Source organism: Streptomyces sp. NBC_00273 (assembly GCF_036178145.1).
GTDB lineage: Bacteria > Actinomycetota > Actinomycetes > Streptomycetales > Streptomycetaceae > Streptomyces.
Map to the genome: position 1 here is coordinate 978,777 of NZ_CP108067.1, position 223,136 is coordinate 1,201,912.

Here is a 223,136-nt window from a genome sequence, read left to right on the forward strand (position 1 = left end):
TTCAGCGGCCCCCAGGAGGACAACTGGCAGGCCACCGACGTGACCGACTGGGCCCAACTGGTCTGGGCGCCGTGCGGGGTGCAGCGGAACTTCAACATCAACACCGAACTGCGCGTGATCAGAGGCACCTCGTCCCCCTCGTCGACCAGCTACATGACGATGGACTCCACCGACGGCAGCATCAACACCGTCTACCACCTGGCCTGGAGGGAGTGCCCCGGCAAGTGATCCGCCCCGCCCCCGCTGCGCGTGCGCGCGGCGGGGGCGGTTGCCGCGGGCGCGCACCAGTCGGGCGGTGAGACCGGTGCGGGCCCGCACGGAGTTCGCCGCGCGCAGTGGACGCACGTCGCGGCGGCGGGATCCGTTCGGCTTCGCCGGACCGGCGTGGCCGCACATGGCTGGTGCGGGTTCGAGCAGGGCATGCCTTCCATGGGAGTCGCGACTCACGAGGGGGCGGGCCGATGACGGCCGATACCGGGCTCGGGCAGGGACGTACGGGAAGGGGCGCCGGCGTCATACTGCGACTGGCTTCCGTGGCTGCCGGCGTGGCGATCGCCGCTGCCTTGGCCGTCGACTTCCGGCTGACCGGTTCGGCAGGCCGGCAGGTACTGGTGGTGGCGCTCATGGCCGTCTTCGTCGGCGCAGGCGCATGGGCGGCGTCGAGCCTGACGGCCCTGCTGCTGCGCCCGTCCCTGCGGCGGGCCCGGGAGGTCCTCATGGAGGAGCCCGACTTCTGGGGCTCGGACCGGGAGTTCTTCGCCCCGGTGCGGCGCCTGATGTTCCTCGGCGTGCTGCAGACCCTGGTGAGCTCGTCGGTCCTGCTCACCGCGTACCCGTTCGCCCTCTGGGCCGGCGCACGGATCTGCGGCGCCGCGGGTCTGTCCGCGCAGCTGGCCGGACTGTGGCCGGTCTTCGTCTCGGGGCTGCTGGTGGCGGCCGTTGCCACCACGGTCAGCACCTTCTTCGCCCTGTTCCGCCGCCGTACCAGCCGCGCGGCTGCGCGTTCGCTGGCCGCCGTACTGCTCAATGCCGCCGGACTCGCGCTCGCCTCGCTCGTGCTGGACGGCCTCCGGCTCGACCCTGCACCGGGGTGGCGGCAGGCGCTCGCCCTCTGTGCCGTCGCGTCCCTCTTCATGCTGCCGCGCATCACGCTGTCCCTGCCCGTACCGGGATTCGCCTCGCTCGTGCTCGTCGCCTACCACTGCCTGGTGCTGTGGCTGATCTGTACGGCCTCCGCGTTCATGGAACCCCGTCTGCATGCCGACGGCTTCTGGGCGCTGGCGGGAGCCGCCGCGATCATGTGGGCGATCGAGTGGCCCGCGCGCCTGGCCGTCCGGCGCGTACGGGGAGCCCCCGCTCAGCCGGCGCCCGTCCTGCCCGATCCGTTCCCGCCGGATCACGGGTTCCCCTCCGGCCCGCTGTACTGAGGTCCCCCTCGACCCGGCGGAAGGGCACCGCCCCCGGGGCGCACCGGCCCCGGGCGCGGGCTCAGCCTGAACACGGTTACGGTCACAGTCACGCCCGAGCCGTCCCTGAGGCGCAGGAAGGACACAACCCGCGGTAGGTGACCTCGACCGCGGACACGGTGAAGCCGAACCGCTCCTCCGGCGGCAGCTCGGCCGGCGTGCCGGCCGCATGCACGTCGCGGATGGTGCCGCAGCCCGTGCACACCAAGTGCTGGTGCGCGTGGTGCGCGTTGGGGTCGAAGCGCTTGACCCGGCCCTGTACGGAGACCTCCACCACCTCCCCCATCGCGACCAGCTCGCCCAGGGTGTTGTAGACGGTCGCCCGGGCGATCTCGGGCAGCCGCTGCGCCGCGCGGGCGTGCACCTCGTCCGCCGTGAGGTGCACGTGATCTCCGTCGAGGACCTCCACGACGACACGCCGCTGGGACGTCATCCGCCAGCCGCGCCCCCGAAGTCGCTCCAGCAGGTCACTCATATCGGCTCACCTTTTCGGCTCGGCGGGACAGCAGAACGTTAGCGATATCGATCAGGGCCCGGCGGGAAGCGGAACCGTCGGGCCGTGACACCGATCCGAATTCCGAGTGTTTTCTACGCCCCCACGCCCTGCGTGTTCTCGCAGTGGCGGGCCCTTCGGTGCGCGACCATACGGACGCGCCGACGCAAGCAGCCAGCAGATGGAAACATCGACACAGGAAGAAGGACGGACGTGTCCGGCAGCGACAGCGAGAACCCAGTAATCCCTGCCCCGACCACCACGCCGACCCGCCCCAGGTCGAATCGGGACTGGTGGCCGAACCAGTTGGACCTTCAGGTTCTGCACCAGAATTCGCCCCTGGCCAATCCGATGGGTGACGATTTCAACTACGCGGAAGAACTCTCCACCCTGGACCTCGACGCCCTGAAGCAGGACGTCTTCGACGTGATGACGGCGTCGCAGGACTGGTGGCCCGCGGACTACGGCCACTACGGCCCGCTCTTCATCCGGATGAGCTGGCATTCCGCCGGAACGTACCGCATCGCCGACGGCCGGGGCGGCGGCGGGGCCGGCGCCCAGCGGTTCGCGCCTCTCAACAGCTGGCCCGACAATGCGAGCCTCGACAAGGCGCGCCGTCTGCTCTGGCCGGTCAAGCAGAAATACGGTCGGAAGATCTCATGGGCCGACCTCTTGGTGTTCGCCGGCAACTGCGCCATGGAATCGATGGGCTTCAAGACGTTCGGCTTCGGCTTCGGACGGGAGGACATCTGGGAACCCGAGGAAATCTTCTGGGGGCCCGAGGACACCTGGCTCGGCGATGAGCGCTACAGCGGCGACAGGGAACTCTCCGGCCCCTTCGGCGCCGTGCAGATGGGCCTGATCTACGTCAATCCGGAAGGACCCAACGGAAACCCGAACCCGGTCGCCGCCGCCCGGGACATTCGCGAGACGTTCGCGCGCATGGCCATGAACGACGAGGAAACGGTCGCGCTCATCGTCGGCGGCCACACGTTCGGCAAGTGCCACGGTGCGGTCGGCGCCGACTACATCGGGCCCGAGCCCGAGGCCTGCCCGATCGAGCAGCAGGGCATCGGCTGGAAGAACACCTACGGCACCGGCAGCGGCGCCGACGCGCTCACCAGCGGGCTGGAGGGCGCATGGACCACCGAGCCGACCAAGTGGGACAACGGGTACCTGGACAACCTGTTCCGGTACGAGTGGGAACTGACCACGAGCCCGGCCGGTGCCCAGCAGTGGACCCCCAAGGACCCCGCGGCCCAGGGCACGGTGCCGGACGCCCATGATCCGTCGAAGAGGCACGCGCCGATGATGCTGACGACGGACCTCGCGCTGCGGATGGACCCGGTCTACGCACCGATCGCGAAGCGCTTCCACGAGAACCCGGACCAGCTCGCCGACGCGTTCGCCAAGGCCTGGTACAAGCTGCTGCACCGCGACATGGGTCCGGTCTCGCGCTACCTCGGCCCGTGGGTCCCCGAACCGCAGCTGTGGCAGGACCCCGTACCCGCGGTCGATCACGAGCTGGTCGTCGACGAGGACGTCGCCGCCCTCAAGCGCACGGTCCTCGCCTCGGGGCTGTCCCTTCCCCAGCTGGTCACCACCGCCTGGGCGGCGGCGTCGAGCTTCCGCGGCACCGACATGCGGGGCGGGGCCAACGGGGCCCGGATCCGGCTGGCGCCGCAGAAGGACTGGGAGGCCAACGACCTGCCCGAGGTCACCGAGGTGGTGCGGAAGCTGGAGGAGATCCGGCAGGACTTCAACCGGGCGCAGGGCGGCGGGAAGAAGGTCTCGCTCGCCGACCTGATCGTGCTGGGCGGCTGCACGGCCGTCGAGCAGGGCGCGAAGAACGCCGGGTACGACATCGAGGTGCCGTTCGCACCGGGGCGCACGGATGCCTCGCAGGAGCAGACCGACGTGGAGTCCTTCGCCGTCCTCGAACCGGCGGCGGACGGCTTCCGGAACTACCTGCGGGCGGGCGAGAAGCTGTCGCCGGAGGCGCTCCTGCTGGACCGTGCCAGCATGCTGAACCTGACCGCTCCCGAGATGACCGTGCTCGTCGGCGGCATGCGGGCCATGAACACCGGGTTCCGGCAGGCCCGGCACGGCGTGTTCACGGACCGCCCGGAGGCGCTGACCAACGACTTCTTCGTCAACCTGCTCGACATGGGTACGCAGTGGAAGGCGTCGGAGTCGGCGGAGAACGTGTTCGAGGGCCGGGACCACGCCACGGGCAAGGTCAGGTGGACGGCGACCGCGGTGGACCTCGTCTTCGGTTCGCACGCCCAGCTGCGGGCCCTCTCGGAGGTCTACGCGTCGAAGGACGCGGGAGAGAAGTTCGTCCGTGACTTCGTCTCCGCCTGGGACAAGGTGATGAACCTCGACCGGTTCGACCTCGCGTAGGGCGTCGCTTCCTGCGGATGACCGTGCTGACCGTGCTGACCGGACCAAGGGCACGGTGTTCCGCTGCTCGTGGGCCGGGCGGGTGAAGGGCGACGGCCCGCCGCCGCGACGGCCCGGCCGCCGTTGGTTCGCGGCCCGATCGGCGGGCTGCGGGATGACCGCCCGGATCCCGCGCCCGCCGGGTGGCCACACGGGGCACGGTCCGGTGCCGGTGTCGGACCTGTTCCGTACGCTGGCCCCATGCGTACGCGCCCCACTCTGAGCTGGACCCCCGCCGAGGACCTGCCGCCGGGCACCACGGATCCGGAGCCGGTCGCCGCCGCGCTGAGGACCGGCGGTGTGCTGGTACTGAGCGGGGCGGGCCTTTCCACCGAGTCGGGCATCCCCGACTACCGGGGCGAGGGCGGAAGCCTGCGCCGGCACACCCCGATGACCTACCAGGAATTCACCACGAGCACCCTCGCCCGGCGCCGCTACTGGGCACGCAGTCACCTGGGCTGGCGCACCTTCGGCCGTGCCCGGCCCAATGCCGGGCACCGGGCCGTGGCCGCGTTCGGGCGGCACGGCCTGCTCTCGGCGGTGATCACCCAGAACGTCGACGGCCTGCACCAGGCCGCCGGCAGCAAGGACGTGGTGGAACTCCACGGAAGTCTGAACCGGGTCCTCTGCCTTTCCTGCGGCGCCTCCAGCATGCGCCGTGAGCTCGCCCGGCGGCTGGAAGAGGCCAATGCGGGCTTCGAGCCCGTGGCCGCCCGACTGAATCCGGACGGTGACGCCGACCTCACCGACGAACAGGTCGGAGGCTTCACCGTCATGCCCTGCTCGGAGTGCGGCGGCATCCTCAAACCGGACGTGGTGTTCTTCGGCGAGACCGTTCCCCCGCGCCGGGTCGAGCGCTGCCGCGAACTGGTCGATGCGGCGACTTCACTCCTGGTCCTGGGGTCCTCACTGACGGTGATGTCCGGCCTCCGGTTCGTCCGCCAGGCAGCCCAGACGGGAAAACCCGTACTGATCGTCAACCGGGACCCGACCCGAGGCGACCGGCACGCCGCCACCCGCGTCGCGCTCCCCCTCGGCGCGACCCTCGCCTCCCTCGCCGACGGACTGGACATCCCCGTCGACGACCGTACGGCGGATTGAATCGGGGCCCGGACCCGTCTCGGGTCCGGGCCCCTCCCGCATGGCGGTTCAGACGAACGGGCCGCCGAACGGGCCGGCGGGGCCGTAGTAGAGGGCCAGCTGCTCGCGGTAGCCCGCGTCACCGAGGTGCTCGTCCCGGTGGAACTCCGGGGAGCCCTTGATCTGTTCCTTGGTGCGCTCCACGTGGATCGTCCGTTCCTCCGGGTCGACGGCGATCACGGTGCTGGCCGGGAGGAGCACTTCCTTGCCGAAGATCCACACCCCTGTATCGACGACCAGGTAGGCGTCACCGACCTCGTCGGAGTGCTTGTCGACCTTGCCGATGCTTCCGTCGACCGCCTCGACCTCGTAGCCGGTGAGATCGGTCCCGGCCAGGTGGCCCGACGTCGACTTGTAACTCCACACATGTTCGGTCACGTGAAAACAACTCCTCCGGTGTGAATGAAAGGATCAACCAACCTCTTGAACGGCGTCTGCCCCGGCTTCCCCGTTGTGCACGTACGAGATTGCCGCTCGCGGGAACTTCGTGGGGGAGCCGGCGTCTCGCGGCGGCCGTCAGCCCTCGCGTCCCGGCAGCAGCTCCTTGGCCTTGGCCACGGCGAAACCCCAGCCCTGGGCCACCGTCGGTTTGCCGGGCACTGCCACTTCCTCCGGATTGGTGAGCACGTCCAGGAGGACCGGCCCCGGCGTCTCGAAGGCCCTGCGCACGCCCTCGTGGAGCTCGGCCGGGTCGGTCACCCGGATCCCCGTCAGGCCGAGGGCCGTGGCAACCGCAGCGAAATCGGGGTTGTCGAGTTCCGTTCCGAATTCGGGCAGGCCCGCCTGCTCCTGTTCCAGCTTGACCATGCCCAGGCGGCGGTTGTCGAAGACGACGAGCTTCACCGGCAGCCGGTACGTCTTGATGGTCATGAGGTCGCCGAGCAGCATGCTCAGCCCACCGTCCCCGCAGAGCGCGACGATCTGCCGGTCGGGCGCCCACAGCTGGGCGCCGAGGGCCTGGGGCATGGCGTTGGCCATCGAGCCGAGGTTGTAGGAGCCGATCAGGCGGCGGTCGCCGCGCATCGTGACGAAGCGGGAGAGCCAGACGGTGGCCATACCGGTGTCGGAGGTGAAGACGGCGTCGTCGTCGGCATAGGCGTCCACCGCTGCGGCCAACGTCTCCGGGCGGACGGCGTGCTCGCGGTTGTCCAGGGCGGCCCGCAGCTTCCCGGTCCAGCGGTGCTCGTGCGCGGGGTCGGCCAGCCGCTGCTGTCCCTCCTGCCAGCGGACGAAACGCTCGCGGGCGGCGTCGAGGTGCGCCCGGTCCGAGGCCGCCTTCAACAGCGGGAGCAGGGCCCGTAGCGTGGCGCCGACGTCACCGGCCAGGCCCACGTCCACGGGGGTGCGGCGGCCCAGGTGGTCCTCGCGGGAGTCGACCTGGATCACCTTGGCGTCCTTCGGATACCACTCCCGGTAGGGGAAGTCGGTCCCCAGCATCAAGAGCACGTCCCCGCTGTCGAGCGCGTGGGAGGCGGCGGGGTTCCCGATGAGGCCGGTCTGGCCCACTTGGAACGCGTTGTCGTCCTCGAAGCCCTCCTTCGCCTTCAGCGTGAGCACCATGGGCGCCGCCAGCAGCTCGGCGGTCCGCAGGACCTCGGTACGGGCCTCGCGGGCGCCCTGGCCGACGAGGAGGGTCACCCGGGACGCTTCGTTCAGCAGCTCGGCGGCCCGTTCGAGGGCCGGGTCGTCGGGCCGGGTGACGGCCCGGTCGAGGGCGAACCGCGTGGGCCTGTCGTCGCTCAACTCCTGATCGCCCAGGTCGCCGGAGACGGTCAGGACGGCCACTCCGCCCCGGGTCACGGCGGCGCGCACGGCCGATTCGAGCAGGCGCGGCATCTGGTCCGGGGAGGTGACGGTGGCCCGGTGGACGGCGACGTCGCGGAAGAGCAGGTCGTTGTCGACCTCCTGGAAGTAGTCGCTGCCGATCTCGGCGAGGGGTACCTGGCCGCAGATGGCCAGGACGGGCGTACGGCTCTTCGCGGCGTCGTAGAGGCCGTTGAGCAAGTGCACGGAGCCGGGTCCGACCGTGCCCATGCACACCCCGAGGGTCCCGGAGAGCTGGGACTGCGCCGAGGCGGCGAAGGCCGCGGCCTCCTCGTGCCGGCAGCCGACCCAGTGCAGGCCGGCGGATGTGCGGATGGCGTCGGTCAGCGGGTTCAAGGCGTCTCCGACGACGCCGAAGACGTGCTGGACGCCGAGTTCCTCGAGTGCGTCGACGATGACGTGGGCGACGGTACGTGCCACGGGACTGCCCTTCGTTTGCCGGTTCAGCGGCCGGTTCGGCGGGTGAAGTGGGTGAAGCGGCCGGGGTCGGCCGCCTTCCAGTCGGCTGCCCAGCTTTCGGGCGGCGATGCGAGCAGTTCTCCGGGGGCGAGCCAGGCGTAGAGCTCGGCGTACGAGCGGACGGCGTGCGGGTCCACCCGCTGGAGCAGCATGTGGGGGCGCAGCCCGCGCGCGTCGTCGACGCCCATGGCCGCCATGATCTGCAGTGCGCTCTTGACGGTCGCCTCCTGGTAGCGCCGTACGCGCTGCGCCTTGTCATCGACGTCCAGGGCCCGGGCGCGCCGCTCGTCCTGGGTGGCGACCCCGACGGGGCACGTGTTGGTATGGCAGCGCTGGGCCTGGATGCAGCCGATCGCGAACATCATGGCGCGGGCCGAGTTGGTGTAGTCGGCGCCTTGGACCAGGCGTTTGACGAGGTCACTGCCGGTGGCGACCTTTCCGGAGGCTCCGATCCGGATGCGGTCGCGCAGCCCGGAACCGACGAGGGCGTTGTGGACGGTCATCAGGCCGTCGCCGAGCGGCAGGCCCACGTGGTCGGCAAACTCCAGGGGCGCCGCGCCCGTGCCGCCCTCCGCCCCGTCGACGACGATGAAGTCGGGGGTGACGTCCGCCTCCCGCATGGCCTTGCACACGGCGAGGAACTCTCGGCGCGAGCCGACGCACAGCTTGAACCCCACGGGCTTGCCGCCGGCGAGCTCCCGCATGCGGGCCAGGAAGCGCACCAGCTCGCGCGGGGTGGAGTACACGCGGTGGAACGGCGGCGAGACGACGGTCTCCCCCTGCGGCACACCGCGCACCCACGCGATCTCCGCATTCACCTTGGCACCGGGCAGGACTCCGCCGATGCCCGGCTTGGCACCCTGACTGATCTTCAGCGACACGCACCTGACCTGTGGGTGTGCTGCTTTTTCGGCGAACTGCCGCTCGTCGAAGCCCCCGTCGTCGGTACGGCACCCGAAGTATCCGGTGCCGATCTCCCACACGAGGTCTCCGCCAGGGCGCAGGTGATACGCGGACACGCCGCCTTCGCCGGTGTCGTGGGCGAAACCGCCGAGCTGTGCACCGGTGTTGAGGGCGAGGACGGCGTTGGCGGACAGGGAGCCGAAACTCATCGCCGAAACGTTGAGCAGGGCCATGTCGTACGGCTCGGTGCAGTCGGGTCCACCGACCCGGACCCGGGGCGGATCCGCCCGTACCGGGTGCGGGGCCATGGACGGGGTGAGGTATTCGCTGCCCGGGCGGTGGAGATCTCGCTCGGTGCCGAACGGCTCCTCCGCGTCAGTGCCCTTGGCCCGCTCGTAGACGATGCTGCGGGTGTCCCGGTCGAAGGGGCTTCCGTCGATGTTCCGCTCGATGAAGTACTGCTGGATCTCCGGCCGCAGCGCCTCCAGGGCGAACCGCAGGTGACCGAGCACGGGGTAGTTCCGCAGGAGGGAATGGCGGCGTTGCGAGAGGTCGTACGAGGCGACGAGGACGAGCAGCAGCAACGGAACGGCCACGGCCCACCACCAGGACGAGAGGAGGACGGCGGCGACCGCGGCGAGCACCGCTGCGGCGCCGGGCAGGATCAGGGTGAGTACCTTCAGCATGCCCCGCTTGTGTCCCGACGACCGCGGGCCAAGCATTCCCGGGGGGCCTGGGGTGCGGGGGAGGCTCGATTCAGCCCGCCTCGTAGGAGCCCGGCCGCGTGCTGGCGGGGGGGATGCCAGCACGCGGCCCGGGTCCGCCGGGGAGTCCGCGCCGCTCACCGTCGCGGACTCCCGTGACCAGGCTTATGACCGGTCTCCGTCGACCCAAACGGTTGGAGCACACCCTTGCGCGGAGCGAGCCGGCGCTCCCGCACACGGGGGCGTGGAAGCGCGGTCTCCGGGCAGGCGCGCCGTCGACGCAGATCCCTCCGGATCCGGGACCACGGGGAGGGAGGCGCGGAAGGCCCGCAGCGTCTGGGCCTACCGCGTCGGTCGGCGTCGACTACCTCGCTGCCCCGCACACGGCCCGGCACGCGGTCATTCCTCAGGCGGATCCTGGTGGGCGGGTGCCCAGAAGGCAGTCAGGTGACCACTGCGGCCGTCGCCCGGGGTCAGGTCCTCCCACCCGCCTGGAAGGTCCACCACCACGACACCCGACGTCGGGAGCTCCTCCCTGAGCCGTTCCAGCAGCTCCGGCGGGCCGCTCCCGCACAGCGACGTGGCCAGCTCGTGGATGCCCGTGTTGTGGCCGACCAGCATCACGTGGCTCAGCCCCGCTCCCCGCTCCGCCAGTACGGTGGCCAAGGCGTCCGGGGCCGCATCGTAGACCTCGTCGTCGTAGACGGCGGGCGGCACGTCCGGCAGGGCAGGGGCGATCAGCTCCCACGTCTCCCGCGTCCTTCGGGCCGGGGAACACAACACCAGATGGAACGCGAAGCCCGATGCGGCAAGCCAACGGCCCGTCTCGGCCGCTTCAGCTCGTCCGCGGTCGCTCAGGGAGCGTTCGAAGTCCTCGGCCACGTGCTTGGGCACGGCCTTCGCGTGGCGGACCAGCAGCAATCGGCAGGGGGACGCCGAGTCGGAGGACGAGGACGTCGCGTGTGGCGCGGCACCGGGGGACATGATGCTCACCTCCACTGCGGGACGAGGTGCACGACCGCGTGCCCGTCCTCGTTAGCCCGCGCGGGCCCGGAGCCGGCGCTCGACTCGCCCGGCGGAGTCTCGCCCGGGAGTACGCCGCCGCCGTACGGTCGAGGCGTGTTGCATGGTCCCGGGTCCGGAGCACATGCGAACATGACTGCCTCCTCGCCTGGAAGGCCGGGCCCGCCCTTCCAGCAGGTCGGCCGGAGCTATCCGGCGCCTACCCGCCGCCCGGCGGTTCAGTCCTCGCGGCCGCCCGTCCAGCCCCGGATCCGAGGCGGCCCCGGCCACCTACGGAGAGGGCGTCACCGGGTGCGGTTGATTCCAACCGGTGCCCATGACGGATCCGCTCCGCCGAGGGTTCGGACGGGACCGTCCACCCCGGGCGCGGGGCCCAGCGCCGAGGGCGCGAAGAAGGTGCTGGAGCAGTCGCTGCGCATCGCGCTGGGCCGCAAGGACAACCACATCGACACCCTGCACCTGCTGCTGGCCCTGATCTCCCGCCCCGGCACCGTCTCCGAGGTCCTGTCGGACCACGGCGTCACCTACGGCACGGCCGAAACCACCCTGGCAGCCTGACCACCCCGGCGGTAGCTGGGGAAGCTCCAGGGGCGCAGCCCCGCACTTTCAGCCCCGCCGGCGATTGAGGCGCGGGGTCCGCGGCGGCGCCCCGGCAGCGGGGCCGCGGGCGGGCTACGGCCTGGCCCCGAACGTGGTTCCCAGCCGGCCGCAGGCCGCCTTCAGGTGCCCGCGGGCCTCGGCCACCCGGGCCGCGGTCGCCCCGCGGTCCCGCGCCACGTCGCGGACCTCGTCGCGGAACCGGTCCAGCAGCCGGTCCAGGTCTCGGGCCGGGTCGCCGGTGGGCACCAGGTCGGCGGCCCCCAGTCCCCGTCCGCCGCCGCACGGGCCGCCGCGTCCCCGGAAGTACTGGTGTGCCGCGCGGCCCCGGCGACGCTCATCACCAGTCGCAAGCCCGACGACCTGGACGTCTTCTGCACCACGCTCGTGAAGGAGTTCACCCTCGTGGCGAGGGCGTGACGGGGCGGTGCCCGTCCTGGAGCGGGGGTGCGGTTCCGCCGGCCCGAGGGCGGTGAGCGCGCCGCCAGGGAAATGGCTTCGCCGTTGAAACCTTGTACCGGCATGATTCCCAGCGTGCATGAGGAAGAAGACCATCGCGGGCGAACGCGGTACACGCTGACCGAGACGGAGCACGGGCGCGCCTGGGGCGTCTGCTCCGTGGCGGAAGGGCTGTTCGGAGAGCCTCAGCGCGGGATCTACGAACTGTTCGGCTGGGTTCCACAAGCAGAGATGGGCGGCTGGGTCGGCAACCGACTGTGGCTGGTGCCGGACGATGAGGCGCTCGACCCCTGGTTGCTGGAGGACGCGGAAAGCCCTGGGCGGCCCCGTGGGACGGACAGTCTCGTGCTCACCGGCCTGGATGACTACGAAGGTCCGCCCGAGGGACACAGCGGCCGCGTTCGAGTGCATGACGGGCGCCGATGGCTGGGCTCCTGCCGGGAGTTCGTCCGTGTCCTGCCGCACGAGCAGCCGGCACCCCCGCTCGTCCTGCGTGGGCTCGCCGAGGCCGATCTGCTGCGAGCGGCACTGGCGAAGGGCACCCGGCGAGCCCTGGACCTGGAGCAGGCCGCCCTTGAGGTACGAGACGATCGAGGTGAGCTGCTCACCGAACGCCTGCTCTGGGCCAGGGTCAATGCTTGGCGCCCCTCTTCGTACGGGACGGATCTGATCGATCTGGAGCTCGACGGAGGGCTCTTCACGCCCGTTCCCGAACACGCCCGGCCCATCTGGGAGCGGTGGCTCGTCGGGCCGCCCGACACGGCAGCTGCCTGGGCCGGTCTTGATACCCGGCGCCGCTGGGCCTGGCACGATCTCGTCCGAGAACGAGCCGCCTACCGTGCCCCCCGTGACCGGCCGTCCGGTCACGCCTACGAACTCGATGGTCGGCACGTCACCGATGAACCGGGCCTCTACCTGGCGCTCGGCGAGGCGGTGAACGGGCCGGGTGGCTACTTCGGCGGCTGCCTTTCCGCCCTCGACGACTGCCTGGGTGGCACCTTCGGCTACACCGCCCCCGCAACTCTGCTCTGGCAGGACGCTGCAACCGCACGCGAGCACTTGTCCCAGACCCTGTCACCGGACGGCCAGCCCTACGACCTGTTCGGTGTGGTCCTCGATCTCCTGGCCGAGGGCGGCATGCACGTCACCCTGGCGTGACCCATGGTCCGCCCGCAGGGCATCGACCATGCCCGGGCTGCTCCCCACCCCTTGTGCGCCGGGTCAACTACGGCGATGCCGTGCGGTCCGTCTTCCATCGGGCGGACTTCCCGGAGGGCCCGCTCAAGGAGCTGTCACATACCTACGCAGCCAGCCAGGTGGGGGACACCCGCGGTGCAGCCCGATCCGTGCGCCCCGCCGAGCATGCGTGCGGCGAGGCTCCGGTGGGTGGACTTCCAGCGCTGGTGCCGCTCCTCCAGCCCGCCGAGCGCGTTGCGGAAGCGGTTCCACTCGGCCTCGTCGAAGCGGGCCGAGCGGCGCAGGTCGAGGTAGGCCCCGACGACCGTGTCGTGGGCGTCGCCCTCGGCCTCGCCCCGTACGGAGGGGACGCCGGTGAAGGCTGCCGACTGCAGCCGCGACGTGGTCGGCAGGCCGCACAAGATCTCGAAGCGCTTGTACTGTTCGGACTGGACGGCGCTGGCGCCCTGGGTGAACTGCCGGAACGCGGAGAAGTGTCCGGGGCGCATGGTGGCGACCATCCGGAACAGCGCCGAGGCCCGGTCGAAGTGACCGGCCGCACGGTCCACATGGTCCGCCGCCGCGTCCAGCCGGCCCGCGCGCAGCGCCTCGATCGCCGCCCGCACGTCCGCCGCGATCGCCATGAAGATCATTTCATGGGCCTGGAGCGCCCGGATGAAGAGGTACTCGTCGTGCAGCACGTACCCGGGCTGAACCGTCATGTCGAACCAGTGGCCGGCCTCGGTGGCCGTGGGCCGGGGCAGGAGTTCGGCGATGTCCGCCCAGCGGGACCACGGGACGTGGGCCGCCCCTGAGATCAGGGCATCGGCGTCCGGACCGTCGAGGTCGTGCGCCACGAAGCGCAGCGCGTGGTGCAGCCGCTTGCGCAGGGTCACCGGGTCCGGCGGGTCCCGGTCCACGGATTCCCGCGATTCCCGCGATTCCCGCGATTCCTCAGATTCCTGCGGTTCCCGCGCCGTGGTCTCCGCCTGGATCTCGAAGCGTATGACGTCGGATATGAGCAGCGTGGCCATGCGGTTCGGGTCCGGCGCCTCCCCCGTTTCGCCCAGGAGAAGCTCCAGCAGCGGAAGGGAAAGGTAGGTCCGGTTCCAGTAACGCCCCTCGTGCTTGTCGAGCATGCAGTCGAGGAACGCCTGGAGGTGGGGCGGGCGGTCCGCCGCGCGGTGGCTCCGGATCTCGCTGAGCCGAAGCAGCAGGGGCTGCGGCAGGAAGTGCTTCCCGGTCCGGCGCACCTCTTGCGTGACGGTACGCGCCAGGTGGATTCCGTCCGGTGCTCCGCCGTCCCCGTCCAGGCGTCCGATGGCCGCCCAACGGTCCGCCTCTGCGCATTCCGGGTTCATCTCCACTCGCCTCCTGGACCTGCCTGGCCCCACCCCGTCCGGGTGGAGCGGAAGATTCAAGTGGGCATGATCGGAACACTGCCCGTCATGTCTCGAACATTCGTGTCTTGACAAGGGCGGCAGGGACACGCATAGAGCCTCCGGCCCGGTCGGGCGGAGGCTCTGTGGCGTACGGTTCGGTGCCCACTCCGGCGGCCGGTCGGCCGCCGCGCGCCGGTGGAGGAGGCGGATCCGGGGAACCGTGGATCTGGATGGAACAAGCCGGGGCCCCGTGGGCACTCGCGCAGGCGTCGGAGGCCCCGGCTCGCAGAAGGGGACTGCGTCAGCTGTTGGCCGAGAGGTTGCCCGACAGGACCGGGATGTTGTCCAGGATGTGCGAGAGCGGCTCGTCGCCCTTGGCCTGGGTGGAGTTCTCGGTGCACTGCTGGTTCTGCGGGTTGGACAGGACGTTGATGTCCTGAACGCCGACATTGGCGAGGAGCGCGGCCACGGACTGGACGTTGGCCTTGACGGGCAGGCCGATGCAGGGCTTGTTCAGGGTGCCCTGGATCGCGCCGAGCTGCGGGCTCAGGTCACCGCGGGTCTCCTGGTTGCCGTAGATCTGCGCGGCGCCGTTGCCCTGGACGGTGTTGACCCCGTTGTCGTTGCCGATGGCCATGGCCGGGGCGGCCATGGCCGCGCCCACTCCGACGATCGACGCGGTGACGGCGGCGGTGGCCATGAACTTCTTGATCATCAGTGGTCCTTATGTCGCACGAGTGCACGGTGATAAGCACCTTGATCAACGGCCGGGGAGAACACAGGTTGCGCCGCTTCACCCGAACGGCCCCTACCGCGTCTCACACCCCCGGACGGCCACGCTCAGCTCGACGACGTAGTGCTCCTCCACCCAGCCGTCCGGGAACCGTTCCATGAGGAGGGCGCGCTCGTCCTCCAGGAAGGCGTCCGTTCCGGGCTCGCCGATGAGGAACAGGGAGTGGGTGGACAGTTTGGCCAGATGCGTGTCGACGGGGACGCGGCGCGACCACGCCAGCCGGCGGTCGGTGAAGCGCAGCCCCTCCTGGGAGAGCGCGCGCTCGTTGATGTACCAGCCCGGGCCGAACCGCTTCTCGATGCGGTCCTGCTGATCGGCGATCCAGCCGACCCCGGTGTCCGGATCGTTCTGCCACACCGCCAGGGCCCCGCCGGGGCGCAGCACGCGCAGGGCCTCGGGGACCGCGTGCGCAGGGTCCGTCCAGTGCCAGGACTGCGCGTACGTCAACAGGTCCAGGCAGCCGGAGGCCAGCGGCAGCCGGTTGCCGTCCGCGCGGACCAGCGGCGTGCCGGGATTGCGGCGGCGGAACTCCTGCGCCATGCCCTCGCCCGGCTCCACCCCGACCACCATGGCCCCTCGGGCCTCCAGGAGGGCGGTGGCGATCCCCGTTCCCGCCCCGACGTCGGCGACCCGTGCTCCGGCCAGTGGAAAGCCGGCCATTTCCGCCAGCGTGTCGAAGAGCGCGGGCGGGTACGCGGGGCGATGGGCGGCGTAGCGTGCGGCCGCGGAGCTGAAGGAACGAGCCCGGGATTCGTTCGTCATGACGTCCATCATGCCGGTGTCCCGGAGCGGCGCGGAGAGGCAGTCCCCCATGGTGGCCGCTCGGTATGTCACGTCGCTGGTAGGGGCGTTGGAGCGGTACGCCGGACAGCCCGCGCTCGGCGCCGGACCGGTCGTCCTCGGATTCCAAGAGGTGCTCGACGGGGCCTTGCGACTGGCGGGGGCGCTCTCCGCGGCGGGGATCGGGCGCGGCTCGGGACTGGCCTGCGTCACGGGCTCGAACCGGCCGGAGGTGCTGCTGGTACGGATCGCCGCGCACCTGCTGGGCGCCCGGCTGACCCAGGTGCTCGCCGGCCCCGCCCAGTACGGGCTCGACTTCGTCCTGCGGGACTGCCGGCCGGACCTGGTCGTGCACGACGTTCCGGTGCCCGCGACCGGGGCGCCCGGGCTCGACCTGGCCGAGCTGCTCCGCCGGGCCGCCGGCCGGGGCGGGCCCGGCGCGGTGTCGGTGCGGGCGCGGGAGGACGACGTGGCGCGGGTGACGTACACGGGCGGGACCACGGGGCGGCCCAAAGGGGTGGCCTCCACCTTCGGGGCGATGGCCGCGCGCAACGCCGTACGACCGGCGGCCTGGGCGGAGTCGGTGTACCTGTCGGTGACCTCGCTGGCGCAGCGGTCGGGCGGGCGGTGCCTGGAGCAGTGGCGGGCCGGGGGCCGGGTGGAGATCCTGGAACCGTTCGCGCCCGCGGAGTTCGCGGCGGCCTGCCGGCGCCTGGGGCCGGTGGCCACGTACCTGACGACCTCGATGGTCTACCGACTGCTGGACGACCCGGCGACCGCCCACGGTGTACCGGGGCTGGAGGCGGTCTCCTACGGCGATTCGCCCGTCCACCCCGAGCGGCTGCGCGAGGCGGTGACCCGCTGGGGCGGCCGGTGGCGGCAGGGCTACGGCACGAACGAGGCGGCGGTGATCTGCCGGCTCTCCCCCGCCGATCACGATGCGGCGGTGGCCGGGCGGCCGGAGCTGCTGTCGTCGGTGGGGCGGCCCGTCGCGGGGGTGGAGGTGGAGGTGCGCGACGGGCGGGGCACGGCGGTGGCGGCCGGCCGCACGGGCGAGGTGTGGATGCGGTCGGCGGCGATGATGACCGGGTACTGGGGCCGGCCCGGGCTGACGGCCGGGGTGCTGCGGGGCGGCTGGCTGCGGACGGGGGACCTCGGGCACTTCGGGGCGGACGGCTACCTGTACCTGGACGACCGGATCCACGACGTGGTGATGGTCCACGGGGACAACGTGTACTGCGTGCCCGTCGAGGCCGCGCTCGCCCGGCATCCCGCCGTCGCACGGGCCGTGGTGGTGGGGCGGCACAGCGACCTCACCGGCGAGGAGGTGTGTGCGTTCCTGGTACCGGCGGCGGGGTACGAGCCCGGCCCCGGGCTCGCCGCCGAGGCCTGTGCCCTGGTGGAGGAGGAGCTGGCCCCGGCGCACCGGCCGACCGCGGTGTTCTGGGAACGGGCGATCCCGCTGACGGCGCGGGGCAAGCCGGACAAGCGCCGGCTGCGGGAACGGGCAGAAGGGGGCGCCGGCCGGCGGACGTAGGCTCGGAGGAGAGGTCGGGTTCCGGCGGGGAGGTCGGGGCGGGCTGGGACGTCAAGGGCGGGCGGCGGCGTAGGTCCAGAACTCCCGCATCACCTCGGGCGAGGCCGGGCCGGCCAGCTCCCGCTGGGTGAGGAGCAGGGTGAGCGTCCCGGTGGCGGGGACGACGTGGGCGGCGGTGCCGGTGCCGCCGATCCAGCCGTAGCGGCCCGGTACGTTCCAGGGGTCGAGGCGGGCCACGTCGACCGAGCCGCCGAAACCCCAGCCCTGGCCCTCCAGGAACAGGGTGCCCGCCGCGCGCTGGGGCGCGGTGAGGTGATCGGTGGTCATCTGCCGCACCGAGTCCGCCGAGAGCAGCCGCCGGCCACCCCCGTACGCGCCTCCCGCGAGCAGCATCCGACCGAAGGCGTACAGGTCGTCGACGGTGGAGACGAGGCCGCCCGCGCCGGACGGGAAGGCGGGAAGGGTGCTCCACTCGCCGTCGGGCGCGTCCACGAGCTCCAGGGCTCCGCCGTCGGGGGCGGCCCGGTAGTAGCTGGTGAACCGGTGGAGCTGCCCCGGCGGTACGGAGAACGCGGTGTCCCGCATGCCGAGCGGCTCGAAGACGCGCTCGGCGAGGACGTCCTGGAAGGGCTGTCCGGTAGCTCGGGCGATCAGCACCCCGAGGATGTCGGAGCAGGTGTTGTAGAGCCACGCCTCCCCGGGCTGGTGGAGGAGCGGGATCCGCCCCAGGGACGCCATCCAGACGTCCGGCTCCGGCACCTCCTGCGGCCTGGGCGGCCCCTGCTTCAGCCCGCCGAACAGTGGCGCCACGGCGGGCAGCGAGAAGTCGGCGGGGAAGCCGTACCCGGCGCGGAAGGTGAGGAGGTCGGCGAGGGTGATCGGACGGTCGGCGGGCACCACGTCGTCGAGCGGCGCGGAGGGGGTACGGACCACCGTCGGCGCGGCGAGTTCCGGTAGCCAGCGGGCCACGGGGAGGTCGAGGGCCAGCAGTCCTTCCTCGACCAGCATCATGGTGGCCGCGGCGGTCACGGGCTTGGTGACCGAGGCGATCCGGAAGAGGGAGTCGCGGGCCATCGGCGCGGTGCCGGCCGTGTCGACGGAGCCGACGGCCGCGAACTCGACGTCCTCGCCGTGTGCCACCAGGGCCACCGCGCCGGGCAGTGATCCGGTACCGACGTGGGTCTCCAGGAGACTGCGCAGGTCGCTCATGGTCCACCTTCTCGTACGTGCGGATGCTCGTAGGGAAGACTGCCGCCGGGCGCCGGAATCATCGGTCCGACACGACCGGTGCGGCCCGACCGTGCGGGGGCGGGGCCGACCGGGGCGGGACCGCTAGGCCCTGTCGTCAAAGTCCCGTCGGGCCCGCGACGCCACTTTGACGACAGGACCTAGGCGGCGGGGACCACCGACGCGCGTATCGCCGAGGCCCACTCGCCCAGCAGGGCGGCATGGCGGATCCGCTCCGCGTCGGAGAGGCGGCCCTCGGCACGTGCGAACAGGCAGCGGATGTCGGCGTTGATCTCGGCGAGGGATCGTTCGGGCACGAGGCGGTCGTCAGAGGTCGGGCTCACGTGATCAAGAGTAGGCGGCGCCTCTGACAACGGTGGACCGTGTCCGTCATGCGGACGCCCGGATCGGGGGCCGCCGCCCGCTCACTGCGCGAGGCGCGCGGCCCGGAACAGGAGGTAGCGGCGCTCCGGAACGCTGAGCGTGAGTCCGGCGGCCTTCGCGTAGGCGGCCCGCGCCGCCGCCTTCTCGCCCGCCATCTCCAGCAGGTGGGCCCGTACGGCTTCGAGGCGGTGGTGGCCGGCCAGGCGCTCGTCCCGGTCCAGGTCCGCGAGCAGGGCCAGGGCTCGCCGGGGCCCGTGCACCATGGCCACCGCGACCGCGTGGCCCAGGCGCTCCACGGGGCCGGGGACCATGCGGACCAGTACCTCGTACAGGGCGAGGATCTCCGCCCAGTCGGTGTCCTCGTCGCTCGCCGCCTCGTCGTGCACGGCCGCGATCGCGGCTCGCAGCTGGTACGGGCCCAGCGGCGCGTGCGTGAGGGCGTCGCTCACCATGGCGACCCCTTCGGTGACGGCGGCGCGGTCCCAGCGGGTGCGGTCCTGCTCGGCGAGGGGAATCAGGTCGCCGTCGGGCGTGGTGCGGGCACTGCGGCGGGCATCGGTCAGCAGCATCAACGCCAGCAGGCCCGCCACCTCGCCGTCGGCCGGGAGCTGCGCGTGGACGGCGCGGGTGAGGCGGATCGCCTCGGCGGCGAGGTCGGCGCGCTGCAGATCGCGGCCCGAGGTGGCGGTGTAGCCCTCGTTGAAGATCAGGTAGAGCACGTGGAGCACGTCGGCGAGCCGTGCGCCACGGTCTTCGGCCGCTTGCGGGCCGGTCCCGCGGGTGCCGTCCGTGTCGTGGGTGGCGTAGGTGTCGTAAGTGTCGTCGGGGCCTGTGCCGAACGGGGTCCCGGAGGCCTTGATGCGGCGTTTCGCCCGGCTGATCCGCTGGGCCATCGTGGCCTCGGGCACCAGGAGGGCGCGGGCGATCTCCGCGGTGGTGAGGCCGCCGACGGCGCGCAGGGTGAGGGCGATCCGGCCGGCGGGAGGCAGTTCGGCCCGGCAGCAGAGGAAGAGCAGGGCGAGCGTGTCGTCCTCGGCGGGGGCCCGGCCCTCCCCCGGCGGCGGAGCCACGAACTCGTCGCGCGGGGTCAGCGCGGCGGCCGTCTCCTCGCGGCGCCTTCGCGCCTCCTCGCTGCGCAGCTGGTCGGTGAGCCGGCGGGAGGCGACACGGATCAGCCAGCCGCGCGGGTTGGCCGGGCGGCCCTCCTCGGGCCACTGTCGGGCGGCGGCCAGCAGGGCCTCCTGCACGGCGTCCTCGGCCGCGTCGAAGTGCCCGTAGCGGCGGACGAGCGCTCCGAGGACCTGCGGCGCCAGTCGGCGCAGCAGGTCCTCGCTCGCGGGTGCGGGTCCGGGGGTGGTCAACACATCTCGGTCCCCGAGCGGCTGTCGACGGGGTGGACGACGACCGGGTAGTTGGGTGCGCCCTCGGGCACCGGGCAGGCGTAGGCGCGGGCGGCGATCTCGGCGGCGCGGTCGAAGTCCGCGACGTCGACGATCCAGTACCCGGCGAGCACCTCCTTGGCCTCCCCGTACGGCCCGTCGGAGATCACCGGGCTGCCGTCGGCGGCCGCGGTGACCAGGCGGGCGTGCCGGGGGTCGGCCAGGCCCTGCCCGTCGACCCACTCGCCCGACTCGGCGAGGTCGTCGTTGAGGGCGCCCATGTAGTCGAACATCGCCTTGAGGTCGGCTTCGGACCATCCGGGGCCGTCGCCGGTCGCCGCGCCGCCCATGGCGTCGTAGTCGGCCTGCTTCCCGAGAACCATCAGCATGTACTTCATGGGTGCCACTCCTTCTGTTCTACGCGGCGGCTCCGGGACCGGAACGAGATCGGGATCGGAAACGGGATCGGGATCGGGATCGGAAACGGGATCGGGATCGGGATCGGGAGCCTTTCGTACGGGACGTCGGAGCCGTCCCTCCCATTTCGACACGTCGGCCGCGGCCACGCGCGACGGCTTCGGCCCAGGACCGTCCCGTACGGCCCAGTAGGGTCATCACATGAAGATCATCGACCTTGAGCCCGGCGACCCGCGGCACACCTCCGACCTGCTCCCCGTGCTGCGCGAACTGCGTCCCCACCTCACCGACGAGCTGTTCCTCAGCATCCTTGCGGAGGGGCACGGCCAGGGGCTGCGCTTCACCGCCGCCTACGACGCGGACGGTGGGTGCGTGGGCGCGGCCGGCTGGCGGATCGTCGTCAACACCGCGTCGGTCCGCTCGCTCTACGTCGACGACCTGGTCACCGCCGCCGCCACCCGTTCCACCGGCGTGGGCCACGAGCTGCTCGCGCACCTGGAGCAGCACGCCCTGGCCGTCGGCTGCACCGCCCTCACGCTGGAATCCGGCACCCAGCGGACCGACGCACACCGCTTCTACTTCCGCGAGCGGATGGCCGTGACCGCCTTCAGCTTCGAGAAGCCGCTGGGCTGACGCGTCCGCCCACGAGGAAGCCGTGGCCCCCGGGCGGATGCGGGTGTGGTGACCGCCCGTCCGGTCCCCGCCCTGGCACCATGGCGGCATGGAACGTGTGCTTGGAATCGGCGGGTACTTCATGCGGGCGGCCGACCCGGCGGCCCTCGGCGCGTGGTACCGCGACTGCCTGGGCCTGGACGCGGACGAGCACGGCCTGTGGCAGCAGGACGCCGGGCCGACGGTGTTCGCGCCGTTCGAGTCCGAGACCGACTACTTCGGCTCCTTGGCCCAGCAGACCATGCTCAACTTCCGGGTCCGCGACCTGGATGCGATGCTCGCGCAACTGCGCGCCAGGGGCGCGGACGTGGACGAGGAGACGCAGGACATGGAAGGCGTCGGTCGCTTCGGCTGGGTCACCGATCCGGCGGGCAACCGGGTCGAACTGTGGCAGCCCGCCTGACCGCGTCGTCACGTCGGCGGTCGTACCGCCCGCGCGAGGCCGCAGGCCACTCTCCCGGAATTGGCCTTGCCCGGAGGCCGATTGGCCTCGATACGTTCGCGGCATGCGCATCCAGATCGTAGACGCCTTCACCAGCCGCCCCTTCACCGGAAACCCCGCCGGTGTGTGTCTGCTCCCGGCCGGCGCCTGGCCGGACGACGCATGGCTGGGGCAGCTCGCCGCTGAGCTGAACCATCCCGAGACGGCCTTCGCCCTGCCGCTCCCGGCCGGGGCCGGGGCCGACTGGGAGATCCGCTGGTTCACCCCGCTCGTCGAGGCCAACCTGTGCGGCCACGCCACGTTGGCCACGGTGCACGTGCTGCGCCGGGAGGGGTTGCTGACCGGCGGCCCCGTGCGGTTCCTCAGCCGGTCCAGCGGTCTGCTCACCGCGTGGGCCGAGGACGGCGGGTCCGGGGAGGACGGGGAGGACGGGGAGATCACCCTGGACTTCCCGGCCGCCCCCGTGACCGGGGTCGCGGCACCCGCGGGTCTCGCCGACGCCCTGGGGATCCGGCCCGCGGCCACGTACCGTACGGGCGCGCTGGGCGATCTGCTCGCCGTACTGCCCGACGAGGCCGCCGTACGGGCCCTGCGGCCCGACCTCGCGGCGGTCGCGGCCCTGTCGCTGCGCGAGGAGTTGCGCGGGGTCATCGTCACCGCGGAGGCCGACACGGCGGGGTCCGGGTACGACTTCGTCTCCCGGTTCTTCGCTCCCGCGCGGGGCATCCCCGAGGACCCGGTCACCGGCAGCGCCCACACCGCGCTGGCCCCCTACTGGGCGGCGCGGCTGGGGCGCACCGACGCCCTCGCCGGCCTGCAGGCCTCGGGACGCCCCGGGTTGGTCAAGGTCGCGCTCCACGGGGACCGGGTGCTCCTCACCGGGCGCGCGGTCACCGTCGTGGAGGCCACGCTCCGCGTCTGACCGGCCCCGGACGGCCGTGACCGAACCGTCGCCGCCTCGAGGCGTGATCGACCTCGTCGGCAGGGGTGTCCCCTTGCTAGCTTCCTGGCGAAGCCGACCCCTGGAGGACCGATCCCATGCCAGCATCCCGAGGCCACCGCAGCGCACTGAGCGCGGCGGCAGTGGCCGCCGTCCTGCTGGCGGGCGCCACCGGCTGCGGGGACGAGGACGGCACGGCCGCGGCGGCCTCCGTTTCGGCCTCCGTTTCGGCCTCCGTCGAGGTGTCGGCGTCGGTGTCGGCCTCGGCCTCGGCCTCGGTGTCGGCTTCCGCCTCGCCGTCGACCCCCGCCTCCTCGCCGCCCGAGTCCTCTGCATCCGCGACCACGGCCGTGACCCGGGCCGTGACGCCTCCTGCGGCCCGGACCCGGCTCACGGTCGCGGTCGACACCCGGGGAGGTCGGCTCGCCCTCGTACGGGGCGGTGCCCCGCAGGAGTTCACCGTCACCCTGCGGAACGGCAACTCTGCCGAGTACCGGCACCTGCTGGTCGCCTTCCAGATGGAGATGCTGGTCGGCGAGGCCGGTGCCGGGGCGGGCAGCGGGCCCGGGTTCCTGCTGGAACGTTTCGACCCGGCCTCGGGCAGTTGGCGCCCGGCCGACTTCCGCATCGCCAATGACGCCAAGCCGGCGTCCCTGTTCTCGGGTGGCGGCCCGCTCGCCCGCGAGGCCGTCCGCACCGAGCGCTACCGGCTGCGCGCCACGGCGGGCGGACCCACGGGCAGCAGCCCGGTGGTGGTGTCCTTCATCGACACGGACGCCGGCGGTCAGGCCGCGGCCCACGTGGTCCTCGGGCACAGCACCCGCTGAGTGCCGTGACTAGGCCCTGTCGCCCAGGATCGTCCAGGTGAACTTGCCGCCACTGACCCAGTGGACCACCTCGAGGTCGTCGAGGTCGTGGATCGTGATCCCGGCCTCCGCGGCGATCAGGAGCACGTCCGTCATCGACGTCGCCCTGCCGACGAACTCGCCGTCGACCTCCACGATGCGGAAGGGCGGGTTTCCGGGTTGCACCCCCAGGACGGTGATCCGCGCCGAGGAAATGTGTGGTGTCGAACCTTCGGTCATGCGGAGACGTTCGCATGCCGTGACCGGTGACGGGCTCGGCGACACGGTCCGAGGGGCCGAACTTCTTCCTCCGGGGCAGCGCGCGGTGCCACGGCGCGCCTCCGCGGAGCCGGCTTCAGGCCGTCTCCCGCGCGGCTTCGCCGAGGGCGTACGCCGCGGTGCGCCAGGCGGCCGTGACCGCCTCGCGAGCCCGGTCCGTAGCCTCCGGCACCCGGTCGGGCAGGTGCAGCGGCGAGCCGATGTGGACATGGAAGCAGGGCCTGCGCAGCGGGGCGGTGAAGACGCCGGCGAGCTGCTTGGCGCCGTTCCCGGAGCAGAGGCGGCGGGCACCCGCCTGGCCGACGGGCACGACCGGGGCGCCCGTCGCGGCGGCGAGCCGGGCCAGGCCGCTACGGAAGGGTCCGGGGGCCGTCTCCCCCGCGTCGCGGCGCACGGGCAGCCGGCCTTCGCCGTAGAGCAGGACGCTGCGGCCCGAGGCGAGGGCGACGGCCGCCGCGTCGAGGGAGTCGGCGGCGCGGGCGGTGCCGCGGTGGACGGCGATATGGCCTTCGCGGCGGAGCGCGGAGCCGAGCAGCGGTACCCGCCAGAGGCCGCTGGTGGCCAGGATGACCGGCTCGATCCCGTACCGGCGCAGTGCGGCGACCACGACGGCGGGGTCGGCGAGGGAGGTGTGGTTGGCGACCAGGATGGCGCCGGGGGCGGGCCGGTCCACGGGGTCGGCGGTGACGGTCAGCCGCCCGAAGGCGGGCACGAGGGCGGCGGCGATTCGGCTGAGCATGGACGACCCCGTTCGGACGGTGCGGTGCGGTGGTGGTGCGGTGCGATGTGTCCCATGGTCGGCCGGTGGGCGGGCGGGGTCATGAGTAGGCGTACTCAGCGAATATGACCGAACGGTCACAAGATCCAGCGGATGGAACGGGCGGGGTAGCGGGGGCATCTGGCAGTGCGGCGGGGCCCCTGGGGCCTCGCCGGTCGTATCGGCATGACGTGAGCAGCAAGGCGGGGCTGGGATGAAGGCGGTAACGGTGGCGGGCGGTTCCTCGGACGACCCGGAGATCGAGGCAGTGACCACCGCTCTGGAGGGGGAGCCCGAAGCTTCGGCCGAGGCGGGCGCGAAGCCCGGGAGCGAAGCCGCCCCCCTGGCCGACGCCGAGCCCGAAGCGGGCTCCGAACTCCCCGGCGATGCCGGTCCCCGGACGGACTCCGCCCCCGAGGCCGCAGCCGGCCCCGATGACAAGGCTGACGCCGACGCCGAGGCGGACGCCGAGCCGGAGGGCGAAACCGCCCCCCAGGCCAAGCCGAAGGACCGGGCCGGCTCCGAACTCCCGCACGATGCCGAGTCCGAGGGCGCAGCCGAGTCCGAGGGCGCCGGCCAAGCCGATGCCGGACTCCCGGGCGGGGCCGACTCCGAGGGCGAGACCGACCCGGCCCGCTCAGAGGCGGAAGCCGTTGCGGCGGAGCCGAAGGCAGACGCCGAGCCCGAAGGCGGTTCGGAACTCCCGGACGATGCCCGTCCCGAGGCCGACGCCAAACTTGAGGCGGAACCGGAAGCCGAGCACGCCGCCGGCTCCGAGGGCACAGCCGATACCGAGTCGACGACCCGCTCCCAGGCGGAAGCCATTGCGGTGGAGCCGACGGCCGACGGCGAGGCGGACGCCGAGCCCAAGGGCGAAGCCGACCCCCAGGGCGCAGCCGAGTCCGAGCGCGCCGGCCAAGCCGATGCCGGACTCCCGGGCGGGGCCGACTCCGAGGGCGAGACCGACCCGGCCCGCTCAGAGGCGGAAGCCGTTGCGGCGGAGCCGCAGGCCGACGGCGAGGCGGACGCCGAGGCCGACGGCGAAACCGGCCCCCAGGCCAAGCCGAAGAGCCAGGCCGACTCCGAACTCCCGCACGATGCCGAGCCCGAGGGCGAAGCCGGCGAAGCCGACGCCGGGCTCCCGGGCGGGGCCGACGCGGAGCCCGAGGCGGAGGGCGGTTCCGAGCGCGCGGGCGAAGCCCGTTCCGAGGCCGACGCCGAGTCCAAGGCCGCGGGCGGCATCGAGGCCGAAGCCGAGGCTACGGCCCGTTCCGAGGCAGAGGCCGACGCCGACGCCGACGAACGGCTCGACGGGGGCGACGGCGGCGAACCCACCGCTGGGGACCGGGCAGACACCGGTCCCCAGCCGGAGGCTGCCGCGCCCGACGAGACGATGCTCATCACCCTGCCCAAGCAGAAGCCCGCCGAGCCGGACGCTCCGCGGAAGGCGCCCTCCTGGGCTCGGGAGGTGGAGCCGGACCCCGAGCGGACGAGCCAGTTCGTCGCGCTCAAGGACGTCGACCTGCCCGCGCCCGTCGCGCCGCGGGCTCAGCCGCAGTCCCCCGAAGCCGAGGTGGCCGGGCAGGCCCCCGCCGCGCCGCTGCCTCCGCTCGACCTGCTGGCCGAGCTCACCAACACCCGGCCCCCGGCGGAGACTCCGCGCCGCACCGCGTTGCGCCGCGTCAAGATATGGACGCCGATCCTGCTGCTCCTCGTGGGCGCCGGCGCCGGCGCGCAGCTGATGCGCCCCCTGCCCGCCCCGCAGCTCGTCGCCGCCGAGACCGACCGCACCATCGACGGGCAGTTCTCCGTCCCGTGGCCCGCCAAGGGCCAGGGCGCCGTTCGCGTCTCCGGCTCCGGCGACATCGGCACGTTCGGTGAGCAGAAGCCCGTCCCGACGGCCAGCGTCGCCAAGGTGATGACGGCCTACGTGATCCTCAAGGGCCACCCGCTCCGCAAGGCCGACCCGGGTCCGGACATCACGATCGACGCGAAGACCGTGGCGGACGGCACCTCGGAGCACGAGTCCCGCATCAGGAGTCTGACCCCCGGGCAGAAGTTCAGCCAGCAGGACATGCTCAAAATGCTCATGATCCCCTCGGGCAACAACGTCGCCCGCCTGCTGGCGCGCTGGGACACCGGCACCGACTCCGAAGCCGCGTTCGTCGCGAAGATGAACGCCGCCGCCAAGGAGCTCGGAATGGCGAACACCACGTACACGGACCCCAGTGGTCTGGACGCGGGCACCGTCAGCACCGCCGTCGATCAGCTGAAGCTCGCCGAAGCCGTCATGAAGGACGAGGTGTTCCGCTCGATCGTCGCTGTGCCGTACGCCTCCATCAAGGGGGTGCCCGCGGGGCTCGAGAACAACAACACCCTGCTCAGCAACACCATCCGGGGCATCAAGACCGGTTCCAGCACGCCCGCCGGCGGGACCCTGATGTGGGCGGCGTACAGGTCGATCGACGGCAAGGACCAGTTGATCCTCGGCACGCTGATGGACCAGCGGGTGGACGGGCCGGACGAGGACGGCGCGAACAGCCTGAAGCTGGTGCTGGCGAACAGCAAGACGATCATCGAGGGGGTACGGGCGGCGCTCGCGTCGGCTCCGGTGATCCGCAAGGGCGACGTCGTGGGCCATGTGGACGACGGGCTCGGCGGCCGTACGCCGCTGGTGGCCACCAAGGACCTGAACGTGATCGGCGTCCCGGGCCAGAAGCTGAAGCTGTCCCTCGCCACCGGTGACGGTGCGGGCACCGGACCGCTGCCGCACACCGCGAAGGCAGGCGCCGAGGTGGCCGTGCTTACCGTGGGCAGCGGGGAGGGGGCCCGGAGCGTGCCGGTCGCGGTCAAGGGGGCCCTCGTCGAGCCTGACTTCGGCACCCGACTCACCCGCGGTCGCTGACCGGCTGACCGGCCGGCCCAACACCGCCGGCCCCGGCAGAGGTGGGGAGGCCGCGCCCGACGGGCGCGGCCTCCCCCGTTCCTCAGGCGCCCGGCGGGACCCTGGACGGGCGGCCCGCGCCGCGCGTCAGGGAGTACCCGAAGACGCCCGCGAGGGCGGCGAGCACGCCGCCCGCCGCGGTCCAGATCCAGCGGTCGGACCACCAGCCGCCGGACCAGCCGTCCTCCGGCTCGCGCAGGGTCGCGGTCACGGTGCCGGCGACCAACGGGGTGGAGAGGGCGCCGTCCACCGCCTGGACGCCGCCGGTTTCCTTCACCTCGGCCTCGACGGCCGCGCGCACCGGCAGGCCCTTGTCCTCGTCCGGCAGGTCGAGGACCGTCAGGCGTACGTAGTAGCTGCCCGGCAGCGGGTCGTTGGCCCACGGCTCGGCGCCGGCGCGCACGGTGCGCAAGGTGCAGGACAGTTCGACCGTGGCGGCTTCCTTCGCCGCGGCCGCGGTCTGCGTGCCGTAGGTGCAGGCCTGCCGGCGGCGCAGTCCGTCGTACACGTCGAGCTGCCAGGTCGAGGCGCCGTGCCGGGCCGCCGGCTCGGGCAGGGTGACGGCGGCCTTCACCGTGGCGCGCTGCTGCGCGTCGATCGGGACCACCCAGTAGAGGTAGTCGCCGCTGGACGCGCCGGCCGTGGCCTTCTGGCCCGGGCGGAACGCCGCTGCGGTACGGAAGCTGGTGCCGGCCTCGGTCGGGGCGGATTCGGCCTTGGCCCCGCCCCCGCCCGGACTCGCGCTGGTGCTGGCGCTCGGCGAGGGCGTGTCCGCGACGGCCGTGCCCACGGCCGTGCCCGCCACCGTGAGGGCGGCGGCCGCGGCCAGCAGGGACGCGGTCAGTGTGCCTACTCTACGCATCAGTTGGTCCTCCAGACGGAGATGCGCCAGCGGGAGATCCATCCCCACACCAGACCGGCCAGCAGTCCGGCGAGCGCCAGCACGGCCAGCAGCCACCAGCCCCGCCCGAGGCCGAACGCGGCGACGTCGGAGGCCCCGTCGGGTCCGTCCACCAGGTCGATGGTCAGTTCGACGGGCATGCCCGGGGTCGTCTTGACGGAGGCGGGAGCGGAGAAGGAGTTGCTGACCTGGAGGCAGACGGTCTCCGGGACGGGCTTGGCGTCCGAGTCCGGGCCGTCGATCTCGGCCTTCGGATAGCGCAGGCCGGTCGAGAGGACGTCGGTACGCCCGTTGCCCGCCTCCGAGCCGCGCACGATCTCGCGCCCGTGGACGGTGGTGGCGCGCAGCAGGACGCCGTAGTCGTTGTTGACGGCGCGGTCGGCGCCGATGCTGACCGAGGCGCGCAGTTCCTGCCCCGGGAGCACGTCGACCCGGTACCAGCGGTGTTCGCCGAAGGTCTCGCGGTCGCTGTAGAGGCCGGCCTTCAGCTGCGGGGCGCCCTGGCACTGCTTCGCGCCCTCGGTCGCCACCGGGTTGACGACCGGGTCCGCGGCCCGGTCGACGAGTTGTTTCACCCTGTTGGAGAGGTCCGCCTTGTGCTGCACCGAGGTGTAGGTGCCGCCGGTGGCCTCGGCGATGCAGGTCAGCTGGGCCCGGGTCTTGGCGTCCGGGACCAGGCCGAGGGTGTCGATGACCAGGTGGATGCCCTTGGCGGCGATGTCGCGCGCCACTTCGCACGGGTCGAGCGGGGCGCAGGTGTCCTCGCCGTCCGTGATGAGCACGATCCGCTTGGAGCCGTTGCCGCCCTCCAGGTCCTGGGCCGCGCCGAGCAGGGCCGGCCCGATCGGCGTCCAGCCGGTGGGGGCCAGGGTCGCCACCGCGGTCTTCGCCTCGGTCCGGTCGAGGGGGCCGACCGCGTAGAGCTGCTTGGTGTCCTTGCATCCCGTGGCCCGGTCGTCGCCCGGGTAGTCGGCCCCCAGGGTCCGTATGCCGAGGCGTACCTCGGCCGGGACCGCGTCGATGACCTCGTTGAAGGCCTGCTTGGCCGCGGCCATGCGGGACTGTCCGTCGATGTCGTTGGCCCGCATGGAGCCGCTCACGTCGAGGACGAGGTCGACCTTGGGGGGTTCCTTCGCCGTCGGTTCGTCGGCGGCCGTGGCGCTCGCCGGGAAGAGCCCGACGGCCAGGGCGGCGAGCAGGCCGCACGCCCCGACCGCAAGCCGTTTTCTTGTGATCATCGCCGGATCGTATTGAGGATCGTCGGGCAATCCAAAACGGGCTCCCCGCGGGGGCTTTCCGGGTGTCCGTGCGGTGTACGCCGCCCTGCGCGACCGTCCGCGGGGTGGTGGGCGGGGGCGGACCGGCGGATATCCGGGTGCAGCGGACGCAGTGTCCGATCTAGGCTCCGGGGATGAGTGCTACCCGTACCTTCCGTATCACCGTCCGCGGCTCGTTCGACGGTCTGACCGACGACCAGAGGGCCGAGCTGCTCGCCGCCGCGCCCGAGCACGACATGCTGCGCGCGGAGTTCACCGCCGAGGGGCACCTCACGTACGACCTCGCGGCCCGCCCCTTCTTCACCTTCCGCTTCGTGGACACGGGTGAGGCCGAGGAGGACATCCTCGACGCGACGGCCCGGGCGGAGCTGGCGGCGGAGAGCTGGCTGGCCGAGCGCGGATACGGCTTCAAGCAGCTGAAGTCGCAGGCCCAGGACATGTCGCTGGCCCCGCTGGGCAAGCGACAGCGCCGCGAAGCCTCCCGGGCCGGAGCCCAGGTCTGACGGATCAGTTCGGCGGGCTCGCGGCGAAGACCGCCGCGAGGTGGGCGGCCAGTGGGCGCGGGGCGGGCGGAGAGAGCGGGAGCCGGGCGCCGAGGTATCCGTCCGGGCGGATCACGAAGGCCGTGGGCTCCTCGGCCGCGTAGAGGCGGGCGAACTCTCCGCGGCCGTCGGTGTAGACCGGCAGTGTCGTCCCGTCGGCCTCGACGATGGCATGCGCGTCGGCGCCAGCGCCCGCGTCCGCCGCGAGCACCAGGCAGACGTCCATCCGGCCGCCCGAGGACTCCCGGGCTGTCCGGACGAGTTCGTCGAGGCCCGACCCGGTTTCGGAGCCGGGCCCGAACCCCGCTCCGTAGAGCAGCAGTACGTGGTCCCGCTCGCGCAGGACGTCGTACAGGCGCATCGGGTAGGCGGTGCCGGGTCCGGTGAGGCCCGCGCAGTCCGGTGCCCGGTCGCCGGGACGGGGGCCCCGGCCGTCGCCGGCCGGGTCCACGGTCGGGCTTCCCCGGTAGCCGACGAGGAGTTGGGCCTCGCGCATCATCACCGTCGCCGGGTCGTCGGGGTCGTTCTCCATTCCCTCTACGGCGTGTCGTACGGTGCGGCCGACGACTTCCTCGCCGACGGGCCGGCGTTCGGCGTCGTAGCCGGCGAGCAGGCCGGGGTGGGCCGCGCCCGCGCACGCCAGGGCGAGCTTCCAGGCCAGGTTCCAGGCGTCCTGGATGCCGGTGTTCATGCCCTGGGCGCCGGTCGGCGGGTGGATGTGGGCCGCGTCCCCCGCGACGAAGACCCGGCCGTCGCCGTAGCGGTCCACGATCCGGTGGCTGATGCGGAACACCGAGGTCCAGCGGATGTCGAAGGCGGTGGTCGGCTGCGGTGAGAGCCGGTCCAGGACGGCTTGGATGTCGGCCAGGGCGGGGCCCCGGCCGCCCTGCAGGCCGTGGGTGATGCCGTCGGAGGCGGCCGCGTCCTGCCGTGCGGTGGAGAGTTCGGGCGGCACCATCATCGACATCCGGTACCGGCCCCGGCCGGGGAGCGGGATGCAGACGAGCACGTCGTCGACCGCCCCTTCATCGTCGAGGTGCATGGCGCGCAGGTTGTACCCGGGCGGCAGGTCCCAGTCGACGCGTACGTCGGCGAGCATGTACTCCTCGGCGAAGGCCCCGCCCTCGAAGGTGAGGCCGAGTCCTTTGCGGACGATGCTGTGCGCGCCGTCGCAGCCCACCAGGTACCGGGTCCGCAGCTCTTCCTGCGCCCCGGACGGGGTGTGCAGCCGGCAGGTCACCCCGTCGGCGTCCTGGGTGAACGACACGAGTTCGGTGCCCCGTTCGACGGCCGTCCCGAAGCGGCCCAGGAACTCGTCCAGGATCCGCTCGGTCTCGTACTGCGGCAGCGCCGCGAATCCGTAGGGCACTTCGGGCGGCACGGAGAGCTCGGTGCGGGCCTTCTCGACGCCGTTGACGTAGAGGAACTGCCCCCTCATCGGGACGGCCGCCTCCAGTGCGGCGCGGACCATCCCCATGCGGTCCCACACCTCCAGGGTGCGCGGCTGGATGCCGACGGCCTTCGCGAACGGCAGCCGGGCCGGCAGCCGGTCGACGATCCGGCACCTGCCGCCGCGTCTGCGGAGCTCCGCAGCGGCGGTCAGCCCGACCGGGCCGGCGCCGACGACCAGGACGTCCGTTGCGTAGGTGTGCGCCACTGGCGCCTCCTGGCGTGCGGCCCCCGGAGAAGTGGATGCCCCTCCATGGTGGCCGCCCGCCAGGTGTCCGGCATCTTTACTCGATCACGAGGTCCACGTCGATGTTGCCGCGGGTGGCGCGGGAGTACGGGCAGACCTCGTGGGCCTGCTTGACCAGCAGGGCGCCCGTCTCGCCGGCCAGGGACTCCGGGAGCTCGACGCGCAGGGTGACGCCGAGGCCGAAGCCGGCGCCGTCCTTGCCGATCGAGACCTCCGCGGTGACCGAGGCCTCGCTGGTGTCGACCTTGGCCTGGCGGCCGACCAGGCCGAGCGCGCTGGCGAAGCAGGCGGCGTAGCCGGCGGCGAAGAGCTGCTCGGGGTTGGTGCCCTGCCCGTTGCCGCCGAGCGCCGGGGGCATGGCCAGGGCGAGGTCGATCTGGCCGTCGGAGCTGACGGCGCGGCCCTCGCGGCCGTTGGCGGTGGCGACAGCGGTGTAGAGCGCGTCCATGAGAGTTCCTCTCGCAGAAATGAACCGTGGCGGCGGCCGGTGGTCGACCGCGCTCCACCAGTAGAGCACGCAATTAAGTTGTGCACAATTCAATGCCCTCCAAGTTCTGCCCGGGTACACTGGCCGACATGACCGAGCAGCCCACCGCGACCCACTCCGACCAGGACTTCCTGCGCCTGGACGGCCAGATCTGCTTCGCGCTGAACGCGGCGAGCCGCGCCTTCGGCGGCCTCTACCGCGTCGTCCTCAAGGACCTGGGCCTCACCTATCCCCAGTACCTGGTGATGCTGGTGCTGTGGGAGCACGGCGAGATGCCGGTCAAGGAGATCGGGCAGCACCTGCGACTGGACTCCGGAACGCTGTCCCCGCTGCTCAAGCGGCTGGAGGCGGCCGGACTGGTCCGCCGCGAGCGCAGCACCGAGGACGAGCGGTCCGTGCACGCCCACCTGACCGGGGAGGGCGCCGCGCTGCGCGCCCGCGCGGTGGAAGTACCCCGGCGGATCGCGGCCGCGACCGGCTTCGAGCTCGCCGAGGTCCTCGACCTCCAGGCCCGGCTGAACCGCCTCACCGCGGCCCTCGACGCCGCCGTGCCCCGGGAGGCCGGAGAGGCGTAGCGGCCCCCCGCACCGGACACTGGGTCCGGGAGGCGGGCGGCGGGGCGGCGGCGGGCAGGAGGTGCGCGATGGACCCGGTTGCGGCGCTGGACCGGATCGCCTTCCTGCTCGAGCGTGCGCAGGCCCCCACCTACCGGGTACGGGCCTTCCAGTCCGCCGCGGCCGCGATCACGCGGATGGGCGAGGACGAGGTGACCGAGCGGGTCGCGGCCGGTTCCCTGGAGGCCGTGAAGGGGATCGGCCCCAAAACGGCCCAGGTCGTACGGGAGGCGCTCGGCGGGACCGTGCCGGCGTACCTGCAGGCGCTGGAGGACGAGATCGCCGCGCTCCCCGAAGGGCCGCCGCCCACGCCCGCCGCCACCGCCCTGCGGGCGGCCCTGCGCGGGGACTGCCACGTGCACTCCGACTGGTCCGACGGCGGCAGTCCGATCGAGGCGATGGGGCGGGCGGCGGCCGCACTGGGCCACGACTGGGCCGTCCTGACCGACCACTCGCCGCGCCTGACCGTCGCCCGCGGGCTCTCCCCGGAGCGGCTGCGCGAGCAGCTGCGGGTGGTGGCCGAGCTCAACGCCACCTGGGCGCCCTTCCGGCTGCTCACCGGAATCGAGTGCGACATCCTCGACGACGGAGCGCTGGACCAGGAGCCGGAGCTGCTGGACCGGCTCGACCTGGTGGTCGGCTCGGTGCACTCGAAGCTGCGGATGGACGCGCCGGCGATGACCCGACGGCTGCTGGCGGCCGTGCGCAACCCGCTGATGGACGTCCTGGGCCACTGCACCGGGCGGCTGGTCACCGGCCGGACCCGGCCGGAGTCGCAGTTCGACGCCGAGGCGGTCTTCGCGGCCTGCGCACAGAGCGGTACTGCCGTGGAGATCAACAGCCGGCCCGAGCGGCTGGACCCGCCCCGGCGGCTGCTGCGCCTGGCCGTAGCAGCCGGCACCTTCTTCGCGATCGACACGGACGCGCACGCCCCGGGCCAGCTGGACTGGCAGATCGTCGGCTGCGAAAGGGCCGTGGAGTGCGAGGTTCCGGCCGGGCGCGTCATCAACACCTGGCCGGCGGACGCGCTCCTGGCCTGGACCCGCACCCGGGAAATGCCCTGAAGGCCGCCCACGGGGGCCCAGTGCGTGCCGGGAGCGACCAGACCCGTCTGCCCCGTCCCGTACGCGGCGATCACAGAACCTCGTCCGGGACCTGACGGGCGCGACCGTGATCATCCGGGTCGCGGGGCGGTCGGGGCGCCGTTGGGCGTCCCCGTCCCGGGCGACCCCCCGTACGGTGGCGCGGGCCCTGCGCGCGGAGCGGGCCGGAGCGCGCGGCCCGCCCGGTGGTGGTGGCGGTGGCTCACGGGCGGAGTTCGACGACCAGCAGGATCACATCGGCTCCGGCCACCGCCATCGTGGCCAGGAAGGGGAGCCTTCCGGCAGCCCGGCGGGCCGCGAGGAGCAGCGCCGTCGCGGTCGCGGCGAGCAGCGTCCAGCCGTACGCCGTCACCCGCCCCGGCGCTCCCACGACCAGGGTGGCGGTCGAGCCGAGGACGAGCAGTCCGGCCAGCGCGGCCGAGACCCGTCGACCCAGCCGCTGCGGCAGCCCCGCCACACCGGTGGCCAGGTCGTCCTCGATGTCCGGCAGCACGTTGGCGAAGTGCGCGCCCGCGCCGAGGAGGGCCGCGGCGGCCGTGAGCCAGGGCGGCGGCCAGGGAGCCCCGGGCAGGCCCAGAGTGACGAACGCGGGCAGCAGGCCGAAGGCCAGGGCGTACGGGACCCAGGAGGCGGGCGTGCTCTTGAGCCGGAGGTTGTAGGCCCAGGCGGCCGCCACGCCGACGAGGTGCGCGGCGGCGGCGAGCAGCCCGCAGGCCAGGGACAGCGGGATGCAGAGCAGCAGCGCCGCGGCCGCGGCCCGGGTCACGGACGCGGCCGGCACCGTACCGGCGACGAGCGGTTTGTCCCGTCGGCCCGTGGCCAGGTCGCGCCGCAGGTCGGCCCGGTCGTTGCACCAACCCACCGACAGCTGTCCGGCGGCCACCGCGCCCACGGTCACGGCCGCCCTCGCCGGGCCGTGCCCCGCGGCGGCCGTCAGGGCGGCGACGAAGAGGGTCACGGCGGCCGCGGGCAGCGGGTGGCACGCGGCGGCGAGGCCGCGTACGAGGCCGGGGCCGGGCGCCGTGCTCCCGGTGACTTCGGTGTTCTCGCGGGTCTGGGCGGTTCGCGCGGGCACGGCGACACGCTACGCGGCGCCGCGCCCGGTTCGCCTGATTCGTAACGATGTGTCAGTTGTTTTCTATGGTGAACGAATGACACGTGTTCTGGCAGTGCGCAGCGTGTTCCCGCCCCATCACCATCCCCAGTCCGAGATCACGGAGGCGCTCGCCCGCTTCCTGCCACCGGGCTCCGACACCGCCCTGCTGCGCCGCGTCCACGGCTCGGTGCGCGTGGACGGCCGACATCTCGCGCTGCCGCTGGAGCGGTACGGTCCGGGGAACGACTTCGGCGCGACGAACGCCCTCTTCATCGAGACGGCCCTGGAGCTCGGTACCCGAGCCCTCGAACTCGCCCTCTCCGACGCCGGTCTGGCGGCCCGGGAGGTCGATCTGGTCATGTCGACCACCGTGACCGGGCTCGCGACGCCCTCGCTGGAGGCCCGTCTCGCCACCCGTGCGGGCCTGCGTCCCGACGTACGGCGGGTGCCGCTCTTCGGCCTCGGCTGCGCGGCCGGCGCCGCCGGAGTGGGCCACGTCCACGACCATCTGACGGGGCGTACCGGCCACGCGGCCCTCCTGCTGTCCACCGAGCTCTGCTCGCTCACCCTCCAGTCCACCGACGCCTCGATGGCGAACCTGGTGGCCGGCGCCCTGTTCGGCGACGGCGCGGGCGCCCTGGTGGCGGTGGGCCGCGAGCATCCCCTGCACGCAACCGGCGCCGGACCCGAGGTGGTGGCCGCCCGCAGCCGTCTGTACCCGGGCACCGAGCACCTCCTCGGCTGGGACATCGGCCACTGGGGGATGCGCATGGTGCTGGGCCGCGAACTCCCGGACCTGGTCCGGCTGCACGTGGCCGAGGAGGTCGATTCCTTCCTCGCCGCGCACGACCTCAAGCCCGCGGACGTCGACGCGTGGATCTGCCATCCCGGCGGCCCGAAGATCCTCGACACGCTCTCGGACGCCCTCGCGCTGCCGGAGTCGGCCTTCGCCGCAAGCCGGCGTTCGCTGGCGGCCGTGGGCAACCTCTCCTCCGCCTCGGTCCTGCACATCCTGGACGGCGTCCAGAGCGCGGGACCGCCGCCGCCCGGATCGGTCGGGCTGATGCTCGCCTTCGGTCCGGGCTTCGCCTCCGAACTCGTCCTCCTGCGCTGGTGAGCCCGATGAATTCGATCCCCGCCCTGACCGCCTCCACCTCCGCCTCCCTGACCCCGTACCTGCTGCTGATCGGGCTCGTCGCCGCCGAGCGGCTCGCCGAGCTGATCACGGCCCGCCGCCACACCGCGTGGAGCCTGGCCCGCGGCGGCCGTGAGTACGGCCGCGGCCACTACCCGGCCATGGTCGCCCTGCACACCGCACTGCTCGTGGGCTGCGTGGTGGAACCCTGGGTGGCCGGGCGGCCGTTCGTCCCGCTGCTCGGCTGGTCGGCCCTCGCCGTCGCCGTGGCCGCCCAGGGCCTTCGCTGGTGGTGCATCGCCACCCTCGGCAAGCGCTGGAACACCCGGGTGCTGGTCGTTCCCGGGCTGCCGCTGGTGGAGTCGGGACCGTACCGGCTGCTGCGCCACCCCAACTACGTGGCCGTGGTCGCGGAAGGCGTCGCGCTGCCGCTGGTGCACTCCGCGTGGATGACGGCGCTCGGCTTCACCGTGCTCAATCTGCTGCTGCTGCGCGTACGGATCGGCTGCGAGGACGCCGCCCTGACCGACGGCGGCCGGCTGCGGGCGCCCGCAGCCGTCCACTCGGCCGGCGCCGCCTCGTGATCGACCTGCTGATCGCGGGCGGGGGCCCGGCCGGGCTGACCACCGCCATCCACGGCGCGCTCGCCGGCCTCGAGGTCGTGGTCGTGGAGCCGAGGCCCACCCCCATCGACAAGGCCTGCGGGGAGGGCCTGATGCCGGGGGGCGTACGCCACCTCCGGGAGCTGGGCGTCACCGTCGCCGGGCAGCCGTTCCACGGGATCCGCTACGTCGACGGGGTGAGCGGCCGCTGCGCCGAGGGGCTCTTCCGGTCCGGCCCGGGGCTCGGCGCCCGGCGCACGGAACTCCAGGCCGCGCTGGCCGAGCGCGCCGCAGGACTCGGCGTACGGGTGCTCCCCGGGCGCGTCCACCAGGTGCGCCAGGACGTCCATCAGGTCAGCGCGGCCGGGCTCACCGCCCGCTACCTGGTGGCGGCGGACGGCCTGCACTCCCCCGTCCGGCGCGGGCTCGGCCTGTCGGCGCCGCTCGCCCCCCGCCGACCGGCACGCTACGGGCTGCGCCGCCACTACGCCGCCCCGCCGTGGAGCGACCTCGTCGAGGTGCACTGGTCGGCGCGGTGCGAGGCCTACGTCACCCCGCTGGCGCCCGACCGGATCGGCGTGGCCGTCCTGACCTCCGACCAGGCCCCCTTCGACGTGCAGTTGGCCCGCTTCCCCGTGCTGGCGGCGCGCCTGGCCGCGGCGGCGGGGACGCCGGTGCGCGGAGCCGGGCCGCTGCGCCAGGGGGCCCGCGTACGGGTGGCGGGGCGCGTGCTGTTCGTGGGGGACGCGGCCGGTTACGTGGACGCGCTGACCGGTGAGGGACTCACCCTGGCCATGACGGCGGCGGGCGAGCTGGTGCGCTGCGTCCGGGCGGGGCGCCCGCAGGCCTACGAGCAGGCCTGGCGGGACCTGTCGCGCAGCTACCGCACGCTCACCACGTCCCTGCTGTGGGCCCGTCACCAGCCTCGGCTCGCGCCCCGGATCGTCCCGCTGGCCGCCCGGCTCCCCCGCGTGTTCACCCGGGCGGTGAACCTGCTCGCGTGACCGCGCGGGCCGCGCCGCCCGTGGGCGACGACCACGAACGGAGCGGCACCCCGCGTCCGGGACGCGGGTGCCGCTCCGGTGAAGCCCGCGGCCGGTCAGGCCGAGGTCTCCCGGCGGTTGCGCAGGGCCAGGCCGGCGAGGACCGCGCCGACCGCCGCGCACAGCACGACGGTGGCACCGGCCCAGGCCAAGGTGCCGCCCACCGCGCCCGCCAGCGGGTCGTACCGCAGCGACCCGCCCAGCACGTGCAGGGCGACCACGCCCAGAGCGATGGCCGCGCCCGCCCGCCACACGGTCGTGGTGTCCCGGAGCGCCACCAGGGCGCCGCTCACCAGGCAGAGCACTGTGACGAGGAGGGGCAGGCAGTCGACGGGGGCCGCGAACTGCAGGGCCGTCGGGTCGTTCGGCAGGTGCAGGGCTGCGCTGACCAGCAGGGCGATCGCCACGGGCCAGCGCAGGACGCGCCGCAGCGCCCGGTCGCGGGACGCGGCGGGCGGGGCCGCGGGAGCGGTGCGCCGGGACGGCTCCTGGTGCGGGGCGTCGTACCGCTCCGGGTGCCACGACTCGAACGGCTCCTCGGGCTCCTGATCCTCGGGCTCCTGCTCGTAGGGCTCCGTGGAGGGCTCCGTGTGCGGGCCGGACGGGAGGACGTACGGGGCGGCCGGACCGGCGGGCCCGCTGCGGCCCCAGCGCTCTGCCCCCGCCGGGTCCTCCTTGCCGAGGATGGTCACCAGCAGGGCGACTTCCTCGATGGACCGTCCGACAGCGGCGGCGCGCAGCGTGGGGTCCGCCCCGGCCACCTCGTGCGGCAACTCGCCCAGGAGGGTGACCATCCGTCGTACGTCCTGCACCGGTCGGGTCACGCCGGGCGTGCGCAGCGCGTCGTGTCCGGCGCCAGGCAGCGGGCCGCCCTCCTTGAGGAGGCTCACGAGTGCGGTGCCGTCCTCGACCGGACGGCAGGTGGCCGCCGTCTCCAGCACGGTCCGCGCGGGCGACGCGTTCGGCTCGTCCGGTGCTATGAGGTCGGGGGTCCCGCGGCGGTCGTCGTGCTGTTCCGCCGCGCGGGTGATGGGGTCATTCATGGAAAGCTCCGTTCGCCGACACGCGGGTCCACGCCGTCGCACGCCGGTCATCGTGCGTCATGGGAACCGCACGCTTTGTTACATTGAGGGCCGCCTTCGCTCACTGCGCCATTCGGGGCGGGCAAACGGGGGCTCCGCTCGGGCCCCGAAGGGAAAGGGCGTCGGCCATGTCCGACTTTCGCCGGTTCCGCCTCCGGTGGGCCCTGCTGGCCGTCGTGTTGCTGATGCTGGGCGCGGCGCCCGGTCCGGAAGGGCCCGTCGTGGAGACCGACCGGGGTCCGGTGCAGGGCCTGGGGCACGGCTCGTACGACACCTTCGAGGGGATCCCCTTCGCCGCTGCCCCGACCGGTCGGCTGCGCTGGCGGCTGCCGGAGCCGGCGCCGCGCTGGGAGGGCGTGCGCGATGCCCGGGCGCCCGGTCCCCGCTGCGTGCAGCTGCCCGCGATCGGGCCGGGCGGGCCGACCGGCTCGGAGGACTGCCTGTATCTCAACGTCACCGCTCCGGCGGGCGGGGCCGCGGCCGGGGGCCGGGGGCGGCCCGTCATGGTGTGGTTCCACGGCGGCGGCTTCTTCAGCGGCTCGAGCGACGCCTACCGGCCCGAGCGGCTGGCCGCTCGGGGCGGCGTCGTGGTCGTGACCGTGAACTACCGGCTGGGCGTCTTCGGCCTGTTCGGCCATCCGGAGCTCGGCGGGGCGCCCGGTTTCGCCCTCGCGGACCAGCGGGCGGCGCTGCGTTGGGTGCGGGCGAACGCGGCCCGCTTCGGCGCGGACCCGGGCAACGTCACCGTCTTCGGGGAATCGGCGGGAGCCCTCAGCGTCTGCGCGCACCTGACTTCCCCCGCCTCTGCGGGCCTGTTCCACCGGGCGATCGTGCAGAGCGGATCGTGCTCGACCACGGCACCGCCGCGGTCCCTCCTGCCCGGCCTCGGCACGTACGAGCCCTTCGTCCCGGAGCGGCGCACGGTTGCGGACGGCGTCCTGGTGGCGGCCCGGCTCGGCTGCGACCGTCCCGGCGGGGTGCTGGACTGTCTGCGCGGGCTGGACACCGACACCCTGGCGACCGCCGAACTGATGCAGCGCTTCTCGCTGGTCTCCTACGGCGGCGGCGTGCTGCCGTTGGAGCCACGGCGGGCGCTGGAGGCCGGCCGGTTCCACCGGGTGCCGGTCATCCAGGGCACCACCCAGGACGAGATGCGCCTCTTCCTCGCGCAGACCCTGGCGGCGTACCCGATCCCCGACGAGGCCGCCTACCGGGCCCGGCTGGAGCTGTCCTTCGACGCGCCGACCGCCCGCGCGGTGGAGGCCGACTATCCGGTGACCGCCTTCGCGACCCCGGCGTTGGCGTGGGCGACCGTACTGACCGACGTGTCGTTCGTCTGCCCGACGCTGCGGGACGGCGCGGCGCTGGGCCGGCACGTGCCGGTGTACGCGTACCGGTTCAGCGACCGCGGCGCGCCCGACTTCACGGGCCTGCCGCAGCCGCCGGACCTGCCGTACGGCGCGACCCACGGCTTCGAACTGCCCTACCTGTTCACGATCGCGCCGCTGACCGGACCGCAGCGACAGCTCGCCGACCGGATGACCGACTACTGGACCGCCTTCGCCCGCACGGGCGTTCCGGCGGCGCCGGGAGCGCCGGGAGCGCCGCGGTGGCCGCGCGACCGGACGTCGGCCTCGGCGTTGTCGTTGGCGCCGGGGGCGGGCGGGATCCGTACGGTGGACGCGCGGACGGAGCACCACTGCGCGCTCTGGGACGCGCGGTGGCCCGGGGTCACCAGGACTCGGTGACGTTCAGCCGCCCGCCCGTCGCGGTCTGGAGCGTCACCGTGCCCGTGTCCCCGTAGACCTCGTGCCGCCAGGCGGCGAACACCTTGGCGATCGCGCGTGCGGCATCGCCCCGGCTCTTGCCCACTTCCTCGGTGGTGAAGGTGATCCTCGCCTCGCCGACCGTGCGCACCTTGCGGACGCGGACCTCCTTGATCACCTCGGAGTCCGCGTGCCCGTCGTCGGCCTCGTGCTTCAGGTAGTAGGCGGTGAAGTCGCGGGTCATGTCGAACCAATCCGCCGGGCCACAGGGGCCACCGCCGTTGGCCACCTGGCCATCGGTCGGCGGGCCCACGTAGGCACCCGTCTCCTGATCGGTCGGCGGACCGGCGTACCCGCCCGTCTCCTGATCCGTCGGCGGACCCGCGTACCCGCCCGTCTCCTGATCGGTCGGCACGTCGAGATCGCACTCCGCCTGAGCGAGCACGGGTACGCCGTCCGCGGGCGGCGCGGCCTGTCCCGCCCGTGTGGTCCCGCAGGCCGCCAGGGCGGCGCACATGAGCCCCGCCACCACCAGCCGCCCGGTCACGGACACCGCTGTCTTGGTCATGTCCATCCCCCCTTTGGTCAGCAAGAGGCGATCGTGGCGGCCCGGGTTCCACCTCGTGGTCGCGATCCGCCTCACATGGGCCCGCCCCATGCCGTCTCGGGACGTCCCACGAGGCTCTGGGACGGGAAAAGGGTCCGTGGGCTGACTAGGTTCGCTCCTGACGCCGTCCGGCCCCGCCAGCGGGGACCGTTCCGACGGGACGTCCTCCGCCTCGATACACCCTGGGGAATCACTCATGCGCATGCGCACTGCCGCCCTGGCCACGATGGCCGCCGCCACCCTCGGCACGGTCCTGGTCGCGGCCCCGGCCCAGGCCGTCACCCAGAACGACATCACGATCAACATCTCGGACGGTCTCTGCCTCGACATCCCGCAGAGCAATCCGTACAACGGTCAGGTCGTCCAGCAGTGGTGGTGCAACGGCACCAACGCCCAGAAGTGGAACCGCGTCGACGCCGGCGCCCACTACTTCAAGATCCAGAGCGCCGCGTGGCCGCAGTTCTGTCTGAACAACTGGACCAGCGGCGGTGCGGTCGGCGCCGAGATCAAGCTCTACAAGTGCGACAGCAACGACAGCGCCTTCAACATCGTCGGCGTCGACTTCGGCAACTACTACCAGTTCCAGCCGAGGGCTGCGTCGAAGAACTGCTCGACCATGACGGGTCAGAACGCGGGCGATCCCATGCGTCTCGCCCCGTGCTCCGACAACGGCTCCAACTCGCGCTTCCGTCTGTTTCCCGCCCGGTAACGGCTGAGGTGCGCCGGGCGGGCCTAGTCACCGGTCCCCGGGCCCGGTCCCCGGCCGTACGGTCCGGCCGGCCGGGGCCGCCCGCTCCGGCGCTCTCAGCCCAGCACGACGCGGTCCCCGACCCGGGCCGTTCCCGGGGTGACGATCCTGGCGAGCGCGTCGAGCCGGTTGCCGTGCGCCCTGGCGATCGCCCTCAGGACCAGCGGCGAGTGCGGCAGGTCCTGCTGGGCCTGGTTCGTCATCACGCACCGCTCGCTGGAGCGCAGGAACGCGATGCGGAGGGCGTCCCCCACGACGGCCTCGCACCCGATCCACTCGTCCTCGACGAAGGGCGGGGTGCCCGGCGGGGTACGCACGAGGACGTTCGGGCGGAACCGGCGCTCGTCCACCGGTACGCCCGGCACCTCGCGGCGGATCCAGTCGAGGGTGGCCGTCGTGAGGACGCTGAGCGGCAGTTGGTCGAAGTGCGAGACCTCCCCCTCGCGGGCGAGCTCCACGTCGTCACGGCCGAGGTGGCTGCGCAGGTACGCCGTGGGGTCGGCCACCACGTTCCCGTGCGGGTCGAGCAGTTCCGGCGGACCCGGCTCCGGGGCGCTGCGGGGGTAGCGGGAGCGCAGGTGGAGCAGGCCGTCCATCCGCCTGAAGCGCCGGGTGTTCTTGCCCGAGCCGAACTTGCCCTCCGCGTCGCGCACGGCGAACAGCCGGTCGCCCACCAGGCCCCGCTCGTCGACGTCCGCGCGGTGCAGCCGTTCGCCGCCGGTCGACTTGATCGGGTACCGCCACAGCCGCTCGATCACGCCCACCACATCAAGATCGTTCCCCATGCCCGGGAGGACTACGGTGGCCGCATGACCGGTTCCCCGCCCCTCCCCCTGCTCTACCTCGATGTCGACGGCCCCCTGATCCCCTTCGGGGCCGGCCCGTACCCGCCCGGCGACGACGCCCATCCCCTGCTCGCCCGGATCGATGCGACGCTCGGGCCCCGGCTTGCGGCGCTGCCCTGCGAGCTGGTGTGGGCCACGACCTGGATGGCGGAGGCCAACGAGTGCGTCGCGCCCCGGCTCGGTCTGCCGGAGCTGCCCGTAGTGGTCTGGCCGGAGCCGTCCGAGGAGGACGGGCGGGGCGGGATCCACTGGAAGACCCCCGCGCTCCTCGAGCACGCCGCCGGGCGGCCCTTCATCTGGGTCGACGACGAGATCACCGGCGCGGACCGGGCCTGGATGGCCGACCGACACCCGGGCCGGGCACTCCTGCACCGGGTCGATCCGGGGTGGGGCCTGACGGCAGCCGACCTCGACGTGCTGCGGGCCTGGTTGCGCTCCGAGTAGCCGCCGACCAGCACCGCGCAGGTCCTGGAGGAGATCACTGGCCGAGGAGCGTCTTCAGCGTCTGCGCCGTCGCCCGGGGGAACGCGGTGTTCCCGTTGTGGCCGCCGGGGAACTCGACCGGTTCCGCGCCCAGTCGCGCCGCCAGCGCCAGCGCGCAGCGGTAGGTGTGGACCGTCGGCCGGGTCGTCCGCCCCGTCGCCGCGACGATCCTCGTACCGGCACGCGCCGCGGCCCGTACCGGCTCCGCCGGGTCCAGGGCGTCCGTGGTGACGGCCGTGAACTCCGTTCCGATGAAGAAGCCGAAGTTGGCCCGTCGGCCCGGGGTCAGCGGCTGGGGGGTGAGGCCGCCCTCGGTCTCGTCGTGGGCGGGCTCGATGCCCAGGTGGCGGGCGATCGCCGGGAACGCCGCCGGCAGGCCCCCGGCCGCGTAGACGTCCTGGATGGCCGCCAGCTCGGCGAGGTGCTCCGCGCGGTCCGCCGGGGCCAGCAGGTTCGGCATCACGGGCTCGTGTGCGATCAGGGTGCCCAGCAGGCCCGGGTGGCGGACCACGGCCTGGAGGCCGATCGCGGCGCCCATGCTGAACCCGGCCATCAGTGCCGGCCCGTCGGTGACCTCGGCGAGCAGTCGGGCGACGTCGTCCGCGTGTTCGGCCATGGTGACGGGCCCGGCGGGGTCGTGGAGGGTGCTGCGCGACAGGCCGCGGCGGTCGTAGGTGACGACCGTGAAGGTGTCGGTCAGGTGGGGGACGAGGTCGACCGTGCGGTCCGCGTCGCCCTCGCCGCTCTGAGAGAGGAGGAGGACGGGGCCGCGGCCCTCCACCTGGAAGTGCAGGGTGGCGCCCGGGACGGCGAGGGTGCGGGTGACAGCAGTGGTGGCGGTGGTGGCGGTGGTCGTGAGCATGGCGAGTCCCCCTGGCTGAGGTGTCATCGGTCCTTCCGGCTGACGACACGACAGTAATCCATCTGAATGGATGCATCAAGACGGATGCATCTATTCAGATGTACTCTGCTGCTCATGAACGGAGTCGAAGCGTTCCTCCTGGGACGCACCCTCATGAAGATCGGCGAACAGGCGATGCCCCAGCCGAAGTCGGGACCGCCGGGATCGGTCCGCTCGGTGGTCGTCGTCCTCGGCGACGTCGTCTCCCACCCGGGGACCACGGTCGGCGAGATCGCCGCGCGGACGGGCCTGCCGCAAAGTCAGGTCTCCACGGCCGTCGCCCGGTTGGAGCAGGCGGGCTCGGTCGACACGGAGCCCGACCCCGCCGACCGGCGCCGCCGCCTCATCCGGCCCGCCGCCGAACCCTCCGCCCGGGTCGCCGAGGTCCGGTCCACCACCATCGACGACGCCCTTGCCGCGGCGCTGACCGGTCCCGACGGAACCGCCCCGGAGCCGGACACCGTCCGCGAGGTCACGGCGGCCCTGGACCTCCTGGCCCGCAGGCTGACCCCGGCCGTCAGCGCCCGCTGACCGCGCCGGCGTTCGGCGTCGCCGCCCAGGACGCGGCGATCAAGCAGCGTTCCGCCGCCGCCAGATGGGTGGCAGCGGCCAGCCAGGCCCAGGCGTAGCCGTCGGGCGAGGGGTCGGCCAGCCGGCCGAAGACGTTGCGCGAACGGCGGTCGGCCTCGGCGGCCAGCGCGGCGGCCAGGTCCGCCGCCCCGGTGAGCCCGGCCCGGCGCAGCGGACCGTACGAGGCGGCGGCCAAGGACTCCGTGCCGCGGGCCGCCTCGGCGACCGCGCGGCGGCCACCGGCGACCCCGGTCTCCAGGAGACGGCGCACCCGCCACAGCGGGGAGTCGGCCAGCGGGTCCGGGCCTTCGGCCGCCGGGAGCGGTACCGGGGCGGCGTCCCCCTGCGGGAAGTGCGCGCCCTGAAGGCGGTCGTAACCGAGGTCGGCCCGGCCCAGCCATTCCTCGGGCAGCCGCAGCGTGTGCTCCGCGCCCGGCACCGGGCCCACGGCCAGGGGCCGCAGCGTGGCGGTGCGGTCCAGGTCGGGGCGGCCCAGCACGCGCAGCACCAGCCCGGGGTACGAGGCGATGCGACGCAGGTTCTCCGTGTGCGCGAGCTCCGGGTGCGGATGCGCGGGCAACAGCCGCAGCAGGGGCGCGTCCGGGCGCGTCTCGCGCACGAGGAGGTGTTCGCCGGCCGCCCCGACGACGGTGACGTCGCAGCCGAGCAGCGCGGACTCGGCCGGCTCCGGGGCGGCGAGCAGCTCGGCGACGGCCTCGGCTGCCGGCCGGGCGAAGAGCGGCGCCGCGGGCCCTTCGGTCCAGGCGATCCCGGGCAGCGGGGTCGCCCTGACCCCGCGTCCGGCGCCGAGCCGGCCTTCCGGGGAGACGGTCGCGCCGACGATGCGCAGGCCACCGCGGGCGAGGCCGGCATGGTCGAGGGTGGCGCCGCCCAGGGCCACGGAGGCCGAGCCGGCGCCGCGGGCGCGGGCCAGGCCGCCGGGTCGGACGTCGGAGACCGAGTAGGGGGTGCCGTCCGGGGACAGCAGGTGGGTGACCACTCCGCCGTAGCCGGTGGCGGAGAGCACGGGTTCCCGGCACAGGCCGTGCACCTGGAGACTGCCGCCGGGCGCGTAGGCGCGCCGGCTGGTGCCGGTCAGCGCGGGGTCGGCCGAGCCGGAGGCCAGCATCCCGGCCGTGTGGAGGAGCTCGCGGAAGGCCCCGGTGAGGTCGCCGAGCCGCTGGCCGGCCCGGCGTTCGCGGGCGGCACGCAGGCCGCGTACGACCCGTAGGGCGGCCGCCTCGGCACGTGGCAGCCCGGCGAGGCGGGCGGTGTGGGCGGCGCGCAGCAGCTCGGCCTGGACCACCGCTCCCCCGGCGGTGACCCCGGCGGCGAGGGCTTCGGCGGCCACGTGCCAGAGGGCGCCGGCGGCGCGCAGTTGGGCCGCCGTGAGGGTTGCAGCGGGCCCGGTGGTTCCCGCGGGCTCGAGGGACGCGACGGGTTCCGCGGCTCCGGTGGGCTCGGCGGCCCCGGTGGGCTCGGCGGCCCCGGTGGGCTCGGCGGGCGCGGCGATCACGGCGTGCTCGGCCGTCGCGACCGGCTCCGGCGGGGTGTCCGCGAGCGGGGCCGCGCCCAGGGCGGCGGCCCGGTGCAGGCAGCGGGGTGCCAGCAGGCAGCTGCACGTGGCCTGGTCCGCCGTGGTGATCGTGCCCGCCGGACCGGGGCTCAGGGTGACGAGGGCGTCCTCGCCGAAACGGAGGGCGACGGTGCCGTCGGCCGCGAGGACGGCGCCCGCCGCGCAGCCCTCGGTGGCGGCGTCCAGCTTCTTGCGCAGGCGGGGCGTGAGGTTCTCGACGGCTTCGGCGAGCACCTCGGGGGCGACGGGCGGCAGTTCGGTGCTCAACGGGACTCTCCACGGAGGCGGTCGCCCACCCAGCGGGCGAGGGCGAGGGGACTGAGGGCGGCCACGGGCATCCCGGCCGCCACGAGTTGCCGCGCGACCGGGACCGAGTACCGGGGCGTCCCGTCGTCGTCGAGCGCGGCGCAGCCCAGCAGGTGGGCGCCCGAGGCGGCCAGCGCGCGGACCTCGCCGAGGAGCCCGCCGATGGGCGCGCCCTCCTCGAAGTCGCTGACCACGACGACGAGGGTGCGGCTCGGGACGGTGATCAGGGAGCGGGCGTGCGCGAGACCGGCGGCGATGTGCGTGCCGCCGCCGACGCGGACCTCCAGCAGCAGGGAGAGCGGGTCCTCCACCCGGTCGGTGAGGTCGACGACCTGGGTGGAGAAGGCGAGGAAGTGGGTGGACAGGGTCGGTACGCCGCCCAGCACCGCCGCGGTCAGCGCCGACCAGATGACGGAGGCCTCCATCGACCCGGAGACGTCGACGACCAGGATCAGCCGCCAGTCGGCCTCGCGGCTCGCCCGGGTGCTGAAGACGGGCCGCTCCGGGACGACGACCACGCTGCCGTCGGGCCGGCGCCGGGTGTGCGCGAGGTTGGCGCGCAGGGTGCGGGCCAGGTCGAGCTTGCCGCCGGGCCGCCGGGTGGGGCGCGGGGTGGCGAGGCCGGAGAGGGCCGGACGCAGCCGGGTGGCGAGCTCCTTGGCGAGTTCGTCGACGAGCCGCCTGACCAGGGGGCGCAGTCGGGCGAGTTGGGCCTCCGGCAGCCCGCCGGCGAGGGACAGTACGGAGCTCAGCAGTTCCACCGAGGGCCGTACGGCCGCCGGATCGAGCTGGGTGAGGACGTCGGTGCGGCCCGCTTCGGCCGCTCCCGCCAGCACTTCCTCCCGTACGTCGGCGCCGAACAGCGCCTCCAGTTCCTGCGACCACTCCCGGGCGGTGGGGAAGGAGGCCTCCTGGCCGCCGCCCTGGCCGCGCCCCTGGCCGAAGTCGAGGTCGGCGGCGCCTTCGCCGCGCCCCGCTCCGTACAGCTCGTCCAGCGCGTGGGCGTAGCGGCGAGCGCCCGCCGGGAGCCGGTCCCGCTCGCGGCCGAGCAGCAGCCGCCAGCGGTCGGCGGGGGCGAGCCGCGGGCCGGCGGCCCGGGGGGCCGGCGCGCACGGGGCTTCCGGCGCTTCGGCGGCCGGAGCCGGCGTCGGCGTGTCCGCTCCGGGCAGCGGGAGGGCCTTGAGGGCGGCGAGTCCGGCCGCGTCTGCCGCGGCCCAGAGGGCGAGGAGGGCGGGTGACGCGTCGAGCGCGAGGTCGATCCGGTCGCCGAGGCGCTCGGTGACGGTGTCGAGCAGCCGGTCCCGGGCGGCGGGCGACAGGGCGTCGAAACCGCCGCGCAGTGCCGGGAGCCGATCGAGGAAGTCCTGGTCGGCGAGGTGCTCGACGCGGTCGAGGAGCGGGGTGAGGGCGGCCGGGGAGGACTGCAACAGAGGCCCGGCGGCGGTGAGGAGTCCGCCGAGCCGCCGGGTCAGGGCGCGCCGGCTGTCGGCGGTGCCCGCGCCGTCGATCCATCCGGCGGCGCGGCCGCCGAGTTCGGCGGCCGGGTCGAGGTCGAGCAGGACCCGTACGGCCAGGGCCGCGCCCTGCATCATCGGCGCCGCGGTGGCGGCCAGGTCGGCGAGGGCGTCGTCCGTGCGCAGGCCCAGGTGGTGGGCGGCGGCCCGGTCGGCGAGGGCCACGAGGGCGGCCGCGTCGGCGGGGTCCTCGCTCCCGGCGAGGCCGGGCAGGCAGCGCACGGCCGCTTCGAGGAGGTCGTCGGCGAGGTCCGCGGAGGCGGTGCGGGCCGCGGCGGAGGTGCCGGGCAGGTGGCCGCGGTGGAGGGCCTCCAGGAGGTCGAGGGCGTCGAGGAGTTCGGGCAGGGTGGCGGTCTGCGGCAGGGCGGTGGCCGCCTCGTGGAGGCGTACGTCGACCAGGTCGGGCAGATCGCACCGCGCGGCGGCGGCCAGACCGGCGAGGATCTGCGCCGGGGTCGGCCCGCCGTCGGCGGCGGCGCGGCGGGCGGTGTCCCACAGCGTGCCGGCGGCCGCCTGGGCGGCGGTGACTCCGCGCACTCCGGCGAGGTCCAGCCGGGCCGGGACGGAAGGCGTCCAGGACAGCCGCCACTTGGTGCCGAGGGCGGTGCCGTCGCCGGTGGCGGCGACGGTGAGGGGCTCCCCGTAGGAGGCGCCGCACACGAGGAGACGTTGCAGCAGGACCTCGCGGCGGCCGTCGAGGGCGGACCGGAGCGGGTCGAGGCGGATCTCGCGGGGCGCGGGGTCCTCGGGGGACGGCAGCCGCAGCGCGGCGAGCTCGGACTCGACCGAGGGGCCGAGGCCGGAGCGGGGGGCGTGCGGAGTGATCCGGCCGCGGGCGGTGCCGACGAGCACGGCCTCCAGGGCGCGGGCCAGCGCTCGGCCGCGGCCGAGCGGTTCGCCCTGTCCGAGGACGGTGGTGACGGCTTCGAGGAGCTCGCCGCGGCCGGGCGCGGGCAGCGCGCGCAGGGCGGCGAGGTCGCAGGCGAGCCGCAGGGTCTCGGCGGCCTCGCCGGTGCCCGCGGTGTGCCCGGCGCGACGCAGTTCCCGGCAGAGCCCGGTGACGGCGACGGAGGCGGCCTCGCGGACCCGGTCGGGGTCACCACCGGCTTCGAGGACGGCTTGCTGCCAACGGGGGTCCCGGATCCCGGCGGGGTAACCGGAACGGGAGTCGAGCAGGTCGAAGGAGTACGGCACGAAGGAGGTGACGGCCGGGGCCGCGCCCGCGGCCGGCGTCCCGGAGGCGGCGGTCCTGCCGTGCCGGGGGCCCGGAACGACCTGGTTCGGCCCGAGGGCCGTGACTGCGTCGGCGCGGTGGGCGGAGCCGTGGCCGGATCCCGCACCGGCATCGCTGCCGGTACGCGTGCGCGTGCCCGTGCCGGAGGAGAAGCCAGTGCCAGGGCCTGAGCCGGAGGCGTGGGCGGAGCCGACGTCAGCAGCCTGCCCGTCGCCGGTGCCGTCGCCAGTGCCGGGGGCGGAGCCGAAGTCGGAGCCGTGGCCGGATCCCGAACCAGTGCCGGTGCCGGAGGCGGACGCGGTGCCGGAGGCGATGTCAGAAGGCTGGCCGTCGCCGGTGCCGGAACCGTGGGCGGCGTGCGTGTCGGAAGCCTGACCCGAGCCGCAGCCGAGGTCGGAATCGACCGGGTCACCGGAGCCGCCACCCGGGGCGGAGCCCGAGCGGGAACCGAGGGCGGAGCCGGAGCCGTGTCCAGCCGAGCCGGCGGCGGCCGTGCCCGGGAGGACCGGGGCGTGGAACGCCCCGATCACCGCCGCCACGCGGTGGCCCGCGGCGACGGCGCCCGCGATCACGCTCCGCATGTGCGCCTCGCGGGCCAGGTCGGTCGCCGGTACGCCGTTCGTGTCCGCGCGCAGCGCCCAGCCGACGCCGAGCGCCGCACGGCGTACGGCTTCCGGGGTGCAACCCGGTGCGAGGACCTCGACGGCGCGGTCCCACAGGTCGTCACCGTCGCGCCCCGTACCTGCGGCTGTCAGAGCGTCCGCGAAGGACCCACCGGCAGGGACCGTGTCCCGGTCCGGGGCCGTGGCCGAGACCCGGCCCGCGCCCTGCCCGGAACCCTGGTCCGAGAGCGCGTCCCGGTTCCGGCCCGGTTCCGTGGCCGGGGACGAACCGGGGTCCGCGACCGACCCCGTGCCCGTGGCCGAGTCCGAGCCAGGCGCCGGACCCGAAACCGAGGCAAGTGCCTGGCCCCGACCCTGCCCGGAGGCCCTGCCCGAAACCGAGTCAGGAGCCGTGGCCGTGGCCGGGACCGGAACCTGGGCGTGGGCCGAGCCCTGCCCGGAGGCCTGGCCCGAGGCCGAAGCCCGGCCCGCCGCCGTAGCAGCGACGGGGTCCGGGACCGGGCCCAGGGCCGGCGCCGCGGCGGGGTCCGCGGCCGGCGACCCCGTCGGGTCCGCGGTCGGGTGGGTCCAGCCGCGGTCCGACAGCGGGAGGTCGCAGCAGATGACGGCCGCGCCGGCCGCACGGGCCCAGCGGATCGCGGCCAGTTCCGGGGAGAAGTCCGCGAACGGGTAGAACGCCAGGCGCCCGTCCTCCCCCGTGCCCGCGAGGGCGACCGGGGCGACGGTCTCCGGGTCGGCGAGGTGCTCCAGCCAGGGCTGGAACTCCGCCGGGAGCTCGACGCAGACCACGTCGGCGCCCGAGGCGTCCAGCAGGGCAGGTACCACCGCGGCCAGCGCGGGGCTGTGGTGGCGCACCCCGATGAGGTACGGCTCACGGGCCGCGGCGAGCGCGTCGACCGCGGCGCGCGGGTCGGTGTGCGTCAACGCAGGCTCCCGCGCAGGTCCCAGAGGCGGCGCCACATCGGCGAACCGTCCTCGGCGCGGCGCCGGACCGGCCCGTCCCAGTACCCCAGCAGCCGCCCGTGGTCGGCCGGATCGTCCTTGCGTACGACGCCCAGCAGGTGCCCCGGCAGCAGGTCCAGCACGTCCCCGCCCGGCAGGTACGCCGCGGCGACCCCGAGCGAGGCCGCCACCTGGACGGCTTCGGCGGTGGACATGACCGTACCGGGGCGTTCCACGTCCCAGCCCTCCGCGGAACGGCCGGAGCGCAGGTCACGGAAGACGGTGACGAGCGCGTCGAGCACGGCGTCGTCGACCCCGAAGGCGGCGCCGGCCCGCTGGACGGCGGCCACCGCCTGGCGGCGGATCAAGGTGGCCTCCGCGTCCGCGTCGGCGATCGGGGCGACGGTCTCGAAGTTGAAGCGCCGCTTGAGGGCGGCGGACATCTCCGAGACGCCGCGGTCGCGCAGGTTGGCGGTGGCGATGACGGTGAAGCCCGGGGCCGCGGAGACCACAGCGTCCTCGGTGGCGGTCAGTTCGGGCACGCTGAGCCGCCGGTCGGACAGGATCGACACCAGCGCGTCCTGCACCTCGGGCAGGCAACGGGTGATCTCCTCGACGCGGACGACGCGTCCGGTGCGCATGGCGGAGAGCACCGGGGAGTCGACCAGGGCCTGCGCGGTGGGACCCTGCGCCAGCAGCAGCGCGTAGTTCCAGCCGTAGCGGAAGGCGTCCTCGGTGGTGCCGGCCGTGCCCTGCACGGTGAGGGCGCTGGTGCCGCTGACGGCGGCCGCCAGCAGCTCCGACAGCATCGACTTGGCGGTTCCGGGCTCGCCGGTGAGGAGCAGGCCGCGCTCGCCGGCCAGGGTGACGACGCAGCGCTCCACGAGGGCGCGTTCGCCGACGAACTTGGGCGCGATGACCAGCTTGGCGGGGAGGCCGGCGCGGCGGCGCCCCGGCAGCGCGAGCTCGGCTCCGTCGCTGCCGCAGACGAAGGTGACGACGGCGCGCGGGGTCAGGGCCCAGCCGGGCGGGCGGGGGCCCGGGTCCTGGGCCGCGAGGAAGGCGAGCTCGGCGGCGTGGCGCTCCTCGGCGGGCAGCACCTGCCGGGCGGCGGGGGCGGTTTCTTCGGTGACGGTCATCGGTTCCTCTGGAAACGGAGAAGGTGTGGCGGGAGATCGGTGCGGGGGCGCGGCGCACCTGCGGGCAGGTGCGCCGCGCCGTACGGGAATCCCGGGCGGCCCGCGGCGGCCCGGGGACGGCCGATTCAGCGGCGGCGGGCGCGGGTGCGCTTCACCTTGAGCTCCTCGAAGCGCGGCAGGTCGCCCTCCTGGACCCGCTGCCAGGCCCGGCGGTAGAGCTCCGCGGTCGGTTCGGCCGGGACGAGCACGCCCAGCGGGGGCCGGCCAGCGGCGCCCAGGCCGTACATGGGGAGCTTCCACTGCTCCACCGGCAGCGTCGGAGAGGGCATGTCGGCCCAGCCGCCGGGCAGGAACAGCGAGCGCCCGGCCCGGCTGCGGCCGGCCGTCACCACCAGTTCGGTGGCGGCCAGTTCGGCGCGGGCGGCCTTGATGCGGGCCGGCTTCCAGCCGGTCCACCGCGCCGTGTTGCGGTCGGTGGGGTCGGGCATGGCGAGCAGCATGAGGTAGAGGGTGGCCGCGTCGGCACCCAGGCCGTGTCGGGCGCTCGCCTCCTCCACCAGTGCGGGGACCGAGCGGCTCGGGTCCTGCGGCCACCAGGTGCCGTCCGCGTCCGTCGCACCGGCCGCCGGGGCGCCCGGATCGGCGAGCAGCGCGGCGAAGCGCGGGTCGTGGGCGGTGCGCAGCGCCGTCTCGGCGGCGGAGGGCCGCTGGTCCTCGCCGCGCAGCGCCGGCAGGTACGGGTCGGAGCCGGTGGAGTCGAGCAGGGCCGGGCGCAGTGCGGGCTTGGGCTGGTCGTCGTGGGTGGCCATGACGACGGCGCCGTACCGCTCGTAGCCCTCGCCGGTCTCGGTCGGCGTGCCCGCCGCCTTCCGGAAGTCGGGAAGGCTGGTGTAGTGCCCGATCTCCAGGAGCAGTTCGGGCCCGGCGAGCCGCTGCCGTACGGCCGTCAGTACGGGCGGCAGGGCCGCTCGTACGGAATCGCCCGCGGGCAGCCGGTGGGCCAGCCAGGACGCCATGGCCAGGGTTCCGGTCAGGACGGACGTGGTGAAGGGGGTGGTGGCCGGCTCGGCGGGCTCCACGTGGTCGCCCTTCACCCCCCAAGCGACGTCGACGGAGAGCTCGCGCGAGGCGGCCGGGTCGAGCAGCGCGGCCAGGGCGCGGTGCGCGGGCCAGCTGCCGCCCACGGCGCGCGCCGCTTCCGTGGCCAGCCAGTCGGGCACGGGGGTACGACGGCCCACGCGCCGGTTCCAGATCTCCGCGGCGGCGGCGACGTCGGGTCCCTCGCTCCACAGCTGCGCCGGGTCGGCGGGGAGCAGGGCCCCGACGACGGCACGCCGCAGCTCGGTGTCGAGGTTCTTGAGCTCGTCGCGGGCGTACGCGGCGTCGGTGGCCTTGACCCCGAGGGCGGTGCGCAGTTCGGGGGTCAGGAAGTTGCGTTCGTAGCTGTCGACGCCCGGGAGTCCGGCGACCACCAGGCGGGCGAGGGCACCGGAGACCCCGGTGAGTCGGGCGAACTCCTCCGCGGCTTCGGGGCGGAAGGGCACGGGCCCGTGTTCGGCGGCCGCGGCGAGGAACGCGGTCAGCCAGCCGGCGCCGCGTTCGCGGTCGCCGAGCGGGGCGTCGCCGCGGACGGTGTAGGGGCCGGGGACGGTGAACCGGCCCGTGGGGTCGTACAGGAGCGCACCGAACTCGTGGCCATCGGGCACCGATTCGCTGTGTTCGGTCAGCGCGAGGACGGCTCCGCCGCCCAGCGGCAGCAGGCTGCGGTGGTGGACGTTGCGCTCGCCGTCCGGGGTGAGCAGGTGCTGCCGGTCGAGGCGGAGCAGGACCCGGCGCCAGCGGTCCGCGGAGCCCTCGGCCGAGGCCAGGCCGAGGGCGTCGACCGTGCCGAGCAGGGTGAGCAGCCCCTCCCGCTGCTCGTCGGTGGGCGCGACGGTGACGGCGCGGTAGGCGACGGCCGCGGGCTGGTCCAGCAGCGGGGTCCAGGTGAAGGACCAGTACGGCAGTGCGGGCGCGTCGAAGTGCAGCAGGCCGGGCACCGGGGTGGCGTCGGTCCGTGCGCGGGCGGCGCCGAGTTCGCTCAGCGTGTAGTGGGCGGCGTCGCTCTCGCCGCCCCAGCGGTAGTAGCCGGCGCCGATGAGACCGCTGAGTCCGTCGGCGATCAGCCGGTCGCCGGGGCCCTGCTCGCGCTCCTCGACGGGGGTGTCGTCCGGGTGGAGCCGGGCGGCGATCGCGTCCAGGGCCTTCTGCTGGGTGAGGGTGAAGCGGAGGACCTCGACGATTCCGCCGATGAGCGCGGGGGCGGTGATCTTCGGCAGGGCCGCGCTCACCAGTTCGGGCAGGTCGGCGGCCTTGTCGGCCGCGGCGGCCGTCTTGAGGAGGGCGGCCACGGTCTCCCGGTCGGCGGCGCGCAGGACGGCCGAGCCCTCGGTGTCACGGGGGCGCAGGGCGTACCAGTGCGAAAGCGGCGGAAGGTCCACGCTGCCCGTACCGAAGGCGGAGCGCCGGCGGTGGCCGTCGCGCGAGCGGGCGGTGACCACCCCATCCGGGTCGGTGATGCTCAGCTCCTGCCAGTGCTGGGACAGTGCGCGGGGCCGGTCGTCGCCGGGGAAGGCGAGGGCGGCGACGGGCGCCTCGCGGCCCTCGGGCACGGAGACGGTGCGGCCTCCGGTGTCGGTGCCCTCCCAGCCGTGGTCGCGGCGCCATACGGTGCGCCAGCCGAGCAGGCCGTCGGTGGGCTCGCCGAGGACCGAGCCGGCCACGGTGGGAGTCGGCCGCAGCCGGTTGGAGGACCCGCCGCGGCGGGCGCTGTCCGGGTCGGCGCGCAGCGCGTCGGCGAAGAACGCGGGCAGGGAGGAGCGCCCGTAGGTCCCGCCGACGGGGTCGTACTCGCGCCAGCCGGTGTCGTTCTCCTCGTCGCGCCGGTGCCACACCCAGTACGAGGTGCCGTCGGACAGCAGGGGCCGCTCGTCCGGCAGCTTCGTGTCGCCGCGGTGCAGGACCCCGCTGCCGGTGGTGCGGCCGCCGCCGGGGAGCGGCAGGGAGAGGTGGTCGCTGCGCAGCGACCAGTGGCTGCGGTCGGTGTCCAGGGTGAGGACGGTGCCGGGCGAGTGGTGCCAGTAGCCCTGCGTGCCGTTGCTGCTCCAGGAGGACCAGAAGACGAGCAGTTCGCCGTCGACGTAGTGGAAGCCGTGGTTGTAGTTGGTACCGGTCGGCACGCGCAGGTCGTGCGTGAGGACGGTGGAGTCGGCGTCGATGACCCGGACCTGGGTCTGGTTGGCGACGATCAGGTAGGGCCAGGCCTCCGTCACGGTCAGGGCCTCCCGGCCCTGGCCGGGGCTCAGTTCGGCGAGGGCCTCCTCCCAGGAGGGCCAGGCCAGTTCCTCGAAGAGGCCGCCGCGCAGGGTACGGGCGAGGGTTTCGGCGAGGTCCGCGGCCGCGGCGGCGGCCACTTCCTCGGGGGCGAGTTCCAGGGCTTCGGTGGGCAGCCACCCCAGCCGCGCGATGGCTTCGGGAACTCCGGGCAGACCGGCGGCGGTGGAGGCGACGGCGACGTCGCGCATCCATGCGGCCAGCAGGGGGCGGCCGCCGGCCGAGGCGGCGACGCACCGGACGACGTCCGCGCTGCCGTCGCCGATGTTGCTCAGCGCGCGCCGGAAGGCGGGGTGGAAGCGCTGGTCGGCGGCGAGGGCGAGCAGGTCGCGGCGCTGGTCGCCGGCGGCCCACTCGGACAGGTTCAGGTGGTCGTACCGGTGGCGCCGGTGCTCGCTGTCGGCTTCGGGGTCGGCGACCGGGACGTCCAGGGCGAGCAGCAGGTCGAGGAGGTCGGTGTCCTCGACGCCGATCCGCAGGCCCGCTTCCCGTTCGGGGCGGGCGAGTTCGGCGCGCAGCTGCCCGGCGCAGCGCTCGACGAGGTCGAGGAGGAGCGGGAGCGTGGGGCGCCGGCCCCAGCCCGAGTGGCGGGCGGCGTGGAAGCGCTCCAGCCAGCCGGCGGTGCCGTCGGCGCAGCGCTGCTCGGCGGGCAGGTCCCCGTCGACGAGGCCGGCGGTGACGCCGGCCTCCTCCAAGACCTCCAGCCACACGCTGGTGAACTCGCCGCCGTCGCCGCTGGGCGGGGTCAGGCCGAGGAGCGTGCCGCGAACGGCGGGAACGCGGCGGGCGAGCGCCACGAGGGCGCCGCGGTGCGCCTTCCACCAGCCGAGCGCGGCGCGCATGGTGGCGGGCAGGGGCAGGAGTTCGGCGAGGTAGTCCTGCTCGGGTTCGGTGCCGGTCAGGCCCGCGGCGCGGGCGAGGCGGCGCAGTTCGGCGGCGGCCTGGGCGGAGGGCGGCAGCCCGCCGGCGGTGCGGCGCACGCACAGGCGGCGGAAGCGCTCGTAGGCCTCGGCGGGGGTGACGCGGCCGGCCAGGGCCTTGCCGTAGCCGGTGAGCACCTTCACCGGCAGGGCGCCGACGAGGGCGAATTCGAGGAAGACGGCGTCGAGGCGGTCCTCGTCGATGGCCAGCCCGTACTGGGCCTCGGCATCCCGGGCGCGCCCGAACAGCTGGGCGGCGTAGGTGGTGTTCTCCACGGCGAGGAAGAGCCGGGCGGCCTGCTCGTGGAAGAGGGGCAGGAAGTGCGGGACGGCCGCGGCGAGGCGGCCGGCCAGCTCCAGGCAGGCGTCGAGGGCGGCCTTGGGCTTGGTCTTGGCCTGCCGGGCGATCCGGTCAAGCTCGGGGACGACGGCGAGGGCGTGGTGGCCGTCCTCGGGGTGGTGCACCAGGACCCATTCGGGGAAGCCGAGCGCCTGGCGCTTGCTCAGCCCGACGACGGGCGGCTCGCCCTCGTCCCGTACGAGTCCGAGGAAGCCGGCGGCGAGGTCCTCGGCAGCGCCCAGTTCGCCGGGAGCGAGCCGGACCACGACGCGGTCGTCGCCGAGGCCGGGGTGGCGGTAGGAGCGCGCGGTCAGTTCCACGACGTCGGGACCGGCGCCGGTGGTGTCCCGCGGCAGTACGGCTCCGGCCTTGAGGAGCAGTTCGGCCTTGTTCATGTCGGTGTCTTCCTGGTGGGTGCTCACGCGTCCCCGCCCTCCTCGATCTTGCGCCCGGCGTACAGCGCCGCGGCCATCCGCATGCCTTCGGACCACGCCACCGGTCCGACCTCCGTCAGGCGCACCGCCCGGCCGTCCTCGTCGTGCCAGCTCAGTGCGCCGGTGGTGGTCTCGTCGTCGTAATAGGGTTCGCCGATCCACACGGCGGCCTCGGTGCCGGTCCCGGAGTCCCGGACCTTGCAGGTGGCGTAGCCGCCGGAGACCCGGTAGCCGAGGCCCGTGGCCCGGGCGGCGAGGCTGAAGCGGGTGGGGAAGGCCCCGCCCGCGTAGTCGCGGACCTCGGTGGCGGCGCGGGCGATCTCGGCGGGCTTGTGCCAGGTGGCCCGGTGGATCTGCTCGACCCGCTGCACGATGCCCAGCTCGGCCGCGAAGTCCCGTACGTCGTCGAGGTCCGGCAGCAGCACGGGGTGCGGCAGGGTCACCGTGCGGGGGGAGAGCCGGACGGTCTCGCCGTCGAGGTTGACCACCTTCAGCTCACCGGAGGCGGTGGCGTCCCGCAGGAAGCCCACCTCGTCGGGGTCGTCGCCGACGACCGCCACATCGCGCAGGGCGCTCTGCCAGGCCTCGTCCGGCCAGACCCGGGCGAGCAGTTCGGTCGGCACGGGCAGCGAGGAGACCATCCAGCCGTCCACCTGTGCGGCGCAGGCCGCCTCGTGCCGGTCGAGCCATTCGGCCAGCCTGCGCAGCCGGTCCACCTCGGGATGGTCCTTCAGGGCCTTGGGCAGCGTCTTCAACTGCCGTCCCGCCGTCCGCCCGGTGGCGGACCTCGCCGCCACCCGTCCCTCCACCAGGGCGATCTCGTACCCCTCGCCCGCCGCCAGCCATGCCATCAGACCGTGCCCCTCCGCCTGTCCCGTCCGGTTCCGCGCAGCCCTGACAGGGGGGAGCCGACCCCCCTGAGCTGCGGTATGTCGGGAGACTAGCGAGAGCCACTGACAACGCCCGCCGGAGGGCCCTCGGTAGGTTGATTGTCCGGTTCTGGGTAGGGTTCCCGGGACAGCGTGCGGAGCGGTACCGGCTCGGGGTGGGGTTATGGGACGTCAGATACGCGTGCCGGGTGCGGTGCTGGTGGCGCTGCTGCTGGCCGCTGCCACCGGGTGCTCCGGTCCGATCGCGCCGGACGGCGGGGACCCGAAGGCGTCCGCGCCCGCGGGCTCGTCGTCCGCGGCCGCGCCGAAGTCCCCGAAGGCGCCGGACTCACCCGGCGACGACGCCAAACCGGCCGGTGGGGACGTACTGCCCGGTATGGTCACCGCCGCCGTGGCGCGGACCCAGTTGGCGGCGCTCAAGGTGGCGCCGGTCGGCACGATGGCCGGCTACAGCCGGGACAAGTTCACGCACTGGGCGCAGCAGGGCAACAAGTGCGACACCCGTGAGGTGGTCCTGGGGCGCGACGGCACCGGGGTCACCCAGGACGCCGAGTGCAGGGCCGTGTCCGGCAACTGGAAGAGCCTCTACGACGGGGCGGTCGTCACGGACGCGGGGAAGATGGACATCGACCACATGGTGCCGCTCGCCGAGGGCTGGCGCTCCGGCGCGGCCGGCTGGGACTCCGCGCGGCGCAAGGCCTTCGCCAACGACCTGACCCATCCTCAGCTGCTGGCCGTGACCGCGGCTTCGAACCGTTCCAAGGGCGACCAGAGCCCCGATCTGTGGCAGCCGCCGGACAAGGCGAGCTGGTGCCAGTACGGGCGGGCCTGGACCACGGTGAAGTCCACGTACGGACTGACCGTCACCGAACCGGAGAAGAAGATGCTCACCGCGATGCTGGACACCTGCGCCTCATGACGCAGCCGCACCGTTGGCAGGACGAGGTGCTCGCCGGGCCGGGCGGCGCCATGACCGACGAGGTCGGCGTGATCACCGGCCCCCTCACGCTGCGCACCACGGAGGTGGCCGGGGGCCTGGTCCGGTTCGAGGTCCAGTACGAGGACGCCGACGAGTGGTACGCGCTCACCGGGAGCCCCCGGGCCCACCGGGGCGACCCGGCCGCCCTGCACGCCGCCGCCCTGGCGGCGGTCCGCGCGGGCGGCGGGGCCGTGGCGCCGGGCTGAGGCGCCTGCTCGGGGACGCTCGGAGGACGGCTCAGAGGACGGCGATGCCCAGGGGCCGGGCGCCCGCGGCGAGTCGGCGGGTGGCCCCGGTGTCGAGGTCGACGACCGTGATGCCGTTCCAGTACCCGTCCCGGGTGTAGCCGCCCGTGACGTAGGCGGTCCGGCCGTCACGGGATGCGGCCACGTCCTCGTGCGGGCCCTGCAACGGGTACACCCGCTCGGCGCCGTCCGGGGAACGGACCGTCAGCGAGGGACCGCGGCCGTCGCCCGGCCGCACGGCGCCCGTGCCGACCACCAGGAGCCGGCCGTCGGCCGTGCCGGCGGCGCCGTGCTGGTGGGTGTCGGCGGTCATCGGTTCGATCCGGGTCCGCCCGGTCCGCGGGTCGACCACGGCAAGCCGCTCGCCCTCGAAGGGGAGCAGCAGTTGACCGTCGGAGCGGCGTACGACGGCGTAGTGCGGCTTGAGCCAGGAGCCGAGCCCGCCCTCGGTGCCGTAGGGGGCGACCTCGATCCGGCGGGGGCTCAGCGAGTCGGCCGCGACGACGGTGACGTCGAAGGAGTCGTGGCCGGTCACGTAGACCTCGGCGCCGTCCGGTGACACGTCCACGTCGAAGGGGCGCCGGCCCACGGGTACGGCGGCGGTGACCTCGCTCCTCGCCGTGTCGAGGACCTCCAGGACCCCGGTGGTGCCGGGGACGTTGACCCCGACGTAGGCGTGCGCGCCGTCGGGCGAGAGCGCGATGCCCATGCCGCCGCCGCGGTACTCGCCGTCGGTGACCGGGCCGGTGTCGGAGCGGTGCGGGATCAGGGCCAGCCGTACGCGGGTGCGCGTGTCGACGACGGCCACGCCCTCGGCGGTGGCGACCCACGCCCGGCCGTCCGTACCCACGGCAAGACCGTAGGGGGCCCTGCCCACGGTGACCGAGGCGACCGCGCCGCGCTCCGGGTCGACGAAGGTCACGGTGCCGGCCCCGAAGTCGGCGGTCAGCAGCAAGCCCTGCGGGGTGGGGGCGGTGGCGGGCAGCGGGGAGGCGGCGAAGGGCGCCGGGGCCGGCGGCGCGGGCACCGCGTTCGGGGAGCAGGAGCCGAGCAGCAAAGTCGCGGCGAGCGCCGCGAGCGCGCCGCGCCCGCGGGTAAGGATGCTGGTACGAATGCGGGCGGGGGTACGGTCGCCCGGCGCGCGGCGGTTCACCGGCCCCGCCCGGCTTCCGCCGCGTCGGCCGCCGCCTTCAGGGCCCGCGCCATGCCGTCGAAGCCCCGGCGGGCGGCGTGCTCGTACGGGGTCACCCCCTCGTGGTCGGGCAGCAGCGGATCGGCGCCCGCCGCGAGGAGAACCGCGACGACCTCCTCGTGGCGCGGACCCCCGTCGCCGAGGATCACCGCCTCCAGCAGGGCGGTCCAACCGAGCCGGTTGACGTGGTCGACGTCGATGTCCGTCGCCTCGAGCACGGCGCGCACGTACGCGGTGTGCCCGCGCTCGGCGGCCGGGATGAGGGCGGTCCCGCCGAAGCGGTTGCGCTGCTTCAGATCCGGTCCGGCGGGCAGCAGCAGGCGCATCATCCGCACGCTGCCGGTGACGCCGGTGACCAGCCAGGGGCTGTCCTCCCGGGAGTCCGGGGCGTTCGGGTCGGCTCCGGCGGCGACCAGCAGTTCGGCCACGGCCACGTGGTCGCCGAGCGCGGCGAGCAGCAGTGGTGTGCGCAGCGCCTCGTCGCGGGCCTCCACGGCGGCGCCCGCGGCGAGCGCCGCGCCCACCGCCGCCGCGTCGCCGCGGCGGGCCCCGTCGAGGAGGAGTCGGTCGTGCGCGTTCATGGTGTCCCTCTCGGCTCCGGGGCGGGGAGGGCCGGGTACGTCCTCCCGCTCCCCCGGTCCATGCTCGCCGGGCCGGCGCCCCGGCGGGTCCGACCGGTGGACGGAGCGGGCGGGCGGTCCGGAGGACCCCGGGGTCGGCCGATCGGTTGATGCGGCCGCGGGGATCAGGGACGCGGATCAGGCCTCGTACTCGGTGAGGTCGATGCCGTGGACCCGCACCGAGGTCCCGTACCGCGGATCGACGGTGTCGCGTTCCGTCACCATGCCCAGCTTGCGGATCACGTTCTCCGAATCGGTGTTGCTCATCCGGTTGATCGCGACGACCCGGTCCAGGCCGCGGTCCTGGAGCGCGAACTCCAAGGTGGCGTGGGCGGCCTCGGAGGCATAGCCCTGGCCCCAGTACTGGCGGCCGAGCCGCCAGCTGATCTGGACGTCGGCGCGGGCGTCCGGCAGGTTCTCGAGGACCGAGAGGCCGACGGCACCGATGAGCTCGCCGGAGCCGAGGAGCTCGACGGCGAAGAGGCCGAAGCCCTCCTCGTCCCACTCCTCCTCCCAGCGCTCGATCTCCTCGGCCGTCCCGTCCAGGTCGAGGGTCTCGCCCTCGCCGATCCAGCGCATCACCTCCGGGTCGGCGTTGATCTCCGAAAGGGGGACGAGGTCGTCTTCGGTCCAGCGGCGGAGGAGGAGTCGGGGGGTAAGGATCTCGGTCATGCCCACATCCTGCCGAATCTCCGCCGACCAGCGGTAATCGGCCGTTGCGGCAGTGTTGCGGGTTCGTGGACATCGGCGCGGGAAGGTTCCCGCGGCCCGTCCCGGGCTCTACGGTCCGTGGGAACCGCGACCAAGGAGTGCTCCTGCCATGCCCCTCGATCTGTCGGACGAGAGCCGGTACGACCGCACGCGCCTGCGGCAGTGGGCGCGCGGCCGCGCCCGCTCCGCCGGAGTGGACCGCCGTGATCTGCTGAAGCTGTTCGCAGTGGGGGCCGCCGCCGGATCGCTGGGTGCGGCCGCGGGCGGCGGCACGGCCTGGGCAGCGCCGGACGCACCCGTCGCCGACCCGGTGCCGCGCACCGTCAAGCCGCTGCCGCCCGAGCTGTTCACCCTGCGCGGTACGAACGCGGAGACGAACTTCGCAGCGCTGCGCGGCACGGGCCCGCTCACCCCGATCGACCGGTTCTTCGTGCGCAACCACACCGCCACCCCGCGGATCGATGCCGCCGCGTGGCGGCTGAAGGTGTGGGGCGACGGGCTGGCGGGCGGCCCGCTGGAGCTGTCGTACGAGCGGCTGCGCGCCCTGCGGCCGGTGGAGCGGACGCTGTTCATCGAATGCGCGGGCAACGGCCGCAGCTTCTACACCACGCAGCAGGGCCAAGCCGTCACCGGCACCGCGTGGACCCTGGGGGCGATCGGCGTCGCGCGCTGGCGCGGTGCGCGGCTGTCGGACGTACTGCGCCTGGCGGGCGTGACCCGGGGGGCCGTGGACGTCCTGCCGCGCGGGCTGGACGACGAGGTGGTGGCGAACGGGGTGAACCTGGGCCGGGTGCGGCGCCCGCTGCCCGTCTCGAAGGCGCTGGACGACGTACTGCTGGCCTACGAGATGAACGGGCAGCCGCTGCCGCCCGACCACGGCGGGCCGGTCCGCCTCGTGGTCCCGGACTGGGTCGGGATCTCGTCGATCAAGTGGGTCGGGGACATCGAGGTGAGCGACGAGCCGCTGTACTCGCCGTGGAACACCGACCTGTACCGGCTGTTCGGGCCCGAGCACCCGGCGGAGGGCAGTGCCCCGCTGACCCGGCAGACCCTCAAGAGCGCCTTCGAACTGGAGCTGGGGGCCGCCGTCCCCGTGCACCGGCCCCGGCTGCTGACCGGTCGTTCCTGGTCGGGCGGGGCCCCGGTCACCCGGATCGACGTCAGTACGGACGGCGGCGTCCACTGGCGGCGGGCCCGGCTGCACGACACCCCGCGCCGAGGTGGCTGGGTGCGCTGGTCGGTGCCGTGGACCCCGCGGGCCACGGGTGCGACCTCGCTGCTGGCGCGGGCGACCGACGCGACCGGGCGGACGCAGCCCGATCGGTCGGTCCACAACGCGCAGGGCTACCTCTTCGACGCAGTGGTCCGCCACCCGGTGACGGTGGTCTGACCCCGCCCCCGGGTCAGGGGGTGTGGAAGGCGACCTCCGGTGCGTCCGGCGACGGGCCGTCGAGCACGGGCTGCGGGCGGCCCCCCAGGTGCTGGTCGAAGAAGGCGCCGACGTAGCGCCGGGTCAGTTCGACGGAGCGGCCACCGGGCAGCGGGGCCTCCTCGTCGGGCAGGCCCAGCTGTTCGCCGATCGCCGGGAAGTCGGTGAAGGTGAAGTGAGCGGAGCCGGCGAAGGTGATCCAGCGCTTCCAGCCGTCGAGCAGCGGCCAGTCGCGGTCCCAGCTCGCGTTGCCTCCGGGGCCGCGCTGCTGCGCGCCGAGCAGCATGAAGGGGCGCCCGCCGAGTCCGGCCGCGGGGACCGGCGTGGAGAAGCCGCCGTCCATGTTGATGCCGGCCCGGATCCTGCCGTCGGCGGCCATCGCGGCGGCGGTCGAGGCGCCGCCGATGGAGTGGCCGGCCATCGCGATGCGGCCCGGGTCGATGAGTCCGGCGTGGCGCCAGACGGGGTTGCGTCCGGTGAGGCGGTCCAGGAGGAAGGACACGTCGCGGGAGCGGGTGTCGCTGACGGTCCGGTAGCCGGCCTCGTCCTGGACCTTCTCGCAGGCCAGGCACGTGAGCACGCGCCCGCCGGGGAAGGCGGTCCCCACGCTCTCGTACGCGTGGTCCACGGAGGCGACGACGTAGCCGCGGGAGGCCAGGTCCTCCGCGAGCGCGGTGAGGGTGGCCCGGTGGACGCTGAAGCCCGGGGAGAGGACGATCAGCGGGTACCGACCGGCGACGGGACGGGCGCCCGTACGGCCGTGGGTCCGTGTGCCGGTCAGGGTCTCGACCGGGATCACCTGGTCCAGTCCGCGGTCGACCAGCAGCAGCCGGGCCTCCTCGGGGGTGAGGTAGCGGGTGGCCCGGCCGCTGTCGCGGCGCGCCGGGTAGCGCATGGTGACCATCAGCTCGCGCGGCCCGGATCCGGCCCAGGGGTCGGTGCGGCTGCGGTCCACCAGGTGCAGGTCCTCCCGGCCGACGGCGAACCGGCCGGTGGGGCGCGGGAGTTCCACCGTCGTGCGGCGGTCGTCGGTCCCCACCGGTCCGGCGGCCACGGAGGTGTCCGCGGCGACCGAGGTGCCGGCGGTGGCGAGCGGGAGGGGCAGGAGGATCGCGGCCAGGGTCAGGGCGGCGGCGGTTCTGCGGTTCTTCATGAACGTCACGCTATGCGCGCCGTTCTGGTGGATCGTCAGCCTCTGAGGCGGATCGGCCGTCAGCCCCCGGGGGGAGTCGGGGGCGCCGGGTCACTCCTGAGTCGTAGCCACGCTGATGGCGTCGAGCTGGCCCCGCAGGTAAGTGTGCGAGTCGACGGGTTCGTGCACGATCCGGCCGACCGGGGCGGGCAGCGACTCCACCCGGGTGTGCGGGTCGCACTCGTAGAAGTAGACGAGGGAGATCAGCTCTTCGGCCGGGGTGTGTGCGGGCGGGGGCAGTACGCGGTGGCGGCCCGCGCGCCAGCGGTCGCCGGTCCAGCGGGCCATCAGGTCGCCGATGTTGACGGTGAGCGCCGCGGGGTCGTAGGGCGCGTCCTGCCAGCCGTCGGCCTCGGTGTGGATCTGGAGCCCGCCCGCGCCCAGCTGCCGGTCGAGGACGGTGACGGTGCCGAAGTCCGTGTGGGCCCCGATGCGGAACTGCCCGGGCAGGGGCGGGCCGACGATCTCGGTGCCCGGGTACCAGTTGAGGTTGAACCCCCAGGTGGGGTGTGAGGTGTGGCGGGTGAAGTGGTCCTCGGCGAGGCCCAGCGCGACGGCGAGGAGTTCCAACAGTTCGTCGGAGAGGGACCGCATCAGGCGCAGGTACTCCGTCACCAGGGGCCGGAGCTCCGGCACTTCGGTGGGCCACACGTTGGGCGCGAACCATTCGGCGTCCACGGAGGGGATCCCCGTGGGGTCATCGGCAGCGAAGGACCAGGACTCCTTGAGGTCGGGCGGCGAGGCCGCCCCCTCCGCGTAGCTGTTTGCCTCCGCCCCGGGGCCGAGCCAGCCGCGGCCGCCGACCGGGACGGCGTACGGGGCCTTCGTGCTGGCGGGCTGCCGGAAGAACCAGCCCGCCGCCTCCCGGATCCGCGCCGGGAGCGTCGGGTCCACGCCGTGCCCGGCCACCAGCAGGAAGCCCGCTTCGCGCAGGGCCTCGTCGACCCGGGCGGCCGTACGGGCGCGGGCCGCGGGCCCGCCGGACCGCCACGGCCCGAGGTCGATCACGGGAATCTGGGATGCGGCCATGGGAGACCTGCCTTCCGGGGCTGCGGGCGCGTCCGGAACCGAGGCTATCGCCGCGCGCCACCGGAGGGGATCGCCACGGAGCGTGATTCTCGGACACCTTCTGTGTGCATTCGCCGTCGTGGATCGCGAAGATCGTCACGATAAGCACCAGAATGGGAGGGGCAGCGGTGGCTCACCAGGGACGGAGCGAACGGTGGAGATTTCGACGAAGGAAGTCTTCGGGGCCCCGTGCTGGGTGAGCCTGATGACGCGCGACCTCGGCACGGCCCAGCATTTCTACGGTGCGGTCGTGGGCTGGAGGTTCCGCCCGACCCGCCTCGGCGAGGCGTTCTCGGTGGCCTTCCAGGGCCGGGTGCCGGTCGCGGGCATCGGGGCGCTGGCCGCGGACCTGGGGGTCGCGGCGGCCTGGACCCCCTACTTCGCCGTCGACGACGCCGATGTGGCGGTGGACCGGATCCGGGAGCGGACGGGCACGATCGCGGTCGGCCCGGTCTCCTTCGAGTCCGGCGGCCGCGCCGCGCTCGTCGCCGACCCGGACGGCGCCGTCTTCGGGATCTGGGAGGGCAACGTGGAGGCGGACTGGCGGGTGGGCAGGGGTCCGTCACCCGCCTGGCTGGAACTGCGCACCAGGAACGCCTTCGACGCGGCGATCTTCTACGGTGCGGTGCTGGAGTGGGCCACCGGCCGCGCCGGCTGCTGCGAGGTCTCGTACGAGGAGGACCAGGTCGTGCTGCGGCAGGACGGCGAGCCCGTCGCCCGCCTGAACAGCGGCCCGGTGGAGATCGCCTCCTACTCCCCGCACACCCGGCCGCGCTGGCACGTCCACTTCCGGGTGCCGAAGCTCCGTCCGGCGATGGAGGCCGCCGTCTCGCTGGGCGGACGGGCCGTCTCGGAGATCACCTCGAACGCCGTGGAGCGGTGGGTGACGCTCCGCGACCCGGACGGGGCCCTGTTCACCCTCACCACCGCCCTCGGGTCGGACATCGACTGACCGTCCCCGTCCTCCGTTGGTGGGGGGCGACTCACACTCGGTGACGCTTCGAGATGCGGGCGCACGGCAGGACTGGTTCGCTGAATCCGCCCGCTCTCCCCCACAGATCCAAGGAGCGATCATGAGCGTTTCAGGTGAGTCCCGCGGCCGGTCCCAGCAGATGCGCACCAAGGCGAAGGAGCTGAACGACGCGGCCGAGCGGTCCACCGACCCGGAGGAGCGCCGCCGGCTCAAGGAGAAGGCCCGTCGCCTCCAGGAGCAGAGCGAGCAGGAGGGCCGTATGGACGACCGGGGCATGGACCCCATGTAGTCCGTGCGTCTCCCCCACGCACCCCCACCGGCCGGTGTCCGCCGCGATCCCCGTCGCCGCGGCCACCGGCCGGTGCCCGTCTCGGGGGCCCGCCGCGGGCTTGGACCGTAGGAATCATGGATCTAAGCTGCTGCCCCGGATCGCCTTCCTCCAGGAGTCACCCGTGGCGCGCTCGCTCGACGGCCTCGTCTTCGCCCCCGTGGCCGACCAGTCCCCCGGCCAGGTCGGCCGGCAGACCCGGTTCGAGTACCACGAGCAGGACGACCGGGTCTGGGCCGAATACCGGGGCGGCGACGTGGCCATGGGCTATCTCGTCGGCACCCGGGCCGGCCGCACCATCGACTTCCGCTACGTCCAGCTCCGCCTCGACGGCACGACCGCGTCCGGGCACTGCACCTCGCTCCTGACGGAGCTTCCCGACGGGCGCCTGCGCCTGGAGGAGACCTGGACCTGGGAGTCCCAGGAGGGCAGCGGCACGAGCGTGGTCGAGCAACTGCCGCTCTGACCCCTGGGTTCGCGGCCCTCGCCGGCCCGGCCCGGTGACGGTGGGCTCGTTCAGAGCATGATGAGCAGCCGCGTCTTGGCCTTGAGCTTCCGGTTGACCGAACGGCTCTGCACGTACACCTCCAGCTTGGGATTGCGCCCCGCCTTCACGGAGACGGTCCCCTGGATGCCCGTGCCGAACAGGAGACTGCGCGCCGCGTCGCCCGTGTACGCGCGGTCGGTGTCCTTCTCGACCACGATGACTTCCTTGTCGGGCTGAACCTGGACCCGGGTGCCCAGCTGGTAGTAGCACGACCCGCGTTCGTACGTCACGCCCGGGTGCGAGTCGACGAAGGTGCGGATCGCGACCTCCTCGTCGACCTTCAGGAGCCGGTACTTGTCGGCCGGGACCGGTTCGAGGTTCGCCCGCACGTCGTCCACCGAGAGGTCCTGGCCGACCGCGAACAGGTTCTTCGTGCCCCGCACCCCCTTCTCGCGGCCGCGCAGGAAGCTGGTGGCGGCGGCGCGCACGGTGCCGATCGCCTCCTCCACGCCCTCCTGGGAATCCGCATCCCATATGGCGATGTTTCCGGCCGGGAAACCGTAGTTCTGGGCGGTCCGCTTCGCCAGGGAGTTCGGAACGAGGATCGCGGACGTCCAGTGGCCCGGGAGCGCACCCATCTTCGCCGCGATCCTGTCCAGCCAGGGGCCGAGGATGGTCATGTCGCCGTCGTGCCGGCGGTCGCCGCCGGAGGCGTTCTCCTCGCCGTCCGTCACCACGATCTGGAGGAAGCTGTGCTCGCCGTACTCCTCCCAGATGTGGCCCAGGTCGTCCAGTGACTTCAGCGAGGCTTCGATGAGGGCGGTCGCACCGTTGTTCACCTTGTAGAGCCCCCGCATGGACGGGAGGTGCTTCACGTCCATGTCCCAGACCAGGTTCTCCACCTTGTGGTCGAAGGAGTAGAGGCTGATCCGGGTCTCGTGACCGAGACTGTCCGACTCGGCCTTCAGGCCGGCCACGAACTCGTCGACGACACGGATCAGTTGACCCTGGTGCGGGCGCATGGAACCCGAACAGTCCACTACCAGCGCGACGTGGTTCACCTTGTGCTGGATCTTGTTGGCGGACATGTCTGTGCTCCTTCTCAGAGGCTCCCCGAGTGATGTCTCCACACTAGGAGGAGCCTCTGACAGCGGAGCTTGACGGACGATCACCCCGCGGGAGAGGGATTCAGAGCCGGACGTTCCAGTCGACGGAGGAACGCAGGGTGCGCACCACCTTCGGGTCGCGCACCGATGCGGTGCGGTCCTCGGCCGTGACCGTCAGGCGGTGCGTGCGGAAGTCGAAGAGCCACAGCTCCGCCACCGACACCTCGGTGCGGCCCTGGAAGCGCTTCAGCTCCCGGCCGTCGAGGTACCAGCGGACCACGAGCTGTCGGCCGTCCGCGCCGGCCAGCTTCGGCACGGAGGCCTTCGCCGTGTGGCGCAGCCGCAGGGTGCGGTCGGTCGGGGTGAGCGGGCTGACGATCCGCGCGTGCTGGTAGAACCCGGCGATCATCGACTCGACGCCGGGCAGGTTGAAGGGCTTGCCCAGGACCCGCATGAGGGAGTTGTCGGTGGGCCGGTACAGCCCGGTGACGAAGTAGTTGCCGCCCTCGTACGCGCCGACCGTGCCGCCGTCGGGTGATTCCTCGCCGAGCCAGCGGTACCACTTGGCCCGCTGCGCGGCCATGCGGTCGGCCGGCAGGGTCGAGCTGTTGGATTCGCCGGGCTCGGGACCGGTGTACTTCTCGTAGTCCGGGACGCCCGGGTAGAAGTACTCGTCGGCGAGCTTGCCGAGGGAGTGGCCGGTCTCGTGGATGGCGACCTGGCCGGACTTCGGGTGGCCCGCGGAGGCCGTCGATATCCCCTCGTACCCGAGGGTGGCGCTGGGCTCGTTGTAGCCCGCTCCGCCGTACTTGGCGCTGTTGGCCAGGACGATGACGAGGTCGGCGGCGGGCGCCTTCGCCACGTACGCGTCCACCTTGGGCTGGTCGACGCAGAGCAGTCGCTCGATGCTCTCGCACCAGAAGTACGAGCCGAGGGCGGTGTCGCGGACGGTGGCCGGGTCGGGGTCGCCGGAGACTCCGGAGTCGTGCGAGACGGCGTCGACCGCCCAGACGTTGAAGAGGTTCCGGTACGTCGTGTAGGGCTCGACGGCGGTCACCTCGGCCCACTTCTGCTCGGCGTCGGTGTGGAACCGGGCCAGTTCGGCGGCGGTGTACCCGTCGCCGATGACCACGACGTCGAGGCGATCGGCGGTGGAGCCGTTGTCGATCATCTTGGTGACCTGGCCGTCGGCCGACCGCTCGGCCGGGGACAGCCGGCCCGGGGCCTTGGCGGGGCCGCCGGCGGCCGGTACCCGGGCGTGGCCCGATCCGGCGTCACCGCCGTGCTCCGGCCCGGGTATTTCGACCTCGATGCGCGGCCCCGCCGGGGCGGTGGCCGCGTCGGCGGGTCCGGCCGGTCCGGCCGCCACCAGCGCGGCGGTCGCGCAGATCGTCGCGACGGCCGCGCGCCACGCCGAGCGCACGGCGGAACGCCTGCCCGGACGCCTGCCCGAACCTCTGACTGGATCCATGAAGTACTCCCCCGGGAACGGAAGTTAAATGGTCTGTTAAGCGTGTTGAATCAGTTGCTTAAACTAGGTGGCGCACGGGACGTGCGCAATGCCTGCTCCCGCTGAATACTGGGGAGTTCGAGCGACCAGGGGGATTTCATGGACGAACCGGCCCGGATCGGCCGCAGGGTGCAGCGCATGCGCGGCGAACTCGGCCTGACCCAGCGGCAGTTGGCTGAGCCTTCTTACACCCCGGCCTACATCTCCACGCTGGAGTCGGGCAAGGTCCGGCCCTCCGAGACCGCACTGCGCTTCCTCGCCGCCCGCCTGGGCACCTCGTACGAGGAGCTCGCCACCGGCCGCCCCGCCCACCTGGCGACCGAGCTGCGGCTCGCCCTCACCGATGCCCAGCAGACGCTCGCCACGGGCGCGGCCGACGAAGCCGCCGCGCGCTATCGGCGGCTGCTCGCCGAGGCCGGGGAGCTCGGGCTGGTCGCCGAGCAGGCGGAGGCCCGGCTCGGGCTCGGTGACTGTGCGCTGGAGTCCGGCGAACTGCCCGACGCGATCGGTCACTTCGAGACGGCCGAGCGCCTCCTCGCGGACGAGCCGCTCCCTCGACGGGCCCGGCCGATCCGCGGCCGGGCCGTCGCGCACCTGCTCGCCGGCGAGCTGCGCTACGCCTGCTACCTGCTCGAATCCACCATCGACGAGCTCGGCTCGAGCGGGCTGGCCGATCCCGAGGCGCTGGTGCTCCTCAACGCCGCGATCATCGGGCCGTACCTTGACATGGGCGCCCACGCCCGGGCCGCCCGGGCCGCCGAGCTCGCCCTCTCGCTGGCTCCGCAGGTCAGCGATCCGGCGCTGGTGGCGGGCATGCACCGGCAGGTGGCCCGGACCTTCCTCGCCGGGGGGCGGGTGGCCGACGCCGACGCCTCCCTGGCGAAGGCCCAGGAGATCTACGGGCAGCTGCGGCTGCGGACCGATCTGGCGCACTGTCACTGGATGCGCGGCTACGTCCAGGCGCAGAACGGCGAACTCGCCTCGGCAGAGCGCGAGTTGCGCATCGCCCGGGACATGCTGTCGGCCCGTCGCGCCGGGCTCTACACGGCGCAGGTGGAGGTCGAGCTGGCCGACGTACTGCGCCAGCTCGGGCGGTACGAGGAGGCCGCCGGGCTACTCTCGGCGCTGCTCGAGCTGGGGGACAGCCACGGCGCCGTGCACGCGGGCGGGGCGCACCGGCTCCTCGGCCTGATGGCCGAGGAGCGCGGCGAGCCGGAGGCGGCCGAGGAGCACTACGTACAGGCGTTGGCGCTGCTGGAGCGCAGTGGGGCATCGGGCGATCTCGCGGACCTGTGCCGGCTGCTGGGTGATCTGCTGCGGCGTACGGGCCGGGTCGAGGCGGCCATGGACGCGTACCGCACGGGCCTGGGGCACCGGGCGGCGCCCGGCACCACCACCCTGGGCCCGGCGCCCGCCGCGCCCGCGGTCCGGCCCGCCCGGGTCAGTGGTTCTCGGTGGGCTGCAGGTCCCGCGGAATGAGCGTCCAGGTCGTGGCCGCCGCGGCGACCGCGAGTACGGCGGCCAACAGGAAGGCCGGAGTGATCGCCAGGGTGTAGGCGTGCGAGGCGGTGTCGAGCAGGGCCTGGCCGACGGCGCCGCCGATGCGTTCGGCGGTGTGCGCGGCCTCGCCGACGGAGCCCTGTACGGCCGCGGCGCTCGGGCCGTCCAGCTCCAGGGCGGGCAGGTTGCCCCGGTAGAGGGCCGCCGCGGTGGAGCCGAGGACGGCGACGCCCATGGCCGAACCGAGTTCGTAGCAGGTCTCTTCGATGGCGGCGGCGCTGGAGACCTCGGCGGCGGGGGCCGCGGAGACCAGGGTCACCGAGGCCACGGTGGTGGCGAGGCCGGCGCCCAGGCCCATCACGGTCAGGGCGGCGGCGAAGGCCGGGTAGCCGAGGTCGGTGAACTGCTGGAAGGTCCAGGGCAGGGCCATGCCGACGGCCAGGACGACCAGCCCTGCGCCGAGCACGTGACGGATGGCGAAGCGGTGCATCAGCGAGGGGGCCACCATCGAGGCGGCGATCAGCGCGAGCGGCGCCGGCAGCAGGCGGACTCCGGCCTCCAGCGGGGTGTAGCCCTCGCCGTACTGGAACCACTGGGTGACGAGGAACAGGATCGCGCCCATGCCCACCATGGGCAGGAAGATCGCGGTGGCCGCAACGCTGAAGGCGGGCTTGGCGAACAGCCGCACCTGGAGCAGCGGGTTGTCCAGGCGCAGCTGGCGGCGCACGAAGACGGTCAGCAGGGCGGCTGCGACCAAGAGCAGGGTCCAGGGCAGCGGGTCGGCGATTCCGCTCTTGCCGAGCTGCTTGATTCCGCCCGCGAGGGCGAGCATGCCGACGACGGACTGGCCGACGCCCCACCAGTCCCACCGGCCGCTGCTGCGCGGGGAGCGCGATTCGGGCAGGTAGCGCAGGCCGGCCGCGACGATGACGGCGGCGACGGGGAGGTTGAGGAGGAAGGCGGAGTGCCAGCCGTAGTCCTGGACCAGGAGTCCGCCGACGACCGGCCCGAAGGCCATGCCGCCGCCGAAGACGGCCGCCCAGACGGCGAGCGCGAAGGCGCGCTCCTTGGCGTCGGTGAAGACGGTGCGCAGGATCGACACGGTGGCGGGCATGATGGCCGCGCCGCCGATGCCGAGCAGGGCGCGGGCCGCTATCACGTGCCAGGCCTCGGTGGAGAACACGGCGATGAGCGAGGCGAGCGAGAAGATGCCGAAGCCCGCCATGAGCAGCCGCTTGCGCCCCCAACGGTCACCGAGCGCCCCGGCGGTGACGAGGAGTCCGGACAGGGCGAGCGCGTAGACGTCGATGATCCACAGCTGCTGTACGGCGCCCGGCCGGAGGTCGCCGACGAGCGAGGGGAAGGCCACGTTGAGGATCGTGGTGTCCATGGAGATGAGCAGGAGGCTGCCGGAGAGGATCGCCAGGACGATCCACCTGCGCGGGTCCAGCGCGGGGGTGTGCATGAGGTTCCGTTCAGAGGTGCGCACGGCGCGCACGGCGGTGAGGACTTTCAGGGCGCGGGAGCGCCGGTGGGGGGCTGCGCGAGCGGCCGCGTCCCGCTGAGGAAGGAGGTCAGCACCAGGTGGCCGATCTGGCGCGGGGCGAAGTGGCCGTCGCGCACGCCCTCGGCGGCCGCGTCGAGCAGGCCCCAGAGCGAGTACCAGATCCAGTAGGGCGGCAGGTCCGCGCGCAGCCGGCCCAGCCGCTGGCCGAGGGCGATGAAGGCCACGGCCCGCTGGTCCTGCCGGTCCACGCCGGCCCGGAACTCCGGGTCCGCGAGAACGGTGGCGTCGCGCGAGGTGAAGCCGTAGAGGTGGGCGGCGGGCATCAGGGCGATGACCAGTTCCTCGATGGCGGCGTCGAAGGCGGCCGCGTCGGCGCTCGGGGTCAGGTCGAGCGGGGCCAGGCACCCGTCGACGACCTCGATCGCCCGCACGGCGACGGCCTTGAGCAGGGCCTCGCGGGTCGCGTAGCGGCGGCTCAACGTGGCGCGGCTGGTGCCGATGCCGGCGGCGATCTGCACCATCGAGGCGCTGTGATCGCCGGCGAGGACGCGGGCGGCGCCGTCCAGCAGTTCTTCTTCGTTCACCATGAGTGAGCCTCCTTCGCCTCGAACGATACAAGATTGTCTCATTCGAGGCAAAGACCGCTCCCTCGCGGGTCTCTATTGAAAATGACATTCGTTTCCGTATACTGCCTTCATGGCACGTAACGAAGTACGCCCGATCGTCAAGCTCCGCTCCACCGCGGGCACCGGCCACACGTACGTCACCCGCAAGAACCGGCGCAACGACCCCGACCGCATGGTGCTGCGCAAGTTCGACCCGGTCGTCCGTCGGCACGTCGACTACCGCGAAGAGCGCTGACCCGCCCCACCCCTCCCGAAGGAGCGCACCGTGAAGCCTGGAATCCACCCCTCCTACGGCCCCGTCGTCTTCCGCGACAAGGCCGCCGACTTCGCCTTCCTCACCCGGTCGACCGCCACCAGTGACAAGACGGTCGAGTGGGAGGACGGCCACGCCTATCCCGTCGTCGACGTCGAGATCTCCTCGCAGAGCCACCCCTTCTACACCGGCACCGCCCGCGTCCTGGACACCGCCGGCCGCGTCGAGCGCTTCCAGCGCCGCTACGGGAGCAAGCCGTGACCTTGCCCGTCGTCATCGTCGGCGGGCTCCACGGCGACGCCCGCCGCAGCGCGGTACGGGAGCTGCTGGCCTCCGTACCGGGCAGCGTCGCCCTCCACCACGACCTGGCCACGGCGGCTCGGGGCACCGTGCGGCGCCTGGTGCGGGACGCCTCGGGCGAGCTGTCCCGGGGCGGGGCCCCGCTCGTGAACGGCTGCGCGTGTTGCGCGTTGCGCGAGGACCTGCTCCCCGAGCTGTGGCGCCTCGCCGCGGACGGACTGACCCGGCTCGCCGTCGAACTGTGGGACTCCGTCGAACCGCGCGCCATGGCCGAGGTCGTGGCCGCGCACGGCGGCGAAGCCCTGGAGCTCACCAATGTGATCACTGCCGTCGACCCCGCCCTCGTCCTGCCGTACCTCGCCAACGGGGACGACCTGGCCGAAGCCGGGCTCGCCGCGGCCCCCACGGACCGGCGGACCGTCGGGGACACCTGGGCCCGGCAGCTGGAGTACGCCCCCGTCCTCGCGCTCGTGGACGGCGCGGACGCGGGCGACGAGGACCGCGCCCTGCTGGCCCAGCTGCAGCCGACCGCCCGCCGGGTGGAGACGGGGTCCGGCGAGCTGGCGCGCGCGGCCTTCGCCGGATTCGACGTCGAGGCGGCGGCCGCCGCCCAGCATCCGGCCTGCGCGCTGTTGCCGCAGGATGCGGACGAGGCCGGGGTCGCCACGCTCGTGTGGCACCGCCACCGCCCCTTCCACCCGGAGCGGCTCTACGAGGCCCTGGAGGACCTCGTGGCCGCTGCCACCCGCAGCCGCGGCCGCTTCTGGCTCGCCGACCGCCCCGACACCCTGCTGGCCTGGGACTGCGCGGGCGGCGCGCTCCGCGTGGAGGGCAGCGGCCCGTGGCTGGCCTCGCTGCCGGACGCCGCGTGGGAGATGGTGCCCGCCGTGCGCAGGGCGGCGGCAGCGCTGGGCTGGCATCCCGAGCACGGCGACCGCTGCCAGCACCTGGTCTTCACCGCGCCCGGCCTCGACCGCGACGGGCTGGCGGAGGTCCTCGACTCGTGCCTGCTGACCGAAGCCGAGTTCGCCGCCGGGCGGGAGGCGTGGAAGCGCCTGCCGACCGCCTTCGGCGCCCTCCTCGACCCCGTCTCCTGACCGTCCGACAGGCCCGGTCCGGGCCCGGTCACCCATCCGGGCCCGGTCACCGTTCCTAGTCGCCGGCGCTGCGGGCGCGGGCTCCCGAGCGGGTGCGGCCCGCGGTCTGGGCCCGCTGCGGGTGGCGGCGCACGTACTCGTGCTCCAGCTCGTTCATCCGCTTCGTGTGGGTGACCAGGGCGTCGTCGGACCCGTGCAACAGGGTCTCGTGGCGCGTGCGGTGGATGGCCTCCAGCTCCTTGAGCAGCCGGCCCTCCTCCAGTTTCTGCGCCGACGGACCGCCGTCGTGCTCCGTCATGGCACGTGCACCTCCTCCACCGGGCCGCGGGATCAGACTGGGCCTACCTCCCCGGCCACTCCATCATGCCCCGCACCACGGGACCGGGCCTCCGGGGCCGGGCGCGTTCCGCGCGTCGCGCGGAAGGTGCGGCGGTACGCGTGGGGAGAGACGCCGATGGCGGTGCGCAGGTGCTGGCGCAGCGAGGCTCCGGTACCGAGGCCCGTGCGGGCGGCCACCGTGTCGACCGGCCAGTCCGTGGTCTCCAGCAGGTACCGGGCCCGCTCGATCCGTTGCTGCACGAGCCATCGTCCCGGGCTCGCTCCGACCTCGTCCCGGAAGCGGCGGGTGAAGGTCCGGACGCTGACCTTCGCGTGCGCGGCCATGTCGGCGAGGGTCAGGGGGTCGCCGAGCCGCTCCAGCACCCAGGCGCGGGTGGGCGCGGTACCGCCGGCCGTGGGCGCGGGGACGGGGCGGCGGATGTACTGCGCCTGCCCGCCGTCGCGCCACGGCGGAACGACACAGGCGCGCGCGACCTCGTTGGCGATCGCGCTGCCGTGGTCGCGGCGGACGATGTGCAGGCACAGGTCGATGCCGGCGGCGACCCCGGCCGAGGTCAGGACGTCGCCGTCGTCGACGAACAGCACGTCGGGGTCGACGCGGACCCGGGTGAACGTCCGTCGGAGCCGATCGGCCTCACGCCAGTGGGTGGTGGCCGGGCGGCCGTCGAGGAGACCCGCCGCGGCCAGGACGTAGGTGCCGGTGCAGATCGCCACCATGCGCGTGCCGGGACGGACGGCGGCGAGTGCGGTGCGCAGGGCGTCCGGGAGGCGGCCTTCGGTCCGGATCGGCCCCAGGTCGCGGGAGGGCGGGATCACCACCGTGTCGACGCCGGCCAGGACGGACGCGTCGTGGCTGACGGCGAGTCGGTAGTCGGCGTCGGTCCGTACCGGGTGACCGTCCAGGCTGCACGTGGTCACGGAGTAGAGGGGGTTGCCCTCCGGGTCGCGTGCCGCTCCGAAGACGCGGGCCGCGATGCCCAGTTCGAACGGCATCACACCCTCCAGGGCGAGGACTCCGATGTGGTGCATGACCCGATCCTTTCAGGTGTTGGCCATCGGGCCACTATCTGGTCCCTCCCGCTCACGGCAGCCTGGGCACGTGCCCCGGCGAAGGGGTACGAACCCACGGATATTCCCCCGGAGAGCGATCGCCATGACCCACGAAGCCCGTCCGATGATGCGAGCCGTCACCCAGGACCGCCCCGGCGGACCGGAGGTGCTCCGGCTCGCCCTGACCGAGCGGCCGAGTCCCGGCCCGACCGAGATCCTGGTCCGGGTGCACGCCGCGGGCGTCAACCCGGCGGACTGGAAGATCCGGTCGCGCGGCGTGTTCTCGACGGGCGCCACGACCCCGTTCACCCTGGGCTTCGACGTATCCGGCGTCGTCGAGGCGGTCGGCCGGGGCGTCACCGTCTTCCGGCCCGGCGACGCCGTGTTCGGCATGCCGCGCTTCCCGCATCCGGCCGGCGCCTACGCCGACTACGTCACGGCCCCGGCCCGCCATTTCGCCCACCGTCCCGCACGGCTCGACCACATCCACGCGGCGGCCCTTCCGCTGGCGGCCCTCACCGCCTGGCAGGCCCTGGTCGACACGGCCGGCATCGGGCCGGGCACACGGGTCCTGATCCACGCGGCGGCGGGTGGGGTCGGCCACCTCGCCGTGCAGATCGCCAAGTCCCGGGGCGCGTACGTGATCGGCACCGCCCGTGAGGCCGGGCACGGCTTCCTGCGCGCGCTGGGTGCCGACGAGCTCGTCGACCACACCCGCCAGGACTTCGCGGAGGCCGTGAGCGGCGTCGACGTCGTCCTCGACGCCGTCGGGCCCGCCTACTGGTCCCGCTCGCTGAGCACCCTGCGGCCGGGCGGAACGCTGGTCTCGATCGTCCCTCCGGACGAGACCTTCCCCGCCGACCGGGCCCGCGCGGCCGGGGTGCGCGCGGTGTTCATGCTCGTCGAGCCCGACCAGGCCGCGCTGCGCGCGATCGCCTCCCTGGTCGACAGCGGCCGGCTGCGGGTCGAGGTCGGGGCGGTGGTCCCCCTGGAAGAGGTGTCGAGGGCGCACGCGCTCGGCGAGGGCGGGCGCACCCGGGGAAAGATCGTCCTGTCTCTGGCCTGACGCTCCGTCGACACCTCCGCCCGGACGTCCGCAGCACGTCAGGGTGAGTAGACACTGTCTACTCACCCTGGTAGACAGTGTCCATGGACCAAGAGGGACCGCTCCGGGAGCGGCTGATCGACGTAGGTGTGGAACTCGTCGTGAGCGAGGGCGCCGGCGCTCTCGGGCTGCGGGAGATCGCCCGCCGGGCGGGTGTCTCGCACGGGGCGCCGCGCCGGTACTTCCCCACCCACCAGTCCCTGCTGTCGGCGATCGCCCGGCGCGGGTTCGAGGATCTCGGGGTGCGCATCGCGGCCTCGACCGGTGCGCCGGAGCTGTCCCCGCGGGAACGGGTGCGAACGATCGGGTGCGCGTACGTCGGCTACGCGCTGGAGCACGCGGGGATGTTCGCGCTGATGTTCCGGCACGACCTGCTGGACAGTACGGGCCGGGGGCCCTCCGAGGGGCCGCGGCTGCGGGAGTCGACGCTCCCGATGTTCGATCTCCTCGTAACGCTCGTCCGCCGGAGCGGGGCGGCCGAACCCTCCGTCACCGCCGCCGCGTTGTGGGCCAACCTGCACGGCATCGCGCAGTTGTGGCGCTGGGGCAGTCTGCAGCTGGCCCTCAGCGGCGCGCCGGTCGACGGCGTCGAGCGGCTCGTCGGAGCCGCTGTCGAGGCGCACCTCGGTCCGGAGCCCGTATGAGGCGGCGGACATCGCTCCTCGTCAGCGTGGCGGGAGCCATGCTCGTCGCGCTGGACGGCACCGTGCTGACCGTGGCCCAGCCGAGTCTCCGGCGCGACCTCGGGGCGAGCGTGGCGCAGGTCCAGTGGACCAGTACCGCCTATCTGCTGGCCGTGGCCGCGTTCCTGGTCGTGGCCGGGCGCCTCGGCGACCGGTACGGGCACCCCCGACTGTTCCTCGTCGGCGTCCTCGGCTTCGCCGCGGCGTCGGCCGGCATCGTGTGCGCGCCCGGCGTGGGCTGGGTGATCGCGCTGCGCGCCGCGCAGGGCGTCTTCGGCGCGCTGCTGCAGCCCGCGACGCTGGCGCTGCTGCGGCTCGCGTACCCGCCCGACCGGCTCGCCACTGCAGTCGCCGTGCGGACCAGCGCGATCGGACTGGCCGCGGCGGCCGGCCCGTTGCTCGGGGGCCTGTTGGTCGCGCGGTGGGACTGGCGGGCGGTGTTCGTGATCAATGTGCCGGTGGCCCTGGTGATCGCCGCGCTCACGCTCGCCGTACGGGCCCCCGCGCCACCGCGGACGGAGCGCGGGCACGGGCGGCTGGAGCTCACCGGCGCCGCCCTGCTCGCCACCGCCCTCGCGGTGTTCGTGCACGCGCTGGTCGGCGTGCCCGCGTACGGGTGGACCGCCGCGCCCACCGTCATCGGTTTCGCCGCCGCTGCCGGACTCGCAGCCCTGTTCGTACGCCGTGAGCGGCGGGCCGCGCTGCCGTTCGTCCCGCGCGCCGTGGCCCGGTCCACGGCGGTGGCGGCCTCGATCGGGTTGCTGCTGATCGTCTCCGCGGGCATGTTCGGGGCGCTGTTCACGGCCACGTTCCAGCTCCAGGACGTCGAGGGACTGGACCCGCTCGCCACCGGCGTGCGGGTGCTGCCGCTGACCGCGCTGATGGTGGCGGGGGCGCCGGTGGCGGGCCTGGCGTTGCGCCGGTTCGGTGCGCGGCGGACCGCGCTGGCCGGTACGGGGCTGGTCGTTGCCGGCATCGCCGGGCTGGGCTCCGCGTCCCCGGTGGCCTTCGGGGTGCTCGGCGCCGGGTTCACCACCGTCATGGTCACCGCCACCGGGGCCGTGGTCGGCGAGGCCCCGGCCGGATACGCCGGGGTCGTCGGGGGGCTCAAGCAGACGGCCATGAACGTGGGCCCGGCCCTCGGGATCGCGGTCGCCGCGAGCGCCGGACAGGACGGCTCGTCGCTGGTGGCGCTGATGGCGCTGGCCGCGCTGACGGCCGGAGGGCTGGTGGTGGCGTCACTGCTGCCTGGCGGCGCGCGCCCGGCAGCTGCGGGCGACCTCGTCGGCGAAGACCAGGGCGGGCGGGGAGAGGGCGGCCCAGCGGCGGACGGCCCAGCCGACCGCCAGCGGCGGCAGGGCGGGGATCGGCACGAGGCGCAGCGGGCCGGCGGAGCCGGGCACCCGCCAGCCGGGCAGCGCGGGCACGACGGCGTGTCCGAGGCCTAGTTCGGCGAGCAGCAGGGCGGTATCCCAGTCGGCCACGCTGGTGTCGGAGCTGACCCGGATGCCGGATTCGGCGAAGGCGGCGTCGAGGTGGGCGCGGGAGGCGGAGTTCTTGGGGAGCCGGATGTGGCGGATGTCGGCGAGGTCGGCGGGGTCGATGCGGGGGCGGGCGGCGAGGGGGTCGTCCGCGCCGACGGCGAGTACCCAGGGCAGTTCCATGACGGGGCGCAGCTCGATGCCGCGGACCGGGCCGCCGATGGTGATCCAGGCGAGGTCGAGGTCGTCGCAGGCGAGGGCGTCGAGGCAACTGCGGATGGAGTTCTCGGTCTGGAACTCCAGGATCACCTCGGGGTGGCGGCGGCGGAAGGTGACGACGGCCTCGGACATGAAGTGCCGCACCGTCGTCGCGCCGGTGGTGACGCGGACCGTGCCGCCGCCGCCCCGGACGAGGTCCTCCACGCGGCGCAGGGCGCCGTCGAGTCCGGCGATGCCGTCGGCGGCGGCCCCCTGGAGGATGCGGCCCGCCTCGGTGGGTACCACGCCGCGGGCGTGGCGCTCCAGGAGGCTCGTGCCGGTCTGCTTCTCGAGGCGGCGGACGTGCTGGCTGACGGCCGACTGGGTGCAGCCGAGGTCGCGGGCCACTGCGCTGAGGCTGCCGGCCCGGCAGACGGCCACGAACACACGAAGATCGTCGAGGGTCATGAGGCCCAAGTTATCGCTTGGAGGTGGGGAGCAAATCGGAGGATTGACTTGGGTTTTGGATGGGATCAAGATCGATGCAGGGCCCGGGCGGCAACCCGTCCCTGCCCGCGCCACGGGGTCCGGAACCCAGGCACGGACGGGGCCGGGTGTCGACCCACCCGGCCCGCCCCCATCGACCGGAGGGACGAGCCGGTGTCGGACCACGCCGTCGCATGGCTGCGGAAGCTCGGAGCACAGGAGATCGCCCATCCGGGCGGGACCCTCCTCGCGCACCTCGAACGCGTCCAGGGGCTCCTCGGTTCCTGGGGGGCGCGGCCCGCGCTCCGGCGAGCGGGCCTGTGCCACGCGTTCTACGGTACGGACGGTTTCCCCACCGCCCTGCTGCCGCTCGCCCGGCGGGCCGAACTGGCCGCGGTGATCGGCGACGAGGCCGAGGAGATCGTGTACCTGTACGCCGCCTGCGACCGGGCGGCTTCGTATCCGACGCTCGCCGGCGAGGAGGCGGCCTTCCAGGACCGGTTCACCGGCCGCGTGCACTCCCCCGCCCTGGAGCTCCGGCGGGACCTCGCCGAGCTGTCGGCGGCCAACGAGCTCGACCTCGCGCGGATCGATCCCGCCTTCCGCGAGGCGTGGGGAGCCGAACTCCTCGCCCTGTTCACACGGCTGCGCGGACTGCTGAGCGAGCCGGCCCGGCGGGAGTGCCGGGCCGTGCTCGGTGATCGGGAGGGTTAGGGGGCGGGCCGGCCGGTGAGGGTGATCTCGGCGGCGCTGGTCCACGGGCCGCGGCCGCCCGCCTCGGTCAGTGCTTTCAGGCGGAGGTAGCGGCCGCTCTTCGGGGTGAGGGCCGCGGTCTTGGCGGCCGCGGTGTCGGCGAAGGCGCCGCTGGCCACCGGTGGCCCCCAGTTGGTGGCGGTGTCGCAGACGTAGACCTCGTAGCCGCCGATCCGGCCGTTGACCCCGCCGTCCTGGCGGGGCAGGTAGCCGAGGCCGTCCACCGTGTAGCGGGCGCCGAGGTCGATCTGGATCTCGTGCGGGAGCGGGGCGGGCTCCGTCGAGGACCAGGCCGTGTGCCACACGGTGGCCGGGTTCCCGTCGAAGGCGCGCGCGGCCGCGCCGTTCTCGGCCGCGGTCTCCTGGCTGTCGGCGTGGACCAGGGACCATGCCGACCGGTCGAGCGGAGCGGACGGGGGCAGGGCCGCGGCCGCGGGGACGCTCGTGCCGGTGGCGGAGACGCTGAACGCGCCCGCCGTGTCGGGCGTCTTGATCCAGAGGACGCCGGAGCGGTCCGCCGGGTCGAAGTACCAGCCGGACGCGGCCAGGTCGTAGGCGGCCTTGGAGGCCAGGCCCGGCACGGGGGTCCCGTCCCGGGTGACGGTGGTGGGTGCGGTGGCCACGTGCAGGGTGAACTCGTAGCCGCGGGAGGCCGGTTTGCCGGTGTAGCTGCCGGTGGGGGCGCCCACGGAGACGGTGACCGTGCCCGGGCCGGCCGTCGGGGCGGTGACGTCGACGCGCTGGCGGGCGTAGGCACCGGACCGGTACGCGCGGGTGCGGCCGTCGTCCTCGTAGAGGCTGAAGGTGGAGGTGCCGCGCGGGTGGATGTCGTAGGTGAGGGTGGAGACGGGCTTCTCGCCGGTGTGGTTCATCTGCGGCCACATCGGGACGACGGCGCCGCCCTTGACGAAGAGCGGCAAGGTGTCGAGCGGTGCCCGGTACCCGTTCAGCCACCCCGGGCCCGCGTACGTACGGCCCGTCCAGTAGTCGGTCCAGGTCCCGGCGGGCAAGTAGATGCCGTCGCGGACCGAGGTGTCGGAGACGACGGGGGCGACCAGGAGGGAGTCGCCGGCCATGAACTGGCCGCTGGTGAGGTTGCCGCGGGCCACCGGGTCGTCGGGGTACTCCAGGACCATGGCGCGGGTGCTGGGTACGCCGCTCTCGTGGGCGACGCGGCTCATCGTGTACAGGTACGGCATCAACCGCATCTTGAGCTGGAGGTACTTGCGGTTGATGGACAGGTACGGCTCGGCGAAGCGCCAGGGCTGTTTGTCCTGGTAGCCGGCGGACGGGCCCGTCGCGCCCCAGCCGGACATGGTCATGAAGGCCGGGGTGAAGGCCTTCCACTGGAGGTCCCGGGTGTACGTCTGCGGGCTGCCGCCGAAGATGCCGTCGACGTCGCCGGCCGCGTAGTTGAGGGCGGAGAGACCCGCTCCGGTGATGGCGGGGACGTGCCAGCGCATGTCGTCCCAGGTGCCGTGGGTGTCGCCGGTCCAGACGACGGCGTTGCGCTGGGTGCCCGCCCAGCCGTCGACGGTCCAGACGTAGCGCCGGGCGTCGGAGTTCTTCTCGATGCCGTCGACCGCCTGCTGGACGCCCTGGAAGGCGGTCTTGTATCCGCCGCCGATCCAGGCGACGTCGGTCTTGACGCCGCGGCTGCCGGCCGCGGCGACCTCGTCGGCGATGGAGCCGAGTCCGGTGGAGGTCCACAGGCCCGTCTGGAAGCCCTTGGCCTTCAGGGCGTCCACCGTCGACTTGAGGGGCGCGGTGTAGCCGCAGCCGTAGCCGTCGTTGGGCAGGAACCAGCCCGAGGGCATGTCGGCGGCCCGGGCGTCGGCCGCGTAGCCGACGACGTCGGGGGTGCTCTGGTGGCGGAGCCGGTCGTGATCGCCCTGGTAGTCGGGGTTGGAGGCGTTGAAGCAGTCGGCGTTGCCGAGCTCGAAGCCCCACATCGGCGCCATGAACGGCTTCCCGCTGACGTCGGTGTACGCGTCGAGCACGGACTTGAGGGAGTCGCCGGTGAAGTACCAGGCGTCGAAGCGCTTCTCGTCGTGGGTGAGGGTGGTGGGCGCGTCGAAGCCGTAGGAGCCCGGGGCCCAGGTGTTGCGCATGACGCCGTAGCCGTTGGTGGACATGTAGAAGGGTGCGGGGCTGGCGTTGTCGTTCTCGCGCCACTTGTTGTCGACGGCGATCGGGACGGTCTTGCCGCGCAGCGCCCACTCGCCCAGCCGCAGGCCGGTGCCGTAGAACTGCTCGTCCGCGCCCCGGGCCAGGTACTGGGTGGTCCGGCCGCCGGTCCAGCTGGTGGGCCGGGTCTCCTGCCAGACGGGCGTGGTGTCGTCGGCGCGGAAGACGGAGAACCGCAGGGGCTTCTTGTTGACGCGGATGGAGAGGGATCCGGTGGTGATCCGGTAGTACGCGCCGGCGTCCGAGTGACTCGTGGCCACGGGGCCGAAATCGGTGGTGGGCGCGAGGTCGGTGCCGGCCGGGTCGTGGGTGAAGGACCCGTCGGGCGAGAGCCAGAGACGGAAGATGTCGGCGCGGGCGACGACCACCCGGGCCTTGGCTCCGCCGGATGCCGTGACGGTGAAGGTGTTCCCGGACCGGGTGAAACCGGTGACGTCGCCCGCGGTCGCCGTGGCTCCGGCGGGGGCGGAAGAGACGGCGGGGGCGGCCGCTGCGGGTAAGGCGACCGGTCCGGCGGCGGCCAACCCCGCCACGGTGAGGATGGCGGCGAGCAGGGCGGCGGCCGGGGTGCGCCGCCTGCGCCGCCGCCGTGCCGCGTGAACTCGGCTGCTTGTCGGGCCTTGCCGACCCTGGCTCCTGCGGATGCTTGGCAGTCTCATGGGGCAGCTCCTCGTGCGGTCCGGGACACGGACACAGCTCCTTGGCATGCTCCCGGCAAGATAGCGCTCGGATGGGCCTTGATGAAAGATGATGCTCGAAGTCGACTTCTCCCAAGCATCTTTGAGCATCTGTCGGGCAGTGGTGCGACCTGGATAGAGTGCGGGTCATGGTGGCCTACGACGTCGACGTGGCAGTGGTGGGGGCGGGACCGGTCGGGCTGAGCGCCGCACTGCTGCTCGCCCGGGCCGGTCTCGGGGTGGTGGTGCTCGAACGCCGTCCCGGACCGGTCACCGAGTCCCGTGCGACCGACCTGCACGCACGGACCCTGGAGGCCCTGACCCCGAGCGGACTGGCCGGATCCCTGCTCCCGCTCGGCCGACGCGTGGACGCGGTGGAGATGTGGTCGGGGCGGCGCCAGCTCGGCGGCTTCGACCTGGCCCGGCTGCGCTCCCCGTACCCGTACATCCTCACCGTGCCGCAGTGCGCGACCGAGGGTCTGCTCGCCGCGGAGGCCGAGCGCACCGGGGTGCGCGTCCACCGCTCGACGGCCGTCCGGTCGGTCGACGAGGACGCCGACGGCGTCACCGTACGGTCGGACGCGCTCGGGCCGGTGCGCGCCCGCTGGGTCGTGGCGGCCGACGGCGCGTCCAGTACCCTCCGCGCCCTGGCCGGCACGGCGTTCCGCGGCCGGACGTACGCCGGCGCGTGGCAGCTCGCCGACCTGCGGGTGGAGGATCCCTCACTGGATCCGGCCCGGGTCCACATGGTCGGCGGTCCGCGCGGCCTGCTCGTCGTGCTCCCGATGCACCTCGACGGCTGGGCCCGGGTCGTGCTGCACCTGCCGCACGGCCGGACGGCGGGCGGCGGCTCGAGCGGCCCGGAGGGCATCGCCGCCGAGGCGGCGGCCCGGGGGTGGACGGCGGCCGTCCGCGAGTGTCGCTGGACCAGCACCTTCCGCACGCACCGGCGCCTCGCCGCGCACGACGGGAGGCGGCGGGTACTGCTGATCGGTGACGCCGCCCACGTGTGCAGCCCGATCGGCGGACAAGGGCTCAACCTCGGGCTGCGGGACGCCGTCTCCCTCGCCGCGGCGCTGCCCGACGCCACCGCCCGCGGCGGCCCGACCGACGCCGGACTCGCCGCCTGGCGCCGCGCCCGCCGGGCCGACGCGCTGGGCGTCCTCGCCCGCACCGACCTCGCCACCCGTGCCTGGACCCTGCGCTCGGCGCCCGCCCGCGCCGTACGGGACACGGCGGTACGGGGCGCCCTCACCACGGCGGCCGGCCGCCGCCTGCTCGCCGAGGCGGTCGCCGGCCCCCGCCCCGGACCAGCGGGGACGTCTCCTCCGGAAGTCGCCGGACGGGCCCGCGGCGTCTGACGTCGTACATCGCAAGGCGGCGGCGCGGGTCAGGCACGTTCCGCAGGGGAGGGCCCGGCGTCCGCACGGGGGTCGGGCGGAGGCGCGCCTCGCGGCGGAACACCCGGTGGATCATCGCCATTTCGCGGGTGTAGGGGGCACGGCACGTGCAACCGACGTGCCACGACCGTCAGAAGGGCGGGAGCGGCGGGGTGACCGCCAGGACCGGCGGGGCCGGGGAGGACCAGCGGTGGCCGCAGGGGTCGAAGACCAGGGTCACCGCCCGCCCCGGCCGCTGGCGCCAGGAGATGCGTTCCGGTGCGCCGGCGCACACCGGGCAGCAGGGCAGCGGGCGGGGCTCCGGCAGGCACTCGGGGGCGGCCGTGAGCGGCGTGGCGTGCGGATCGCGCATGGAGGCTCCCTGGTCGCACGGTTGGACTGATCGCACTGTGCCATGGACCGGCCCGTGTGCGCACGGGCGAATCGTCCAGTGTTCTGGCTGGTCAGAGGTGCGGTCCGCAGGAGGAATCCGGCCCTCTTCCGGGCACTTGGTGATCAACCGCTCCCGCTACCGACCTCCACCAGGCCCGATTCGTACGCCGCGATCACCGCTTGGGCACGGTCGCGCACGCCCAGCTTGCCGAAGATGCCGGTGATGTGGTTCTTGACCGTGGAGACGCTGATGTCCAGTTCCGCGGCCATCTCGGCGTTGCCCCGGCCGGTGGCCATGAGCCGCCAGATCTCCAGCTCGCGCGGGGTGAGTTCAAGGGGGGGCTCGGCCGCCCACGAGCGCGGCCGCGCGGGGGTGCGTACGTAGGCGGAGAGGAGTCGGCTGAGCAGCCGCGGCGCGACCGCTGCCTCGCCGGTGTGGACGATGCGGACCGCGGCGATCAGCTCCTCCGGGGAGACGTCCTTGGGCAGGAAGCCGTACGCACCGGCGCGCAGGGCGGCGACCACGTACTCGTCCATGTCGAAGGTGCTGAGGGCCAGGACACGGGTCTCGGGGAGCGTGCGCGCGAGTTCCTCGGTGGCCTTGACCCCGTCCATGACCGGCATGCGGATGTCCATGACGACCACGTCGGGTCGCACCTCGTGGGCGAGTGCCACGGCCCGGGCCCCGTCCTCGGCCTCGCCCACGACCTCGAACTCCGGGTCGGGGCCCAGGATGAGGGCCAGGCCGCGCCGGACCAGCGGCTGGTCGTCGGCGATGAGTACGCGGATCATCCGTACGGTTCCTCTCTTCAGGCGGGGTCGTGGACCGGGAGAGGGATCCGGGCCGCCACCCGGAACCCGCCGCCCGCGAGGGCTGCGGCCTCCAGGGTGCCGCCCTGCAGGGCGACCCGCTCGTGCATACCGATCAGACCGTACCCGGAGCGCGCCGTGAGGCGTGCGGGCAGTGCCTGCGCTCCCGCTCCGTCGTCGCGCACCTCCACGCCGACCTCGTCCCCGCGGTACGTGAGCCGTACGTGGGCCCGCGCCCGGCCCGCGTGCTTGCGGGTGTTGGTCAGGGCCTCCTGGACGATCCGGAAGACGGTGAGGCCCACGGTCGGCGGGAGGGGGCGGACCGGCCCGTCCACGGTGAACTCGGTCTCCGTTCCGGCCAGCCGGGACTCGGTGATGATCCGGCCGAGATCGTCCGCCCCGGGCTGCGGCGCCGGCGGGGTCTGTTCCGGTTCCTCCCCTGCCCGTAGCACGTCGAGGAGTTGGCGCATCTCGCGCAACGCCATCCGCCCGGAGTCCTCCAGGGTGACCAGCGCCTCCCGGGACACCTCGGGGTCGTACGCCAGGTTGGCCCGCGCCCCGCCGGCCATCAGCTGCATGGTGGTGATGTGGTGGGCGACGATGTCGTGCAGTTCGCGCGCGATCCGGCGGCGCTCCTCGGCCACCGCCCGGTCGGCGAGCAGCGTCCGCTGGGCCTCGGCCTCCCGTTGCCGATGGTTGACCACCACGGCCGCGGTGACGGTGATGAGGGCGGCCACCGCGTTCGCGGCCAGGCCCCACCAGCCGTAGGGCAGCGGCCAGCCGCGTTGGCCCGCGGATACGAGCGGTACCGCCGCGACCACCGTCGCCGCGACCACGGCGGGTCGGCTCACCCTGACCACCGAGTAGAGGGCGATCGTGAGGGTGAGGCTGAAGTGCGGGGACAGCGGGGCGGAGAGGTTCACCAGGGCGCCGAGGCCCAGTACGGCGGCGAGGACCGGCAGCGGGTGGACGCGCCGGGCGAGCAGGGGCATCGCCGAGACGACCAGCAGGGCGGCCGCGGTCACGCTGAGGGACCCGCCCTCGGTCAAGGATCCCAGGGAGAAACCCACGAGGTCGGTGGCACCGGCCGCTACCGCCACGAGCGCGTCGTTGCGCGTCCAGGGCCCGCGCTCGCCGGCCCCGTCCGCACCCCCGTCCGCATCCGCGACCGCATCCGTAGTCGTGCTCGCACGCGTACCCGCACCCATGCCCATCCCCATGCCCATGCCCCCCATGCCGCTCGTCCTTCCCCCCGGTGATCCATTCTGGCACCGGGCGCCGGCCGAGCCGCCCGACCACGGTCGGGGCCCGTACTAGGACCGGAGTCCTGGTCTGCGCGGACGGCCGGACCCTGGTCCCGGGGCGCGGATCCTCCCCCGACCCGACGTTTCGCCCGCTCGCTCCTGATGGTCTGGAGTCAGGCCGGGAACCCCTGGCCAGCACCGCACAGACCGGAGGAAATGTGATCCGCGCCCTGACCGGATTCTCGACGAGAAGTCCGTGGAAGGTGATCGCCCTGTGGGTGGTCCTGGGATTGGCGGCGACCGTCCTGGGCCAGGCGTTCGTCTTCCGCGCCGTCCAGACCGGCAACGGCGGGTTCCTGCCCGCGCAGTACGACTCCGCTGCCGCCCTGAAGATCGCCGAGGAACGGTTCGGGGCGAAGCCGGACGCCAACCTCCTGACCGTGCTGGTGGCCCGGTCGGACGGGGCGCCGCTCTCCGCCGCTGACGAGCAGCGCATCGACGCGCAAGCGGAGCGGTTGGCCAAGAAGCGCGTCGTCATGCCCAGGACCGAGAAGACGATGCCGCTCGCGCAGGACCACTCGCAGGTCCCCCGGGTCAGCCCGGCCATGACGGCGCCCGACCGCTCCTTCCGGCTGCTGTCCATCGAACTGACGGGGAACCCCGCCGATCCCGGGGTGCAGGAAACCTACCGGGCCTTTCGGGACTCGACCCGGGGCGCCCTGGCGGAGGACGGCCTGCGCACCGGTTTCACCGGCGGCATCGCCGACCGGGTGGACTCGGCGGACGCGGAGAAGACCCGCTCGACGGTCGTCGGCATCGCCATGCTCGCGGTCATCGTCCTGCTGCACGTGCTCGTCTTCCGCAGTGCCCTGGCGGCCCTGCTGCCGCTGCTCGCGGTCAGCGTCATCGGGGGCGCCGCGGCGGGCGCGGTGGTCGGCGCCGCGCTGCTGACCGGGATCGGACTGTCCGAATCCACACCGAGTCTGATCAGCGTCGTTCTGATGGGCATTGGAATCGACTATTTCCTGTTCCTCCTCTTCCGCTTCCGGGAGCAACTGCGTGAACACCCCGACCAGTCCGGGCGCGAAGCGGCCGCCCACGTCGCCGGGCGGGTGGGTACGGCCATCACCTCCGCGGCCCTGACCATCGTCGCCGCCTTCGCCACGCTCGGGGTCGCCTCCTTCGGCCAGTTCCGGGTCCTCGGTCCGGCCATCGCACTGTCCGTGCTGGTGATGCTGCTGGGCAGCCTGACCCTGATGCCGGCCCTGCTGGCGGTCACGGGCCGCAAGATGTTCTGGCCTTCCCGGTCCCTGCGGCGCGAGCCCCGCCCCGGGGCCGCCGCACGGATGGGCGACCGGGTGGCGCGCCGCCCGTTCGTCCTGGTCCTCGCCTCGGTGGCGCTGCTCGGCACGCTGGCCGCCGGCGTCGTGGGGATGCGCATGGACTACGGGCAGGGCGGTGGGGGCGGCGAGCGCACCGCCGCCGTGGCCACCGCGGCCGAGGTGGCCCGCGCCCTGCCGGCCGGGGTGTCGGACCCGACCAGCGTCTTCGTCACCGCTTCCGACGGCGCCTCCCTGACCGTCGAACGCCTCGAGGGACTGTCCAAGGCACTCGCCGGGGTCGATGGGGTGGGCCAGGTCGCGGACACCGTGCTCAGCGAGGACCGGCGGGCAGCACGGATCGACCTGTTCCTCACCTCCGATCCGCAACGACAAGAGGCGCGCGACCTGGTGACCGGCCCGGTCAGGGCCACCGCCCTGGCTCGGACGCCCGCGGGTACGGAGGTGCACGTGGGCGGCACCGCGGCGGTCTTCGCCGACATCGCGACGGCGGTGGACAAGGACCTGCGGGTGGTCTTCCCGGTGGCGGCGGCGCTCATCGCACTGATCCTGCTCGCCCTGCTGCGCAGCCTGTTGGCACCGGTGATCCTGCTGGCCTCGGTCGGGCTCGGCTTCGCAGCCACCCTCGGCGCCTCGACCCTGGTGTTCCAGCACGCGCTGGACCGGCCGGGGGTGGACTTCACCCTGCCGCTCGTGCTGTTCCTGTTCGTGGTCGCGCTGGGCACCGACTACAACATCCTGATGAGCGACCGGATCCGGGAGGAGATGGCACGGCCCGGTCCGGCCCGCGCCGCGGTGGGCCGCGCCGTGCGGCACACGGCGCCCGCCATCGCCACGGCGGGCCTGGTGCTGGCGGCCTCCTTCGGGAGCCTGGCCGTCACCCCCGCCCCCTCCACCCAGCAGATCGGCTTCGCGACGGCCCTCGGGATCATCCTCTCCGCCTTCGTCCTGTCGATCGTGCTGGTGCCCGCACTGGCCACCCTCCTGGGGCGGTCCATGTGGTGGCCGGTGCGCCCGCGCCCCCGCACGCAGGACACCGACCCGGAGCCGCGACGGACTCCGGACCGGGTGCTGGTCGGCTGAGCCGCCCCGGACGCGCGAAAGGCGCCGCCGCGCGCAGGACCCGTACCGTCGTACGGTCCTGCGCGCGGCGGCGCCTGCACTGGGGGACGACCGCCAGGCCGACCGGCCGCCCGCCCGCGGTGTTACGCGAGCCGGTCGATCTCGGGGTGGTCCTGCAGCCAGGCGCGGACCGCCTGCTGTTCCTTGCCCTTTCCGGTCTGCTGGATCTTCGCTTCCAGACCGGTCAGCTGCTCCTCGGTGAGCTTGAAGGACTTCAGCCATTCGGCGACCTTCGGCTCGTCCTCACCGAAGCCCTTGCGGGCCAGGGTGTGGATCCCGTCGCCCTTGCCCCAGGCCCCCTTGGGGTCTTCGAGCTTGGTCAGCTCGTAGGAGGAGTACGCCCAGTGCGGGGACCACAGCACGACCGCGACGGGCTCCTTCTTCTCGTAGGCCCGCTTCAGCTCGGCGAGCATGCCGGGCGTGGAGCCGTCGACGACCTGGTACTCGCCGTCGAGGCCGTAGTCCTTCAGGACCTTGTCCTTGAGGATCGACATCTCGCCGGCGCTCGGCTCGATGCCGATGATCCGGCCCTTGAACCGGTCCGCCTTGCCCTTGAGGTCCGCGAGCGAACGCACGTCCTTCATGTAGGAGGGCACGGACAGCTCCAGCGAGGTGGGGCCGTACCAGGAGCCGAGGTCCTCCAGCTTGTTCCCGTACTTCTCCCAGTACTGGGCGTGGGTGACGGGCAGCCAGGCGTCGGTCTGGAAGTCGAGCTGGCCGCCGGCCAGGCCGGTGTAGAGCGCCCCGGCCTCCAGCTGGCGGGCGTCGACCTTGTAGCCGCGGCGCTCCAGGAGCTCCTTCCACAGGAAGGTGGAGGCGATGCCCTCGTCCCACGGGATGTAGCCGACGGAGAGGGTGCGGCCCTTGCCGATGTTCGCGGCCCCGGCCGGGCCCTCCTCGGCTGCGGAGCCGCCGAAGGTGTTCAGGCCGCCCGCGACGAGCGCCAGGACGACGGCGCCGCTGATCGCGTACGCGGGCTGGGGACGGTGGTTCCACACCTTGGCCGCGCCCGTCGCGGCGGCCCGCGCCTTGGCGAGCGCACGGCGGCCGATCGGGGAGACCTGGCGGCCGAGCGCGCCGGTCATCCGGTCCAGGTACATGGCGAGGATGACGATGGAGACGCCCGCCTCGAAACCGAGGCCGATGTCGACGTTGCCGATGGCCTTGTAGACGGCGCCGCCGAGTCCGCCGCCGCCGACCATGCCGGCGATGACGACCATGGACAGGCCCAGCATGATGACCTGGTTGACGCCCGCCATGACGGTGGGCAGGGCCAGCGGGAGCTGGACGCGGACGAGGGTGTCGCGCGGGCTGGTGCCGAAGGCCTCGGCGGCCTCGACCAGTTCCCCGTCGACCTGGCGGATGCCGAGCTCGGTCATCCGCACGCCCGGGGGCAGCGAGAAGATGATGGTCGCGATGATGCCGGGCACCACGCCCACCCCGAAGAAGATGATGCCGGGGATCAGGTAGACCATGGCCGGCATGGTCTGCATGAAGTCCAGGACCGGCCGCAGGAGGGCGCTCACCCGGTCGGATCTGGACGCCCAGATGCCGAGCGGGATCGCGATCGCCAGGGTGACGAGGGTGGCGACCAGGACCAGGGACAGGGTGGACATGGCGTCCTCCCACAGGCCGAGGGAGTCGACCAGCGCGAAGCCCGCGAAGGCGAGCAGGCCCGCCAGCAGACCGCGCAGCCACCAGGCGGCGACGGCCAGGATGCCCGCGAAGAGCAGCGGGGCGGGGGCGGAGAGGACGGCGTCGATGCCGTCGTAGAGGCCGGTGACGAGCACGCTGATGGCATCGAACAACCAGGAGAGGTGGCTCTGGAGGAAGTCGACCCCGTGGTCGACCCAGGCGCCGAGATGGAGGCGGGGCATCAGGCGGCCACCTCCGCGCAGTACATCGGGGGCCGCTGCTCGTCGCCGATGAAGGCGATGAGGCGGTCCTGGGGTACGGAGCCGATGACGGCGCCGTCCGCGCCGGTGACGGCGACCGCGTGCGGGACGCGGGCGCTGACCGCGCACAGGTCGGCGAGCGGGGTCCCGGCGGTGACCGTGGGGCAGTCACAGGCGTCGGCGGCCGGTTCCGGATCGTCCATGACGGCGTCGGCCGTCAGGACCCGGGAGCGGTCCACGTCCTGGATGAAGGAGGCGACGTAGTCGTCCGCGGGACGGGTGAGGATGTCCTCGGCGGTGCCCTGCTGGACGATGCGGCCGTCGCGCATGACGGCGATGCCGTCGCCGAGGCGCATGGCCTCGTTGAGGTCGTGGGTGATGAAGACGATGGTCTTCTTCAGCGTGCGCTGGAGCTCCAGCAGCTGGTCCTGCATGTCGCGGCGGATCAGCGGGTCCAGCGCGCTGAAGGACTCGTCCATCAGCAGGAGCTCGGCGTCGGTGGCCAGGGCCCGGGCGAGGCCGACCCGCTGCTGCATGCCGCCGGAGAGCTCGTCGGGCCAGGACTTCTCCCAGCCTTCCAGGCCGCACAGGGCCAGGGCCTCGGCGGCGCGCCGCTCGCGCTCGGGGCGGGGCACGCCCTGCACCTCGAGGCCGTAGCCGGCGTTCTCCAGCACGTTGCGGTGCGGGAACAACGCGAAGTGCTGGAAGACCATGGAGATCTTCGTGGACCGTACGTGGCGCAGCTCGTTCGCGCTCAGCGCGGTGAGGTCCTGGCCGCCGAAGAGGATGCGTCCCGCGGTGGGCTCCAGCAGGCCGTTCAGCATGCGCAGCAGAGTGGACTTGCCCGATCCGGACAGACCCATGACGACGAAGATCTGGCCGGGCCGGACGTCGAAGGAGGCGTCGATCACGGCAGCGGTGGTTCCGTCGGCGCGCAACTCTTCGCGGCCTGCGCCGCTTTCGAGCGCGCGGACGGCGGCCGCGCTGTCGGCGGGGCGCCTCCCGAACACCTTGTAGACGTGCTCGGCCTGGAGCGTGGACACATACACCTCACGGGTCGTACCAAGGACGGCGCACGCCGGCGGAGCGGCGGGCCGTGGAGCGGGACGGGATCTGCCCGTGTGCGCCGTGTCCTCCGCCGCGATGGGCCGGAGGACATGGTTCCGCTCCAGCAGCGCCGATGCCCTGCATTCACCCGAGCAAACACTGGGGTGATTCTCCTCACTTACGGGGCGCGAGGGCCCCGTTGGCGGATCCGCGCGGCGGGGCGGACGGTCGCGGATGACCGCCGTCGGGTACGCCCTTTCCCGGGAGGGAAGTTGGGGCTGCGGCCCGGCGATCGGTCCGGCCGTCGGGCCCGGTGCGCCGCCGCCCGGGGTGTGGTCGGGGCCACAGCGCGGGTCCGGCCGTTACGTGATGCGGAAACCGGTGGTCGCGTGGTCACGCCGGTCACGGTGGAAGGTCAGGCGGTCCCAGGTGGGGAAGGCCAGGTCGGTGACGGCCAGCAGCCGGCCGGAGCTATCGTGCAGGGTGCGGCGCACGGTCAGCCCGCAGACCGGGGCGGAGGTCGGGGCGGTGGCCTGCGGGTGGGTGACGCGGGTCATGGTGAGGGTCTCGGCGACCCGGCCGACCGTGGTGGCACGGTCGAGCCAGCGGTGCAGGGGGGCCAGGTCCTGCCCGCGTGCGGTCGTCGCTGCCGCGGCCCGGTTCCGGAGGGCGGTCAGCTCAGGACTCCGCGCGACGGCCCCGGGGCTGATGTAGGTGACGGCGTCCCGGAGGGTCTCACCGGCCGGGCCGCGTTCGCGGTGGTGATGGACCACGGTGCGCTCTCCGCCGGTCATGCCGAGGAACGTGCCGAGCGAGGGCGGGACGGTGACGAAGGTGACCCAGCTCCGGATCTGCGCGGGCCCCTCGGAGGGCGCAGCGGCCGGGAGGACGGAAACGGCGGCGAGGGCGGGGACGGCGGGGCGGGTGCCGCGGCGGCCGGTGACGACGAGGCCGTCCTCGCGCAGGTACTGGAGGGCCGCCCTGATGGTCTGCCGGTTGACCTGGTAGCGGGCGGCGAGGCTGCGTTCGGACGGCAGTCTGCCGCCGGGGGTGTGCGCGGCACGGTCGAGATCGCGGCGCAGCGCTGCGGCGATCCGCTGGTACTTGGGCATGGCGGCGTGGCCGCCGCCCCGCGAAGGGGAGGGCATGGCTTCTCCTCTGACGGGTGGTCAAGGACTGCGCGGTCTGCCCGACCAACGTAGCATTGGTCTATACCTTTCGTGAGGGCGGATCGGGGCGCGCGATCGGGATTGGCCGATTCCGCCCCCACGTACGGCCACCCCCGCAAAGATCCCAACGCCTTGACAGGGCAACTGGTTAGCCGCCATATTACTTTCATGACGAGGGACGGCATCGACGGCGAGGCACCCACGCTGGACCAGGCCAGACGGCAGGTCGAGCACTACGGCCTGGAGGTCGATCCACAGGCGGTACTGGTCGCGGTACGGCTGATCTCGGCGGGGGCGCGGGTCGGCCGGGCCGCCGAGGCGCACTTCGCCCGGTTCGGCCTGTCGACGGGGCGCTACCGCCTGCTCGCCGACCTCGAGGACCACGGCGGGGAGAAGTCCCCCTCGCGCCTCGCGGTCGACCTCGACGTTTCCAGGGCCACGGTGACCGGCCTGCTGGACGGCCTGGAACGTGAAGGCCTGGTCGCGCGCCGCCCGTCCGTGGAGGACGGCCGGGGCACGGTGGCCGTCCTGACCGCGCGCGGGGCGCAGCGCCTGCGCGACATGGCGTCCGAACACTTCGGGCGATTGGAGGCGATGGTGGGCGATCTTTCGGTCGAGGAGCGCGCCGCATTCCTGGACCTCCTCGCCCGCGTCGTGCGCGGCAGTGCGGCCCTGACGGCGGACTGACCACACCCCCACCCACGACCGTTTCGGCTCCGTTCCGCAGGACGGAGCCCTTTTTACGCAGCAATAGTTAGCTGCCTAATTAATTTGGTGGAGCAGGTCGGCGACCCACCGTCGCCCCTTCTCGCATCCCTCAGCCGAACGAGAAAGAGGCCAGCATGACCGCGCCGAAGCACAGAACCAGCCCCGACCGAGCAGCGTCCCGGCCACCGCGGCCACCGCTGCCACCCCGACCGTTCACCCTGTGGCGTGAGGTGCTGACCGCTTACGCCGCCCCCGCCCTGACGGCGGGTGCGGCCGGGGTCGTCACCGGGCAGCGGGAGCTGGCCGTGGCCGCCTGCACCTCCATCGCCGGCACCTCCGCCGTGGTGGCGTTCCTGGTCGGCACCTGGCTGCGGCACGGCGGACGGCCCCGACGGTGGACCCTCACCGCGCCGCGCGGCGTCTTGACCGCCGTACTCGTCATCACCGCCGTCGCCGCAGCGGCCCTGCTGGGGTGGTCCACCGCCCGGTGGCTACCCGCCCACACCCCGTTCCCCGCCACCGGGTGGTTGGAGCGCCTGCGCGTGGACCTGCCCGTCTCCGCAGCCCTCGCCACCACCATCGTCACCCTGCGCTGGCGCAGCACCACCACAGCACCACCGGCATGACCCGCCCGGCGATACCCGTCGCAGGAACACCACCAAGGAATGAGCACACGATGATCGTTGTCATGGGAGCGACCGGAGCCACCGGGAACGCCCTGGTCCACAGCCTCCTCGCCCTCGGCACACCCGTCCGCGCGCTGACCCGCACCCCTCACACGCCGATCCCCGGCACGACCGGAGCGCACCAGCCGCCCGTCGAGGTCCGGTACGCCGACGCCACCGACCCCGACTCCCTGCGCACCGCCTTCGAGGGCGCCGGCCAACTCTTCCTCGCCATGGCCAACGGCCCCGCACAGGTCGAACTCGAAACCCGCGTCATCGACATCGCCGCCCACGCCGGCATCGGACACATCGTCAAGATCTCCGCACCCGCCGCCGAACCCGACTCCCCGGTCGCCGTCTCCCGCGGACACCACGCCGTCGAGGAACACCTGCGCGCCCGTGGGCTCACCCACACCATCCTGCGCCCGTACGCGTTCACGCAGAACCTCCTGCGCCTGGCTCCCGCAGTCGCGCAGGGCGTCATCCTCGGCACCATGGGCGACGCGCCCTGCAACTACGTCGACTGCCGCGACATCGGCGACGTCGCCGCCGCCGCCCTCACCCGGCCGGACATCGCCGGCGGCACCTACGCCCTGACCGGACCCGAAGCCGTCTCCCACCCCGAACTCGCCTCGCGGCTCACCACCCTGACCGGCCGCCGGATCCGCTACGTCGACCTCACCCCGGACGAACTGCGCGACCACCTCGTCCGCCACGCCCACATGCCCGGCTGGCTCGCCGACCACGTGACGGAGATCCAGCAACTCGCCGTCACCCGGCCCGAAGCCCCCACCACCACCGTCAGCGACGTCTTGGGGCGCCCGCCCCGCACCCTCGACGCCTTCCTCCACGAGCACCGCGCCCGCTTCCGTCCATAGGACGCCGCGTCCCCCTGCCGCCCCGCCGACTCGACGACTCGACGACCATCCGGCCCGAACCAGGACAGGATCGACTCGGCAGACCTCGCCCACCTGGCCCGGATCACTCCATGGTGAAGACCAACGGCCCGTACGGGTCGTCGCCCTGGCCGGCCGAACGTCGAGCCTTCGCAACCCACTTCGGTGCCCCTGCGTCCCCCTACACGACGGACGGACGCGATCACCTGGAGAACACGTGGCGAAGAAGGACCGGACGACGGACGCGGCGAGGGAGAAGGACCGCGAAAAGTGGATGGCACGTTTCCAGGTCCGGCTGGCCGTGCAGCCCGGCGTGGACCGGGCCGTCGTGCTCCAGGCGGTCAAGGAGGTCACCGCCCACTACGCGGAGACGGGAGAGCACCCGCAGACTGCCTTCGGCGATCCGGACGCCTACGCCGTGCAAGCCGCCGAGCGGCTGGTCCCGGCGGACCGGGCGGCGCGCACGAGGCGGCACGACGCCGTGGTGAACGCGGTCGACTCCGTGCTCAAGAGGGCCGGGGACGTCGCCGGTCTGTGACCGGTCGGAACGACTGCCGTCATGGTGGACGGACGCCGAGCGTGGCAGCCGGCCGGCCCTTGTCCCCCCGAGCACGCCGCCCGGTTGCGCGCGACGGGCCTTCGGCTCAGCGTCGGGCCGGGCGGCTGCTGCCGGCGGCTGGTCGGTGTCGCCGTGCCAGGTGGGCCAGCCCAAGAGGCCGAAGACGGTGTCGAGCATCCGTGCGTACTGGGCCACTGCCGGTGCCGCGCCGGACAGGTCGTCGTGGAGGCTGGCGGGCAGGTCGAGGTCCCAGCGGCGCTGGTAGATCGGGATGTTGGCGGCCGCCTTGGCCACGACCGCGTGCGCGAGGCCGAACGGAAGGCGCACCTGGGACGAGCCGCCGTAGTCGAAGCTCATGATGTCGTGCGGGTTGACGAAGTTGACCGCCATGAACCAGGGCTGATCGGCTTCCACGAGCGGGGCCCGGTTGCGCAGCCAGCGCACGGCCTGGCCGGCGATGACCGGATCGAGCGTGAGCCCGGCCCAGGCACCGCCGTCGATGTCGCCCCAGTCGTTGAACTCGCTGAACCCGTAGGGTTCCAGCGCGTTCGTGGTGGGGCCGGGGTTCTGTGGGGTGACGTAGGCGTTGGAGAGGTGCCACTTGCCCTGGTAGGTGCAGTAGTAGCCGGCCTCGCGGAGCATCGTGCCGAGGGTGCCCAGTCGGGGGTCGAGCGGGCGGACGTACGGCATGTTGTCGTTGTCGTAGATCTCGGTGAGCGGCAGGTGCTGCCCGGTGTAGACGACGGATCGGGCGGAGCTGCACATGGCCGAGGCCGTGTAGTACCGGTCGAAGGTGGCGCCCCGCTCCGCCATCCGCTCCCGGGCGGGGAGCGAGAAGCCCTGCGGACGCGGAATCACCGCGCGTTCCTCATCGGTGACGATCATCAGGATGTTCGGACGTCGTGTCATGGCCCTCAATCCCTCACGGTGATCCAGGTTCCGGCCCGAGTGTCACGGCAGCGGGCACGGGCGCGGTGGTGCGTCCCGGGCCGAATCTAGATCTGCGGCCGGGTGTGGCGGGCGAGGACACGGCCCGCCGGGGCCGTCCGGGTGAGCCCGGCCCGATGTCCAGGAGCCGGTCCCGCTCCGGCTCGTCCACCGCCGGACCCCATCAGGGCTTCGTCGCGGACCACGAGGACGGCGAGGACGCCGGCCGATGACGCGGGAGGGGTGCCAGCTCCTCTTCGGCCGCGTCGGCGGAACGCCGGAGGACGCTGGGCCGCCGGGGCCGTCAGGGCCGCATGCGCTGCGGAGGTTGGCAGTCGGTCATGGCCCGACAGGCTCTAGCTCCCCGTGAGGGCAGCAGCGTGCGTGCGGCAACGCTCCAGCCCCGCCCTCACTTCTGCCTGGTCCGGGCCGTCCTCGCTCGCCAGTAGTTCGCCAGCCGCGATCAAGGCGGCCCAGAAATCGGGCGCCGAGCCCCGCCTGGCCCGGAACCGGGGCAGCGCGAAGTACAGGAAGATCTTCGTCAGCTCCCCCGTGCGAAACCACGCGAACAGGCCGCCGGGATAGCCTCCGCTGGCGCCCGCGGCGGCTCCCAGCAGGTTGCGGATGTGCTCCTCGTGCTCGTCAAGTACCCGGTCCACGATGAACACGTGGCCGAAGACGAGAAGGGTGGCGACGAGATCCTCCTCGCCCGCCTCGTATTCCGCGAAGAGCGGCTCGACCTCGCGCAGTCGGGCCTCGGCGTCCGTCCGGGGCACGCCCAGGGCCGAGCACACGGCCAGCACACAGGCACCCCACTCACCCGTCCTTGCGGCCAGTTCGGCGAAGACGTCCTCGGCGTCCTGCCCTGCGGCCAGCATCTCCTGCGCATCCAGAATCAGCGCGTCCCCGCCCCCACCCCCGTGATGCATGGGGAGAGGCTACCGCGAGGAGCGACGGCCGAGGTCGGCCGCGAACGGCTCGGTCACCGAGGGCTGATCGGCGGACTGCCATCTTGCTCGGATGGCCCATGACATGGTGTTCTTCCTCGCCCCCGACGACGAGGCCGCCCGTGCCACGCTGCCTGCGGGGACCTGGTGCGGCCATTGAGCCCGTAACCTGCCGTTTCATCGAGCCGGACCGTGCCATCGCCGAGCGGGGCACGTTCTTCGAAGGGCCCTCGGCCGAGGCCCCTCCGCTTGAGCAGCTCCTTGGGTGGGCGCGGCCGGAGTGGGTCCGCTTCGACCGCCGTCGTCGCGAAGTGCAACGTGGAGGGCCACGACCGGCCCACTTCGTCGATGGCGCCCGTGCGCAAACCCTTCAGCCGCGCAGCGGGTTCGGCAGGGGCAGGTAGCGGGCGTCCGCGCCGTCCGCCCGGGTCCAGCGCAGCAGCAGGTTGGTCTTGCCCGGCAGGGTCGCGGCGGCGAGCAGTTCCGCGATCTCGGGGAGCCCGCGGGTGGCGTCGTAGCGCAAGAACTCCTCCCGTGCGGCCGGCCACAGCAGCGGCGAGGCGTCCGGATACCGTCCGGAGAGCGCGCCCGCGATCTCCGTCAGGTTGTTGACGACCAGGCAGTAGACCAGGCGCTGCCATGCATCCGCCCGCGGCAGGTCCGCCGGCAGCTTGACCCCCTCCGCGTCCCGGAAGAGGGCCTGCACCGGCAGGCCGTCCGCGTCGACGGCGACCAGGGTGTTCTGGAGGTGGGCCTCCAGCACGATGCCGTGCCGGGCGAACAGTTCCAGCACCGGCGGCACGACCTGGCGCAGGTACGCCCGCCACCAGCGGACCGGGTCGGTGGCCGCGGCCGGGGGGCTCCCGGGGTACCCCTCGGCGAGCGCGGCGGCCAGCAGCGGTGTGGCCCCGGGCACGGTGTGCGCGTGCAAGCCGTCGCGGACCAGGACGGCGAGCTCCTCGAAGGCGAAGGCGGCGGTGCGGTAGCCGCGGTCCGGGAGCCAGGCCGCGGCCGATCCGGTCGGGCGCAGGGCGGCGAAACCGGCCTCGACGGCCGCATCGGTGCGGCGCAGCTTCAGCAGGTCGTGGCGCCACAGCCGGCGCACGTCGTTGGTGATCCGGACGTCGAGGCTGAACTTCACGAAGAGGTCGGCCGCCGCGTCGGGTACGTACAGGGTCCGGATCGAGGCGGTGGGCCAGGCCGGTCGGCGGGTCGCGCCGAGCCGCAGCAGCCGCCCGTCGGCGAAGGCCTCGCGCACCGCGGGCCTCTCGCCGACCAGGTCGAGCTGCCAGGGGTGGGCGGGCAGCAGCCGGTATCCGGCGGGCGGGCGCGGCCCGTCGAGGGCGTCGGCCAGTGCGTCGATGGCGGCGGAGGCGGCCGGGCCGCCCTCCTCGGCGGTCTGGTCCTCGCGCAGCCCGAGGAAGACCAGCGGGAACCGGGCGTGGGCCTCGGGCGCGTACGGAAGCCAGCTCCCGGCCGGCGCCCCGCCGCGGGCCTTGGGGGCGGGGTGGTGGGGGTGGCCCATGACCAGGGACTGCTCGGAGAGCAGGTACGGGTCCGCCGGGGGTTCGGCGGTGGCCCGGGCGGCGAGCAGCGCGGCGATCGCGTCGCGGCTGTCGGTGATCTCGACGGGGAGCTCGTCGTTGGGGACACCGGTGAACCGGCCCAGTTCGTCGGAGACGAGTTTGGCCAGTTCGGCGTGGCTGAGCGGGTGCCAGCCGTCCGCCGTGCGCAGTTCGGGGCGTTCGGGCCGGCGCCCCCCGCGTACCCGGAGCAGCCGCGCGCTGCCGCGCAGCCGGTGGACGCGCACATCCGTTCCCGCGCCCGCGTCGGACGCCTCGACGGGTTCGGCCGCTTCTCTGAGCAGGCAGTTCAGGAGCGGGGCGGCGGCGTACGCGTCGGCGGCGGTGTTGAGGTCCACTGGTTCCATTCGGTCCATCCGGTGCGCCGGAGGTTCGCAGGGCGTAACCACCAGTCGTGATCTTCGGTATCCGCAATCATTACTTGATCATCCCGTAAAGCGATATTCCGATGCCGGAGCCCCAGCATGCATCTTTCCCCCTCCCCGGCCGAAGAGGCCGTCGCCGCCGAACTGGCCGACGTACGCCCGTTGCTCGGACCCTCGTACGCCACCGCGCTCGGTGGTGCCCGGGCGGCCGTGCTGACCCGGCTGTGGCGGGCCCTGGCCTTCGAGCCCCTGCCCTGGGTCGTCGGCCGCGAGCACGCACCCGACGGCCTGGCGCTGCTGCTGGCCGGGGGCGCCCGGCTGGAGGGCCCGCTGCCGGACCCCTACGCGACCGGGTCCTACGTGAGCGAGCTGCTGCTCGACGGCAGGCCCCACCGGCAGGCCGCGCGGCTGGTGACGGCCCTCGGGGTGCCGCACGCGGAGCAGTTCGCCGCCGAGCTGGACGGTTGTACGGCCTCCCTCGCGCTCTCCCGGGCGGGTCAGCCGCCCACCGGGGAGGACCCCGCCCCGCGGACGACGTGGGAATGCGAGCAGCGGGTGGTCGACGGGCATCCCTACCACCCGAACTGTCGTTCCCGTCCCGGATTCTCGGTGGCCGAGCAGCTGGCGTACGCGCCCGAGCACCGGCCGGTGGTGGACGTCGGGCTGGTCGCCGTACGGGCCGAGGAGTGCCTGGTCACCGGCGACTGGCCGGAGGAGCTGCGGGACGCCGGGCGGGTCCTGGTGCCGGTGCACCCCTGGCAGGCGGCACACGTCCTGAAGCACGAGCGGGTGCGGTCCGGTTTCGCGGCGCATCCACTGATGGCCCTGCGCACCCTGGCCCCCGCCGACGGCGGGGCGCACGTGAAGACCGCGCTGAGCGCCCGGCTCACCTCGTCCGTGCGGGACATCTCCGTCTACTCCATCGAAACGGCGGCGGCCGTCTCCGCCTTCGCCCAGGGCCTGTCCGAGCGGCTCGACGGCCGGCTGCACATCACCCGCACGCTGGGCGCCACGACCGCGCACAGTCCGGACCTGGCGGCCGTGCTGCGCGAGCCGCCGGAGGTGTACGCGGACGCCGCCGCCGGTGAGCGGGTGCTGCCGGTGGCGGCCCTGGCCTCCTTCGGGCCGGCGCGCTCGGCGGCCTGGCGGGCCGAGTTCGCCCGGCTCGCGCTCTCGGTGTGCCTGCGGGTGCTGGAGCTCGGGGTGGCCCTGGAGGCGCACGGCCAGAACCTCCTCGTCGTCCTCTCCCCCACCGGCGCCCCGCTGCGGCTGGTCTACCGCGACCTCGCCGACATCCGGATCAGCCCGGCCCGACTGGCCCGGCACGGCCTACCGGTGCCGCCCCTGTCCGGCAGGCTGGTCACCGACGACGTGACCGTGCTGCGGCGCAAGCTGTTCGGGTCCTTGCTGACGGGGGCGCTCGGGGCGACGGCGGGCTCGGCCGGCGCCTTCGCCGAGGCCCTCGCAGAAGTGGCCGCCCTGCCGGCCACCGCGGACACCGAAGCGCTACTGACCGGGCCGCTGCCCACCAAGGCGCTCACCCTGATGCGGCTGAGTCCCGGGGTTCCGGGCGATCAGTGGGCGGAACTGCCCAATCCGCTGCTGGGAGGGTGAGCGGGAGCACTCGATCGGTTTCCCCCCGGAGGGGCTCTGGAGGCTACTGTTCAGGGGCATGACAGAGACCTCGTACCTCAGCTCCGTACGGGCGTCCTACGACGCCGTCGCCGTCGACTACGCGCGGCTGCTCAGCACCGAACTGGCCGGAAAGCCGCTGGACCGGGCCATGTTGGCGGCCTTCGCCGAGTACGTGCGCGACGACGCGGGCGGCGGGGGCCGGGCGGTGGCCGACCTGGGCTGCGGCCCGGGCCGGGTGACCGCGCATCTGGCCGGTCTGGGTCTTCGGGCCTTCGGCGTCGACCTGTCCCCGGCGATGGTGGCGGTGGCTCGCCGGACGTATCCGGGGCTGCGCTTCGAGGTGGCGTCGATGGCTGCCCTGGACGTGGCCGACGGGGTCCTCGGCGGGGTGCTGGCCTGGTACTCCACCGTGCACACCCCGCCCTCCCAGCTACCCAAGCTGTTCGCGGAGTTCGCCCGGGTGCTGGCACCGGGCGGCCATTTCCTGATCGCCTTCAAGGCGGGCGACGAGCTGATCCGTCTGGAGCACGCGTACGGGCATCCTGTCGACCTCGACGTGTACCGGACTCCGCCCGAGCTGATCGCCGACCTGTTGGGCGGGGCCGGGCTGACCGAGGTGGCCCGGCTGGTCCGCGAGGCGGGGCCCGGCGAGGCGTCCCCCCAGGGCTTCCTGCTGGCGCGCAAGGGGTAGGCCGGCGAGGACCCGTCACGGGGACCGCTCCGCCGGGGCTGTTGACTACTGCGGTGGACATCGACGACGCGGTGGCAGCGGGAGCGGAGAGGGAGTCGGGGCGGAGGCGGGAGGCTTCGCCCTGCGGCGTTTCCGGGACGGCGACTCGGTGGACGAGCTGACCGCCCTGCTCCACCGGGCCCACGCGGGCCACGCTGCCGCCGGGCGGGTCTTCTTTGCGTCGTACCAGTCGCCCCGTGACACCCGCCACCGGCTGAGCAAGGGCGAGTGCTGGGTCGCGACGTGGGACGGGGCGTTGATCGGTACCGTCACCGCGTCCGCCCCGCACCCCACGCCCAGCGGCTACCCCGGGCCCGGAGGGGCCGGATCGTTCTGGCAACGGGCGGTGGACCCCGCCCGGCGGGGCAGCGGGCCGGGCCGTCGGCTGCTGGCACTGGCGGAGTACCGGATCGCCGCCCTCGACTCCGAGCACGTCGTCATCGACACCTCGGCACACGCCGCCGAACTCCTCGGCTGGTACCGCCGCCGCGGCTGCGCGCCGATCGGCGCGTGGCGGTGGGACGTGACCAACTACGACAGCGTCGTCCTCGCGAAGGACCTGACACGGCCCGCCGCCACGCCTTAGACCGTCCCTTTCGGGCGGGCCCGGCGCTCACCAGCGCAGCGGCAGCCGTGTCACGCCCCGCATCAAGATGCCCGGGAGCCAGTCGGGCGGGCCCGCCTCCGGGTCCTCGGCGAGGTCCGGGAAGCGCTCCAGCAGGGCCCGGACCGCGATGCGTCCCTCCATCCGGGCGAGCGGGGCACCCAGGCAGAAGTGGATGCCGTGCCCGAAGGCGAGGTGTCCCGGGCCGGTGCGGCGGATGTCGAAGACGTCCGGCCCGGGCTCCGCGAAGCGCGCGGGATCGCGGTCCGCCGCGGCGAGCGCGACCAGGACGGAGGAGCCGGCCGTGATGGTGACGCCGCCCAGCTCCAGGTCCGCGGCGGCGAAGCGGTACGTGGCGTGCTGGACCGGGCCGTCGTAACGGAGCATCTCCTCCACCGCCCCGTCGATCAGCCCGTCCGGGTCGGCCCGCAGCGCGGCCAGCTGGCCGGGGTGCTCGAGCAGGGCCCGTACGCCGTTGCCGATCAGGTTGACGGTGGTCTCGTGGCCCGCGACCAGCAGCAGGAAGGCCATCCCGATCAGCTCGTCCGGGGAGAGCCGGCCGCCGTCCTCGTCGCGGGTGCGGATCAGCGCGCTGAGCAGGTCCTCGCCGGGGTCCTCGGCCTTGGCCGCGACGAGTTCGAGGAGGTACGCGGTCATCTCCTCCACGGCCCGCGGGTCCGCGCCGACGCCGTCCAGCGGGGCGACGATCTCGCCCGACCAGTAGCGGAAGCGCTGCCGGTCCAGTCCGGGGACGCCGAGCAGTTCGCAGATGACGGTCATCGGCAGCGGTACGGCGAAGGAGGCGATCAGGTCGGCCCTGCGGTCGGGCCGGGCCGCCATCGCATCGAGCAGTTCGTCGGTGATCTGCTGGACGCGCGGCCTCAGGGACTCCACGCGGCGGGCGGTGAACTCCCGGGCCACCAGGCGGCGCAGCCGGGTGTGCCGGGGCGGATCCGTGTCCAGCATGCTGGTGGCGACGGCCTGGACGGGCAGGGTGCTCGCGAACAGCTCGGAGCCGAGCCAGTCCTTCGACAGGCCCGGATGGGTGAGGGCCTGCCGGGCCTCCTCGTGGCCGACGACCAGCCAGGTGCGTTCGCCGCCCAGCACCAGTCGGTGGACGGGGCCGGCGGTGCGCAGCGCGTCGTAGAAGGGGTACGGGTCGGCGTTGAACGCGTCGGCGTGCGTGCTGAGATCCACGAGGGCCATGGGGGCAGCGTACGGCGGCCGTTCGCCGGACGCGGAAGGGATTCACGCGTTGCGGGTCGCGGGTCACGGGTCACGGGTCACGGGTCGCGGGTCGCGGTACGGCGATAGGACAAGCCGAACCGTTTCGGCTGTGCGCCGTTCAGGGGGCACCCCGGTGCGTGTGGGACCCGCCTGCACGGCTATCGGCCCGGGCGGTGGCAGGAAGGACATATGAGCCTCAATCGCCGCCAGGTCCTGGGCAGCGCGGCCGCGGCCGTCCTCGCCTCCGTCGGGGCGGCGGCCCGGACCCCGGACTACGGGGCGCTGGCGCGCGGGATCGACGGGCGCGTGGTGCTCCCCGGAGACCGCGACTACCCGGAGGCCCGCCGGCTGTTCCAGCCCCGGTACGACACCGTCGCCCCGGCTGCGGTGGCGTATCCCGCGCACGCCGGGGACGTGGCCGTCTGCCTGGACTTCGCCCGCCGCTCGGCCGTGCCCGTGGTCCCGCGCGGCGGCGGGCACAGCTACGCCGGCTGGTCCACGCGATCCGCCGGGCTGGTGGTCGACACCGGAGCCATGGCCGCGGTGTCGGTCGACGGCGACGGCGAGGGAGGCGGTGTACGCATCGGCGCCGGGGCCCGGCTCGGGGACGTGCACGCTGCCCTCGCCCGGCACGGCCGGTCCGTCCCGACCGGGCTGTGCCCCTCCGTCGGCATCGCCGGACTCGCCCTCGGCGGCGGCCTGGGCCTGGCCTCGCGGGCGTACGGGACCACCTCCGACCGGCTCACCGGGGCCCGGGTGGTCACCCCCGACGGGATCGTCCGCGAGGTTTCCGCCGACCGGGATCCGGAACTCTTCTGGGCGCTGCGCGGCGGTGGCGGCGGCAACTTCGGCGTGGTCACCGAGTTCCGCTTGCGCACGCACCCGGTCGACGCGTGTGCCCACGCCGAACTCCACTGGCCCGGCGGCGACTCCGCAGCCGTGCTGCGCGGCTGGCAGCGCTGGCTGGCCGGGCTGCCGGACCCGTTCTGGAGCCAGGTGGAGTTCACCGTCGAGGTGGACGCCGGGGCCGGGCCGCCGCCGGCGGTACGGGTGGTGTGCCTCGACGGGCGCCAGGAGCTGGAGCGGCAGTTGACCCGACTGTCCGACCTGGTCGGCGGGGCACCGCAGGACAGCTGGATCACCGTGCGCAGCCACGAGGACACCGTCCGGGCCATGTCCGGCTGCCTGGAGCTGAGCCCCGCGCAGTGCCGGCTGCCGGGCACTCTGCCCGGCCGGGACCCGCAAGGACGGCTCGGCCGGGACTCGTACGCCGCTCGGTCCGATTTCTGGGCGGGCGGCGGACTGTCGGACGCGGCGATCGGCGCGGTCCTGGACGCCGTGCGGCGGTACGGGACGAGCGTGCCCCGGGGCGGCCTGGGCGTGGTCCAGTTCGACGGGGTCTGCGGCGGCGCGGTGAACCGCGTCCCGGCCGGCTCCACCGCCTTCGTCCACCGCGACAGCGCCTTCCTCGCCCAGTACCTCGTCTACTGGCCCGGATCCGCAACGCCGGCCGAGGTGGCCCGGCACCAGGGCTGGCTCGACGGGCTCTGGCAGGACCTGCGCCCCTGGGCGAGCGGCCGCGCGTACCAGAACTACACCGATCCGAAGCTCACGGGATGGCGCGAGGCCTACTACGGCCCGAACCTCGCGCGCCTGCAGGAGGTCCGGCGTGTCTACGACCCGGACCGGCTCTTCCGTTTCCCCCAGGCCCTTTAGGGAGTGTCCGGCATGCGACGTACGTTGACGATGGCCGTGGTGGCGGCCGCCCTGCTGGTGTCGGGTGGACCGCTACTGCCCGAGGCCGCGGCCGGGAGCGTCAACGCCCCGGTGGCCGCGGGCCGCTGGTCGGCGCGTGAGGCGCAGTCCTTCTGGACCGCCGAACGGATGGCCTCCGCCGCCCCGTTGCCGCCCGTGCCGCCCGAACGCGCGGATCCCGCGCCGCCCGAGGTGCCCGAACCGCAGGAGCCGGCCGAACCGGTCGAACCCATCGAACCCGTCGAACCAGTCGAACCGGACGAGGCGGTCCCGGTCGCCACATTGACCCCCGTCGGGACGGGGGTCCCGGTACCGGCCGCGACCCCGGCCGCCACACCCCCACCGACGCCCGCGCCCGCCCTGACTCCCGCTCCCGCCCCCACTCCCGCTGCCGTTCCTGCGCCCACCCGCGCGCCATCGGCTCCGGCTCCGCTTCCCGCACCGGCACGCCCGGCCGTTCCGCCGCTGCCGGCCCTCACCGCCGGCATCGGGCAGAACTTCGACGGCATCCCGGTCACCGGCCGGATGTTCCTCGTCAAGGCCGGCGGGACCTACTTCTGCACCGCGAGCGTGGTCTCCTCCCCCGGCCGCAACCTGGTGCTCACCGCGGCGCACTGCCTGCTGGGCTCCGACACCCAGCAGGTGGCCTTCGTACCGCAGTACACGCAGGCGAAGCCGCAGCCGTACGGCATGTTCCCGGTCGTGCGGGACGCGGGCGGGCGCTCCAAGATCTGGATCGACCAGCGCTACCGCTCCCAGGGCGTCGACCGCGCGGCAGCCCTCGACGTGGCCTTCGCCCAGGTGGGTCCGGACGCCCGCGGCTTCCCGGTGGAGGACGTGGTCGGCGGGAACCGGCTGAGGACCGGGGCCGGTTACGCGCACGCGCGGGTCACGTTGATCGGCTACCCGGCCTCCGCCGCCCGGCCGCGCGTGTGCGTCAACCGGACGACGAAGTTCACCAGTGCCGACGCGCGGATCCCGGGATCGTTCCTGCGGATCGACTGCACCGGCTATCCCGGCGGGACCAGCGGCGGTCCGTTCCTGACCGGCTACGACGCGCGCACGGGGACCGGCGACGTGGTCGGGGTCATCGGCGGCTGGAAGACCGGCGGGGACAAGGTCGACACCTCGTACAGCTCGTACTTCGGCACGGACATCAGGAAGTTGTACGAGAAGGCGGTTGCCGGGGCGAAGGCGCAGCGGTGAGCGCCCGTACCCAGCGGGTCCGGCGCGGGTTGCCGACCGTACGCGGGGTCGCCGGGAGCCCGTCGCCGCTCAACGCGTCGGCGGGCGCGAGGCCGAGCCGGCGGCGCAGGTCGGCCAGGGCCGCGTGGACGGGCGCGAGGACCACCTCGGCGCCCGGGTCGACGGACGCGAGGGCGTGCGCGGTGGTCTCGATCGCCTCCGCGGCGTCCTCGGCGGCGGTTCGGCTCCATCCGCCGGGCGCGCCGGTGCCCCGGGGGGCGATGGCGTCGTAGAGGTGGCAGGCGGCATCGGCCACGGCGTCGGCCCGTTCACCGACGCCCGGCGCCGCGATGGTCGGCAGTTCCATGCCGGGTCAACGAGCCGATGCCGCCCGGGGTGCGTACGGGCGGATGCCGAAGGACGGGAAACTACCGCGCGGACGCGGCCCGGTGGATCCGCCGGGCGACGGCGTGCGAGGCCGCGGTGGCCGCGCCCGCAAGGGCCAGGCCCGAAACGATGTCGCGCGCCCGCGTGGGCCGCAGGACCCCGGCCCGGCGCAGTCGGCCGCGCGCCCACAGGGTGAAGGGGACCACGAGCAGCGGTGAGGTGACCACGCCGGGGGTGTAGCCGCGGGTGGCGGCGGCCTGGGCGACGTGGACGAGGCCGTGCAGGCCGAAGCCGTTCAGCGAGGTCTGGTAGAAGGCGGAGCGCCCGCCGGTGCGGTACCCGTCGGCCGAGGCGGCCGCGACGACGAGCCCCATCACGGCGACCGCGGTGGCGAACTCGCGGCCGTTCACCCCTTCCATGCTCCGCCAGACGCGGTCGGGGACACCGGGGTGGCGCTCGCGCAGGGCGGGAACGCGGGTCCTGGACCAGCGCGCCACGGTGGCCACTTCTTCGAGGTCGTGCACGGCCCAGGCGGCGAACAGTCCTAAGGTGACGGCGCTCGGCGATATCGAGGGGCGGGAAGCAGAAGCGTTCATACGGCCACAGTCTGCAGCCACAGGGGCAGCAGCAGAAGCGACACGAGCGAACTCTTGATCACGATCGACGCGGAGAGGTCGACGCCGACGTCGTAGCGCTGGGCGAAGATGAACAGGTTCTGCGGGGTCGGCATCGCCGCGATCAGGACGAGGTACGCGAGCCACTCGCCCCGCACACCGACGAGCAGCCCGCACACCGCCCAGGTCAGCAGCGGGAACGCCAGGCACTTGAAGCCGATGAGGGCGAGTTCCTCGCGCGTGGTGCCCCGCAGGTCGAGGCCGAGGCCGCCCAGGTGGAGGCCGAGGGCGAACAGGGCCACCGGGGAGGCGCTGTCCCCGACGAACGCGGCGCCGTCCAGGACGACGGCCGGCACCCGTACCGAGAGCAGGTTGAGCAGGATCCCGGCATTGCAGGCGAGGACCAACGGGGTGGCGAGCGAGGCGCCGACGGCGCGGGAGAGGCGGCGGCCGGGGCCGCCGGCCGCCGGGCCCGCGCGGCCCAGTTCCATGAGGGCGATGACGACCAGGGACAGTACGCAGACCTGGAACAGCAGGATCGGGAAGATCGGCGCCGCCGTCCCGAACACGGTGATGAAGACGGGGACGGCGAAGTAGGCGGTGTTCACCTGGACTCCCGCCATCACCCGCAGCGCCACGTCGCGGGGCTCGCGCAGGCCGTGGGCGACCGCCGCCACGGCCACCGCCACCACGGCGAGGGCCGCGGCCCCGGCATAGCCGCCGATCGCCCGCCAGTTGAACAGGGCTCCGAGGTCGCTGGCGTAGATGTTGCCGAAGAGGTAGCAGGGGACGGCGAAGAGGAAGGCGTAGTCGGAGAAGACCTTCGAAGCCTCGGCCGGAACGATCTTCCGGCGGGCGAGCAGCACCCCGCCGCCGAACGCCAGCAGCACCGGCACCAGTTTCTCCAACGCGGCCGCGCCACCCATGCCCGTATCCCCCGTGATCGACAGGCCAGCAGCCTAGCCCCCACCGCCTCCGGGCCCTCCGGCGCATAGGCTGGTCCGATCATGAGCGACGAACCCCGCACCCGGCTGCGCAGCCGCACCCGCGAAGGCATCCGTACCTCCTCGGCGGCCGGTGCCCGGGTGCCCGGCGCGCTGGCGCGGCTCGCCGTCGTGCTGCGCACGCCCGCCGGGGCGGCGCAGCCCTTGTTCGCGCACGCGCCCAGGCGGTGGCAGCGGGCGCTGCCGTTCGTCGTCGTCGGCATCTTCGTCGTCACCCTGCTGCCGGTGACGATCACGGTGCTGTCCGACGACTACGGGGTCGGCGGCGGCTGGGCGGGCGCGCTGGGGGTGGCACAGACCGTGCCGCTGCTCCTCGCGCTGACCCGGCCGCTCCACGCCTGGGTCCTCGTCCTCATCGCCGACACCGTCGCCGCGGTCCTGCTGATCGGCGCCGACGAGGTGGCCGGGCATTCCTGGCCGTGGCCGCCGATGACCATCGTCGGCTACCTGGTGCTGATGACCTGCCTGGGACTGCGCGAGTCCGTCCGGACCCTGGTCGGGGTGTGGCTGGTGACCGGCGTCGTCGGTACGGTGCTGGGCTTCTCCCCGCCCGCGGGCGTGACGAACACCGCCGCCCTGCTCTTCGTGCTCAGCGGCGTCGTGCTGGTCCTGACGGGCGCGCTGCGGGGGGTCGGCGACGCGCAGCAGCGGGTCGCCGAGCAGGAGAGCATCAGCGAGGCGGAGCGGGCCCGGCGGACCCTGCTGGAGGAACGGGCCCGCATCGCGCGCGAGTTGCACGATGTGGTGGCCCACCACATGTCGGTGATCACCGTGCAGGCCGATTCGGCGCCGTACCGGGTCCCGGGCATGTCGGAGCCCGTACGGGAGGAGTTCGCGGCGATCGCGGCGAGCGCGCGGGAGTCGCTGGGCGAGATGCGGCGGCTGCTGACCGTGCTGCGCGGCGACGGCGCAAACGGGGCGAACGGCGCCGACGGCGAGCGGGCCCCGCAGCCGGGGATCGACCGGCTCCAGCAGCTGGTGGAGGCGACCGTACGGGCCGGGCAGCCGGTGGAGCTGTCGCTGGCGGCCGGGGCGGTCGGGGCGGCGCCGCCGGCGGTGGACCTGTCGGCGTACCGGATCGTGCAGGAGGCCCTGGCCAATGTGGTGCGGCACGCGCCCGGCGCCCCCACCCGGGTCTCGGTGACGGTGGACGAGGACGAGGTCCTGGTGCTCGTGGTCAACGGTCCGGCGCGGGACGCCGTGGTGGAGCTGGAGGGTTCGGGCACGGGGCACGGCCTGGTGGGGATGCGCGAGCGCGTACGGTTGACCGGCGGGACGCTCGACACGGGCCCGCTGCCCGACGGGGGCTTCCGGGTCGCCGCCCGGCTGCCCTTGAACGATTCGACCGAGGACCCCAGTTGACCATTCGCGTGATCATCGTCGACGACCAGGCCATGGTGCGGGCCGGGTTCGCCGCCCTGCTGTCGGCACAGGCCGACATCGACGTGGTGGGCGAGGCCCCCGACGGACGGCAAGGGGTGCAGGTGTCCCGTTCCACGCACCCCGACGTGGTGCTGATGGACGTGCGGATGCCGGAGATGGACGGGCTCACGGCCGCCCGGGAGATCCTCGATCCCCCGCCCGGGGTGGTGCACCGGCCGAAGGTGCTGATGCTGACCACCTTCGACATCGACGACTACGTGTACGAGGCGCTGCGCGCGGGGGCCTCCGGTTTCCTGCTCAAGGACGCCCCGCCGGCCGATCTGATCTCGGCGGTCCGGGTGGTCGCCTCGGGCGAGGCGCTGCTGGCGCCCTCGGTGACCCGGCGGCTGATCGCGGACTTCGTCCAGCAGCGCCCGGCACCGCGCAAGGACCCGGCGCTGCGGCTGAAGGGACTCACCCCGCGCGAGACCGAGGTGTTGGAGCTGATCGCGCGCGGGCTGTCGAACCAGGAGATCGCGGGGCACCTGGTGCTGGCGGAGCAGACCGTGAAGACGCACATCGGGCGGGTGTTGGCCAAGCTCAACCTGCGGGACCGGGCACAGGCCGTGATCTTCGCGTACGAGGCGGGGCTGGTGCGGCCGGGCGACTCCGGCTGAGTCCGGCGGGCGGGACGTTGCCGACAGGGGCCTAGGGCAGGCCGGCCAGGGTCTCGCAGCCGGTCGCGAAGTCGGCTCCGCCTTCGCCGTCGCAGGCGTCCGGGCCGTCCTGGCCGTCCGGGCCCCCGGAGAGGAAGTCGCCGGCGGGGCCCGCCCTGAGGGTGTCGATGCCTTCGCCGCCGTCGAGGAAGTCGGCGCCTCCCACCGTTCCCGCGCTCGCCGTGCCGGTGAGGTCGACGTTGTCGCCGAAGACGCGGTCGTTCCCGGCGCCGCCGCTGATGGTGTCGTTGCCCGCGGTGGTGCGGCGCGCGTCGGCCGGGCCGCTGTCCCCGACGAGGAACTCGTCGGAGGCGCCGCCGATGATCCGGTCGTTCCCGGCGCCGATCGCGCGGCCGCCCGCCGGGTTGGTGACGGCGTGGTCGCCGATCGCCGAGACCCCGCCGTCGGCGCCCAGGTCCAACAGGTCGTTGCCGCCGCTGCCGATCGCGTTCTGCGCGGCCTCGCTGTCCCCCGTCATGGTCTCGGCCCCGGGCCCTCCGAGCAGTACGTCGCTCCCGGCACCCGTGGCGTTGCCGGCGAACGCGCCGGAGTCTCCGAGCAGGGCGTCGTCGCCGGGGCCGCCGTCGATCCGGTCGACTCCGCCGCCCACCGCGTTCAGTCCTCTGCTGTCCCCCGTCAGCCGGTCGTTGCCGGGGCCGCCGATCAGCTGGTCGTTGCCGCCTCCCTCGGCAGTGCCTGCGGGGGCGTAGCTGTCGCCGGTGAACTGGTCGTCCCCGTCGCCTCCGAGGAGGCGGTCGTTGCCGCCGCCCGTGGCGTTGCCGGTCGGGCTGAAGTTGTCGCCGCGCAGTTGGTCGGAGCCCGCGGAGCCGTCGATCTGGTCGTTGCCCAGTCCGCCGATGAGGACGTCGTCGCCGGCGAGCCCGCAGATCAGGTCGTCGCCGCCCTGGCCGTGGATCGTGTCCGGGCCCGGAGTGCCGACGATCACGTCGTTGCCCGGGGTCCCGTCGGTGGTCGCGCCGGGGGTGGTGACGACGAGGGTGGCGGGTACGCCGAAGCAGGTCACCGCCCGTGCGCTGACGTTCCCGGTCCCGAGGAGGACGAGGGATCCGGCGGCCAGGGCGCAGGCGAAGCCGGCGGCCGCCACCCGGCGGGGGCGATGTCCCGGCTCGGCCTCCCGCTGATGTTCCCGGTGGGGCATCGTCTGCACTCCCTTTGCCGCAATTAGTCGGACTATCGCCATAACTAGTCGCGGCATGGGGCTCGGCGACGCCGACACACTGACGGGCTCGGGCAGACGGCTGACGCGGATCGCACCGGTGGAGCAATGTCGGGCCGGTCAGACGGAGGCGTCGGCGGGCCGGCCGAGGGCGCCGTCTCCTCCACCCCCTACCGGGGTATGACATCCGACTTGGCTCCACGGTCGGACGTGGACGCGGATACCCCCTCCTTACCTTCCCCCTCGTCACGAGGAGAGGAGAAGGGGCATGCGCCGCTTCGGAAGGACGCTGGTCACGGCCGCACTGGCGGTGACCCTCGTCGGGGGGACCGCCGGCTGGGCCTCGGGCGACAGCCAGGAAGCGGTCACCGGCCCGCCACCCGGCACCGCCGCCTGGCGGGCCGACACGGTGTCCGGCCGGGCGCTGCCCGATCCGGCGAGCGCCGCACCGCGCGAGGTGGCCGCCTTCTTCGCCGGGCTGGACGACACCGCGCGGCAGCAGCTGCTGCGGTCGCACCCGCTGGTGGTGGGCAACCTGGAGGGGGCGCCGCTCCCCCTGCGGTACGAGGCCAACCGGATCGCCGTGGCCGCCACGGGCGAGGCGCGGTACGCCTCCCTCGCCGCGCCGGACCGGCAGATCCTGGCCTTCGACCCGCGCGGCCGGGGCCAGGTGGCCGAGGTGTTCGGGGACTTGGAGCACGCGGAGCACGTCTCGGTGATCGTGCCGGGTTCGGACAACGACGCCGCCGCCTACGACGCCCCGCGGGGGCCCTACACCGGCCCGGCCGGGATGGCCCGGGCGCTGCGCGAAGCGACCGGAACCGGGACCGGGACCGGGACCGGGACCGGCGGGGCCACCGCCGTCGTCGCGTGGATCGGTTACACCACCCCGGTCGGCGTCGGCCTGGACGCGGCCGACGGCCGCCTCGCCCGGGCCGGCGCGGCCCGACTGGCCCGTTTCACGGCGGGACTCGACGCGGTCGGCGCGCCCGACCCGGTGCTGTTCTGCCACAGCTACGGCTCGGTGGTGTGCGGGCTCGCGGCCCGGCACACCGACGCCGCCGACCTCGTGGCCTTCGGTTCCCCCGGAGTGCGCGCCGACACCGCGGCCGCCCTCGGCACCGGGGCCCGCGTCTGGGCGGCCCGGGGCCCCTCCGACTGGATCGCCGACGTCCCGAACGTCGAGTTCGCCGGGATCGGCCACGGCGCCGACCCCACCTCCGCGGCCTTCGGCGCCCGCCGGGTGCCGGCGGCCGACGTACAGGGCCACACCGGCTACTTCATGCCCGGCACCCAGTCCCTGGCGGCCTTCGCCGCCATCGCGGAGGGAGCGGTCCGATGAGCGCCTACGCCTCCCTGGCCCCGCTGCGGAAGGCCGCCGCCCGGATCGACGGCCGGACCCCCGCCCACCGCGACCGGGCGATCGACGGGCTGCGCGCCCTGGCGCTGCTGGCCGTACCCACCGGCCACTGGCTCCTCGGCGGCTTCACCCTCGACCCCGACGGCGGCCTGCACAACGCCAGCCCGCTGTCCGCGTTCGGCGGCCTGGCCCCGGCCAGTTGGGTGCTCCAGATGCTCGGCGTCTTCTTCCTCGTCGGCGGGTACGCCTCGGCGCTCTCCTTCGGGCGCCGCACCGGGTCGACGGGCGCCTGGCTGAAGGGCCGCGTCGTCCGGCTGGGGCGGCCGGTGCTCGGAGTGACCGCGGTGTGGGCGCTGGCCGCGCCCGTGCTGTACGCGGCCGGGGTGCCGGAGGCGTCGCTGCGGACCGGGGCGACGCTGGTGGTCCAACCGCTGTGGTTCGTCGGAGTGTACGTGGTGGTCACCGCGCTGACCCCGTACTGCGTGCGGGCGGCGCGGCGCCTCGGCGGCTGGGCGGCCGCCCCGCTGCTCGGCTCGGTCGCCGTGGTGGACTTCCTGCGCTACGGACCGCTCGCCGAGTCCGTACCGTCGTGGCTCGCCCTGCTGAACGTCCTGCCCGGCTGGCTGTTCGCGTACCAACTGGGCGTCTCCTGGGGCGAGCGGCGGATCGGGCGGCGCGGGGCCTGGCTGCTGCTGGCCGGCGGGACGCTGCTGTTCGCCGCGCTGCTGGCGGTCTTCCACTATCCGGCCTCGATGGTGGGCGTGCCGGGTGCGGCGCGCACCAACTCGCACCCGCCGTCGCTGCTGGTGCTGGCCCTGGCCTCGGCGCAGTCGGGCGCGGCGATCCTGCTGCGCGACCGGCTGGCGAAGCTGTTGGCGCGGCCCGCCCTGTGGGCACCGGTGGTCGTGATCAACCTGTCCGCGATGACGATCCTGTGCTGGCACCAGACGGCGATGCTGGCCGCGGCCGTGCCCGGTTCCTTCGTGGGTGAACTGGCCGGGCTCACGACGGCGCCGGACAGCCCGGGCTGGATCGCGGCGCGGCTGGCGTGGATGCCGGTGTTCGCGGCGCTGTTCGTTTCGATCGCCCGCTACGCGCGGCGGTTCGAGGTGCCGCCGCGGGAGGGACGCCGGTCGAGCGCGCTGCGCCGTACCGCGGCCGGGCTGCTGGCGGCGGGGTTCGCGGTGTTCGCGCTGGGCCTCGCCTGAGTGGGTCCCGATGGATCCCGGATACGGCGAGAGCGCCGCTCCCCCCGGGGAGCGGCGCTCTCGTCACGTACGGGCGCTCCGCGTCAGGCGATCGAGGCGGCGACGATCGCGGCCACGGCAAGGTTGCAGGCGGCCGAGACCCAGACCGCCGGGTGGGGCTCCGGGTCGACGACGATGGCGCCCAGCTTGCCGGGGGTCACCAGGTCGAGCACGAGGAAGGCCACCGCCATCAGGATCAGGCCGAGCACGCCGAAGGCCGCGGTGGACAGCAAGCCCTTGCCGAAGTCCGCGTACGTCGTCCAGATCGAGGTGAAGACGATGCCGCCGATGCCGAGGAGCGCGGAGCTGAGGAAGAGGGCCGCATTGCGGTTGCGCTCCTCCCAGATCTGCTTGGGGAGCTTCCCGGGCGTCAGCACGTCCACGAGGACGATGCCGAGGATCAGCAGCACCAGGCCGAGGGCGCCGTAGGCGCTGGTGCGGCCAAGTCCGTTGATGATGTCGCTCATTGAGAAGCCTGTCTCCGCGTGAATGGGAAAGTATGTGCCGTGGAGAGGCCGAATCTATCGCACGGCCTTGGCGCGGACCATGGGGAGGTCAGCAAATGGTAAAGGTCAGGGCCGCGCGGCCCGCCGAGGCGGAGGACCTGACCGGGCTGGTGATGCGGTCCAAGGCGCACTGGGGGTACGACGCCGCCTTCCTGGCCGCGTGCGCGCCGGAACTTCGGATCCGGCCCGACGACGTGACGGCCCGCCGTGTCGTCGTGGCCGAAAACGGGCGGGGGGAGCTGCTCGGGATCGCCTCGTTGGAAGGGACTCCCCCGCGGGCGGCGCTCGGACTGCTCTTCGTGGAGCCGTCCGCCATCGGGCGGGGCGTGGGCCGGCTGCTGTACCGGGACGCGCTGCGGCGGGCCGTGGACCTGGGGGTGCGCCGGCTGGTGATCGACTCCGATCCGCACGCGGCCGGGTTCTACCGGGCGATGGGGGCGGTCGCGGTGGCCGATGCCGCACCGGGCGCGGGATCCGGCGGTCCGGCCCTGGTCCGGTTCGAGGCGGCTCCCGTCCCGCTCGCCGATTGGGCGCGGGCCTGGACCGGTGGCGGGCGGGCCGTGCACCTGGGCAATGTCGGCGAGTTCAACGCACAGTTCGCCGACGCCACCTTGGACCCCGAGCAGCGGCCCGCACACCACTACGCGTGCCTCGCCGCCTTCTACAGTCCCTACCCGGCCGCGCTGGTGCTGCCGCGGCCGGTGCCGCGGGGCTGGACCGAGCTGGTCTGCCGCCAACTGGGCTGGACCGGGGTCGAGGTGTACGACGGCCTGCTGGACGCGGATCCCGGCCTCGCCGATGCCGTACGGGCCCGGCCGGCGCTGGCCGGGCTGCTCACCGGGGCCGGGCTGCCCCTCGTACCGTGGGGGCGCACCCGGCCGTTCGGGCGGCTGGCGGGGCGGCCGTGGCGGCCCGGGGAGCTGCGCTACGAGTCCAAGTCCGCGGCGCACGCCCTCTTCGGGCGGATCCTGGCGGACGGCGGGCATCCGGGGATCGTGCTCCCCCGGCAGTGGCGGGCCGACGGGCGGTGGGCGGCGGCCCGGATGCTGGCGGCCAGGACCAAGGCCGGCGAGAGCACCGTTCTGAAATCGGAGCACGGTGTCGGGGGTTCGGGCACCACGGTGGTCACACCCGAGCGGGTCCGCGCCGCGGGCGGGGCCCGGGCCGTGCTACGGCGGCTGCCGCGCGGGCCGTTGCTGGTGGAGGAGTACGTCGGCGGTCCGGCGTCCGGGGTCGACGGGGGGCCGCGGGACCTGACGTACGACGGCTTCGTCGACGACGCGGGCCGCGCGCACGAGGTGGGCGGGGCGGTGATGGACGTGGCGGACGGCTGCTACCGGGGTGCCACGGTGGGTCCCGGGGTGGTGCCCGCGTGGGCGGAGAAGGCGCTCACGGCCTTCGGTACGGCGGTGGGCCGGGCGCTGGCGGAGTCCGGTTACCGGGGCTGGTTCGACGTGGACTTCGTCGCCGACGGCGCGGGGCGGCTCGCGCCGACCGAGACGAACCTGCGGCTGACCGGGCCGTCCATCGCCTTCATGGTGGCGGCCCGGCTCGACGCGCTGCGGGGCGCGGGACACCTCGTACGGATCGCCGACCGGGTGGAGTTGGGCGCGCGGCTGCCCGAGGCCCTGCTGGACGAGTGGTGCGCAGACCTGGCCCGGGGCTGCGCGGAGCTCGGGGCGGTGTTCGTCCCCGCGATCCCGACCGCGGCCTTCGAACCGGCGCCCTGGCTGGGTGTGCTGGTGGCCGCGCACAGCAGGGAGGTGCTGGACGCGGCCGAGGCGCTGGTACGGGCCGAGGCCCTGGCGGTCGGGGCGATGTTCGGCCCGCCGTAGCCGGGGCGAGCGCGCGCGACCGACCGACCGCGCGGCCGACCGGTCGGCTGGTGAGTGGTCCGGCCCTGTGTTCAGGTCAGCGATCGGGCCAGTCGTCGGTGGGGTCGTGGAAGTCGAAGGGGTCGGCCGGTTTGCTGACGACGTAGGCCGCGACGACGACGCCCGCGATCATCAGCGGGATGTTGAAGGCGTAGACGAGCGCGGCCTGGCGCGACCAGTCCTGTTTGGCGGCCAGCCGGTAGAAGTTGTCCTGCGGCCACCAGGACAACAGCAGGTAGGACACCGCCAGATGGGCGGCCACGGTGAGCGAAGGGCCACGGCGTTGGCGCAGCATCCGGGCGCGGCCGCCGAACAGGAACACCACCCCGATGCCGAAGGCGACGCACTCGAACAGGTACAGCACGAAGAACAGGAACGCCCAGGGCTGCGGCACCCCGGTGAGGTCGGTCGATCCGGGCCAGAGGAAGTTCGTCAGGATCAGGGCGACGAAGCCCAGTCCGACTCCCCCGCAGCCGGCCGCGCAGCCCGCCGGGGTTTCGCTCTTGCCCGCGGCGCCCCCGTACTTGCTGGACTTGCTACCGGCACGCTGCACCGCCGCGGGCAGGATGGGCAGCGGCAGGGCGTCCCGGTCCTCCTGGCCCGCCGTGGTGCGGGGCAGGGTGCGCAGCCGGATCACGGTGCGCGGGGACTCCTCCCGGAGCACCTTGCCCGCCAGGTGGTCGCGCAGCTCCTCGATGTCCGGCAGCGGGGCCCTGGCGGGCCCGGCCGGCCCGCCGGGTGGCGGGGCCACGTACGCGACGAGCCGCCGCGGGCCGCGGGAGCCGTCGACCCCCTTCAGGATGACCGCGCCGATGCCCTCGTGGCTGCGGATGGCGGATTCGACGGGGTACGGGTCGAGCAGGCGGCCACCGGGCAGGGTGATCCGGTCCCGGATCCGGCCGCCGTACTGCAGCAGCCCGTCCTCGCGGAGCAGGCCGAGGTCGCCGGTCGGTACCGCGTCGGCCCCGCCCGGCGGGACGAGGCGGATCTCCCCGCCGTGCACCTCGGCCCGGAAGCCGGGGAACGCGGTGCCGAGCAGGGAGATCTGTTCCGGGTCGTCCAACGGGTGCGGCAGCTGCGGCAGTTCGAACCAGGTGCCGATGCCGGCGCACTCGGCGGGGCCGTAGACGTTGAGCACGCGCGCGCCGGGGCGCAACCGGATCTGCAGGGTCGCCTGCTCGTCGAGGTAGAGCCGGTCGCCCGAGACGACGAGCAGCCGCAGGGTCCGGCAGGCCGGGTCGGCGCCGAGGTGGGCGGCCGGGGTGAGGGTTCCCTGTTCCGCTCCCTCGATCAGCAGTCGGGCGGCGCCGGCCGGGTCCGTGTGCAGCACGGTGACGCGGTCGGTCCCGACGGCCGCGCGGATGCCCTCGGGCTGCCAGGCGGAGCGCGGAGAGAGCACGAGGGCGCCGCCCGAGCACAGGGCCCGGGTCCAGCCCGCGGCGAAGGCGGTGACGTCCGGTCCGACCGTGAACAGGTGCCGGTCCTGCGGGGTCGGCCGGGCCACCTCGGCCCAGGCCTCGTGGGCGGCGAGGAGCAGTCCGTGGCTCACGGGGACCGCGCGCTGCTCGGCCGACCCGGTGAACAGGACCGCGGCGGTGCGGCCGGGCGGCGGGGCGGCCACCCCGGGAAGCCGGTCGGCGGGCGGGTCCGTCGGTCGGTCGGCAGGCGCGTCCGCGTCCGCAGGCCGGTCCGCGGGCTGTTCGGTGCGCGGCCCGCCGATCGCCGCGGCCTCCGCGTCGAGCCGGATCACCCGGGGGCCGGCGCCGTTCTCGAGGGCTGCCTGCTGGGCGGCATCGGTGAGCAGGACGACGGGCTCGGCCGCCGAGAGTTGCCGGCGCCCGGAGCGCGGGCTCTCCACGTCGATGACCGTGTAGGACCCGCCTGCCTTGAGGACGGCGAGGAGGGCGACGACCAGTTCGATCTGCCGGGCGGTGCCCACGGCGACGAGTGCGCCGGGCGTCAGGCCGGAGTCGAGCAGACGGTGCGCCAGCCGGTCGGCGCGCGCGTCCAGTTCCCCGTAGGTGAGGCCGTCCGGGCCGGCTATGAGCGCGCGGGCCCCGGGGGTGTCCCGGGCCCACTGCTCGAAGCGGTGCAGGACGGTGTCGGTGGTTCGTTTGCCGAAGCGTACGGACTCGGATCCCTGCGTCATGGACCGATGATGCCACCGGGCGCCGACATCGGACGGGGGTCGTCACAATCGTTCGCGCGAGCGGGAGTTGGCGCCCCGTGCGGGCGATCCCGGACCGAATGCTTGACCTGAAGTTTGGTTGAGGTCCTAGCGTTCGGGCCATGGACATGGAAGTCACCGCCTGGACGTCGCTGCACAGCGCGATCAACGCCCAGCAGGACCGTCGCCCGCTCTCCCGGGCCGGCCTGCGCCGCGTCGCCGCCTTCGCCCGCCCGCACCGCCGCGGGCTCACCCTCTTCCTCCTGCTGAGCGTGGTGACCGCGCTGCTCGCGGTGGCCACCCCCGTGCTCGCCAGCCGGGTCGTCACGGCCATCGTGGACGGCCGCGACAGCTCCGCGGTCACCCGGCTGGCCCTGCTCATCGCGCTGATCGCGGTCGCGGAAGCCGGACTCGGGCTGCTGACCCGCAGACTGTCCGCCACCCTCGGCGAGGGGCTGATCCTGGATCTGCGGACGGCGGTCTTCGACCACGTGCAGCGGATGCCGGTCGCCTTCTTCACCCGGACCCGGACGGGGGCCCTGGTCAGCCGCCTCAACAACGATGTGATCGGGGCCCAGCGGGCGTTCAGCAACACCCTGTCGGGGGTCGTCGCCAATACCGTCACCCTGGTGCTGACCCTCACCGTGATGCTCAGCATCTCCTGGCAGATCACCCTGCTGGCACTGGTGCTGCTGCCGGTGTTCGTGCTGCCGGCCCGCCGCATGGGGGCGCGGATGGCGGCGATGCAGCGGGAGGCGTCCGCGCTGAACGCCGCGATGGGCACCCAGATGACCGAACGGTTCTCCGCCCCCGGCGCGACGCTGGTCAAGCTCTTCGGGCGGCCCGCGGAGGAGTCCGCGGAGTTCGCGGCCCGGGCGGCGCGGGTGCGCGACATCGGGATCCGTACGGCAATGGCCCAGTCGGCCTTCATCACGGCCCTCACCCTGGTGTCGGCGCTGGCCCTGGCGCTCGTCTACGGGCTCGGCGGGTTCTACGCCCTGCGCGGTTCCCTGGACGCCGGTTCCGTCGTCGCCCTCGCCCTCCTCCTGACCCGCTTGTACGCCCCGCTCACCGCACTCGCCGGCGCCCGCGTCGAGGTGATGAGCGCGATGGTGAGCTTCGAGCGGGTCTTCGAGATCCTCGACCTGAAGCCGCTCATCGCGCAGAAGCAGGACGCCCGTGGGGTGCCGCAGGGGCCGGTGGCCGTGGAGTTCGACCGGGTCTCCTTCGGCTACCCGGCCGCCGACAAGGTCTCGCTCGCCTCCCTGGAGGAGGTCGCCACCCTGGACGCCCGGGGCGGTACGCAGGTGCTGCACGAGGTGTCCTTCCGCGCCGAGCCGGGCCAGATGATCGCCCTGGTCGGCTCGTCCGGCGCCGGCAAGTCGACCATCGCGCAGCTGCTGCCGCGGCTGTACGACGCCGACGCGGGCGCGGTCCGGCTCGGCGGGATCGACGTACGGGACCTCACGGCCGACTCGATCCGCGAGACGCTCGGCATGGTCACCCAGGACGGGCACCTCTTCCACGAATCGGTGCGCGCCAACCTGCTGCTGGCCCGCCCGGAGGCCGCCGAGGAGGAGATCTGGGAGGCCCTGCGGCGCTCGCGGCTGGACGGGCTCGTCGCCTCGCTGCCGGACGGTTTGGACACGGTGGTCGGGGAACGCGGCTACCGGCTCTCGGGCGGGGAGCGGCAGCGGCTGACCATCGCGCGGCTGCTGCTGGCCCGGCAGCGGGTGGTGATCCTCGACGAGGCCACCGCGCACCTGGACTCCACCTCGGAGGCCGCGGTGCAGGAGGCCCTGGGCGAGGCCCTGGCGGGCCGGACGGCGGTGGTGATCGCGCACCGGCTGTCGACCGTACAGGCGGCGGACCTGATCCTGGTGGTCGAGGACGGCCGGATCGTGGAACGGGGCACGCACACCGCGCTGCTGGCGGCGGGCGGGCGGTACGAGGAGCTGTACCGCACCCAGTTCGCCGTGTCGGGCGGCGAGGCACCGGTGCCGGGCGCATGATCTTGTGATGGACATCAAACTGGAACTCGTCGCCGTCCCCGTCACCGACGTGGACCGGGCCAAGGCCTTCTACGAGAAGCTCGGCTTCAACGCCGACCAGGACGTCACCGTCAGCGAGGACATCCGCTTCGTGCAGCTGACCCCGCCGGGCTCGGCCTGCTCGATCGCGATCGGCAAGGGACTGACCCGGATGACCCCGGGGTCGCTGGACAACATGCAGGTCGTCGTCACCGACATCGAGGAGGCGTACGAGGACCTGCGCGGCCGGGGCGTGGAGGTGACGGAGATCCAGGACCTGCCGTGGGGCTCCTTCGTCTACTTCTCCGACCCCGACGGCAACGGCTGGGCGGTCCAGCAGACCACCCCCCGCACGTCGGCGGGCACGCCCTAGTTGTATTGATCACGAGCGTTGTTGACACTCGGCAGGTCTTGAACATGGCGAAGACCTCCGGTGTGGTGGGAGCTGTCTAGGAACTCACCGCACGGAGGTCTTCGTGTCCCACCGTAATGCCCGGCTGACCGTCTTCGGTAGGCGCCTGCTGGTCGAACGAGTCGTATCGGGCCGCCCGGTCGCCCACGTGGCCGCCGAGATGGGCATCTCGCGGGCCACCGCCCACAAATGGATGCGCCGGTGGCGGACGGAAGGCGAGGCCGGACTGCACGACCGATCCAGCCGGCCACGCACGACACCGCACCGGACTTCGGCCGCCATCGAGGCGAGGGTCTGTGACCTGCGCCGGACCCGCAAACTGGGGCCCGCCCGCATCGGCCCGGTCCTGGGACTGCCCGCCTCGACCGTCCACCGCATTCTGACCCGGCATGGTCTGCACCGCCTGGCCTGGATCGACCGCCCGACCGGCACCCCGATCCGCCGCTACGAACGCGAGCGACCCGGCGAACTCATCCACGTCGACGTGAAGAAGCTCGGCCGGATCCCCGACGGCGGCGGCCACCGCTTCCTGGGCCGCGACGCGGGCCGACCCATCCGCGGCATGGGCTTCGACTACGTCCACTCCGCGGTCGACGACCACTCCCGCCTGGCCTACAGCGAGATCCACCCGGACGAGAAAGTCGCGACGTGCGCAGGCTTCCTCACACGCGCCGCCGCGTTCTTCCACACCCAGGGCATCACCCGCATCGAACGCGTTCTCACCGACAACGCGTGGGCCTACCGCAAAGGCCTGGCCTGGAAGGCCGTCCTGGCCGACCTCGGCGCTGCCGGAAGGCTCACCCGTGCCTACCGGCCTCAGACCAACGGCAAGGTCGAACGTTTCAACCGCACCCTCCTCGACGAGTGGGCCTACCTACGGCCCTACACCTCGAACGACGAGCGGACCGCGGCCCTGGCAGACTTCCTCCACACCTACAACCATCACCGCTGCCACACCGCACTCGACGGCAAGCCACCCATCAGCCGCGTGAACAACCCTGCGGGTCAATACACCTAGTCCTTCCCGTCGGGGACGCCGATTGGACGTTCCACCGAGGGCGGGGCGCGAGCGTGGTCGGGAAAGCGCCTTGCCCGCAGGGCTGTTGGCGGCTTGGCTTGCTTCGGCTCGTGCCGATCGGCGGCGGACCCCTACCGGGCGACCGCCGAACAAATGGGTCCCGCGTTGGGCTGCCGCCTGCAGCAGGTCTTCGGCACGGCCGAGGGGGTGCTCACCCTCACCCGGCCCGCCGATCCGGGCGAGACCGCGCTCACCACGCAGGGCCGCCCGCTCTCGCCCGACGACGAGATCCGCGTGGTCGACGCCGACGGCGAGGACGTGCCCGACGGGGAATGCGGCGAGCTCCTCGCCCGCGGTCCCCGCACGCTGCGGGGCTACTACCGGGCGCCCGACCTCAACGCGCGCTCCTTCACCCCCGACGGCTACTTCCGCACCGGCGCCCTCGTACGGCGCACGGCGGACGGCGGCCTGGTGGTGACCGGCCACCCGAAGGGCCACGCGTCCGCCCTGTGACGGGCGGAGCACCGGTGGGAGGATGGACCGATGCCGACACCGATGCGCATGCCGATGGACCGTGAACCGATGGACCTCGAGGCCTACGTCGAACGGACGCGCGGCGGACCGTGCTTCGTCTGCACCTTCCTCGCCGGGGATCCCGACTACGCGCACGAGACCGTCTTCGAGGACGAGCACCACGTGGCCTTCCTCGACCGCTGGCCCACGCTCCCCGGAAAGGTCCTGGTGGCCCCCAAGGCGCACGTCGAGCACGCCGTGCGCGATCTGGACCCCGCGGCCTACACCCGGCTGATGCTCGTCGTACGGGAGGTCGCGCTCGCCGTCGAGGACGTCTTCGACAGCGAGCGGACCTACCTGTACTCGCTGGGGAGCCGACAGGGCAACGCCCACCTGCACTGGCACATCGCGGCACTGCCGCCCGGGGTTCCGTACGAGCGGCAGCAGTTCCACGCCCTGATGACCGAGAACGGGGTCCTGTCGCCGTCGCCCGCGGAGCAGGCCGCCACGGCCGGGCTCCTGCGCGCGGCCGTCACCGCGCGCGGAGTCCTCGAACCACCGCGGTGAACTCAGGCCTCCGCGTGGTGGTGGTCGAGCTCCCACGCGTGGTGCTTGAACTCGTGGCGGAAGTCGGTGTGGTCCTCCCACTGGCGGGCGATGCCGCGCAGTACGTCCCAGTTGTGCTCCACCGACTGGTCGATGACGCGGCGCATGGCCGGCTCGGCGGATTCCCGCTTCTCGATCAGGCCCTTGATGGCGGAGGCCTCCAGGACGGAGTTGCGCAGTGCGCGCAGGGCGCGGGAGGCGTCGTCCATGGCGAAGCCGTGTTCGCTGCCCGTCGCCTCGTCGAACAGCGGGGTGAGCCGCGCCTCGATGAATGCGGTGATCCGCTCGAAGTGCTGCACGTCCATCGGGGGCTCCCTCTCCTGCCGGACCACTCGGTGTATCCGGCGTCTCCACTCGCTTGTGCTGTTCAGGGGCCATTATCCAGCAGCGGGCCGGCCCGGTCGGTCCCGGCCGGGGCCGGTACCAACTCCCCTCCCACCAGGGCCTTTTCCTCGTGATCTATGTTGATGGTCCGTTGTGTGCGATCGATACGGGGGACCGGTGGACGAGAACTCATTGCTGACAGAACGGTTCGAAGAGCACCGTTCTCATCTGAGAGCGGTGTCCTACCGCATGCTCGGCTCGCTCGCCGAGGCCGAGGACGCGGTCCAGGAGGCCTGGCTGCGCTTCAACCGGTCCGATGTCAGCGATGTCGAGAACCTCGGCGGCTGGCTGACGACGGTCGTGTCGCGGGTCTGCCTGAACCTGCTGCGCTCGCGCGAGGCCCGGCGCGAGGACCCCATGGAGGCCTTTCCCTCCGACCCCGCCGTCAGCCGTGCCGACGCTTTCGGCCCGGGCGGCCCCGGCAGCCCCGTCGACCCCGAGCAGGAAGCCCTGCTGGCCGACTCGGTCGGGCTGGCGCTGCTGGTCGTGCTCGACCAGCTGGCACCGGCCGAGCGGCTCGCGTTCGTGCTGCACGACCTGTTCGCCGTGCCCTTCGACGAGATCGCACCGATGATCGAGAAGTCCCCGGCGGCGACCCGTCAGCTCGCCAGCCGCGCCCGCCGCCGGGTCAAGGGGGCCCCGCTGGTGCCCGAGGCCGATCTGACCCGCCAGCGCCGCGTCGTGGACGCCTTCCTCGCCGCGACCCGCGGCGGGAACTTCGACGCGCTCGTCGCCCTGCTCCACCCCGACGTGGTGCTCCGGGCCGACGAGGCCGTCGGCCCCACCCCCGCCCCGATCGTCGTCCGCGGCGCCGTCACCGTCGCCACGGGCGCGATGGCCGCCATGCAGCGGGCCCGGTCCACGGCCCCGGCCCTGGTCGACGGAGTGGTCGGCCTGGCGATGGCCCCGCTGGGACGCCTGTTCCTGGTGCTCGGTTTCACGATCGAGGACGGCCTGATCACCGAGATCGACGTCGTGGCGGAACCGGAGCGTCTCGGCTCTCTCGAACTCGCCGCGCTCGACGTCTGAGGGCGGGGAGTTCAGCACCCGGAAGGGGCGGCCGTGGCGATCCTGCCCCGGCCGCCCCTTCCGGGCCGCGGGGCGATCCCCGCAGGGGGCGGTCGCGGGCGCGGGGCGTCGGGGCCGGGGCCCGTCGTTCAGGGCGCGAGTACGTCCAGTTCCTCCAGGGCGCCCGCCGCGATCCGGCGGGTCAGTGCCTCCGCGCGCGCCGCGTCGCCCTCGCGGACCGCCTCGGCGACCTGGACGTGCAGGGTGACGGCGGCGGGGTCGGGATCGTGGAACATCACCGCGTGCTCGGTGCGGCCGGTCAGGACCTCGGCGACGACGTCCCCGAGGCGGGCGAACATCTCGTTGCCGGAGGCGTTCAGCACCACGCGGTGGAAGGCGATGTCGTGCCGCAGGTAGCCCTCCAGCTGGTGGCCGCGCGAGGTGCGGACCATGCCGAGGGCCGCCTCGGTGAGTTCGGCGCACTGCTCCGGCGTGGCCAGCGTCGCGGCCAGCCCGGCCGCGACCGGCTCGATCGCGGAGCGCAGCACGGTCAGGGACCGCAGCTGCCGGGGCCGGTCGGTGCCGGCCAGACGCCAGCGGATCACGCGCGGGTCGTAGACGTTCCACTCGTCGGTGGGGCGCACGGTGACCCCGACCCGGCGGCGGGACTCGACCAGGTGCATCGACTCCAGGACGCGGACCACCTCCCGTACGACGGTGCGGGAGGCGTCGAAGCGTTCGGCGATCTCGTCGGTGCGCAGGACGCCGCCCGGAAGGTACTCCCCCGCCGTGATCGCGAGGCCGAGGGTGTCCAGCACGTGGGTGTGGAGCCCGTGCCCCTGGCCGGGACTGCCTTCGGTGGTCATGGCGTAAGCGTACGGTGACGCTTCCACCAACAAAAGATGTGACGTTTCCGACCTGAGGCTTGAATACGTAGTACTTAATGCGCTTCAGTGGTGCCACACGAACCGATGTCGACGAGGACAGCGAGGTAGGCGTGAGCACCCAGCGCGTCATTGTGGTGATGGGCGTGGCCGGTACGGGCAAGACGACCGTGGGGCAACTGCTCGCCGAGGCCCTCGGCATTCCGTACGCGGAGGGCGACGCCTTCCACCCGGCGGCCAACGTCGCCAAGATGTCGGCCGGCATCCCGCTGGACGACGCGGACCGGTGGCCGTGGCTCGACGCCATCGGCGAGTGGATCCGCAACCGGGCCGATCTGCGCGGCGGTGTGATCGCCGCCTCCTGCCTCAAGCGCGCCTACCGTGACCGGCTGCGCGCCGCGGCCCCCGGGGCCGTCTTCGTCCACCTCTCCGGTGAGCGCCCGCTGATCGAGAAGCGCATGGCGGAGCGCAAGGGCCATTTCATGCCCACCACCCTGCTGGACTCGCAGTTCGCCGCGCTGGAGCCGCTCCAGGACGACGAACTCGGCGTCGTCGTCGACGTGTCCGGGTCCCCGGAAGACATCACCGAGCGGGCGCTGGCCGCTCTGCGCCGACTCCCCGCACAAGAGAACTGAGGAATCCCCACCGTGACCGGTCTCCACGTCGAGACTCTGGCAGCGGCCGCCACCGGACCGATCACCTCGGCCGGGAACACCCAGCTGGGGATAGCCGTCCTGGCGGGCATAGCCGTCATCGTCCTGCTCATCACCCGCTTCAAACTGCACGCGTTCCTGGCGCTGACGGTCGGCTCGCTGGCCCTCGGGGTCTTCGCCGGCGCACCGCCCGCCAAGACGATCGCCAGCTTCACCGCCGGACTCGGCGCCACGGTCGCGGGCGTCGGCGTACTGATCGCGCTCGGCGCGATCCTCGGCAAGCTGCTCGCGGACTCGGGCGGCGCGGACGAGATCGTGGACACGATCCTCGCCCGTGCCCAGGGTCGGGCCATGCCGTGGGCGATGGTGCTGATCGCCTCGGTGATCGGGCTGCCGCTCTTCTTCGAGGTCGGCATCGTGCTGCTGATCCCGGTGGTGCTGCTGGTCGCCAAGCGGGGGAACTACTCGCTGATGCGCATCGGCATCCCGGCGCTGGCCGGCCTGTCGGTGATGCACGGGCTGGTCCCGCCGCACCCCGGACCGCTCGTCGCCATCGACGCGCTCCACGCGAACCTCGGGGTCACCCTCGGGCTCGGAGTGCTCGTGGCGATCCCGACCGTGATCATCGCCGGGCCGTTGTTCTCCCGTTACGCGGCGCGCTGGGTGGACATCCCGGCGCCGGAGCACATGATCGCGGCGCGCCCCTCGGCCGAGTTGGAGCACCGCCCCCGGTTCGGGGCCACGGTGTTCACCGTGCTGCTCCCGGTGGCGCTGATGCTCGTCAAGGCCCTCGTCGACATCGTGGTCGACGACCCCGCCAGCCCGGTGCAGCGCGTGACCGATGTCGCGGGCTCGCCGATGATCGCGCTGCTCGCGGCCGTCCTGGTGGGCATGTTCACGCTCGGCCGGGCGGCCGGCTTCACCCGGACGCGGATCTCGGCCACGGTGGACAAGTCCCTGGCCCCGATCGCGGGCATCCTCCTGATCGTGGGCGCCGGCGGCGGCTTCAAGCAGACGCTGATCGACGTGGGCGTGGGCCAGATGATCCTGGACGTGTCCAAGGACTGGGCCGTGCCGACCCTGTTGCTGGCCTGGCTGATCGCCGTGGCCATCCGCCTGGCCACCGGCTCGGCGACGGTGGCCACCATTTCGGCGGCCGGGCTGGTGGCCCCGCTCGCGGCGGACATGTCCACGACCGGGACCGCACTGCTGGTCCTGGCCATCGGGGCCGGCTCGCTGTTCTTCAGCCATGTCAACGACGCCGGCTTCTGGCTGGTCAAGGAGTACTTCGGGATGACCGTCGGTCAGACCCTGAAGACGTGGTCGGTGATGGAGACCATCATCTCGGTGGTCGGCCTGGGTCTCGTGCTGCTGCTGTCACTGGTCCTGTAGCTGGGCTGCGGCCAGCGCGAGCCCGCCCGCAGCCGTGGCGCAGCGCGCGGCGAGCCTGGTGACCTCGGCCCGCAGGGCCTCGGTCTCCGGACCGTGCCACTCCCGCGTTCCGGCCACCCCGTACAGCCGGAACGCGTGCGTACGCAGTGCGGCGGCGTGGCCGCTCAGGCCGCCGTCCGGCGGCAGCGGCGCCGGCCGGGGCGGCCGGGCCGTGACCCGGCGGCGGGCCGGGCCCCGGGTGGGCGCGGCCCCCGTCGCGGCCGGCCCTTCGGGCAGACCCGTGCCTCGGTCGCAGAAGGCCCAGAAGGCGGCGCCGAGCCCGAGGGCCGGTTCGGCGGTCTCGGCCCGGCCGGTGGCGACCTGCCAACCGGCGTGGTCGTTGAAGGGGTTCGCGTCGGTCAGTGCGTGCCAGGCGAGGATGTCGGCGAAGGACGGGGCGAGCAGCGCGAAGGCGTGCTCGGCGCCGCGCTCGCGCATGATGGCGCGGAACAGCCGGACGGCCTCGCCCTGGCGGCCCGCTCGGACGGCTCCCAGGACCGCGGCCGCGCCGGGATCGTCGAACAGTTCGGGGTGGCCGGCACTCGCGGCCCGGATCCGGGCCTTCAACCCACAGACGGCGATGCTGATCGCGAGGTTCTCCCGGCCCGCAAGGATTCCGGCGAGCCGCCCGGCCCGGGCCACGCCCCGGCCCCGCGGGGCCCAGCCGAGGCCCGACGGGTCGGTGAGCGTACGCAGCAGGGTGCGCCAGCCGAGCCGGGTACGGCCGCCCCGTGCGAGGGCGGCCGTGGGCAGCCGGGCTCCGAAGGCCATGCCGGAGGCGTAGCGGGCGGCCTCGCCGACCGCGTCGGCAGCCTCGGCGAGGGCGCGGCACGGGGCGTCGAGCAGGTCGATGTCCGGGGCGGTGGACGCGGAGGTCGCGGCGTCGGGCATGTGATCCTCGTGGGGTTCGGCAGGGGCTCGGGGACGGACGGGGTCGAGCAGGGACGGACGGGGTCGGACGGAGTCGAGCAGGATCCAACAAGGTCCGACGGGAGCGAACGACGTCGGGCGCGAACGGGGACCGGGACGGGAGCCGCGGCACCCTCAGCGGCGGGTGAGCCTGAGCCGGATGCCCTGCGGATCGAGCGTCGCGGGCAGCGGTCCCACTGGGTCCAGCACCGGCCGGATGCCCGTCACCCGATGGCCGCGCAGCACCTCGGCACAGAGCGCGGCGGTGGCCATCAGGCCGAGCTGGTCGCCCGGGCAGCGGCCGCCGCCGTGGCTGAAGGGCGCCATCCGGATGTCCTGGTCCGCACCCGGGTTCTTCCACCGGCCGGGCACGAACACGTGCGCGGCCGGGACCCGTTCGGGGTCGCGCTGGTGGAACGCGGCGGGCACCAGCACCGAGGTACCGGCCGGGTAGCGCACGCCCCGCCATTCGGTCTCGGCGCGGGTGACGCGGATCAGGTCGGACACCACCGGGTACAGCCGCAGGGACTCCCGGACGCAGGCCCGCAGCCGGGGCAGTTCGCCCCGCTCCGCACCGGCGGCGACTTCGGCGGCTGCCTCGGCCACGGCCAGGTCCTGCTCCGCGGGATGCGCCCCGAGCAGGAGCAGGGTGCGCAACAACGTGTCCGGGACGGCGTCCATGGCCAGCAACCAGTGCTGGGCCTGACCGACGGGGTCCGGGGTTCCGGTCGGATCGGCGTGGCGGGCGGCCCGACCGACGAGGGTGTCGCCGTCGGCCCGGGCGACGTACTCCTCGATGCGGGCGCGGGCCTTGTCGTGTACGGAGCGGGCGGCGCGCACCCGGCCGCCGCGCGCTCCCCTGCCCTCGGCGCGCAGCTGGGTGAGCCATCCGCTCAGCTGCTCGTCCGCGGCTGCCGCGTCGCCGAGCACGATCCGCCGGGCGGCGCGGTGCACGGCGTACCGGGCGCGGGCGAGGTCGAGGGTGACAACGGTTGGGGCGGAAGCGGGCGCGGAGCCGGTCAAGTGCCGGGCCTCCTCGGCGAGGGCCGCGAGGAAGGGCACGTAGGAGGGGTGCACGGGCCGGCCCGTGGCCAGCACCTCGGCGCTGACCTCGCGCCGCTGCGCACCGGGCTCGCCACGGGCGCAGCCTGCGTCGGCGGGTTCTCCGGGGTCCAGGCTCCGGCACTTGTCCGGCAGGGCCGCCGCGAGGACGCTGACGGGTTCGGCGTAGAAGCGGCGCAGGTCCTGCGGGTCGAGGAGGACGAGGACGGTCCGCCCGGAGCGGGTGCGGACCAGGGCGGGCGCGTCCCCGCGCCGTGCGCGCAGGGCCCGCAGCGCGGCGGCGGAGGTGCGCACCTCGCCGGGGCGGGGCCGGGCCAGGGCGCGCAGCAGGACGCCGAAGCCGGCGAGGGCCGCCCGGGCGGCGGTTTCCGGGGACGGGGCGGGGGCCGGGGCGGAAGCCGCGTACCGCAACGATTGCCTTGCGGACGTCCGCCGGCCGGGGGATTGCGCGCCCGGCCCCGGCACGGCGGGCCCGCGGTCCGCGAGCGGTGCCCCACCGCGGGGTGACCGACCGGCCCGCTCGGGGCGGCGCCGGGCGGCGAGGGCCCGTACCCGGGCTCGGAGCCCGTCGAGGGCGGCCCCTTGGACCGTACGCATCCGTGTACCTCCGCGGCGGGAGCGACAACACTCGGCGACAACGGCATCACCGTACGTCCCACCTGTGCACTCCGCGCCCCGAGGACCGCGTCAGGGGTCCAACCCGACCAGCAGCGCCGCGACGTCCAGCCCGGCGGTGAGGTAGGAGGTGAAGGTCTCGTTGTTCAGGGCCCACGGCGAGCGGCCGCGGCGCACACGGGCGACGGCCTCGGCGGGTGTCAGTCCCCGGTCGACGAGGCACTGGGCGATGACGAGGCCGGACCTGTTGTAGCCCGAGTGGCAGCGGACCAGCGTGGTGAGGCCCGAGTCGAGGGCCAGTCCCGCGGTGCCGGCGAGGCGCTGCACGGTGTGGAGCTGGTCGGCGGTGAGCTCGGCGTCCGGGATCTCCCCCACGACGTGCTCGGCGCGTGGTCCCGGGCCGTGGCCGGTCCGGGTGAACAGGCTGATGACGAGGTCGAACTCGTCCGCCACGACGACGGGGCACAGCTCACCGGCCGGATCGGTCCAGTAGTGGCCGCCCATCCACAGGCCCGGTACGACCTCGTCCCACGGGGAAGACGGCCCGGGTACGTCCCGGTCCCGCCGGCGGGTCTTCTTCATACGACCGTGACCTCCTGGGTACGGCCTCCAGGATCTCACACAACAGACCGTCATTCAGCGGCAGTTGGCGCGAAGGCGGCCTCACGGAAGGCATGGCGCGGCGCGCCCCGCCCGGCGGTCGGCAGCAGGACCGCCCAGCGGTGGTGGCGGGGGGAGACCCAGAGGGCCGGGCCACCGTCCTGCGGGGCGTGGTGGGTCCAGACTCCGTGCGGGGCGGGGTCCCAGAGCAGGCCGCGGGCCGGGGTGAGTTCGCCGGTGCGGATCCGGAGCGACTCGGTGGTCCAGGCGCGGCTGATGCCCTCCGGGGCAGTCGGGTCCGCCGGGTCCCCCGGATCCAGGAGGCGGCGCAGGAAGCGGAGGAGGTCGGCGAGGGGCGCACGGAGGGTGCCGTCGACGAAGCGGGTACCCGTCATGCCCAGGGGGTGCCAGACCCGGGTGGCCGCGAGGTCGGCGAGCGTGCTGCCGGAGAGCTGCTCGGCGAGGCGGGTGAGGTGGGTGAGGGCCGCGGTCCCGCCCGGGTGCGTGAGGAGGTGGTGGGCGGTGGTCCCGGCGGGGACGCCCTCGGCGGCCGTGTCCCCGTAGGCGGCGAGCGGCGTGTGCAGCCGCAGCGCGCCCTCGTCGACGAGGCTGCCGATGACCGGCCAGAGCGCGAGGACGCCGCTGAGGCCGTCCACGTCGAAGGCGGCGTCGGCGGGGTACCCGCCGTCCGAACCCGCCAGGGGGCCCTCGGGTCCGCCGACGGCCCACGCCGCCCCGGGGTCGGCGGACTCCACGAGGGCCCGGACGGCGGTGGCCTGGTCGCACAGGGGGGTCATGGTCGCCCACGTTAACGAGCCGGGTGGCGGCCCGACGGCAGGCCGCCGCGGAGTCCGCGCTCCGGCCACCCGAATGCCGCCGCAGCAGCAGGAAGGGGCGGGGCGCCCGCAGGCACCCCGCCCCCGTGTCCTACCGGCCGGGCTAGCTCTTGTCCGGGCGGTCGGTCACCCGCAGGGTGTTCAGCAGGGGCTTGCCGAAACCGCTGTGCGTGACGAAGCGGACGTTGAGGACCCCGTCCGTGACCGTGACCGTGTACGTACGGGTCAGGGCCTTGTAGGTGCCCGCCTCCAAGGAGATGTCCAGGGAGGGAAGGACCTGCGTGCCCTCGGCCAGGACGTCGAAGACGCGCTTGTTGGGCTTGGTGGAGGAGAGCTCCGCGAAGCCGAGCTCCACCGTGTAGGTACCGTTCGGCACGTTGTCGAAGCGGTACTCGTACATGCCTTCACGGGCGTTGCGGAACAGCCGCTGCTCGTCCGTGCCGGCGATGGTGCGGCCGGTGGCCTCCACGGTGCTGTTGCCCTGGTAGCCGTAGGAGCCGGGCGTGTACTTGCGGTCCGGGGACCAGGCGTCGCCCAGGCCGTCGGTGGTGGTGTAGCCGGATCCCGCGTCCAGGCCGACCTGGTAGCGCGGGACGACGACCTTGACCGGGACGGAGAGGACCGGGGTCCGGCCGCTCGCCGAGGTGATCTTCAGGTCGGCGGTGAGGACCGCGCCCGGGGTCAGTCCGGTGGTGTCCACCGAAAGGGTGACCGGGACCTTCGCGCCGGTCGCGAGGGTGCCGGTCGCCGGCGTGGCGGTCAGCCAGGTCGCGTCCTCGGACACCGTGAACTCCGTGCCGAGGCCCGGGTTGGTCAGCTCCAGGGTCCGCGTCCGCTGCTGGTTCGCCGGGAGGACGACCTCCAGGGACGGCTTGGACGCCGTCACCTTTCCGGTGCGCAGGGACTGGGTCACCGCCGTGACGTCGGCGGCCTTCACGTTCACCGTCGCCGTGGCGGACTCGTACTGCGGAGCCGCCAGCGAGACGGGGAGCGCGCCGGACGGGCTCTGGACGACGTATCCGCCGTCCGCGGCCGTGGTCGCCGACACCGCCGTGTCACCGGTGCCGACGGTCACCGTGGCGCCCGCGACGCCGTTGCCGTCGTTGGCGTCGAGCACCCGGCCCGCCACCACGCCGCTCTTGGTGGTCCGGAAGGCGATGGAGAGGCCGTCCGTGATGACCGCGGTGTTGAAGGAGTACTTGAAGGCGTCGGTGCCGGCCGCGTTCTCCACGCCGACCGTGGCCGTGGAGCCGCCCTTGATGCCGGTGCCGCCGGTCCCCTTGTAGGAGTAGGAGACGGTGCCGTCCTCGCCGATCGTGGCCGAGAAGGAGAACTTGTCGGCCTGCGCCGACCAGTGGGACACCTGGCGCCACTCGATCACGTAGTTGCGGTGCGGAGCGGTGCCGGTGACGCCGGTGAAGACGCCGGAGCCGCTGCCCGGAGCGCCGACGACGAGGTCGTCCCAGAACGGGTACAGGGCCGCGTTGGGCGTGGCCGTGCTCGGGATGTCCCCGTTGATGTCGCCGGTGTTGTTCCCGCCGAAGCTGACGGTTCCGTTGGTGCCGATCCAGGCCTGGCCGTACGTCTTGCCGTACAGGGGAAGCGGGAAGGGCAGGTCGACGCGCTCGGTGGTGTTGTCACCGGTGAGCGCGAGCTGGCGGGTGCCCTCGACGTACGGGCGGTCGCCGGCGGCGGCGCAGGCGTAGCCGTAGCCGTCGGTGCGTTCGGGCAGGTTCACTGCGACGGTGGCGTCGCCGGCGACGGTGACCTTCGCCGTGCCGCCGGTGACGCAGCGGGAGGCGTGGGTGGCGTTCACGTCGTACGTGCCGTGCGGCAGGGTGACCTCGAAGCGGCCCTGGGCGTCGGCGGTCGCGGTCACCGGGGTGTCCGCGATGGTGACGGAGGCGCCGGCCGCGGGGCCGGCGGCCGAGGAGACGGTGCCGGTGAGCTTGCCGGAGGGCGCCTGGGTGAGGGTGAAGTCGCCGGTGGCGGTGCCGTTCTCGGTGACCGTGGCCGTCCCGGTCTGCTGCCCGTAACCGAACTTGGCGGCGGTCAGGGCGTAGTCGCCGACCGAGAGGGAGGTGAAGCGGTAGGTGCCGTCGGCCGCGGTGGTGGTCGTGCGGTCGATCGGGCCGTCGGCGGTGATCTTCACGCCCGCGACGGGCTGGTCGCCGGAGCGTACGGTGCCGCCCAGCGAGCCGATGGCGCCGCGCGGGGCGGCGGTCACGGCGGCGAGGACGTCGAGCCGGCCCTCGCCGAAGACGTTGTTGTCGGCGGCGTTGCCGCCGCACTGGCTGCTGTCGGTGTCCAGGGCGGTGCCGTCCAGGAGCGACTCGGTCTGCGCGATGTCGCCCTCCAGGGCGGGCGCTGCGGACCAGAGCAGCGCGATGGCGGCCGCGGTGTGCGGCGAGGCCATCGAGGTGCCGGAGAAGGCCTCGTACCCGCCGCCGGGCACGGAGGAGCGGACGTTCACGCCGGGGGCGGCGATGTTCGGCTTGACGATGCCGCCGGGGCCCGCGCCGCGCGAGGAGAAGGACGCGATCGCGTTGTTGATGTCGAAGGCGCCGGAGCTGTAGGAGCTGGCGTAGTCGCCGGGCGAGCCCGCGGTGTTGCAGCTCGGGCCGGCGTTCCCGTTGGAGAAGGCCGGGAAGATGCCGGCGGCCCGCCAGGTGTCGACGATCTGCTGGTACCAGGTGTCGCCGCCGCTCCCGCCCCAGGAGTTGTTGACGATGTGCGGGGCGAGGTCGGGGCGCGGGTTCTGGCCGTTCAAGTCGGTCGGAGCGACGATCCACTGGCCCGAGGCGAGGAGGGATGCCTCGGAGCAGGAGTTCGACTCGCAGCCCTTGGCCGCGATCCACTTGGCGCCGGGGGCCACGCCGATCTTGTTGGCGCCGCCGTCGTCGCCGACCATCGTGCCCATGGTGTGGGTGCCGTGGTCGTTGTTGTCGCAGGGGGCCGCCGTGGTGCACACGCCCGCCGGGTCGAACCAGTTGTAGGCGTGGTCGTACGTGCCGTCCGCCTTCTTGCCGCGGTACTGGTTGTTCACGGCCGGGTGGGTGTAGTCCACGCCGCTGTCGATGTTGGCGACGACGATGCCCTCGCCGCGCACGCCGACCTGGTCCCAGACCTGCGGGGCCTTGATCCGGTCGATGTTCCACTCGATGGCGTCTGCGACGGCCTTCTCCCGCTTGCCCTCGGTGGGCTTGGGCAGGTCGACCTTGTCGTCGGCGTCGATCCGGGCGACCTCGGGGCGCTGGGCGAGGGTTCCGGCGAGCTTCTGGCTGCCGACGACGCGCACCGCGTTCACGATCCAGTACGAGGTGTACTCGGCTCCGGCGCCCTGCAGGGCCTTGATGACCTCGGCCTGGCTGCGCGCGGCGTGGTCCTTCTTGATCCGCAGAACCGTTTCGGCCTTGGCGGCGCGGGTCTGCTGCTTCCCCGCGGCGGTGAGGTCGGCAGCGCTGTCGAGGTAGACCCAGAAGGCCGCCTTGGCGGACTCGTCGAGCTGGGCGCGGAGCCGCGGCTCGATCTTGCGCTCGGCCGCCGTCGGGGCGGCGGGTCCGGGGTCCGGCGCGGCCGCGGCGACGCCCGCGCCGATCGGCAGGAGCAGGACCGAGGTGAGGGCGGCGAGCGCCGTTCGTAAGGACCGTGCGGGCCTTGCCGGCCTGGCGGGCCGCAAGGCTCGTGGGGGCCGGTTGTCGCGTTGGGCCACGTGTTGTCTCCTCGTACGCCGTGTGCGGGATGTGCGGGAAGGGTGCGCGTGACGTGCGCGGGTCATGGTGAACGAGGCGTCATGCTCATTACAAGGGTGGCTTTTCGGCCGTCCTCGGCCCGCCCCGGTGGCCCGCATGGGCCGCGCGCGCCAGCCTGAAGACATGACTGCGCCCGCCGAGCCGTCCGGAGCCGGTGTCCCGATCGCGTCCGCACGCGGCCGGTGGATCCTGCTGACCACCGTGCTCGGGTCGACCATGGCCATGCTGGACGGGACCGTGGTGAACGTGGCACTGCCACGCATCGGGGAGGACCTCGACGCCGATCTGGCCGTGCTCCAGTGGACGGTGAACGCCTATCTGCTGACCCTGGCCGGGCTGATCCTGGTCGGCGGATCGCTGAGCGACCGCTTCGGGCGGCGCCGGATCTTCGTGCTCGGCGTGGTGTGGTTCGCGGTCGGCTCGCTGCTGTGCGGCATCGCGCCGAACGCCGGGGTGCTGATCGCCGCCCGGGCCCTGCAGGGCATCGGCGGGGCGCTGCTGGCGCCCGGCTCCCTGGCCCTGATCCAGGCGTCGATCCGCGCCGAGGACCGGGGTCGGGCGATCGGCCTGTGGTCGGGGCTCGGCGGAGTGGGCGCGGCCGTGGGACCGTTCCTGGGCGGCTGGCTGGTGGACGGGCCGGGCTGGCGGTGGGTGTTCCTGCTGAACGTGCCGCTGGCCGCGGTGTGCGTGCCGGTTGCCCTGCGGCACGTACCGGAATCGCGGGACCCGCAGGCGCACGGGCGGTTCGACGTGGCCGGGGCGGCACTCGGCGCGAGCGCCCTGGGACTGGTCACCTACGCGCTGATCGAGGCCCGGTCGGGTGCGCCGGCGGTGATCGTCGCCGCGGTGCTCGGGGTCCTGCTGGGTATCGCCTTCGTCTACGTGGAGCGGCGGCGGCCCGATCCGATGGTGCCGCCGGACATCTTCGCGTCCCGGCTGTTCACCGCCGTCAACCTCGTCACCCTGTGCGTCTACGCGGCGATCGGCGGGTTCTTCTTCCTCGTCGTGCTCCAGCTCCAGGTGGTGTCCGGCTACTCGGCGCTGGCCGCCGGAGCCGCGATGCTGCCGACGACCCTCCTCATGCTCCTCCTGTCGGCGCGCTCGGGTGAGCTCGGGGAGCGGATCGGGCCGCGCGTCCCGCTCACGGTGGGGCCGCTGCTGTGTGCGGCGGGGACGCTGCTGATGCTGCGGGTGGGGCCTTCGGCCTCGTACGTACGGGACGTGCTGCCCGCGATGGTCGTCATGGGCATGGGCCTCGTGGCCCTGGTGGCCCCGCTGACGTCGACGGTGCTCGCCTCGGTGGATCCCGGCCGGGCGGGCCTGGCCAGCGGCATCAACAACGCGGCGGCGCGCGTGGCCGGGCTGCTCGCGGTGGCGGCGCTGCCGCTGCTGTCCGGAATGGGGCCGGAGTCGTACCGCTCGGCGACCCAGTTCGACGCCGCTTTCGGGCGGGCCATGCTCTGGTGCACCGGGGCGTTCGTGGCCGGCGCCGCCCTCGCCTGGGCGACCGTACGCTCCCCCGTGCCCGAGGCGTGCCACCCCCAGTGCCACACGTACTGCGCGGTGTCGGCCCCGCCGCTCGAACCCCGTGAGGAGCCCGGCTGATCCCGTGTGCTGGAGCGCGACGGCCGATCTGGTGGCGGGCACCGTGGTCTGCGCCGTCGGGATCGTGTGCCTGGCGCGGGTACGACGGGCCCGCGACCTGCCCGTCGCCGCGCTGCCGCTGCTGCTGGGTGCGCACCAGCTGGTCGCGGTGTGGGGCACGGGCGGCGGCTGCTCCCCGGCCGCCACGGCCTGGGCGGTGATCGCCCTGCCGCTGCTGGCGCTCTGGGTGCCGGCCGGGGTCCTGCTGGCGGCCGCGCCCGAGGTCCGGCGCCGGCTGTGGGCACCGCTGGCCGCGGGCCTGGCCACCGCCGCGGTGCTCTCGTACTGCCTCGCGACGCGGCCGGTGACCGCCGAGATCCGGGGCCACACCATCGGCTACGGCGTGAATGTTCCGTGGATGCCGCTGGTGCTGGCGGGCTACCTGTTCGCCACGCTGGGGTCGCTGTTGCTCGGTGGCGACCGGCGGCTCAGGACCCTCGGTGCGGTGCTGGCGGTGGGGGCGCTGGCCTGCTCAGCGCTGTGGCGGCTGGAATTCGCCTCCACCTGGTGCGCCTTCGCGGCGGTCGCGTCACTGCTGGTCTGGGGCTGGGTCCGGCGGCCGGAACCGGCTTCCGCCGCCTCGTGATCGACCGAAAGTTACCTAGACGTATGTAGTGACTTCACACGCAGCCAGCAGTAGAACTCGTTCCCATTCCCCCACGAGTGAGGAACGTCACATGAGCGACAACATGCTGCCCAGAAAAGGCTCGAACGGAATCTCCCGTCGCGGATTTCTCGGTAGAACAGGTTCTATAATTGGCGCCATGGCCCTGGCGGGTCACCTCACCCCGGCACAGGCGGCCTCCCCATCAGCCACGATCGCCGACGGTGCCCGCGTACCGGCCCTGATCATCGGCACCGGCTACGGCGGATCGGTGGCGGCCCTGCGACTGGCACAGGCCGGCGTGGACGTGCAGATGATCGAGATGGGCATGTCCTGGGACACGCCGGGCCCGGACGGCAAGATCTTCCCCAAGGTGACCAGCCCGGACTACCGGTCCTTCTGGCTGCGCACCCGGACCAAGGCGCCGCTCAGCAACTTCCTCGGCTTCCCCATCGACAAGGACGTCCCCAAGTACACCGGGATCCTGGACGCCGAGGACTTCGCCGGCATCACGGTCTACCAGGGCCGCGGCGTCGGCGGCGGTTCACTGGTCAACGGCGGCATGGCGGTCACGCCCAAGCGCGCGAACTTCGCCGCCGTCCTCCCCTCCGTGGACGCCGACGAGATGTACGACACCTACTACCCGAGGGCCAACGCCGGCCTCGGGGTCGGCATGATCGACCCGGCCTGGTTCGACACCGCCGACTGCTACCAGTTCTCCCGGGTGGGCCGCAAGCACGCCCAGCGCTCCGGCTTCGCCTGGACCTTCGTACCCGACGTGTACGACTGGGACTACATGAAGAAGGAGGCGGCCGGCACCGTCACCAAGTCGGCCCTGGCCGGCGAGATCCTCTACGGCAACAACGCCGGCAAGAAGTCGCTCGTCCAGACCTATCTCGCGCAGGCGAAGGCCACCGGCAGGGTCACCATCTCCGCACTGCACAAGGTCACTTCGGTCTCGCCGGCCGCGGGCGGCGGCTACACGGTCGCCATCGACCAGATCAACACCACCGGCGACACCGTGGCCACCAAGACGGTGACCGCGGACCGGGTCTTCTTCGCGGCCGGCAGCGTCGGCACCAGCAAGCTGCTGGTCAAACTGAAGGCCACGGGAGCGCTGCCGAACCTCAACGGCGAGGTCGGCAAGGGCTGGGGCGAGAACGGCAACGTCATGTGCGGCCGCGCCAACCACCTGTGGGACCCGACCGGCAAGCTCCAGTCGACCATCCCCTGCTCCGGCATCGACAACTGGGACGCGGGCGGCGCGTTCGCCGAGGTCGCACCGCTCCCCACCGGGATCGAGACGTACGCCTCGTTCTACCTGTCGATCACCAAGAACCCGAACCGCGCCGAGTTCACCTGGAACGCGGCGACCGGCACGGCCGACCTGAGCTGGCAGACCGCCTGGAAGCAGCCGTCCGTCTCCATGGCCAAGACGATCTTCGACAAGATCAACTCGAAGGAGGGCACGATCTACCGCACCGACCTGTTCGGCGGCAACAAGATCTGGAACGACACCCTCACCTACCACCCGCTCGGCGGCGCGGTCCTGAACAAGGCCACCGACAACTACGGTCGCCTGCACGGCTACACCGGGCTGTACGTGATCGACGGCGCGCTCGTCCCCGGCAACGCGAGCGTGAATCCCTTCGTCACCATCACGGCGCTCGCCGAACGCAACATAGAGAAGATCATCGCTACCGACCTGTAGCGGTACGCCCGCCCGGGCCGGGCCCCGCACGGCCCGGTCCGCCCCCGGTCCGGTCCGCCCCCGGTCCGCCCCCGGCCCGGTCCGGAAGCGGAGGCCTACCGCCCTTCGTTCCGGCGTCCATCGCCCCGCTGCCCGGCCGCCACCCGGCGAAGGGCCTTCGGCGAACGACGGCCTCCGCGGGTGCGTGCCGCGACGTAGCCGGTCAGGGAGGACAGGCCGAGGCACAGCGGCGAGTACAACCGGAGGTCCATCGCCGTGTACCGGGCGGGAGCGTGCTGGAGGTCCAGGCCCGACATGACCAGCCCGCCCAGCCCGCGCGCCGCGAGCACGCCGGAGACCGTCCACAGCCCGGCCCGGACGAGCCGGGCGCGCCCCAGCGCCGAGTCCGGCCGGGCACCGGCCAGCACCAGTCCCGCGGCCGCCGCCAGCAGGCCGGCGACCGCGGCCGTCGCCGCGGCGGACGGCAGCGCGTCCTCTCCCGTCCCCACCACGACCTCGGCCAGCTCCGCCGGGGAGCTCAGCGGCCAGGGCGAGCGGGTCCAGACCGCGTGCAGGGCCGCGGCCGCGGCCAGACCGCCCGCCGCCGCGACCGCTGCCGCCCGGACCGAGGCCGTCGCACCCGAAACGCTGCCCGGCACACCGGCCGCGGAGGCGGCGCTCGACCACGTGATCGCCATGCTCGGGACCCCGCCCCGGACGGAGGGAACGGCGGGCGGCGGAGCCGCGGATTGAGCGGGCCCTTGCATCCGGCGGGCAGCGGGCCGTCCGGGCGGTCCCTGCATCGCGCAGGGTGACCCGGACGGCGGGGGCGGACCTCCCCTCAGGGCCGGGGAGCCCTCAGGGCCGAGGAACCTTCAGGGCCGGGGAGCCGGCTGACCCGGCAACATGCACACGCTGTCCAGGCCGAGCACGTGGTTGAGCCGGCCGAAGGCCAGCCAGGACCCGATGCTCATCGTCAGCTCCACGATCTCCAGCTGGCTGTAGTGCGCGGTCATCCGGTCCCAGAACTCCTCGTCGAGCCCGTGGTGGTCGAGGGTGTACCGCTCGGCGTACTCCGCCGCCAGCCGGGTGCGCTCGTCGAACGCGTCGGTCGTGCGCCACGCGGTGACCGCCTCGGGGAACTCCTCCTCGACCTTCTCCCCGTCCCGCTCGGTGCGCCAGTCCAGGCAGAAGACGCACCCGTTGATCTGCGCGACGCGCAGCCGGGCCGCCTCGAACTCGCGCAGGCCCAGGGTGGTGTGGGCGTACACCGACAGGGAGAAGTTCGCGGCGGCCATGCCGATGCCGGGGACCAGGTCGCCCCACACGTACTCGATCGGGTGCTGGCCTTCAGGGACGTCGATCCTCATGACTGTTTCCTTCCGAGTCTGCCGATGGCGGGGCGCAGCGGGATGTCGAGGGCGTCGTAGAGGCCCGGTTCGGCCTCGACGAGCCAGTCGATGGCGCCGACGAGGCGGCCGACGGCGGTGGCGTTGCCGCCCGCCGAGCGGTTCTCGCCCTCGTCCGTGGCCTCGATGGTGACCTCGATGCGCGGGCGGCCCTCGATGACGACCCGGTGGGCGCCGTCGCCGCCGTCGGGCGGCACGGGCCAGTCAGGTGCGCACGAGGCGTGGATGCGGGTGACGTGCTCGATGACGATGCGGGGCTCGCCCTCGACGATGCCCTGCACCTCGAAACGGATCGCGCCCTGGGTGCCGGCCTCGAACTCGCCCATGGTCCGGGTGGTCACCGTGGTGTCGAGCGCGCGGCGCTCCGACGTCTCGCGGATCTCGTCGAGTTCGACCCCGAGCGCCCGGGCCATCATCCGTATCTGCCCGCCCCACACCATGGTGGGGATCGAGGGCATGAGCATCATCGGCTCGTGGTCCATGGGCTGGCCCATGCCCACGAGGTGGCGGACGGAGTCCGGCTGGTCGTAGGTGGAGTAGTCGAAGATCTCCTGGCAGCGGATGACGTCGATGGTGGTGCCGAGGCCGCTGAGCAGGAGGGGGAGCACGTCGTTGCCCCACCCGGGGTCGACGCCGGAGGCGAAGAGCGAGCCGCCGCCCTCCGCGACGGCGGCGAGCACCGGGTCGCGGAACTCGGGCGGGGCGCTCCGGTGGTCGTAGAGCGGGTACAGGGCCGGGCTGACGACGACCGCGCCGGAGCGGACGGCGCGGGTGATGTCGGCGAGCGCCTCGTCGGGCCGGACGTCTCCGGACGCGGCGTACACCACGGCCCGCGGGCGGGCGGCGAGTACGGCTTCGACGTCGTCGGTGGCCTCGACCCCCAACAGGCGGTCGAGCCCGCCGAGTTCTCCCGCGTCGCGGCCGACCTTGGCTGGATTGTGGACGATGACTGCGCAGAGTCGGAGCGCGGGATGGGCCTCGACGGCACGGATCGCCAGACGGCCCACGTTGCCGGTACCCCAGACAACCGTGGAAATCATGCGCGGAGGGTAGCCACAGGTCCCGTACGTTGCCAGAGTCGCGCGGCCCGAACTCCTCCGCCTCCTGCGGCTACTGGTTCTGGCCTCCCAGGACGAAGAGGAGGTAGACGAAGAAGGCGAAGAGGTGACCGACGAACAAGTAGGCGATCAGCCGGATGATCAGGCCGCGCGGGAACTTGGACTCGAAGCGGGCCCGTATGGTCGCAGGCGCGGGCTTCTCGGCTTGTGACATGGGTACGGCTCCTCGGCTATCGGTGGTGCGTGGTCGGGGGCGTGGTGTGCGTAGTGGGCGTGGGCGGGTTCGCGGGCGGGTTCGCGGGCGCGGTCTTGGTGGCGCCGCCGAGGCAGAGTCCGGCCAGGCTGCTCTGCAGCAGCGTGTGGACGAAGAGCAGGTCGGCCCCGCCCGCGGAGGCCGCGCCGATCCGGTGCGGGGTGAGCGAGTCGAAGTGCGCGCTGTCCCCGGGCTCCAGCAGGTGCTCGGCCTCGCCCAGGTGCAGCCGCAGCCGTCCTTCCAGGACGTACAACCATTCCTCGCCGGGATGTACGCGGACCAGCTCGCCCTGACTGCGGCCGTGGGGCACGTGCACGCGCAGCGCCTGCATCCCCCGACCGGAGCCGCCGGCCTGCCAGTACGTCCAGCCGTCGGCCTCGCGGGCGCCCGGACCGCCGGCCCGTACGATGGGATCGGCTGCGGCGGGGGTCTCGCCGAGCAGTTCGGAGACGGTCGTACCGTAGGTGCGGGCGAGTCCGAGCAGGAGCGGCAGCGAGGGCTGGCGCCGGCCGGTCTCCAGGCGGGACAGGTGGGCGGGCGAGAGCCGGGCCCGTGCGGCGGCGGCCTCCAGGGTGAGTCCGGCGCGGCGGCGCAGGTCCCGTAGCTGCGGGGCGACGGCGGGCAGCTCGTCCGCCGGTTCGTCGGTACCGGCCGCGCCTTCGGGGCCGGTGTCGGATCCGGATGTCATGCCCCGATTGAGCCAGAGTCTTGCCTGTCTGGCAAACCACGTTGCCTCTGAGGCAAAACCGCCGCCGCGCGGCCCGGCCTCACCTGTTCGAGGGCCCACTGCCGGGCGAATGCGTCACCACGGTTGCGCGGGGTCCTGCGCGGTACAGGCTGGGAGCCACGGCACCGGATGACCCACGGCGAGGGACGATGATCGTATCGATGCTGTCCATGCCGGAGGGCACCCTGGCCCGCGGGCACGTGTCGGAGGCCCGCGAGCGCCTCGCCACGTCCCGCTTCCTGTTCGTGGACGTGGAACTGCCCGAGGACGGCGCACCCGACGAACCACCCCTCGCCCACCTGCTCGGTCTGGAGGCCGATGACCTGGCTTGGCTCGGGCGGAAGGGGGAAACCGCCCGGGCGGAGATCTTCGGGGAGAGCGGCGCGTTCGTCGTGCCCGCGGTCGACGCGGACCGGGTCATCCACGTCCACGCCGTGGTGACCGAGCGGTACCTCCTCACCGTGCACCGGGGGTCGGCACCCCTGATCGCGAACGTCACCGCCCGGTTCCCGCTCGAGAGCCCGCCGGACTCCGTGGCCATGCTCTTCCTGCTGCTGGACGAGGCCATGGAGACCTACCGCCGGGCCGCCGTCCAGGCCCTGCTGGAGGTGGAAGACCTGGAGGACGCCATGTTCCACCGGCGCGAGCCCGAGCAGCTCTACCGCCTGTCACGGCTGCGGCGCACCGCGGCCCTGCTCCACCACACCCTCCTGCCCTACCACCGGGTGGCGGAGGAGAGCGTCACGCGCCGGGTGATGAACCGCGGCTTCCACCAGGAACGCCAGCAGCTCGTCCGCGAGTACCGGCGCACCGCGAATCTGGTGCTCACGGACATCGAGTCCCTCCAGGAAACCGCCCGCCGGGCCTTCGGCAGCTACTCCTCCCTGGTGTCCGGCGACCAGAACGGCGTGATCAACCGCCTGGCGGTGGTGTCGACGATCTTCCTGCCGCTGACCTTCCTGACGGGGTTCTTCGGCATGAACTTCGCCTACCTGACGGACGAGCTGGAGAGCAGCGCCGTCTTCTGGCTGCTCGCCGTGGGCTTGCAGGTGGTCTTCCTGTTCGTGGCCCTCTACGTCCTCCACCGCACCCGCCTGTGGCGGATGCTGCGCGAGGACGACAGCGACCCCGACGACGAGTAGGTGCGACCGAGCGCCGTACCCGGCCCCGGTGCACGACTCCGGTGCTCAGCACCGATCGCCGCCGTGAAGGCGTCCTCGACGCTGCCGACGGGCACGTTGAGCAGCTCCCACTCCGGCGGCAGCCGTCCTTCGTACGCGGCCGGGTCGGCCGGCAGACCGGATCCCCGGACGCCGACGACCAGCGGGGGACGGTCCTCGCGCGGCACGCCGTCGAACTCTCCGTACTCCTCCTGCCCCCGGAACCACCCCGTGGGCAGCTCCTTCGCCACGGCCCGCACCTCGGCGACGGAGCGGAACTCTGCGTACGCGGAGACCCTCGAGTACGCGTGGCGGCCGAACTCCACGGGGCTGCGCGCGGTGCTCGGGGCGAGTGCGGGGTCGGGGGTACGGAAGACGGGACAGGCGACGGCGTCGGACATGCGGTGACGGTGCCACGGACCGTCAGTGCAGGTCATCGCGTTTGCGGCACGCCGGCGGTCTAGGGGGTGTGTGCCGCCAGGACCGTGGCCACCGTGTCCGCCTCGGTCGCCGGTTTGTCCGGGCGGTGGCGCAGGACGCGGGCGAAGCGGAGGGTCACTCCGGCCGGGTAGCGGGAGGAGCGCTGGAGGCCGTCGTAGGCGATCTCGACGACCAGTTCCGGGCGGACCCGGACGGTGAAGCCGTCGTCCTCGACCGCCAGCTCGCGCAGCCGCTGCGTCTGCCAGCGCAGCATCTCGTCGGTGAGCCCCTTGAAGGTCTTGCCGAGCATGGCGTACGTTCCGTCGCCGGTGGGCGCCCCCAGGTGCAGGTTCGAGAGCAGGCCGGTGCGCCGCCCGTGGCCCCATTCCGCGGCGAGGACCACCAGGTCGAGGGTGTGCACCGGTTTCACCTTGAGCCAGTGTTTGCCGCGCCGCCCGGCGGCGTAGGACGAGTCCAGTGACTTGACGACGACCCCCTCGTGTCCCCGGCGCAGGGTCTCGGCCCAGAACTCCTCGGCCTCGGCGCCCTGCTCCCCCGGGTCCTCGACGACGAGGCGGCGGACCCGGGCGCCCTCGGGAACGAGCGCGGTGAGGGCCGCGTGCCGCTCGCGCACCGGCAGGTCGAGGAGGACGTCCTCGCCCACGGCCAGGACGTCGAAGAAGTAGGGGGCGACCGGGAGCGTGCGCCGCGCGGCGTCCACGTCGACCCGGGAGCCGACCCGGCCCGCGATCTCCTGGAAGGGGACGGGGCGGCCGTCCGCCGCCCGTCCGATGACCTCCCCGTCGAGGACGAACCGCTCCCCCGGCAGCGACCGGGCCAGCTCCGCCACCTCCGGCAGCCGCCCCGTGATCTCGTCCAGGGAGCGCGTGTAGATCCGTACGTCGTCGCCCTCGCGGTGGACCTGGACCCGGATCCCGTCCAGCTTCTCCTCCACCGCGCACGGCCCGAGCACCTCCAGCGCCTCGGCGACCGACTTCGCCGTGCCGGCCAGCATCGGCTGGACGGGCTGCCCCACGCGCAGCGTGACTGTGCGCAGTGCCTGCGCGCCGTCGGCCAGCACGGCCGCCGCCACCCGCGGCAGCGAGCCGTCGAGCATCACCGCCCGGCGCAGCGCGGCGGCCGGTACGCCGGCGGCCGCGGCCACCCCTTCCAGGGCCACCGCGTCGAGCGCGCCCTGACGCACCTCGCCGGACAGCAGGGCGCGCAGGAACACCTGCTCGGACCCGGTGGCCCGGCCCAGCAGGTCGGCGAGGATCCGGCCGCGCCGCTCCACGGACCCGGTGCCCGCCACCGCGGCCAGTTCGCCGACCGCCGTGTCGACGTCGCGGACGGTCAGGACGGGTTCCGCCGCCGGTGCGACGTCCTGGCCGAGCGTGCGCCAGCCGATGCCCGGGCGGCCCTGCGGGAGGCGCCCGGAGAGGTAGGAGATGACCAGGCCGGCCTCCTCGGGGGGCGCGGCGGCGAAGAGCTCGGCGAGCAGGGCGCTCTTGCGGGACCGGGCGGAGGTGTCGGCGACCTCCCGGGACACGCGCGCGACGTCGGCCAGCAGCATGCGGCCATCCTCCCGCCCGCGGACGCACCGCGCAGGTCGGTATCGGGCCGCAGCAGGCCGGGGTGCAGACCGGGAGCGGGCCGGGGGGTGTACCGCAGGTGCGGTACGCGCGGGGCCCGCCCTACTCCTCGAGAAGGTGGGCGGTTCCGCCTGTGGGTGCTCGGAGCCCGGGGAACGGGCCCTTAGGGTGCCCATATGAAGCTCCGAATGCCCCGGCGCCGCCGAGACCGTCTGCTCGCGGGCGCCGCCGCGCTCGCGGTCGTGGCGGGGGCCGGTACGTGGACGGCCGCGTCCGCGACCGGTGACGAACCCGCCGTGCACCGCCAGGACCAGGTCGTGAACATGCCCGGCGCCGGGATCGACACCTCCTACTTCACGGCGGGCGGCGGTGCGGAAAGACGTCCCGCCGTCCTGCTCGGGCACGGCTTCGGCGGCAGCAAGGACGATGTCCGCGAGCAGGCCGAGCGCCTCGCCCGGGACGGGTACGCGGTCCTGACCTGGTCGGCGCGCGGCTTCGGCCGCTCCGAGGGCCGGATCGGCCTGAACGACCCCGCGTACGAGGTCAAGGACGTCTCCCGGCTCATCGACTGGCTCGCGGCCCGGCCCGAGGTGGAGCTCGACGCGGCCGGTGATCCGCGCGTCGGCGTCTCCGGGGCCTCCTACGGCGGCGCGGTCTCGCTGCTCGCAGCCGGTCACGACCCGCGGGTCGACGCGATCGCCCCCGTGATCACCTACTGGAACCTCGCGGACTCCCTCTTCCCGAACGGCGTCTTCAAGAAGCTCTGGTCCGGCATCTTCTTCACCAGCGGCTCGACCGACGGGATGCAGCGCGCCGTGCCCGGACAGCGGCCGGACTCCTCGGCCGCGCCCGGACAACGGCCGGACTCCTCGGCCGCGCCCGGCTGCGGACGGTTCCAGCCCGAACTCTGCGCGATGTACGAACGCGTCGCGGTGGCGGGCAAGCCCGATCCCGAGGCCCGCACCCTGCTGGAGCAGCGCAGTCCGTCGGCCGTCGGCGACCGGATCAAGGTGCCGACCCTGATCGTGCAGGGCCAGGACGACTCCCTCTTCCCGCTGGACCAGGCCGACGCCATGGCCAAGGCCATCGCGGCGAACGGCGCGCCCGTCTCCGTGGACTGGACGGCCGGCGGGCACGACGGCGGGATGCGCGAGGCCGACCGGGTCGAGGCCCGGGTGGCCTCCTGGTTCGACCGCCACCTCAAGGGGGACGAGGCAGCCGACACCGGCCCGGCGTTCCGGGTCACGCGCTCCGGAGGCATCGACTCCACCGACGGCACGGTCACCCTGCGCGGCGCGACCGGCGACCGGTACCCCGGACTGGAATCCGGTCCGCGGGAGTTCGCACTGACGGGGCCGGAACAGACCTTCGCCAATCCGGCGGGCGGCGCGCCCCCCGCCCTGTCCTCGCTCCCGGGCATCGGCGGGCAGCTCGCCGCCTTCGGGGCCGGGCTCTCGCTCGACTTCCCCGGGCAGAACGCCCGGTTCGAGTCGGCGCCACTGGCCGAGGACGTGACGATCACCGGCACCCCGACCCTCACCCTAAAGGTGAGGTCGAGCGCCGCGGACGGCTCGGCCGTCCTGTTCGGCAAGGTGTACGACGTGGGGCCCGACGGCCGTCAGCAGGTGCTGCCGAGCCAGCTGGTCGCCCCGGTGCGGGTGGAGAACGCACAGGAGGGCACCACCGTGCGGCTGCGGCTGCCCGCGATCGACCACTCCGTCGAGGCCGGGCACCGGCTGCGGCTGGTGATCGCCGCGACCGACCTCGGCTACGCGACACCGGCGGCTCCGGCCACCTACACCGTCGCCGTGGAGGGCCCGCTGGCCGTGCCCGTCGCCGCGGAAGTGCGGACCGCTGCGGCCGGGCTGCCCGCCTGGACCTGGTGGCTGCCGCTGGGCGCGGTGGCCCTGGCCGCGGCGCTGCTCGGGATCCGACGGACCGGCCGGGGCGCCGGTGGGTCGGGGCCGGGCGCCTCGCAGCCGGACCCCGCACTGGCCGACGTACCCCTGGAGATCACCGGTCTGACGAAGCGCTACGCGAAGGCGCAGGACCGGTACGCGGTGCGGGACCTGTCCTTCCGCGTCGAGAAGGGGCAGGTCCTGGGACTCCTCGGGCCCAACGGCGCCGGGAAGACCACCACCCTGCGGATGCTGATGGGGCTGATCTCTCCGGACGCCGGGGAGATCCGGGTGTTCGGGCACGCGGTACGGGCCGGGGCGCCCGTACTGTCCCGGGTCGGGGCCTTCGTGGAGGGCGCCGGATTCCTCCCGCACCTGACGGGACGCGCCAATCTGGAGCTGTACTGGCGGGCCACCGGCCGCCCGGCCGAGGACTCGCACATGGCGGAGGCGCTGGAGATCGCCGGGCTCGGCGACGCGCTGGAGCGCGCGGTGCGCACGTACTCGCAGGGCATGCGCCAGCGCCTCGCGATCGCGCAGGCCATGCTCGGCATGCCGGACCTGCTGATCCTCGACGAACCGACGAACGGTCTGGACCCGCCGCAGATCCGGGAGATGCGGGACGTGATGATCCGCTACGCCGCGGGCGGGCGGACGGTCATCGTCTCCAGCCACCTCCTGTCGGAGGTGGAACAGTCCTGTACGCACCTGGTGGTCATGGACCGCGGGCAGCGGGTCGCGGCGGGCGAGGTCTCCGAGATCACCGGCGGCGGGGACACGCTGCTGGTTTCGCTGGCGGAGCCGGTGGACGAGGTGAGCGTCGAGAAGGTCGCGGCGCTGGAGGGAGTGGGTTCCGTGGTGGCCGCCGATGACGGGCTGCTCGTACGGCTCGAAGGCGCGACGGCCGCGGGGCTGATCGCCGAACTCGTACGACTGGAGGTGCCGGTGAACGGAGTGGGACCGCACCGGCGACTGGAGGACGCGTTCCTCACCCTGATCGGAGGTGCGGCGTGAGTACGGCGGCGACGGTGCAGGAGGTGGCTCCGGGCTACCGGGCGAGCCGTACGCTGCCGCTGCGCGTGGAGGCGCTGCGGCAGTGGCGCCGGCGGCGGACGCTGGTGATGGGCGGGGTGCTGGCCGCACTGCCCTTCATCCTGATGATCGCGTTCGCGGTGGGCGGCGGGCCGGGCAGCCGGGGCGGCGGGAACAACCGCATCACCCTGATCGACACGGCCACGGCCTCCGGCGCGAACTTCGCCGCGACCTGTCTGTTCGTCTCGGCCGGCTTCCTGCTGGTGGTGCCGGTGGCGCTGTTCTGCGGGGACACCGTGGCCTCGGAGGCGAGCTGGTCCTCGCTGCGCTACCTGCTGGCCTCGCCGGTGCCCCGGGCGCGGCTGCTGTGGAGCAAGCTGGTGGTGGCGCTGGGCTTCAGCCTGGCGGCGATGGTGCTGCTGCCGGTGGTGGCGCTGGCGGCGGGCACGGCCGCGTACGGGTGGGGGCCGCTGAAGCTCCCGGCGGGCGGAGCTCTGGCGGCCGGGGACACCGTGCCGCGGCTCGCGCTGGCCGTGGCCTTCGTGTTCGTGTCGCAGCTGGTGACGGCGGGGCTGGCGTTCTGGCTGTCGACGCGGACGGACGCCCCGCTGGGCGCGGTGGGCGGGGCGGTCGGGCTGACGATCGTCGGCAATGTGCTGGACGCGGTGACGGCGCTCGGGTCGTGGCGGGAGTTCCTGCCGGCGCACTGGCAGTTCGCGTGGGCGGACGCGCTGCAGCCGCAGCTGGAGTGGGGCGGGATGGTCAAGGGAGCGGTGGTGTCCGTGTCGTACGCGCTGGTGCTGTTCGCTCTCGCCTTCCGCGGGTTCTCCCGCAAGGACATCGTGTCCTGACCCGGCGCGGACGATCCACAACCCACGGCCCGCTGCCCGGAGGTCTCCGGGCGGCGGGCCGTGGGCCGTCCGCGGCAATGCGGCCGCGCCCGGGTGCGGCTGCGGCTGCGGCTGCGGCTGCGGTCCATTCGCCCCGGCCCGATGAACCATCGCTGTCATCACGACCGGGGGGTACCGCCCCTGCGCGCAGCAGGACGTCCGGCCCGTAGGGCCGTGCTGCCCGGTGGCCTCGCGACAGCCCCCGCGCCTCGTGCTCGCGGGATGCCCCTCGGCCTGCACCCCGAAGCAGACGACCGCCGCACCCCAGCCGCGACCGGATGCGCCCCGGGCCGCGTTGGCCCGCTTGGGGGAAGCCAACGCACACGGGGTGAGCGGGGACCTCGATCACCCCGAGCGGGATCCCGAGCGGCGCGAGCTCGTCGCCGAGGTCCGGGACCCGTACGGGGTGGTCCTCACCTGCATCGACTCCCGGGCGGCGCCCGAGCGCGTCTTCGGCACCGGACTCGACGACCTGTACGTCTGCGCACGGGCGGGCGGGCGATCGGCCCGGTGGTCACCGGGTCCGTCGAGTGCGGGCCCGTGACGGGCGGCACCCCCGCTGATCGCCGTGCTCGGGCACCAGCGCTGCGCTGCCGGGGAACCTCCAGGTCTGACGGTCCGGAACCCCGGCGCCGACCCCGTCGACACCGTGGTCCACCAGCACGTCCGGGTCACCGCGGACGATCTGCGCTCCCGCTCCGGCCTGGCGCCCCTCGTGAAGAAGGGCGCCTCGGCCGTCGCCGGCACCTCCTACTCGCCGGGCACCGGCAAGGTGGACGTCCTGACGGGGGCGCCCGTCTGAGCGGTCACTCGGGCCCCCGCGCCCCCGGGATCGCGGCGATCGCGGCGAGCAGCTCGGCGTCCAGGGGACGGTCGGCGACGGCTGCGTTGGCGCGTACCTGCTCGGCGGAGGTGGCTCCCGCGATGACGGAGGCACAGCCGGGCTGGGCGGAGAGCCAGCCGATGGCGAGTTCGAGGACGGTCCGGTCGTGCTTCTCGGCGAGCGCGGCCAGCGCTTCGACGACGTCGAGGCGCTCCTCGGTGAGGTACGAGTCGCGGCCTTCGAGCCGGGAACCGGCCGGTACGGGCGCACCCCTGCGGATCTTGCCGGTCAGCAGGCCGTTGGCGAGGGGGAAGTACGGGAGCACGCCGACACCGTAGTGGCGGGCGGCCGGGACCAGCTCCCGCTCGACCGACCGCTCCAGCAGCGACCACTCGTTCTGCGCCGACACGAAGGGGACCGAGCCGGTCTCGCGGGCGACGTGGGCGGCTTCGGCGAGCTGCCAGCCGGAGAGGTTGGAGTGGCCGATGTACCGGACCTTGCCCTCGGCGACGAGCTCGGTGAGCGCGGCCAGGGTCTCGGCTATCGGGGTGGCCGGGTCGGGGCTGTGCAGCTGGAAGAGGTCGATGTGGTCGGTGTCGAGGCGGCGCAGGGACTCCTCGACGGCCCGCCGGATGTAGGCGCGGCCACCGCGGGAGCCGGCGGCGGGCCCGTACTTCATGTCCACGCCGTCGTAACCGAACTTGGTGGCGAGGACGACCTGGTCGCGACGGCCCTTGAGGGCCTGCCCGAGGTGGACCTCGGAGCCGCCGGCGCCACCGTAGATGTCGGCGGTGTCCAGGAAGGTGATGCCCGAGTCCAGGGCGGCGTCGACGACGGCGCGGGTGGCCTGGGCGTCCAGTCGACCACCGAAGTTGTTGCAGCCGAGGCCGATCGCGGAGACCTGGAGTCCGGAACTACCCAGGGGGAGATAGCGCATGCGGTTCTTTCCTCCGACTCGACGAGTACATGATCAACTGAGTTCAAGTCTAGGCGGCCGCCCCGGGGCACCGGACCGGAATCCGGGCAGCGGGCCGTGAACACCGTGTGACACCCGCGGGCCCCGTCCCCCACCGGCCACCCGGCCCGCCCCCGGTAATTTGACCGTATGGATCATGACGTCGCCGCGCCGGTCGCGGCCGCGTCCTGACCGGAGTTCCCCCGCCCCAGCCGGGCCGGGGGCGGCCCGACCCGAAGGAATCCCGTGAACCGCAAGCTGATACCGGCCGCCGCCGTCGCCACCTGCGCGGCCGCCGTCCTCGCCTTATTCGCCGGGCCCGTCAACGCCAACGAGACCCCCGGCCCCGTCCCCAGCGCCTCACCCACCAAGGGGCCGTCCGCCCCGCCGACCACCCGCCCCACGGTCATGCCGTCGGGCACCCCCGTTCCGGGCGCCACCCCCACCCTGGTCCCCCCGGCCACCCTGGTCCCCACCCCCACCCTGGCCCCCACCGCCGCCCCGAACCCGACCGTCACCCCGCGACCCGGCACGCCCACCGGCCGTCCCGGAGGTGGAGGCACGGGCGGGGGCGGCGGCGAGACCCCCACCCCCGGGCCCGGCTGTGCGCGCACCGTGCCCCAGCTCCCCACCCCCGAGAGCGTCCCCGCGTACGGCACCGTCACCGTCGACATGTGCGCCACCGACCACCGCACCGCCCGCGGCAAGCTGGTCTTCACCGCCGGGTACGGCGACGACCCCGTCACCTACCGCGTCACCCTGCGGTGGACGTTCGAGGGCAAGCCCGAAGCGGGATGCGAAGGGTGCTGGTCCCCGGCCCGCTACGACTACACCGAGGACGTCTACGTCAACGACGCCGTCCGGGCCGTACCGCTCGCCGTGGGGTTCGTCATGCGGCACCGCGGCGAACTGATCGGCGAGCAGCGGCCCGGTACCGGCGTGACCGTGGTCGACGTCCAGCCCGTGGAACCCGCCTGGCAGGACAACCCGAAGCTCGTCGGCCCGGTGCCCGGCGCCACCCAGCCGTCCCGGCCGTCCCCGACCCCCTGACCCTCCCGGGCCGGCGTCACCGCGCAGGGCCGCCTCCACCGCCGGTGGAGGCGTGCGGTCGCCGCGCTAGAGGAGTCGGGTGGCACCTGGGGACGGGGACGCCGTCGTGATGCGCGGTGGTGTGAAGTCCGCGCGGAGGAAGGCGTCCGTCACGGCCCGGGTCACCGACCGCTCGGCGTCCGCATCGATCAGGGACAGTGCCGATCCGCCGAAGCCGCCGCCCGTCATGCGGGAGCCGTACGCGCCCGCCGCGTCCGCCGTGGAAACCGCCAGGTCCAGCTCCGGGCAGGACACTTCGTAGTCGTCGCGCAGCGAGAGGTGGCCCTCCGTCAGCAGCGGTCCCGTCTCGCGCAGGCGGCCCGCGCGCAGCAGTCCCTCGACGCGCAGGACCCGCTGGTTCTCGGTCACGACGTGCCGGACGCGCCTGCGCTCGACCGGGTCCTCCAGTCGGGCCAGGGCCTGCTCCAGCTCCTCGTACGGGAGGTCGCGCAGGGCGGGCAGGCCCAGGGCGGCGGCCGCACGGTGGCAGGAGGCCCGGCGCTGGGTGTAGGCCCCGTCGGCGAGTGCGTGCTTGACCCGGGTGTCGATGACGAGGAGGCGCAGGCCGGCCGCCGGGCAGTCGAAGGGGATGTGGCGCCGTTCGAGGCTGCGGGTGTCCAGGTGGAGGGCGTGTCCGCCGGTCGCACAGGCCGAGGCCGTCTGGTCCATGATCCCGCAGGGGACGCCGACGTACGCGTTCTCGGCGCGCCGGGCGAGTGCGGCCAGTTCGGGGCGGGTGAGCGGGATCCCGTACAGGTCGGTGAGGGCCAACGCGGTGGCCACTTCCAGGGCGGCCGAGGAGGACAGGCCGGCGCCGGTCGGTACGTCGGACCGTACGTGCAGATCGGCGCCGCCGACCGGCAGGCCGGCATCCCGCAGGGCCCAGGCGACCCCGGCGGGGTAGGCGGCCCAGCTGGCGGCGCCCTGCGGTGGGCGCGCGGGATCGAGCTCCGCGAGGTCGAGGGCGACCGCGCCGGAGGGGGCGTCGGTGGAGTGGACCCGCAGGATCCGGTCGGTGCGCCGGGCCGCGGCCACCTCGGTGCGCTGCGGGAGGGCGAAGGGCAGGGCGAAGCCGTCGTTGTAGTCGGTGTGTTCGCCGATCAGGTTGACCCGGCCCGGGGCCGCCCAGACCCCCTCGGGCGGGTACCCGTACAGCTGCTGGAATCCGTCCGGTGCCGACCGGGTCACGCGCTCGCCACCTCCCGCAGCCGCGCGGCCGCGTCCTCGGGCCGGACGTCGTTCATGTAGGCCTCCATGCCGGACTCGGTCCCTGCCAGGTACTTCAGTTTGTCCGCCGTCCGGCGGATCGTGAAGAGCTCCAGGTGGAGCGCGAAGTCGGCCCTGCCCTCGCCCGCCGGGGCCTGGTGCCAGGCGGAGATGTACGGGGTCGGCTCGGGCCGGTCGAAGAGCCGGTCGAAGCGGCGCAGCAGCTCCAGGTAGACCCGGGGGAACTCGGCGCGGGCCGCGTCGCCGAGGGCGGGCAGGTCGGGGACCCGGTGGCGCGGATAGAGGTGGACCTCGTACGGCCAGCGCGCCGCGTAGGGCACGAAGGCGGTCCAGTGCTCCGTTTCGAGGACGATGCGGGTGCCTTCGGCGCGCTCGGCGGCCAGGACCTCCTCGAAGAGGTTGCCGCCGGTGCGCTCGCGGTGGGCGGCGACGGTGGCGAGCATCCGGGTGGTGCGCGGGGTGACGAAGGGAAAGGCGTAGATCTGGCCGTGCGGATGCCCGAGGGTGACGCCGATCTCGGTTCCGCGGTTCTCGAAGCAGTAGACCTGCTGGACGCCCTCGCGGGCGGAGAGTTCGGCGGTGCGGTCGCTCCAGGCGGCGAGGACGAGCGCGGCGCGCTCCTCGTCGAGGTCGGCGAAGGAGGTCAGGTGGTCGGGGGTGAAGCAGATGACCTCGCAGCGGCCGGTGTCGCCGGCGAGGGAGGGGAAACGGTTCTCGAAGACGGCCACCTCGTAGTCCGGCGCCGGGATCTCGCTCGCGCGTTCCCCGGTGGAGGGGCACAGCGGGCAGGCGTCGGCGGGCGGGTGGTAGGTGCGGCCCTGCCGGTGGGAGGCGATGACGACGCGGTCGCCGAGCAGCGGATCGCGCCGTACCTCGGAGCCGCTCGTGGTGGCGGGGGCGTCGAGCGGACGCGTGTCGGGGACGGCGCGGGCGGCGCGGGCGGCGCCGTCGCCGGTGTCGTAGTAGAGGATCTCGCGGCCGTCGGCGAGGCGGGTGCTCGTGCGCTTCACGGAAGGAACTCTCTCATCCGGGGTGACGACCGTGGTGCGGCCGAGGTCGGGCTGGTCGCGCAACGGCAGGACGGTGCCGGGGCGCTCCCGTTCGAGAACGATGATCTCGTTCTCGTCCGCTGGGTCGTGCGACGGGGTCCGTGGGAGTAGCGCATGCCCCACGGGCCGCGAGGGGGGTGGCTGAAGCGGTGGCAGGCGGGCCGGCCGGGCTCCGTAGGGGGCTGCGCGAAGTCGAGTCCGGTGGGGTCGGTCAGCGGCAGCGGCCGATCTCCCCCTCGCACAGGTGTTGATGTCCGTGGCGGACACCGCGCCAGATGTCCTTGGGGTCGTTGCGGTGCGGCCCGTAGTTGACCCCCACCCGTGCCCGACCAGCAGGCCGAGGACGACGGCCGCGGAGCGGCACGTACGGGCCGATGACCTTGCGGACGCGTGCGGCTCGGGGCTGAGTTCGCCGGCCTCGCCGATGGGTCGCGTCGTAGTCGTAGCTGGTGACGGTGGGGCGGGATCCGGTGTGGGCGCCGCCCCAGAAGCCGAAGTTGGTGCGCCGTGGGAGGCGGCCACGTCGTCACTCCACGGCGGCGAGCGGGCCGGTCTGTTGGGAGCGGCGCCGGGGCGTGCCGGCCGGGGACCGCGCCGGCCCGGAGCATGGCGTCCTCGGGACCGTCCGCGGTGAACGGCGGGCCGTCCACGCCGCGTGCGACGAGGGCCTGTTCCGCGTGGGCGCGGCAGCGGGTGTCGTTGGCGTACGAGCCGCACTCGTTCTGACCTGCACGGCGACGACGGGGCCGCCGTGCCGCACGAGCAGCGGCAACAGTTCGGGACCCCCAGGGCGAACCAGCCTTCCGCCTCGGCCTCGGAGCGCGGAGCGGAGCAGTACAGACGGAGGTCGTCGACGGCGAGGAGGCGAGCGGGCGGTCCGCCGAAGTCTCCTTCGGAAGTACGGTCGGCCGTCGCATGCATGGCGGCATCGACCGCACCGTCAGCGATCGCTCGATCGGGTCGGTTCCTTATGATGCCGCTGCCGGGAGGGACCGCGCAGACCGCAGGGGGACACACTTTGAGACCGCACGTGAACCAGCGTCGGACCCGCGTGCTCGAGCTCGTCCGGGCCCGGGGCACCGTGCGGGTGACGGACCTGGCCCGGGAACTCGGCGTCTCGCCGGTCACCCTGCGGCGGGACATCGAGGCGATGACGGCGCGGGGCGAGGTCCGGCGGATGCACGGGGGGATCGGCCGGGTGGAACCGGAGCGCCGGGCAGCCGCGGTGACGGGGCCGACCGCCGGGCTGGGGGTCGGGATGGTGGTGCCGACGGCCGACCACTCCTACGCCGATGTGGTGCGCGGGGCCCGCGAGGCGATCGAGGCGCGGGGCGCCCGGCTGACCGTGGGCCTGACGCGGTACCTGACGGGCGAGGACCGGATACAGGCGGACCGGCTCCTGTCCACGGGGGCCCACGGGCTGCTGCTGACCCCGAACTGGGAGACCGGATCCCCCCGGCCCGGGGAGGGCGCCTGGACCGCGGAACTCACCGTTCCTGCCGTACTGGTGGAGCGCTGGGCCCCGCCGGGGCATCCGGCGGCCACCCTGGACCGGGTGGCGTCCGACCACGCGCACGGCGCGGCCGCGGCGGTCCGGCACCTGGCCGGGCTGGGGCACCGGCGGATCGCACTCGCCGGCCGGGACACCCCGGCGACGGCCCGGCTGCGCGCCGGGTACGAGGCCGCCGTGGCCGCCCTCGATCTGGAACCGGCGCCGCCGTGGCCGCCCGCCGGACCGGACCCGCTCTCCGAGGCCGGCCTGTTCGCCCGGAGCCTGGACTACCTGTGCGGGGCGGTGACGACGGGCGGGGTGACCGCGGCCCTGGTCCACAGCGACACCGACGCGATCATGCTGATCCCCAGGCTCCAGGCCCGGGGCGTGCGGGTGCCCGAGGACCTGGCGTTGATCGCGTACGGCGACCAGGTGGCCGGGCTGGCCGGCGTACCGCTGTCGGCGGTGGCACCGCCCCAGCACGAAGTGGGCAGGCGGGCGGCGGACCTGCTGCTGGACCGGCTGACCACCACCGGTCCGGAGACCGGCCCCCGACAACACGTGGGGTTGCTCCCGCACCTGACGATCCGCTCGTAGGGCGTGTCCGCGCAGTGGGTCGGTAGCTGCTTCGGGACCGTGACGGCCCGCATCCGCATCGAGCGGTGCGGGCCGGGACGGCGTGCGTTCGACACCGGCTCCCCGAAGGGACCGGAGCTGGCGGCACTGGACGACGGGGATCCGCCTGGCCGGACCGGAAGGCCGCGCTTGTCCGCCGCGGCGGCGCCGCACTACGGTGAGGGTGTGGATCTTTTCACCCGTTCCTGGACGGCCTTGCGCACGGCGGTCGCCGAGATCCCGGACCCGGACTTCGCACGGCCGTCGGGCTGCGCCGGCTGGCTCGTACGGGACCTCGTGTGCCACCTGGTCATCGATGCCCAGGACGTCCTGATCACCCTCGCCACCCCCGCCGCGACGGAGCCGACCGTCGACGCGGTGACCTACTGGCACGTCGCGGACCGGCCACCGACCGGCGAGGACCCGCTCGAAGCGCTCACCGTGCGGCTGGCCGCCGCGTACGGGGACCCGCACCTGCTCCGGTTCCACCTCGACGACGTCGGCTCCGCCGCCGGCCGCGCCGCCGAACTCGCCGACCCGAGGACCCGGGTGGGCACCCGCGACGAGGTCCTCACCGTGAGGGACTACCTCGGCGCGTACGTCCTGGAGTGGACGCTGCACCACCTCGACCTGATCGCCCACCTCCCGGACGCGCGGACCCGGCCGCCCGAGGAGAGCCTGGCCCGCTCCCGCGCCATGCTGGAGCAGCTCGCCGGGGCGGCGTTCCCCGCGTCGTTCACCGACCGGGACGCGCTCCTGGTCGGCACCGGCCGCAGCGCACCCACCGACGCGCAGCGGGCCGAACTGCGCGACGTGGCGGTGAGGCTCCCGCTCGTCCTGAGCTGAGCCGCCCCCGCCGCACAGAGGAGCCGGGCCGGGCCTGGTCAAGGGGGCTGAGCGCCCGCCAGGCGATCGAGGCGCTCGTTCCGCTGAACGGATGCAGTCGTCGAGCATCGGAACGTCCGCAGGGATCACAGCGGCCCCATCCCTCGTTGAACCGTCAAACGGTGCGCTCGCCACTAGCGCACCGCACCGCACCGCTGGCCCCTGGGATGAGGAGAATCCGATGCATGCCGCCGAGGAGAACCGGCAGGAGCTGGACTCGGTCAGCGTCCTGAACGCGAAGAGGACGCTGCTCCAGCTGCTCGGTCGGGCGGGGGTCGCCGCCGACGATGCGGAGGGCCTGATCGCCCTGGTCGAGGCGGGCGCCTTGGCCGGCGCGTGCGAGGAGGTCGGCGCGCTCGGGGGGTCCGCCCCGGGGGACAAGGGCGAGCCGTACGAGTCGGGCTGGCTGGACGGTGCCCGTGCCGTCACCGACGAGCTCGGCGCGATCGCCGAACGGGCACTGGGGCAAACCGTCGGCCCCGACCGACCGAGCGCCGCCCCGGCCGACCGGCCACCGGTCGGGCGCATGGAGGTGGAGCAGGCGAAGGCAGCCGTCACCCCCCTCTACCTCACCTTCACCGCCGTCTCCGACCTCGACCCCGAGGTCACCGAGGAGGTGCTCCGTGCCGTCCTCGCCACGATGACCCCCCGCCAGAGGGCCCGGTACGCCGGCCGGCTGGCGGATTTCGCCGCAGCGCACCGGGCCCGTCTGGAGCGGTTGTACGTGGAGTACGGGCCCGGCAGCGCCACCGCCATCCACGGCCGCTACTCCCTCCTGCACTCCGCCACCAGCGTCGCGGTGCTGGAGCGGCTCGCCACGCCAGCGGCCGCGCTGCGGGAGGAGTGGGAGGCCGCCGAGCTGCCACCCGCCTGGCTGGACGGTCCGAAGAGGGCCTGGGACGCGGTGGGCTGACATCGCCGGCGCGAGCCTCGGCGCGTATGAGATCCGCCGACAGCCCCGGCCCTGCTGAGGGGTGGTACGCCGCCGAGCGCGGCCCGGGCTGCCCGGGCGGCGAAGGCGAATGCCACCGGACGGAAACGGCGCCCGGTCACTGCGCTAGCCGTCGGACCGCCGTCACGACGCTGGCCTCTGCCTCCTCTGCCGACATGTGGTGCGCGGCGACCGCGGCCGCCTTCGCGTACGACGGCTCTCGTACGGCAGCAGTGAGCGCGTCGGCGAGGGCTTCGGGAGTCAAGGAGCGGAAGGGGATCGGGGTCGGCGCTGCGCCGATCGCGGTGAGCCGGGCGGCCCAGAAGGGCTGGTCAGCGGCGACCGGTACCGTGACGGATGGGACCCCGGCGCGCACTGCCGCCGCCGTGGTGCCGGCTCCGGCGTGGTGGACGACGGCGGCCAGCCGCGGGAACAGCAGGGCGTGCGGTACGTCGCCGATGGTCAGGACATCGTCCCCGTCGGCGGCGAGCCCGGCGCTGCCCGACTGGAGGATCCCCCGCAGTCCGGCTCTCCGCAGGGCACCTACGGCGATCTCGCTCAGGCGGTCCCCGTGGCCGGCGGCCATGCTGCCGAAGCCGACCAGCACCGGTGGCGGTCCGGCAGCCAGGAAGTCCTCCAGGTCCGCGGGCAGCCGACGGCCGGCATCGACGTACGGCCACCAGGAGCCGGTCACGGTCAGATGGGCCGCCCAGTCGGACGGGCGGGGTACCAGCGCCGTGCTGAAGCCGTGCAGGACGGGCCAGCCGGCTTCGTCCTGCCGCCGGCGCATCCGTGCGGCAGTCAGCGTCGGCAGGTCAAGGCGTTCGCGCAGCCGTGCCACCGCCGGCTCGAAGACCCGGTCGGTCATCCGCAGGGCGAACCGTCCGGCGGCGCGGTGGCCGAACCGTCCCAGCGAGCGGGTTCCCATCAAGGTCGGGGCGAAGTCGCCGGTCGGGGCGGTGGGCTGCAGGTACACGCCCGTGCTCGGTATCCCGGTGGCTTCGGTGAGGTGCCAGCCGAGCGGAGCGGTGGTGGCCGACAGCAGGAGCAGGTCCGTGCCGTTGCTGACGGCATCGGCGAACCCCTCGCCCAGGTCCGCGATGAACGCGCTGGCGGCCCGCAGCAGTTCGCGCTTCCCCTGGACGTCACCGTGCGCCCGTGGATCGGCGGGCAGTGGTCGGAACTCCAGCCCGGCTTCCCCGGCAAGGGGTGCGAACGACTCCGTGGCGGCGAGTGCGACCTCGTGTCCGGCGTCGCGGAGGGCGGCGCCCAGGCCGGTATAGGGTGCGACATCACCGCGTGATCCGGCCGTGGCGATCAGGATTCTCATCGGTGTTCCTTACACGTGGTTCTTCGATGTGGATGTGGCGCAACGCGTTGGCGCGTACCGCTTGGGCCAGGTAGGCGGCCAGGCCGGGACGTTGCCGCGAGGGCGGCACGACGAGGGCGAAGGCGCGAGGATCGGCGGCGAAGTCGTCCGCGATCCGCCGGTGCATCTGTGGCGGGCAGGGCGTGAACCAGCGGGACACGTGCAGCCGATGTTCCTCGGCGATGTCCATGGCCCGTTCACCGTCGCCGGGCTCGCCGTCGTCGTAGGCGGCGAGCAGGTCCGCCCGCCATGCGGCGGCCTCGGCCATCAGCCGCCGCCAGTCCTCCTTGGTGTGGGCGGAGGCCCGCGCCATCGCCTCCCGGTGTCCGTTCGAGTCCCGCCACTTCGATTGGGCGTCGGTGGCGTAGGTGAGGTCGAAGGCGACCTCACCGAAGACCTCGAAGCGTTCCTCGGGCGTCAAGGACACCCCGGTCTGCTGGACCTCGATCGCCCGCTCGGCCACCTCGGCCAGGCGCTGCAGTCGGGTGATCTCCTCCGTCAGTTGCCGCTGCCGGGTCCGCAGGTGCTCCAGCGCGCTGGCTTGCGGGTTCGCGAGGATCTCGGCGATCGCGTCCAGCGGGAAGCCCAGTTCGCGGTAGAAGAGGATCTGCTGGAGCCGCGCCAGGTCGGCGTCGTCGTAGCGGCGGTACCCGGCCCGGCTGCGGTCGCCGGGCGAGAGCAGCCCTGCCTTGTCGTAGTGGTGGAGCGTGCGCACGGTCACCCCGGCGAAGGCCGAGACCTGACCCACGGTATAGCCCATGGACCGCCCTTTCGTTCGTCTACAGCCTCAAGCCTGACGTAAGGGGAGGGTCAAGCCGTGATCTCGAGACGCCTGGAGCCGGTGGCGCGGGGGCGCTCTAGCATGGGCCCCTCCTGATCATCCCCGGGCCGCGCAGCCGGTGACGCTGCCTCGGCCCCCGTGCGAGGAGCCGCACCATGCCGTCCAGCACCACCGCCCCGCCGCCCTACGTCGTTCCCTGCGCGGGGCCGGGCGGTTCCGGGACGCGGTACGCCCTCGTCGGCGCCGACGGACGGCTGGTGCGGGCGCCGGACCTGAGCGCGGTCGGGGCGTTCCACCCGGACGGCCGGGGCGGGTTCGTCGCCCCCGCCGCCGACCCGGAGGGCCGGTGCGGCTACCTCGACCACCGCGGTGTGTGGCTGGCCGAACCGGCGCTGCCCTACACCGAGGTGTTCGAGGAGACCGGGCTCTCCCGGTTCCGGGCGGAGGACGGCCGCTGGGGCTACGCCGGGACGGACGGCACACCCGTCATACCGGCCACCCTGACGGAGGCCCACGTGTTCCGCCACGGCCTGGCCGCCGCCCGCACCGATGACGGGACGGGCTACATCGACGCCACGGGCCGCTTCGTGATACGCCCGCAGCACGCAGGGGCGGGAGTGTTCGCGTCGAACGGGCTCGCCGGCGTGCGGATGGCCGAAGGCGGGCCCTGCGGCTACATCGACCGCACGGGCCGCACGGTCATCGAGCCGCGGTTCGACGGAGCACGGCCCTTCGGACCCGACGGCGCGGCGCCCGTGCGGGTGGGCGAGCTGTGGGGCCTGATCGACGAGAAGGGGGAGTGGATCGTCGAGCCGTCCTTCCGGATGCTCAACCCCTTCGGCGCGAACGGCCTCGCCTACGTCCTCGGCGGCACCGTCGGCGACCACTTCCGGGGCTTCCTGAACGCCCGCGGCGAGCTGGTGATCAAGTCGGAGGGCAACCGGCTCTCCGAGGACTTCCGGTGCGGGCTGGTGCGTTTCGACAACGGCTACGCGCACGGCTACCTCGACGCCGCCGGCGAGGAGGTCATCGAGCAGGAGTACGAGTGGGCGGAGGACTTCGACGGCGCGGGGGCCGCGGTGGCCCACTACCTCGAACCCCTGGACGAGGACGACCCCGAGGAGGCCCGCGCGGCGGCCGCCGACCGCCCCTCCGGGCGGGCGTGGGGCGTCCTGCGCTCAGACGGCCGGTTCATCCCCGTCCACCATCCGGAGCCCCTCACCGACGCCGGGGGCTGGGTTCTCGGATTCGGCTACGGGACCGGACTCGCCGCGTTCGTCACCCGCGACGGCGGGGTGGCCCACGTGGACCGCGACGGCATGGACGTCTGCCGGGTCGAGGCCACCGCGGACGGTGCCGCCCTGCGCCTGGTGGACCGGGCCGGGACGACCCTGTGGGAAACCACCGGGGCCGAGGGCACCTTCGCGTCCGTGGAGCCCGCCCACTGCCAAGAGGCCCACTCGTACCTGGTCTACCCCGGTGCCCCGGAACGGGACGTCGCCGAGCTCGCGGGCGAGTTGCTCGCCGCCGATCCCCGCCCGTTCGAGCCCTGCTCGCTGATCTTCGACAGCAGGGAGGACCCGTACGAGCCCGCCGAGACCGAGGACGACCCGGACGCGGACGGCATCTGGTTCGGTGCCATGAGCGTGGTCGCGGAGACGTTTCTCTACGCCGAGCACCAGCACGACTTCTCCTTCCTCCAGGACTGGGCGAACGAACGGTTCGGTGAGATCGAGGCCGACATGATCGGCCGGCTCACCGCCCGCTTCGGCGACCCGCTCCCGGGAGCCGAGCTGTGCCTGCGCTACGGCGACGGCGAGTCGTCCACCGTGTGGCAGGTCGGCGCACAGCAGCTGGTCCTTCAGTCCTACGTCCTGGTCGGCGACGGGGACGTGGAGATCCAGCTCTGGCTCGCCGCCGTCGCGCCGTCCGACGAGGACGCGCAGCCGTAGCCGTAGCCGTAGCCACCGGCCGTACCGGCGCGGTCTGCGCCGTGCGCTGCCTTGGTGGGCCGCGAGGCACGGGCCCCTCGCCCGCACGCCGTCCCGGGCAGCCGGATCCTTCCTCGGGTGCACGGAACGGAGTACGGGCGGCGCGGTCAGAACTTGCTCAGGTTGAGCGCGTTCTGCAGGTCCTTGACGGTGGCGGGACCCCACGCACCGTCGACGGCCAGACCGGCGCCGGTCATCTACGTGCCCCAAGGGGTCACCCCGTAGGCGCTGTTGCCCAGTGTGCCGGCGTGGGCCGTACCGGTGCGCAGCGCCGGGTGACCGGACCCCACCGGGCCGGAGAAGTTCACCGGGGTCGTGCCGGTGATGCGGACGTTGCGCGGCGAGTCGCCGATGTCCCAGGTGCCGCCGCTCTCGCGCACCTCGACCACGCTCAGCCCCTGCGCGGCCAGGGACTTGTCGACCTTCTCGCGTGTCAGGGCCGCGCCGCCGTCCCGGTGGAGCAGCGTGGCGTCCGTGGCCTCGTGGTTGACGACGAGCGTCCCGCGCTGGCTGCCCCGGGGGCCGTCGTCGTACGGGAAGAAGTGCAGCCCGCTGTGGTGCGAGCCGATCTGGCGGGCCTGGTCGGCGGAGCTGTTGCCGCCGTTAACCAGCCACGCAGGCCCACCGGAGTACAGGGGCCGGCCCCACGGCGCCAGGGTCTGCACCGTGTGGCCGGGCGGTACGGTCACCGCGTCCGTGGTCGCGGTCGGCACCGCGGCGAAGCCGAGGAGGCCCTTCGGCTCCCGGCCGGCGGGCGGCGGCGCCGGGGTGGCGGCTGCGGTGGCGGCCCGGGCGGTGGGGGTGCCGAAGCCGAGGAAGGCCACGAGGGCGGCCGTGCCGCCGGCCACGACCTGACGGCGGGAGGGCGAGGAGGCCACGACCTCCTCGAACGGCGGGGCCCCCGCCGACTCGGGGTGGGGAGGAACCAGATCTGCCATGTGTGTGCCACCAAATGGGGAAGGCTCGGCCGCTGCGCCGCCGCGGCCGGGATACGGAGGACGGGTGCCACCGGCGACATCGGCTGCCGGGGCCCGTGGCACCGAACCTAGGGCGAGACGCCGCCCGTTCCGTCCGTCCAGCCGTCCCGGGACGCCCCGAACCGCATCTCGGGACGGCGTTTTGCGGGTGACCCGGGGGGCGCGGGGGTGCCTACCGTGGCGGACTTCTGCGGAACGCGACGCCCCGGCCGGATGCGCCCTGTTCCGGCCCGCCGTTCCGGGGTACTGGCGCTGGACACCGGCGGACCGTTCGATCGCTGGTCTGGCGGGTACGCCCGGCCAGTCCTCGTGAGGGCTTCACCGGCGTCGGCCGAGAAGGGCGGCCTGCTCCTTCTTGAGTCGCGCGAAGCGCGTCGTGGTGTACTCCTTCAGCTCCGGTCCCGGGAACTGGATGACGGACTTGTATGTGCCGAACTCGCCGCATGCCCAGCGCGCTGCGGTGATCTCGTAGCCGGAGACGTGGGCGCACAGGTCAAGCAGGACCGACGGCACCTCCTCCTCGATGAGGAGGTCGGCCTTGGTGACGACCACGTCACGCATCTTCTGGATGTTGGGCAGGAAGACGGTCGTGGCCCAGGTGCGCCACTCGGCGATCTCCTCCTCGGTGGGGGGTATGTCGTGGTCGAAGGGGTGGACCCCATCAGGGCGGACGTATCTCTCGCAGAACGCCTCGTAGGCACGGCTATTGGCCTCCATGAGCGCGAAGAGCGGGCCGTAGAAGTCGCTCAGCTGCTGGTTCACTCGGGCGAGCCGGGCCTGTCGCTGCGCGAGCCTCAGCCCGTTGAGGTACGTCGCCAGGTAGCCGGCGAAGGCCAGACTGACGGTCAAGATCACTGTGTTCACGAGGGGATGCTAGGCCCGCCCCTTTCAGACCGTCCGACCGTTGGTTCCGTCATCCGGCCGGACGCGGTCCTTGCTGACAAGGCTGGGCCAAGACGGTCGTTGAATCCTCGTCACGAGCCCCGACGCGGTCGGCGACATCATGGCCCCGTGCGGAGGCTGGTAGCGCGCCATCCGCGTCCCTGCTGGTGGGAAGTCGTCGCTTCCCACCAGCACGACGAGCGACCCGGTGAACCCCTGCGGTCACGTGTCGGCCCAGACGTCCCACCATTGCTGCGACTGGAAGTTCTTCTGCCACAGCTGGATGCGGGCTCCGTTGCCCACGACGTTCGCGTCGCGGTCCATGACGATGTTGCCGCCGCTGTAGAAGCGTGCGTTGTAGATCGCACGGTCGCCCGACGGGTGGGACCAGCTCTGCTGCGGGCTGTTGTTGCAGTCCCAGATCTGCACCTTGGTGCCGTTGCGGCCGCCGCCGCCCAGGTCTGCGTCCAGGCACTTGCCGGGGAAGCGGTAGCTCTCCAGCGCGCCGTTGTTCCAGAGGTACCAACGCTGCTGGGAGGTCCCGTTGCATTGCCAGACCTGGACGACCGTGCCGTTGCCGCCGCCGTTCGCGTCCACGTCCAGACACTGGGTGGTGGGGCGTTTGGCGAAGTCGTTGGTGATCCGCACGGGTTGGTTCAGCAACCGCTGTGGTGCGGCGACCGTCACGCCCTGCGGCGGTGCGGCCCAGTACACCGGCTGGGGTCCGGCCTGGGCCGCGGGTGCAGTCACACCGGTGGCATCGGCCCCGGCGGTACCGGTCAGAGCGGCGGCGAAGGCGACGGCGGCGGCTGCGACGACCGCCGCCGATCGGGTGGTACGAGGCATGTTCTCTCCCAAGTCCTCGGGGGCATACCGGCGATGCGGCACCGGGCCGATGACGCCCGGCAGGTGCCGGCAAGCAGCTGAACACAGCCCGGCCCCTCTCTGTCAGAACGCCGATTCGGCCATGGAGGCTCGGACCGGCCCAGGTGCGCGGCGCGGGCGGTGCTGCGGCCCAGCGGTGTGACGGGCGGGCCGAGTCCGGAGAACGCGTACGTCACAGGGAGTTTCCCGCGGGCGCCGGATCAGTCCTCGTAGTCGTACTTCACCCCGATGCCCAGGGTCCCCTGGGTCGGGAGGATCCCGGCGCCGACGATGTCGAGGACCGGCGGGAGGAGGAGGTCCGCGAGCCGGGCCGCTTCCTGCGGGGTCAGCTCCGACCACGGGCCCGAGGCGAGTTCGTCGGTGAGCTTCTCGACGCGGGTGCGCAGCGTCAGCCCCGCTCCGGTGGCCGCGCCGTCCTCGGCCAGCAGACCCCGGGAGGCGAGCCGCTCGCGGGCGGCGTTCCACTCGCCCGCGGACCACTGGCGGCTCTCGAACCACGGTGCCGGCGCGGCTCCCACGCCCGACTGCAGGACCAGGGACTCGACCGGGTCGAGGTGGTGGGCCTGCAGGGCGGCGAGGTGGCCGTCCCCGCGGTGCTCGCGCAGGATCGTCGCCGCGTGCCAGAGCACGGTGTGCGGTGCCGAGGGCCAGGGCAGGGCGGCGTTGGCGGCGGCCAGCGGGCGCCCGCCGGTGGTGACGGCCTCGGCGGCGCGCCGGGCGAGCCGGGCGGCCTCGGCCAGGTCCGGTGAGGCGGTGCGCTCGCCGAGCAGGGCGTGCAGGGAGCGGTCGGCGGCGACGGCCCGGGCCGCGAGCACCCGGGCGGGCGGGGCGGTGTGCCAGGAGCGTGCGAGGTAGTGGTCCACCATGCGCGGGCTGAAGCTGTAGAAGAGGGCGTTCACGAGCCCCGCTCCGGCCGGGCCCAGCGGTGCGGCCCGGTAGGCGAAGTACATCGGCCACCGGTCGTCGGTGGCGTAGCCGAGCGCGCCGGCCTCCTCGTAGGCCTCGGGGGCGAAGTAGACGACGGCGTGGAGCGGTTCGAGCAGCTGCCACAGCTGCCGGACCGTGCCCGGTGCGTGTGCGGTGTCGTAGGTCATCTCGCGTTCCCCCGAGGTCGGTTGGTGGCCGGAACAACTGGGGGTCAGCCTAGGCCGTCTCCTTCGGATCTTGCCGGGCCGGCCAGATCCGAAAGAGACGACGTGGGGGGTGTCCGTCGAGCAGCCAGGCCGGTGGAGGTCTGGGCCAGAGCATCACATAGCGTGCACTCCATGCATCAGATGTACTCGGCCGGACCCGGATCGGACGGCGAAGACGCAGGCAGGCGGCGCTTCCTCGCGATCGCGACGGGGGCGGCCACGGCTGCGGGGTTCGGGGTCCTGGCCGGTTGCGCGAACGGCGACGGCGACCGTACCGGCGAATCCGGATCCGGGACGGCGCCGCGATCCGCGGCGGCGTCGGAGTCCGCCGCGCCGGGCAAGAGGCCGCCGGCGGCCGCGGCGCGGGGTCTCGACGTCAAGGCCGAGAACGCCCGCCCGGGCCACGCCGACTGGCCGGTGGACAAGGCCGGCCCGGCGCGGGCCATCGAGGGGTTCGCGGACAAGGTCAGCGTCCTGCCCGGCGAGTCCTTCGGGCTGCACGTGTCGACGACCGCACCCCGGTTCACCGTCTCCGCCTACCGGATGGGCTGGTACGGCGGGGCCCGGGCGCGGCTGGTGTGGCGCTCCGAGGCCCTGCCCGGGGTCCGGCAGCCGGAGCACACGGTGGACGCCGCGACCAGGATGGTCCGCACCCGGTGGACCCGTACCGCCACGGTCGAGACGAAGGACTGGCCGGAGGGCAGCTACCTGCTGCGGCTGGACGCGCAGGGCGGCGAGGGCCGGCGGTTCGTGCCGATCACCGTGCGGTCCGCGGTGACCGCCGGTCGTACGGTCGTGGTCAACGCGGTAACCACCTGGCAGGCGTACAACCGGTGGGGCGGCTACGGCAGCTACGACGGCCCAAGCGGCGGCTTCGCCTCCCGCTCGCTCGCCGTGAGCTTCGACCGGCCGTACGAGTACGACGACGGCGCGGGCCTGTTCCTGGTCTACGAGGCCCCGCTGATCGCGCTGGCCGAGCGGCTCGGCATACCCCTCGCCTACACGACCACCACCGACGTGGCACGGGAGAAGCGGCTCCTGGAGGGAGCGGCGGCGGTGCTCTCGCTCGGGCACGACGAGTACTGGTCGCCGGAGCAGCGCGCCCATTTCACGGCCGCCCGCGACGCCGGCACCAACATCGCGGTCCTGGGCGCGAACTGCTGCTACCGCCGGATCCGGCTGGAGCCCTCCGACCTGGGGCCGGACCGCACGCTGGTCTGCTACAAGTCGTCCTACGAGCAGGACCCGGGCTTCAAGCGCGGCCAGCCCGCGACGGTGGACTTCCGCTCCGTGCCCGGTGCGGACCCGGAGAGCTCGCTGCTCGGCGTGATCTACGACGGCTACCCGGTGGACGCCCCGTACGTGGTCACCAACCCCGGGCACTGGCTCTTCGAGGGCACCGGGGCGCAGGCGGGCGAACGTTTCGAGCACCTGGTCGGGGTCGAGTACGACAAGGTGGACACCAGCTTCCCGACGCCCCGGCCGATCGAGATCCTGGCCCACTCCCCCGTGGTGTGCGAGGGGCGACCCAGCCACCAGGACACGGCCTACTACACGGTGGCGAGCGGGGCGGGGGTGTTCGCGACCGGCACGATGCGGTGGGTGGAGGCCCTCGACGCGACCGGCGACGGCCGCAGCGGACGCAACCACGGTCTGGACGCGCGCTCGGGAGCGCTGACCACCCGGGTGACGGAGAACCTCCTGCGGGTGTTCGCGGCGGGACCGGCCGGACGGACGCACCCGGCGCAGGACAACGTCAAGGCGGTGTACGGGCGTTCGTGAGCCGATGGGCACGGCCGGGCAGCGGGCGGGCAGCGGGCGGGTCCGGGTCGAAGAAGGTGGACTTCGCCCGAACGGGGTGTTTAGGATCGTGATCACGGCATCGCGTGTCGGTCACCGACCGGGTGAGGCATGGAGGTGCCGTGACGTGCCTTTCGGAGGCATTCACTCATGTCCGTCCATCTGAACCACACGATCGTCCACTCCCGTGACAACCGGGAGTCCGCCACCTTCCTGGCCCATGTCCTCGGCCTGGAGGTCGGGACCGAGTGGGGACCCTTCATCCCCGTGGAGACCGGGAACGGCGTCACCCTGGACTTCGCGACCGTCCCGGCCGATTCCATGACCCCGCAGCACTACGCGTTCCTCCTCTCGGAGGAGGAGTTCGACGTGGCGTTCGAGAAGATCCGGTCGGCGCGGGCCCCGTACTTCGCCGACCCGCACGGCCGGCACCCCGGCGAGATCAACCACAACGACGGTGGCCGCGGGGTGTACTTCACGGACCCGAGCGGCCACGTAATGGAGATCATCACGCGCCCGTACGGCTACCAGGAGCCGGGCGCCGCGTAGCCCTCGGCCGGGCCGACGGTCCCTCTCACGGCCCCGGGGCGGTCATCCGGTCCATGACGGCCACCGGGAGCGCCGGGTTCCTGGCCGCGGCCCCCGCCGTGTCCTCGTCGTCGAGCAGTGCGACGAGGACGGGTACGGGCACCCGTGGGTGCCGCGCCGCCATCGCGCGCACCCCGCCGTCCGGATCGTCGAGCATCCGTACCACCGAGTCCGGCGACAGCCGGGGGTCGGTGGCGGCGCGCAGCCGCACCTCGGCGTCCTCGTCCCCGCTGAACCGTTCCACCAGAGCGGGCGTCGAGTCCGGGTCGTCGAGGGCCAGTTGCCGCAGCCGCGGGTGCGGGTGGTCGGCGTACCGGAGCAGGTCGCGCCGCGGGAAGTTCGGGTGCCCGTAGGGCCGGTCGGGGGTGGAGTAGCTCCCGTTCCACCACTGCCACACCTCCAGCAGCACGTCCGCCGGAGCATCGTCGCACCGCTCGGCGAGGAAGAGCCGTACGACCCGGTCCTCGTCCCGGGCCAGCCGCTCCACCACGTCCGGCGGCAGCCGCCGGGCCGTCGCGACGCTGCTGCGCAGCAGGAGGTGCGCAGAGGCCGCGAGGCGGCGCACGGCCTCCTCGTCCTCGTGCAGTGCCACCACTCACGCGATCGGATGCCGCGTCGTCCGCGGGTCGATGGCGACCGGTACGGCGGCCCGCTGCTCCTCCGTCAGCTCGGGGCGCGTGGACACGGCGAGGCGTACGTCTTCCTCGGGATCGGCGGCGAGTACGGCGACCAGATCGGGGTCCAGGTAGGGGTTGCGGGCCAGGTTCCGGCGCAGCCGGGGGTCCGCGTCAACGCAGAGCCGCAGGGCGAGGTCGCGATCCAGCCGGTGACCCTCGACGAGGTGGCCCGCCCCGTGCGCGGCGTCGTAGAACTCCGCCGTGAGCGGCACCTCCTCGTGCCGGGCGAGCGTGACCGCGGTCCGCACGGCGGGGTCGGGGTCCGCCATCAGCCGTGCGCGGGTCCCTTCGTCGAGGTCCCGCCAGCCGGCTTCGCACGCAGCGGCCCGCACCCGCGGGAGCGGATCCGCCAGCAGGGCGACGCGCAGCGGGAGGGGCAGTGCGGGCAGCATCAAGGCCAGCTCCTCCCGGACCGGACCGAAGGGGTCCGCGGCCAGCGTCCCGTACGCCTCCCGCGTCAGCCCCCGCCCGGCCATGGCCGCGGCCTGGAGCACCAGCTCGCGCCGGGCACCGCTGGATTCGCCGAGCACCAGCCGTGACCACTGGGCGGCGCAGAGCCCGCGGGATGCGGGCCATTCGGCGAGCCGGCCGCGGACCCGCCGGTCCGGGTGGTCGACCGCGGCGTCGAGGACGGCGGACGGCAGGTCGCGCCGCGCCAGGACGTACGGGGCCATGTCCAGGTCCAACAGCCGGATCCGGACGCGGTCCGGTGCGGCCGCGTTGAGGCTCAGCCCTTGGAACCAGGCTTGCCGCAGCCCCGGCCCGGCTTCCGGCCCCCAGTCCCGGTCCGGCCACCGGTCGTCGCAGTGTCGTACGTCTGTCCCCATCCGAAGGACGGTAGACGATGCTCGGCGTACCCGTGCCCGGGTGCCCGTGTCCGGGTGCCCGTGTCCGGGTGCACCTCGGCGCGGGTCCGTACCCCGGACACCCGCGGCGGTGGACGACCCCGGAGGATGTCCTCGTGAGCCGCGCCGACCGCGTCCGTGCGGGCGGCGGGGCGTCGAGGGAGGGACACGCCATGTCGGACAACACCCCGCTGGGTGATCGGATGAAGCGCTACGAGGCGGTGCACCGTGCGGTCCTGCCGCGCCGCACCTACACGCTGCTGCGGGTGGACGGCCGCGCCTTCCACACCTACATGCGCGGCGCGGCCCGGCCGTTCGACGAGGCCTTCATGGCCGACATGGACGCCGTCGCCGAGGCTCTCTGCGCGGAGATCGCCGGAGCGCAGTTCTCGTACGCCCAGTCCGACGAGATCAGCGTCCTCTACACCGACTTCGACAGTCCGGGCACCGAGCCCTGGTTCGGCGGCGTGGTCGCCAAACAGCTGTCGGTCGCCGCGTCGCTGGCCACGGCCGTCCTGAACGAACGCCGGCCGGGCAAGCGCGCCTTGTTCGACGCCCGCCTGTTCACGATCTCCGATCCGATCGAGGTCGCGAACTACTTCTTGTGGCGGCAGCGGGACGCCGTGCGCAACAGCATCAGCATGGCCGCGCAGGCGCACTTCCCCCACGAGCGCCTCCAGGGCGTCTCCTCCGGCGGCCTGCAGGAACTGCTGTGGTCGCAGGCCGGGGTCAACTGGAGCGAGTACCCGGACGGCTGCAAGCGGGGGCGGGTCGCCGTACGCCTGACCGGTGAACGGGAGACGGCCTACGTCGACCGGCGCACGGGCCGGGAGGAAACCACCACCGCGGTCCGCTCCTGGTGGGAAACCTCGGCCGCGCCGCACTTCACCACGAGCGCCGAGGGCTGGCTGGCCGCCACGATCCCGATGATGCCGAGCTTCGCGCCGGCCGCCGTCTGATGGCGGCCGGTCCGGGGAAACGGCGACGCCCGGCCGGGAGTCGTGCTCTCGGCCGGGCGTTCTCGACGAGCGTGCCGTCGGTGTTGCAGGGGCGGCAGGATTCGAACCTGCGGCCTTCGGTTTTGGAGACCGGCGCTCTGACCAGCTGAGCTACACCCCTTCGGTGGGACCAACCATGACACGAACGGGCCCGGAGATCCAATCAATTCCTCGCCCGACCGGGTACGAGTCCTTCCCCGGAGTAGGTTCTGACGGTGGGCCACGCGCCGATCACCAGAGGACTCGCCCGGAACGAGGCCCTGGTCCTGCCGGGCCTCCCCTCCGACGACACCGACGCCGACAGCGCCGACGCCGACGCCTGTGGGCAAGACGCCCCCGTGCGGCCCCGAGGGCGGCGACGCAGCGCCGGGCGGGCGCGGGTGGCGAGCCCGCGGGGTGTGGAGGATCGTGGTGAGGGGACCCGTGGAGCGGAGGTTCCGTCATGCCCCGAAGTCGACGACCGGGGCGGGTGCGGGGCTCGCTCCTCGCGCTCGCGCTCCTCGCGCCCGCCCTGCTGGGCGCGGCCCCGGGCGGCTCGGGCGAGACGATCTCCCTCTCCGGGAACGGGCCCGGCCAGCGGCTCGACGTCACGTTGACGCAGGTGGTGGACCCGGCGACCCCCGCAGGTCCGGAGCCCACCGGGAGCGACCGGCTCGTCGCGACGCGCTTCCGCCTGGAGAACACCGGGACCGCCGTCTACCAGGACTCCCCCGCACCGGCCGCGCACCTACTGGACTCCGCCGGGCAGCGGTACACCGGCGACGACGCCCCCACCACCGCCGGGCCGGCCTTCCCCGAGACCGTCACCCTCGATCCCGGCGGCGCGGCGGAGGGCTTCATCACCTTCCGGCTCCCGGCGGACGCCGAGCCGGCCGCGGTCCAGTTCGCCCTGAACACCGGCCTCTCCGACGACGTCGGCCAGTGGAGCCTGCCGCTCCCGTAGCGGGCGGGTTTCGGCCGCCCTCTTGACCGCTCTGGTCCAGACCAATAGTTTCCGGCATGCACAGCGCACGCGCACACGCCCCGCTCCCCGCATCCGCAAAGGAAGCCCATGCGCCGCAGCATGCTCGGCAGGCTCGCCGTCGCCGCCTGCTCCCTCTCCCTGCTGACCGCCTTCGCGCCCGCCGCCGCCGCGCAGGCCGACGGCAGCCACGACCGTCCGTACAAGAAGGTCGGCTACTTCACCCAATGGGGTGTCTACGGACGGGACTTCCAGGTCCAGGACCTGGAGGCGAACGGCTCCGCCGGCAAGCTCACCCACATCAACTACGCCTTCGGCAACGTCAGTCCGCAGGGCAAGTGCTTCACCGGAAACGTGCCCGGCGAGGCCGACGCGTGGGCCGACTACGTGCGCCCCCTCGACGCGGCGAACTCCGTCGACGGGGTGGCCGACACCGGCGAGCAGCCCCTCGCCGGCAACTTCAACCAGCTGCGCGAGCTCAAGGCCAAGCACCCCGGCCTCAAGGTGCTGATCTCGTTGGGCGGCTGGAGCTGGTCCACGCACTTCTCGGACGCCGCGCTCACCCCGGCTTCCCGCAAGGCCTTCGTCCGGTCCTGCATCGACCTCTACATCAAGGGCGACCTCCCCCAGGACGGCGCCCGCGGCGGAGCCGGAGCGGCCGCCGGCGTGTTCGACGGGATCGACCTCGACTGGGAGTGGCCCGGCTCCGCGGGTGACACCGACACGAAGTACCGGCCCGAGGACAAGCAGAACTTCACCGCGCTCGTGAAGGAGTTCCGCACGCAGCTCGACGCGTACGCGCGGAGCCAGAAGAAGAAGACCGCGTACGAACTGACCGCCTTCGTCCCGACCGCCCCGGCCAAGATCGACGCGGGCTTCGACGTCCGCCGGATCATGCGCGACCTCGACTTCGTGACCCTGCAGGGCTACGACTTCCACGTCTCCGGCGAGCCGAGGACCGCCCAGCAGTCCGCGCTCCGCGCCCGGGGCGACTTCAGCGTCGACGGGACGGTTGACGCCTGGCTCCGGCGCGGCGCGCCCGCGCACAAGCTGGTGATGGGCATGCCGTTCTACGGACAGGGCTGGACCGGCGTCAGCGGTGGCGGGGACGGCATGGGGCAGCCGGCCACGGGCCCGGCACCGGCCACCTGGTCCGCCGGGTACGAGGACTACAAGGTGCTGAAGAAGCTGGCCGACTCCGGCACCTACACGCTCCACCGGGACCGGCGCGGCGGCCACGCCTGGCTGTTCGACGGCACCACGCTGTGGACGTACGACGACCCGCAGGTGTTGCGCGCCAAGACCGGGTACGTCCGCGAACACGGCCTCGGCGGAGCGATGTTCTGGTCGCTCGACGCCGACACCGCGGACGGCGAGCTGATGACGGCCGTCGACCGGGGCCTGCGCGGCCGCTGACCGGGGCCGCACCAGACCGGCGCCGCCGGGCCGCGGAAAACCATCCGGCCCGGCGGCGTCCCTCCACGTACGCTCCCCCGCATGAGGAACTCGACGGTACGGGCGGTCAATCAGCTGACGGCGCGCTGGGCTTCGGTCGCGCACACCCCGGACGGGAACACGGGCACCGTGTTCACCGCGGCCGGGCTCTGGCCGCTGCTCGCCCTGCTCGCGGACGGCTCGGGCGGCCCGGCCCGCGCCGAACTGGCACAGGCCCTGGACATACCTGCCGAGGCCGCGGGTCCGGCCGCCCGGGAGCTGCTCGCCGCCCTGGCCGGCGTACGGGGTCTTCGGACGGCGACCGGCCTGTGGACCGGTGCCGGGCTCCCCCTGGAGGAGGACTGGTCGGCGCAGCTCCCGGCCGGCGCCCGGGGAACACTGACCGGGGACCCGGACGCCGACGCCAAGGCGCTCGACGCGTGGGCTTCGGAGCGGACCAACGGGCTGATCGAGCGCATGCCGGTGGTCCTGGACGAGGACACCCTGTTGGTCCTCGCCTCCGCGCTCACGCTGCGGCTGCGGTGGATCCAGCCGTTCGGCGAGTGGATCGGGGAGCCGCACACCGGCCCGTGGGCCGGGCGCAGCGTGCGCATGCTGCACCGCAACACCTCGCTGCTCGACCGGGTCCGGGTGGCGCACGGCCCCACCGGTGCGGTCACCCTGCTGGAGGTCGTCGGGGCGGCGGGCGTGGACGTCCACCTCGTACTGGGCGAGCCCGAAGCGCCGGCCGGTGGCACGCTCACCACCGGGATCGCCGCCGTCACGAGGGCCCTCCCCGCCACGGGAGCGAGCCTGCTCCCCGACGGGCGCCCCGGTCCGGGACTGGCGGTCGGCACGGTGGCCGCCTACTCCCCCGAACCCCAGCTGGACATCCAGACGGTGGCCTTCGACGTGCGGTCGGAGCACGACCTCCTGGACCACGCCCGGCTGTTCGGGCTGGAGACCGCCACCGACACGGATCGCGGCCACTTCCCCGGCGTCAGCTCCCGGCCGCTGGCGATCACTTCGGCCCGGCAGTCCGCGATGGCCCGGTTCGAGTCCACGGGCTTCGAGACCGCCGCCGTCACCGCCTTCGGCATCGCCGCGGGCTGCGCGCCGACGCGGCCCAGGTACCGGGCCCGCCGGGCCGAGGTGCACTTCGACAGGCCGTTCGGGTTCCTGGCCGTCCACCGGACCTCGCGGCTGGTGCTGGCGGCCGGCTGGGTCGCCGAACCCGACGCCTACGAGCCCGAGCCCGACGACTTCTAGCCCGACGCCATCCGGCCGGAGCGGCGGTGGACGGCCGCCAGCGCCGCCGTCTCGCTGAAGGCGGGCACGCGCCCGGTGCCGCCGCGGCCGGAGACCGAGAGCGAGGCCGCGGCGGTGCCGTACGCCACGGCGTCCTCGAGGGTGTCCCCGAGGACGAGCCGGGCGGTGGTGGTGCCGGTGAAGCAGTCCCCCGCACCGGTCGCGTCCACCGGCTCGGGATTGACCGGCACGGGAAGGTACGCCGCCCGCGTGCCGTCGTCCAGCAACAGCCGGTCGGCGCCCGTGGTGACCACGACCGTACGGGCGCCCAGCGCACGGCAGCGGGCGGCCGCGGCGCGCGGGTCGGCGGTGTCCACGAGGGCCCGCGCGTCGGCCGGGCAGGAGGCCTTGAGCAGCCCGGTCAGCGGCGCGATCTCCGCCAGCAGCTCCCGGGCCTCGGCCGGTCCGGTCAGTCGGGAGCGGAAGTTGGGGTCGTACGTCACGTGCCCGCCCGCCCCGTGCACCAGGCGGGCTGCGGCCCGTACGGCATCGCGGCTGCTCGGCGACAGGGCGCCGGTGATGCCGCTGGTGACGAGCGCGCCGCAGCCGGTCAGCAGGTCCCGCCAGGATGCGACGTGCCCGGGTCCCAGGGTGGATCCGGCGCTGTGCGTGCGCCAGTAGACGAACTCGCGGTCGCCGTCGGTGTCGGCGGACAGCAGGTAGGCGCCGTTGGGGCGCGGGGCGCGGCGGACGTGGGAGACGTCCACGCCGAGTGCGGCGGCCCGGTCCAACAGCGGGACGCTGAGTTCGTCGTCGCCGACCACGGCGAGCAGGGCGGTACGGGCGCCGGCGGCGGACGCGGCGGCCGCCGCGTTGAGGGCGTCCCCGGAGTAGGAGATGCGGGCCGGGGTGCCGTCGGCCGCTTCGCGCAGGGCGGTGCCCGCGTGGATCTCGACCAGGACCTCGCCGAGTACGAGCACGTCGTAGTGCGGGTCGGCTCCTCCGGCCACGGTCAGTTTCCCGCGGCGGCGTCGCAGGAGCCGCAGCACGGCGGCGCCGTACCGGCGAACACGGCGGCCAGTTCGCCCGGGTCGCACGGCAGGCCGCCGCCGATCCCGACGGCCGTCGCGCCGGCGGCGAGCCAGTCCGGGACCTCGGCGGGCCGGATGCCGCCGGTCGGGACGATCACCGCCCCGGGCAGGACGGCCCGGAGGGAGCGCACGAACCCGGGGCCGCCGACGTGCGCCGGGAAGACCTTGGCGGCTCCGGCGGCCCGGACGGCGGCGGCGATCTCGCCGGGGGTGAACCCGCCCTCGATGAACACGGCTTCACGGCGTACGGCCACCGCGCGGACCTCGGGGGCCGGGTAGGGGGAGATCAGGAAGGCGGCGCCCGCGTCGAGGGCCGTCTCCGCCTGCGCGGTGGTGGTGACCGTGCCGACGCCGATCAGCGCCGGACGGCCGTGGACGTCGTTCAGCGCGGCGGTGCGGGTCACGGCGGCCGCCCAGCCGGGGGTGGAGGTGGTGAGCTCGACGGCGCGGCAGCCGGCGGCGAGCAGGTCGGTGGTGTGGCGGACGGCCTCGTCGGCGTCGCCGTTGCGCAGCACGGGCAGCACGCGCTGGGCCGCCAGCACCGCGTAGAGGTGCTCCGACCGATCGCCGGACACGTGGCATGGCGCACGGCCGGACAGGTGGCCTGACGGGTGATCGGGCAACGGACCCTCCCCTTCGCTCCACGCACTTGTTCCACGTAGTGGAACGTCGTACCGTGTGACGGAACCATGTGGTCGAGACCCTACCCAGGCCAGGAGCGCTCGTGTCAATGGATGAGGCGGCAGCGGGAGGTCGTGCGGGGCGGACCTCCGCGGCCGGTTCCGCCCTGGAGAAGTCCCTGCGCGTTCTGGAGGCGGTGGCCGCACCCGGCGGCCCGCACCGCCTCGCCGATGTGACGGCGGCGGCCGCGGTGCCCAAGTCGAGCACCTTCCGCATCCTGGCCTCGCTGATCGAGCAGGGCTTCGTACGCCAGGAGGCCGACAGCCGGTACGGGGTGGGGCCGCGGCTGCGCGGGCTTTCCGCCCTGGTCGGCGCCGGGGAGCCGGCCAGCATCGGGCGCATCCTCGGCGAACTGGGGCGGGCCACCCGCCAGACGGTCCATCTGGCCCTGCACGGCGGGCGGACCATCACCTACATCCGCAAGCTGGAGAGCGAGGACCAGCCCATCCGGACGGCCTCCCGCGTCGGCATGCGCATGCCGCTGCACACGACCGCGATCGGCAAGAGCATCCTGGCCCTGCTGCCCGCCGAGGAGGTACGGGAACTGATCGACGCGACCGGGCTGCCGCGCCGGACGCCGCACACGCTCACGACCGCACGGGCCCTACAGGCCCAACTGGCGGCGGTCCGCGCCCGGGGCTTCGCCGTCGACGACGAGGAGAACGAGCCCACCATCCGCTGCATCGGCGCCGCGATCCTCGGTCCGGCGGGCCGGCCGGTCGGCGGGGTCAGCGTCACCACCGTCACGTTCCTGGTCTCCCGCGAGGAGATCGAGGCGTACGCGCCGGCTCTGCGCGCGGCCGCGGAGGCCCTGGCTCCGCTGCTGTGACCCCTGTTGGAGGGCCCCGGTGGAAGGCGCCGGAAACCCTTCGGGAAAATTCTTCCGGATAACTGTTATCGACGCCCCCGTCGACGGTCTCCCATGTATCGGGCATCATCGACCGCCGGTACGGACAGGGAATCACATGACTACTCAGCACACCGCAGCGCTCGTGGCAGCGGCGCGCGCGGGCGACCTGCGCGCGCAGGACGAGCTCGTCAGCACCCATCTCCCGCTCGTCTACAACATCGTCGGGCGGGCCCTCAACGGGTCCTGCGACGTGGACGACGTGGTGCAGGACACGATGCTGCGGGCGCTCGACGGGCTGGGCGGCCTGCGGGCGGACGAGAGCTTCCGGTCCTGGCTGGTGGCGATCGCGATGAACCGCGTGCGGGCGCACTGGCAGGCCCGGCAGAGCGGCTTCGGCGAGAGCACGCTGGAGGCCGCGAGCGACGTCGCCGACCCGGGTGCCGACTTCGTCGACCTGACCGTCGTCCGCCTCCAGCTCGCCGGACAGCGGCGCGAGACGGCCCGCGCCACCCGCTGGCTGGAGCCGGAGGACCGGGCGCTGCTGTCGCTGTGGTGGCTGGAGTGCGCCGGGGAACTGACCCGGGCCGAGGTGGCCAGTGCGCTGGAGCTGTCCCCGCAGCACACGGCGGTCCGGGTGCAGCGGATGAAGGCGCAGCTGGAGTCGGCCCGCGTGGTGGAGCGCGCGCTGGACACCCATCCGGCGTGCGAGGAGCTGCGGACCGTGATGGCGGGCTGGGACGGGCAGCCCTCGGCGCTGTGGCGCAAGCGAATAGCCCGGCACGCCCGTGAATGCGTACGTTGCTCCGGTCTGTGGAGCGGGCTGGTTCCGGCGGAGGGCCTGCTGGCCGGTCTGGCCCTGGTACCGGTCTCGGCGGCCCTGCTCGCAGGGGTCAAGACGGCGGGGACGGCCGGCTTCGCCCCCGCGAGCGTTGCCTTCGCCGAAGGTGTCGACGGGGGCTTCGGCGGTGGCTTCGACGACGCGGCGACCCAGCTCACCCCGGTGGCCGACGTGGGCGGCGGTGGCCGCGGCGCGCTGCGCAAGCGCCGGCAGGGCCGCCGCCGGGTGGTCGGCGGTGCGGTGCTCGCGGCCTGTGTCGCGGGCGGCGGGCTCGTGTACCTCGGGGGGCTGCCCGGTTCCGGTGACACCAAGGAGGGCGCCGCCGCGCCCGCGACCCCGCTGGCCGCGCTCTCGGCGACCGAATCAGCTGCTCCGCCCTCGGAGTCGGCCTCCCCCTCCGCGTCCCCCTCGCCCTCCGCGTCGGCCTCCGCCTCGCCGAGCCCGTCGGCGAGCCCGAGCCCGACGCAGTCCAAGAGCAAGTCCCCGAGCCCGAAGGCCTCGGCGGCCAAGCCGGCACCCGCCCCGCCGTCGGGCGTGGCCGGCCAGGTCGTGGCGCTGGTCAACAGCGAGCGGGCGGCGGCCGGCTGCGGCCCCCTCAAGGAGGACCCGCAGCTGCGTGCGGCGGCTCAGGGGCACTCCGACGACATGGCGTCCCGGGACTACTTCGACCACACCAGCCCCGACGGCAAGGACCCGGGCGACCGGACGACCGCGGCCGGCTACCGCTGGTCGACGTACGGGGAGAACATCGCGCGGGGCCAGCAGACGGCCCAGTCGGTCATGGACTCCTGGATGAAGAGCCCGGGCCACAAGGCGAACATCCTCAACTGCTCCTTCAAGGACATCGGCGTGGGCATCCACCAGGGCTCGGGCGGCCCCTGGTGGACCCAGAACTTCGGCGCGCGGTAGGAAGCGGTACGGAGCGGTCCCCCGGCCCGGCGGCGCCGAGCCCGCACGTCAGTGCCGCAGGCCCCGCAGCCCCCGCAGCTTCTCCGGGTTGACGGTGATGCGCAGCGCGGTGATCCGGCCGTCGGCGGCCTCGAAGGTCATGGCGCCGACGGTCGCGCTGTTGTGGACCAGCAGCAGGCCGGGCTCGCCATTAATCTCGGCGAGCCGCATCGCCCCGTCGCGGACCTCGGACTTGGCCAGGACGCCGAGCCACCAGCGGGCGACGTGGTCGGCTCCGTGCAGCGGACGGCGGGCGGCGGTGACGATGCCGCCGCCGTCGGCCCAGGAGACGACGTCGGGGGCGAGGACCGTGAGCACCTCGCCGAGGTCTCCGCCGAGGCAGGCCTGCCGGAACTTCTCGACGATCTCCCGCTGTTCGGCCGCCTTGGCGGTGAAGCGGGGGCGGCGGGACCGGACGTGTTCGCGGGCCCGGTGCGCGGATTGGCGGACGCTCGCCTCGGACTTCCCGACGACCCCGGCGATCTCGGCGTAGGAGTACCCGAACACCTCGCGGAGCATGAACACGGCGCGCTCGGTCGGGGTCAGGGTCTCCAGTACGACCAGGACCGCCATGGACACGGTGTCGGCGAGTTCGGCTTCCTCGGCGATGTCGGGCGAGGTGAGGAGGGGTTCGGGGAGCCAGGGTCCGACGTAGGCCTCGCGGACGACCTGGGCCGACCTGAGCCGGTTGAGGCTCAGGTTCGTGACGGTGCGCACCAGGTAGGCCCTGGGGTTCTCGACGGCAGTGCGGTCCGTGCGGTGCCAGGCGAGCCAGGCGTCCTGCACGATGTCCTCGGCGTCGGCGACGCTGCCCAGCATCCGGTAGGCCGTACCGAACAGCAGGCGCCGGTGCTCCTCGAAAGTCTCACTCATGATCACCACGGTGTCATTCGTGCACCCGGATGATCAAGGGATGTCCACCGGGTCAGCCTCCGGCAGTGCGCGCAGCCCTTCGACGCGGTCCGCGTGGCCCGGCGCCCAGCCGAGTTCGGCCCCGGCCCGGGCGTTGGACACGTACATGCCGGTCGTGACCATCCGGTGGGCGTGCACGCCCCGGCGCGGGTCAGTGGTGGAAGCCGGACCGGGGCGCGGCGGCCGGTTCGGGCGGGGGCGTGGCCGTCAGGTGTTCCACGGCCGCGCGCAGGTCGGTGACGAGCAGGGCCATCTGATCGCGGGTCACGCCGTGCCGGACGAGGACGCGTTGGATGACCGTGTCGTCGCGGTCGGCGGGCAGCGGGTACGAGGGCACCTGCCAGCCGCGCATGCGCAGCCGGTCGGAGAGGTCGTAGAGGTTGAAGGGGCTGGCGTCCGGGTCGGTGAGTGTGTAGGAGACGGCGGGCAGGGCGCCCTGGCCGTCGTAGAGGAGGGTGAAGGGGCCCATGTCGGCGATCTGCCGGGCGAGGTACTGGGCGGTGTCGGCGCAGGCCTCCTGGACCCGCCGGTAGCCGGCCCGGCCCAGGCGCAGGAACAGGTAGTACTGCGCGATGATCTCGCCGCCCGGCCGGGAGAAGTTGAGGGCGAAGGTCGGCATGTCGCCGCCGAGGTAGTCGACGTTGAAGACGAGGTCGGCGGGGAGCAGGTCGGCGGTGCGCCAGACGATCCAGCCGACTCCCAGCGGCGCGAGCCCGTACTTGTGGCCGGAGGTGTTGACGGAGGCGACGCGCTCCAGCCGGAAGTCCCACACCACGTCCGGGTGGAGGAAGGGCGCCACGAACCCGCCGCTCGCACCGTCCACGTGGATGGGGACGTCCCAGCCGTGCTCGGCCTGGATCCGGTCGAGCTCGGCGGCGATCTCGGCGACCGGCTCGTAGTCGCAGGTGTACGTGACGCCGAGGATGGCGACGACGCCGATGGTGTTCTCGTCGACGTGCTCGGCGAGCTGATGAGCCTGCAGGCCGGTGGCGCCGGCCTCGATCGGGACCTGTCGCAGTTCGACGTCGAAGTAGCGGGCGAACTTCTCCCAGCAGATCTGGACCGGGCCGCACACCAGGTTGGGTCGGTCGGTGGAAAGGCCCGCGGCGCGGCGGCGCTCGCGCCAACGCCATTTGAGGGCGAGGCCGCCGAGCATGGCGGCCTCGCTGGAACCGGTGGTGGAGCAGCCGGCCGCGGTGGTGCCGGCGGGGGCGTTCCACAGGTCGGCCAGGATGTTGACGCAGCGGGACTCGATCTCGGCGGTCTGCGGGTACTCGTCCTTGTCGATCATGTTCTTGTCGAGGCAGACGTTCATCAGGCGGTGCACGCCCTCGTCCGACCAGGTGGTGCAGAAGGTGGCCAGGTTCTGGGCCGCGTTGCCGTCCAGGAGCAGCTCGTTGCGGAGCAGTTCGTAGACGACCTCGGTGGGCGAGTGGTCCTCAGGAATCCTGTACTTGGGGAGGATCTGGCCGCTCAGCGTGGACGTGAACACGTCCGTGTCGGCGTCCTGGGCGCGTACGTCCTTCGTCTCATGAAGAGCCATATCGGGACTATAGACATAAAAAGGACTATGGCCGGGCAGGACGGACAGGGGCGCGGGCCGGGACCCGGACCGGGCCCGGCGGTTCGAGCGCCGCCGCGTCCCGTTCCACCCGCTCGCGGCGGTCAGTCGCGGGCCTGGAGGTACCTGTCCAGTTCGGCCGCGCCCGCCAGCAGGGCGCGGCCGCGGGCGGAGAGGCGGGCGCGCCAGGCGGTCAGGGCGGACTCCAGGGGTGCCAGGCCGCCCGCCGTGCGGACCTGCGCGAGCAGGGGGGCGATCTGTTCCAGCAGGTGGCCGCCGCGGCGGAGTTGGTGGGCCAGGCGGGCGTCCCGGACGTCGGCCTCGCCGTACACGCGGTACCCGGTCAGCGGGTCGCGGCGCGGGCGGACCAGCCCGGCGCGTTCCCATGCGCGCAGGGTCGCGGGCCGGAGACCGAGTTCGCGGGCGAGCGGCCCGATGAACGTGGCGCCGGACGTGGCTCCCGGCTCGAATGCCGCACCGGTGGGCGCCAGGGCGCGCAGGGCGTTCTCCACGGCTTCGAGGGTCCGCCGGTCGGCGAGGAGTTCGGCGTGGGTCCCGTCGATGAGGCGGAAGGCCTCCTCGGCCGCGCCCTCGTTCACGGCCCGCATGATCGATGCCGCCGTCCGGTGCCCGTGGCCCGGTACGAGGGCGAGGAACGCGGCCAGCGCGCGTGCGTGCAGCGGAGTGTAGGTGCGGTAGCCCTGGGCGGTCCGGTCCGAGGCCGGGAGGATGCCGGCCTCCTCGTAGTTCCTGATCGCTTGCGTGGACAGACCGTGCACGCGCGCCAGGTCGACCGGCCGAAGCCGTCGGCCGCTTTGAAGGTTTTGGGTCACGAATCCCACGATAGAGCGGAAAAGTTTCCACCGAAGGTTCAACGATAGCGTTGAAGGCATGCTCACCGACATCAAGGACATCGCCCGCGCCGTCGACGCCGCCACCGTGAGGGAACCGTTCGCGGCCCCACCGCGGCTGCTCGCCCTCGGCGAGCCCACCCACGGCGAGGACACCCTGCTCGAAGTGCGCAACGAGCTCTTCCGGCAGCTCGTCGCGCAAGGGGGCTACCGGACGATCGCGATCGAGAGCGACTGCCTGGCGGGCCTGCTGGTCGACGCGTACGTCACCTCGGGCACCGGCAGCCTCGACGAGGTCATGGAGCGCGGCTTCAGCCACGGGTTCGGCGCATCGGCCGCCAATCGCGAACTCGTCCGCTGGATGCGGGCGTTCAACGAGGGCCGGCCCGCGCCCGAGCGGCTCCGCTTCGCCGGGATCGACGGCCCGTTGGAGATGGCGGGCGCCGCGAGTCCCCGGCAGGCCCTCACCGCGCTCCACGACCACCTCGCCCGCCACGTCGACGCCGAGCTGCTCCCCTGCACCGCGCAGACGCTCGACCGCCTGCTCGGCGCCGACGACCGGTGGACCGAACCCGCCGCGATGCTGGACCCGGCCCGGTCCACGGGGCGGTCCGCCGAGGCCCGGGAGCTACGGCTGCTCGCCGATGACCTGGTGGCGCTGCTGGAGGAGCAGGCGCCGCACCTGGTCGCCGCGACTTCCCCGGAGGACCTGGACCGGGCCCACCTGTACGGACGCACTGCCACCGGCCTGCTGCACTACCACCACTGGATGGCCGACACCTCGGCGGCCCGCATGACCCGGCTGGTGGGCCTGCGGGGCCGGATGATGGCCGACAACCTCCTCGCCCTCGCCGCCCGGGGCCCGGTCCTCGTCCACGCCCACAACGCCCACCTCCAGCGGGAGAAGAGCGCGATGCGGATGGGCGGCAGGCCTCTGGAGTGGTGGAGCGCCGGTGCGCTGGTGAGCGCCCGGCTCGGCAGGGAGTACGCCTTCGTGGCCACGGCCGTCGGCACGATCCGGCACCGGGGAGTGGACGCGCCGCCGCCGGACACCCTCGAAGGCCTCCTGTACGCACTCCCGGACGACCGCTGCTTCGTCGACGCCCGTCGGCTGGCCGCCTCCCTGGGCGACGCACCGGCGCCGGCACCCCGGGTCTCCCCCTGGTTCGGCTACGCCCCGCTCGATCCGGCCCACTTGGCCACGATCGACGGGGTCGTGTTCATCAAGGATCTTCCGGAGGTCCCGGCCGCATCCACCCCGGAGTCACCCGGTACGCCCTCGAACCGAGCCTGACGCTCTGCTTCCAGCCGACTCTGCAGTGTGATCCCGCACATAGCGCCCCCCTCACTCAGAAGAAATTACTGTCGGGTAGGCTTTGTCCCGCAGATCTTCCCGTCCGGACCCCCGGAGCCGCTCCGGACGGGAAGATCATCTAATTTGTTCTACCGGCAACTTATCGCTGCATGTCCGGATACAGGCCAACCCCCGCCCGAGCCCTGATACCTCTTCGAACCATGAAGAAGATCACTCGCCGTCAGGCCTTGGGGACAACTGCCGGTGCCCTCACCGTCCTTGGCCTGACCGCTGCTGCCGCGGGCGCCACGAACGCCGCCGCGACCCCCACCGAGCCCACCACCCCGGGCACGGTCGACGAGGTCTACCAGGGCCGTCGCATCCAGATCACCGCCGGCGGGGGCAGCCACCACGGCGGCCACCACTCGCCCGGCCAGCCCACCGTCCGAATAGACGGCAGGGAGCTGCACGTCATGCGCAACGCCGATGGCACCTGGATCAGCGTCATCAACCACTACGAGACCTTCGCCGACCCGAAGCTGCTCGCGCGCGCGGCCGTCCGCGATCTCCAGGGCGCCGCCCTCGTTCCCTTCGGAGGTGCGGCATGACCGTCCGCAAGAACCAGGCCACGCTGACCCCCGAGGAGAAGCGCGCCTTCACCTCGGCGCTGCTGGAGCTCAAGCGCAACGGCAGCTACGACCGCTTCGTCACCACCCACAACGGCTTCATCATGAGCGACACCGACTCGGGCGACCGCGTCGGCCACCGCTCCCCCTCCTTCCTGCCGTGGCACCGGCGCTTCCTCTTGGAGTTCGAGGAGGCGCTGCAGAAAGTGGACGCCAGCGTGGCGCTCCCGTACTGGGACTGGACCGTGGACCGGACCTCTCGCGCCTCCCTCTTCGCCGCCGACTTCCTCGGCGGCACCGGGCGGGCCCGCGACGGGCAGGTCATGGACGGACCGTTCGCGTACGCGACGGGCAGGTGGAACATAAACGTGCGGGTGGACGGGCGCGCCTACCTGCGCCGTGACCTCGGCGCGGCCGTCGCCCAGCTGCCGACGAAGGCCGAGGTGGACGCCGTACTCGCCATGCCGGTCTACGACATGGCGCCCTGGAACAGCTCCTCCAACGGCTTCCGCAACAACCTGGAGGGCTGGCGCGGGGCCAACCTGCACAACCGGGTGCACGTGTGGGTCGGCGGGCAGATGTCCACCGGGGTCTCCCCCAACGACCCGGTGTTCTGGATGCACCACGCCTTCATCGACAAGTTGTGGGCCGACTGGCAAGCCAAGCACCCCCAGTCCACGTACCTGCCGGGTGCGGGCACGCAGAACGTCGTCGACCTGAACGACACCATGCGGCCCTGGAACAACGTGACCCCGGCGGACATGCTGGACCACCGGAAGTTCTACACCTTCGACACCGAACCGGCGGCCGCACCCGCCGCCGCCAGCCAGCGGTAGTGCAGTTCGGGGCGGCCGACCTGGCCGTACCGGGGGGTGCGGTCCGCGCGGCCGGTGTCCACCAGGTGCTCCAGGTAGCGGCGGGCGGTGATCCGGGAGATCCCGGCCGCCTCGGCCGCCCCCGCTGCGGTCAGCCCCTCGGGCGCCGACCGCAGTAGCGCGGCGACCCGGTCCAGGGTCGGCGCGCTCAGCCCCTTGGGGAGCTCGGCCGGGCGGGGCGCGCGCAGGGCCGCCATCGCCCGGTCGACGTCGTCCTGGCCGGCCGCCTCGCCCGCCGTCTGGCGGAACTCGGCGTACCGCAGGAGCCGTTCGCGCAGGGTGGGGAACGCGAACGGCTTCAGTACGTACTGGACGACGCCGAGGGATACGCTCTCGCGGACCACGGCCAGGTCCCGCGCGGAGGTCACCACGATCACGTCGACGGGATGTCCGGCGGCGCGCAGCCCGCGCGCGAAGCGCAGGCCGTGTCCGTCGGGCAGGCCGAGGTCCAGGAGCAGCAGGTCGACGCCGGTCCGCTCCAGGAACCGGGTGGCCTCGGCGAGCGAGTGGACGGCGCCGACGGCGGTGAAGCCGGGCACCCGGCCGATGTAGAGCGCGTGCGCGTCGGCGGCCACCGGATCGTCCTCGACGATCAGTACGCGCACCTCGCCCCCGTTCATCGCCGGCCTCCCGGGTCCGCAACCGGTGCGGGCACGATCGGCAGCCGGACCGTGAACTCCGCGCCACCGCCCGGACCCTGCGCGGCGACCACCGCGCCGCCGTAGCGCTCCACCACTTGCCGGACCAGTGCGAGGCCGAGGCCGCGGCCCTCGCCCTTGCCGGACCAGCCCCGGCGGAACACGTCCACCCCCTCGGGCAGTCCGGGTCCGTTGTCCGCGACCCGCAGCAACAGCTCGTCCGACTCGGGCCGCAGCGTCACCGCGATCCGGGCCCCCGGTACGGCGGTGAGCGCGTCGACCGCGTTGTCGATGAGGTTGCCGAGCACGGTGACCAGGTCCCGGGCCGGCGGCAGCCCGCCCCCTTCGGCGAGGCTGCGGCTGTCGGCGGTGACGACCAGCTCGACGCCCCGTTCGTGTGCCTGGGCGGCCTTGCCCAGCAGCAGCGCCACCAGCACCGGCTCCCCCACCGCGGTGACCACCTCGTCGGTGAGGGCCTGGGCGAGTTCCAGCTCGGCGGTGGCGAAGTCGACCGCCTCGTCCGCACGACCGAGTTCGATGAGCGAGACCACGGTGTGCAGTCGGTTGGCCGCCTCGTGGGCCTGGGAGCGCAGCGCCTGGGTGAAGCCCCGCTCGTGGTCCAGTTCGCCGGTCAGCGCCTGCAGTTCCGTGTGGTCGCGCAAGGTGACCACGGTACCCCGGCGGCCGCCGCCCGCGACCGGCGAGCTGTTGACCACCAGCACCCGGTCCGCGGTCAGGTGCACCTCGTCCACCCGGGGCCGGTCCGAGAGCAGGGCCCCGGTGAGCGGGGCCGGCAGACCGAGGTCGGCGACCCCGGTGCCGGTGACCTCCCCCGGCAGACCCAGCAGTTCACGTCCGGCGTCGTTGATCAAGGTGATCCGGCGCTGCCCGTCGAGCATCAGCAGCCCCTCGCGGACCCCGTGCAGGGCCGCCTGGTGGTAGTCGTACATCCGGCTGAGCTCTGCCGCGTTCATTCCATGAGTGTGGCGGCGGAGCCTCGCGTTGACGACGTACGTGCCCACGCCGCCGAGGGCTAGCGCGCCGCCCGCGACCCAGGCGAGGGCGGAGAGCTGCGCGGCGAGCCGGTCACTGATGGCGCGGACGGTGATCCCCGCGCTGACCAGGCCGATGATCCGGCCCTCGTCCTGGAGCGGGGTGACCACGCGGATGGAGGGGCCGAGGGTGCCGGTGTACGTCTCGCTGAAGGTCTCGCCGCGCAGCGCGGGGGCGGTGTTGCCCATGAATTGCTCGCCGATCCGGCGCGGGTCGGGGTGCGTCCAGCGCCGCCCCTCGGGAGACATGATCGTCACGAAGGCCACGCCGGAGTCCTCGCGGACCCGCTCGGCGTAGGGCTGGAGCCCGACGGACGGGTCGATCCCGCGCGCCGCTCCCCGTACGGCCTCACGCACGGACGGCGAGTCGGCCACCGCTCGGGCAACGGCCCCGGCCTGACGCCGGGCGGCCTCCTCGGCCTGGCCCCGGGCCGTGGCGTACGCGAAGACGGCGCAGCCCGCGACGACCACGGCGACCAGCAGCACCTGCATGGCGAAGAGCTGGCCGGCGAGGCTGCGCGGGGGGCGGGGGAAACGGAACATGGCGCTCAGTGTGCACCGGGTCGTGAACTCAATGAACGCAAGGGTGACCGGGGTCACAAGCCTGGGCGATGGTCTCCCCGAACGTAATCACCACCGGGAGGCATCGTGGCCGCCAGACGCGACAGAACGCACTATCTCTACATCGCGGTGATCGGCGCGGTGCTGCTCGGCATCGCCGTCGGCTTCGCCGCCCCCGGCGTGGCCGTGGAGCTCAAACCGCTGGGCACCGGTTTCGTCAACCTCATCAAGATGATGATCTCGCCCGTGATCTTCTGCACGATCGTGCTGGGCATCGGATCCGTGCGCAAAGCCGCCAAGGTGGGTGCCGTGGGCGGGCTCGCCCTCGGCTACTTCATGGTCATGTCCACGGTGGCCCTGGCCATCGGACTACTGGTCGGCAACCTCCTGGACCCCGGCAGCGGGCTGCACCTGACCGAGGCGGCGCGCAGCGCGGGCGAGGCGCAGGCCAAGGCGGGCGGGGCCGAGAGCACGCCGGAGTTCCTGCTCGGGATCATTCCGACCACGCTCGTGTCCGCCTTCACCGGCGGCGAGGTGCTGCAGACGCTGCTGGTGGCGCTGCTCTGCGGATTCGCGCTCCAGGCCATGGGCGCGGCGGGCGAGCCGGTGCTGCGGGGCATCGGGCACGTCCAGAAGATGGTCTTCCGGGTACTCGCGATGATCATGTGGGCGGCTCCGGTGGGCGCCTTCGGGGCGATCGCGGCGGTGGTCGGCGCCACCGGCATCGACGCGCTGAAGTCCCTGGCCGTCATCATGATCGGCTTCTACACGACCTGCCTGCTCTTCGTGTTCGTGGTCCTGGGGACGCTGCTCCGGGTGTGCACCGGGGTCAGCGTCTTCGCCCTGCTGCGCTATCTGGGCCGGGAGTTCCTGCTGATCCTCTCGACCTCCTCCTCCGAGTCGGCGCTGCCCCGGCTGATCGCGAAGATGGAGCACCTGGGGGTCTCCCGACCGGTCACCGGGATCACCGTGCCGACCGGATACTCCTTCAACCTGGACGGGACGGCCATCTATCTGACGATGTCCTCGCTGTTCGTCGCCGAGGCGATGGGCAAGCCGCTGGCGCTGGGCGAGCAGATCTCGCTCCTGCTGTTCATGATCATCGCCTCGAAGGGCGCGGCCGGGGTCACCGGCGCGGGCCTGGCCACCCTCGCCGGCGGACTGCAGTCGCACCGGCCGGAACTGGTCGACGGCGTCGGCCTGATCGTGGGCATCGACCGGTTCATGAGCGAGGCCCGGGCCCTGACGAACTTCGCGGGCAACGCGGTCGCCACGGTGCTCATCGGGACGTGGACGAAGGAACTCGACCACGCACGCGCCCGCGAAGTCCTCGCAGGACGGCTGCCGTTCGACGAGAGCACGTTGGTGGACGACGGGCACGGGGCACCGCAGCAGGACGCACCCGCGCAGTCCGCCGCGGCCGACGGCTCCGACGGCTCCAATGGAACCCCGAGTTCCGTACCGCAGCCCTCGGTCACCCCCAAGGACGGGGTGCCGGTCTAGCCGGTACGCCCCCACGGGCCGACCGGGCAGGGCTCGCCCCCACGGTGCCCAGCCCGGTCGGCCCGCCGCATTCTCCGCACTTGCACCCATAGTCGGTATTCGGCCACCGATATCCGAACCCCCCGGCTGTAAAAGGTACTTCCGTAACAGGCTGTGTGCATGACATCTTGCGTCCACCACTCGTTTCGTTCGACCCGGCCTGACCACCGGGTCTTCGGAGGACGCATTGATACCCCACATATCCAGCCGACCTCGACGTACCCTCGTGCTGGCCGCCACGCTCGGCGCGGCACTCGCCTTCGGGGCCCCGGCCGCGCTCGCCGGCACGGCCCCCGTCTCGCCGGGCGGCTCCTCGGCCCCCGCCCCCGCGGCGGCCCCCAAGGCTGCGGCCCCGACTTCCCAGAGTGCGACCTGGGTTGCCGGTACCCGTGCCTACCTCGTGATCACCGCTCCCGGTGACACCACGGCGGTGCGGGGCGCCGTCACCGCCAACGGCGGCACGGTGTTCCAGTACTACGACGCGATCGGCGTGATCGTCGCCCACTCCGCGTCCGGTACCTTCGCCACCACCATGCGCGGTGTGAGCGGCGTCCAGCAAGTCGGCGCCACCCGCACCTCGGACGTGCCGGCGGACGCCTACAACCCGGCGCTGCCCGCCAACCCGACGCAGGCCACGACGCCTTCGGGCGAGCCGGTCCGCGCGGACATGACCCAGATCAAGGCCGACCAGGCCTGGGCCGTGACCACCGGTTCCGCCTCCGTCAAGGTCGGCATCCTGGACACCGGTGTGGACGACCAGCACCAGGACCTGGCCCCGAACTTCAACGCGGCGGACTCCGCCTCCTGTGCCTACGGCAAGCCGGACACCCGCACGGGCGCCTGGCGGGACGTCGGCACCCACGGCACGCACGTGGCCGGTACGGTCGCGGCCGCCAAGAACGGCAAGGGCGTCATCGGCGTGGCCCCGGGCGTGAAGATCTCCTCGGTGCGCATCGCCGAGCCGGGCTCCTCGCTCTTCTTCGCCGAGAACACGGTCTGCGGCTTCATGTGGGCCGGTGACCACGGCTTCAAGGTCACCAACAACAGCTACTACACGGACCCGTGGCAGTTCAACTGCCCGGACAACGCCGACCAGGCCGCGATCATCGAGGGCGTCAAGCGCGCCCAGGAGTACGCCGAGGGCAAGGGCTCGCTCCAGGTCGCAGCAGCCGGTAACTCCAACATCGACCTGGCCAACAAGACGACCGACACCGAGAGCCCGAACGACTCGACGCCGGTCACCCGCACCATCACCAACGCCTGCCTGGACATCCCGACCGAGCTCCCGGGCGTGGTCACGGTCTCGGCGATGGGCACCACCGCGAAGGCCTCGTACTCCAACTACGGCCTGAACGTCGTCGACGTGACGGCCCCCGGCGGCGACACCGTCGGCATCTACAGCACCCAGCCGGGCGGCAAGTACGGCACCATGAGCGGTACGTCGATGGCGTCCCCGCACGTCGCCGGTGTGGCGGCCCTGCTGGCCAGCACCAACCCGGGCATCACCCCGGCGCAGCTGCGCGACAAGCTGGCCACCCAGGCCAACGACGTCGCCTGCCCGTCGGACAGCCGCTGCAAGGGCACCACGGCGAAGAACGGCTTCTTCGGCGAGGGCCAGGTCGACGCGCTGAAGGCCGTCGGCAGCACCCCGCCGCCCGGCAAGTACTTCGAGAACACCGGTGACGTCGCCATCGGCGACAACACCACGGTGGAGAGCCCGATCACCGTCAGCGGTGTCACCGGCAACGCCCCGGCCACCCTCAAGGTGGGCGTGAACATCGTGCACACCTACATCGGTGACCTGAAGGTCGACCTGGTCGCGCCGGACGGCACCGTCTACACCGTGCACAACCGCGCGGGTGGCAGCACCGACAACATCAACCAGGTCTACACCGTGAACGCCTCCTCCGAGGTCGCCAACGGCACCTGGAAGCTGCGGGTCAACGACAACGCCGGCGGCGACACCGGCAAGGTCGACTCCTGGAACCTGACCTTCTAGGAGGTCCTCCGGAAGCTCTGGACGGGGGCTAGCGCTGGAGCACGTCGGCGAGCCAGTCGAAGACGACGTCGCAGTGCTGCTGCGGGGCCATCGGGGAGCAGTGCAACTGCGCCCCGGTGGCCTCCGTCAGTTTCACGTACTCCCGGCGCGTGCGCAGGAGGTCGTACATCTGCTGCGGCTGGCCCGGGTAGAACAGCTCGAAGTCGTAGTCCAGGACCAGCGTCGGGGCCTTGATCCTCCCGACCACCTTGGTGATGTCGAGGCCCATGGCCACCTGCGCCGGGGTCCACACGTCCGTGAGCACGACGCCCTCGCGGGCCTGGCGCAGTGCCTGCCCGTCGAAGATCTCGAAGCGCTTTTTGACGGTGAAGGCGAGCTCCGGCGTCAGCTCCGGGACGACCTCCTCGTTCCAGACCCGGTTGGTCTCCTCCTTGTCGGGGGTGACGATGGCGCGCAGCTCCGCGTCGAATCCCAGCCAGGGGCTGACGCAGCCCGGCTGGCAGGCGACGGCGGCGAGCCGGTGTTCGAAGGCGGCGGCGCGGGCGACCAGGTTGCCGCCCATGCTGAGGCCGGTGAGCGCGATCCGGCCGCTGTCCACGTCCTTGCGGCGCTCCAGCCAGTCGATGAGCGGGCCGACCACCTTCTCCCAGCGGGTGGTGAAGGGGATCTCCTCGACGAACAGCAGCTGCCCCTGGCCGGGTCCGTCGTACACGAGGGCGTTCCAGCCCCGGCCGAGGGCGGCGGCCACGCCGTAGGTCCACATGTCGAGGTTCTGGCCGTCGCTGCCGTTGGTGAGGATCACGGTGGGGCGCGGCTCGGCGGGACCGTCCGGGCGGAAGAACCAGACCGGCAGGTGGGTCTTGCCGTACGGGACCTTCGCGCGGACGGCGGCCGGTGAGCAGAGCTCGGCGAAGGTGTCCCAGGCTCCGCGCCCGGCCAGGTAGACGGCCTCCTCGTCACCGGGGTGGTCGGTGCCGAGCACGTAGAAGAGCGCCTGCGCGTAGTACTGGGCGGCGCGCAGGGACCGGAAGCGGCGGGTCTGCGAGGGGGCCCCGTGGCCGTGGCGGCCGGCGGCCGGGGGCGCGGCGAGCCGGTCCCCCCAGGCGCGGAAGGTGTCGCTGAACGTCTGCTCGGACAGGCCCGCCGCGTTGATGGCGTTGACCGCGGTCAGCACCTCGCCCACCTCGGAGGCGCGCATGCCGGCGGCGCCGAGCGCGAGCAGGCCCGCGAAGTTGAAGCCGGGATCGTCGAAGAGCTTCATCGCTCCGGGTGTGGGATCCACGGCCTTGGCGGACGGCTTCGGCGCGGCGGCTGCGGTGCGGGCCCCGCCCCCGACGGCGAGCGCCCCGGCCCCCGCGGCGAGCCCGGTCAGGGCTGCGCGGCGGGTGAGTGCGGAGGGCTGGTGCGGTGTACGAGCGGTCATGCAGCGGACCGTACGCGGGGCCCGTGGCGGGCCGGGGCGAGGCGCGCCCTCCCTTGCTCCGAACGGCCGCGCGCGCCGACCGGGGCCGTCGGACCGCCTGTCGGGCCGTTTGCCGGGCCGTCCGTCAGCCCGTCCGCCGCCCGGTCCGCAGCACGCAGTCGCCGCAGAGCCCGCCTCCGGGGACCTGGTAGTAGAGGCAGCAGCTGCGCCGTACGAACGCCACCCCGAGCCCCTCCTCGTGGATGAAGGTGCCGGTGCCCGCCAGGGCTCCGCCGTCGGCCAGCAGGGCGCCCGCCAGCTCCACGGCCGCGCCGCCCGGCACCCGGTCGATCAGCACGCGCAGCGCCCCGACGAGCCCGGACGCCGCGTTCCCCCGCAGGACCTTCGGCGAGACCCCGAAGCGCTCGCGCAGGCCCTCGTCGAGCACCGCCAGGTTCGCCAGGACGTTCTCCCCGAGCGCCTCGGCCGGCAGGCCGGGGGCGGGCTCGGGCAGCCACAGCTGGAGCGATCCCGCGTCCGGCATCCGCCACCACACCCGGTCGGCGGCCAGGTCCGGCACCCGGCCCGCCAGTGCCGCGCAGCCGAGCCCCAGGGACCAGAGCCGGGAGACGATCCCGAACTGTGCGGTCGAGGCGGCCACCCGGCCCGGTCCGGTGCCGATCCGCCGGCCCACCTCGGCCACGTACGGCCCGAGCTGCTCCCCGTACAGCGCGGTGAGCGGCCGGAAGCCGGGGCCGGGGGGTTCCTGCCCGTAGGGGACCGTGAAGAAGGGTCCTACGGCGGCCAGTCGCCGCAGTACGTCGTCCATACCCGAAATGATCTCAGCGGCGCGGGGCCCGGGTCAGGCCGGGTCCGGGGTCGCCCCTTCGAGGACCTCCAGGTAGTGCGGGTTGCGCATGATGCCGAGCACGTTGCCGAAGGGGTCGGTGACGGCCGCCGTGACGAAGCCGGCGTCGCCGTGCGCGGTCACCGGCTGGTACTCCGTCGCCCCCAGGTCCAGGAGCCTCGCGCGGACCGCGGGAAGATCGTCGACTGCCCAGTACGCCACCGCGCCGCCCGGGTCCTTCGCCGCGGCCGGCGGGGCGTAGCGGCGGTCGACGATGCCCAGCTCGTGCTGGTAGTCACCGATGCGGAACTCGGCGTATCCGGGCCGCTCGAAGTACGGGGCGATCCCGAGGAGCTCGGTGTACCAGGCCGTCGCGGCCTCCAGGTCGTCGGCCCAGAAGTTGATCGTCGCAAAACCTCGCAGCATGAACGCCCTCCTCGACGGACGGAAGCACCGCTCCGACTCTACGGCGGCCCTGCGGGGGCCGTACCGGACCCGGGTGGCGCAGTCGTACCCCTCCCGTGGTCGGACCGCTCACGGACACACCACCGACGGCCATGCGTTCGACGGCTGCGCGGACCGGCGAAACGGCGGCCCCGTCCGCGGGACCTCCGACTGGGGCTCCGCCCGGGAGCACCCGACTCCATCCGCATCACCGCAGGTCAGACATGATCGCACGGCAGTCGGAGGCGGCCGGGGCGGCCGTCTGGGGGGCCCACGCCGTGCGGTTGAAGGGATGTCCGTCGATCATGATTACGGGCCCTCCGGGGCCGGGACCCAAGTCCCCGGAAATCAGTGTCGCGCCATTGCCAAATTGGGGGTTCATGAGAGGACTTTAAGGAGCTACATTGAGCCACTCGCGTTCACCTGACAGCCGGTTGCCTTTCACTCGTGTTTTGCACGGGGGGCGACGTCATGGACGCAGACTGTGCAACCACCCCACCGCCCAGAAGGACCGAAGGCTCCGTGCCCGTACCCGTACACCTCGCGGGCCGCACCGTGCGGCTCGAGCCCCTCGCCCCCCACCACACCGAGGCTCTGGCCGTGGCCGGGGCCGAGGATCGTACGACTTACGCCTTCACTCCCGTGCCCCACGGTGTGCAGGCGTCACACGAGTACATCGAACGTGCCCTCGCCGATCAGGCAGCGGGTCGATCGCTCCCGTTCGCGGTGGTCAGAGCCACCGACGGGCGGGTCGTCGGTTCGACCCGGTTCCTGGAACTCGACTACTGGCAGGGGCCTCTGGTCTGGCCCGCCGTGCCCGGAGTCCCGTTCGGCGATCCGGCGACGGCGATCCCCGATGCCGCCGAGATCGGCAATACCTGGCTGTCCCCGGGCGCCCAGGGAACCGGCATCAACACCGAGGCGAAGCTGCTCATGCTCCGCCATGCCTTCGAGACCTGGGGGGTGCGGCGCATCTCGCTGCGCGCGGACGCGCGCAACGGCCGGTCGCGGGCCGCCATGGAACGTCTGGGCTTCACCTGCGAGGGGGTCCGCCGGGCCCATTCGCGGGGCCTCGACGGCGCCGTCCGCAGTACTGCCTTCTACTCGATCCTCGACGAGGAGTGGCCGGCCGTGCGGTCGATCATCGAGCTGAGGCTGTCGGCGGGCGCGCAGCGCAAGCGGCGCCGCAAGACCCTGATCCCCGCGTAACCGCGTCCAGCCGGACCACAGAACGGAAGGCGCTCCCGCCCCGGCCCTCGCCGCGGCCTCCTCAGCCGAGGAAGGCCGGGGCGAGGGCCGAGTCCATGAGCCGGGCGGGGGCGCCGCTCCCGTCGGCCGGTACGGCGTACAGGTCGGCGCCGAAGTCCCCCGGCAAGGCGTAGACGACGGTCCGGTCATCCGTCCACACCACCTGGTCGTCCACGCTGCGCTCCTCGGCGAGCGGGGTCTCGGCTCCGGAGGCCAGGTCCAGGGCGTACAGCCGCCACGGCGCTTCGGCCGGCAGGCCCGCCACGCGCTTCTTGAAGACCACCCGGGTCCCGTCCGGTGACAACGACGGGCACTCGACGTTCTCGCGCAGGGTGGTCACGGTGCGTTCGCCCAGGTCCCCGCGGACCAGGTGGGTCCGGCCGCCGGTGGCGAGGGTCGCGTAGAAGGTCCGCTCGTCGGCGGCGAAGGTGACCCCCCAGAAGTTGACGTCGGCGCTGCGGTACGGCTTGCCGTCCTTCAGGATCGTGAAGTCCTCCAGCGAGGCGTCGAGCGTGCCGGTGCGCAGGTCGAGCACCGAGGTCCGCGTCGAGAAGTTCGTACCCGCGTACGAGTCCCCGCCGACGAAGACGGTCCAGGCGGCGAGGTGCCCGCCCGGCGAGACCCGGGCCCGGGTGGGCAGACCGCCCAGCGGGTGGGCGGACACCTCCTTCAGTCCGGCGTCGAGGACGACGGCCCGGTAGCCCTCCTGGACCCCGCCGCGGTCCGCCTGGAGGCAGATCCCGGTGCCCCGGGCCGCGTGGAAGCGCAGGCAGCTCACCCCGGACGCGGTACGGGCCCCCTGTGGCGCGCCGGCCAAGACCGTGGTGAGCTCGTCCCGGTGCGGCCCCCAGGCCATGTTGCGGAAGGCGATCCGGCGGCCGCCGTCGCCCGGCGCCAGCGAGACCGCGCCCGGGGCGACCGGCGGCCCGCCCGGCCGGGCGCGGTCCTTCTCGTCGGCGCGGGAGGAGGCCCGCACGACGGCGAGCACGCCCACGGCCGCGAGCAGGGCCACGGCGGTGACCAGGATCAGGATCCGGCGCTGGAGCGTCATGGGATGACTCCGGGGCGGGGTGGGGTTCCGGGGGCGGCGCGGGGGCACCATACCCAGCGACCTGCACAAGAGCCAGGCACGGAGGGGGGGCGGGTCCGTGAACTCCACCGGGCGCACGGGCGCCGGGCAATGGCCTCCCCCAGGGCACCCCAAGAGTAGGGAAAGTACGGAACCCTGACATGCTTTCGTTCATCCTTCGAACGGAAGGACCCAGCAGTCAGACCACCCCGCCCCCCTGGGGCAGCACCAGCCGGAGAGCCACCGCACATGTCGTACGCACCCGACGGGCAGCAGTACCAGCCGTACCGGCCGGAAGGACAGATACCGCAGCCGCCCCACGGCGACCAGTACGGCCAGCCGTACGGACAGCAGCCGCCGCCCGGCCGCCCCCAGCAGCCGTACGGGCAGCAGGCGCAGTACGCACCGCAGGAGCAGTACGGGCAGCAGCCGCAGTACGGGCAGCAGGGCCACCACGAGGAGCCCGAGCAGCCGCGCCGCAGGTCGCGGGGGCGCCGTTGGCTGATAGCGGGCGCGTCCGTGCTCGCGCTCGCCGGCATAGCCGCGCTCGTGCTGAACCACTACGAGATACCCCCGTTCACCGACAAGGGCTCCTCGGTGTCCTTCGGGCAGACGCCCGCGGGGGGCGGCAAGAAGAACGACGCTCCGCCGCCGAACTCCAAGATGCTCATGCCGACCGGACCGGCCGCCGAGTTCAAGAACACGATGACCCTCCCCGACGGCACGCACGTGGCCGTCACCACGTTGGACGGCAAGAAGTCCGGCTTCAAGGGCAAGGTCTGGGTCTGGGCCCCCAAGGAGTACAACGACCCGAAGTTCGCCAAGAGCGGCTTCCCGGTCATGATCGCCCTGCCGGGCGGCGCCGGTTACCCGAGCAACTACTGGATGGGCACCGACCTCGGTCTCCAGACCAGCATCAGCAAGTGGTACGCGGAGGGCAAGAGCAAGCCCTTCATCCTGGCGATGCCGGTCCTCAACCCCGCGCCGGACGACAAGGGCGTCTACTGGGACGGCTCCGACATCCCCGGCCAGCCCAAGATGGGCACCTGGCTGACCGAGGACGTCCCGGACCTGATGAAGGCGAACTTCCGCACCGTCAAGTCCCGTGACGGCTGGGCCTTCATGGGCTCCTCCACCGGTGGATTCGCCGGCCTGAAGGCCGTGCTGAAGCACCCGGACAAGTTCAAGGCCGTGATCGCCTCCGGCCCGGACGTCGTCCCGGACTCCTCCCTGTGGAAGGGCCACGACAAGGAGAAGGCCGAGAACAACCCGGAGCTGTTGGCGAAGCAGCTCATCGACACCAAGGGCCCCGAGGTCTACCTCGCCTTCCAGGTCGGCGACAGCGAGAACAACAAGAAGACCCTGCCCGACGTGCAGAAGTTCGTCGCCACCTACGGCAACAAGGGCCCCATCCACGCCGAGTTGAAGGTCATCAAGGGCGGCCAGCACAACGCCAAGACCTATGTGCCGAACATGGGCGAGGGACCGGTCCAGTACATCAGCAAGGTCATGGAAGGGCCCGTCGAGTAACCACCGACGCCCCCGCACCATCGAGCGACGGCCCGCCGAACACCTTCGGCGGGCCGTCGCCGTTCCAGGCCGCCCAGCCCGGGCGGCCCGTCACCGCGAACCGCACCCAGGCCGCGTGCATCTCGTCCGCCAGCGCCTGTGGGGTGTCCGGACCGGCCAGCCAGGCGGCCTCCGGTACGGCGAGCGTGTCGAACACGAAGCCCAGCTCCAGGGCGTGGCAGGAGCCCAGGCCCGGAACGCCGGAGGGCCAGCCGAACTCGTACAGGAAGCTCGGCGCCGCCCGCCGCGCCCCGGCGAGCCGGCGCAGCGGGTCGCGCAGCAGCCGGTCGGTGAGCAGCTGTCCGGCGAGTTCGGCGGGGCTCGCCGCGGGCAGCGCGGCGCGCAGCGCGCGTACGGCCGCCCGGTCCTTGCCGGAGCGGGCGCGGGCCAGCGCCACGGCGACCGGGCCGAGCCGGTCCAGCAGCCGCATCCCGCCGGTGGGGGCGAGCCACAGCCGGTACTCCTCGCGGGTCCAGCCGAGGAGCAACGGCACCTCGTCTGCGGCGGCCGCGGCGCACAGGGTGTCGAGGGGGTCGGCCGGGACCGTGTCCGGGTCGGTGACCAAGCCGAAGGCGGGTCCGCCGAGGAGGGGACCCGATCTGCGCAGGACGGCCGCCTGGGCGGCCATCAGGTCGGGCAGGGAGGCGGCGGTGAAGGCCGCGGCAGTGGCCTCCACCTTCAGCAGCGAGGCCATCCGCCGGACCATGGCGCGCACCCGGGGGCGCGGCAGGGCCTCGGGGGCCCCGCTCTGCAGGACCGCCCGGTGGAAGAGGCCGACCGCGCGCGGGGCGGCCAGGAGGGCGCCGATGCTGATGGCCCCGGCGGATTCGCCGAAGACGGTGACCCGGTCGGGGTCCCCGCCGAAGGCGCCGATGTTGTCGCGGACCCAGGCGAGGGCGGCGATCTGGTCCAGCAGGCCGCGGTTGGCGGGGGCATCGGGGAAGAGTCCGTACCCGAGGACGCCGAGGCGGAAGTTGAAGGAGACGAACACGACCCCGTCGCGGGCGAAGGCGGAGCCGTCGTACACGGGGACGGCCGCGGAGCCGCGGGTGTGGGCCCCGCCGTGGATCCAGACCATGACGGGCAGCCGGGCCCCGGGGGCCGGGTCGGGGGTCCACACGTTCACGTTCAGGCAGTCGTCCCCGGGGATCACCGGGTCGGGCAGCAGGGCGGCGAAGGCGTCCGGGTAGGGCACCTTGGGCGCGGTCGGCCCGTATGCGCCGGCATCGCGCACGCCGTCCCAGGCGGCCGGGGGCGCAGGCGCCGCGAAGCGCAGGGCTCCGACGGGCGGGGCCGCGTACGGGACGCCCTTGAAGACGGCGCTCCCCCCGGGCCCGGTCCGGCCCTCGACGACACCGGCCGCCGTCTTGACCTGCGGCCGGCGGCGGCCGTCGGCGGCGCCCTCTGCGCTCATCTCGTCCTCCTGCGATGACGGTGCCGGTCACACCGTCGCACCGTCGCACAGCCGTCCAACGGGTGACAAGGCGTGACCGGGCCCACGCCCGGCCCGGTTGGACGGGCATGCGATTCCTGCGTATCCACCATGCCGTGCCCGTCGCCCTGCTGCTCGCGGGCGCCACGCTCGTGTCCGGCCCGGCCCTGGCCGCCGGGGCGGACTTCCAGTACGTCGGCCAGGACGACCGGGTCCACGGCCTCACCGCGCCGAGGGGGTGCGTCGAGGCGGAGGGCGGCGGCGCCCGGGCGGTCACCAACGGGACCGGGAGTTCGGCGACCCTCTTCGAGGGCCCCCGGTGTTCCGGCCGGGCCCTGCGGGTCCTTCGGCCCGGTGAGGTCGGCCAGGTGCGGCCGTACTTCGCCTCCGTCCGGTTTTCCGTCACCGGGTAGGCGCACGGGCCGTGACCCCTTGGCCTTCCCCGCGTTGTATGCCATGTCAAATGCCACAGGTCCTGTGGCGCCCCACACATCTCATGAGGAGATCTTGATGTCGCGTATCGCGAAGGCATTCGCCATCACCGCTGTCACCGGCAGCGCCGTGGTCGCTGGTGCGGGTCTGGCTGTCGCCGATGCCGGAGCGCACGGTGCGGCGGTCGGCTCCCCCGGTGTCCTGTCGGGCAACCTGCTCCAGGTTCCGGTGCACGTCCCGGTCAACGTCTGCGGCAACACCGTGAACGTGATCGGCCTGCTGAACCCGGCGTTCGGCAACACCTGCGTCAACGCCTCCGGCGGCGGCGACCACCACACCCAGGGTGGCGACTACGGCCACTGATCGGCTGATCGGCTGATGGACGGAAGGGCCCCCGCCGGGTGGCGGGGGCCCTTCCCCCGTGTCCGCACGTCCGCGCGCACGGCGGGTAGGCACCGGGCCGCGCGCGTCATTCGTAGCGGTACAGGCCCTGGTGGCCGAGCATCTCGCGCGGGGTGACGTTCCACGGCGGCATCGGCTCGTCGAGGGCGATCACCCGGCCGCGTTGGAAGTCGCCGAGGGCGAGCGGGGCGGCGGGCAGGTAGCCGGAGCCGGGGTGCTTGGCCTGCCAGCGGTCCCAGATCAGGTCGACGAAGGCGTGGTGCAGCCAGAACGCCGGGTCGTTGGGCGCCGTCCCGCCGGTCATGTGGCCACCGATCCACTGGTGGACCTTGTTGTGGTTGCGCCAGCGCTCGCTCCTGGGGGCCGACCAGCCCTCCAGCTTGTTGCGGAAACCGCCCGCGGTGGCCGTGGAGTCCCAGGGCGAGACGTCGTAGGTCGGGTCGTCGATCGCCCACTGGAGTTCGGCGGTGGTGGGCAGGGTGATCGGATTCTGCGGCCGGCCGAGGTTGCGGGTGAGGAACGCGGACTCGGTGATGCCCACGGTCACCGTCCAGTTGCCCGTGTCGTAGGCGAACGGCCCGGTCATCACCTTGCGGTCGCTCGCCCGGCCGGTGCCGCCGAGGAAGTCGTCGGCCCAGAGGGAGGAGACGGGGCTGGTGTCAGCGGTCCAGTCCCAGTACGGGACGCTCACGCCGGGGTCGATCTCCTGCAACTGCCGTTCGAACTCCAGCAGATAGCGCCGGTGCCACGGGAAGAAGGACGGGGACATGTGCCCGACGCGCAGCTTGCGGTCGCGGTCGGGCACGAAGTACTTGTCGTGGGTGCGCACGAGGGCGTCGTAGGCGCCGCTGCGCTTGAGCTCGAGGACCGCCGCCGTGAAGCGCTTCTTCTGGGCGCCGGTGAGGTTCTTCTGGTTCTGCCGGGTGTGCAATGCGGGGTTCCTCCCGTTCCCGTGAATCTGTCAGCCGTGGTGCGGGGCCGCGAAGGCGAGCTGGGCGGTGCCCAGTTCGTCGACGGCGGCCCGGGCCAGTTCCAGTGGCGTGGAGTAGGACTGGAAGTGGTTGATCCCGCTGAGGTAGCTGCCGTCGGCCCGGCGCATGACGTGCAGCGGGCGGCCGTCGATCCGCACTCCGGCGACGTCGACGGCGATGTGCCGGCCGCGGTAGGTCTCCTCCTCGGCGAGCGGCGCCGGGGTGAGGGTCTGCCGGGGACGTCGGGCGCGCAGCACGGGGGCCAGGGCCGCGGCCGTACCGGCGAGCACGGCTGCGGTGAAGGCGGTACGGAGAACCGCGCGACGGGTCAGTGGTGCGGCGGGCGATGCTGCGGACATACGGTCTCCCTCGCTCGGTGGCCGGCGGCTACGGGTCTAACGCCGCGCGGCGGACGAGGTCACCCGTGGGTACCGCGGAGCTGCTTGTAGAAGAGGGTCGTGGGGCGGAGCCGGCCCGCCGGGTCGGTGGCGTAGTCGGGGATGGTGCCGGCCTCCGTCCAGCCCGCGCGGCGGTAGACGCGCTCGGCTCCGCTGCCGGTCTCGGTGTCCAGGAACAGCAGCACCACTCCGGCTCGGGCGGCGGCCGACTCGGCCTCGGCGAGCAGGGTGCGGGCGGTGCCCCGACCGCGGGCGGCCGGGTGGACCATGAGCTTGCGCAGCTCGGCGCGGTGGCGGCCGTTCGCCTTGGTCTCCCGGTACCAGCTGACGGTGCCGTCGATCCGGCCGCCGGTGCGGGAGACCCACAGCGCGAGGGAGCCCTCCTCGACGGCGGGCAACAGGGAGTCCCACCAGGCGGCGGCGCCCTGGTGGTCGAGCCCGGCGAGGAAGCCGAGGGACGATCCGCCGTCGACCACGGCGAGCAGCAGGGCGGCGAGTTCGTCGCGGTGGGCGCGCAGACCGGCGGCGGAGAGCGCGGTGATGGTGGCCGTCATGCGGCGAGCATACGGATCATGCGATCGGGCCCTTCGTCGGACCCCTTGCCCTACCTATCGAGAATCGATAGATTCCCATCGTAAGTCGATGGAGGGATGGGTCATGGGGAAACTGACGGTGGGTGCGTTGCGCGCCGTGCTCGCGGTGGTGCTCGTCGGCACCGCTTTGGTACAGGTGTTGATGGTGTGGGCGTTGGCCACCGACCCGGAGGACGGAACGCTCCCCCTGACCCCGATGCGCGTGATCACGATCCTGGGCATGGTGGCGGCCCAGGTCGCCCTGGTCTGCGTATGGCGGCTGGTGACGATGGTGCGGCGCGGAACCGTGTTCTCCCCCGCCGCCTTCCGGTACGTGGACGGCGTGATCGGCGCGATCGTGGCGGCCGCGCTGTTGTGGTTCGCGGTCACGGCCGTCAATGCGCCGGGCCAGCGGGAGGACCCGGGCGTCACCGTCATCATGGGCGGGATCGGCCTGGCCATCCTCGGGGTCGCCCTCATCGTGCTCGTACTGCGGATGCTGCTCGCCCAGGCCGTCGCGCGCGACGTCGAAGCGACGCAGCTGCGGGCCGAGCTGGACGAGGTGATCTGATGCCGATCGCCGTCGACATCGACGTGATGCTGGCCAGGCGGAAGATGTCCGTGGGCGAGCTCGCGGACCGGGTGGGGATCACACCCGCCAACCTGGCGGTACTGAAGAACGGCCGCGCCAAGGCGGTGCGCTTCGCGACGCTCGCCGCGCTCTGCGAGGTGCTCGAATGCCAGCCGGGCGACCTGCTGCGCTGGGAGTCCGAGGACGTAGCCGACGGATGACGCGCCCCGGGGCGGACGGGGTGCGTTCCGTGCCCGCACCGGCCGTTCGGCCCCTGCCCGGCCGGCCCGGCGCTAGGTGTATTGACCCGCAGGGTTGTTCACGCGGCTGATGGGTGGCTTGCCGTCGAGTGCGGTGTGGCAGCGGTGATGGTTGTAGGTGTGGAGGAAGTCTGCCAGGGCCGCGGTCCGCTCGTCGTTCGAGGTGTAGGGCCGTAGGTAGGCCCACTCGTCGAGGAGGGTGCGGTTGAAACGTTCGACCTTGCCGTTGGTCTGAGGCCGGTAGGCACGGGTGAGCCTTCCGGCAGCGCCGAGGTCGGCCAGGACGGCCTTCCAGGCCAGGCCTTTGCGGTAGGCCCACGCGTTGTCGGTGAGAACGCGTTCGATGCGGGTGATGCCCTGGGTGTGGAAGAACGCGGCGGCGCGTGTGAGGAAGCCTGCGCACGTCGCGACTTTCTCGTCCGGGTGGATCTCGCTGTAGGCCAGGCGGGAGTGGTCGTCGACCGCGGAGTGGACGTAGTCGAAACCCATTCCCCGCACTGGCCTGCCGACGTTGCGGCCCAGGAAGCGGTGGCCGCCGCCGTCGGGGATCCGGCCGAGCTTCTTCACGTCGACGTGGATGAGCTCGCCGGGTCGCTCGCGTTCGTAGCGGCGGATCGGGGTGCCGGTCGGGCGGTCGATCCAGGCCAGGCGGTGCAGACCATGCCGGGTCAGAATGCGGTGGACGGTCGAGGCGGGCAGTCCCAGGACCGGGCCGATGCGGGCGGGCCCCAGTTTGCGGGTCCGGCGCAGGTCACAGACCCTCGCCTCGATGGCGGCCGAAGTCCGGTGCGGTGTCGTGCGTGGCCGGCTGGATCGGTCGTGCAGTCCGGCCTCGCCTTCCGTCCGCCACCGGCGCATCCATTTGTGGGCGGTGGCCCGCGATATGCCCATCTCGGCGGCCACGTGGGCGACCGGGCGGCCCGATACGACTCGTTCGACCAGCAGGCGCCTACCGAAGACGGTCAGCCGGGCATTACGGTGGGACACGAAGACCTCCGTGCGGTGAGTTCCTAGACAGCTCCCACCACACCGGAGGTCTTCGCCATGTTCAAGACCTGCCGAGTGTCAACAACGCTCGTGATCAATACACCTAGGTCCTGTCGGCCTAGGCCGGCCGGGGCGAGACGCCTACGGCGCCGGGAGTTCCGCGAAGTCCGCGACCAGGCCGCGGTGGTGGCCAGCCGTGCCGAGGGCCAGGGAGTCGGCCTTGGCCCGCTTGAGGTAGAGGTGGGCCGGGTGTTCCCAGGTCATGCCGATGCCGCCGTGCAGCTGTACGCACTCCTCGGCGGCGCGGACGGCCACGCCCGAGCAGTAGGCCTGGGCCACGGCGACCGTCAGCGGGGCGTCGGGGGCCTCAGCGGCCAGGGCATCGGCAGCGGCCCTCGCCGCCGCGCGCGCGGAGGCCACGTCGAGCCAGAGCCGGGCGAGGCGGTGCTTGAGGGCCTGGAAGGAACCGACGGGGCGGTTGAACTGGTGGCGGCCCCGGACGTGGCCGACCGTCTCCGTCAGGCACCACTCGGCGAGCCCGAGCTGCTCGGAAGCGAGCAGTCCGGCCCCGGAGAGCAGGGCTCCGGCGACCGCCGCCCGGGCCGTTCCGGCATCGGCGAGACGGGTGCCGGCCGCGGCCTCCAGGGTGACGGTGGCGAGCGGGCGGGTGAGGTCCAGCGGGACCCGCGGGGTCAGCCGGGCCGCGGCGGCCGGGACGGCGTACAGCCCGGTGTCGGCCAGGACCAGCAGGACGTCGGCGGCCACCGCGTCCGCCACGGAGGTGACCGTCCCGGTCAGCGCCCCGCCCCCGAGGTCCCGGACGGGGGCCGGGAGGGGCGCGCCCGGAGCGAGCGTCAGCGGCACGGCCGGAACGCACACCGTGCTGCCGGAGGCCAGCTCCCGCAGCAGCGGGGCGGATTCCGCGGTGTCGCACCCGAGCAGGATCTCCGTGGCGAGCACGGAGCTCGTCAGGTACGGGACGGGCGCCACGGCCCGGCCCAGCTCCTCCAGGACCACGGCCGCCTCACGGTGGCTCGCGCCCTGCCCGCCGAGCTTCTCGGGGACGAGGAGACCGGCCGCGCCGATCCGGGCGGCGAGGGTGGACCAGAGCGCCGGGTCGTGCGGCCGGCCCGTCTCGGCCCGGTCGAGGACGCCCTTCGCGTCGCAGCGGTCGGTGAGGAGTGCGCGTACGGCGGAGCGGAGCTCCTCCTCGGTCCCGGAGTAGAGCAGGTCGGTCGGTGCCGCCGCGATGGTCATCGGCTCAGGTCCTTCCAGGCGAGGTCCTTGTCGTCGCGCGGCTCGGGGGGCAGGCCGAGGACGCGTTCGGCGACGATGTTGAGGAGGATTTCGCTGGTGCCGCCCTCGATGCTGTTGCCCTTGGCGCGCAGGTAGCGGTAGCCGGCCTCGCGGCCGGTGAAGTCGACGCCGTCGGGCCGGCGCATGGTCCAGTCGTCGTACAGGAGGCCCTCCTCCGCGAGGAGTTCGACCTCTAGCCCGCTGATCTCCTGGTTGAGCCGGGCGAAGGTGAGCTTCATGCCCGATCCCTCGGGGCCGGGCTGTCCGGCGACGAGCTGCTGGCGCAGCCGTTCCCCGGTGAGGCGGGCGACCTCGGCCTCGACCCACAGTTCCAGCAGTCGCTGGTGGAGGGCGTGGGTGCGCAGCTCGGGGCGGTCGCGCCAGGCCGCGGCGACGGGGGCGATCATGCCGCCCTCGCGCGGGATGCGCATGCCGCCGATGGAGACCCGCTCGTTCATCAGGGTGGTGCGGGCGACCGCCCAGCCCTCGCCGACGGCGCCGAGGCGGTGGGAGTCGGGGATGCGGACGCCGGTGAGGAAGACCTCGTTGAACTCGGCCTCGCCGGTGATCTGGCGCAACGGCCGGACCTCGACGCCCGGGGCGTGCATGTCGCACAGGAAGTAGGTGATGCCCTGGTGCTTGGGGAGCCCGGGGTCGGTGCGGGCGATCAGGATGGCCCAGCGGGCGGTGTGGGCGCTGGAGGTCCACACCTTCTGTCCGTCCACGATCCAGTCGCCGGAGCCGCTCTCGCGCACCGCGCGGGTGCCGAGCGCGGCGAGGTCGGAGCCGGCGCCGGGCTCGCTGAAGAGCTGGCACCAGACCTCCTCGCCGACCCACAGGGGCCTCAGGAAGCGCTGCTTCTGCTCGTCGGTGCCGTACGCGAGGATCGTGGGCGCGGCCATGCCGAGGCCGATGCCGATCCGGCGCGGGTCGTTGTCGGGTGCGCCGGCGGCCTCCAGTTCGGCGTCGACGACGGCCTGGAGGGAGCGGGGCGCGCCGAGTCCGCCGAGGCCTTCGGGGTAGTGGACCCAGGCGAGTCCGGCGTCGAAGCGGGCGCGCAGGAATGCGGTGCGGTCAGTGTCGGCGGGCGGGTGCGCGGCGAGCAGGTCACGGACGCGTGCGAGCAGGTGCTCGGCGGTGGTCGCGGTCATCGGGACACACCCGGCTGCCGGGGCATGGCCAGGACGACCCGGCCGGTGGTGGTCCCGTCGGCGAGGCGCTGCACGGCGTCGGCGACGCCGGGGAGTGCGACGAGTTCGCTGATCAGGGGCTTGATGGTGCCGTCGGCGGCGAGGCGGGTGAGTTCGGTGTGGCAGGCGAGGATCGCGGCCGGGTCCTTGGTCGCGTACAGGCCCCAATGGAGGCCGAGGATGGAGTAGTTCTTGACGAGGGCGTGGTTGAGGGCGGGGGCGGGGACGTCTCCGCTCGCGAAGCCGACGACGACGATGCGGCCCTCGAAGGCCACGCACTTGGCGGAGGCGGCGTACGAAGCTCCGCCGACGGGGTCGTAGACCACGTCGGCGCCGCGCCCGCCGGTGAACTCCTTCACGCGGGATACGACGTCCTCGGTCGTGCGGTCGATCACCAGGTCGCAGCCGAGTTCCTCGGCGGTGCGCACCTTGGCCTTGCCTCCGACGACCCCGATGACGGTGGCGCCGGCGGCCTTGCCGAGTTGGACGGCGGCGCTGCCGACCCCGCCGGCGGCGGCGTGCACGAGCAGGGACTCGCCCGGCTGGAGGCGCGCGCGGCGGTGCAGGCCGAACCAGCCGGTCTGGTAGCCGATGTGCAGGGCCGCGGCCTCGGCGTCGTTCAGGCTCTCGGGGGCCGGGAGCACGGCCCGCTCGGACGCGATCACGTACTCCGCGAAGCCGCCGTGGGGCAGGCTCGCGGTGGCGATGACGCGGCGGCCGTCGTCGGTGAGGCCGCAGATCTCGACTCCGGGGGTGAAGGGCAGCGGCGGGCGGATCTGGTACTGGCCGCGGACGAGCAGCGCGTCGGGGAAGTTGAGGTTCGCCGCGAGGACCTGCAGCCGCACCTCGCCCTCGTCGGGTACCGGTTCGGGAATCTCTTCGAGGCGCAGTGCCTCTCGGGGTTCGCCGGGGGTATGTACTCGCCATGCCTGCATCCGGGGCCTCCAGCCGCCGTCGAGGAACCACGCTCCGCGGGCATACTAAGCAGTCGCTTGCCTCTCTGGGAACCACCGGTCAGGGTGGAGAACCCTCCGGAGCGAGTCGACACGCGTCATTCAGGCCACATCCGTCTCAAGATCAGGCAACATGTGGCGTGCACGTGTCATGACTCAACGGGGAACAGCACCTGTCCAGGGGGGACAACCACATGAGAAGAAGCATGTCCGCGGCCGGAGCCGCGATCGTTCTGGCGGGCCTGATCACCGCGGCCGGCCCGGCCGCGGCGGCGGACACGGGGGCCTCCTGCACCCCGGGGATCGAGATCCTCCCGGCGCTGGCGGGTGCGACCGGTTCCACGGCGACGGGCTTCGGCACCGGCGGGGTCGTGGTCGGCGACAGTGCGGGGCTGCCCGTCTACTGGACCGGCGCCGAGCACACGGTCCACGCCGTCCCGCTGCCCGCCGGCTTCGACCGGGGCAGCGTCAAGGCGGTCAGCGCCAAGGGCCTGATGGTGGGCACGGCCACCCGCACCTCGGACCGGGCCATGGTCGCCTTCACCCACCAGCGGGGCTCCACGACCTCCGAGCCGCTCACCGCGCCGGGCAAGGAGGGCCACTTCGCCGATGTCGACGTCAACGAGTCCGGGCGGGTCGTCTTCGCCGACGGGGGCGTCGCCAAGGAGTGGGTGAACGGGAAGGTCGTGCGCGAACTCCCGGTCCCGGCCGACGCGATCGCCGGCAGCACGGTCACCTCGCTGAACGGCATCAACAAGCGCGGTGACATCCTCGGCACGGTCTCCGGCTCCTACTTCGACGCCGAGAACGACATCATGGTCACCAAGACGTTCCCGGTGGTCTGGCCGGCCGGCGGCGGCTACCCGCCCTACAGCCTCCAGGTGTGGAACGGCTACCACTCCTCGTTCGTGACGGCCGGCCGGGACATCGACGACCGCGGCCGGGTGGTGGGCCTCGAGGACTACTACTACCGCAACGACCCGAGGCTGACGCCGGCCGTCTGGAAGAAGCCGTACGACGCCCTGCCCACCGACCCGGGCCGGGCCAAGGGCTACCACGACCTGGAGCTCTCCGGCAGCAGCCCGACCACGAACGTGGCCGTCGGGACGGCCACCAACTTCGAGGAGAGCTGGCCCAGCTTCTTCCAGGCCGTCTACTGGCCCGGCAAGGGGGAGCCGCTGGTGCTGCCCTTCCCCGCCGGAACCTCGGGCGTGCCGCTGAGCCGGGCCTTCGCGGCCACCGACGACGACCGCGTCGCCGGCATGATCACCGACCGGGAGACGCGGGACGGCAAGGCCGTGGTCTGGACCTGCGCGAGCAAGCAGGCGTACGCCCCGAAGGGCTGACCGCCCGGGGGTCCCGGACCCCCGGTCCCGAGCCGGTCCTGTCCGGGGGATGGTCATCTCGGCGCCCGCGCGCTATCGATGCCCCATGACGGACGAGATCCGGCGCGGGCTGCCCGCGCCACCGGCGCTCGGCGCCGCCGCCCTGCCCTCCGGGACCTTCGAGGGCCAGGTGGTCCTCGTGACCGGCGGCGGCACCGGGCTGGGCAAGGCCATCGCCGCCGAGTTCGCCCGGCTCGGCGCCGATCTGGTGATCGCGAGCCGGCGCGCCGAGCAGCTCAAGGCGGCGCGCGAGGAGTTGGCGGCCGTTCCCGGCGCGGGCCGGGTGACGGCCGCCGTCTGCGACATCAGGGATCCCGAGCGGGTCGCCGAGGTCTTCGACGCCGCGCAGGCGGCCTTCGGCCTGCCGGACGTGTTGGTCAACAACGCGGCCGCGAACTTCCCCTCCCCCGCGGAGGACCTCTCGCCGAACGCCTGGCGGGCGGTCGTCGACATCACGCTGACGGGGACCTGGCTGATGACCCGCGAGTTCGGCCGCCGCCACCTCGCCGCGGGCACCGGCGGCTCGATCGTGAACATCGGCGCCTCGTACGCCTGGACGGGCGGGCCGGGCTTCGCCCACAGCGCCGCGGCCAAGGCCGGGGTGAAGAGCTTGGTGGAGACGCTCGCCGTCGAGTGGGGCCCGTACGGCATCCAGATCAACGGGCTCGTCCCCGGGCTCGTCCCGCACGCCGACATGACCGCGGACATCCGGGGCGGCCTGGAGCGCGCCGCGCCCGACGCGAGGGACGCCCGCCAACCCGCCCTGCGGGTCGGCGCGCCGCGCGAACTGGGTTGGGCGGCCACCTTCCTGGCCTCGCCGTACGCCCGGTTCATCACCGGGCACACGCTGGTGGTGGACGGCGCGAACTGGCAGCGCCGGTCGGTGGTCAACCCCGAGGTGGTACCGGTCCGCACGCAGTTGGGTCGCGGCCCCTTCACCCCCTCCCCCTGAGCACCGGTTGTCAGTGGGCGGTGCGAGGATCGGACCATGTCTCTCGCCGATCTGACCCTTGACCGCTGGCGCTCGCTCGACCCGGCCGCCGCCGGACGCCTCGCCCACGAGGCCGCCGCGCAGGTGGGCGGCCGGGTGGTGCTGTTCGACACCGTCGGACACCTGGGCGGGACGCTGCACCGCGTGCGCATCGAGCGCGAGGGACGCGAGTTCGCCCTCGTACCCGGCGGGACCGTGCGGCTGGGGTTCGACCTGGACGCCTGGGAGCCGACGCCCGCGCAGGCCGCCGACTACGCGGCGAGCGTGGTGGAGGGGTACGGATACGGGCACGCGGACCTCAAGGCCTATCTCGCCGACGTGCTCAGCCCGCCGCGCACCGCGACGCTGGCCACCGTGCTCGTGGCCGTGGAGGACGAGGCCCTGACCGAGTCGGCGGCCGACGTGCCGGCGGCGCTCGCGGCGCGCGGGCTGCGGATACCCGGCGCCGACGAGTGGGAGCACGCCTGCGGAGCCGGGGCCGGCACCCTGTTCCGGTGGGGGAACGAGTGCCCCCTGGACGAGCCGTCGTACGGGAACGGCCGCGTGCGCCACGAGCCGAACGCCTTCGGTCTGCACATCGCCTACGACAGCTACGGCACGGAGCTGAGCGCGGACCCGACCGCGGTGCACGGCGGTGACGGCGGCGAGGCCGTCTGCGGCGGGTACGGCGATCTGCTCGCGTGGCTGCCGCTGGCCACCGCCAACCGCAACCCGTCCATGGCCGATTTCGTGTACGGACCGGACGGCGAGGGCATGTACGAGGAGTTCTCGACCCGGCCGGTGCTCAGCCTCCGCTGAAGCGCGGGGGCCTGCGGGCCGCCTTGGCGGTGTAACCCTCCCTGCAGTCCTCCGAGGTCAGGGTGAGGGCCGCGGTCATCGCCACCCGGTCGAGGGCCGCGGGGAGGGCGGCATCGGCGTAGCCGTCGATCGCGCGCTTGATGCCCTGGACGGCGAGCGGCGCGTTGGCGGCGATCTCCCGCGCCACGGCGCGGGAGGCGGCCTCCAGCTCCTCGCCGGGGACGACCAGCTGGACGAGATGGAGCCGCTGTGCCGTCGCGGCGTCGACCCGCCGGCCCGTCAGGGCCAGGTACTTGGCCCAGCCCGCCCCCGCCTCGCGGGCGATGCGCAGGTCGCCGCCCGCGTCCACCGCCACGCCCAGCCCGGCTTCCGGGAGCGCGAAGACGGCGTCCTCGGCCGCCACCCGGACATCGGCCATCAGCGCCAGCTCGAAGCCGAAGCCGAGGCAGTGGCCCTGGACGGCGGCCACCACCGGCTGGGGGAGGCGGGCGAGGACCGCGAACCGCTCGTGCACCCAGCGGATGCCCTCGTAGTAGTTGCGGGTGCGCTCGGCCGGTGAGGCGCCCGTGATGGCGCCGCCCGGGGCGGTCACGTCGATGCCGGCGCAGAAGGCCCGGCCCTCGGCCCGCAGCAGCACCGCCCGTACGGACGCGTCGAAGCGGATCCGGTCCGCGAGCAGGCCGAGCTGGCGGGTGGACTCCCAGCTCCAGCCGTTGAGCTTGTCCGGGCGGCACAGGGTGAGGATGGCAAGGCCGTCCGCGACCTCCAGCCTGATCCGCTCCTCGCCCTCCGCGATCTCCGTGGAGATGGTGTCGATCACCGTGTCCCGCACCCCCGGCCCGATGGCTGACGACCCGTCGAACTGACGGATCGTCAGACTAGGGGCGGCCGGTCAGCGGGGGAAGACCTCGAACGCAACGGCCGGCCGCCCGCCGAACCGGGCTGCGGCCTGCTGGGCGTTCCCGGTGAGGAAGGTGCGGACGTACTCCTCGGGGTCCTGGTCGGTGAGCACCTCGATGTACGCCTTGTGCTCCAGGAGGGACTTGATCGAACGCTCCAGCCCGGGGCCGGCGTCGACCGCGTGCGTCGGGGTGGCGGAGCCGGCCACCGCGACCCAGCGCACGCCGTTCCACGGCTCCAGGCCCTGCTCGATGAGCTCGGGGAAGATCCAGCGGTTCCCGGCGTCACCGGCCGCGTCCAGCACGGCCCGGCCGACGGCCTTGTGGTCGGGGGTGTTCCAGTAGCCGCCGCCCTGCGCACCGCCCCACGTGTCGCGGTGGTTGAGGGTCACGATCAGCTCGGGCCGGTGCCGCCGGATGGCAGCGGCGATGTCCCGGCGCAGCTCGAGTCCGTACTCGACGACGCCGTCGCGATAGTCCAGGAACTCCACCTCGGACACGCCGACGACCGCGGCGCTCGCCCGCTGCTCCGCCTCGCGCAGGGGACCGCAGTCGGCGGGGGCGATGCTGTCGATGCCCGCCTCGCCGCGCGTGGCGAGGAGGTAGGCGAACTCCCGGCCCCCGTCGGTCCAGTGCGCGATGGCCGCGGCGCACCCGTACTCCAGGTCGTCGGGGTGCGCGACCACCGCGAGGGCGCGCGTCCAGTCGGTGGGCATGGGCTGCAATGCGGGCTGCTGATCAGGTTGTTCGGTCATGTCTCGCACAATAGGCGAATGGACCGACACGGGCGGGTGGTGGCGCTGCTCGACGCCACGGGGATCTTCTTCGAGCCGGCCCGTACGGCCTTCCCGGGGGCGAGCGGGGCCGCGTGGGAGCGGGCCGGGCAGCTGGATCCGGGCGCGACCGGACCGGACGGGACCTGGGCGCTCGATTTCCGGTGCTTCGCGATCGCCCGGCCCGGCGGCCGCTGGGTGCTGGTGGACGCCGGGGTCGGGCCGGCGCAGTCCCCCGCCGCCGCCTGGGCGCCGGTACCGGGGCGGCTGCCGGACGCCCTCGCCGCGGCCGGCATCGCTCCGGCCGACGTGGAGGCCGTGGTCCTGACCCACCTTCACGAGGACCACGCGGGCTGGTCGTCGGGGGCCGACGGGCAACCGTTCTTCCCGGCGGCCCGGTACGTCGTACAGCGCGCAGAGGTGGCCGGGCTGGACCGGGCGGACCCGGTGTGGGACTGGACGGTGGCGCCGTTGCGGGCGGGCGGGCAGCTGCACGAGGTGGACGGGACCCACCGGCTGGCCCCCGGCATCACCTTGCTGCCGACGCCCGGGCACACCCCGGGACACCAGTCGGTACTGGTGGACCAGGGCGCCGGGGCCCGGGACGTGGTGGTCACCGGGGACGTACTGGTGCACGCGGTACAGCTGGGCGACCCAGCGGTCCCGTACTCCCACGAGCGCGACCGGGAGACCGCCCGGGCCTCCCGGGAGGACCTGCTGGCGCGGGCCAGACGGCGCGGCGCCCTCCTGGCCACCGCGCACCTGACCCGCGCGTTCGTGGAGCCGCCCCCGGAAACGACAGCGGGCCGGCGCCCCTGACCGGGGACGCCGGCCCGGCGGGTCGAGGCGGGATCAGCCGACCGGCCGCGGGGTCGTGTCGATGCCGGTGGCCGTCGCCCGGAACCAGACGGCCTTGCCGTCGGCGCCGACGGCAGCCAGGTCGGTCCGCCCGTCGCGGTCGAAGTCGCCCGCCGAGACCGGGGTCGGGTACGCCGTCCGGCCGAGGCCCGAGCCGATCTTCACGCGCTGCGCCGTGCCCCGGCTCGTGGGGTCGAGGTGCCCGGCGGCCAGCAGGTCGGGCTCGCCGTCACCATTGACGTCACCCGAGCCGGCGACGTCCTCGGCGTGGGACGAGCGGTTGTCCCCGGTCCACGCCGGGGCGTCGTTCACGCACCCCGCGTCCGGATCCGCGACCGGGCGGGAGACGTCCGAAACGATGGTGCCGCTCGGACGAACGCCCCCGGGGCCGTTGCCCGGCACGCGCCGGAGCAGCTTCCGCTGGAGCCCGGCGCGGGGCTCGAGCACCAGCAGGTCGTTGTAGCCGCCGCCGGTCCAGTCCCCGCTGGTGGCGATCCTGGTTCCGCGGGCGAAGGACGCCCCGGCGCCACGGTGACCTCCCGCGTTCGCAGAGACGGCGCCGACGCTCCACAGCTCCACCGGTCGGCCCGTGCAGGACGCGGCCCCCGTGTTGGTGATCCGGAGGGTCGCCTTGGAGACCGTGGCACCCCCAGCGCGGTGGTGTCCGGGCGGAGGTAGGCGCGGGACGGGCCCTCGGCGCCGCCCTCGTTGTCCACGCGCAGGTCGTCGGCGGTGTTCGGAGTAGGAGCGGTTCGGGTTCTTCTTGGACACGCGCGGCCAGGCCTGCGCGCCGACGGCGGGGCTCCCCCGCCCCGCGGCGCTGACGGCGGGCGCGGCGACGGCGGTCGTCGCCGTTCCTGCCACCACGCCGGTCGCGGCCAGTCCGCCGGCCAGGGCCAGCGAGACGGCGCTCGACATCCTTCTCAGGATGCAGGCTCCACACATCGGTCGGTCCCTCGGGTACCAGGCCCCGCCCCAACCGTGTGATCAACTTCTGCCGGAACGATGTATCGAGGCCGAATCACATCCCTGACCTGCACGGACACCGGTCACGCCTCGTCGCGGACCAGGGACAGCAGGCGGTCCAGGACGCGGGGGCCGCCGGCGCGGACGCCGTCGTGCTCGAACTCGTCCGTCACCCAGGTCCGCAGGCCCCGGACGGAGCGGGCCGTCTCCAGCGAGTGCGCGGTGTCCACGTACATGTCGTCGTGGTAGACGGCGGCGGCCACCGGCACCTCGTTGGCGGCCAGGCGGGCCGGGTCGTAGAGCGGCTGCCAGCCGGTGCGGGCGGCCAGCAGGTCCGCCGTCTCGCGCAGCGGGGCGAGGGACGGGTCGGTGGTGAAGTGCCAGGGGTGGATGGTCTCGCCGGTGAAGAGCAGCGGCTCGTCGCCCGCGAGGGTCTTGTCGGCGTCGAAGCGGGGGTGGCCGGCGCGGACCCGTTCGGCGGCCCATGCGGTGGGCGCGGCGGGGTCCTGGGCGTAGATCGCCTCGTGGACCAGCGCGTAGAGGGGGTGCCCGGCGAAGGAGAGCTCGGCGCGGACGCCCTCCAGGAAGGCGTCGGAGAGGGCGGGTCCCGCGGGGGTCGGCACGAACGCGTCCTCGAGCAGGTAGTGGAGCCGGTGGCTGCCGTCGCCCCCGCCGAGGAGGATGCCGAGGGACTGGAAGCCCTCGACGGTGAGGCGGTGGCCGCCGGGGAGTTCGGTCGGGTGCTCCGCGAGGTGGGCGGCGATCCGGCGGGCGCGCTCGACGTCCATCGGGTACCGGGCGTAGTGGGCCCGGTTCTTGCGCTCGATGCGGGGGTACGCGGCCTCGTACACCTCGTCGGCGGTGGCGGTCAGGGAGGGGAGGCCGCCGGTGATCAGGGCGGCGGTGAGGCCTTCGGGCGCGGTGGAGAGGTAGTGGGTCGTGCAGAAGCCGCCGAAGCTCTGGCCGAGCACGGTCCAGGGAGCGCCGCCGGTCAGGCCGGGGCGGATGGCCTCGGCATCGCGCACGATGGAGTCGGCGCGGAAGTGGGCGAGGTACTCGGCCTGCTGCGCGGGGGTGCCGCGCAGGGGCAGGGTCTGCCGGTTCACCGGGGTGGAGCGGCCGGTCCCGCGCTGGTCGAGGAACAGCACCCGGTACTCGGTCAGCGCGCGCTCCAGCCAGCCCTGGCGGCCGATGAAGCGGCGGGCTCCGAAGCCCGGACCACCCTCCAGGTAGAGCAGCCACGGCAGCGCCCCGGGGTCCTTGCCGGCCGCCACGACCTCCCGGGCGTACAGCTCGATCCGCTCCCCGTCCGGGCGCGCGTGGTCCAGGGGGACGGAGAACCGGTGGTCGGTGAGGACCGTGCCGGGCTGGCGGTAGCTGTGTGCGGTGGTCACGGACGGCCCCCAGGGGTACGAGGAGATGAAGGACCGCGCCCCGGCCGGGTGACGGCGGGGGCGCGGGGGTGTGGCGGTCCGAGTCTAGGCAGGACCGGACCCGGCCGGCCCGGCCGGGCGTGCCGGCCGGGCGTGCCGGGCGGGCCCGACCGGCCGGGGTGTCAGAACTCGACGACCGAGCGGAGGACTTCGCCGCGTTCCATCCGGGCGAAGGCGTCCTCGACGCCGTCGAGCGGGATGGTCTCGGAGACGAAGGCGTCCAGGTCGAGACGGCCTTGCAGGTAGAGGTCGATGAGCAGCGGGAAGTCGCGCTCGGGCAGGCAGTCCCCGTACCAGGAGGACTTCAGGGCGCCGCCGCGGCCGAAGACGTCCAGGAGCGGGAGTTCGAGCTTCATCTCCGGGGTCGGTACGCCCACCAGGACCACCGTCCCGGCCAGGTCGCGCGCGTAGAAGGCCTGCTGGTAGGTCTCGGGGCGGCCGACGGCGTCGATGACGACGTCCGCACCGTTGCCGCCGGTCAGCGCCTGGACGGCCTTGACCACGTCCTCCGTGCGCCCGTTGACCGTGTGGGTGGCGCCCAGGCCCCGGGCCCACTCCAGCTTCCGGTCGTCGAGGTCCACCGCGATGATCTTCGAGGCGCCCGCGAGTCGGGCTCCGGCCACGGCGGCGTTGCCCACTCCCCCGCAGCCGATGACGGCGACGGAGTCGCCCCGCCCGACGTTGCCGGTGTTCAGGGCGGCGCCGAGGCCGGCCATCACCCCGCAGCCGAGGAGTCCGGCGGCGGCCGGGGCGGCAGCCGGGTCCACCTTGGTGCACTGGCCGGCGGCGACCAGGGTCTTCTCGGCGAAGGCGCCGATGCCGAGGGCCGGGGAGAGCGGGGTGCCGTCCTCCAGGGTCATGGGCTGGGTGGCGTTGTGCGTGGCGAAGCAGTACCAGGGGCGTCCGCGCTTGCAGGCCCGACAGGTGCCGCACACCGCACGCCAGTTGAGGACCACGAAGTCGCCGGGGGCCACGGAGGTGACGTCCGGGCCGACGGACTCCACGATTCCGGCGGCCTCGTGGCCGAGCAGGAAGGGGTACCCGTCGTTGATGCCGCCCTCGCGGTAGTGCAGGTCGGTGTGGCAGACCCCGCAGGCCTGCACCCGGACGAGGGCCTCGCCGGGTCCCGGGTCGGGCACGAGGATCGTCGTCGTCTCCACCGGTGCGCCCTTGCTCCGGGCGATGACCCCTCGTACGCGATGTGTCACGTCGTACCCCACTCTGATCGTATCCGTCTGGATCAACGAACGTACACGGACGGCACGCGGTACGGGAGTTGTGTCACGTTCCGGCGCGCGACCCGGCCAGATCCGGCGGTACGGCGGCCCGAAGTGCCGTGCCGAAGGCCGCCACGGCCGGGTGCGCCCCGGCTCCGCTGCGGAAGGCGAGGTTGGTGCGGCGCTCCATGAGCAGGCGGGTGAGGCGTACGGCCGGATCGGCCGGGCCCGTGACCCCGAGCTGCGGTACGACGGCCACCCCCTGGCCCGCCGCGACGAGGGCGAGCACGGTGGCGAACTCGTCGACCTGGTGGCGGACCCGCGGGGTGAAACCGGCGGCCTGGCAGGCCCGGACGGTCATGGCGTGGCAGAGGGTGCCGGGGGTGGCGGTGATCCAGGGCGCCCCGGCGTACGTGCGCAGGACCGTGCCCTGGTCGGATGCGCCGGACTCGGCGGGTCCCCGGGGCGGGGCGGGGGCCCCGGGCGGGGCGGGGGCCCCGGCGGCGGGCGCGGCCAGGTACATCGCCTCGACGTAGAGGGGTTCGGTGGCCAGTCCCGGTTCGGGCTCGGCGGGTACGAAGTCGTACTCGTGCACCAGGGCCACGTCGAGGTCCCCGGCCCGCAGGGCGTGTGCCACCGCCGCCGGGTCCGTCTCCGAGACCATCGGCTCCAGCCCCGGGTGGCGCCGGGCGAGGGCGGTCAGCGCGGCCGGGACGATGGCCCGGGTGGCGGTGGGGAAGGCGCCGATCCGCAGGGCTCCGGCCAGGCCCCCGCGCGCTTCGGCGAGGTCGGCGTCGGCCCGTTCCAGCCGTTCGAGGACCGCCTCGGCGTGTCCGACCAGGTTCTGGCCGGCCGGGGTGAGGCGGACCCCGCGGCCGGTGCGCTCCAGCAGGGGCAGGCCGGCCTCCCGTTCGAGGGCGCTGAGCTGCTGGGAGACCGCCGAAGGGCTGAAGCTGAGGGCCTCGGCGACGGCGGCGATGGTGCCGCGGCGGGCGAGTTCGCGCAGCAGGCGCAGGCGTCGTACATCGAGCATCGGCTCAGCTTACGGGTCGAGTAAGAAAAGCGAACTGGATTTGATGCTTCGGACGGGCGAGGCTCTGGGGCATGGCACTGGACATCGCAGAGGACCTCCCGTTGCACGGGATCCACGTACCGCTGATCACTCCTTTCACCCGCACCGGGGACGTCGCGGCCGAGGCGCTGGAGGCGCTCGCCCACGAGGTGCTCGACGCCGGCGCCCGCGGCATCGTCGCGCTCGGCACCACCGCGGAGGCGGCCGGTCTCGACGAGGCGGAGCACGACCTCGTCACCGGGGTGTGCGCCCGGGTCTGCGGGGAGCGGGGCGCGCCGCTGGTCGTCGGCACGGGGGCCGGCGGCACCCGGGCCGCCGGGGCCTCGCTGGCCCGGCTGACCCGGTGGCCCGAGGTGCGGGCGGCGCTGGTGACGGTGCCGCCGTTCGTCCGGCCCTCGGCCGCCGGGGTGCTGGCGCACTTCGCGCGGCTGGCCGAGGTGAGCCCGGTACCGCTGATCGTCTATCACATCCCGTACCGGACCGGGCAGCCCCTGGACGCGGACGCACTGCGGGCGCTCGGGGCACTGCCGGGAGTCGCCGGCGTGAAGTACGCGGGCGGCGGCATCGGCGAGGACGCGGTGGCCCTCCTCGGCGACCTGCCTGCCGGGTTCGAGGTGCTGGCCGGTGACGACGCCTACCTGTCCCCGCTGCTGGCGCTTGGTGCGGTGGGCGGGATCCTGGCCTCGGCGCATCTGGCGACGGAGCGCTTCGTGGAGCTCGACGCGGCCTGGCGGGCGGGCGACGTGGTCCGGGCGCGGCCGCTGGGGCACGCGCTGGCCCGGATGTCGACGGCGGCCTTCGCCGAGCCCAATCCGGCGGTGCTCAAGGGCGTCCTGCACGCCCAGGGGCGGATCCCGACCCCGGACGTCCGACTGCCCCTGCTGCCGGCCTCACGGGGGGCGGTGACGGCGGTGACGGCCGCCCTGGCGCGGCTGGCGTGACCCCGGGCGCACGCCGGCCGGGAACACGCCCGAAAGAGTCCTGAATGGGCGATTCGGTGCTTACGGGCAAGTAGCCCGAATGAGGCGCTTAGAGACTGGACTTGCCCGTATTGGCCCTCCGGTCGACGACCCGTGATGTGAGCCACATCGGACATCTCAACATCATTTCCGGCAAACAGTCGATTCCCTTTTCCCGGAAAGGGAATCGGCTATTGCGTCGATACCCCTTCAAGGTCATTTACCCGACCGATAGCGAGATGTCGATCTATCGGTGGAATTCGGGTCTTGTTCCCGCGCGGCGGGCTCGCCTACGGTCACCTCGTTCCTGGTGGTCAGCAGCCGAATGGGGCCGCCGCCCGGGATCTCCCGTCCCCCCCACGTGAGGAATTCCGCCATGCCTGCAAAGGGTAAGCACCGTCGGCCGAAGCACTACCGGATCACCCGCAAGCTGGCCCTTGCCGGCACCGGTGGCGCGGCCCTCACTCTCCCGCTGATCAGTGCGACCACCGCCGGGGCGGTGGAGACGGCCGCCGCCCCCACGACGTATTCCGTGGTCGCGGGCGACACCCTTTCGGAGATCGCGGCGAAGCATTCCGTGACCGGTGGCTGGCAGCAGCTCTACGCGGCGAACCGGAGCGTCGTCGGCGACAACCCGTCGATCATCCGGCCCGGCATCAAACTGAAGCTCGGCACCCCGGCGGAGACCGAGCGTGCGAGCAGGTCCGCCGCCCGGACCACCCTCACGCCCGCTGCCAAGCCCGCGGTCAAGACCACCACCACCGCCGCCGTCAAGCCCGCCACCGCCTACCCGAACAATCTCGACGGGTGGATCCGCGAGTCCCTCGCCGTCATGGCCAAGCACGGAATTCCCGGCTCCTACAACGGAATTCACCGCAATGTGATGCGGGAGTCCTCGGGCAATCCGCTGGCGATCAACAACTGGGACATCAACGCCCGCAACGGCATCCCGTCCAAGGGGCTGCTCCAGGTCATCGATCCGACCTTCCGCGCCTATCACGTTCCCGGCACCTCGACGAACTCCTACGACCCGGTCGCCAACATCACCGCCGCCTGCAACTACGCGGCAGCGCGCTACGGCTCGATCGACAACGTCAACGGGGCCTACTAGGGCGCGTATTGGGTCGCGATCAATCGGTGGTCTGGGTAGGGTCCTTGATCCAGATCATCGAGGCGCGCAAGTGGAGGCCGGCGAGGTAGCTGTCCGGGGTCTTGTCGTATCGGGTGGCGATGCCGCGCCAGGTGGGTCCGGTTGCCGCGGGACGAATAGGCCTTGAAGGCGGCGACCGCGTTCGGCCGGGTGCGGGGACGGCCGACAGGACCACGGACCCGCATCTTCCCCAGCACTGGGATGAACTGCGGGCCGTCCGCGGCCTGGCCCGCAGTCAGGACGAACGCCAGCGGGCGGCACCTGCGGTCGGCGGCGAGATGGACCTTGCTGGTCTGTCCGCCCCGCGAGCGTCCCAGGAACGCAGCCTTCAGACGGAGCTTGCGCCGGCGTCGAATGCGTCGCCGCCCCTCCCGCCCGGGGCAGGCTTCGGTGTCCTGCCCGTTTCGTTCCTCGCGGCTGCCCCCTTTGACCTGGCCTTCTCCTCGGCAGCGGCCTTCTCCAGCGCGGTGATGACATTCTCGCCCAGGTGCATCCCGGCCGCGTCGTGGTGGGCCCGGGCGGTCGTGGAGTCGATACTGACCAGGGCCAGGTCCACCTCGCCCCGCTTCACGGCCTCCGCGATCACGCCCTCCAGCAGGGCCTCGAAGACGCCGG

The 223,136-nt window shown here is 73.5% G+C and carries 206 protein-coding genes, 1 tRNA gene and 4 pseudogenes (2 of these 211 cut by a window edge); 99 read left to right on the plus strand and 112 right to left on the minus strand.

Annotated features, from left to right (window positions below; all coding sequences use genetic code 11):
* Together OG386_RS04035 and OG386_RS04040 are read left to right on the plus strand one after the other, a co-directional pair.
* Positions 1-228, plus strand: partial view of a DUF4360 domain-containing protein gene (locus OG386_RS04035; protein WP_328786770.1) — the 3' portion only. The gene continues 423 nt to the left of window position 1, outside the view; only the last 228 of its 651 coding nucleotides appear in the window; the start codon falls outside the window, past its left edge; its stop codon occupies positions 226-228.
* A gap of 305 nt (positions 229-533) precedes the next feature.
* Entirely contained in the window at positions 534-1,427 is an 894-nt protein-coding gene (locus OG386_RS04040) for a hypothetical protein (RefSeq protein ID WP_328786771.1), read from the plus strand.
* Positions 1,428-1,515: 88 nt separating this feature from the next.
* On the opposite strand, the gene OG386_RS04045 is transcribed toward OG386_RS04040, so the two are convergent.
* Entirely contained in the window at positions 1,516-1,941 is a 426-nt protein-coding gene (locus tag OG386_RS04045) for a Fur family transcriptional regulator (RefSeq protein ID WP_328786772.1), read from the minus strand.
* A 231-nt stretch (positions 1,942-2,172) separates the two neighbouring features.
* On the opposite strand from OG386_RS04045, the gene katG reads away from it, so the two are divergent.
* Together katG and OG386_RS04055 are read left to right on the plus strand one after the other, a co-directional pair.
* The gene (gene katG, locus OG386_RS04050; RefSeq protein ID WP_328786773.1) at positions 2,173-4,362 is read left to right on the plus strand and encodes a catalase/peroxidase HPI; all 2,190 of its coding nucleotides are present in this window, start codon (positions 2,173-2,175) and stop codon (positions 4,360-4,362) included.
* A 240-nt stretch (positions 4,363-4,602) separates the two neighbouring features.
* Positions 4,603-5,502, plus strand: a complete 900-nt coding sequence (locus OG386_RS04055) for an NAD-dependent protein deacetylase (protein ID WP_328786774.1) — start codon at positions 4,603-4,605, stop codon at positions 5,500-5,502.
* A gap of 48 nt (positions 5,503-5,550) precedes the next feature.
* Here the strand turns inward: OG386_RS04055 and OG386_RS04060 are convergent, their stop codons facing one another.
* The 5 genes from OG386_RS04060 to OG386_RS04080 all read right to left on the minus strand — a co-directional run bounded on the left by OG386_RS04060 (position 5,551) and on the right by OG386_RS04080 (position 10,588).
* On the minus strand, positions 5,551-5,919 hold the full coding sequence (locus OG386_RS04060; protein ID WP_328786775.1) for a PRC-barrel domain-containing protein: 369 nt from the start codon (positions 5,917-5,919) through the stop codon (positions 5,551-5,553).
* A gap of 138 nt (positions 5,920-6,057) precedes the next feature.
* Positions 6,058-7,785 carry a thiamine pyrophosphate-dependent enzyme gene (locus tag OG386_RS04065; protein WP_328786776.1) on the minus strand — a complete coding sequence of 576 codons (1,728 nt, stop codon included), beginning with the start codon at positions 7,783-7,785 and terminating at the stop codon, positions 6,058-6,060.
* A 23-nt stretch (positions 7,786-7,808) separates the two neighbouring features.
* Positions 7,809-9,413: an FMN-binding glutamate synthase family protein gene (locus tag OG386_RS04070; RefSeq protein WP_328786777.1), complete on the minus strand. Its 1,605-nt coding sequence runs from the start codon at positions 9,411-9,413 to the stop codon at positions 7,809-7,811.
* A gap of 417 nt (positions 9,414-9,830) precedes the next feature.
* Positions 9,831-10,415, minus strand: coding sequence for a SixA phosphatase family protein (locus tag OG386_RS04075; protein ID WP_328786778.1), 585 nt, complete (start codon positions 10,413-10,415; stop codon positions 9,831-9,833).
* Positions 10,416-10,420: 5 nt separating this feature from the next.
* Positions 10,421-10,588, minus strand: coding sequence for a DUF6480 family protein (locus OG386_RS04080; protein WP_328786779.1), 168 nt, complete (start codon positions 10,586-10,588; stop codon positions 10,421-10,423).
* 262 nt (positions 10,589-10,850) lie between these two features.
* Between OG386_RS04080 and OG386_RS04085 the strand changes: the two genes are divergently transcribed.
* The 3 genes from OG386_RS04085 to OG386_RS04095 all read left to right on the plus strand — a co-directional run bounded on the left by OG386_RS04085 (position 10,851) and on the right by OG386_RS04095 (position 12,668).
* A complete protein-coding gene (locus tag OG386_RS04085) occupies positions 10,851-11,012 on the plus strand; it encodes a Clp protease N-terminal domain-containing protein (RefSeq protein ID WP_328786780.1) in 162 nt (53 codons plus the stop codon).
* 165 nt (positions 11,013-11,177) lie between these two features.
* Positions 11,178-11,471 carry a hypothetical protein gene (locus OG386_RS46855; protein WP_443053091.1) on the plus strand — a complete coding sequence of 98 codons (294 nt, stop codon included), beginning with the start codon at positions 11,178-11,180 and terminating at the stop codon, positions 11,469-11,471.
* Positions 11,472-11,573: 102 nt separating this feature from the next.
* Positions 11,574-12,668, plus strand: a complete 1,095-nt coding sequence (locus tag OG386_RS04095; protein WP_328786781.1) for a barstar family protein — start codon at positions 11,574-11,576, stop codon at positions 12,666-12,668.
* A gap of 134 nt (positions 12,669-12,802) precedes the next feature.
* Here the strand turns inward: OG386_RS04095 and OG386_RS04100 are convergent, their stop codons facing one another.
* From OG386_RS04100 to OG386_RS04110, 3 genes are all read right to left on the minus strand, one after another.
* The gene (locus OG386_RS04100; protein WP_328786782.1) at positions 12,803-14,047 is read right to left on the minus strand and encodes a tryptophan 2,3-dioxygenase family protein; all 1,245 of its coding nucleotides are present in this window, start codon (positions 14,045-14,047) and stop codon (positions 12,803-12,805) included.
* 322 nt (positions 14,048-14,369) lie between these two features.
* On the minus strand, positions 14,370-14,783 hold the full coding sequence (locus OG386_RS04105) for a rodlin (RefSeq protein WP_328786783.1): 414 nt from the start codon (positions 14,781-14,783) through the stop codon (positions 14,370-14,372).
* A 93-nt stretch (positions 14,784-14,876) separates the two neighbouring features.
* Positions 14,877-15,623 carry a class I SAM-dependent methyltransferase gene (locus OG386_RS04110; protein WP_328786784.1) on the minus strand — a complete coding sequence of 249 codons (747 nt, stop codon included), beginning with the start codon at positions 15,621-15,623 and terminating at the stop codon, positions 14,877-14,879.
* Between OG386_RS04110 and OG386_RS04115 the strand changes: the two genes are divergently transcribed.
* Positions 15,622-17,178 (plus strand): AMP-binding protein, encoded by a 1,557-nt coding sequence (locus tag OG386_RS04115; RefSeq protein WP_328786785.1) that lies wholly within the window; start codon positions 15,622-15,624, stop codon positions 17,176-17,178. The genes OG386_RS04110 and OG386_RS04115 overlap by 2 nt on opposite strands.
* A 51-nt stretch (positions 17,179-17,229) precedes the next feature.
* Here OG386_RS04115 and OG386_RS04120 read toward each other — a convergent pair whose 3' ends face one another.
* The 4 genes from OG386_RS04120 to OG386_RS04135 all read right to left on the minus strand — a co-directional run bounded on the left by OG386_RS04120 (position 17,230) and on the right by OG386_RS04135 (position 20,566).
* Positions 17,230-18,387, minus strand: coding sequence for a serine hydrolase domain-containing protein (locus OG386_RS04120; protein ID WP_328786786.1), 1,158 nt, complete (start codon positions 18,385-18,387; stop codon positions 17,230-17,232).
* A gap of 179 nt (positions 18,388-18,566) precedes the next feature.
* The gene (locus tag OG386_RS04125; RefSeq protein WP_328786787.1) at positions 18,567-18,749 is read right to left on the minus strand and encodes a hypothetical protein; all 183 of its coding nucleotides are present in this window, start codon (positions 18,747-18,749) and stop codon (positions 18,567-18,569) included.
* An 81-nt stretch (positions 18,750-18,830) separates the two neighbouring features.
* Positions 18,831-20,153: an RNA polymerase sigma factor gene (locus tag OG386_RS04130; protein ID WP_443053092.1), complete on the minus strand. Its 1,323-nt coding sequence runs from the start codon at positions 20,151-20,153 to the stop codon at positions 18,831-18,833.
* Positions 20,147-20,566 (minus strand): YciI family protein, encoded by a 420-nt coding sequence (locus OG386_RS04135; RefSeq protein WP_328786788.1) that lies wholly within the window; start codon positions 20,564-20,566, stop codon positions 20,147-20,149. The genes OG386_RS04130 and OG386_RS04135 overlap by 7 nt, the downstream gene beginning before the upstream one ends.
* 220 nt (positions 20,567-20,786) lie before the next feature.
* Between OG386_RS04135 and OG386_RS04140 the strand changes: the two genes are divergently transcribed.
* From OG386_RS04140 to OG386_RS04155, 4 genes are all read left to right on the plus strand, one after another.
* Entirely contained in the window at positions 20,787-21,218 is a 432-nt protein-coding gene (locus tag OG386_RS04140; protein ID WP_328786789.1) for a GNAT family N-acetyltransferase, read from the plus strand.
* A gap of 88 nt (positions 21,219-21,306) precedes the next feature.
* A complete protein-coding gene (locus tag OG386_RS04145) occupies positions 21,307-21,660 on the plus strand; it encodes a VOC family protein (RefSeq protein WP_328786790.1) in 354 nt (117 codons plus the stop codon).
* A 103-nt stretch (positions 21,661-21,763) separates the two neighbouring features.
* Positions 21,764-22,621: a PhzF family phenazine biosynthesis protein gene (locus OG386_RS04150; RefSeq protein WP_328786791.1), complete on the plus strand. Its 858-nt coding sequence runs from the start codon at positions 21,764-21,766 to the stop codon at positions 22,619-22,621.
* Between the two features lie 116 nt (positions 22,622-22,737).
* Positions 22,738-23,466, plus strand: coding sequence for a hypothetical protein (locus OG386_RS04155; protein WP_328786792.1), 729 nt, complete (start codon positions 22,738-22,740; stop codon positions 23,464-23,466).
* Positions 23,467-23,475: 9 nt separating this feature from the next.
* On the opposite strand, the gene OG386_RS04160 is transcribed toward OG386_RS04155, so the two are convergent.
* The gene (locus OG386_RS04160) at positions 23,476-23,724 is read right to left on the minus strand and encodes a hypothetical protein (protein ID WP_328786793.1); all 249 of its coding nucleotides are present in this window, start codon (positions 23,722-23,724) and stop codon (positions 23,476-23,478) included.
* 115 nt (positions 23,725-23,839) lie between these two features.
* Positions 23,840-24,502: a lysophospholipid acyltransferase family protein gene (locus tag OG386_RS04165; RefSeq protein ID WP_328786794.1), complete on the minus strand. Its 663-nt coding sequence runs from the start codon at positions 24,500-24,502 to the stop codon at positions 23,840-23,842.
* Between the two features lie 232 nt (positions 24,503-24,734).
* On the opposite strand from OG386_RS04165, the gene OG386_RS04170 reads away from it, so the two are divergent.
* Positions 24,735-27,425, plus strand: coding sequence for a serine hydrolase (locus OG386_RS04170; protein WP_328786795.1), 2,691 nt, complete (start codon positions 24,735-24,737; stop codon positions 27,423-27,425).
* Positions 27,426-27,507: 82 nt separating this feature from the next.
* Here the strand turns inward: OG386_RS04170 and OG386_RS04175 are convergent, their stop codons facing one another.
* Positions 27,508-28,326: a hypothetical protein gene (locus OG386_RS04175; protein ID WP_328786796.1), complete on the minus strand. Its 819-nt coding sequence runs from the start codon at positions 28,324-28,326 to the stop codon at positions 27,508-27,510.
* Positions 28,326-29,603 (minus strand): VWA domain-containing protein, encoded by a 1,278-nt coding sequence (locus OG386_RS04180; RefSeq protein ID WP_328786797.1) that lies wholly within the window; start codon positions 29,601-29,603, stop codon positions 28,326-28,328. Before OG386_RS04180 ends, OG386_RS04175 begins: the two co-directional genes overlap by 1 nt.
* 173 nt (positions 29,604-29,776) lie before the next feature.
* Between OG386_RS04180 and OG386_RS04185 the strand changes: the two genes are divergently transcribed.
* Positions 29,777-30,145, plus strand: a complete 369-nt coding sequence (locus OG386_RS04185) for a DUF6204 family protein (RefSeq protein ID WP_328786798.1) — start codon at positions 29,777-29,779, stop codon at positions 30,143-30,145.
* A 4-nt stretch (positions 30,146-30,149) separates the two neighbouring features.
* On the opposite strand, the gene OG386_RS04190 is transcribed toward OG386_RS04185, so the two are convergent.
* Positions 30,150-31,841 carry an FAD-dependent monooxygenase gene (locus OG386_RS04190; RefSeq protein ID WP_328786799.1) on the minus strand — a complete coding sequence of 564 codons (1,692 nt, stop codon included), beginning with the start codon at positions 31,839-31,841 and terminating at the stop codon, positions 30,150-30,152.
* Positions 31,842-31,917: 76 nt separating this feature from the next.
* Positions 31,918-32,328: an organic hydroperoxide resistance protein gene (locus OG386_RS04195; protein WP_266607811.1), complete on the minus strand. Its 411-nt coding sequence runs from the start codon at positions 32,326-32,328 to the stop codon at positions 31,918-31,920.
* A gap of 128 nt (positions 32,329-32,456) precedes the next feature.
* Here OG386_RS04195 and OG386_RS04200 point away from each other — a divergent pair, with 128 nt between their 5' ends.
* Both OG386_RS04200 and OG386_RS04205 read left to right on the plus strand, forming a co-directional pair.
* On the plus strand, positions 32,457-32,942 hold the full coding sequence (locus OG386_RS04200) for a MarR family winged helix-turn-helix transcriptional regulator (RefSeq protein ID WP_328786800.1): 486 nt from the start codon (positions 32,457-32,459) through the stop codon (positions 32,940-32,942).
* A gap of 68 nt (positions 32,943-33,010) precedes the next feature.
* Positions 33,011-34,045 (plus strand): PHP domain-containing protein, encoded by a 1,035-nt coding sequence (locus tag OG386_RS04205; protein ID WP_328786801.1) that lies wholly within the window; start codon positions 33,011-33,013, stop codon positions 34,043-34,045.
* Positions 34,046-34,286: 241 nt separating this feature from the next.
* Here the strand turns inward: OG386_RS04205 and OG386_RS04210 are convergent, their stop codons facing one another.
* Positions 34,287-35,159, minus strand: a complete 873-nt coding sequence (locus OG386_RS04210) for a UbiA family prenyltransferase (RefSeq protein WP_328786802.1) — start codon at positions 35,157-35,159, stop codon at positions 34,287-34,289.
* A 76-nt stretch (positions 35,160-35,235) separates the two neighbouring features.
* On the opposite strand from OG386_RS04210, the gene OG386_RS04215 reads away from it, so the two are divergent.
* The 3 genes from OG386_RS04215 to OG386_RS04225 are packed head-to-tail and all read left to right on the plus strand — an operon-like array spanning position 35,236 to position 37,921.
* Positions 35,236-36,297, plus strand: a complete 1,062-nt coding sequence (locus OG386_RS04215) for a type III polyketide synthase (protein ID WP_328786803.1) — start codon at positions 35,236-35,238, stop codon at positions 36,295-36,297.
* A 5-nt stretch (positions 36,298-36,302) separates the two neighbouring features.
* On the plus strand, positions 36,303-36,899 hold the full coding sequence (locus tag OG386_RS04220) for an isoprenylcysteine carboxyl methyltransferase family protein (protein WP_328786804.1): 597 nt from the start codon (positions 36,303-36,305) through the stop codon (positions 36,897-36,899).
* Entirely contained in the window at positions 36,896-37,921 is a 1,026-nt protein-coding gene (locus tag OG386_RS04225; protein ID WP_328786805.1) for an NAD(P)/FAD-dependent oxidoreductase, read from the plus strand. The genes OG386_RS04220 and OG386_RS04225 overlap by 4 nt, the downstream gene beginning before the upstream one ends.
* Before the next feature lie 95 nt (positions 37,922-38,016).
* Here OG386_RS04225 and OG386_RS04230 read toward each other — a convergent pair whose 3' ends face one another.
* Positions 38,017-39,003, minus strand: a complete 987-nt coding sequence (locus OG386_RS04230; RefSeq protein WP_328786806.1) for a hypothetical protein — start codon at positions 39,001-39,003, stop codon at positions 38,017-38,019.
* Positions 39,004-39,170: 167 nt separating this feature from the next.
* Between OG386_RS04230 and OG386_RS04235 the strand changes: the two genes are divergently transcribed.
* Entirely contained in the window at positions 39,171-40,790 is a 1,620-nt protein-coding gene (locus tag OG386_RS04235; protein ID WP_328786807.1) for a carboxylesterase/lipase family protein, read from the plus strand.
* Here the strand turns inward: OG386_RS04235 and OG386_RS04240 are convergent.
* Positions 40,774-41,376 (minus strand): hypothetical protein, encoded by a 603-nt coding sequence (locus OG386_RS04240; RefSeq protein ID WP_328786808.1) that lies wholly within the window; start codon positions 41,374-41,376, stop codon positions 40,774-40,776. The two genes, OG386_RS04235 and OG386_RS04240, sit on opposite strands and share 17 nt — an antisense overlap.
* A gap of 235 nt (positions 41,377-41,611) precedes the next feature.
* On the opposite strand from OG386_RS04240, the gene OG386_RS04245 reads away from it, so the two are divergent.
* Positions 41,612-42,124 (plus strand): RICIN domain-containing protein, encoded by a 513-nt coding sequence (locus OG386_RS04245; protein WP_328786809.1) that lies wholly within the window; start codon positions 41,612-41,614, stop codon positions 42,122-42,124.
* A 95-nt stretch (positions 42,125-42,219) separates the two neighbouring features.
* Here the strand turns inward: OG386_RS04245 and OG386_RS04250 are convergent, their stop codons facing one another.
* Positions 42,220-42,948: an MOSC domain-containing protein gene (locus OG386_RS04250; RefSeq protein WP_328786810.1), complete on the minus strand. Its 729-nt coding sequence runs from the start codon at positions 42,946-42,948 to the stop codon at positions 42,220-42,222.
* Between the two features lie 24 nt (positions 42,949-42,972).
* Between OG386_RS04250 and OG386_RS04255 the strand changes: the two genes are divergently transcribed.
* Entirely contained in the window at positions 42,973-43,452 is a 480-nt protein-coding gene (locus OG386_RS04255; protein WP_328786811.1) for an HAD domain-containing protein, read from the plus strand.
* A gap of 34 nt (positions 43,453-43,486) precedes the next feature.
* On the opposite strand, the gene OG386_RS04260 is transcribed toward OG386_RS04255, so the two are convergent.
* Entirely contained in the window at positions 43,487-44,353 is an 867-nt protein-coding gene (locus tag OG386_RS04260) for an alpha/beta fold hydrolase (protein WP_328786812.1), read from the minus strand.
* Between the two features lie 114 nt (positions 44,354-44,467).
* Here OG386_RS04260 and OG386_RS04265 point away from each other — a divergent pair, with 114 nt between their 5' ends.
* A complete protein-coding gene (locus OG386_RS04265; protein WP_328786813.1) occupies positions 44,468-44,923 on the plus strand; it encodes a helix-turn-helix domain-containing protein in 456 nt (151 codons plus the stop codon).
* Here OG386_RS04265 and OG386_RS04270 read toward each other — a convergent pair.
* From OG386_RS04270 to OG386_RS04290, 5 genes are all read right to left on the minus strand, one after another.
* Positions 44,910-46,805: a hypothetical protein gene (locus OG386_RS04270; protein ID WP_328786814.1), complete on the minus strand. Its 1,896-nt coding sequence runs from the start codon at positions 46,803-46,805 to the stop codon at positions 44,910-44,912. The two genes, OG386_RS04265 and OG386_RS04270, sit on opposite strands and share 14 nt — an antisense overlap.
* Complete coding sequence (locus OG386_RS04275) at positions 46,802-51,139, minus strand: DUF5682 family protein (protein ID WP_328786815.1); 4,338 nt, start codon at positions 51,137-51,139, stop codon at positions 46,802-46,804. Before OG386_RS04275 ends, OG386_RS04270 begins: the two co-directional genes overlap by 4 nt.
* Complete coding sequence (locus OG386_RS04280) at positions 51,136-52,296, minus strand: ATP-binding protein (RefSeq protein ID WP_327381005.1); 1,161 nt, start codon at positions 52,294-52,296, stop codon at positions 51,136-51,138. The genes OG386_RS04275 and OG386_RS04280 overlap by 4 nt, the downstream gene beginning before the upstream one ends.
* Positions 52,297-52,421: 125 nt before the next feature.
* The gene (locus OG386_RS04285) at positions 52,422-57,323 is read right to left on the minus strand and encodes a DNA-binding protein (protein ID WP_328793162.1); all 4,902 of its coding nucleotides are present in this window, start codon (positions 57,321-57,323) and stop codon (positions 52,422-52,424) included.
* Between the two features lie 23 nt (positions 57,324-57,346).
* Positions 57,347-58,213, minus strand: coding sequence for a DUF4132 domain-containing protein (locus OG386_RS04290; RefSeq protein WP_328786816.1), 867 nt, complete (start codon positions 58,211-58,213; stop codon positions 57,347-57,349).
* A 202-nt stretch (positions 58,214-58,415) separates the two neighbouring features.
* On the opposite strand from OG386_RS04290, the gene OG386_RS04295 reads away from it, so the two are divergent.
* Together OG386_RS04295 and OG386_RS04300 are read left to right on the plus strand one after the other, a co-directional pair.
* Positions 58,416-59,171, plus strand: a complete 756-nt coding sequence (locus OG386_RS04295) for an HNH endonuclease family protein (protein ID WP_328786817.1) — start codon at positions 58,416-58,418, stop codon at positions 59,169-59,171.
* Complete coding sequence (locus OG386_RS04300) at positions 59,168-59,437, plus strand: hypothetical protein (protein WP_328786818.1); 270 nt, start codon at positions 59,168-59,170, stop codon at positions 59,435-59,437. Before OG386_RS04295 ends, OG386_RS04300 begins: the two co-directional genes overlap by 4 nt.
* Before the next feature lie 31 nt (positions 59,438-59,468).
* On the opposite strand, the gene OG386_RS04305 is transcribed toward OG386_RS04300, so the two are convergent.
* From OG386_RS04305 to OG386_RS04315, 3 genes are all read right to left on the minus strand, one after another.
* Positions 59,469-60,629 carry a hypothetical protein gene (locus OG386_RS04305; protein WP_405790215.1) on the minus strand — a complete coding sequence of 387 codons (1,161 nt, stop codon included), beginning with the start codon at positions 60,627-60,629 and terminating at the stop codon, positions 59,469-59,471.
* Positions 60,626-61,249, minus strand: a complete 624-nt coding sequence (locus OG386_RS04310; protein WP_328786819.1) for an ankyrin repeat domain-containing protein — start codon at positions 61,247-61,249, stop codon at positions 60,626-60,628. Before OG386_RS04310 ends, OG386_RS04305 begins: the two co-directional genes overlap by 4 nt.
* A 177-nt stretch (positions 61,250-61,426) precedes the next feature.
* Positions 61,427-61,960, minus strand: coding sequence for a GNAT family N-acetyltransferase (locus tag OG386_RS04315; protein WP_328786820.1), 534 nt, complete (start codon positions 61,958-61,960; stop codon positions 61,427-61,429).
* A gap of 148 nt (positions 61,961-62,108) precedes the next feature.
* Between OG386_RS04315 and OG386_RS04320 the strand changes: the two genes are divergently transcribed.
* Complete coding sequence (locus tag OG386_RS04320; RefSeq protein WP_328786821.1) at positions 62,109-63,389, plus strand: sulfite oxidase; 1,281 nt, start codon at positions 62,109-62,111, stop codon at positions 63,387-63,389.
* 13 nt (positions 63,390-63,402) lie between these two features.
* On the opposite strand, the gene OG386_RS04325 is transcribed toward OG386_RS04320, so the two are convergent.
* Together OG386_RS04325 and OG386_RS04330 are read right to left on the minus strand one after the other, a co-directional pair.
* Entirely contained in the window at positions 63,403-64,581 is a 1,179-nt protein-coding gene (locus tag OG386_RS04325; RefSeq protein WP_328786822.1) for an alpha/beta hydrolase family protein, read from the minus strand.
* 90 nt (positions 64,582-64,671) lie between these two features.
* Positions 64,672-65,649: an isopenicillin N synthase family dioxygenase gene (locus OG386_RS04330; RefSeq protein ID WP_328786823.1), complete on the minus strand. Its 978-nt coding sequence runs from the start codon at positions 65,647-65,649 to the stop codon at positions 64,672-64,674.
* Positions 65,650-65,893: 244 nt separating this feature from the next.
* On the opposite strand from OG386_RS04330, the gene OG386_RS04335 reads away from it, so the two are divergent.
* The 3 genes from OG386_RS04335 (at position 65,894) to OG386_RS04345 (ending at position 67,455) form a co-directional block, all read left to right on the plus strand.
* On the plus strand, positions 65,894-66,640 hold the full coding sequence (locus tag OG386_RS04335; RefSeq protein ID WP_328793164.1) for a VOC family protein: 747 nt from the start codon (positions 65,894-65,896) through the stop codon (positions 66,638-66,640).
* Positions 66,641-66,761: 121 nt separating this feature from the next.
* On the plus strand, positions 66,762-66,950 hold the full coding sequence (locus OG386_RS04340; RefSeq protein ID WP_189744743.1) for a DUF6381 family protein: 189 nt from the start codon (positions 66,762-66,764) through the stop codon (positions 66,948-66,950).
* Between the two features lie 163 nt (positions 66,951-67,113).
* Positions 67,114-67,455 (plus strand): hypothetical protein, encoded by a 342-nt coding sequence (locus tag OG386_RS04345; RefSeq protein ID WP_189744741.1) that lies wholly within the window; start codon positions 67,114-67,116, stop codon positions 67,453-67,455.
* 50 nt (positions 67,456-67,505) lie between these two features.
* Here OG386_RS04345 and OG386_RS04350 read toward each other — a convergent pair whose 3' ends face one another.
* Together OG386_RS04350 and OG386_RS04355 are read right to left on the minus strand one after the other, a co-directional pair.
* Positions 67,506-68,564: a vWA domain-containing protein gene (locus OG386_RS04350; RefSeq protein WP_266607775.1), complete on the minus strand. Its 1,059-nt coding sequence runs from the start codon at positions 68,562-68,564 to the stop codon at positions 67,506-67,508.
* A gap of 100 nt (positions 68,565-68,664) precedes the next feature.
* Positions 68,665-70,053 carry a M64 family metallopeptidase gene (locus tag OG386_RS04355; protein WP_328786824.1) on the minus strand — a complete coding sequence of 463 codons (1,389 nt, stop codon included), beginning with the start codon at positions 70,051-70,053 and terminating at the stop codon, positions 68,665-68,667.
* A gap of 138 nt (positions 70,054-70,191) precedes the next feature.
* On the opposite strand from OG386_RS04355, the gene OG386_RS04360 reads away from it, so the two are divergent.
* Positions 70,192-71,571, plus strand: a complete 1,380-nt coding sequence (locus OG386_RS04360; RefSeq protein WP_328786825.1) for a helix-turn-helix transcriptional regulator — start codon at positions 70,192-70,194, stop codon at positions 71,569-71,571.
* Here OG386_RS04360 and OG386_RS04365 read toward each other — a convergent pair.
* Together OG386_RS04365 and OG386_RS04370 are read right to left on the minus strand one after the other, a co-directional pair.
* Entirely contained in the window at positions 71,534-73,081 is a 1,548-nt protein-coding gene (locus OG386_RS04365) for an MFS transporter (RefSeq protein WP_328786826.1), read from the minus strand. The genes OG386_RS04360 and OG386_RS04365 overlap by 38 nt on opposite strands.
* A gap of 23 nt (positions 73,082-73,104) precedes the next feature.
* Positions 73,105-73,686, minus strand: coding sequence for a TetR/AcrR family transcriptional regulator (locus tag OG386_RS04370; RefSeq protein WP_328786827.1), 582 nt, complete (start codon positions 73,684-73,686; stop codon positions 73,105-73,107).
* Positions 73,687-73,795: 109 nt separating this feature from the next.
* Between OG386_RS04370 and rpmG the strand changes: the two genes are divergently transcribed.
* The 3 genes from rpmG to OG386_RS04385 are packed head-to-tail and all read left to right on the plus strand — an operon-like array spanning position 73,796 to position 75,375.
* Positions 73,796-73,960, plus strand: a complete 165-nt coding sequence (gene rpmG / locus OG386_RS04375) for a 50S ribosomal protein L33 (RefSeq protein ID WP_266607770.1) — start codon at positions 73,796-73,798, stop codon at positions 73,958-73,960.
* Positions 73,961-73,990: 30 nt separating this feature from the next.
* Positions 73,991-74,239: a type B 50S ribosomal protein L31 gene (locus OG386_RS04380; protein WP_328786828.1), complete on the plus strand. Its 249-nt coding sequence runs from the start codon at positions 73,991-73,993 to the stop codon at positions 74,237-74,239.
* Complete coding sequence (locus OG386_RS04385; RefSeq protein ID WP_328786829.1) at positions 74,236-75,375, plus strand: CobW family GTP-binding protein; 1,140 nt, start codon at positions 74,236-74,238, stop codon at positions 75,373-75,375. Before OG386_RS04380 ends, OG386_RS04385 begins: the two co-directional genes overlap by 4 nt.
* A gap of 55 nt (positions 75,376-75,430) precedes the next feature.
* Here OG386_RS04385 and OG386_RS04390 read toward each other — a convergent pair whose 3' ends face one another.
* The gene (locus OG386_RS04390; RefSeq protein ID WP_266607767.1) at positions 75,431-75,673 is read right to left on the minus strand and encodes a DUF6158 family protein; all 243 of its coding nucleotides are present in this window, start codon (positions 75,671-75,673) and stop codon (positions 75,431-75,433) included.
* Between the two features lie 32 nt (positions 75,674-75,705).
* Positions 75,706-76,743 carry a GlxA family transcriptional regulator gene (locus OG386_RS04395; protein ID WP_328786830.1) on the minus strand — a complete coding sequence of 346 codons (1,038 nt, stop codon included), beginning with the start codon at positions 76,741-76,743 and terminating at the stop codon, positions 75,706-75,708.
* A gap of 124 nt (positions 76,744-76,867) precedes the next feature.
* Between OG386_RS04395 and OG386_RS04400 the strand changes: the two genes are divergently transcribed.
* From OG386_RS04400 to OG386_RS04410, 3 genes and pseudogenes are all read left to right on the plus strand, one after another.
* On the plus strand, positions 76,868-77,830 hold the full coding sequence (locus tag OG386_RS04400; RefSeq protein ID WP_328786831.1) for an NADP-dependent oxidoreductase: 963 nt from the start codon (positions 76,868-76,870) through the stop codon (positions 77,828-77,830).
* 83 nt (positions 77,831-77,913) lie between these two features.
* Positions 77,914-78,513: a TetR/AcrR family transcriptional regulator gene (locus OG386_RS04405; protein ID WP_328786832.1), complete on the plus strand. Its 600-nt coding sequence runs from the start codon at positions 77,914-77,916 to the stop codon at positions 78,511-78,513.
* Positions 78,510-79,829 (plus strand): annotated as a pseudogene (locus OG386_RS04410) (MFS transporter); the annotation flags it as partial. The gene OG386_RS04405 and the pseudogene OG386_RS04410, both read left to right, overlap by 4 nt.
* On the opposite strand, the gene OG386_RS04415 reads toward OG386_RS04410, so the two are convergent.
* Positions 79,791-80,699 (minus strand): LysR family transcriptional regulator, encoded by a 909-nt coding sequence (locus OG386_RS04415; RefSeq protein ID WP_328786833.1) that lies wholly within the window; start codon positions 80,697-80,699, stop codon positions 79,791-79,793. The pseudogene OG386_RS04410 and the gene OG386_RS04415 sit on opposite strands and share 39 nt — an antisense overlap.
* A gap of 192 nt (positions 80,700-80,891) precedes the next feature.
* Here OG386_RS04415 and OG386_RS04420 point away from each other — a divergent pair, with 192 nt between their 5' ends.
* The gene (locus OG386_RS04420) at positions 80,892-81,431 is read left to right on the plus strand and encodes a DUF6817 domain-containing protein (RefSeq protein WP_328786834.1); all 540 of its coding nucleotides are present in this window, start codon (positions 80,892-80,894) and stop codon (positions 81,429-81,431) included.
* Here the strand turns inward: OG386_RS04420 and OG386_RS04425 are convergent.
* Positions 81,428-84,316, minus strand: coding sequence for a TIM-barrel domain-containing protein (locus OG386_RS04425; RefSeq protein ID WP_328786835.1), 2,889 nt, complete (start codon positions 84,314-84,316; stop codon positions 81,428-81,430). The genes OG386_RS04420 and OG386_RS04425 overlap by 4 nt on opposite strands.
* 167 nt (positions 84,317-84,483) lie before the next feature.
* Here OG386_RS04425 and OG386_RS04430 point away from each other — a divergent pair, with 167 nt between their 5' ends.
* The gene (locus OG386_RS04430; protein WP_328786836.1) at positions 84,484-85,695 is read left to right on the plus strand and encodes an FAD-dependent oxidoreductase; all 1,212 of its coding nucleotides are present in this window, start codon (positions 84,484-84,486) and stop codon (positions 85,693-85,695) included.
* A gap of 169 nt (positions 85,696-85,864) precedes the next feature.
* On the opposite strand, the gene OG386_RS04435 is transcribed toward OG386_RS04430, so the two are convergent.
* From OG386_RS04435 to OG386_RS04445, 3 genes are all read right to left on the minus strand, one after another.
* Complete coding sequence (locus tag OG386_RS04435; RefSeq protein WP_328786837.1) at positions 85,865-86,086, minus strand: hypothetical protein; 222 nt, start codon at positions 86,084-86,086, stop codon at positions 85,865-85,867.
* 143 nt (positions 86,087-86,229) lie between these two features.
* Positions 86,230-86,898 carry a response regulator transcription factor gene (locus tag OG386_RS04440; protein WP_328786838.1) on the minus strand — a complete coding sequence of 223 codons (669 nt, stop codon included), beginning with the start codon at positions 86,896-86,898 and terminating at the stop codon, positions 86,230-86,232.
* 17 nt (positions 86,899-86,915) lie between these two features.
* Entirely contained in the window at positions 86,916-88,151 is a 1,236-nt protein-coding gene (locus tag OG386_RS04445) for a sensor histidine kinase (RefSeq protein WP_328786839.1), read from the minus strand.
* 227 nt (positions 88,152-88,378) lie between these two features.
* Between OG386_RS04445 and OG386_RS04450 the strand changes: the two genes are divergently transcribed.
* Entirely contained in the window at positions 88,379-90,583 is a 2,205-nt protein-coding gene (locus OG386_RS04450) for an MMPL family transporter (RefSeq protein ID WP_328786840.1), read from the plus strand.
* A gap of 122 nt (positions 90,584-90,705) precedes the next feature.
* Here the strand turns inward: OG386_RS04450 and OG386_RS04455 are convergent, their stop codons facing one another.
* The 3 genes from OG386_RS04455 to OG386_RS04465 all read right to left on the minus strand — a co-directional run bounded on the left by OG386_RS04455 (position 90,706) and on the right by OG386_RS04465 (position 94,712).
* On the minus strand, positions 90,706-92,499 hold the full coding sequence (locus OG386_RS04455; RefSeq protein ID WP_328786841.1) for an ABC transporter permease/substrate binding protein: 1,794 nt from the start codon (positions 92,497-92,499) through the stop codon (positions 90,706-90,708).
* Entirely contained in the window at positions 92,499-93,560 is a 1,062-nt protein-coding gene (locus tag OG386_RS04460) for a quaternary amine ABC transporter ATP-binding protein (RefSeq protein WP_327381030.1), read from the minus strand. Before OG386_RS04460 ends, OG386_RS04455 begins: the two co-directional genes overlap by 1 nt.
* A gap of 366 nt (positions 93,561-93,926) precedes the next feature.
* Positions 93,927-94,712 (minus strand): GntR family transcriptional regulator, encoded by a 786-nt coding sequence (locus OG386_RS04465; RefSeq protein ID WP_328786842.1) that lies wholly within the window; start codon positions 94,710-94,712, stop codon positions 93,927-93,929.
* A 189-nt stretch (positions 94,713-94,901) separates the two neighbouring features.
* Here OG386_RS04465 and OG386_RS04470 point away from each other — a divergent pair, with 189 nt between their 5' ends.
* From OG386_RS04470 to OG386_RS04485, 4 genes are all read left to right on the plus strand, one after another.
* Positions 94,902-95,420 carry a MarR family winged helix-turn-helix transcriptional regulator gene (locus OG386_RS04470; protein ID WP_328786843.1) on the plus strand — a complete coding sequence of 173 codons (519 nt, stop codon included), beginning with the start codon at positions 94,902-94,904 and terminating at the stop codon, positions 95,418-95,420.
* Between the two features lie 251 nt (positions 95,421-95,671).
* On the plus strand, positions 95,672-96,067 hold the full coding sequence (locus OG386_RS04475) for a hypothetical protein (protein WP_328786844.1): 396 nt from the start codon (positions 95,672-95,674) through the stop codon (positions 96,065-96,067).
* A gap of 62 nt (positions 96,068-96,129) precedes the next feature.
* Complete coding sequence (locus OG386_RS04480) at positions 96,130-96,984, plus strand: NmrA family NAD(P)-binding protein (RefSeq protein WP_328786845.1); 855 nt, start codon at positions 96,130-96,132, stop codon at positions 96,982-96,984.
* Positions 96,985-97,219: 235 nt separating this feature from the next.
* Entirely contained in the window at positions 97,220-97,540 is a 321-nt protein-coding gene (locus tag OG386_RS04485) for a hypothetical protein (protein WP_328793165.1), read from the plus strand.
* A 390-nt stretch (positions 97,541-97,930) separates the two neighbouring features.
* Here OG386_RS04485 and OG386_RS04490 read toward each other — a convergent pair.
* The 3 genes and pseudogenes from OG386_RS04490 to OG386_RS04500 all read right to left on the minus strand — a co-directional run.
* Positions 97,931-98,470: pseudogene (locus OG386_RS04490) on the minus strand (sulfatase-like hydrolase/transferase); the annotation flags it as partial.
* A gap of 374 nt (positions 98,471-98,844) precedes the next feature.
* Positions 98,845-99,417 (minus strand): hypothetical protein, encoded by a 573-nt coding sequence (locus OG386_RS04495; protein ID WP_328786846.1) that lies wholly within the window; start codon positions 99,415-99,417, stop codon positions 98,845-98,847.
* A gap of 388 nt (positions 99,418-99,805) precedes the next feature.
* Complete coding sequence (locus OG386_RS04500) at positions 99,806-101,374, minus strand: IucA/IucC family protein (protein ID WP_328786847.1); 1,569 nt, start codon at positions 101,372-101,374, stop codon at positions 99,806-99,808.
* Positions 101,375-101,482: 108 nt separating this feature from the next.
* On the opposite strand from OG386_RS04500, the gene OG386_RS04505 reads away from it, so the two are divergent.
* From OG386_RS04505 to OG386_RS04515, 3 genes are all read left to right on the plus strand, one after another.
* Positions 101,483-102,997: an IucA/IucC family siderophore biosynthesis protein gene (locus OG386_RS04505; protein WP_328786848.1), complete on the plus strand. Its 1,515-nt coding sequence runs from the start codon at positions 101,483-101,485 to the stop codon at positions 102,995-102,997.
* 58 nt (positions 102,998-103,055) lie between these two features.
* A complete protein-coding gene (locus OG386_RS04510; RefSeq protein ID WP_328786849.1) occupies positions 103,056-103,709 on the plus strand; it encodes a class I SAM-dependent DNA methyltransferase in 654 nt (217 codons plus the stop codon).
* Positions 103,710-103,857: 148 nt separating this feature from the next.
* Positions 103,858-104,334 (plus strand): GNAT family N-acetyltransferase, encoded by a 477-nt coding sequence (locus tag OG386_RS04515; protein ID WP_328786850.1) that lies wholly within the window; start codon positions 103,858-103,860, stop codon positions 104,332-104,334.
* 27 nt (positions 104,335-104,361) lie between these two features.
* On the opposite strand, the gene OG386_RS04520 is transcribed toward OG386_RS04515, so the two are convergent.
* Complete coding sequence (locus OG386_RS04520) at positions 104,362-105,558, minus strand: cytochrome P450 family protein (protein ID WP_328786851.1); 1,197 nt, start codon at positions 105,556-105,558, stop codon at positions 104,362-104,364.
* 210 nt (positions 105,559-105,768) lie between these two features.
* On the opposite strand from OG386_RS04520, the gene OG386_RS04525 reads away from it, so the two are divergent.
* Positions 105,769-107,295 (plus strand): FAD-binding oxidoreductase, encoded by a 1,527-nt coding sequence (locus OG386_RS04525; RefSeq protein ID WP_328786852.1) that lies wholly within the window; start codon positions 105,769-105,771, stop codon positions 107,293-107,295.
* A 12-nt stretch (positions 107,296-107,307) separates the two neighbouring features.
* Positions 107,308-108,540 carry a trypsin-like serine peptidase gene (locus OG386_RS04530; protein ID WP_328786853.1) on the plus strand — a complete coding sequence of 411 codons (1,233 nt, stop codon included), beginning with the start codon at positions 107,308-107,310 and terminating at the stop codon, positions 108,538-108,540.
* Here the strand turns inward: OG386_RS04530 and OG386_RS04535 are convergent.
* The 3 genes from OG386_RS04535 to OG386_RS04545 form a co-directional block, all read right to left on the minus strand.
* A complete protein-coding gene (locus tag OG386_RS04535; protein WP_328786854.1) occupies positions 108,491-108,886 on the minus strand; it encodes a hypothetical protein in 396 nt (131 codons plus the stop codon). The genes OG386_RS04530 and OG386_RS04535 overlap by 50 nt on opposite strands.
* A gap of 61 nt (positions 108,887-108,947) precedes the next feature.
* The gene (locus OG386_RS04540) at positions 108,948-109,502 is read right to left on the minus strand and encodes an HXXEE domain-containing protein (RefSeq protein ID WP_328786855.1); all 555 of its coding nucleotides are present in this window, start codon (positions 109,500-109,502) and stop codon (positions 108,948-108,950) included.
* Complete coding sequence (locus tag OG386_RS04545) at positions 109,499-110,446, minus strand: AEC family transporter (protein WP_328786856.1); 948 nt, start codon at positions 110,444-110,446, stop codon at positions 109,499-109,501. Before OG386_RS04545 ends, OG386_RS04540 begins: the two co-directional genes overlap by 4 nt.
* 81 nt (positions 110,447-110,527) lie before the next feature.
* Here OG386_RS04545 and OG386_RS04550 point away from each other — a divergent pair, with 81 nt between their 5' ends.
* Both OG386_RS04550 and OG386_RS04555 read left to right on the plus strand, forming a co-directional pair.
* Entirely contained in the window at positions 110,528-111,886 is a 1,359-nt protein-coding gene (locus OG386_RS04550) for a sensor histidine kinase (RefSeq protein ID WP_328786857.1), read from the plus strand.
* Positions 111,883-112,563: a response regulator transcription factor gene (locus tag OG386_RS04555; RefSeq protein WP_328786858.1), complete on the plus strand. Its 681-nt coding sequence runs from the start codon at positions 111,883-111,885 to the stop codon at positions 112,561-112,563. The genes OG386_RS04550 and OG386_RS04555 overlap by 4 nt, the downstream gene beginning before the upstream one ends.
* Before the next feature lie 31 nt (positions 112,564-112,594).
* Here the strand turns inward: OG386_RS04555 and OG386_RS04560 are convergent, their stop codons facing one another.
* On the minus strand, positions 112,595-113,761 hold the full coding sequence (locus OG386_RS04560; protein ID WP_328786859.1) for a calcium-binding protein: 1,167 nt from the start codon (positions 113,759-113,761) through the stop codon (positions 112,595-112,597).
* A gap of 286 nt (positions 113,762-114,047) precedes the next feature.
* Between OG386_RS04560 and OG386_RS04565 the strand changes: the two genes are divergently transcribed.
* Entirely contained in the window at positions 114,048-115,121 is a 1,074-nt protein-coding gene (locus OG386_RS04565) for an alpha/beta hydrolase (RefSeq protein WP_328786860.1), read from the plus strand.
* Positions 115,118-116,347 (plus strand): acyltransferase family protein, encoded by a 1,230-nt coding sequence (locus OG386_RS04570; protein WP_328786861.1) that lies wholly within the window; start codon positions 115,118-115,120, stop codon positions 116,345-116,347. The genes OG386_RS04565 and OG386_RS04570 overlap by 4 nt, the downstream gene beginning before the upstream one ends.
* A gap of 83 nt (positions 116,348-116,430) precedes the next feature.
* Here OG386_RS04570 and OG386_RS04575 read toward each other — a convergent pair whose 3' ends face one another.
* Entirely contained in the window at positions 116,431-116,853 is a 423-nt protein-coding gene (locus OG386_RS04575) for a DUF350 domain-containing protein (RefSeq protein WP_030717969.1), read from the minus strand.
* A gap of 95 nt (positions 116,854-116,948) precedes the next feature.
* Between OG386_RS04575 and OG386_RS04580 the strand changes: the two genes are divergently transcribed.
* Positions 116,949-118,727: a GNAT family N-acetyltransferase gene (locus OG386_RS04580; protein WP_328786862.1), complete on the plus strand. Its 1,779-nt coding sequence runs from the start codon at positions 116,949-116,951 to the stop codon at positions 118,725-118,727.
* Positions 118,728-118,803: 76 nt separating this feature from the next.
* Here the strand turns inward: OG386_RS04580 and OG386_RS04585 are convergent, their stop codons facing one another.
* Positions 118,804-120,915 carry an AMP-binding protein gene (locus OG386_RS04585; protein ID WP_328786863.1) on the minus strand — a complete coding sequence of 704 codons (2,112 nt, stop codon included), beginning with the start codon at positions 120,913-120,915 and terminating at the stop codon, positions 118,804-118,806.
* Positions 120,916-121,055: 140 nt separating this feature from the next.
* Here OG386_RS04585 and OG386_RS04590 point away from each other — a divergent pair, with 140 nt between their 5' ends.
* The 5 genes from OG386_RS04590 (at position 121,056) to OG386_RS04610 (ending at position 125,473) form a co-directional block, all read left to right on the plus strand.
* Complete coding sequence (locus OG386_RS04590; protein ID WP_328786864.1) at positions 121,056-122,945, plus strand: ABC transporter ATP-binding protein; 1,890 nt, start codon at positions 121,056-121,058, stop codon at positions 122,943-122,945.
* A 7-nt stretch (positions 122,946-122,952) separates the two neighbouring features.
* The gene (locus OG386_RS04595; protein ID WP_328786865.1) at positions 122,953-123,336 is read left to right on the plus strand and encodes a VOC family protein; all 384 of its coding nucleotides are present in this window, start codon (positions 122,953-122,955) and stop codon (positions 123,334-123,336) included.
* A 103-nt stretch (positions 123,337-123,439) separates the two neighbouring features.
* The gene (locus OG386_RS04600) at positions 123,440-124,393 is read left to right on the plus strand and encodes an IS481 family transposase (protein ID WP_328786866.1); all 954 of its coding nucleotides are present in this window, start codon (positions 123,440-123,442) and stop codon (positions 124,391-124,393) included.
* A gap of 153 nt (positions 124,394-124,546) precedes the next feature.
* A complete protein-coding gene (locus tag OG386_RS04605; RefSeq protein WP_328786867.1) occupies positions 124,547-124,906 on the plus strand; it encodes an AMP-binding protein in 360 nt (119 codons plus the stop codon).
* A gap of 30 nt (positions 124,907-124,936) precedes the next feature.
* Positions 124,937-125,473 (plus strand): HIT family protein, encoded by a 537-nt coding sequence (locus OG386_RS04610; protein ID WP_328786868.1) that lies wholly within the window; start codon positions 124,937-124,939, stop codon positions 125,471-125,473.
* A 2-nt stretch (positions 125,474-125,475) separates the two neighbouring features.
* On the opposite strand, the gene OG386_RS04615 is transcribed toward OG386_RS04610, so the two are convergent.
* A complete protein-coding gene (locus OG386_RS04615) occupies positions 125,476-125,817 on the minus strand; it encodes a hypothetical protein (RefSeq protein WP_327381062.1) in 342 nt (113 codons plus the stop codon).
* 196 nt (positions 125,818-126,013) lie between these two features.
* On the opposite strand from OG386_RS04615, the gene OG386_RS04620 reads away from it, so the two are divergent.
* Positions 126,014-126,925 (plus strand): sigma-70 family RNA polymerase sigma factor, encoded by a 912-nt coding sequence (locus tag OG386_RS04620; RefSeq protein WP_328786869.1) that lies wholly within the window; start codon positions 126,014-126,016, stop codon positions 126,923-126,925.
* 128 nt (positions 126,926-127,053) lie between these two features.
* On the opposite strand, the gene OG386_RS04625 is transcribed toward OG386_RS04620, so the two are convergent.
* A complete protein-coding gene (locus OG386_RS04625; RefSeq protein WP_328786870.1) occupies positions 127,054-127,770 on the minus strand; it encodes a FadR/GntR family transcriptional regulator in 717 nt (238 codons plus the stop codon).
* 131 nt (positions 127,771-127,901) lie between these two features.
* Between OG386_RS04625 and OG386_RS04630 the strand changes: the two genes are divergently transcribed.
* Together OG386_RS04630 and OG386_RS04635 are read left to right on the plus strand one after the other, a co-directional pair.
* The gene (locus OG386_RS04630; protein WP_266607722.1) at positions 127,902-128,423 is read left to right on the plus strand and encodes a gluconokinase; all 522 of its coding nucleotides are present in this window, start codon (positions 127,902-127,904) and stop codon (positions 128,421-128,423) included.
* 12 nt (positions 128,424-128,435) lie between these two features.
* Positions 128,436-129,833, plus strand: coding sequence for a GntT/GntP/DsdX family permease (locus OG386_RS04635; protein ID WP_328786871.1), 1,398 nt, complete (start codon positions 128,436-128,438; stop codon positions 129,831-129,833).
* Here OG386_RS04635 and OG386_RS04640 read toward each other — a convergent pair.
* From OG386_RS04640 to OG386_RS04660, 5 genes are all read right to left on the minus strand, one after another.
* On the minus strand, positions 129,819-130,763 hold the full coding sequence (locus OG386_RS04640; protein WP_328786872.1) for a hypothetical protein: 945 nt from the start codon (positions 130,761-130,763) through the stop codon (positions 129,819-129,821). The genes OG386_RS04635 and OG386_RS04640 overlap by 15 nt on opposite strands.
* Positions 130,764-130,916: 153 nt before the next feature.
* Entirely contained in the window at positions 130,917-132,440 is a 1,524-nt protein-coding gene (locus tag OG386_RS04645) for a cytochrome P450 (RefSeq protein ID WP_328786873.1), read from the minus strand.
* Positions 132,441-132,530: 90 nt separating this feature from the next.
* Positions 132,531-133,040, minus strand: coding sequence for a protein-tyrosine phosphatase family protein (locus OG386_RS04650; RefSeq protein WP_328786874.1), 510 nt, complete (start codon positions 133,038-133,040; stop codon positions 132,531-132,533).
* 50 nt (positions 133,041-133,090) lie between these two features.
* A complete protein-coding gene (locus OG386_RS04655) occupies positions 133,091-133,855 on the minus strand; it encodes a hypothetical protein (RefSeq protein ID WP_328786875.1) in 765 nt (254 codons plus the stop codon).
* A gap of 142 nt (positions 133,856-133,997) precedes the next feature.
* Complete coding sequence (locus OG386_RS04660; protein WP_328786876.1) at positions 133,998-137,606, minus strand: S8 family serine peptidase; 3,609 nt, start codon at positions 137,604-137,606, stop codon at positions 133,998-134,000.
* Between the two features lie 163 nt (positions 137,607-137,769).
* Here OG386_RS04660 and OG386_RS04665 point away from each other — a divergent pair, with 163 nt between their 5' ends.
* The 3 genes from OG386_RS04665 (at position 137,770) to OG386_RS04675 (ending at position 141,605) form a co-directional block, all read left to right on the plus strand.
* Positions 137,770-139,251, plus strand: coding sequence for an MFS transporter (locus OG386_RS04665; RefSeq protein ID WP_328786877.1), 1,482 nt, complete (start codon positions 137,770-137,772; stop codon positions 139,249-139,251).
* A gap of 4 nt (positions 139,252-139,255) precedes the next feature.
* Positions 139,256-139,876 carry a DUF6629 family protein gene (locus OG386_RS04670; RefSeq protein WP_328786878.1) on the plus strand — a complete coding sequence of 207 codons (621 nt, stop codon included), beginning with the start codon at positions 139,256-139,258 and terminating at the stop codon, positions 139,874-139,876.
* A gap of 91 nt (positions 139,877-139,967) precedes the next feature.
* On the plus strand, positions 139,968-141,605 hold the full coding sequence (locus OG386_RS04675) for a GMC oxidoreductase (RefSeq protein ID WP_328786879.1): 1,638 nt from the start codon (positions 139,968-139,970) through the stop codon (positions 141,603-141,605).
* A 95-nt stretch (positions 141,606-141,700) separates the two neighbouring features.
* Here the strand turns inward: OG386_RS04675 and OG386_RS04680 are convergent, their stop codons facing one another.
* The 5 genes from OG386_RS04680 to OG386_RS04700 form a co-directional block, all read right to left on the minus strand.
* Positions 141,701-142,282, minus strand: coding sequence for a DUF3995 domain-containing protein (locus OG386_RS04680; protein ID WP_328786880.1), 582 nt, complete (start codon positions 142,280-142,282; stop codon positions 141,701-141,703).
* Positions 142,283-142,459: 177 nt separating this feature from the next.
* Positions 142,460-142,954, minus strand: coding sequence for a carboxymuconolactone decarboxylase family protein (locus OG386_RS04685; RefSeq protein WP_327381077.1), 495 nt, complete (start codon positions 142,952-142,954; stop codon positions 142,460-142,462).
* Positions 142,951-144,033 (minus strand): NAD(P)H-dependent amine dehydrogenase family protein, encoded by a 1,083-nt coding sequence (locus OG386_RS04690; protein WP_328786881.1) that lies wholly within the window; start codon positions 144,031-144,033, stop codon positions 142,951-142,953. The genes OG386_RS04685 and OG386_RS04690 overlap by 4 nt, the downstream gene beginning before the upstream one ends.
* 70 nt (positions 144,034-144,103) lie before the next feature.
* Positions 144,104-144,265, minus strand: coding sequence for a DUF6126 family protein (locus tag OG386_RS04695; protein WP_328786882.1), 162 nt, complete (start codon positions 144,263-144,265; stop codon positions 144,104-144,106).
* A 16-nt stretch (positions 144,266-144,281) separates the two neighbouring features.
* Positions 144,282-144,992, minus strand: coding sequence for a helix-turn-helix domain-containing protein (locus tag OG386_RS04700; protein ID WP_328786883.1), 711 nt, complete (start codon positions 144,990-144,992; stop codon positions 144,282-144,284).
* Between the two features lie 200 nt (positions 144,993-145,192).
* On the opposite strand from OG386_RS04700, the gene OG386_RS04705 reads away from it, so the two are divergent.
* Positions 145,193-146,173 (plus strand): magnesium transporter CorA family protein, encoded by a 981-nt coding sequence (locus OG386_RS04705; protein WP_328786884.1) that lies wholly within the window; start codon positions 145,193-145,195, stop codon positions 146,171-146,173.
* Here OG386_RS04705 and OG386_RS04710 read toward each other — a convergent pair.
* Both OG386_RS04710 and OG386_RS04715 read right to left on the minus strand, forming a co-directional pair.
* Positions 146,104-146,592, minus strand: a complete 489-nt coding sequence (locus tag OG386_RS04710; protein WP_328786885.1) for a hypothetical protein — start codon at positions 146,590-146,592, stop codon at positions 146,104-146,106. The genes OG386_RS04705 and OG386_RS04710 overlap by 70 nt on opposite strands.
* 59 nt (positions 146,593-146,651) lie before the next feature.
* Positions 146,652-148,184 (minus strand): ATP-dependent DNA ligase, encoded by a 1,533-nt coding sequence (locus OG386_RS04715; RefSeq protein WP_328786886.1) that lies wholly within the window; start codon positions 148,182-148,184, stop codon positions 146,652-146,654.
* 195 nt (positions 148,185-148,379) lie between these two features.
* Between OG386_RS04715 and OG386_RS04720 the strand changes: the two genes are divergently transcribed.
* The 4 genes from OG386_RS04720 to OG386_RS04735 all read left to right on the plus strand — a co-directional run bounded on the left by OG386_RS04720 (position 148,380) and on the right by OG386_RS04735 (position 152,825).
* Positions 148,380-151,115, plus strand: coding sequence for an alpha/beta fold hydrolase (locus OG386_RS04720; protein WP_328786887.1), 2,736 nt, complete (start codon positions 148,380-148,382; stop codon positions 151,113-151,115).
* The gene (locus OG386_RS04725) at positions 151,112-151,984 is read left to right on the plus strand and encodes an ABC transporter permease (protein ID WP_328786888.1); all 873 of its coding nucleotides are present in this window, start codon (positions 151,112-151,114) and stop codon (positions 151,982-151,984) included. Before OG386_RS04720 ends, OG386_RS04725 begins: the two co-directional genes overlap by 4 nt.
* 367 nt (positions 151,985-152,351) lie before the next feature.
* Complete coding sequence (locus tag OG386_RS04730) at positions 152,352-152,567, plus strand: hypothetical protein (RefSeq protein ID WP_328786889.1); 216 nt, start codon at positions 152,352-152,354, stop codon at positions 152,565-152,567.
* Between the two features lie 24 nt (positions 152,568-152,591).
* Entirely contained in the window at positions 152,592-152,825 is a 234-nt protein-coding gene (locus OG386_RS04735; RefSeq protein WP_328786890.1) for a hypothetical protein, read from the plus strand.
* Between the two features lie 4 nt (positions 152,826-152,829).
* Here OG386_RS04735 and OG386_RS04740 read toward each other — a convergent pair whose 3' ends face one another.
* Positions 152,830-153,783, minus strand: coding sequence for an aldo/keto reductase (locus OG386_RS04740; RefSeq protein ID WP_328786891.1), 954 nt, complete (start codon positions 153,781-153,783; stop codon positions 152,830-152,832).
* 426 nt (positions 153,784-154,209) lie between these two features.
* Between OG386_RS04740 and OG386_RS04745 the strand changes: the two genes are divergently transcribed.
* Complete coding sequence (locus tag OG386_RS04745; RefSeq protein WP_328786892.1) at positions 154,210-154,851, plus strand: hypothetical protein; 642 nt, start codon at positions 154,210-154,212, stop codon at positions 154,849-154,851.
* Positions 154,852-154,917: 66 nt separating this feature from the next.
* Here the strand turns inward: OG386_RS04745 and galK are convergent, their stop codons facing one another.
* The 3 genes and pseudogenes from galK to OG386_RS04760 form a co-directional block, all read right to left on the minus strand.
* Positions 154,918-156,078 carry a galactokinase gene (gene galK / locus OG386_RS04750; RefSeq protein ID WP_328786893.1) on the minus strand — a complete coding sequence of 387 codons (1,161 nt, stop codon included), beginning with the start codon at positions 156,076-156,078 and terminating at the stop codon, positions 154,918-154,920.
* Positions 156,075-157,127: a galactose-1-phosphate uridylyltransferase gene (galT, locus tag OG386_RS04755; RefSeq protein WP_328786894.1), complete on the minus strand. Its 1,053-nt coding sequence runs from the start codon at positions 157,125-157,127 to the stop codon at positions 156,075-156,077. Before galT ends, galK begins: the two co-directional genes overlap by 4 nt.
* A 250-nt stretch (positions 157,128-157,377) precedes the next feature.
* A pseudogene (locus OG386_RS04760) lies at positions 157,378-157,608 on the minus strand (hypothetical protein); the annotation flags it as partial.
* 576 nt (positions 157,609-158,184) lie between these two features.
* Here OG386_RS04760 and OG386_RS04765 point away from each other — a divergent pair.
* The 3 genes from OG386_RS04765 (at position 158,185) to OG386_RS04775 (ending at position 161,071) form a co-directional block, all read left to right on the plus strand.
* On the plus strand, positions 158,185-159,255 hold the full coding sequence (locus OG386_RS04765) for a LacI family DNA-binding transcriptional regulator (RefSeq protein ID WP_328786895.1): 1,071 nt from the start codon (positions 158,185-158,187) through the stop codon (positions 159,253-159,255).
* A 204-nt stretch (positions 159,256-159,459) separates the two neighbouring features.
* Complete coding sequence (locus OG386_RS04770) at positions 159,460-160,119, plus strand: maleylpyruvate isomerase N-terminal domain-containing protein (RefSeq protein WP_328786896.1); 660 nt, start codon at positions 159,460-159,462, stop codon at positions 160,117-160,119.
* Positions 160,120-160,339: 220 nt separating this feature from the next.
* On the plus strand, positions 160,340-161,071 hold the full coding sequence (locus tag OG386_RS04775) for a hypothetical protein (RefSeq protein WP_328786897.1): 732 nt from the start codon (positions 160,340-160,342) through the stop codon (positions 161,069-161,071).
* Positions 161,072-161,207: 136 nt separating this feature from the next.
* Here OG386_RS04775 and OG386_RS04780 read toward each other — a convergent pair whose 3' ends face one another.
* The gene (locus OG386_RS04780) at positions 161,208-162,419 is read right to left on the minus strand and encodes a glycosyltransferase (RefSeq protein ID WP_328786898.1); all 1,212 of its coding nucleotides are present in this window, start codon (positions 162,417-162,419) and stop codon (positions 161,208-161,210) included.
* Complete coding sequence (locus tag OG386_RS04785; RefSeq protein ID WP_328786899.1) at positions 162,382-163,218, minus strand: MerR family transcriptional regulator; 837 nt, start codon at positions 163,216-163,218, stop codon at positions 162,382-162,384. The genes OG386_RS04780 and OG386_RS04785 overlap by 38 nt, the downstream gene beginning before the upstream one ends.
* 176 nt (positions 163,219-163,394) lie before the next feature.
* Here OG386_RS04785 and OG386_RS04790 point away from each other — a divergent pair, with 176 nt between their 5' ends.
* Positions 163,395-165,191: a WG repeat-containing protein gene (locus tag OG386_RS04790; RefSeq protein WP_328786900.1), complete on the plus strand. Its 1,797-nt coding sequence runs from the start codon at positions 163,395-163,397 to the stop codon at positions 165,189-165,191.
* A 236-nt stretch (positions 165,192-165,427) separates the two neighbouring features.
* Here the strand turns inward: OG386_RS04790 and OG386_RS04795 are convergent, their stop codons facing one another.
* The 4 genes from OG386_RS04795 to OG386_RS04810 form a co-directional block, all read right to left on the minus strand.
* Complete coding sequence (locus OG386_RS04795) at positions 165,428-166,168, minus strand: PhoX family protein (RefSeq protein WP_328786901.1); 741 nt, start codon at positions 166,166-166,168, stop codon at positions 165,428-165,430.
* A 357-nt stretch (positions 166,169-166,525) separates the two neighbouring features.
* Positions 166,526-167,071 (minus strand): hypothetical protein, encoded by a 546-nt coding sequence (locus OG386_RS04800; RefSeq protein ID WP_328786902.1) that lies wholly within the window; start codon positions 167,069-167,071, stop codon positions 166,526-166,528.
* A 240-nt stretch (positions 167,072-167,311) separates the two neighbouring features.
* Complete coding sequence (locus OG386_RS04805; protein WP_328786903.1) at positions 167,312-167,935, minus strand: RICIN domain-containing protein; 624 nt, start codon at positions 167,933-167,935, stop codon at positions 167,312-167,314.
* Positions 167,936-168,174: 239 nt separating this feature from the next.
* The gene (locus tag OG386_RS04810; protein ID WP_328786904.1) at positions 168,175-169,068 is read right to left on the minus strand and encodes an SCO6745 family protein; all 894 of its coding nucleotides are present in this window, start codon (positions 169,066-169,068) and stop codon (positions 168,175-168,177) included.
* Positions 169,069-169,239: 171 nt separating this feature from the next.
* Between OG386_RS04810 and OG386_RS04815 the strand changes: the two genes are divergently transcribed.
* Entirely contained in the window at positions 169,240-170,889 is a 1,650-nt protein-coding gene (locus tag OG386_RS04815) for a N,N-dimethylformamidase beta subunit family domain-containing protein (protein ID WP_328786905.1), read from the plus strand.
* A gap of 168 nt (positions 170,890-171,057) precedes the next feature.
* On the plus strand, positions 171,058-171,456 hold the full coding sequence (locus tag OG386_RS04820; protein ID WP_328786906.1) for a VOC family protein: 399 nt from the start codon (positions 171,058-171,060) through the stop codon (positions 171,454-171,456).
* A 25-nt stretch (positions 171,457-171,481) separates the two neighbouring features.
* Here OG386_RS04820 and OG386_RS04825 read toward each other — a convergent pair whose 3' ends face one another.
* Both OG386_RS04825 and OG386_RS04830 read right to left on the minus strand, forming a co-directional pair.
* Positions 171,482-172,090: a HEAT repeat domain-containing protein gene (locus OG386_RS04825; protein WP_328786907.1), complete on the minus strand. Its 609-nt coding sequence runs from the start codon at positions 172,088-172,090 to the stop codon at positions 171,482-171,484.
* The gene (locus OG386_RS04830) at positions 172,091-172,999 is read right to left on the minus strand and encodes a hypothetical protein (protein ID WP_328786908.1); all 909 of its coding nucleotides are present in this window, start codon (positions 172,997-172,999) and stop codon (positions 172,091-172,093) included.
* Between the two features lie 191 nt (positions 173,000-173,190).
* On the opposite strand from OG386_RS04830, the gene OG386_RS04835 reads away from it, so the two are divergent.
* On the plus strand, positions 173,191-173,976 hold the full coding sequence (locus tag OG386_RS04835; protein WP_328786909.1) for a tRNA(His) guanylyltransferase Thg1 family protein: 786 nt from the start codon (positions 173,191-173,193) through the stop codon (positions 173,974-173,976).
* Positions 173,977-174,062: 86 nt separating this feature from the next.
* On the opposite strand, the gene OG386_RS04840 is transcribed toward OG386_RS04835, so the two are convergent.
* Positions 174,063-174,136, minus strand: a tRNA-Trp gene (locus OG386_RS04840).
* A 321-nt stretch (positions 174,137-174,457) separates the two neighbouring features.
* Here OG386_RS04840 and OG386_RS04845 point away from each other — a divergent pair.
* The 3 genes from OG386_RS04845 to OG386_RS04855 all read left to right on the plus strand — a co-directional run bounded on the left by OG386_RS04845 (position 174,458) and on the right by OG386_RS04855 (position 177,679).
* Positions 174,458-174,958: a hypothetical protein gene (locus OG386_RS04845; protein WP_328786910.1), complete on the plus strand. Its 501-nt coding sequence runs from the start codon at positions 174,458-174,460 to the stop codon at positions 174,956-174,958.
* A gap of 108 nt (positions 174,959-175,066) precedes the next feature.
* Complete coding sequence (locus tag OG386_RS04850) at positions 175,067-176,392, plus strand: glycoside hydrolase family 18 protein (RefSeq protein ID WP_328786911.1); 1,326 nt, start codon at positions 175,067-175,069, stop codon at positions 176,390-176,392.
* Between the two features lie 81 nt (positions 176,393-176,473).
* Positions 176,474-177,679: a serpin family protein gene (locus tag OG386_RS04855; RefSeq protein ID WP_328786912.1), complete on the plus strand. Its 1,206-nt coding sequence runs from the start codon at positions 176,474-176,476 to the stop codon at positions 177,677-177,679.
* On the opposite strand, the gene OG386_RS04860 is transcribed toward OG386_RS04855, so the two are convergent.
* Positions 177,676-178,668, minus strand: a complete 993-nt coding sequence (locus OG386_RS04860; protein ID WP_328786913.1) for a sugar kinase — start codon at positions 178,666-178,668, stop codon at positions 177,676-177,678. The two genes, OG386_RS04855 and OG386_RS04860, sit on opposite strands and share 4 nt — an antisense overlap.
* 2 nt (positions 178,669-178,670) lie before the next feature.
* A complete protein-coding gene (locus tag OG386_RS04865; RefSeq protein ID WP_328786914.1) occupies positions 178,671-179,324 on the minus strand; it encodes a bifunctional 4-hydroxy-2-oxoglutarate aldolase/2-dehydro-3-deoxy-phosphogluconate aldolase in 654 nt (217 codons plus the stop codon).
* A 155-nt stretch (positions 179,325-179,479) separates the two neighbouring features.
* On the opposite strand from OG386_RS04865, the gene OG386_RS04870 reads away from it, so the two are divergent.
* On the plus strand, positions 179,480-180,259 hold the full coding sequence (locus OG386_RS04870; RefSeq protein ID WP_328786915.1) for an IclR family transcriptional regulator: 780 nt from the start codon (positions 179,480-179,482) through the stop codon (positions 180,257-180,259).
* A gap of 136 nt (positions 180,260-180,395) precedes the next feature.
* Complete coding sequence (locus tag OG386_RS04875) at positions 180,396-182,027, plus strand: sigma-70 family RNA polymerase sigma factor (RefSeq protein ID WP_328786916.1); 1,632 nt, start codon at positions 180,396-180,398, stop codon at positions 182,025-182,027.
* A 48-nt stretch (positions 182,028-182,075) separates the two neighbouring features.
* Here the strand turns inward: OG386_RS04875 and OG386_RS04880 are convergent, their stop codons facing one another.
* The 4 genes from OG386_RS04880 to OG386_RS04895 all read right to left on the minus strand — a co-directional run bounded on the left by OG386_RS04880 (position 182,076) and on the right by OG386_RS04895 (position 185,372).
* Positions 182,076-182,939, minus strand: coding sequence for an RNA polymerase sigma-70 factor (locus OG386_RS04880; protein WP_328786917.1), 864 nt, complete (start codon positions 182,937-182,939; stop codon positions 182,076-182,078).
* A gap of 33 nt (positions 182,940-182,972) precedes the next feature.
* A complete protein-coding gene (locus tag OG386_RS04885) occupies positions 182,973-183,101 on the minus strand; it encodes a hypothetical protein (RefSeq protein ID WP_328786918.1) in 129 nt (42 codons plus the stop codon).
* Positions 183,102-183,129: 28 nt separating this feature from the next.
* Complete coding sequence (locus tag OG386_RS04890) at positions 183,130-184,521, minus strand: glutamate decarboxylase (RefSeq protein WP_328786919.1); 1,392 nt, start codon at positions 184,519-184,521, stop codon at positions 183,130-183,132.
* A 122-nt stretch (positions 184,522-184,643) separates the two neighbouring features.
* Entirely contained in the window at positions 184,644-185,372 is a 729-nt protein-coding gene (locus OG386_RS04895; protein WP_328786920.1) for a TioE family transcriptional regulator, read from the minus strand.
* Between the two features lie 58 nt (positions 185,373-185,430).
* Here OG386_RS04895 and OG386_RS04900 point away from each other — a divergent pair, with 58 nt between their 5' ends.
* From OG386_RS04900 to melC2, 3 genes are all read left to right on the plus strand, one after another.
* Positions 185,431-186,684: an erythromycin esterase family protein gene (locus OG386_RS04900; protein ID WP_328786921.1), complete on the plus strand. Its 1,254-nt coding sequence runs from the start codon at positions 185,431-185,433 to the stop codon at positions 186,682-186,684.
* A gap of 221 nt (positions 186,685-186,905) precedes the next feature.
* A complete protein-coding gene (gene melC1, locus OG386_RS04905) occupies positions 186,906-187,292 on the plus strand; it encodes an apotyrosinase chaperone MelC1 (protein ID WP_328786922.1) in 387 nt (128 codons plus the stop codon).
* Complete coding sequence (melC2, locus tag OG386_RS04910) at positions 187,289-188,146, plus strand: tyrosinase MelC2 (protein WP_327381125.1); 858 nt, start codon at positions 187,289-187,291, stop codon at positions 188,144-188,146. Before melC1 ends, melC2 begins: the two co-directional genes overlap by 4 nt.
* On the opposite strand, the gene OG386_RS04915 is transcribed toward melC2, so the two are convergent.
* Positions 188,092-188,805 (minus strand): response regulator, encoded by a 714-nt coding sequence (locus OG386_RS04915; RefSeq protein WP_328786923.1) that lies wholly within the window; start codon positions 188,803-188,805, stop codon positions 188,092-188,094. The genes melC2 and OG386_RS04915 overlap by 55 nt on opposite strands.
* Positions 188,802-190,418 (minus strand): sensor histidine kinase, encoded by a 1,617-nt coding sequence (locus tag OG386_RS04920; RefSeq protein ID WP_328786924.1) that lies wholly within the window; start codon positions 190,416-190,418, stop codon positions 188,802-188,804. The genes OG386_RS04915 and OG386_RS04920 overlap by 4 nt, the downstream gene beginning before the upstream one ends.
* A 105-nt stretch (positions 190,419-190,523) precedes the next feature.
* Between OG386_RS04920 and OG386_RS04925 the strand changes: the two genes are divergently transcribed.
* Together OG386_RS04925 and OG386_RS04930 are read left to right on the plus strand one after the other, a co-directional pair.
* Positions 190,524-191,939, plus strand: coding sequence for a cation:dicarboxylate symporter family transporter (locus OG386_RS04925; RefSeq protein ID WP_328786925.1), 1,416 nt, complete (start codon positions 190,524-190,526; stop codon positions 191,937-191,939).
* Between the two features lie 265 nt (positions 191,940-192,204).
* On the plus strand, positions 192,205-193,977 hold the full coding sequence (locus OG386_RS04930) for a S8 family peptidase (protein ID WP_328786926.1): 1,773 nt from the start codon (positions 192,205-192,207) through the stop codon (positions 193,975-193,977).
* A gap of 28 nt (positions 193,978-194,005) precedes the next feature.
* On the opposite strand, the gene OG386_RS04935 is transcribed toward OG386_RS04930, so the two are convergent.
* From OG386_RS04935 to OG386_RS04945, 3 genes are all read right to left on the minus strand, one after another.
* Positions 194,006-195,400, minus strand: a complete 1,395-nt coding sequence (locus OG386_RS04935) for an alpha/beta hydrolase family protein (RefSeq protein ID WP_328786927.1) — start codon at positions 195,398-195,400, stop codon at positions 194,006-194,008.
* Between the two features lie 124 nt (positions 195,401-195,524).
* On the minus strand, positions 195,525-196,208 hold the full coding sequence (locus OG386_RS04940; protein ID WP_328786928.1) for a (2Fe-2S)-binding protein: 684 nt from the start codon (positions 196,206-196,208) through the stop codon (positions 195,525-195,527).
* Between the two features lie 33 nt (positions 196,209-196,241).
* Complete coding sequence (locus OG386_RS04945; protein ID WP_328786929.1) at positions 196,242-196,652, minus strand: VOC family protein; 411 nt, start codon at positions 196,650-196,652, stop codon at positions 196,242-196,244.
* Between the two features lie 540 nt (positions 196,653-197,192).
* On the opposite strand from OG386_RS04945, the gene OG386_RS04950 reads away from it, so the two are divergent.
* Positions 197,193-197,879 (plus strand): GNAT family N-acetyltransferase, encoded by a 687-nt coding sequence (locus tag OG386_RS04950; protein WP_150261243.1) that lies wholly within the window; start codon positions 197,193-197,195, stop codon positions 197,877-197,879.
* Between the two features lie 61 nt (positions 197,880-197,940).
* Here the strand turns inward: OG386_RS04950 and OG386_RS04955 are convergent, their stop codons facing one another.
* The gene (locus OG386_RS04955; protein WP_328786930.1) at positions 197,941-198,969 is read right to left on the minus strand and encodes a TolB family protein; all 1,029 of its coding nucleotides are present in this window, start codon (positions 198,967-198,969) and stop codon (positions 197,941-197,943) included.
* 267 nt (positions 198,970-199,236) lie between these two features.
* Here OG386_RS04955 and OG386_RS04960 point away from each other — a divergent pair, with 267 nt between their 5' ends.
* A complete protein-coding gene (locus tag OG386_RS04960; RefSeq protein WP_328786931.1) occupies positions 199,237-200,517 on the plus strand; it encodes an alpha/beta hydrolase in 1,281 nt (426 codons plus the stop codon).
* Here OG386_RS04960 and OG386_RS04965 read toward each other — a convergent pair.
* Complete coding sequence (locus tag OG386_RS04965; protein WP_328786932.1) at positions 200,495-201,970, minus strand: carboxylesterase/lipase family protein; 1,476 nt, start codon at positions 201,968-201,970, stop codon at positions 200,495-200,497. The two genes, OG386_RS04960 and OG386_RS04965, sit on opposite strands and share 23 nt — an antisense overlap.
* 107 nt (positions 201,971-202,077) lie before the next feature.
* Between OG386_RS04965 and OG386_RS04970 the strand changes: the two genes are divergently transcribed.
* Complete coding sequence (locus OG386_RS04970) at positions 202,078-202,401, plus strand: hypothetical protein (RefSeq protein WP_328786933.1); 324 nt, start codon at positions 202,078-202,080, stop codon at positions 202,399-202,401.
* A 97-nt stretch (positions 202,402-202,498) separates the two neighbouring features.
* Entirely contained in the window at positions 202,499-202,783 is a 285-nt protein-coding gene (locus OG386_RS04975) for a chaplin (protein ID WP_328786934.1), read from the plus strand.
* Between the two features lie 106 nt (positions 202,784-202,889).
* On the opposite strand, the gene OG386_RS04980 is transcribed toward OG386_RS04975, so the two are convergent.
* The 3 genes from OG386_RS04980 to OG386_RS04990 are packed head-to-tail and all read right to left on the minus strand — an operon-like array spanning position 202,890 to position 204,745.
* Complete coding sequence (locus OG386_RS04980; protein ID WP_328786935.1) at positions 202,890-203,753, minus strand: tyrosinase family protein; 864 nt, start codon at positions 203,751-203,753, stop codon at positions 202,890-202,892.
* A gap of 30 nt (positions 203,754-203,783) precedes the next feature.
* Complete coding sequence (locus tag OG386_RS04985) at positions 203,784-204,152, minus strand: tyrosinase family oxidase copper chaperone (protein ID WP_328786936.1); 369 nt, start codon at positions 204,150-204,152, stop codon at positions 203,784-203,786.
* Positions 204,153-204,211: 59 nt separating this feature from the next.
* A complete protein-coding gene (locus OG386_RS04990) occupies positions 204,212-204,745 on the minus strand; it encodes a GNAT family N-acetyltransferase (RefSeq protein ID WP_328786937.1) in 534 nt (177 codons plus the stop codon).
* Positions 204,746-204,848: 103 nt separating this feature from the next.
* Between OG386_RS04990 and OG386_RS04995 the strand changes: the two genes are divergently transcribed.
* Positions 204,849-205,334, plus strand: a complete 486-nt coding sequence (locus OG386_RS04995; protein WP_328786938.1) for a DUF2975 domain-containing protein — start codon at positions 204,849-204,851, stop codon at positions 205,332-205,334.
* Complete coding sequence (locus OG386_RS05000) at positions 205,334-205,555, plus strand: helix-turn-helix domain-containing protein (protein ID WP_266607641.1); 222 nt, start codon at positions 205,334-205,336, stop codon at positions 205,553-205,555. Before OG386_RS04995 ends, OG386_RS05000 begins: the two co-directional genes overlap by 1 nt.
* 72 nt (positions 205,556-205,627) lie before the next feature.
* Here OG386_RS05000 and OG386_RS05005 read toward each other — a convergent pair whose 3' ends face one another.
* From OG386_RS05005 to OG386_RS05020, 4 genes are all read right to left on the minus strand, one after another.
* On the minus strand, positions 205,628-206,581 hold the full coding sequence (locus OG386_RS05005; RefSeq protein WP_328786939.1) for an IS481 family transposase: 954 nt from the start codon (positions 206,579-206,581) through the stop codon (positions 205,628-205,630).
* Between the two features lie 141 nt (positions 206,582-206,722).
* Positions 206,723-207,838: an acyl-CoA dehydrogenase family protein gene (locus OG386_RS05010; protein WP_328786940.1), complete on the minus strand. Its 1,116-nt coding sequence runs from the start codon at positions 207,836-207,838 to the stop codon at positions 206,723-206,725.
* Positions 207,835-209,028, minus strand: coding sequence for an acyl-CoA dehydrogenase family protein (locus tag OG386_RS05015; RefSeq protein WP_328786941.1), 1,194 nt, complete (start codon positions 209,026-209,028; stop codon positions 207,835-207,837). The genes OG386_RS05010 and OG386_RS05015 overlap by 4 nt, the downstream gene beginning before the upstream one ends.
* Entirely contained in the window at positions 209,025-210,002 is a 978-nt protein-coding gene (locus OG386_RS05020) for an NADPH:quinone oxidoreductase family protein (protein ID WP_328786942.1), read from the minus strand. The genes OG386_RS05015 and OG386_RS05020 overlap by 4 nt, the downstream gene beginning before the upstream one ends.
* A 212-nt stretch (positions 210,003-210,214) precedes the next feature.
* Between OG386_RS05020 and OG386_RS05025 the strand changes: the two genes are divergently transcribed.
* The 3 genes from OG386_RS05025 (at position 210,215) to OG386_RS05035 (ending at position 213,194) form a co-directional block, all read left to right on the plus strand.
* Entirely contained in the window at positions 210,215-211,366 is a 1,152-nt protein-coding gene (locus OG386_RS05025; protein WP_328786943.1) for a hypothetical protein, read from the plus strand.
* Between the two features lie 85 nt (positions 211,367-211,451).
* Entirely contained in the window at positions 211,452-212,357 is a 906-nt protein-coding gene (locus OG386_RS05030; RefSeq protein ID WP_328786944.1) for an SDR family oxidoreductase, read from the plus strand.
* 36 nt (positions 212,358-212,393) lie between these two features.
* The gene (locus OG386_RS05035) at positions 212,394-213,194 is read left to right on the plus strand and encodes a hypothetical protein (RefSeq protein WP_328786946.1); all 801 of its coding nucleotides are present in this window, start codon (positions 212,394-212,396) and stop codon (positions 213,192-213,194) included.
* Here OG386_RS05035 and OG386_RS05040 read toward each other — a convergent pair.
* Positions 213,181-214,014 (minus strand): enoyl-CoA hydratase/isomerase family protein, encoded by an 834-nt coding sequence (locus OG386_RS05040; protein WP_328786947.1) that lies wholly within the window; start codon positions 214,012-214,014, stop codon positions 213,181-213,183. The two genes, OG386_RS05035 and OG386_RS05040, sit on opposite strands and share 14 nt — an antisense overlap.
* A 72-nt stretch (positions 214,015-214,086) precedes the next feature.
* Entirely contained in the window at positions 214,087-214,848 is a 762-nt protein-coding gene (locus OG386_RS05045; RefSeq protein ID WP_328786948.1) for a PIG-L deacetylase family protein, read from the minus strand.
* 18 nt (positions 214,849-214,866) lie between these two features.
* Between OG386_RS05045 and OG386_RS05050 the strand changes: the two genes are divergently transcribed.
* Positions 214,867-215,685 (plus strand): MBL fold metallo-hydrolase, encoded by an 819-nt coding sequence (locus OG386_RS05050; RefSeq protein WP_328786949.1) that lies wholly within the window; start codon positions 214,867-214,869, stop codon positions 215,683-215,685.
* A gap of 33 nt (positions 215,686-215,718) precedes the next feature.
* On the opposite strand, the gene OG386_RS05055 is transcribed toward OG386_RS05050, so the two are convergent.
* The 4 genes from OG386_RS05055 to OG386_RS05070 all read right to left on the minus strand — a co-directional run bounded on the left by OG386_RS05055 (position 215,719) and on the right by OG386_RS05070 (position 220,373).
* Entirely contained in the window at positions 215,719-216,642 is a 924-nt protein-coding gene (locus OG386_RS05055; RefSeq protein ID WP_328786950.1) for an FG-GAP repeat domain-containing protein, read from the minus strand.
* A 131-nt stretch (positions 216,643-216,773) separates the two neighbouring features.
* A complete protein-coding gene (locus tag OG386_RS05060) occupies positions 216,774-218,084 on the minus strand; it encodes an alpha/beta fold hydrolase (RefSeq protein WP_328786951.1) in 1,311 nt (436 codons plus the stop codon).
* Between the two features lie 161 nt (positions 218,085-218,245).
* Entirely contained in the window at positions 218,246-219,331 is a 1,086-nt protein-coding gene (locus tag OG386_RS05065) for an S-(hydroxymethyl)mycothiol dehydrogenase (protein ID WP_328786952.1), read from the minus strand.
* 73 nt (positions 219,332-219,404) lie between these two features.
* A complete protein-coding gene (locus OG386_RS05070) occupies positions 219,405-220,373 on the minus strand; it encodes a LysR family transcriptional regulator (RefSeq protein WP_328786953.1) in 969 nt (322 codons plus the stop codon).
* A 71-nt stretch (positions 220,374-220,444) separates the two neighbouring features.
* Here OG386_RS05070 and OG386_RS05075 point away from each other — a divergent pair, with 71 nt between their 5' ends.
* Positions 220,445-221,353: a dihydrodipicolinate synthase family protein gene (locus OG386_RS05075; RefSeq protein ID WP_328786954.1), complete on the plus strand. Its 909-nt coding sequence runs from the start codon at positions 220,445-220,447 to the stop codon at positions 221,351-221,353.
* Between the two features lie 394 nt (positions 221,354-221,747).
* The gene (locus OG386_RS05080) at positions 221,748-222,482 is read left to right on the plus strand and encodes a transglycosylase SLT domain-containing protein (protein ID WP_328786955.1); all 735 of its coding nucleotides are present in this window, start codon (positions 221,748-221,750) and stop codon (positions 222,480-222,482) included.
* A gap of 19 nt (positions 222,483-222,501) precedes the next feature.
* Here the strand turns inward: OG386_RS05080 and OG386_RS05085 are convergent.
* Positions 222,502-223,136: pseudogene (locus OG386_RS05085) on the minus strand (transposase) (it continues 208 nt past the right edge of the window).

What these genes read in the sequence shown, in the direction of transcription:
- rpmG (WP_266607770.1), top strand. Translation starts at nt 73,796, where the DNA reads ATGGCACGTAACGAAGTACGCCCGATCGTCAAGCTCCGCTCCACCGCG.
- OG386_RS04395 (WP_328786830.1), bottom strand. Translation starts at nt 76,743, where the DNA reads ATGCACCACATCGGAGTCCTCGCCCTGGAGGGTGTGATGCCGTTCGAA.
- OG386_RS04220 (WP_328786804.1), top strand. Translation starts at nt 36,303, where the DNA reads ATGAATTCGATCCCCGCCCTGACCGCCTCCACCTCCGCCTCCCTGACC.
- OG386_RS04720 (WP_328786887.1), top strand. Translation starts at nt 148,380, where the DNA reads ATGAAGCTCCGAATGCCCCGGCGCCGCCGAGACCGTCTGCTCGCGGGC.
- OG386_RS04560 (WP_328786859.1), bottom strand. Translation starts at nt 113,761, where the DNA reads ATGCCCCACCGGGAACATCAGCGGGAGGCCGAGCCGGGACATCGCCCC.
- OG386_RS04295 (WP_328786817.1), top strand. Translation starts at nt 58,416, where the DNA reads ATGGGACGTCAGATACGCGTGCCGGGTGCGGTGCTGGTGGCGCTGCTG.
- melC1 (WP_328786922.1), top strand. Translation starts at nt 186,906, where the DNA reads ATGAAGAAGATCACTCGCCGTCAGGCCTTGGGGACAACTGCCGGTGCC.
- OG386_RS04705 (WP_328786884.1), top strand. Translation starts at nt 145,193, where the DNA reads ATGCTGTCCATGCCGGAGGGCACCCTGGCCCGCGGGCACGTGTCGGAG.
- OG386_RS04820 (WP_328786906.1), top strand. Translation starts at nt 171,058, where the DNA reads ATGTCCGTCCATCTGAACCACACGATCGTCCACTCCCGTGACAACCGG.
- OG386_RS04790 (WP_328786900.1), top strand. Translation starts at nt 163,395, where the DNA reads ATGCCGTCCAGCACCACCGCCCCGCCGCCCTACGTCGTTCCCTGCGCG.
- OG386_RS04870 (WP_328786915.1), top strand. Translation starts at nt 179,480, where the DNA reads ATGGATGAGGCGGCAGCGGGAGGTCGTGCGGGGCGGACCTCCGCGGCC.
- OG386_RS04815 (WP_328786905.1), top strand. Translation starts at nt 169,240, where the DNA reads ATGCATCAGATGTACTCGGCCGGACCCGGATCGGACGGCGAAGACGCA.
- OG386_RS04265 (WP_328786813.1), top strand. Translation starts at nt 44,468, where the DNA reads ATGAACGGAGTCGAAGCGTTCCTCCTGGGACGCACCCTCATGAAGATC.
- OG386_RS04975 (WP_328786934.1), top strand. Translation starts at nt 202,499, where the DNA reads ATGTCGCGTATCGCGAAGGCATTCGCCATCACCGCTGTCACCGGCAGC.
- OG386_RS04575 (WP_030717969.1), bottom strand. Translation starts at nt 116,853, where the DNA reads ATGAGCGACATCATCAACGGACTTGGCCGCACCAGCGCCTACGGCGCC.
- OG386_RS04570 (WP_328786861.1), top strand. Translation starts at nt 115,118, where the DNA reads ATGAGCGCCTACGCCTCCCTGGCCCCGCTGCGGAAGGCCGCCGCCCGG.
- OG386_RS04655 (WP_328786875.1), bottom strand. Translation starts at nt 133,855, where the DNA reads ATGACCCCCCTGTGCGACCAGGCCACCGCCGTCCGGGCCCTCGTGGAG.
- OG386_RS04985 (WP_328786936.1), bottom strand. Translation starts at nt 204,152, where the DNA reads ATGTCCGCAGCATCGCCCGCCGCACCACTGACCCGTCGCGCGGTTCTC.
- OG386_RS04155 (WP_328786792.1), top strand. Translation starts at nt 22,738, where the DNA reads ATGCCAGCATCCCGAGGCCACCGCAGCGCACTGAGCGCGGCGGCAGTG.
- OG386_RS04430 (WP_328786836.1), top strand. Translation starts at nt 84,484, where the DNA reads ATGGTGGCCTACGACGTCGACGTGGCAGTGGTGGGGGCGGGACCGGTC.
- OG386_RS04590 (WP_328786864.1), top strand. Translation starts at nt 121,056, where the DNA reads ATGGACATGGAAGTCACCGCCTGGACGTCGCTGCACAGCGCGATCAAC.
- OG386_RS04405 (WP_328786832.1), top strand. Translation starts at nt 77,914, where the DNA reads ATGGACCAAGAGGGACCGCTCCGGGAGCGGCTGATCGACGTAGGTGTG.
- OG386_RS04280 (WP_327381005.1), bottom strand. Translation starts at nt 52,296, where the DNA reads ATGACCGTCACCGAAGAAACCGCCCCCGCCGCCCGGCAGGTGCTGCCC.
- OG386_RS04625 (WP_328786870.1), bottom strand. Translation starts at nt 127,770, where the DNA reads ATGACCACCGAAGGCAGTCCCGGCCAGGGGCACGGGCTCCACACCCAC.
- OG386_RS04665 (WP_328786877.1), top strand. Translation starts at nt 137,770, where the DNA reads ATGACTGCGCCCGCCGAGCCGTCCGGAGCCGGTGTCCCGATCGCGTCC.
- OG386_RS04355 (WP_328786824.1), bottom strand. Translation starts at nt 70,053, where the DNA reads ATGGATCCAGTCAGAGGTTCGGGCAGGCGTCCGGGCAGGCGTTCCGCC.
- OG386_RS04960 (WP_328786931.1), top strand. Translation starts at nt 199,237, where the DNA reads ATGTCGTACGCACCCGACGGGCAGCAGTACCAGCCGTACCGGCCGGAA.
- OG386_RS04135 (WP_328786788.1), bottom strand. Translation starts at nt 20,566, where the DNA reads ATGAAGTACATGCTGATGGTTCTCGGGAAGCAGGCCGACTACGACGCC.
- OG386_RS04900 (WP_328786921.1), top strand. Translation starts at nt 185,431, where the DNA reads ATGCTCACCGACATCAAGGACATCGCCCGCGCCGTCGACGCCGCCACC.
- OG386_RS04145 (WP_328786790.1), top strand. Translation starts at nt 21,307, where the DNA reads ATGGAACGTGTGCTTGGAATCGGCGGGTACTTCATGCGGGCGGCCGAC.
- OG386_RS05035 (WP_328786946.1), top strand. Translation starts at nt 212,394, where the DNA reads ATGTCTCTCGCCGATCTGACCCTTGACCGCTGGCGCTCGCTCGACCCG.
- OG386_RS04595 (WP_328786865.1), top strand. Translation starts at nt 122,953, where the DNA reads ATGGACATCAAACTGGAACTCGTCGCCGTCCCCGTCACCGACGTGGAC.
- OG386_RS04520 (WP_328786851.1), bottom strand. Translation starts at nt 105,558, where the DNA reads ATGGCCCTCGTGGATCTCAGCACGCACGCCGACGCGTTCAACGCCGAC.
- OG386_RS04610 (WP_328786868.1), top strand. Translation starts at nt 124,937, where the DNA reads ATGCCGACACCGATGCGCATGCCGATGGACCGTGAACCGATGGACCTC.
- OG386_RS04645 (WP_328786873.1), bottom strand. Translation starts at nt 132,440, where the DNA reads ATGCGTACGGTCCAAGGGGCCGCCCTCGACGGGCTCCGAGCCCGGGTA.
- OG386_RS04805 (WP_328786903.1), bottom strand. Translation starts at nt 167,935, where the DNA reads ATGCCTCGTACCACCCGATCGGCGGCGGTCGTCGCAGCCGCCGCCGTC.
- OG386_RS04740 (WP_328786891.1), bottom strand. Translation starts at nt 153,783, where the DNA reads ATGCGCTATCTCCCCCTGGGTAGTTCCGGACTCCAGGTCTCCGCGATC.
- OG386_RS04105 (WP_328786783.1), bottom strand. Translation starts at nt 14,783, where the DNA reads ATGATCAAGAAGTTCATGGCCACCGCCGCCGTCACCGCGTCGATCGTC.
- OG386_RS04715 (WP_328786886.1), bottom strand. Translation starts at nt 148,184, where the DNA reads ATGCTGCTGGCCGACGTCGCGCGCGTGTCCCGGGAGGTCGCCGACACC.
- OG386_RS04070 (WP_328786777.1), bottom strand. Translation starts at nt 9,413, where the DNA reads ATGCTGAAGGTACTCACCCTGATCCTGCCCGGCGCCGCAGCGGTGCTC.
- OG386_RS05030 (WP_328786944.1), top strand. Translation starts at nt 211,452, where the DNA reads ATGACGGACGAGATCCGGCGCGGGCTGCCCGCGCCACCGGCGCTCGGC.
- OG386_RS04165 (WP_328786794.1), bottom strand. Translation starts at nt 24,502, where the DNA reads ATGCTCAGCCGAATCGCCGCCGCCCTCGTGCCCGCCTTCGGGCGGCTG.
- OG386_RS04300 (WP_328786818.1), top strand. Translation starts at nt 59,168, where the DNA reads ATGACGCAGCCGCACCGTTGGCAGGACGAGGTGCTCGCCGGGCCGGGC.
- OG386_RS04990 (WP_328786937.1), bottom strand. Translation starts at nt 204,745, where the DNA reads ATGACGGCCACCATCACCGCGCTCTCCGCCGCCGGTCTGCGCGCCCAC.
- OG386_RS04170 (WP_328786795.1), top strand. Translation starts at nt 24,735, where the DNA reads ATGAAGGCGGTAACGGTGGCGGGCGGTTCCTCGGACGACCCGGAGATC.
- OG386_RS04850 (WP_328786911.1), top strand. Translation starts at nt 175,067, where the DNA reads ATGCGCCGCAGCATGCTCGGCAGGCTCGCCGTCGCCGCCTGCTCCCTC.
- OG386_RS04565 (WP_328786860.1), top strand. Translation starts at nt 114,048, where the DNA reads ATGCGCCGCTTCGGAAGGACGCTGGTCACGGCCGCACTGGCGGTGACC.
- OG386_RS05000 (WP_266607641.1), top strand. Translation starts at nt 205,334, where the DNA reads ATGCCGATCGCCGTCGACATCGACGTGATGCTGGCCAGGCGGAAGATG.
- OG386_RS04245 (WP_328786809.1), top strand. Translation starts at nt 41,612, where the DNA reads ATGCGCATGCGCACTGCCGCCCTGGCCACGATGGCCGCCGCCACCCTC.
- OG386_RS04180 (WP_328786797.1), bottom strand. Translation starts at nt 29,603, where the DNA reads ATGATCACAAGAAAACGGCTTGCGGTCGGGGCGTGCGGCCTGCTCGCC.
- OG386_RS04415 (WP_328786833.1), bottom strand. Translation starts at nt 80,699, where the DNA reads ATGACCCTCGACGATCTTCGTGTGTTCGTGGCCGTCTGCCGGGCCGGC.
- OG386_RS04285 (WP_328793162.1), bottom strand. Translation starts at nt 57,323, where the DNA reads ATGAACAAGGCCGAACTGCTCCTCAAGGCCGGAGCCGTACTGCCGCGG.
- OG386_RS05055 (WP_328786950.1), bottom strand. Translation starts at nt 216,642, where the DNA reads ATGTCGAGCGCCGTCTCGCTGGCCCTGGCCGGCGGACTGGCCGCGACC.
- OG386_RS05045 (WP_328786948.1), bottom strand. Translation starts at nt 214,848, where the DNA reads ATGACCGAACAACCTGATCAGCAGCCCGCATTGCAGCCCATGCCCACC.
- OG386_RS04785 (WP_328786899.1), bottom strand. Translation starts at nt 163,218, where the DNA reads ATGGGCTATACCGTGGGTCAGGTCTCGGCCTTCGCCGGGGTGACCGTG.
- OG386_RS04935 (WP_328786927.1), bottom strand. Translation starts at nt 195,400, where the DNA reads ATGACCGCTCGTACACCGCACCAGCCCTCCGCACTCACCCGCCGCGCA.
- OG386_RS04250 (WP_328786810.1), bottom strand. Translation starts at nt 42,948, where the DNA reads ATGGGGAACGATCTTGATGTGGTGGGCGTGATCGAGCGGCTGTGGCGG.
- OG386_RS04695 (WP_328786882.1), bottom strand. Translation starts at nt 144,265, where the DNA reads ATGTCACAAGCCGAGAAGCCCGCGCCTGCGACCATACGGGCCCGCTTC.
- OG386_RS04160 (WP_328786793.1), bottom strand. Translation starts at nt 23,724, where the DNA reads ATGACCGAAGGTTCGACACCACACATTTCCTCGGCGCGGATCACCGTC.
- OG386_RS05075 (WP_328786954.1), top strand. Translation starts at nt 220,445, where the DNA reads ATGGCACTGGACATCGCAGAGGACCTCCCGTTGCACGGGATCCACGTA.
- OG386_RS04445 (WP_328786839.1), bottom strand. Translation starts at nt 88,151, where the DNA reads ATGGGGGGCATGGGCATGGGGATGGGCATGGGTGCGGGTACGCGTGCG.
- OG386_RS04680 (WP_328786880.1), bottom strand. Translation starts at nt 142,282, where the DNA reads ATGGCGATCACGTGGTCGAGCGCCGCCTCCGCGGCCGGTGTGCCGGGC.
- OG386_RS04400 (WP_328786831.1), top strand. Translation starts at nt 76,868, where the DNA reads ATGACCCACGAAGCCCGTCCGATGATGCGAGCCGTCACCCAGGACCGC.
- OG386_RS04500 (WP_328786847.1), bottom strand. Translation starts at nt 101,374, where the DNA reads ATGGACCGAATGGAACCAGTGGACCTCAACACCGCCGCCGACGCGTAC.
- OG386_RS05070 (WP_328786953.1), bottom strand. Translation starts at nt 220,373, where the DNA reads ATGCTCGATGTACGACGCCTGCGCCTGCTGCGCGAACTCGCCCGCCGC.
- OG386_RS04685 (WP_327381077.1), bottom strand. Translation starts at nt 142,954, where the DNA reads ATGAGGATCGACGTCCCTGAAGGCCAGCACCCGATCGAGTACGTGTGG.
- OG386_RS04320 (WP_328786821.1), top strand. Translation starts at nt 62,109, where the DNA reads ATGCCCCTCGATCTGTCGGACGAGAGCCGGTACGACCGCACGCGCCTG.
- OG386_RS04045 (WP_328786772.1), bottom strand. Translation starts at nt 1,941, where the DNA reads ATGAGTGACCTGCTGGAGCGACTTCGGGGGCGCGGCTGGCGGATGACG.
- OG386_RS04350 (WP_266607775.1), bottom strand. Translation starts at nt 68,564, where the DNA reads ATGTCCGCCAACAAGATCCAGCACAAGGTGAACCACGTCGCGCTGGTA.
- OG386_RS04700 (WP_328786883.1), bottom strand. Translation starts at nt 144,992, where the DNA reads ATGACATCCGGATCCGACACCGGCCCCGAAGGCGCGGCCGGTACCGAC.
- OG386_RS04195 (WP_266607811.1), bottom strand. Translation starts at nt 32,328, where the DNA reads ATGGACGCGCTCTACACCGCTGTCGCCACCGCCAACGGCCGCGAGGGC.
- OG386_RS04550 (WP_328786857.1), top strand. Translation starts at nt 110,528, where the DNA reads ATGAGCGACGAACCCCGCACCCGGCTGCGCAGCCGCACCCGCGAAGGC.
- OG386_RS04290 (WP_328786816.1), bottom strand. Translation starts at nt 58,213, where the DNA reads ATGGCATGGCTGGCGGCGGGCGAGGGGTACGAGATCGCCCTGGTGGAG.
- OG386_RS04505 (WP_328786848.1), top strand. Translation starts at nt 101,483, where the DNA reads ATGCATCTTTCCCCCTCCCCGGCCGAAGAGGCCGTCGCCGCCGAACTG.
- OG386_RS04200 (WP_328786800.1), top strand. Translation starts at nt 32,457, where the DNA reads ATGACCGAGCAGCCCACCGCGACCCACTCCGACCAGGACTTCCTGCGC.
- OG386_RS04215 (WP_328786803.1), top strand. Translation starts at nt 35,236, where the DNA reads ATGACACGTGTTCTGGCAGTGCGCAGCGTGTTCCCGCCCCATCACCAT.
- OG386_RS04855 (WP_328786912.1), top strand. Translation starts at nt 176,474, where the DNA reads ATGAGGAACTCGACGGTACGGGCGGTCAATCAGCTGACGGCGCGCTGG.
- OG386_RS04650 (WP_328786874.1), bottom strand. Translation starts at nt 133,040, where the DNA reads ATGAAGAAGACCCGCCGGCGGGACCGGGACGTACCCGGGCCGTCTTCC.
- OG386_RS04095 (WP_328786781.1), top strand. Translation starts at nt 11,574, where the DNA reads ATGATTCCCAGCGTGCATGAGGAAGAAGACCATCGCGGGCGAACGCGG.
- OG386_RS04235 (WP_328786807.1), top strand. Translation starts at nt 39,171, where the DNA reads ATGTCCGACTTTCGCCGGTTCCGCCTCCGGTGGGCCCTGCTGGCCGTC.
- OG386_RS04640 (WP_328786872.1), bottom strand. Translation starts at nt 130,763, where the DNA reads ATGCCCGACGCCGCGACCTCCGCGTCCACCGCCCCGGACATCGACCTG.
- OG386_RS04240 (WP_328786808.1), bottom strand. Translation starts at nt 41,376, where the DNA reads ATGACCAAGACAGCGGTGTCCGTGACCGGGCGGCTGGTGGTGGCGGGG.
- OG386_RS04435 (WP_328786837.1), bottom strand. Translation starts at nt 86,086, where the DNA reads ATGCGCGATCCGCACGCCACGCCGCTCACGGCCGCCCCCGAGTGCCTG.
- OG386_RS04945 (WP_328786929.1), bottom strand. Translation starts at nt 196,652, where the DNA reads ATGCTGCGAGGTTTTGCGACGATCAACTTCTGGGCCGACGACCTGGAG.
- OG386_RS04875 (WP_328786916.1), top strand. Translation starts at nt 180,396, where the DNA reads ATGACTACTCAGCACACCGCAGCGCTCGTGGCAGCGGCGCGCGCGGGC.
- OG386_RS04260 (WP_328786812.1), bottom strand. Translation starts at nt 44,353, where the DNA reads ATGCTCACGACCACCGCCACCACCGCCACCACTGCTGTCACCCGCACC.
- OG386_RS04915 (WP_328786923.1), bottom strand. Translation starts at nt 188,805, where the DNA reads ATGAACGGGGGCGAGGTGCGCGTACTGATCGTCGAGGACGATCCGGTG.
- melC2 (WP_327381125.1), top strand. Translation starts at nt 187,289, where the DNA reads ATGACCGTCCGCAAGAACCAGGCCACGCTGACCCCCGAGGAGAAGCGC.
- OG386_RS04585 (WP_328786863.1), bottom strand. Translation starts at nt 120,915, where the DNA reads ATGACGCAGGGATCCGAGTCCGTACGCTTCGGCAAACGAACCACCGAC.
- OG386_RS04075 (WP_328786778.1), bottom strand. Translation starts at nt 10,415, where the DNA reads ATGTCCCCCGGTGCCGCGCCACACGCGACGTCCTCGTCCTCCGACTCG.
- OG386_RS04525 (WP_328786852.1), top strand. Translation starts at nt 105,769, where the DNA reads ATGAGCCTCAATCGCCGCCAGGTCCTGGGCAGCGCGGCCGCGGCCGTC.
- OG386_RS04310 (WP_328786819.1), bottom strand. Translation starts at nt 61,249, where the DNA reads ATGAACGCGCACGACCGACTCCTCCTCGACGGGGCCCGCCGCGGCGAC.
- OG386_RS04120 (WP_328786786.1), bottom strand. Translation starts at nt 18,387, where the DNA reads ATGAGCGACCTGCGCAGTCTCCTGGAGACCCACGTCGGTACCGGATCA.
- OG386_RS04995 (WP_328786938.1), top strand. Translation starts at nt 204,849, where the DNA reads ATGGGGAAACTGACGGTGGGTGCGTTGCGCGCCGTGCTCGCGGTGGTG.
- OG386_RS04480 (WP_328786845.1), top strand. Translation starts at nt 96,130, where the DNA reads ATGGGAGCGACCGGAGCCACCGGGAACGCCCTGGTCCACAGCCTCCTC.
- OG386_RS05025 (WP_328786943.1), top strand. Translation starts at nt 210,215, where the DNA reads ATGAGAAGAAGCATGTCCGCGGCCGGAGCCGCGATCGTTCTGGCGGGC.
- OG386_RS04885 (WP_328786918.1), bottom strand. Translation starts at nt 183,101, where the DNA reads ATGGTCACGACCGGCATGTACGTGTCCAACGCCCGGGCCGGGGCCGAA.
- OG386_RS04880 (WP_328786917.1), bottom strand. Translation starts at nt 182,939, where the DNA reads ATGAGTGAGACTTTCGAGGAGCACCGGCGCCTGCTGTTCGGTACGGCC.
- OG386_RS04580 (WP_328786862.1), top strand. Translation starts at nt 116,949, where the DNA reads ATGGTAAAGGTCAGGGCCGCGCGGCCCGCCGAGGCGGAGGACCTGACC.
- OG386_RS05010 (WP_328786940.1), bottom strand. Translation starts at nt 207,838, where the DNA reads ATGACCATCGCGGCGGCACCGACCGACCTGCTCTACTCCGGGACCGAG.
- OG386_RS04780 (WP_328786898.1), bottom strand. Translation starts at nt 162,419, where the DNA reads ATGAGAATCCTGATCGCCACGGCCGGATCACGCGGTGATGTCGCACCC.
- OG386_RS04205 (WP_328786801.1), top strand. Translation starts at nt 33,011, where the DNA reads ATGGACCCGGTTGCGGCGCTGGACCGGATCGCCTTCCTGCTCGAGCGT.
- OG386_RS04940 (WP_328786928.1), bottom strand. Translation starts at nt 196,208, where the DNA reads ATGGACGACGTACTGCGGCGACTGGCCGCCGTAGGACCCTTCTTCACG.
- OG386_RS04890 (WP_328786919.1), bottom strand. Translation starts at nt 184,521, where the DNA reads ATGGCTCTTCATGAGACGAAGGACGTACGCGCCCAGGACGCCGACACG.
- OG386_RS04110 (WP_328786784.1), bottom strand. Translation starts at nt 15,623, where the DNA reads ATGACGAACGAATCCCGGGCTCGTTCCTTCAGCTCCGCGGCCGCACGC.
- OG386_RS04255 (WP_328786811.1), top strand. Translation starts at nt 42,973, where the DNA reads ATGACCGGTTCCCCGCCCCTCCCCCTGCTCTACCTCGATGTCGACGGC.
- OG386_RS04440 (WP_328786838.1), bottom strand. Translation starts at nt 86,898, where the DNA reads ATGATCCGCGTACTCATCGCCGACGACCAGCCGCTGGTCCGGCGCGGC.
- OG386_RS04330 (WP_328786823.1), bottom strand. Translation starts at nt 65,649, where the DNA reads ATGGCCGCATCCCAGATTCCCGTGATCGACCTCGGGCCGTGGCGGTCC.
- OG386_RS04540 (WP_328786855.1), bottom strand. Translation starts at nt 109,502, where the DNA reads ATGAACGCTTCTGCTTCCCGCCCCTCGATATCGCCGAGCGCCGTCACC.
- OG386_RS04325 (WP_328786822.1), bottom strand. Translation starts at nt 64,581, where the DNA reads ATGAAGAACCGCAGAACCGCCGCCGCCCTGACCCTGGCCGCGATCCTC.
- OG386_RS04830 (WP_328786908.1), bottom strand. Translation starts at nt 172,999, where the DNA reads ATGGGGACAGACGTACGACACTGCGACGACCGGTGGCCGGACCGGGAC.
- OG386_RS04470 (WP_328786843.1), top strand. Translation starts at nt 94,902, where the DNA reads ATGACGAGGGACGGCATCGACGGCGAGGCACCCACGCTGGACCAGGCC.
- OG386_RS04530 (WP_328786853.1), top strand. Translation starts at nt 107,308, where the DNA reads ATGCGACGTACGTTGACGATGGCCGTGGTGGCGGCCGCCCTGCTGGTG.
- OG386_RS04795 (WP_328786901.1), bottom strand. Translation starts at nt 166,168, where the DNA reads ATGGCAGATCTGGTTCCTCCCCACCCCGAGTCGGCGGGGGCCCCGCCG.
- OG386_RS05015 (WP_328786941.1), bottom strand. Translation starts at nt 209,028, where the DNA reads ATGACCGCGACCACCGCCGAGCACCTGCTCGCACGCGTCCGTGACCTG.
- OG386_RS04775 (WP_328786897.1), top strand. Translation starts at nt 160,340, where the DNA reads ATGCATGCCGCCGAGGAGAACCGGCAGGAGCTGGACTCGGTCAGCGTC.
- OG386_RS04710 (WP_328786885.1), bottom strand. Translation starts at nt 146,592, where the DNA reads ATGTCCGACGCCGTCGCCTGTCCCGTCTTCCGTACCCCCGACCCCGCA.
- OG386_RS04675 (WP_328786879.1), top strand. Translation starts at nt 139,968, where the DNA reads ATGAGCGACAACATGCTGCCCAGAAAAGGCTCGAACGGAATCTCCCGT.
- OG386_RS04495 (WP_328786846.1), bottom strand. Translation starts at nt 99,417, where the DNA reads ATGCATCACGGGGGTGGGGGCGGGGACGCGCTGATTCTGGATGCGCAG.
- OG386_RS04115 (WP_328786785.1), top strand. Translation starts at nt 15,622, where the DNA reads ATGACGTCCATCATGCCGGTGTCCCGGAGCGGCGCGGAGAGGCAGTCC.
- OG386_RS04535 (WP_328786854.1), bottom strand. Translation starts at nt 108,886, where the DNA reads ATGGAACTGCCGACCATCGCGGCGCCGGGCGTCGGTGAACGGGCCGAC.
- OG386_RS04360 (WP_328786825.1), top strand. Translation starts at nt 70,192, where the DNA reads ATGGACGAACCGGCCCGGATCGGCCGCAGGGTGCAGCGCATGCGCGGC.
- OG386_RS05050 (WP_328786949.1), top strand. Translation starts at nt 214,867, where the DNA reads ATGGACCGACACGGGCGGGTGGTGGCGCTGCTCGACGCCACGGGGATC.
- OG386_RS04315 (WP_328786820.1), bottom strand. Translation starts at nt 61,960, where the DNA reads ATGACCGAGATCCTTACCCCCCGACTCCTCCTCCGCCGCTGGACCGAA.
- OG386_RS04510 (WP_328786849.1), top strand. Translation starts at nt 103,056, where the DNA reads ATGACAGAGACCTCGTACCTCAGCTCCGTACGGGCGTCCTACGACGCC.
- OG386_RS04845 (WP_328786910.1), top strand. Translation starts at nt 174,458, where the DNA reads ATGCCCCGAAGTCGACGACCGGGGCGGGTGCGGGGCTCGCTCCTCGCG.
- OG386_RS04140 (WP_328786789.1), top strand. Translation starts at nt 20,787, where the DNA reads ATGAAGATCATCGACCTTGAGCCCGGCGACCCGCGGCACACCTCCGAC.
- OG386_RS04810 (WP_328786904.1), bottom strand. Translation starts at nt 169,068, where the DNA reads ATGACCTACGACACCGCACACGCACCGGGCACGGTCCGGCAGCTGTGG.
- OG386_RS04175 (WP_328786796.1), bottom strand. Translation starts at nt 28,326, where the DNA reads ATGCGTAGAGTAGGCACACTGACCGCGTCCCTGCTGGCCGCGGCCGCC.
- OG386_RS04150 (WP_328786791.1), top strand. Translation starts at nt 21,764, where the DNA reads ATGCGCATCCAGATCGTAGACGCCTTCACCAGCCGCCCCTTCACCGGA.
- OG386_RS04100 (WP_328786782.1), bottom strand. Translation starts at nt 14,047, where the DNA reads ATGAACCCGGAATGCGCAGAGGCGGACCGTTGGGCGGCCATCGGACGC.
- OG386_RS04340 (WP_189744743.1), top strand. Translation starts at nt 66,762, where the DNA reads ATGAGCGTTTCAGGTGAGTCCCGCGGCCGGTCCCAGCAGATGCGCACC.
- OG386_RS04390 (WP_266607767.1), bottom strand. Translation starts at nt 75,673, where the DNA reads ATGACGGAGCACGACGGCGGTCCGTCGGCGCAGAAACTGGAGGAGGGC.
- OG386_RS04545 (WP_328786856.1), bottom strand. Translation starts at nt 110,446, where the DNA reads ATGGGTGGCGCGGCCGCGTTGGAGAAACTGGTGCCGGTGCTGCTGGCG.
- OG386_RS05020 (WP_328786942.1), bottom strand. Translation starts at nt 210,002, where the DNA reads ATGCAGGCATGGCGAGTACATACCCCCGGCGAACCCCGAGAGGCACTG.
- OG386_RS04955 (WP_328786930.1), bottom strand. Translation starts at nt 198,969, where the DNA reads ATGACGCTCCAGCGCCGGATCCTGATCCTGGTCACCGCCGTGGCCCTG.
- OG386_RS04080 (WP_328786779.1), bottom strand. Translation starts at nt 10,588, where the DNA reads ATGTTCGCATGTGCTCCGGACCCGGGACCATGCAACACGCCTCGACCG.
- OG386_RS04835 (WP_328786909.1), top strand. Translation starts at nt 173,191, where the DNA reads ATGTCGGACAACACCCCGCTGGGTGATCGGATGAAGCGCTACGAGGCG.
- OG386_RS05080 (WP_328786955.1), top strand. Translation starts at nt 221,748, where the DNA reads ATGCCTGCAAAGGGTAAGCACCGTCGGCCGAAGCACTACCGGATCACC.
- OG386_RS04455 (WP_328786841.1), bottom strand. Translation starts at nt 92,499, where the DNA reads ATGCCCCGCCTCCATCTCGGCGCCTGGGTCGACCACGGGGTCGACTTC.
- OG386_RS04185 (WP_328786798.1), top strand. Translation starts at nt 29,777, where the DNA reads ATGAGTGCTACCCGTACCTTCCGTATCACCGTCCGCGGCTCGTTCGAC.
- OG386_RS04745 (WP_328786892.1), top strand. Translation starts at nt 154,210, where the DNA reads ATGCCGTCGGGCACCCCCGTTCCGGGCGCCACCCCCACCCTGGTCCCC.
- OG386_RS04465 (WP_328786842.1), bottom strand. Translation starts at nt 94,712, where the DNA reads ATGCCCTCCCCTTCGCGGGGCGGCGGCCACGCCGCCATGCCCAAGTAC.
- OG386_RS04230 (WP_328786806.1), bottom strand. Translation starts at nt 39,003, where the DNA reads ATGAATGACCCCATCACCCGCGCGGCGGAACAGCACGACGACCGCCGC.
- OG386_RS04370 (WP_328786827.1), bottom strand. Translation starts at nt 73,686, where the DNA reads ATGGTGAACGAAGAAGAACTGCTGGACGGCGCCGCCCGCGTCCTCGCC.
- OG386_RS04615 (WP_327381062.1), bottom strand. Translation starts at nt 125,817, where the DNA reads ATGGACGTGCAGCACTTCGAGCGGATCACCGCATTCATCGAGGCGCGG.
- OG386_RS04055 (WP_328786774.1), top strand. Translation starts at nt 4,603, where the DNA reads ATGCGTACGCGCCCCACTCTGAGCTGGACCCCCGCCGAGGACCTGCCG.
- OG386_RS04970 (WP_328786933.1), top strand. Translation starts at nt 202,078, where the DNA reads ATGCGATTCCTGCGTATCCACCATGCCGTGCCCGTCGCCCTGCTGCTC.
- OG386_RS04605 (WP_328786867.1), top strand. Translation starts at nt 124,547, where the DNA reads ATGGGTCCCGCGTTGGGCTGCCGCCTGCAGCAGGTCTTCGGCACGGCC.
- OG386_RS04920 (WP_328786924.1), bottom strand. Translation starts at nt 190,418, where the DNA reads ATGTTCCGTTTCCCCCGCCCCCCGCGCAGCCTCGCCGGCCAGCTCTTC.
- OG386_RS04965 (WP_328786932.1), bottom strand. Translation starts at nt 201,970, where the DNA reads ATGAGCGCAGAGGGCGCCGCCGACGGCCGCCGCCGGCCGCAGGTCAAG.
- OG386_RS04335 (WP_328793164.1), top strand. Translation starts at nt 65,894, where the DNA reads ATGACGCGCGACCTCGGCACGGCCCAGCATTTCTACGGTGCGGTCGTG.
- OG386_RS04425 (WP_328786835.1), bottom strand. Translation starts at nt 84,316, where the DNA reads ATGAGACTGCCAAGCATCCGCAGGAGCCAGGGTCGGCAAGGCCCGACA.
- OG386_RS04690 (WP_328786881.1), bottom strand. Translation starts at nt 144,033, where the DNA reads ATGATTTCCACGGTTGTCTGGGGTACCGGCAACGTGGGCCGTCTGGCG.